At 63.7% G+C, this 206291-nt stretch carries 181 protein-coding genes, 1 tRNA gene and 1 pseudogene (1 of these 183 cut by a window edge); 77 read left to right on the plus strand and 106 right to left on the minus strand.

Annotated features, from left to right (window positions below; translation table 11 throughout):
• The 5 genes from FJ954_RS14420 to FJ954_RS14440 all read left to right on the plus strand — a co-directional run.
• On the plus strand, positions 1–2574 hold the 3' portion of the coding sequence (locus tag FJ954_RS14420) for a sarcosine oxidase subunit alpha (protein WP_140661745.1). It extends 420 nt beyond the left edge of the window; 2574 of the gene's 2994 nt are visible here — the last part of the coding sequence; its start codon lies off the left edge, out of view; the stop codon is at positions 2572–2574.
• Positions 2567–3148 (plus strand): sarcosine oxidase subunit gamma, encoded by a 582-nt coding sequence (locus FJ954_RS14425; protein ID WP_015315783.1) that lies wholly within the window; start codon positions 2567–2569, stop codon positions 3146–3148. Before FJ954_RS14420 ends, FJ954_RS14425 begins: the two co-directional genes overlap by 8 nt.
• Positions 3149–3206: 58 nt before the next feature.
• Positions 3207–3431 (plus strand): hypothetical protein, encoded by a 225-nt coding sequence (locus tag FJ954_RS14430; RefSeq protein WP_041163323.1) that lies wholly within the window; start codon positions 3207–3209, stop codon positions 3429–3431.
• Positions 3432–3507: 76 nt separating this feature from the next.
• Positions 3508–4293, plus strand: coding sequence for a ThuA domain-containing protein (locus tag FJ954_RS14435; RefSeq protein WP_140661746.1), 786 nt, complete (start codon positions 3508–3510; stop codon positions 4291–4293).
• Positions 4293–5342, plus strand: coding sequence for a Gfo/Idh/MocA family oxidoreductase (locus FJ954_RS14440; protein WP_140661747.1), 1050 nt, complete (start codon positions 4293–4295; stop codon positions 5340–5342). The genes FJ954_RS14435 and FJ954_RS14440 overlap by 1 nt, the downstream gene beginning before the upstream one ends.
• A gap of 49 nt (positions 5343–5391) precedes the next feature.
• Here the strand turns inward: FJ954_RS14440 and FJ954_RS14445 are convergent, their stop codons facing one another.
• From FJ954_RS14445 to FJ954_RS14470, 6 genes are all read right to left on the minus strand, one after another.
• The gene (locus FJ954_RS14445) at positions 5392–5640 is read right to left on the minus strand and encodes a DUF680 domain-containing protein (RefSeq protein ID WP_140661748.1); all 249 of its coding nucleotides are present in this window, start codon (positions 5638–5640) and stop codon (positions 5392–5394) included.
• 188 nt (positions 5641–5828) lie between these two features.
• Entirely contained in the window at positions 5829–6473 is a 645-nt protein-coding gene (locus FJ954_RS14450; RefSeq protein ID WP_140618770.1) for a TetR/AcrR family transcriptional regulator, read from the minus strand.
• A gap of 91 nt (positions 6474–6564) precedes the next feature.
• The gene (locus tag FJ954_RS14455; RefSeq protein WP_140661749.1) at positions 6565–7341 is read right to left on the minus strand and encodes an SDR family oxidoreductase; all 777 of its coding nucleotides are present in this window, start codon (positions 7339–7341) and stop codon (positions 6565–6567) included.
• Positions 7342–7344: 3 nt separating this feature from the next.
• Positions 7345–8379, minus strand: coding sequence for a phosphotransferase (locus FJ954_RS14460; RefSeq protein ID WP_140661750.1), 1035 nt, complete (start codon positions 8377–8379; stop codon positions 7345–7347).
• Positions 8376–8861, minus strand: a complete 486-nt coding sequence (locus tag FJ954_RS14465; RefSeq protein WP_281407724.1) for a MaoC family dehydratase — start codon at positions 8859–8861, stop codon at positions 8376–8378. Before FJ954_RS14465 ends, FJ954_RS14460 begins: the two co-directional genes overlap by 4 nt.
• A gap of 39 nt (positions 8862–8900) precedes the next feature.
• The gene (locus FJ954_RS14470; RefSeq protein ID WP_140661751.1) at positions 8901–9716 is read right to left on the minus strand and encodes an SDR family oxidoreductase; all 816 of its coding nucleotides are present in this window, start codon (positions 9714–9716) and stop codon (positions 8901–8903) included.
• A 113-nt stretch (positions 9717–9829) separates the two neighbouring features.
• Here FJ954_RS14470 and FJ954_RS14475 point away from each other — a divergent pair, with 113 nt between their 5' ends.
• The 6 genes from FJ954_RS14475 to FJ954_RS14500 all read left to right on the plus strand — a co-directional run bounded on the left by FJ954_RS14475 (position 9830) and on the right by FJ954_RS14500 (position 15729).
• Positions 9830–11071, plus strand: coding sequence for an acyl-CoA dehydrogenase family protein (locus tag FJ954_RS14475; protein WP_140661752.1), 1242 nt, complete (start codon positions 9830–9832; stop codon positions 11069–11071).
• 45 nt (positions 11072–11116) lie between these two features.
• Positions 11117–12154, plus strand: coding sequence for a zinc-binding dehydrogenase (locus tag FJ954_RS14480; RefSeq protein ID WP_015315794.1), 1038 nt, complete (start codon positions 11117–11119; stop codon positions 12152–12154).
• 210 nt (positions 12155–12364) lie between these two features.
• A complete protein-coding gene (locus FJ954_RS14485; RefSeq protein WP_140661753.1) occupies positions 12365–13531 on the plus strand; it encodes a glycosyltransferase family 87 protein in 1167 nt (388 codons plus the stop codon).
• Positions 13524–14510, plus strand: coding sequence for a glycosyltransferase family 2 protein (locus FJ954_RS14490; RefSeq protein ID WP_140661754.1), 987 nt, complete (start codon positions 13524–13526; stop codon positions 14508–14510). The genes FJ954_RS14485 and FJ954_RS14490 overlap by 8 nt, the downstream gene beginning before the upstream one ends.
• Positions 14507–15325, plus strand: coding sequence for a ChbG/HpnK family deacetylase (locus FJ954_RS14495; RefSeq protein WP_140661755.1), 819 nt, complete (start codon positions 14507–14509; stop codon positions 15323–15325). The genes FJ954_RS14490 and FJ954_RS14495 overlap by 4 nt, the downstream gene beginning before the upstream one ends.
• Positions 15322–15729, plus strand: coding sequence for a GtrA family protein (locus tag FJ954_RS14500; RefSeq protein ID WP_140661756.1), 408 nt, complete (start codon positions 15322–15324; stop codon positions 15727–15729). Before FJ954_RS14495 ends, FJ954_RS14500 begins: the two co-directional genes overlap by 4 nt.
• 6 nt (positions 15730–15735) lie before the next feature.
• Here the strand turns inward: FJ954_RS14500 and FJ954_RS14505 are convergent, their stop codons facing one another.
• The 3 genes from FJ954_RS14505 to FJ954_RS14515 all read right to left on the minus strand — a co-directional run bounded on the left by FJ954_RS14505 (position 15736) and on the right by FJ954_RS14515 (position 21052).
• A complete protein-coding gene (locus FJ954_RS14505) occupies positions 15736–18867 on the minus strand; it encodes an efflux RND transporter permease subunit (protein WP_015315799.1) in 3132 nt (1043 codons plus the stop codon).
• Positions 18864–20024 (minus strand): efflux RND transporter periplasmic adaptor subunit, encoded by a 1161-nt coding sequence (locus FJ954_RS14510; protein ID WP_140661757.1) that lies wholly within the window; start codon positions 20022–20024, stop codon positions 18864–18866. Before FJ954_RS14510 ends, FJ954_RS14505 begins: the two co-directional genes overlap by 4 nt.
• Positions 20025–20224: 200 nt before the next feature.
• Entirely contained in the window at positions 20225–21052 is an 828-nt protein-coding gene (locus FJ954_RS14515; RefSeq protein WP_140661758.1) for a MurR/RpiR family transcriptional regulator, read from the minus strand.
• Between the two features lie 145 nt (positions 21053–21197).
• Between FJ954_RS14515 and FJ954_RS14520 the strand changes: the two genes are divergently transcribed.
• The 14 genes from FJ954_RS14520 to FJ954_RS14585 all read left to right on the plus strand — a co-directional run bounded on the left by FJ954_RS14520 (position 21198) and on the right by FJ954_RS14585 (position 36371).
• Entirely contained in the window at positions 21198–22016 is an 819-nt protein-coding gene (locus tag FJ954_RS14520) for an N-formylglutamate amidohydrolase (protein WP_140661759.1), read from the plus strand.
• A gap of 22 nt (positions 22017–22038) precedes the next feature.
• Positions 22039–23580 (plus strand): amino acid permease, encoded by a 1542-nt coding sequence (locus FJ954_RS14525; protein WP_140661760.1) that lies wholly within the window; start codon positions 22039–22041, stop codon positions 23578–23580.
• A 96-nt stretch (positions 23581–23676) separates the two neighbouring features.
• The gene (locus FJ954_RS14530) at positions 23677–25047 is read left to right on the plus strand and encodes a glutamine synthetase family protein (protein WP_140661761.1); all 1371 of its coding nucleotides are present in this window, start codon (positions 23677–23679) and stop codon (positions 25045–25047) included.
• 83 nt (positions 25048–25130) lie between these two features.
• Entirely contained in the window at positions 25131–25562 is a 432-nt protein-coding gene (locus tag FJ954_RS14535; RefSeq protein ID WP_140661762.1) for a hypothetical protein, read from the plus strand.
• Complete coding sequence (locus FJ954_RS14540; RefSeq protein ID WP_015315806.1) at positions 25559–25978, plus strand: type II toxin-antitoxin system VapC family toxin; 420 nt, start codon at positions 25559–25561, stop codon at positions 25976–25978. The genes FJ954_RS14535 and FJ954_RS14540 overlap by 4 nt, the downstream gene beginning before the upstream one ends.
• Complete coding sequence (locus tag FJ954_RS14545) at positions 25979–27376, plus strand: aldehyde dehydrogenase family protein (protein ID WP_140661763.1); 1398 nt, start codon at positions 25979–25981, stop codon at positions 27374–27376. It begins immediately after the preceding gene.
• A gap of 16 nt (positions 27377–27392) precedes the next feature.
• The gene (locus tag FJ954_RS14550; protein ID WP_140661764.1) at positions 27393–28565 is read left to right on the plus strand and encodes an iron-containing alcohol dehydrogenase; all 1173 of its coding nucleotides are present in this window, start codon (positions 27393–27395) and stop codon (positions 28563–28565) included.
• 243 nt (positions 28566–28808) lie between these two features.
• A complete protein-coding gene (locus FJ954_RS14555) occupies positions 28809–29915 on the plus strand; it encodes an ABC transporter substrate-binding protein (protein WP_140661765.1) in 1107 nt (368 codons plus the stop codon).
• Between the two features lie 145 nt (positions 29916–30060).
• The gene (locus FJ954_RS14560; RefSeq protein WP_181165828.1) at positions 30061–30897 is read left to right on the plus strand and encodes an ABC transporter permease subunit; all 837 of its coding nucleotides are present in this window, start codon (positions 30061–30063) and stop codon (positions 30895–30897) included.
• Complete coding sequence (locus FJ954_RS14565; RefSeq protein WP_015315811.1) at positions 30894–31685, plus strand: ABC transporter permease; 792 nt, start codon at positions 30894–30896, stop codon at positions 31683–31685. The genes FJ954_RS14560 and FJ954_RS14565 overlap by 4 nt, the downstream gene beginning before the upstream one ends.
• Positions 31686–31715: 30 nt before the next feature.
• Positions 31716–32780 (plus strand): ABC transporter ATP-binding protein, encoded by a 1065-nt coding sequence (locus FJ954_RS14570; RefSeq protein ID WP_015315812.1) that lies wholly within the window; start codon positions 31716–31718, stop codon positions 32778–32780.
• Between the two features lie 159 nt (positions 32781–32939).
• Entirely contained in the window at positions 32940–34493 is a 1554-nt protein-coding gene (locus FJ954_RS14575) for a sodium:proton antiporter (RefSeq protein WP_015315813.1), read from the plus strand.
• A 116-nt stretch (positions 34494–34609) separates the two neighbouring features.
• Complete coding sequence (locus FJ954_RS14580; protein ID WP_140661767.1) at positions 34610–35518, plus strand: endonuclease/exonuclease/phosphatase family protein; 909 nt, start codon at positions 34610–34612, stop codon at positions 35516–35518.
• A gap of 7 nt (positions 35519–35525) precedes the next feature.
• A complete protein-coding gene (locus FJ954_RS14585; protein WP_015315815.1) occupies positions 35526–36371 on the plus strand; it encodes an EamA family transporter in 846 nt (281 codons plus the stop codon).
• A 4-nt stretch (positions 36372–36375) separates the two neighbouring features.
• Here FJ954_RS14585 and FJ954_RS14590 read toward each other — a convergent pair whose 3' ends face one another.
• From FJ954_RS14590 to FJ954_RS14660, 14 genes are all read right to left on the minus strand, one after another.
• Positions 36376–37593, minus strand: coding sequence for an MFS transporter (locus tag FJ954_RS14590; RefSeq protein ID WP_015315816.1), 1218 nt, complete (start codon positions 37591–37593; stop codon positions 36376–36378).
• A 90-nt stretch (positions 37594–37683) separates the two neighbouring features.
• Positions 37684–38001, minus strand: coding sequence for a Dabb family protein (locus FJ954_RS14595; RefSeq protein ID WP_140661768.1), 318 nt, complete (start codon positions 37999–38001; stop codon positions 37684–37686).
• Positions 38002–38012: 11 nt separating this feature from the next.
• Entirely contained in the window at positions 38013–39641 is a 1629-nt protein-coding gene (locus FJ954_RS14600; RefSeq protein WP_140661769.1) for a GMC family oxidoreductase N-terminal domain-containing protein, read from the minus strand.
• A gap of 12 nt (positions 39642–39653) precedes the next feature.
• Complete coding sequence (locus FJ954_RS14605) at positions 39654–40415, minus strand: 3-ketoacyl-ACP reductase (protein WP_140661770.1); 762 nt, start codon at positions 40413–40415, stop codon at positions 39654–39656.
• Between the two features lie 205 nt (positions 40416–40620).
• Positions 40621–42138: a GMC family oxidoreductase gene (locus FJ954_RS14615; RefSeq protein ID WP_140661772.1), complete on the minus strand. Its 1518-nt coding sequence runs from the start codon at positions 42136–42138 to the stop codon at positions 40621–40623.
• A gap of 107 nt (positions 42139–42245) precedes the next feature.
• The gene (locus FJ954_RS14620; RefSeq protein WP_015315821.1) at positions 42246–43361 is read right to left on the minus strand and encodes an ABC transporter ATP-binding protein; all 1116 of its coding nucleotides are present in this window, start codon (positions 43359–43361) and stop codon (positions 42246–42248) included.
• Between the two features lie 4 nt (positions 43362–43365).
• Positions 43366–44310, minus strand: a complete 945-nt coding sequence (locus FJ954_RS14625) for a carbohydrate ABC transporter permease (protein WP_140661773.1) — start codon at positions 44308–44310, stop codon at positions 43366–43368.
• Complete coding sequence (locus FJ954_RS14630; RefSeq protein WP_015315823.1) at positions 44307–45257, minus strand: sugar ABC transporter permease; 951 nt, start codon at positions 45255–45257, stop codon at positions 44307–44309. Before FJ954_RS14630 ends, FJ954_RS14625 begins: the two co-directional genes overlap by 4 nt.
• An 88-nt stretch (positions 45258–45345) precedes the next feature.
• Complete coding sequence (locus tag FJ954_RS14635) at positions 45346–46599, minus strand: ABC transporter substrate-binding protein (RefSeq protein WP_015315824.1); 1254 nt, start codon at positions 46597–46599, stop codon at positions 45346–45348.
• Between the two features lie 58 nt (positions 46600–46657).
• On the minus strand, positions 46658–48169 hold the full coding sequence (locus FJ954_RS14640) for an aldehyde dehydrogenase family protein (protein WP_140661774.1): 1512 nt from the start codon (positions 48167–48169) through the stop codon (positions 46658–46660).
• Positions 48170–48186: 17 nt separating this feature from the next.
• Positions 48187–48963: an enoyl-CoA hydratase/isomerase family protein gene (locus tag FJ954_RS14645; protein ID WP_140661775.1), complete on the minus strand. Its 777-nt coding sequence runs from the start codon at positions 48961–48963 to the stop codon at positions 48187–48189.
• The gene (locus FJ954_RS14650) at positions 48956–50557 is read right to left on the minus strand and encodes an acyl CoA:acetate/3-ketoacid CoA transferase (protein WP_140661776.1); all 1602 of its coding nucleotides are present in this window, start codon (positions 50555–50557) and stop codon (positions 48956–48958) included. Before FJ954_RS14650 ends, FJ954_RS14645 begins: the two co-directional genes overlap by 8 nt.
• On the minus strand, positions 50554–51570 hold the full coding sequence (locus FJ954_RS14655; protein ID WP_140661777.1) for a Gfo/Idh/MocA family oxidoreductase: 1017 nt from the start codon (positions 51568–51570) through the stop codon (positions 50554–50556). Before FJ954_RS14655 ends, FJ954_RS14650 begins: the two co-directional genes overlap by 4 nt.
• Positions 51567–52625 carry a LacI family DNA-binding transcriptional regulator gene (locus FJ954_RS14660; protein WP_140619360.1) on the minus strand — a complete coding sequence of 353 codons (1059 nt, stop codon included), beginning with the start codon at positions 52623–52625 and terminating at the stop codon, positions 51567–51569. The genes FJ954_RS14655 and FJ954_RS14660 overlap by 4 nt, the downstream gene beginning before the upstream one ends.
• Positions 52626–52863: 238 nt before the next feature.
• On the opposite strand from FJ954_RS14660, the gene FJ954_RS14665 reads away from it, so the two are divergent.
• Complete coding sequence (locus tag FJ954_RS14665; RefSeq protein WP_140661778.1) at positions 52864–54018, plus strand: dihydrodipicolinate synthase family protein; 1155 nt, start codon at positions 52864–52866, stop codon at positions 54016–54018.
• Positions 54019–54108: 90 nt separating this feature from the next.
• Here the strand turns inward: FJ954_RS14665 and FJ954_RS14670 are convergent.
• Positions 54109–54183 (minus strand) — tRNA-Val (locus FJ954_RS14670).
• Between the two features lie 115 nt (positions 54184–54298).
• The gene (locus FJ954_RS14675) at positions 54299–54661 is read right to left on the minus strand and encodes a response regulator (RefSeq protein WP_006199474.1); all 363 of its coding nucleotides are present in this window, start codon (positions 54659–54661) and stop codon (positions 54299–54301) included.
• 162 nt (positions 54662–54823) lie between these two features.
• Here FJ954_RS14675 and FJ954_RS14680 point away from each other — a divergent pair, with 162 nt between their 5' ends.
• Positions 54824–55765, plus strand: a complete 942-nt coding sequence (locus FJ954_RS14680; RefSeq protein WP_140661779.1) for an N-formylglutamate amidohydrolase — start codon at positions 54824–54826, stop codon at positions 55763–55765.
• Between the two features lie 371 nt (positions 55766–56136).
• Positions 56137–56910, plus strand: a complete 774-nt coding sequence (gene hisN, locus FJ954_RS14685) for a histidinol-phosphatase (RefSeq protein WP_140619367.1) — start codon at positions 56137–56139, stop codon at positions 56908–56910.
• Positions 56911–57047: 137 nt separating this feature from the next.
• Here the strand turns inward: hisN and FJ954_RS14690 are convergent, their stop codons facing one another.
• The gene (locus FJ954_RS14690; RefSeq protein ID WP_140661780.1) at positions 57048–58025 is read right to left on the minus strand and encodes an alpha/beta hydrolase; all 978 of its coding nucleotides are present in this window, start codon (positions 58023–58025) and stop codon (positions 57048–57050) included.
• Between the two features lie 479 nt (positions 58026–58504).
• Between FJ954_RS14690 and FJ954_RS14695 the strand changes: the two genes are divergently transcribed.
• Positions 58505–58972: an Hsp20 family protein gene (locus tag FJ954_RS14695; protein ID WP_013893124.1), complete on the plus strand. Its 468-nt coding sequence runs from the start codon at positions 58505–58507 to the stop codon at positions 58970–58972.
• Between the two features lie 80 nt (positions 58973–59052).
• On the opposite strand, the gene FJ954_RS14700 is transcribed toward FJ954_RS14695, so the two are convergent.
• Positions 59053–60105, minus strand: coding sequence for a low specificity L-threonine aldolase (locus FJ954_RS14700; RefSeq protein WP_140661781.1), 1053 nt, complete (start codon positions 60103–60105; stop codon positions 59053–59055).
• Positions 60106–60578: 473 nt separating this feature from the next.
• Between FJ954_RS14700 and gltB the strand changes: the two genes are divergently transcribed.
• Complete coding sequence (gene gltB, locus FJ954_RS14705) at positions 60579–65312, plus strand: glutamate synthase large subunit (RefSeq protein WP_140661782.1); 4734 nt, start codon at positions 60579–60581, stop codon at positions 65310–65312.
• 139 nt (positions 65313–65451) lie between these two features.
• Complete coding sequence (locus tag FJ954_RS14710; protein WP_140661783.1) at positions 65452–66906, plus strand: glutamate synthase subunit beta; 1455 nt, start codon at positions 65452–65454, stop codon at positions 66904–66906.
• Here FJ954_RS14710 and FJ954_RS14715 read toward each other — a convergent pair.
• Positions 66903–68093, minus strand: a complete 1191-nt coding sequence (locus FJ954_RS14715) for a DUF459 domain-containing protein (RefSeq protein WP_140661855.1) — start codon at positions 68091–68093, stop codon at positions 66903–66905. The two genes, FJ954_RS14710 and FJ954_RS14715, sit on opposite strands and share 4 nt — an antisense overlap.
• A gap of 70 nt (positions 68094–68163) precedes the next feature.
• Entirely contained in the window at positions 68164–69387 is a 1224-nt protein-coding gene (locus FJ954_RS14720; RefSeq protein WP_140661784.1) for a lytic murein transglycosylase, read from the minus strand.
• A gap of 202 nt (positions 69388–69589) precedes the next feature.
• Here FJ954_RS14720 and galU point away from each other — a divergent pair, with 202 nt between their 5' ends.
• On the plus strand, positions 69590–70504 hold the full coding sequence (gene galU / locus FJ954_RS14725; protein ID WP_181177824.1) for a UTP--glucose-1-phosphate uridylyltransferase GalU: 915 nt from the start codon (positions 69590–69592) through the stop codon (positions 70502–70504).
• A 167-nt stretch (positions 70505–70671) separates the two neighbouring features.
• On the opposite strand, the gene FJ954_RS14730 is transcribed toward galU, so the two are convergent.
• Positions 70672–72447 (minus strand): outer membrane beta-barrel protein, encoded by a 1776-nt coding sequence (locus FJ954_RS14730; protein ID WP_181177817.1) that lies wholly within the window; start codon positions 72445–72447, stop codon positions 70672–70674.
• A gap of 253 nt (positions 72448–72700) precedes the next feature.
• On the opposite strand from FJ954_RS14730, the gene FJ954_RS14735 reads away from it, so the two are divergent.
• The gene (locus tag FJ954_RS14735; protein ID WP_015315841.1) at positions 72701–73702 is read left to right on the plus strand and encodes a KpsF/GutQ family sugar-phosphate isomerase; all 1002 of its coding nucleotides are present in this window, start codon (positions 72701–72703) and stop codon (positions 73700–73702) included.
• A 179-nt stretch (positions 73703–73881) separates the two neighbouring features.
• Here the strand turns inward: FJ954_RS14735 and FJ954_RS14740 are convergent, their stop codons facing one another.
• From FJ954_RS14740 to FJ954_RS14795, 12 genes are all read right to left on the minus strand, one after another.
• Complete coding sequence (locus FJ954_RS14740) at positions 73882–74346, minus strand: NfeD family protein (RefSeq protein WP_015315842.1); 465 nt, start codon at positions 74344–74346, stop codon at positions 73882–73884.
• Between the two features lie 14 nt (positions 74347–74360).
• Positions 74361–75311, minus strand: coding sequence for an SPFH domain-containing protein (locus tag FJ954_RS14745; protein WP_015315843.1), 951 nt, complete (start codon positions 75309–75311; stop codon positions 74361–74363).
• 121 nt (positions 75312–75432) lie between these two features.
• Positions 75433–76644: an FAD-binding oxidoreductase gene (locus tag FJ954_RS14750; protein WP_140661786.1), complete on the minus strand. Its 1212-nt coding sequence runs from the start codon at positions 76642–76644 to the stop codon at positions 75433–75435.
• A gap of 52 nt (positions 76645–76696) precedes the next feature.
• Positions 76697–77761, minus strand: a complete 1065-nt coding sequence (hemH, locus tag FJ954_RS14755; RefSeq protein ID WP_140661787.1) for a ferrochelatase — start codon at positions 77759–77761, stop codon at positions 76697–76699.
• Positions 77762–77972: 211 nt separating this feature from the next.
• Positions 77973–80042 (minus strand): bifunctional UDP-sugar hydrolase/5'-nucleotidase, encoded by a 2070-nt coding sequence (locus tag FJ954_RS14760; RefSeq protein WP_140661788.1) that lies wholly within the window; start codon positions 80040–80042, stop codon positions 77973–77975.
• Between the two features lie 201 nt (positions 80043–80243).
• Positions 80244–80621 (minus strand): hypothetical protein, encoded by a 378-nt coding sequence (locus FJ954_RS14765; protein ID WP_140661789.1) that lies wholly within the window; start codon positions 80619–80621, stop codon positions 80244–80246.
• Positions 80622–80800: 179 nt separating this feature from the next.
• Positions 80801–82246 carry a homospermidine synthase gene (locus FJ954_RS14770; RefSeq protein WP_140661790.1) on the minus strand — a complete coding sequence of 482 codons (1446 nt, stop codon included), beginning with the start codon at positions 82244–82246 and terminating at the stop codon, positions 80801–80803.
• A 152-nt stretch (positions 82247–82398) separates the two neighbouring features.
• Positions 82399–83328: a DUF3445 domain-containing protein gene (locus FJ954_RS14775; protein ID WP_140661791.1), complete on the minus strand. Its 930-nt coding sequence runs from the start codon at positions 83326–83328 to the stop codon at positions 82399–82401.
• Between the two features lie 18 nt (positions 83329–83346).
• On the minus strand, positions 83347–84009 hold the full coding sequence (locus tag FJ954_RS14780; RefSeq protein WP_015315850.1) for an aminotransferase class IV family protein: 663 nt from the start codon (positions 84007–84009) through the stop codon (positions 83347–83349).
• Complete coding sequence (locus FJ954_RS14785; RefSeq protein ID WP_140661792.1) at positions 83958–85100, minus strand: aminodeoxychorismate synthase component I; 1143 nt, start codon at positions 85098–85100, stop codon at positions 83958–83960. The genes FJ954_RS14780 and FJ954_RS14785 overlap by 52 nt, the downstream gene beginning before the upstream one ends.
• A gap of 174 nt (positions 85101–85274) precedes the next feature.
• Positions 85275–86054, minus strand: coding sequence for an NADH dehydrogenase (locus FJ954_RS14790; RefSeq protein WP_015315852.1), 780 nt, complete (start codon positions 86052–86054; stop codon positions 85275–85277).
• A gap of 357 nt (positions 86055–86411) precedes the next feature.
• Positions 86412–88250 carry a M3 family oligoendopeptidase gene (locus FJ954_RS14795; protein ID WP_181177818.1) on the minus strand — a complete coding sequence of 613 codons (1839 nt, stop codon included), beginning with the start codon at positions 88248–88250 and terminating at the stop codon, positions 86412–86414.
• A gap of 191 nt (positions 88251–88441) precedes the next feature.
• On the opposite strand from FJ954_RS14795, the gene FJ954_RS14800 reads away from it, so the two are divergent.
• The 3 genes from FJ954_RS14800 (at position 88442) to FJ954_RS14810 (ending at position 92538) form a co-directional block, all read left to right on the plus strand.
• Positions 88442–89983, plus strand: a complete 1542-nt coding sequence (locus FJ954_RS14800; protein ID WP_140661793.1) for a sigma-54 dependent transcriptional regulator — start codon at positions 88442–88444, stop codon at positions 89981–89983.
• Between the two features lie 398 nt (positions 89984–90381).
• Entirely contained in the window at positions 90382–92163 is a 1782-nt protein-coding gene (locus FJ954_RS14805; RefSeq protein ID WP_246681070.1) for a DUF882 domain-containing protein, read from the plus strand.
• Positions 92164–92343: 180 nt separating this feature from the next.
• Entirely contained in the window at positions 92344–92538 is a 195-nt protein-coding gene (locus FJ954_RS14810) for a hypothetical protein (protein WP_015315857.1), read from the plus strand.
• Between the two features lie 77 nt (positions 92539–92615).
• On the opposite strand, the gene FJ954_RS14815 is transcribed toward FJ954_RS14810, so the two are convergent.
• The gene (locus tag FJ954_RS14815) at positions 92616–93254 is read right to left on the minus strand and encodes a 2-dehydro-3-deoxy-phosphogluconate aldolase (protein ID WP_140661795.1); all 639 of its coding nucleotides are present in this window, start codon (positions 93252–93254) and stop codon (positions 92616–92618) included.
• Between the two features lie 200 nt (positions 93255–93454).
• Here FJ954_RS14815 and FJ954_RS14820 point away from each other — a divergent pair, with 200 nt between their 5' ends.
• On the plus strand, positions 93455–94387 hold the full coding sequence (locus tag FJ954_RS14820; protein ID WP_015315859.1) for a rhodanese-related sulfurtransferase: 933 nt from the start codon (positions 93455–93457) through the stop codon (positions 94385–94387).
• Between the two features lie 117 nt (positions 94388–94504).
• Complete coding sequence (locus tag FJ954_RS14825; RefSeq protein WP_140619403.1) at positions 94505–95242, plus strand: tellurite resistance TerB family protein; 738 nt, start codon at positions 94505–94507, stop codon at positions 95240–95242.
• A 40-nt stretch (positions 95243–95282) separates the two neighbouring features.
• Here the strand turns inward: FJ954_RS14825 and FJ954_RS31815 are convergent, their stop codons facing one another.
• Positions 95283–95537 carry a hypothetical protein gene (locus FJ954_RS31815; RefSeq protein ID WP_140619405.1) on the minus strand — a complete coding sequence of 85 codons (255 nt, stop codon included), beginning with the start codon at positions 95535–95537 and terminating at the stop codon, positions 95283–95285.
• A 5-nt stretch (positions 95538–95542) separates the two neighbouring features.
• On the opposite strand from FJ954_RS31815, the gene FJ954_RS14835 reads away from it, so the two are divergent.
• A complete protein-coding gene (locus FJ954_RS14835) occupies positions 95543–96298 on the plus strand; it encodes an SDR family oxidoreductase (protein ID WP_135881316.1) in 756 nt (251 codons plus the stop codon).
• A gap of 33 nt (positions 96299–96331) precedes the next feature.
• On the opposite strand, the gene FJ954_RS14840 is transcribed toward FJ954_RS14835, so the two are convergent.
• Positions 96332–96706, minus strand: a complete 375-nt coding sequence (locus FJ954_RS14840; protein ID WP_015315862.1) for a YciI family protein — start codon at positions 96704–96706, stop codon at positions 96332–96334.
• Positions 96707–96853: 147 nt separating this feature from the next.
• On the minus strand, positions 96854–98038 hold the full coding sequence (locus tag FJ954_RS14845) for a pyridoxal phosphate-dependent aminotransferase (RefSeq protein WP_140661796.1): 1185 nt from the start codon (positions 98036–98038) through the stop codon (positions 96854–96856).
• Between the two features lie 83 nt (positions 98039–98121).
• Here FJ954_RS14845 and FJ954_RS14850 point away from each other — a divergent pair, with 83 nt between their 5' ends.
• The 4 genes from FJ954_RS14850 (at position 98122) to denD (ending at position 101082) form a co-directional block, all read left to right on the plus strand.
• On the plus strand, positions 98122–98808 hold the full coding sequence (locus tag FJ954_RS14850; RefSeq protein WP_140661797.1) for a GNAT family protein: 687 nt from the start codon (positions 98122–98124) through the stop codon (positions 98806–98808).
• A gap of 14 nt (positions 98809–98822) precedes the next feature.
• Positions 98823–99791: a cation diffusion facilitator family transporter gene (locus tag FJ954_RS14855; RefSeq protein WP_140661798.1), complete on the plus strand. Its 969-nt coding sequence runs from the start codon at positions 98823–98825 to the stop codon at positions 99789–99791.
• 88 nt (positions 99792–99879) lie between these two features.
• Complete coding sequence (locus FJ954_RS14860; protein ID WP_140661799.1) at positions 99880–100089, plus strand: hypothetical protein; 210 nt, start codon at positions 99880–99882, stop codon at positions 100087–100089.
• 12 nt (positions 100090–100101) lie between these two features.
• A complete protein-coding gene (denD, locus tag FJ954_RS14865; RefSeq protein ID WP_140661800.1) occupies positions 100102–101082 on the plus strand; it encodes a D-erythronate dehydrogenase in 981 nt (326 codons plus the stop codon).
• Between the two features lie 38 nt (positions 101083–101120).
• Here denD and FJ954_RS14870 read toward each other — a convergent pair whose 3' ends face one another.
• From FJ954_RS14870 to FJ954_RS14885, 4 genes are all read right to left on the minus strand, one after another.
• Positions 101121–102215, minus strand: coding sequence for a nickel/cobalt transporter (locus tag FJ954_RS14870; RefSeq protein ID WP_246681072.1), 1095 nt, complete (start codon positions 102213–102215; stop codon positions 101121–101123).
• Positions 102216–102292: 77 nt separating this feature from the next.
• Complete coding sequence (locus tag FJ954_RS14875; RefSeq protein WP_140619413.1) at positions 102293–102961, minus strand: DUF1007 family protein; 669 nt, start codon at positions 102959–102961, stop codon at positions 102293–102295.
• Between the two features lie 167 nt (positions 102962–103128).
• Positions 103129–104028, minus strand: coding sequence for a LysR family transcriptional regulator (locus FJ954_RS14880; RefSeq protein ID WP_015315874.1), 900 nt, complete (start codon positions 104026–104028; stop codon positions 103129–103131).
• 3 nt (positions 104029–104031) lie between these two features.
• Positions 104032–105228 carry an amidase gene (locus tag FJ954_RS14885; protein WP_140661801.1) on the minus strand — a complete coding sequence of 399 codons (1197 nt, stop codon included), beginning with the start codon at positions 105226–105228 and terminating at the stop codon, positions 104032–104034.
• A gap of 541 nt (positions 105229–105769) precedes the next feature.
• Between FJ954_RS14885 and odc2 the strand changes: the two genes are divergently transcribed.
• The gene (gene odc2, locus FJ954_RS14890; RefSeq protein ID WP_015315876.1) at positions 105770–106903 is read left to right on the plus strand and encodes an ornithine/lysine decarboxylase; all 1134 of its coding nucleotides are present in this window, start codon (positions 105770–105772) and stop codon (positions 106901–106903) included.
• A gap of 98 nt (positions 106904–107001) precedes the next feature.
• The gene (locus tag FJ954_RS14895) at positions 107002–107571 is read left to right on the plus strand and encodes an N-acetyltransferase (RefSeq protein WP_140661802.1); all 570 of its coding nucleotides are present in this window, start codon (positions 107002–107004) and stop codon (positions 107569–107571) included.
• 90 nt (positions 107572–107661) lie between these two features.
• Here FJ954_RS14895 and FJ954_RS14900 read toward each other — a convergent pair whose 3' ends face one another.
• The 5 genes from FJ954_RS14900 to FJ954_RS14920 all read right to left on the minus strand — a co-directional run bounded on the left by FJ954_RS14900 (position 107662) and on the right by FJ954_RS14920 (position 111795).
• Positions 107662–107946 (minus strand): SCP2 sterol-binding domain-containing protein, encoded by a 285-nt coding sequence (locus FJ954_RS14900; protein ID WP_140661803.1) that lies wholly within the window; start codon positions 107944–107946, stop codon positions 107662–107664.
• Positions 107947–108132: 186 nt separating this feature from the next.
• Positions 108133–108654, minus strand: a complete 522-nt coding sequence (locus FJ954_RS14905) for a hypothetical protein (protein ID WP_015315879.1) — start codon at positions 108652–108654, stop codon at positions 108133–108135.
• 29 nt (positions 108655–108683) lie between these two features.
• Positions 108684–109109, minus strand: a complete 426-nt coding sequence (locus tag FJ954_RS14910) for a hypothetical protein (protein WP_015315880.1) — start codon at positions 109107–109109, stop codon at positions 108684–108686.
• A 13-nt stretch (positions 109110–109122) separates the two neighbouring features.
• Entirely contained in the window at positions 109123–109695 is a 573-nt protein-coding gene (locus tag FJ954_RS14915) for a rod-binding protein (protein WP_181177820.1), read from the minus strand.
• Positions 109696–109815: 120 nt separating this feature from the next.
• Complete coding sequence (locus tag FJ954_RS14920; protein WP_140661804.1) at positions 109816–111795, minus strand: BTAD domain-containing putative transcriptional regulator; 1980 nt, start codon at positions 111793–111795, stop codon at positions 109816–109818.
• A gap of 150 nt (positions 111796–111945) precedes the next feature.
• Here FJ954_RS14920 and FJ954_RS14925 point away from each other — a divergent pair, with 150 nt between their 5' ends.
• Both FJ954_RS14925 and FJ954_RS14930 read left to right on the plus strand, forming a co-directional pair.
• Complete coding sequence (locus tag FJ954_RS14925) at positions 111946–112230, plus strand: hypothetical protein (protein WP_181171431.1); 285 nt, start codon at positions 111946–111948, stop codon at positions 112228–112230.
• A 43-nt stretch (positions 112231–112273) separates the two neighbouring features.
• Positions 112274–113143, plus strand: coding sequence for a DUF1194 domain-containing protein (locus FJ954_RS14930; protein ID WP_140661805.1), 870 nt, complete (start codon positions 112274–112276; stop codon positions 113141–113143).
• A 30-nt stretch (positions 113144–113173) separates the two neighbouring features.
• Here FJ954_RS14930 and FJ954_RS14935 read toward each other — a convergent pair whose 3' ends face one another.
• Genes FJ954_RS14935 through flhA form a run of 3 tightly spaced genes read right to left on the minus strand, consistent with a single transcriptional unit; the run spans position 113174 to position 116395 of the window.
• The gene (locus FJ954_RS14935; protein ID WP_140661806.1) at positions 113174–113557 is read right to left on the minus strand and encodes a hypothetical protein; all 384 of its coding nucleotides are present in this window, start codon (positions 113555–113557) and stop codon (positions 113174–113176) included.
• 1 nt (position 113558) lies between these two features.
• A complete protein-coding gene (gene fliR / locus FJ954_RS14940) occupies positions 113559–114311 on the minus strand; it encodes a flagellar biosynthetic protein FliR (protein WP_140619428.1) in 753 nt (250 codons plus the stop codon).
• Positions 114308–116395 (minus strand): flagellar biosynthesis protein FlhA, encoded by a 2088-nt coding sequence (flhA, locus tag FJ954_RS14945; protein ID WP_140661807.1) that lies wholly within the window; start codon positions 116393–116395, stop codon positions 114308–114310. The genes fliR and flhA overlap by 4 nt, the downstream gene beginning before the upstream one ends.
• Before the next feature lie 115 nt (positions 116396–116510).
• Here flhA and FJ954_RS14950 point away from each other — a divergent pair, with 115 nt between their 5' ends.
• On the plus strand, positions 116511–116810 hold the full coding sequence (locus tag FJ954_RS14950; RefSeq protein ID WP_015315888.1) for a putative quinol monooxygenase: 300 nt from the start codon (positions 116511–116513) through the stop codon (positions 116808–116810).
• A gap of 234 nt (positions 116811–117044) precedes the next feature.
• A complete protein-coding gene (locus tag FJ954_RS14955) occupies positions 117045–118826 on the plus strand; it encodes a chloride channel protein (protein ID WP_140661808.1) in 1782 nt (593 codons plus the stop codon).
• A 22-nt stretch (positions 118827–118848) separates the two neighbouring features.
• Here the strand turns inward: FJ954_RS14955 and FJ954_RS14960 are convergent, their stop codons facing one another.
• The 31 genes from FJ954_RS14960 to FJ954_RS15110 form a co-directional block, all read right to left on the minus strand.
• Complete coding sequence (locus tag FJ954_RS14960; RefSeq protein ID WP_140619434.1) at positions 118849–120492, minus strand: MFS transporter; 1644 nt, start codon at positions 120490–120492, stop codon at positions 118849–118851.
• Positions 120493–120868: 376 nt separating this feature from the next.
• The gene (fliQ, locus tag FJ954_RS14965) at positions 120869–121135 is read right to left on the minus strand and encodes a flagellar biosynthesis protein FliQ (protein WP_013893193.1); all 267 of its coding nucleotides are present in this window, start codon (positions 121133–121135) and stop codon (positions 120869–120871) included.
• A 13-nt stretch (positions 121136–121148) separates the two neighbouring features.
• On the minus strand, positions 121149–121556 hold the full coding sequence (gene flgD, locus FJ954_RS14970; RefSeq protein WP_140661809.1) for a flagellar hook assembly protein FlgD: 408 nt from the start codon (positions 121554–121556) through the stop codon (positions 121149–121151).
• On the minus strand, positions 121556–121999 hold the full coding sequence (gene flbT, locus FJ954_RS14975) for a flagellar biosynthesis repressor FlbT (RefSeq protein ID WP_015315892.1): 444 nt from the start codon (positions 121997–121999) through the stop codon (positions 121556–121558). The genes flgD and flbT overlap by 1 nt, the downstream gene beginning before the upstream one ends.
• Complete coding sequence (gene flaF, locus FJ954_RS14980; RefSeq protein ID WP_015315893.1) at positions 121996–122343, minus strand: flagellar biosynthesis regulator FlaF; 348 nt, start codon at positions 122341–122343, stop codon at positions 121996–121998. Before flaF ends, flbT begins: the two co-directional genes overlap by 4 nt.
• Positions 122344–122371: 28 nt before the next feature.
• Positions 122372–123415: a flagellar hook-associated family protein gene (locus FJ954_RS14985; protein ID WP_015315894.1), complete on the minus strand. Its 1044-nt coding sequence runs from the start codon at positions 123413–123415 to the stop codon at positions 122372–122374.
• A 3-nt stretch (positions 123416–123418) separates the two neighbouring features.
• A complete protein-coding gene (gene flgK, locus FJ954_RS14990; protein ID WP_015315895.1) occupies positions 123419–124873 on the minus strand; it encodes a flagellar hook-associated protein FlgK in 1455 nt (484 codons plus the stop codon).
• A 27-nt stretch (positions 124874–124900) separates the two neighbouring features.
• A complete protein-coding gene (locus FJ954_RS14995; protein ID WP_140661810.1) occupies positions 124901–126160 on the minus strand; it encodes a flagellar hook protein FlgE in 1260 nt (419 codons plus the stop codon).
• 79 nt (positions 126161–126239) lie between these two features.
• Positions 126240–126908: a response regulator transcription factor gene (locus FJ954_RS15000; protein ID WP_015315897.1), complete on the minus strand. Its 669-nt coding sequence runs from the start codon at positions 126906–126908 to the stop codon at positions 126240–126242.
• 223 nt (positions 126909–127131) lie between these two features.
• Positions 127132–127719 carry a transglycosylase SLT domain-containing protein gene (locus FJ954_RS15005; RefSeq protein WP_181173977.1) on the minus strand — a complete coding sequence of 196 codons (588 nt, stop codon included), beginning with the start codon at positions 127717–127719 and terminating at the stop codon, positions 127132–127134.
• Positions 127649–129028, minus strand: coding sequence for a flagellar hook-length control protein FliK (locus FJ954_RS15010; protein WP_140661811.1), 1380 nt, complete (start codon positions 129026–129028; stop codon positions 127649–127651). The genes FJ954_RS15005 and FJ954_RS15010 overlap by 71 nt, the downstream gene beginning before the upstream one ends.
• Complete coding sequence (locus tag FJ954_RS15015) at positions 129025–130401, minus strand: chemotaxis protein MotC (RefSeq protein ID WP_140661812.1); 1377 nt, start codon at positions 130399–130401, stop codon at positions 129025–129027. Before FJ954_RS15015 ends, FJ954_RS15010 begins: the two co-directional genes overlap by 4 nt.
• A complete protein-coding gene (locus FJ954_RS15020) occupies positions 130398–131765 on the minus strand; it encodes a MotB family protein (protein ID WP_140661813.1) in 1368 nt (455 codons plus the stop codon). Before FJ954_RS15020 ends, FJ954_RS15015 begins: the two co-directional genes overlap by 4 nt.
• Positions 131762–132382 carry a hypothetical protein gene (locus FJ954_RS15025; RefSeq protein ID WP_140661814.1) on the minus strand — a complete coding sequence of 207 codons (621 nt, stop codon included), beginning with the start codon at positions 132380–132382 and terminating at the stop codon, positions 131762–131764. Before FJ954_RS15025 ends, FJ954_RS15020 begins: the two co-directional genes overlap by 4 nt.
• Before the next feature lie 3 nt (positions 132383–132385).
• Entirely contained in the window at positions 132386–134035 is a 1650-nt protein-coding gene (gene fliF, locus FJ954_RS15030; RefSeq protein ID WP_023781317.1) for a flagellar basal-body MS-ring/collar protein FliF, read from the minus strand.
• Positions 134036–134161: 126 nt separating this feature from the next.
• Complete coding sequence (locus tag FJ954_RS15035) at positions 134162–135232, minus strand: flagellin (RefSeq protein ID WP_015315904.1); 1071 nt, start codon at positions 135230–135232, stop codon at positions 134162–134164.
• 275 nt (positions 135233–135507) lie between these two features.
• Positions 135508–136503: a flagellin gene (locus FJ954_RS15040; RefSeq protein ID WP_015315905.1), complete on the minus strand. Its 996-nt coding sequence runs from the start codon at positions 136501–136503 to the stop codon at positions 135508–135510.
• A 242-nt stretch (positions 136504–136745) separates the two neighbouring features.
• Positions 136746–137477, minus strand: coding sequence for a flagellar type III secretion system pore protein FliP (fliP, locus tag FJ954_RS15045; RefSeq protein ID WP_140661815.1), 732 nt, complete (start codon positions 137475–137477; stop codon positions 136746–136748).
• Entirely contained in the window at positions 137474–137968 is a 495-nt protein-coding gene (locus FJ954_RS15050; RefSeq protein ID WP_015315907.1) for a flagellar basal body-associated FliL family protein, read from the minus strand. Before FJ954_RS15050 ends, fliP begins: the two co-directional genes overlap by 4 nt.
• A gap of 20 nt (positions 137969–137988) precedes the next feature.
• Positions 137989–138693: a flagellar basal body L-ring protein FlgH gene (flgH, locus tag FJ954_RS15055; RefSeq protein WP_015315908.1), complete on the minus strand. Its 705-nt coding sequence runs from the start codon at positions 138691–138693 to the stop codon at positions 137989–137991.
• Positions 138690–139271, minus strand: coding sequence for a MotE family protein (locus tag FJ954_RS15060; protein WP_140619532.1), 582 nt, complete (start codon positions 139269–139271; stop codon positions 138690–138692). Before FJ954_RS15060 ends, flgH begins: the two co-directional genes overlap by 4 nt.
• An 8-nt stretch (positions 139272–139279) precedes the next feature.
• Positions 139280–140521 (minus strand): flagellar basal body P-ring protein FlgI, encoded by a 1242-nt coding sequence (locus tag FJ954_RS15065; RefSeq protein ID WP_140661816.1) that lies wholly within the window; start codon positions 140519–140521, stop codon positions 139280–139282.
• Positions 140518–141030 (minus strand): flagellar basal body P-ring formation chaperone FlgA, encoded by a 513-nt coding sequence (gene flgA / locus FJ954_RS15070; protein ID WP_181177821.1) that lies wholly within the window; start codon positions 141028–141030, stop codon positions 140518–140520. Before flgA ends, FJ954_RS15065 begins: the two co-directional genes overlap by 4 nt.
• Positions 141031–141036: 6 nt before the next feature.
• Positions 141037–141825: a flagellar basal-body rod protein FlgG gene (gene flgG / locus FJ954_RS15075; RefSeq protein WP_015315912.1), complete on the minus strand. Its 789-nt coding sequence runs from the start codon at positions 141823–141825 to the stop codon at positions 141037–141039.
• A 10-nt stretch (positions 141826–141835) separates the two neighbouring features.
• Complete coding sequence (locus FJ954_RS15080) at positions 141836–142159, minus strand: flagellar hook-basal body complex protein FliE (RefSeq protein ID WP_181177822.1); 324 nt, start codon at positions 142157–142159, stop codon at positions 141836–141838.
• Entirely contained in the window at positions 142156–142572 is a 417-nt protein-coding gene (flgC, locus tag FJ954_RS15085) for a flagellar basal body rod protein FlgC (protein WP_015315914.1), read from the minus strand. Before flgC ends, FJ954_RS15080 begins: the two co-directional genes overlap by 4 nt.
• A 2-nt stretch (positions 142573–142574) precedes the next feature.
• A complete protein-coding gene (gene flgB / locus FJ954_RS15090) occupies positions 142575–142955 on the minus strand; it encodes a flagellar basal body rod protein FlgB (protein ID WP_015315915.1) in 381 nt (126 codons plus the stop codon).
• A gap of 192 nt (positions 142956–143147) precedes the next feature.
• Positions 143148–143984 carry a hypothetical protein gene (locus FJ954_RS15095; protein ID WP_140661818.1) on the minus strand — a complete coding sequence of 279 codons (837 nt, stop codon included), beginning with the start codon at positions 143982–143984 and terminating at the stop codon, positions 143148–143150.
• Positions 143965–145380, minus strand: a complete 1416-nt coding sequence (gene fliI, locus FJ954_RS15100) for a flagellar protein export ATPase FliI (RefSeq protein ID WP_015315917.1) — start codon at positions 145378–145380, stop codon at positions 143965–143967. The genes FJ954_RS15095 and fliI overlap by 20 nt, the downstream gene beginning before the upstream one ends.
• Position 145381: 1 nt before the next feature.
• On the minus strand, positions 145382–146107 hold the full coding sequence (gene flgF / locus FJ954_RS15105) for a flagellar basal-body rod protein FlgF (RefSeq protein WP_140661819.1): 726 nt from the start codon (positions 146105–146107) through the stop codon (positions 145382–145384).
• 2 nt (positions 146108–146109) lie between these two features.
• The gene (locus FJ954_RS15110) at positions 146110–147921 is read right to left on the minus strand and encodes a DUF1217 domain-containing protein (RefSeq protein ID WP_140661820.1); all 1812 of its coding nucleotides are present in this window, start codon (positions 147919–147921) and stop codon (positions 146110–146112) included.
• A 156-nt stretch (positions 147922–148077) separates the two neighbouring features.
• Between FJ954_RS15110 and motA the strand changes: the two genes are divergently transcribed.
• From motA to FJ954_RS15140, 6 genes are read left to right on the plus strand one after another with little or no spacing between them, the layout of a single operon-like run.
• Positions 148078–148953 (plus strand): flagellar motor stator protein MotA, encoded by an 876-nt coding sequence (gene motA / locus FJ954_RS15115; protein WP_015315920.1) that lies wholly within the window; start codon positions 148078–148080, stop codon positions 148951–148953.
• A 32-nt stretch (positions 148954–148985) separates the two neighbouring features.
• On the plus strand, positions 148986–149933 hold the full coding sequence (locus FJ954_RS15120; protein ID WP_140619462.1) for a FliM/FliN family flagellar motor switch protein: 948 nt from the start codon (positions 148986–148988) through the stop codon (positions 149931–149933).
• Between the two features lie 16 nt (positions 149934–149949).
• On the plus strand, positions 149950–150336 hold the full coding sequence (gene fliN / locus FJ954_RS15125) for a flagellar motor switch protein FliN (protein WP_015315922.1): 387 nt from the start codon (positions 149950–149952) through the stop codon (positions 150334–150336).
• A gap of 43 nt (positions 150337–150379) precedes the next feature.
• Positions 150380–151393 carry a flagellar motor switch protein FliG gene (locus FJ954_RS15130; RefSeq protein WP_015315923.1) on the plus strand — a complete coding sequence of 338 codons (1014 nt, stop codon included), beginning with the start codon at positions 150380–150382 and terminating at the stop codon, positions 151391–151393.
• A 3-nt stretch (positions 151394–151396) separates the two neighbouring features.
• Positions 151397–152479 (plus strand): flagellar biosynthesis protein FlhB, encoded by a 1083-nt coding sequence (gene flhB / locus FJ954_RS15135; RefSeq protein WP_140661821.1) that lies wholly within the window; start codon positions 151397–151399, stop codon positions 152477–152479.
• Positions 152476–152910: a hypothetical protein gene (locus tag FJ954_RS15140; protein ID WP_015315925.1), complete on the plus strand. Its 435-nt coding sequence runs from the start codon at positions 152476–152478 to the stop codon at positions 152908–152910. Before flhB ends, FJ954_RS15140 begins: the two co-directional genes overlap by 4 nt.
• A 24-nt stretch (positions 152911–152934) precedes the next feature.
• Here the strand turns inward: FJ954_RS15140 and FJ954_RS15145 are convergent, their stop codons facing one another.
• The 4 genes from FJ954_RS15145 to FJ954_RS15160 form a co-directional block, all read right to left on the minus strand.
• The gene (locus tag FJ954_RS15145; RefSeq protein ID WP_140661822.1) at positions 152935–153705 is read right to left on the minus strand and encodes a helix-turn-helix transcriptional regulator; all 771 of its coding nucleotides are present in this window, start codon (positions 153703–153705) and stop codon (positions 152935–152937) included.
• Positions 153702–154412, minus strand: a complete 711-nt coding sequence (locus FJ954_RS15150) for a helix-turn-helix transcriptional regulator (RefSeq protein WP_041163672.1) — start codon at positions 154410–154412, stop codon at positions 153702–153704. The genes FJ954_RS15145 and FJ954_RS15150 overlap by 4 nt, the downstream gene beginning before the upstream one ends.
• Positions 154413–154882: 470 nt before the next feature.
• Positions 154883–155914 carry a histone deacetylase family protein gene (locus tag FJ954_RS15155; RefSeq protein WP_140661823.1) on the minus strand — a complete coding sequence of 344 codons (1032 nt, stop codon included), beginning with the start codon at positions 155912–155914 and terminating at the stop codon, positions 154883–154885.
• Positions 155915–155998: 84 nt separating this feature from the next.
• A complete protein-coding gene (locus tag FJ954_RS15160) occupies positions 155999–156652 on the minus strand; it encodes a TetR/AcrR family transcriptional regulator (RefSeq protein ID WP_015315929.1) in 654 nt (217 codons plus the stop codon).
• Between the two features lie 256 nt (positions 156653–156908).
• Here FJ954_RS15160 and FJ954_RS15165 point away from each other — a divergent pair, with 256 nt between their 5' ends.
• The 8 genes from FJ954_RS15165 to FJ954_RS15205 all read left to right on the plus strand — a co-directional run bounded on the left by FJ954_RS15165 (position 156909) and on the right by FJ954_RS15205 (position 167790).
• Positions 156909–158582, plus strand: coding sequence for an amidohydrolase (locus FJ954_RS15165; protein WP_140661824.1), 1674 nt, complete (start codon positions 156909–156911; stop codon positions 158580–158582).
• A 140-nt stretch (positions 158583–158722) separates the two neighbouring features.
• The gene (locus FJ954_RS15170) at positions 158723–159817 is read left to right on the plus strand and encodes an ABC transporter ATP-binding protein (RefSeq protein ID WP_140661825.1); all 1095 of its coding nucleotides are present in this window, start codon (positions 158723–158725) and stop codon (positions 159815–159817) included.
• A complete protein-coding gene (locus FJ954_RS15175) occupies positions 159817–160746 on the plus strand; it encodes an ABC transporter permease (RefSeq protein ID WP_246671855.1) in 930 nt (309 codons plus the stop codon). The genes FJ954_RS15170 and FJ954_RS15175 overlap by 1 nt, the downstream gene beginning before the upstream one ends.
• Positions 160739–161551, plus strand: coding sequence for an ABC transporter permease (locus tag FJ954_RS15180; protein ID WP_140661826.1), 813 nt, complete (start codon positions 160739–160741; stop codon positions 161549–161551). The genes FJ954_RS15175 and FJ954_RS15180 overlap by 8 nt, the downstream gene beginning before the upstream one ends.
• A 44-nt stretch (positions 161552–161595) precedes the next feature.
• Complete coding sequence (locus FJ954_RS15185) at positions 161596–162624, plus strand: extracellular solute-binding protein (RefSeq protein WP_140661827.1); 1029 nt, start codon at positions 161596–161598, stop codon at positions 162622–162624.
• A 67-nt stretch (positions 162625–162691) separates the two neighbouring features.
• Positions 162692–163888, plus strand: coding sequence for a serine hydrolase (locus FJ954_RS15190; RefSeq protein WP_140661828.1), 1197 nt, complete (start codon positions 162692–162694; stop codon positions 163886–163888).
• Between the two features lie 32 nt (positions 163889–163920).
• Entirely contained in the window at positions 163921–165102 is a 1182-nt protein-coding gene (locus FJ954_RS15195) for a serine hydrolase (RefSeq protein WP_140661829.1), read from the plus strand.
• 363 nt (positions 165103–165465) lie between these two features.
• The gene (locus FJ954_RS15205; protein ID WP_140661830.1) at positions 165466–167790 is read left to right on the plus strand and encodes a Tex family protein; all 2325 of its coding nucleotides are present in this window, start codon (positions 165466–165468) and stop codon (positions 167788–167790) included.
• Here the strand turns inward: FJ954_RS15205 and FJ954_RS15210 are convergent, their stop codons facing one another.
• Positions 167791–168702: a LysR family transcriptional regulator gene (locus FJ954_RS15210; protein ID WP_015315938.1), complete on the minus strand. Its 912-nt coding sequence runs from the start codon at positions 168700–168702 to the stop codon at positions 167791–167793.
• Between the two features lie 103 nt (positions 168703–168805).
• Here FJ954_RS15210 and FJ954_RS15215 point away from each other — a divergent pair, with 103 nt between their 5' ends.
• From FJ954_RS15215 to FJ954_RS15265, 11 genes are all read left to right on the plus strand, one after another.
• Positions 168806–169999: an acyl-CoA dehydrogenase gene (locus FJ954_RS15215; protein WP_140661831.1), complete on the plus strand. Its 1194-nt coding sequence runs from the start codon at positions 168806–168808 to the stop codon at positions 169997–169999.
• Between the two features lie 406 nt (positions 170000–170405).
• A complete protein-coding gene (locus FJ954_RS15220; protein WP_140661832.1) occupies positions 170406–173765 on the plus strand; it encodes a transglutaminase family protein in 3360 nt (1119 codons plus the stop codon).
• A gap of 6 nt (positions 173766–173771) precedes the next feature.
• Positions 173772–176183 carry a circularly permuted type 2 ATP-grasp protein gene (locus FJ954_RS15225; protein ID WP_140661833.1) on the plus strand — a complete coding sequence of 804 codons (2412 nt, stop codon included), beginning with the start codon at positions 173772–173774 and terminating at the stop codon, positions 176181–176183.
• Positions 176184–176195: 12 nt separating this feature from the next.
• Entirely contained in the window at positions 176196–177080 is an 885-nt protein-coding gene (locus tag FJ954_RS15230; RefSeq protein ID WP_140661834.1) for a transglutaminase family protein, read from the plus strand.
• A 243-nt stretch (positions 177081–177323) separates the two neighbouring features.
• On the plus strand, positions 177324–178262 hold the full coding sequence (locus FJ954_RS15235) for a glycosyltransferase family A protein (RefSeq protein ID WP_140661835.1): 939 nt from the start codon (positions 177324–177326) through the stop codon (positions 178260–178262).
• Between the two features lie 98 nt (positions 178263–178360).
• On the plus strand, positions 178361–179476 hold the full coding sequence (locus tag FJ954_RS15240) for a DNA topoisomerase IB (protein WP_140661836.1): 1116 nt from the start codon (positions 178361–178363) through the stop codon (positions 179474–179476).
• Positions 179477–179559: 83 nt separating this feature from the next.
• Positions 179560–179934, plus strand: a complete 375-nt coding sequence (locus FJ954_RS15245; RefSeq protein ID WP_015315946.1) for a YciI family protein — start codon at positions 179560–179562, stop codon at positions 179932–179934.
• Positions 179931–181205 (plus strand): RNA polymerase sigma factor, encoded by a 1275-nt coding sequence (locus FJ954_RS15250; protein WP_140661837.1) that lies wholly within the window; start codon positions 179931–179933, stop codon positions 181203–181205. The genes FJ954_RS15245 and FJ954_RS15250 overlap by 4 nt, the downstream gene beginning before the upstream one ends.
• Positions 181206–181405: 200 nt before the next feature.
• A complete protein-coding gene (locus FJ954_RS15255; RefSeq protein ID WP_140661838.1) occupies positions 181406–182920 on the plus strand; it encodes an aldehyde dehydrogenase family protein in 1515 nt (504 codons plus the stop codon).
• 435 nt (positions 182921–183355) lie between these two features.
• On the plus strand, positions 183356–184345 hold the full coding sequence (locus FJ954_RS15260; protein ID WP_015315949.1) for a TAXI family TRAP transporter solute-binding subunit: 990 nt from the start codon (positions 183356–183358) through the stop codon (positions 184343–184345).
• 93 nt (positions 184346–184438) lie between these two features.
• Positions 184439–186496 (plus strand): TRAP transporter permease, encoded by a 2058-nt coding sequence (locus FJ954_RS15265; RefSeq protein ID WP_140661839.1) that lies wholly within the window; start codon positions 184439–184441, stop codon positions 186494–186496.
• A gap of 49 nt (positions 186497–186545) precedes the next feature.
• Here the strand turns inward: FJ954_RS15265 and FJ954_RS15270 are convergent, their stop codons facing one another.
• The 12 genes from FJ954_RS15270 to FJ954_RS15325 all read right to left on the minus strand — a co-directional run bounded on the left by FJ954_RS15270 (position 186546) and on the right by FJ954_RS15325 (position 201895).
• A complete protein-coding gene (locus tag FJ954_RS15270; protein ID WP_140661840.1) occupies positions 186546–187475 on the minus strand; it encodes a hypothetical protein in 930 nt (309 codons plus the stop codon).
• Between the two features lie 325 nt (positions 187476–187800).
• Positions 187801–190572, minus strand: a complete 2772-nt coding sequence (locus FJ954_RS15275; RefSeq protein ID WP_140661841.1) for a nitrate reductase — start codon at positions 190570–190572, stop codon at positions 187801–187803.
• 3 nt (positions 190573–190575) lie between these two features.
• Positions 190576–190905, minus strand: coding sequence for a nitrite reductase small subunit NirD (gene nirD / locus FJ954_RS15280; protein WP_140661842.1), 330 nt, complete (start codon positions 190903–190905; stop codon positions 190576–190578).
• Between the two features lie 292 nt (positions 190906–191197).
• Positions 191198–193648: a nitrite reductase large subunit NirB gene (nirB, locus tag FJ954_RS15285; RefSeq protein WP_140661843.1), complete on the minus strand. Its 2451-nt coding sequence runs from the start codon at positions 193646–193648 to the stop codon at positions 191198–191200.
• Between the two features lie 4 nt (positions 193649–193652).
• A complete protein-coding gene (locus FJ954_RS15290) occupies positions 193653–194450 on the minus strand; it encodes an ABC transporter ATP-binding protein (RefSeq protein WP_015315955.1) in 798 nt (265 codons plus the stop codon).
• 10 nt (positions 194451–194460) lie between these two features.
• Positions 194461–195351, minus strand: coding sequence for a nitrate ABC transporter permease (gene ntrB / locus FJ954_RS15295; RefSeq protein ID WP_140619509.1), 891 nt, complete (start codon positions 195349–195351; stop codon positions 194461–194463).
• A gap of 86 nt (positions 195352–195437) precedes the next feature.
• Positions 195438–196754, minus strand: a complete 1317-nt coding sequence (locus FJ954_RS15300) for a CmpA/NrtA family ABC transporter substrate-binding protein (protein ID WP_140661844.1) — start codon at positions 196752–196754, stop codon at positions 195438–195440.
• 348 nt (positions 196755–197102) lie between these two features.
• Positions 197103–198341, minus strand: a complete 1239-nt coding sequence (locus tag FJ954_RS15305; RefSeq protein WP_181177825.1) for a CmpA/NrtA family ABC transporter substrate-binding protein — start codon at positions 198339–198341, stop codon at positions 197103–197105.
• A gap of 2 nt (positions 198342–198343) precedes the next feature.
• A complete protein-coding gene (locus FJ954_RS15310) occupies positions 198344–198946 on the minus strand; it encodes an ANTAR domain-containing response regulator (RefSeq protein WP_140661846.1) in 603 nt (200 codons plus the stop codon).
• 122 nt (positions 198947–199068) lie between these two features.
• The gene (locus FJ954_RS15315) at positions 199069–199383 is read right to left on the minus strand and encodes a hypothetical protein (protein ID WP_140661847.1); all 315 of its coding nucleotides are present in this window, start codon (positions 199381–199383) and stop codon (positions 199069–199071) included.
• Positions 199384–199493: 110 nt separating this feature from the next.
• Positions 199494–200294 carry an endonuclease/exonuclease/phosphatase family protein gene (locus tag FJ954_RS15320; RefSeq protein WP_140619516.1) on the minus strand — a complete coding sequence of 267 codons (801 nt, stop codon included), beginning with the start codon at positions 200292–200294 and terminating at the stop codon, positions 199494–199496.
• A gap of 137 nt (positions 200295–200431) precedes the next feature.
• Positions 200432–201895 carry a phosphatidylserine/phosphatidylglycerophosphate/cardiolipin synthase family protein gene (locus FJ954_RS15325; RefSeq protein ID WP_140661848.1) on the minus strand — a complete coding sequence of 488 codons (1464 nt, stop codon included), beginning with the start codon at positions 201893–201895 and terminating at the stop codon, positions 200432–200434.
• 460 nt (positions 201896–202355) lie between these two features.
• On the opposite strand from FJ954_RS15325, the gene FJ954_RS15335 reads away from it, so the two are divergent.
• The 3 genes and pseudogenes from FJ954_RS15335 to FJ954_RS15350 form a co-directional block, all read left to right on the plus strand.
• Positions 202356–202550 (plus strand): hypothetical protein, encoded by a 195-nt coding sequence (locus FJ954_RS15335; protein WP_015315963.1) that lies wholly within the window; start codon positions 202356–202358, stop codon positions 202548–202550.
• Positions 202551–203274: 724 nt separating this feature from the next.
• A complete protein-coding gene (locus FJ954_RS15345; protein WP_015315964.1) occupies positions 203275–203694 on the plus strand; it encodes an AraC family transcriptional regulator in 420 nt (139 codons plus the stop codon).
• A gap of 197 nt (positions 203695–203891) precedes the next feature.
• Positions 203892–206291, plus strand: a pseudogene (locus FJ954_RS15350) (calcium-binding protein); the annotation flags it as partial.

Below are 206291 nucleotides of genomic sequence, written 5' to 3' on the forward strand. Positions count from 1 at the left end.
CTCTACGAACCCAAGATCCGCGAAGCCGCCGGCCTCGGTGTTTCGCCCGACAAACCCGATCCCGACCATTATTCGTCGCGCTACGCCCATTGCGACGTGCTGGTGCTGGGCGGCGGCGCGGCCGGCATCGCGGCGGCACTTGCCGCGGCGGAGACCGGCGTGCGCGTCATCCTGGCCGACGAGCAGGCCGAGTTCGGCGGCAGCCTGCGCTTCGAATCTGGTGCGAAGATCGACGGCCAGGACGGCTTTGCCTGGGCACAAGCGGCGATCGCCAGACTGAGCGCGATGGACAATGTCCGGGTGCTGCCGCGCACCACGGCGTTCGGCTATTACGCGCAGAATTTCGTCGGTCTGGTCGAGCGCGTCAGCGATCACCTGAAGGTCCCCGGCCACGATCTGCCGCGCGAACGGCTCTGGCAGGTCCGCGCCAAGCGCGTGGTGCTGGCCTCCGGCGCCATCGAGCGTCACATGGTGTTTGCCAACAATGACAGGCCCGGCATCATGCTGGCGGGTGCGGCGCGCACCTTCCTCAACCATTATGGTGTCGCGGTTGGCCGGAATGTCGGCGTCTACACCGCCAACGATTCGGCTTACGGCGCCGCGATCGACCTGAAGAAGGCCGGCATCAACGTGGCGGCGATCGTCGATTTGCGTGACAACCCGACCGGCCCGGTGATCGATGAGGCCAGGGCCCTCGGCATCGAGATCAATTTCGGCCGTGCAGTGATCCGCGCCGGCGGCAAGCTACGCGTGTCGTCGATGACGGTGCAGCCGAAGAATGGCGGCGGCGAACGCACTATTCCCGTCGATGCGATCCTGATGTCCGCCGGCTGGACGCCGTCGGTGCATCTGTTCTCGCAATCGCGCGGCAAGGTTGCCTTCAACGACGAGACCAAGCGCTTCGTGCCTGGCACCTACGCGCAGGACTGCGTGTCGGTCGGCGCCTGCAACGGCACCGACGGCCTGACGGCGACCGTGGACGAGGCCTATGCGGCGGGCGCCAAGGCGGCGAAAGAAACAGGCGGCAAGGCGTCCAAGGGCACCAAGCCGAAGGTCGAAGCCTCGGAAAGCTGGTCGCGCGGCATGCTGGGTGCTGGCCCCGGCGCCGGGCCGGACACGACGGTGAAAGCCTTCGTCGATTTCCAGAACGACGTGACCGCCAAGGACATCCGCCAGGCGGTGCATGAAGGCATGCGCTCGATCGAGCATGTCAAGCGCTTCACCACCAACGGCATGGCGACCGACCAGGGCAAGACCTCTAACATGCACGGACTGGCGATTGCCGCCGAAACCCTGGGCAAGCCGATCCCGGAAGTCGGCCTGACCACGTTCCGCGCGCCCTACACGCCTGTCACCTTCGGCGCGATCGTCAGCCACGCGCGTGGGCCGCTGTTCGACCCAACACGCAGAACCGCGATCCATCCCTGGGCCGAGGCGCAAGGCGCGGTGTTCGAGGATGTCGGCCAGTGGAAGCGCGCCTGGTACTTCCCCAAGGCAGGCGAGGACATGCATGCGGCGGTCGACCGCGAATGCGTCGCCGTCCGCAACCAGGCCGGCCTGTTCGATGCGTCGACGCTGGGCAAGATCGAAGTGGTCGGCCCCGACGCGGCGAAGTTCATGGAACTGCTCTACACCAATCCGTGGGAGAAGCTGGAGCCCGGCCGCTGCCGCTATGGCATCATGCTGCGCGAGGACGGCTTCATCTATGATGACGGCGTCGTCGGCAGGCTGGCGCCGGACCGCTTCCATGTAACGACGACGACGGGCGGCGCGCCGCGCGTCATGAACCACATGGAGGATTACCTCCAGACCGAGTTCCCGCATCTTAATGTCTGGCTGACCTCGATCACCGAGCAGTGGGCGGTCATTGCCGTCCAGGGGCCGAAGTCGCGCGAGATCATTGCGCCGCTGGTCGAAGGCATCGACATGTCCGACGAGGCGCTGCCGCACATGTCGGTGCGCGAGGGCAAGATCTGCGGCGTGCCGACGAGGCTGTTCCGCATGTCGTTCACCGGCGAACGCGGTTTCGAGGTCAATGTGCCGGCCGACCATGGCCAGGCGGTCTGGGAAGCGTTGTGGGCCGAGGGCCAGAAGCATGGCGCCACCGCTTACGGCACCGAGGCGATGCACGTGCTGCGCGCCGAGAAGGGCTACATCATCGTAGGCCAGGATACGGACGGTACGGTGACGCCAAACGATGCCGGTCTGGACTGGGCGGTCGGCAAGAAGAAGGCCGATTTCGTCGGCATTCGCGGCCTGACGCGGCCTGATCTCGTCGCCAAGGGCCGCAAGCAACTGGTCGGCCTGAAGACCAAGGATCCAAAGGTGGTGCTGGAAGAAGGCGCGCAGATCGTCGAGGATCCCAAGCAGGCGATCCCGATGAAGATGATCGGCCATGTCACCTCGAGCTATTGGTCGCAAAATTGCGGCCGTTCCATCGCGCTGGGGCTGGTGGCCGGCGGCCGTGACCGGATGGGCGACACGCTCTATGTACCGATGCCGAACGGGGTCATCGAAGTGGAGGTTACCGGCATGGTGTTCTTCGACGAGACGGGAGGGCGCCTCAATGGCTAAGGCTGCTGCAAAGACGGCCACGATGGCTTCATCATCAGCAGAGCGGCGTCCGGCATTGGCCGGGCGCACTGTCTCCGCAACGAGTGTCAAGGTCGAAGTGCTGCCGCCGGCCGAGCGTATCTCGCTGCGCGCCCCGGAGGCTTCAGTCGCCGCTTTGTCGAAGGCGCTCGGCCTGACCTTGCCGAAGAAGCCGAAAACCTCGGCGTCGAAGGGCGGGCGTACGGCGTTGTGGCTTGGCCCGGACGAGTGGCTTGTCATCGACGAGGCCGGCAAGGACCCACTCGCCGATTGCGCAGGAGTTTCCGCCTTGCATTCGTCGGTCGGCATCTCGCATCGCAACATCGCGATTTTAGTCGCCGGTCCGGCGGCGGAAGCCGCGATCAATTCGGGCTGCCCGCAGGACCTGTCGCTCGACGCCTTCCCGGTGGGCGCCGCTTCGCGCACCATTCTCGGCAAGGCCGAGATCGTGCTGCTGCGCACGGCCGACGAGGCCTTCCGGGTCGAGTGCTGGCGTTCCTTCTCGGACTATGTCTTTACTTTCCTGTCCGAGGGAGCCCGCGACGCCGCCGGCTGACCCCGGAACGTTTGCCGCCCGCGTCCGTTGAGCGGCGACAGTCGAGGGAGAGATGCCGATGCCGTCGAAGTCCGCGCCGAAATCGCCGAAAACCGCGGCGGTCCGTTCGCTCGAACATGAGCGGCATTACGAGGCTGACGCCGAAGAGGAACTTGAGGAAGGCCTCGAGGACACGTTCCCGGCCAGCGATCCCGTGTCGATTACCGGGTCGTCCATTCCTGGAGCACCGGCGAAACCCGGCAAGGCCAAGACCGTCCCCGGCCGCAAGACCCGCAAACCCTGATTTCAGAATTTTTGGCTGACGGCCTCTTCCCAAGACCTCCGTGGATGCGATATTCAAAGCGCTTTGGAGAGGAAAAATGCCTGTTAGAGCCGTTGTCTGGGGTGAAAACGTCCATGAACAGACCAATGCTGCCGTGCGCGACCTCTATCCGCTGGGTATGCATGGCACCATTGCCGCCGCACTCAACCAGGACAAGGGCGTCGAAGCGACCACCGCCACCTTGCAGGAACCCGAGCATGGCCTGAGCGAGACGCGCCTGGCCGCCACCGACGTGCTTTTATGGTGGGGCCATGCCGCCCACGGCGAGGTCAAGGACGAGATCGTCGAGCGCGTGCAGAAGCGGGTCTGGGAAGGCATGGGGTTGATCGTGCTCCATTCAGGCCACTACTCGAAGATCTTCAAGCGGCTGATGGGCACGCCCTGTTCGCTGAAATGGCGCGAGGCGGGCGAGCGCGAGCGTGTCTGGGCGATCAACCGCGGCCACCCGATCGCGCAAGGCATCGGCGAATGCCTGGAGATCGGCGAGACGGAAATGTATGGTGAGCCGTTCGCCGTGCCGGAGCCGCTGGAGACGGTATTTGTCTCCTGGTACCAAGGCGGCGAGGTGTTCCGATCGGGGCTGACCTATCAGCGCGGGGCGGGAAAAATCTTCTACTTCTCGCCGGGCCATGAGACCTATCCGATCTATCACAATGAAGGCGTTCAGCAGGTGCTGCGCAACGCCGTGCATTGGGCGCACAACCCGGCCCCGGCCTGGTCCGGCATCACCAATGCGCCAAACGTGTCGACGGACAAGGCCAAGGAGAAGATCGTCCAGAAAGGCCTGCGCCTGCATGCGGACGGTGACAAGGGACTGAGCTGATGCACCGCCTGCTTTTGCTCGGCACCGGTTGGATCGCGGCGCATCATATCGAGGAGTTCGGTCAGGTCCCGGGCTGCGCCATCGTCGCTTGCGTGGACCACCTGCCGGGCCGCGCGGCGGCGTTCGCAGCCGCCAACAAAATAGGCACTTTCTTTGAAAGCCTCGATGCGGCGATCGCTTGGGGTGAGTTCGATGCCGCCATCAACGCCACGCCCGACCAGGTTCACAAGGCGACGACGCTGGCCCTGCTGGCCGCCGGGAAACATGTGTTCTGCGAAAAGCCGCTGGCGCCGAACCACGCCGATGCGCTTGCGATGAGCGATGCCGCCGAGGCGGCCGGGCTCGTCAACATGGTCAACCTGACCTATCGCAACACTCCGGTGATCCAGGAGGCGCGGCGCATGGTGCAGGCCGGCGAGATCGGCGAGTTGCGCCATGTCGAGGCGAGCTACCGGCAAAGCTGGCTGGTCAGCAAGTTCTGGGGCGATTGGCGGGTCGACGACAAATGGCTGTGGCGCCTGTCGGGCCGGCACGGTTCGACAGGTGTTTTGGGCGATGTCGGCATCCATATCCTCGACTTCGCGACCTATGGGGCGGCCGAGGATATCGTCAGCCTGCATGCCGATCTTGTGACCTTTCCGAAGGCGGAAGGCGACCGCATCGGCGACTATGTGCTCGACGTCAATGACAGCTTGGCGATAACGGCGCGGCTCGGTTCAGGCGCGCTGGCCACGATCATGGCCAGCCGCTACACGACAGGCCACGGCAATGATTTGTCGCTGGCCCTGCACGGTACCAAGGGCGCGATCAAGGTCGAGACCGACGGCAAGGTTTCGAAACTGTCCGCTTGCCTGGGTGACGACGTCGATCAGCACCGTTGGCGGACGCTGACGCCTCCAGGCGTCAAGCACAACGCCCAGCGCTTTGTCGATGCGCTGGACACGGGACAGAACGGTGATCCGTCGTTCCGGCGGGCCGCCGACATGCAAAGGCTGATCGACGCCGCCTTCGAAAGTTCAGCGACCAAACTGCCGGTCTCGATCGGCTGAAATCACCATCCGGCCGGCTGAGCCGGCCCGAACCTACTTTCGAAAAATCTCAGTAGGCGCTCGGCATGATCCACGGGTTCACCGTGATGCCGAGCCGGGGACCCTTCCCGTCGGTCGTGGCTTCCGTGGAGGCCTCCTTGTCGACTGAGCCGGTCGAAGCGCAATCGAGCTTCATATTGGTCTTGGTGTCGACGCAGGTCGCGGCGGGAACGTGCTTGACCGCGTGGGTGGCGTTGGCGGCAAAGGCCGAGCCCGAAAGTGCCAGCACGGCGGCGAGGGTGAGGAGTGTCTTTTTCATGGTCTGTCTCCGGTTTCGGCGGGTGAATTTTTTCCGTACATGTACGTTATCTCGTACAGATACGTCCGTCGATCGCGAAGTTCAAGAGAAAATCGTACACGTACGGTAGTTTTTTGTTAACCAAGAAAGTCGCCGCGGAAGGTTTGGAGGGGGCGGTGCGGAATCTAGGAGAACAAAGGATATAGCGCTCAGCAGTTGACCGGTGTCTCGGTCAATGGCGGCACATATTGCGTGCTGAGCGTGGCAAGGGTGAAGTCGCACATTCGCTTCACGAAAGCCTGCGGGTCGCCGAACGGGTAGAAGGGGAAGGTGATCAAAAGCGAGATCGTGCCATGGCCGACGGCCCACAGTATGGTGGCGATGGCGCGTGGATCGCCATGCAATTTGCCGGCGGCGACACAGGCCTCGACCCTGCTGATCAGCGCCTTCATTGCGGGGTTGCTTTCCTCCATGTCCTCGTAGCTCCTGCCTTCCGGCAGCTTGGTCTTTTCGGTCATGAAGACGGTGCGGTATTCGTTGGGGTTGCCGAGCCCGAAGGCGGCATATTCGGTCATGACCGCCTGCAAGGCCTCGATCGGATCGTCGGACGGGTGCTCCTCGATGCGTCGGGCGAGCGTTTCGAACGCGTCCTCGGCCAGGGCGAACAGGATGTCCTGCTTGTCGGCGAAGTAGGAATAGACCGACATCGGCGCATAGCCGACCCGCTTGGCCAGCTTGCGGATGGTCAAGCCTTCATAGCCTTCTTCCTGGACGAGCTTGTGCGCGGCCGCGACAAGCTCCGAGCGCAGTTCGGCCTTTTGTTTCTCGCGGCGTTTCTGGACGCTCAGCGGCAAGTCCGTTGCCCTTGTCTGGTTGGTGCCTGGCTAAATTATATACGCTGTACGGAAACGGACAAGGGCGCCGCGGGTTCCCATGCGGCAGGCGTCAGATCGCGCCGACACCGCCATCGATGGCCAGCGCATGGCCGGTCATGAAGGAATTGGCTGGGTCGGCGGCAAACAGGATGGCCGTGGTGATCTCGTCGACTTCCGCCACGCGCTTCATCGGTATGCCACGGGTCAGCTCGGCCAACGCCTCTGCCTCCGGAATGCCGGAGACGCTCACGAAACCGTCTATCATGCCCGTTCTGGTGTGGGCGGGGCAGATGGCATTGATGCGCAGACCCTTGCTGGCATATTCGACCGCCGCCGACCGGGTCAGGCCGATCACGCCATGCTTGGCGGCTGCATAGACCGAAAGCTTCGGCGCGCCCGAAAGGCCGGCGGCCGAGGCAATGTTGACGATGGCGCCGCCCTTGCCGGTCGCCTTGAACTGCCGCTCCATTTGCGGGATCTGGTGCTTCATGGCGTAGAAGACGCCGAGCAGGTCGATCTCGAGCACCCGGCGGGCTTCGTCCGATGGAACCTGCGGCAGGCGCACGAAACTCTGAACGATGCCGGCATTGTTGACGGCGACATCCAGGCGGCCAAATTTTTCCAACGCCAGCGCCACCAGTGCTTCCGACAGTGCCTCCTCGGCAATGTTGCCTGCCAGCATCGCGGTCTCGGTATCGAGCGTCTCGGCGAAACTCATCAGGGCCGTTTCATTCAGGTCCGAGAGAACCAGCCGGGCGCCTTCGGCGGCAAAGCCCTTGGCGGCGCCACGGCCGAGGCCGCCGGCCGCGCCCGTGATCAGCACCGTGGCTCCATCAAAGCGGCCCATTGCTTAGTCTTCCTTGTCGATCAGCTCGGCGGCGAGGTGCGACAGCAGCTTCACCGCCTCGCCATAGGTTCTGGCTTTTTTCGGATTGGAAGCATTGCCGTCCAGCGCCCGCCTGTAGACACCCTGGCAGATTGCCGCCAGACGGAAGAAGGAGAAGGCGAGGAAGAACGTCCAGTTGCCGATGCCGGCGAGACCGCGCCGCCGGCAATAGGCAGCGACATAGTCCTCTTCCAAGGGCAGGCCGAGTGCCGGGCGATCGATGCCGCCAAGGCCGCGAAAGCCGGAGGCATGCGGCAGGCGCCATTGCATGCATTGATAGGCGATGTCGGCGAAGGGGTGGCCCGATGTCGACAATTCCCAGTCGAGCACCGCCAGTACCCTCGGCTGGTCCGGCGCAAAGATCAGATTGTCCAGCCGATAGTCGCCATGCACCAGCGATATCAGGCCGTCATCGACCGGCAGGTGGGTTTCCAGCCAGGCGATCAGCCGGTCCATGTCGGCAATGATGCCGGTTTCGGAAGCACGGTACTGGCCGGTCCAGCGTGCCAGCTGCCGCTCGAAGTAATTGCCGGGGCGTCCGAAATCGCCAAGACCCACGGCCTCGACATTGACATCGTGCAGGGCGGCGAGCGTGGCGTTCATGGCGTCGTAGATCGCGGCGCGTTCCTCGTTGCCGTGCGCCTCCGGCAGTGCCGGATCCCAGAAGATGCGGCCGTCCAGGAAATCCATGACGTAGAACATGCGGCCGATGGGCGAATCCTCGGTCGACAGGTGCAGCATTTCGGGCACTGGTACGGCGGTGCCGGAAAGCGCCTTCATCACACGGAATTCGCGGTCTACTTGGTGAGCCGATTTCAGGAGTTGGCCTGGCGGCTTGGCGCGCAGCACGTAACGGCCGCTTGCCGCCGTCAGGAGATAGGTCGGGTTGGATTGGCCGGATTTGAATTTTTCGACGGCCGCGAGTCCGGAAAAACCCGGGATATGCGCGTCGAGGTAAGGCGCGAGCGTCGCCTGGTCGAGCGCGTTGGCCTCGTTCATGCTGTCTCGGGCTGGCGTTCAAGCAAGGTCAGCGTCAGCCAACGGGCGGTGAGCGCCGGTTTTTTGGAGCCTTCGATCTCGATGGTCACGTCGTGCGCCGTCTGCACCCAGCCCGACGGCCTGACCTTGACGTCGGCCAGCACGAAACGGGTGCGGATGCGCGCGCCGGTCTTCACCGGGGCGAGAAAGCGCAGCGAATCGAAACCGTGATTGACGCCCATCTTGCCGTTTTCCAGCGGCGGCATGGTCTCGAACGTCATCGCCGACAGCAGCGACAGCGACAGGAAGCCATGCGCGATGGTGCCGCCGAACGGCGTTTCGCGCTTGGCCCGCTCCGGATCGCAGTGGATGAACTGGTGGTCGTCGGTGGCGTCGGCGAACTGGTCGATCATGCGTTGCGTGACCACCCGCCAGGACGAAACGCCGACCTCCTTGCCGACACTGGCCAGAAGCACATCGAGACTGATTGGTTCCACGCTCATGTCCTCCAGTTCACCTCCGGCTTCTGCGGCCGGAAAATGTCATTCCTTGAACAAGGTCAACCCATGCTGCACCGACTGCCCGCCGTCGATCGGAAGGATGGCGCCGGTGACATAGCTGCCTGCACGGCTGCACAAATAGAGCGTTGCGCCGGCAATGTCATCCGGTGTGCCGATGCGGCCGATCGGGACATGGCCGCCGACATGCCTGGCCTGCTCGTCCGTGCCGGTGGCAAATGCGGTCATGCGGCTCTGGAAGGGACCGGGGGCAAAGGCGTTGACGGTGATGCGGCGGCCGGCGAATTCGAGCGCCAGCGTGCGTGTCAGGTGATGAACGGCCGCCTTGGAGGCGGTGTAGGAATAGGCGTCGTCGGCCAGCGGCTGCGTTCCCATCACCGAGCCCAGATTGATCACGCGGGCAGGATCTTCGTCGCTGGCGGCGGCATCGAGCAGCGGCAGCAATTCGCGCGTCAGATGGAAAACCGCGGTGACATTGACGCCGAACACCTTGGCCCATGCCGAATAAGGGAAGCTCTCCAGCGGCGCACCCCAGGACACGCCGGCATTGTTGATGAGGATATCGAGTTTGCCGGTGCGCGCCTTGACTTCGCCGACCAAGGCGGCAATGCCGGCCTCGCTGGAGACGTCGCCGGCAAAGCCTTCCGCTTGGCCCGAAGCGCCAAGCCCGTTCAACTCACTGGCCACCTTGATGCAGTCCTCGCCCTTGCGCGAGGCGATCATCACGCTGGCGCCGGCCTTGATCAGCGCGGTCGCCGCCATGCGGCCGATGCCGGTCGCGGCTCCCGTCACCAGCGCGGTCTTGCCGGTGACCGAAAACAGATCGTCCAGATAGCTCATCACAATCCTCCGCACGGCCTGCGGGCAAACAGTTCGCGTTGACAAGGCTATCCGAAGTACGGTCATCCTTGCCACTGACAAAATGCCCGGCCTGCATGAAGGGTTAGCGACCGATGACGGAGATGAATCTCGGCATGACCGAGCGGTTGAGGCCGATCCACGCCCGCGTCGCGGCCATGGTGCGCGACGAGATCATGCCGCTCGACAAGGAATTCCTGAGCGAGGTCGGCAAGGCCGGCGACCGTTGGGTCTACACCAAGCGCCAGGGGGAGATCCTTGAAGGTTTGAAGAAGACCGCACGGGAGCGCGGCCTATGGAACTTCTGGCTGACCGGTTCGGAACGCGGCTACGGCCTGTCCACCGTCGAATACGCCTATTTGGCCGAGGAGATGGGCAAGGCCCATCTGGGCGCCGAAACCTTCAACTGCTCGGCACCCGACACCGGCAACATGGAGGTTCTGGAACGCTACGGCTCGGCCGAGCACAAGCGGGAATGGCTCGAGCCGCTGCTGGACGGAAAGATCCGCTCGGCCTATCTCATGACGGAGCCGGACGTCGCCTCCTCCGACGCCACCAACATTTCCATGCGCTGCGAGCGGCAGGGCGGCGACTATCTGCTCAACGGCGAGAAATGGTGGGCGTCGGGTGCCGGTGACCCACGCTGCGCCATTTACATCGTCATGGTGCGGACCGCCGGCGATGAAGAGCCACAGCACCGCCGCCATTCGATGATCCTGGTTCCCTCGGGCGCGAAGGGCGTGACCAAGGTCCGGGCGATGCAGGTCTATGGCGACGATGACGCGCCGCATGGCCACATGCATCTTCGCTTCGACAATGTGCGGATATCGACGTCGAACCTGATCCTCGGCGAGGGCAGGGGCTTCGAAATCGCGCAAGGCCGGCTCGGCCCCGGCCGCATCCATCACTGCATGCGCGCCATCGGCCAGGCCGAGATGGCGCTGGAGATGCTGTGCCAGCGTTCCCTACGCCGCGAGGCCTTCGGCCAGAAGCTGGCGAAACTCGGCGCCAATCTCGACATCATCGCCGAATGCCGCATGGAGATCGAGATGGCCCGGCTGCTCTGCCTCAAGGCGGCATGGATGATCGATCAGGGCGACTCGCGGGCCGCGGCCCCCTGGATCAGCCAGATCAAGGTCATCGCGCCGCGCGTGGCGCTCAAGGTCACCGACGAGGCGGTGCAGATGTTCGGCGCGCAAGGCATCAGCCAGGATACGCCTCTCGCACGCTCGTGGACGCATCTCAGGACGCTGCGCCTCGCCGACGGGCCCGATGCAGTGCATCGGCGGCAGGTGGCACGCATGGAGCTGAAGAAATACACGCATGAAAAGATCTGAGCGCTGCCCGGCAGCGTTGCCGCTGACAAACAAGGAATACCGTCAATGACGATCCCCTCCGAAATGAAGGCGCTGCTCTTGGTCGGTGACGGCTATACGAGGACGCCGAGCGGCAGTGCGCTCGAGGCGATGGAGCCGTATCTCGAGCCGGGCAGCATCCCTGTGCCTGCGCCCGGACCTGGCCAAGTGCTGATCAAGGTCAGCCTCGCTTCGATCAATCCATCGGATGTCGCCTTCATCAAGGGCCAGTACGGCCAGCCGCGCGTTATGGGCCGTCCGGCCGGCTTCGAGGGTGTCGGCACGGTCGTCGCGGGCAGCGAGGAGCCCTATCCCAAGAGCCTTGTCGGCAAGCGCGTCGCTTTCGCCACCGGTCTGAGCAATTGGGGCTCGTGGGCTGAATATGCCGTCGCCGAGGCGGCGGCCTGCATTCCGCTTCTCGATACGGTTCGAGACGAGGATGGCGCTGCGATGATCGTCAATCCGCTGACCGCGATCGCCATGTTCGACATCGTCAAGCAGGAAGGCGAAAAGGCCTTCGTCATGACCGCCGGTGCGAGCCAGCTCTGCAAGCTGATCATCGGGCTGGCGAGGGAGGAAGGGTTTCGGCCTGTTGTCACGGTGCGCCGTGACGAGCAGATCGCGTTGCTGAAACAACTTGGAGCGGCGCATGTCCTCAACGAGAAGGTGCCTGATTTCGAGGCCACGCTGCGCGAGGTGATGAAGGCCGAACAGCCGCGCATCTTCCTCGATGCCGTCACCGGGCCGCTGGCGTCAGCCATCTTCAACGCGATGCCAAAAAGGGCGCGCTGGATCATCTACGGCCGGCTTGATCCCGAGGCAACGATCATCCGCGAGCCTGGCCAGCTGATCTTCCAGCACAAGCACATCGAAGGCTTCTGGCTGAGCGAGTGGATGCGGCAATCCAGGGATCGGCGAGGTCCGGCGGTCCTCGAGGCACAGAAGCGTTTTTCCGACGGACGCTGGTCGACCGACGTGACGGCGGTCATTCCGCTGGCCGAGGCAATGGCGCGAATGCCGGCGGAACTGGCCAAGCCCAACGGCAAGGTGTTCATCCGGCCCTGATGCCGTCTTATGCGGCGCCGGAAGGGCGATCGCAGGCTTTCTGGACGCTTTTTCCAGTTCGGTCGACCATCCTTGACAATCCCCGAAATTGATCGCCGCGTCTTTCGGCCCCTATGCCTCGTCGCTTTGTCCGTGATATGTCGCCGCCATCGAATGCCGGGACGGCGCCAAGGCTGAGGCGTCTTCCCCAATGGCGTGCGGGGTGAATTGATGACGATTTCCAAGCCGGTTTTCGATCGTTTGGGGCTGGGCATATGGATCGGGGCATTCCTGATCGTTCTCGGCCTGGTGCTATGGTCGCCCGGCACGCGCACGGTGACGCAGGCCTATGGATATGGCAGCGAAGCATTCCTGACCGGGCGGCCGCTGTACAATCTTCAATCCGAGATGGGGTACCTGTATGCACCAGCCTTCGCCGCGCTTTACCTGCCGGTGCTGAAGCTCGGACCCTATCTGGGCGGCGTGGTGTGGCATGTGGTGGGCTTCGCAGCGCTCACCTTCGCGGCGATGCGGCAAGTGCGCAAAATCGGCGGTGAGGAATTGCCATGGCTGCTTTCCTTCGGCCTCTTCCTTGCCCTGCCGATGGCGCTGGGTGCGATCCGCAACGGCCAGGCGACGATCCTTTTGACCGCGGCCTGCTGGCTTCTGACCCTGTCGGCGCTCGAAGGGCGGCGCGCCGAAACCTTCTTCTGGGCTTCGGTCGCCATCATCGCCAAACCGACCGCGATCATCATGCTTTTGCTGGTGGGAGCCCTGCGCCTGCGGCTGATACCCGTGCTCGTGCTGGCAGTGCTGTTGGTACTGGCCATACCGTACGCGTTCGCGCCTGCCGGCTACCTCAACCAGCAGTACGGCGATTTCGCCCGCATGTTGACCTCCATGGCCGTCGACAAGTCCGGCCACTTTGTCCCTACCGACTTCACGGCGCCTTTCACCTCGGCCGGGCTGCCCATGCCTGAGTTCGCCGCCACGATCGTGCGCATCGTCGGGGCATTGCTTACGCTGTCGACCGTCCTCTGGTTCGACCGCAAGCTCCAGCCTGGAATAGCCGCACTGGCGATCTTCCTGGCGGCTGCCTTCTACATGTGCGTCTTCAATCCGCGTGTCGAGCCAAATACCTATGCCATGATCGCCGTGCCCGCCGGCCTCGCTATCGCCACACTGTGGCGGGAGGAGCGTGGCGGCGTCCTGGCCTCGGTGCTGTCGACGGTATTGTTCCTCACAGGTTTGACCAGCGTCGAGCGCCACATGCATGATTTCTTCTACCCTTGGTTCCGGCCGATCGCGGTCACCTTCATCGCCTGTTCGCTGATCTGGTGGTTCTGGGCCAAGGCGCGCGAAAAGATCGTGAGCGTCGGACCCGTTGCACATGGCTGATCCGCGTCAAAAACTCGACATCGTGGCGCCCTTCTTCAACGAGGCGCAATCGGCGTCGGCCTTTGCCGCCCTGCTCGACAGGCTCGAGGAAGCGGTATCAAGCCGTTTCGGCATGGCCGTCCACAAGATCCTGGTCGACGACGGCAGCCTCGACGATGGCGCCAGGCGATTTTCGCAAGCCCTGTCGGGATCGTGGGAGATCGTTCGCCTCAGCCGCAATTTCGGCAAGGAGGTCGCGGTGCTCGCCGGCCTCGACCAGTCGCGGGGCGACATGGTGCTGATCATGGATTCGGATCTGCAGCATTCCATGGATATCAGCTTGAAGATGATCGCCGAGCTGGTGGAAAGCCCAGACATCGACGTCGTATACGCGCAGAACGACCGCCGCGAGGCGAGCTGGCGGCGCAGCCAGCTGGCGCGACTTTTCTACAGCCTGATCAACAGCAGCCAGCGTTTCGACATTCCGGAGAACGCCGGTGATTTCCGCGTCATGCGCGGTCCCGTGGTGCGCGCGCTGACCAGCCTGCGCGACAAGCGGCGCTTCAACAAGGGCCTGTTCGCCTGGGCCGGTTTCCGTCAGAAAGCCATATCCTATTCGCCGGAAAACCGCGCCATCGGCACGTCGAAATGGAGCCGGCTCAACCTGATCGCCTTTTCGCTGGAAGGGTTTACATCGTTTTCCGTCATTCCGCTGCGCATCATCAGCTTGAGCGGGATGCTGGCGGCGCTGGCGGGCGTCGTTTACGGCGCCAAAGTGTTCTTCGAGGTGATGTTCTACGGCGTTGCCGTGCCTGGTTACCCCAGCCTGATGGTCGCCGTCGTGCTGCTCGGCGGTCTCAACCTCACCTTGCTCGGCCTGATCGGCGAATATGTCTGGGTCACGCTGTCGGAGAGCAAGGACCGGCCGGTCTATCTGGTGCGCGATGTGGTGCTCAGCGAGACCGCTCACGACAAGCCGCCGGGCGCGTCCCGCGGATGACGCGGCGCATTCGCCTGATCGCCGATGACTACGGGCTGGCACCAGGGATTTGCGCCGGCATTCTCGACCTGCTCGACCGCGGACGCCTGACCGGCACCAGCTGCATGACCGGTTTTCCGGAATGGGCCGAGGCGGCGGCGCGCATAAAGCCGCTGCGCGGCCGCGCGGCGATCGGGCTGCACCTGACCCTTACGGACCAGCCAGCGGTCACAGGCAAATCGAGCCTGGCGCCCGGGGGCCGGTTGCCGCCGCTTCGTTCGCTGGCCCTGCCGGTCCTGCGCGGGCGGGTCGACGAGCGCGACGTCCATGCCGAACTCGACGCGCAATATAGCCGTTTCGTCGAGGCGCTGGGCCGCAAACCCGACTTCATCGACGGTCATCAGCACGTGCATTTCCTGCCTGTCGTGCGCGGCTGGCTGCGGACACGTTTTCCCGACACTGCCGGCAGGCCGGTGCTGCGAGGCGCACCGGCGCTGAGCGATGCCGCCGCCGCACCGAAAATCGCGGCAATCGCTGCCGTGGCCGCCGGCTTCAACCAATCGATGCAGCGTGCCGGCTTTGCCGTTTTGAAGCCGCTCGCCGGCATCTATGACTGGCGGCAACCCGAAAAGTTCGCCCCCTTGCTGGAGGCTGCCGTCGAAGCGCTGTCGGACCGTGGGCTGTTCATGTGCCACCCCGGCCATGTCGACCAAACGCTGTGCGCGCGTGACCCGATGCAAGGCGTGCGCGAAGTGGAATTCGGCGTTCTGGCTTCGGATGCGTTCGGCGCGAGCCTGGCCCGAGCCGGTGTCGAGATCTTGGACGGCCGGGAATGAATGGCGTTCAGCCACGGCGTTCGACCGGCAGCAAGATCGTCCGTTTTGCGCTGGTCGGACTGGCAAATACGGCCATCGACCTTGCCGGTTTTTTCCTGCTGCTCAAGCTGCACGCCCCGCCGCTGTCCGCCAATGTCATCTCTTGGTCGATTGCCGTCGTCTTCTCTTTCGTGGCGAATGGCTTCTGGTCGTTCGAACGCAATCACGCCATTCGGCTGCATGACGCCTTCCTGCGCTTCGTCTCGGCTGGGGCGTTGATTTCGCTCGGCGTGTCCAGCCTGTCGATCGCACTCTTCGCCGGCATCGGCGGTGTGTGGCCGGCAAAGATCGGCGGGGTCATCGTGGCGGCCGTGCTGAACTTCCTTGCCGCGCGTTGGTCGATCGAGGGCCGGCTGCTGAAATAGGTATCTCTATTCCGCCGGTTCCACGTTGGTGTAGGCGGCTTCCTCGAGTTCGCGCTTCAGCCGTGCTTCCTCATGGGTCTTCGGTGTGACGAAGCGGCCAAGCAGGAGATAAGCGACCGGGGTCAGGAACAGTGTCGAGATGGTGGCCAGGCCAAGCCCGCCGACAATGACCCAGCCGAGCGCCACGCGTGCCTCGGCGCCAGCGCCGGCGGCCAGCACGAGCGGCACACCGCCAAGTATGGTGCAGATCATCGTCATCATCACCGGCCGCAGGCGGATCGTGGAAGCCTGCTCGATCGCTTCGCGCACGCCCAGGCCCCGATCTCGCAGCTGATTGGCGAATTCGACGATCAGGATGCCGTTCTTGGCCATGACGCCGACCAGGAGCACCAGGCCGATCTGGCTGTAGGCGTTGAGGCTGGTGCCTGAAAGAAGCAGCGCGAAAATGGCGCAGGCAAGGCCGAGCGGCACCGTCGCCATGATGATGACGGCGCTGACGAAACTCTCGAACTGGGCGGCCAGCACCAGGAGGATGATGACCAGGGCGAAGCCGAAGATGGTGACCATGGCGCTGTTGGTTTCACCCAAAGTCGCAGCCTCGGCCAGGGGCAGGATGCGGCTTCCAGGCGGCAGGAGCGGCGTGGCGATCTGCTCGGCGCGTGTCAGCGCATCGCCAAGCGCGAAATTGCCAGAAAGGTTCGAGGTGATCGCCACCGAAGGCTGCTGCTGTTCGCGCGACAGCGACGGTGGTACGGCGCGCTCGGTCAGGGTGGCGATGGTCGACATCGGCACGAAGCGGCCATCCGCCGTCTTGAGGAACACATTTTCCAGATCGGTCGGATCGTTGATCGGATTGGTGGTCGAGACCAGTTTCACCCCGTAGCTGCGGTCGGCGATGTAGACATCGACGACGTCGTTGCCGTCGAGCATGGCTTGCATGGTGTTGGCGAGCCCCGTGATGTCGATGCCGAGATCGGAGGCGCGCTCACGATCTATCGCTACGGCCAGTTGCGGCTGCGTCGGGTCGATCGACAGGCGCGGCGTCTGAAAGCGCTCATCCTTCTGCATCTCGGCGATGATCTTGACCGCTGCATCGCCAAGCGCCTTTCGGTCGTTGCCAACCAGAGCGAATTGCAGGCCGTTGCCGGCGCCGCGGATGCCGAGACTGTTGGGTTGGACCGGGAAGATCCGCACGCTGGGCACCTGCCTGGTCAACTGACTGATCTCGGCCATGATCTCCTGCTGGCTGCGGCTGCGCTCGTCCCACGGCGCCAGCGTCATCACCATGAAGCCCGAATTGTAGGAACCGTTCTGGCCGGCGTTTTCGAAGGTCGAGCGGATCTCGCCGGAATCGCGCATCGGCTGGATCAGCCGCTCGATCTTCTGCATCTGCTGCGTCGTGTAGTCGAGACTGACGCCTTGCGGGGCGTTGATGCGCAACAGCACGGCGGCGCGGTCCTCGGTCGGCGTCAGTTCCTGGCGGATGGTGCCGAACAGCGCGAAGGCGACGCCGGCAAACAGCACCGCGACCAGAACCACGATCCAGGGCGCGTCGAGGCAAGCGTGCAGCGCGCGCTTGTAGCCGGCATTCAGGACGCCGCCGATGCGAGCGCCGATGCCTTGGCCGCCTTCGTGGTGAAGCGGCGCGCTGGTCAGCATGCGCGAGGCAAGCATCGGGCAAAGCGTCAGCGCGACCACGCAGGACAGAAGCACCGACATCGCAAGCACGAAACCGAATTCGCGGAACAGGCCGCCGGTCTGGCCGGGCAGGAACGAGATCGGCACGAAGACGGCGACAAGCGTCAGTGTCGTGGCGACGACGGCGAAGAACACTTCCTGCGCGCCGAGCACGGCCGCCGCACGCGGCCCCATGCCTTCATTGCGCCGTCGCACGATGTTTTCCAAGACGACGATGGCGTCGTCGACCACAAGGCCGGTGGCCAGCACCAAAGCGAGCAGCGTCAGGATGTTGACCGAGAAGCCGGCTAGATAGATGGCGGCGATGGTGCCGATCATGGCGACCGGCATCGACAGGCCGGGGATGAGCGTGGCGCGCCAGTCGAGCAGGAAGATGTAGATGACGATCAGCACCATGGTGACCGACAGGCCAAGCGCGATCTCGACCTCGTGCACCGCACCCTTGACGAAGACAGCGTCGTCGCTGGTGATCTTGATCGACATGCCCTTGGGCAGGTTCTCCTGCAGCTTGGCGACGGCGACCTGGACGCCCGTCGAAATGTCCAGCGTGTTCGATTCCGCCTGGCGGATAATACCGAGGCCGATTCCGGTCTTGCCGTCCGAACGCAGCGTCGTCTGGCCAACATCGGGGCCGAGCGTGACGGTCGCGACATCGCGGATGCGCGTCGTGCCGCCGATGATGATGTTTTCGAATTCCTCGGGCGTCGTCACGTCGGCCGTGGTGCGGACGATCAGGTCCTGGTTGGTCGTTGTGATCGACCCGGCCGGGGAATCGAAGGCGACGGAGGCAAGCGCCGCCCGGAGGTCGGCGACCGTGAAGCCGAGGCTGGCGAGCTTGTTCTGGTCGACATCGATGCGAAAGATCTTGTCGCGGTCGCCATAGACCTGGACGTCGGCGACGCCGGGCACGGCGGCCAGTTCGTCCTCGATCTGATCCTGGACCACCACCGTCATGTCCTGGATCGACATGGTGTCCGAAGTCACCGCCAGCCGCATCACCGCGTCGGAATTGGCATCGGCCTTGACGATGCGCGGCGGATCGGCGGTATCGGGCATCTGGTTGGCGACCCGGCCGACGGCATCACGCACATCCGAGGCGGCGACATTGAGATCGACACCGTCGTTGAACTCGATGGTGACGCGGCTCGAGCCGAAGGAGGAGGAAGACGAGATCGATTTGACGCCGGAGACGCGAGCGACGGCGCCCTCGATCGTGTCGGTCAGTTCGCGGTCGACGGTTTCGGCGGCCGCGCCTTCGAAGGTCGTGGAGACCGTGACGACGGCGCGGTCGACGTCGGGCAATTCGCGGATTTCGACACCGTAGAAGGCAGCGAGGCCGGCAACGGCAATAAGAGTGTTCAGCACGAACGCCATGACCGGCCTGCGGATGAACAGCGCGGTGAAGCCGGTATCGCTGGCGGCGTTGACGGAGCCGGTCATGAGCCTTCCGCGGCGTTGGCGGCGCGCTGCTCCTGGCCCGCGATGCGAACCTCGCCGCCTTCGCTGACACTTTGGGTGCCTTCGGTGACCACCATGTCGCCGCTGTCGATCTCCGCGTCGATCAATACGGTCTCGGTGTTGCGCTGGATGATGCGCACCGGCACGCGCCTGGCCTTGCCGTCCTCGACCTGCCAGACATAGGCGCCGTCCGAACCCCAGAGGATCGCCAGCGGGCTGACGGCCGGATAGGTCTCGCCGGGGAATTTCATGGTGATGGAGAACGACATGCCGGCGCGCAGCGAATCGGCCGGATTGGCGATGGTGGCCTTGACCAGAAGTGTGCGGCTCTTTTCGTCGATATGATTGTCGATCGCCGAAACCGTGCCGGTGTACGCGTTGCTCGGATTGGCGATCGGCGTCGCCGTCAATCGCGCGCCGACCTTGACGGCGGCGGCGAAGCGCTCGGGTACCTGGAAATCGACCAGGATAGAGGACCGGTCGTCAAGCGTGGCGATCGCCGACTGGTTGGTGACGTAATTGCCGGCCGAGATCGGCAGGATGCCGACCGTGCCGGTGATCGGCGCCAAGATCGAGCGGCGCTGCAGTGCAAGCTCGGCATCCTGAAGCGCCAGCTTGGCGCCGGCCAGAACCACTTCGGCATCGGCGACCGCGACCGGTGTCGCCGCGTTGGAGGCACGCAGCGACTTGACGCGGTCGAGCTTGGACTGAGCATCCTGCAAGGCAAGCTTGGCGCGGTCCTGTGCGATGATCTCCGTCTCGGAATCGAGCGTTGCGATGATCTGTCCCTTGTCGACATGAGTGCCGGATTCGACCAGCAACTCGGCAAGACGGCCGGAACTGTAGGGATTGACGGTCACCGAGGCGTTGGCACGGCCGGTGCCGATCGCCTGCAGGCGGTCGTTTATGGTGGCCGTACCGGCAGGCAAGGCGACGACGTTGACCTGCCGGACTCCATTGCGATTGCCAGCCTGTTTCGCGCCGTCCGCACCGCTTCTGGCGGGAGGCGTTGCCGCGTAGGCCCAATCCATTCCCCAGCGCGCCAGCACTGCCGGCGCGCCTGGATAGAAGCGTGCCCAGGCGGCCGCGGCGGCGACCACGATCACAAGCGCAACGACAATTTGCTTCCAGGTCCGCATCGACACTCCGGTTTCAGAAATCGTCGGCCATTCCCGAAGGACCGGCACAGCGACGATGCGGGCGGGCGGCAAAAATCCGGCCACGCCACACCCCGATATCAGCGGTTTATGGCAATTATCACGCAATCGTGCACATTAAATCTCGGTAACGTGAAACCGAGACGGCCGTGAAGCCGATGCAGTGATCCGGAGGATTCTGCTTATCGCAGGCCTTCCATCTCGCGGATGCGCCGGGCGCCGTCGGCCTCGAGTTGCCTGGTGACGGCGCCGATCAGCGTTTCGGCGACGACGAAAAGTGCCGCGGAGGAATCCCATGCGGAAGGCACGGCGGTTCGTCCGGCGATGACATGGCGAGCAAAGCGGGCGATCGGCGACAGCCACTGGTCGGTGAACAGTACGATCTGAACGCCGCGCTGATGCGCCTTCTCGGCGAAGCGGACGAGGCTGTCCTGGTAGCGCCTGATGTCGAAGATCACCAGCACGTCGCGCTTGCCCATGTCAATCAGCCGGTCACGCCACATGCTCTCCTGGCCGGCGAGGTGAAAGACATCGGGCTGGATGACGGCGAGATGGGCGGCCATGTAGCGCGCCAGTGGGTCGGTAAAGCGGCCGCCGATCAGGAATGTCTTGCCACGCCGCTCGGCCAGCCTGGTGGCAATGTCGGCAAGCTGCTTGTCGGACAGATGCCTGAAGGTCTCGCGCATATTGTCCAGCGTTGCTTCCAGCATGGGCGACACCGTGCCGCCAATAGGCGAGGGCGGATTGAGCGTTCGTATCGCCGGCGATTGCAATTGCGCCGCCAGTTCATCCTGCAGGCTCGACTGGAACTCGGGGTAATTCTGGAAACCCAGCCGGGCAACGAAACGCAGGATCGTCGGCGAGGAAACGCCGGCCGCGGATGAGAATTCGGCGACTGTCTTGAGGCCGATCATCGGATAGCTCGCGATCAGCGTCTGCGCTGCGCGCCGTTCGCCGGCGGGCATCGCGCCGATACGGTCGGCAATCAATTCGGCAATGTTGGAAATCATCTTTTCCCCACCCTTGGCCCGCCGATCGTCTTTTCCCCAGATCGCATTTGACAAAGCCAAACAAACTGTATGAAATCATCCACCGGGACGCAATGAAACAAAATACGTAACATACGATACAGCGCTCCCAGGGGACGGCAGGACTATGGAGACAGCGCGGCCCGCCAGCCTTGCATCGTCTGCTACCGTGGGGGTGACGAACCCCGGCGGATCGAGCCCCTTCGTGCTGACCTGCGACCACGCTTCCAATTTCCTGCCGGCTGAATTCGGCACGCTCGGCCTCGCCGCCGACGACCTGTCGCGTCACATCGCTTGGGATCCCGGCGCACTGCCGGTTGCGCTGCGGATGGCGCAGGCGCTTGATGCGACGCTGGTCGAAACCCGCATTTCGCGTCTCGTCATCGACTGCAACCGGCCGCTCGACGCGCCGGACCTTGTGCCGCCGGTCAGCGAAACCACTGCCATACCGGGCAATACCGGCCTGTCGGAAAAACAGCGCGCGGCGCGGGTCGCCCTGTCATGGCAACCGTTCCATGGCGCCATCGAGCGCATCGTCGAGGACCGGTTGGCGCGCGGCCAGGAGACCCGCCTGGTTTCCGTTCATTCCTTCACGCCGGTCTACAAGGGCCGCAATCGGCCCTGGCATATCGGCATCATCCATGACGAAGATCGCCGGCTGGCGGCGCCGCTGATATCGGCGCTGCAACGGCTCTCAGGCATCACCGTCGGCATCAACGAGCCCTATTCGCCGGCCGACCGCGTCTATTTCACGCTGGAACGGCATGCGCGCTCGCGCGGGCTACCCTGCGCGATGATCGAAATCCGCAACGATGAAATCTCCGGCGAAACCGGGCAGCGGAAATGGGCGGATATGCTCACGGGCATTTTTTCGGATCTGGAGCCAGAGGAGGCCAAGGGCTCTCGACGAAGCGCAGTCGGAAAGTCAGTTCAATCGGCCAGCTAAGAACCAATAGGGGAACTCTGACATGACAACACCTGATCACTCTGACAAGTCGGAGGACACAAAAATCCTCCACAGTATGGGCTACGCCCAGGAATTGGCGCGTCGCATGAGCGGCTTCTCCAACTTCGCCATTTCCTTCTCGATCATATGCATTCTGGCAGGCGGCATTACGTCTTTCCCGCTGGCCATGGCCACCGGCAGCGGTTTCGAGGCGACCATCGGCTGGGTCATCGGCGGCGTCTTTGCGCTCGTGGTCGCGGCTTCTCTCGGCCAGATTGGATCGGCCTATCCGACAGCCGGCGGCCTCTATCACTGGTCCTCGATCCTGGGCGGACGCGGCTGGGGCTGGGCCACGGCCTGGATCAACTTGCTCGGCCTGATCTTCGTCGTCGCTTCGGTGAATGTCGGCGTCTACCTGCTGTTTCAGGGGCTCGTTGCTGGCCCGATCTTCGGCTGGGACACATCGGGCTGGGGCTTCTGGCAACAGACGGCGGCGGTCGTCTTGATTACCGTCACCCAAGGTCTGTTCAATCATCTCGGCATCAAGACGACGACGATGTTGACCGATTTTTCCGGCTACCTCATCCTCGTTGTGGCGGTCGTGCTGACGCTGACCTTCCTGATCTGGGGCGCGCACGGCTTCGATCTCGCGCGGCTGACGACTTTCGTCAACACGACCGGCGATCTCGGTGGTGGCTATGTTCCGACGGGCCGCACCGCACTCGTGGCCTTCCTGATTGGCCTTCTCTACCCGCTTTACACGATCACCGGCTTCGACGCCTCCGCGCATACCGCCGAGGAAACGCACAATGCCCGCGTCGCTGTGCCCAGAGGCATGATCCACGCGGTCCTCTGGTCTCTCGTCTTCGGTTTCGTCATGGCGGTCTCCTTTGTCCTTGCCAGCCCCGATCTCGTGGCGACCGCCAAGGACGGCGGCAATGCCTGGTTCAACCTGTTCAACAATCTGCCGGCGCCAACCTGGCTCAAGGCTCTGCTCGGCATCGCCATCGTGCTGTCGAACTATCTGTGCGCGCTAGCAGGGCTCACTTCGACCTCGCGCATGATCTTTGCCTTTTCGCGTGACGGAGGTCTGCCGGGGTCTTCTTTATGGAAGCAGGTTTCGCCGACCTGGCGCACGCCCGTTCCGGCCATCTGGCTCGGCGTCGTTCTGTCGATTGCCGCCACGCTCTATTCGCCGGCTTTCGCGGCGCTGGCAGCCGGCTGCGCACTCTTCCTCTACGTCTCCTACGCCATGCCGATCGCGGCCGGACTTCTTGCGGAAGGAAAGAGCTGGACCGAGTTCGGACCATTCCGGCTCGGCATCTGGTCAAAGCCGTTCGCGGTCATCACCGTGCTTGGTGTTCTGGTGTTGATGTATGCCGGCATCCAACCGCCCTTCGACATCCTGATCAACTATGCGATCGGATTGATCGTTCTGCTCGTCGTTTTGTGGTTTGCCGTCGAGAACCGCCGCTTCCAGGGGCCGCCCATCGGCGAGACGGCAATCGCCAAGCGCAGGGCGACCATCGCAGCGGCCGAAAAGGCCGTCGGCGAATCCGCCTAAACAACCAATCAAGCCGTGGCGGGTTCGCTCGCCACGGTTTTTTGTTCTCGTTCAATATGACAAGCCCGAAACGCCAAGCACTGGAGTGCCAAAGGAATGGCCGGAAGTTTCTCGTTCGATCAGTTGAAGAAAGCGGTCTCCAGCGGCGAGATCGACACGGTGCTGGCATGCATTGTCGACATGCAGGGCCGGTTGGCAGGAAAGCGGTTCCTGGCGCAATATTTCGTCGATTCCGCGCATGACGAGACGCATGGCTGCAACTACCTGCTGGCGGCCGACATCGATATGGAGCCGGTGCCGGGCTACAAGGCGGCAAGCTGGTCGAAGGGCTATGGCGACTTCGTCATGAAGCCTGACCTGGCGACGCTGCGGCGCATTCCCTGGCTGGAAAAGACGGCGCTCGTCATTTGCGACGTGCTCGACCACCACACCCATGACGACCTGCCGCATTCGCCGCGCGCCATATTGAAGAAGCAGGTCAAGCGGCTGAGTGAGCGCGGTTATATCGGCTATTTCGCTTCCGAGCTCGAATTCTATCTGTTCAACGAGACCTACGATTCCGCCCGCAAGAAGCATTGGCAGGGGCTCGATACAGCCTCGCCCTATATTGGGGACTACCAGATCGGCATCACCACCAAGGAAGAAGGCGTCATGCGCCGGCTTCGCAACGAGATGGAAGCCGCCGGCATTCCGATCGAGAATTCCAAGGGCGAGTGGGGGCCGGGCCAGGAAGAGATCAATGTGCGCTACGCCGAGGCGCTCGACATGGCCGACCGCCACGTCATCCTGAAGAACGGCGCCAAGGAGATTGCCGAGTCCGAAGGCAAGGCGATTTCCTTCATGTCCAAGTATAATTACGGTCTCGCCGGCAATTCCAGCCACATCCACAATTCGCTGTGGAGCGCGGACGGCAAGACGCCGCTGTTCTTCGACAGACAAGCCGACTGGACCTTGTCGACGCTCGGCCAGCAATGGGCGGCCGGGCAGTTGAAATACGCCAAGGAATTCACCTGGTTCCTGGCGCCCTACATCAATTCCTACAAGCGCTTCCAGGCCGGCACTTTCGCGCCGACCAAGATCATGTGGAGCGAAGACAACCGCACCGCCGGCTTCCGCCTGTGCGGCGAGGGCACCAAGGGCATCCGCATGGAATGCCGCATCGGCGGCGCCGACCTCAATCCTTATCTGGCCTTCGGGGCGCTGATCGCGGCCGGCCTCGCCGGTATCGACGAGAAGCTGGAATTGCAGAAGCCTTTCGTCGGCGACGCCTATCAGGCTTCTCGTTTGCCGGAGATTCCAAAGACGCTGCGCGATGCGACCGAGACGCTGTCGAAGTCGAAGATGCTGAAACAGGCGCTCGGCGAGGATGTGCTCGAGCACTATGTCCACACAGCGAAGTGGGAACAGTTCGAATACGATCGCCGTATCACGGATTGGGAACTGCACAGAGGGTTCGAGCGGTATTAAAGCTTTATGCAGCTTTATTGTTGACAATGTAGTTAATGCGGCTCATATGAAGGCTGCAAACTGCAATTGTTGGGGAGTTCGCAATGTCCAAATATGCGCCGCTGAAGGAATTTCTGGTCGCCCAGAATGCCGACCGTGTGCCTATGTCGTTCGATCAGATCGAGAGCGTGCTTAGTCTGCCCTTGCCGGCATCGAAGCGATACCCCGCGTGGTGGAGCAACAATCCGAGCAACAATCCCATGACCAGGGAGTGGCTCGAGGCCGGGTTCGAGACCGAATCCGTCAACGTAGGCACTGGCAAGCTTGTCTTTCGCCGCGTTCGCAAGATGCCGACCGGTGACGGCGCACCCGCGGTGCGTACGCACCGTCACCCTGGATTTGGTTTCATGAAGGGCTTGATAGCAATCGAGGCCGGGTTTGATGTCACCAAACCGTTCGATGATGAGCCTTGGGATCGGGGTTATCTGGGCGGTGAAACTCAGGCGCAGCACGGCAAACACATGATGCGCAAATGAGTGAAGAGCCGAGCCTGCTGCTGGACACGTGCGCGATGATCTTCATTGCAAACGACAGCAAAATCGACCCTCAGGCAAGTCAGGAGATTTCCGACGCGGCCTATGATGGCCGCCTCTATCTCTCGCCGATGTCAGCATGGGAGATCGGCATCGGTGTGGCCAAGGGCCGGCTCAACTTGCCCATAGCGCCGCTCGATTTCGTAGAGCGCTTCATTGAGCGCATGTCCGCGAAACTCAGCGCGATTTCGCCGGCCATTCTGATCGCGTCCTCCAACTTGCCGGGTTCGCCCCATGGCGATCCTATGGATCGAATACTGATTGCCACTGCAAGGGCCTTGGACATGGTTCTTGTGACGCGAGACGAGCCCATCCTTCGCTACAGCCGCAACGGCCATCTGCGTACATTAGCCTGCTAAATGGAGCATCTTTTGGAAACCGTAAAACTCAAATCCCCCATCGACGGCTCGATCTATGCGGAGCGGCCGGTCGCTACCGACCAGGCGATCAACGCCGCGGTCGAGCGTGCCAAGGCGGCGCAGGAGAAGTGGGCGCAGTCGCCGATCGTCGAGCGCGGCAAGTACATGCTGGCGATGCTGGAAGCACTGGTCGCGATGACCGACGAGATCGTGCCGGAGATCGCCTGGCAGATGGGGCGTCCCGTTCGTTATGGCGGCGAGTTCGGCGGCGTCAAGGAGCGTACCAACTATATGGTCGAGATCGCGGAAGCGGCGCTCAAGTCCGTGCCGGCCTCCAACCCGAAGGACGGCTTCCGGCGCTATGTGAAGAAGGATCCGCTTGGGGTGGTCATGGTGATCGCGCCATGGAACTATCCCTATCTGACAGCGGTCAACACCATCGTGCCGGCGCTGATGGCCGGCAACGCCGTCATCCTGAAACATGCCGCGCAGACGTTGCTGGTCGGCGAGCGCTTTCAACAGGCTTTCGACAAGGCCGGCCTGCCAAAGGGCGTGTTCCAGAATGTCGTGCTCAACCATGCACAGACGGAAAAACTGCTGGGTTCCGGCAAGATCGACCATGTCAATTTCACCGGCTCGGTCGCTGGCGGCCGTGCTATCGAAAAGGCGGCGGCAGGCACCTTCATGACGCTTGGGCTCGAACTCGGTGGCAAGGATCCGGCCTATGTGCTGCCCGACGCCAAGATGGACCATGCCGTGGCCAATCTGGTCGACGGCGCCTTCTTCAATTCCGGCCAGTGCTGCTGCGGCATCGAACGCGTCTATGTGCACGAAAAAATCTATGACGAGTTCGTCGAAGGCTTCATCGCCGAGACCAGGAATTATGTCGTCGGCAATCCGCTGGAGCAGGCGACGACGATGGGACCGATGGCGCAGGCGCGCTTTGCCGACCTGATCCGCGAGCAGAAGGCCGAAGCGCTGCGCAAGGGTGCCAAGGCGCACATCAACATGAAGGTGGCTAACGACAAGGCCGGCTCGCCTTACCTGGCGCCGGAGGTGTTGACGCAAGTCGACCATCAGATGAGCGTCATGCGTGAGGAAAGCTTTGGCCCGATCGTCGGCATCATGAAGGTGCGCAACGATGAGGAGGCGATCGCTTTGATGAACGACAGCCCCTACGGGCTGACGGCCTCGATCTGGACGCGCGACACCGAGCATGCGGTGGCGATCGGCGACCGCGTCGAGACCGGCACGGTGTTCATGAACCGCTGCGACTATCTCGATCCCGCGCTGGTCTGGACCGGCGTCAAGGACACCGGCAAGGGCGTTGCCCTGTCGGCGCTGGGCTATGACAATCTGACCCGGCCGAAATCCTTCCATCTGCGTGAAGCCATCTAATTTTCGAAAGACAAAAATGTCCAAGCTCATCTCCAAATGGAACTACCCCACCACCGTTCGCTTCGGCGCCGGGCGCATCAAGGAACTGCCGGAGGTGCTCGCGGCCACCGGCATCAAGCGGCCGCTTTTCGTCACCGATCCGGGATTGGCGAAACTGCCGGTCGTCGCCTCGACGCTCAGGATTCTCGACGAGGCCAAGGTCCCCTATGGCGTGTTCTCCGAGGTGAAGCCGAACCCGGTCGAGTCCAACCTCACCGCTGGCATCGCGGTGTTCAAGAAGGGCAAGCATGACGGCGTCATCGCCTTCGGGGGCGGCTCGGCGCTCGACCTCGGCAAGCTGATCGCCTTCCAGGCCGGCCAAGTCAGGCCCATCTGGGACTTCGAGGATGTCGGCGACTGGTGGACGCGCGCCAACTCCGACGCCATCGCGCCAATCATCGCGGTGCCGACCACCGCCGGCACCGGCTCGGAGGTCGGCCGCGCCGGCGTCATCACCAATGAGGAGACGCATACCAAGAAGGTGATTTTCCATCCGAAGTTGTTGCCGGCGATCGTCATCGCCGATCCGGAGCTTTCGGTCGGCATGCCTTCCTTCATCACCGCCGGCACCGGCATGGACGCGCTCGCCCATTGCCTCGAAGCCTATTGCGCGCCGGGCTACCATCCGATGGCCGACGGCATTGCCGTCGAAGGCATACGCCTGGTGTTCGAGAACCTGCCGAAGGCTTATGCCAATGGCAAAGACCTCGTCGCCCGCGCCCACATGATGAGCGCGGCCGCCATGGGCGCCGCGGCCTTCCAGAAGGGGCTGGGTGCCATCCACTCGCTGTCGCATCCGATCGGCGCGCTCTACGACACCCATCATGGCATGACCAATGCCGTGTTCATGCCATATGTGCTGGCCTTCAATCGCGACTCCATCGAAGAGCGTATCGCCCGGCTCGCCGCCTATTGCGGCATCAAGGGCGGTTTCGACGGCTTCGCCAAGGCTGTTATCAAGCTGCGCAAGGAGTTGAAGGTGCCGCACGCGCTGCCGGGCCTGATCAAGGGGCTAGACATGGACAAGAAGCGCAAGGGCCTGATCGCCGACATGGCGGTGGTCGATCCGACGGCCGGCGGCAACCCGGTCAAGCTGACCAAGAAGGCGGCGCTGACACTGCTCGAAAACGCCATCGCCGGGACGGTCTGAGGCCGGTTCCTGGATGCGGAAATTGATCGGGAAACGAGAGGAAAGGAGAGGGGAAGGGGCGATATAGGGGCGGATTAATGTTTAGCCGGAAAATTAAGTGATGGCTAATTGCTACAGTCCGTTAAAAAGAGTTAACTTTTCACGCTGCGAGGCGCCGGTTTCACAAAGCTTTCATCTGGCTGTCACACGAAAACGATACCGCATCGCAGACGTCCAACGGCGTCAGTTCAATGGAGAGAACACATGTTCAAATTCACGGGGAAAGTGCTTTCCCTTTCGGCCGCGACCCTGATGGTGTCGTCGGTGATTTCGTCCGCCGCTTCGATGGACGATCTCATCAAGGCCGCCAAGGCCGAAGGCCAGCTCACCACGATCGCCTTGCCGCATGACTGGTGCGGTTATGGCGACGTCATCGCCGGCTTCAAGGCGAAGTATCCGGAAATCACCGTCAACGAACTCAACCCCGACGCCGGCTCCGGCGACGAAGTCGAGGCGATCAAGGCCAACAAGGACAACAAGGGTCCGCAGGCTCCTGATGTCATCGACGTCGGCCTGTCCTTCGGCCCGACCGCCAAGGCCGATGGCCTGTTGATGCCATACAAGGTGTCGACCTGGGACTCGATCCCGGACAGCGCCAAGGATGCCGATGGCGCCTGGTACGGAGACTATTATGGCGTTCTCTCGTTCATGGTGAACAAGGACCTGATCAAGGAGTCGCCGAAGGACTGGGCCGATCTCCTCAAGCCCGAATTCGCCAACGCGGTCGCCGTTGCCGGCGATCCGCGCGCTTCGAACCAGGCCATCCAGGCCGTCTACGCCGCAGGCCTTTCCGGTGGCGCGGCTGCAGGTGAACCCGCTGGCACCGCCGGCCTCGACTTCTTCAAGAAGCTCAACGCCGCCGGCAATTTCGTGCCGGTCGTCGGCAAGCCGGCAACGCTTGCCCAGGGCCAGACCCCGATCCTGATCAACTGGGATTACAACGCGCTCTCCGGTCGCGACACGCTGAAGGGCAACCCGCCCGTCGACGTCGTCGTGCCGAAGACCGGCGTTGTCGCCGGTGTTTATGTGCAGGCGATCAGCGCGTTTGCGCCGCATCCGAATGCGGCCAAGCTGTGGATGGAATATCTCTATTCCGACGAAGGCCAGGTCGGCTGGCTGAAGGGCTATTGCCACCCGATCCGCTTCAACGATCTGGCCAAGAACGGCAAGATCCCGGCTGACGTGCTGGCCAAGCTGCCGCCGGCGGAATCCTACGCCTCGGCCGCCTTCCCGACGCTCGACGAACAGGGCAAGGCCAAGGAAGCCATCAGCAAGAACTGGGACGCCGTTGTCGGCGCCAACGTCAAGTAAGGCTTGAAATCCACCGGGCGGCCGCGAGGCCGCCCGGCTTCCCCTCGAAGACGGTAGCCGGCGCATGACCGATCTTACGCTTTCAAATCAGTCCGTTACCACCAAGCCCGCGCCGCCGACCGAGGCGACCGCTTTCCGCTTTCCGATGCAGTGGATTGGCGTGGCGCCTTTCTTCATCTTCGTCCTGATGTTCCTGATCCTGCCGACGATCTATCTCGTCCTGGGCGCTTTCCAGAATGGCGACGGTCAGCTGACGCTGGACAATATCCTGCAGCTGGTCAGCGATCCCTCGATCAGCGCTTCCTACTGGGTTTCGATCAAGATCAGTTTCTGGTCGGCCGTCATCGGTGCCTTTGCCGGGCTCGCGATTGCCATCGCCATCGTGCGCGGCGGGCTTCCCAACTGGACCCGCTCGGCGACCCTGACTTTCTCGGGCGTCGCGTCGAATTTCGCCGGCTTGCCGCTGGCCTTCGCCTTCCTGGCGACCCTCGGCCGCGTCGGCATCGTCACAACGCTTCTGCGTGACGTTCTCAATGTCAACATATATGCGATGGGCTTCAATTTCCTCACAACATCGGGCCTGATCGCGGTCTATCTGTTCTTCCAGATTCCGCTGATGGTGGTCATCATCGTGCCGGCCATCGACGGCTTGAAGAAGGAATGGGGCGAAGCCGCCGCCACGCTCGGGGCCACCCAGTCGCAGTATTGGCGCATGGTGGTCATCCCGGTCTTGTGGCCGAGCTTCCTCGGCACCGTCATCCTGTTGTTCGCCAATTCCTTCGGCGCCATCGCCACGGCTTATGCGTTTGCCGGCCCGGCGCTCAACATCGTTCCCATCAAGCTCTATTCGCAGATCAATGGCGACGTGCTGCACAACCCGCAGCTCGGCTATGCCATCGCCTTCGGCATGATCGTCATCACGGGCTTGGCTAACGTCTTCTACATCTGGTTCCGGACCCGGTCCGAAAGGTGGCTGAAATGAAGTCGGGCAAATTCTGGGCTTGGGTCGTCTTCATTGTCGGCGCGGCCTATTTCTTCATTCCGCTGATGGCGACTGTCGAGTTCTCGTTGCGCATGCGCCGCGGCGTCCATTCCTTCGATGCCTACCAGATCGTGCTGGGCGACGCTCGCTTCCAGTCGACCTTCCTGTATTCGGTGGTAGCGGCCGTCTTCACCATCATCCTCGGCGTGCTGATCGTGGTGCCTGCGGCATACTGGATCCGGCTGCGCCTGCCGCAGCTCAGGCCGATCGTCGAATTCATCACGCTGTTGCCGCTGGTCATTCCGGCCATCGTCATCGTGTTCGGCTATATCAGGATGTACGGCTCGAATTCCCCGCTGCCGTTCCTGGGCAGCAATATGGGCGCCAATGCGCTGCTGGTGATCGGCTATGCGACGCTGGCTCTGCCCTACATGTATCGCGCCGTCGATACGGGGCTGCGCACCATCGATGTGCGGACATTGACCGAAGCAGCGCAGATCCTGGGCGCCGGCTGGGGCACGATCATTGGCCGGGTGATCCTGCCCAATGTCCTGATCGCCGTGCTGTCGGGCGCCTTCCTGACCTTCGCCATCGTCATCGGCGAGTTCACCATGGCGAGCCTTCTCAACCGTCCGGCCTTTGGCCCGTATCTGCAAAACGTCGGCGCCAACCGCGCCTATGAACCGGCAGCCCTTGCCATCATCGCCTTCGCCATTACCTGGGGCTGCATGTCGCTCATCCAGATCCTGTCTCGCTTCGCGCCGAAATCGGCGAACCGCCCGAATTGATCGAAAAGCACTGACCTGAGAGAAAAAGCCATGGCCGAGCCATTCCTGTCCATCCAGCATGTGCGAAAGTCCTACGGGTCCAACACCGTGGTGCAGGATTTCAGCCTCGACGTCGAGCCGGGCGAGTTCGTCTCGTTCCTGGGGCCATCCGGATGCGGCAAGACGACGGTGCTGCGTATGGTCGCCGGCTTCGAGGAGCCGTCGGCCGGCAAGATCGTCGTCGCCGGCAAGGACATCACGCGGCTGAAGCCCAACCAGCGCAATGTCGGCATGGTGTTCCAGGCCTATGCGCTGTTCCCGAACCTCACCGTGGCGCAGAACATCGCTTTCGGGTTGAAGGTTGCCGGCATGCCGAAGGCCGACGCCGACAAGCGCGTCGCCGAGATGCTCGACATGATCAGACTGCCGCAGATGGCGGACCGCTATCCCTACCAGCTCTCCGGCGGCCAGCAGCAGCGCATCGCGCTGGCGCGCGCGATCGCGCCGAAGCCGAAGCTCCTGCTGCTCGACGAGCCGCTGTCGGCGCTGGACGCCAAGGTGCGCGTGTCGCTGCGCGAGGAAATCCGCTCGATCCAGAAGAAGCTCGGCATCACCACCATCTTCGTGACCCATGACCAGGAAGAGGCGCTGTCGATCTCCGACCGCATCGCCGTCATGTATGGCGGCAAGGCCGAGCAGGTCGCGACGCCGTTCGAAATCTACAACCGGCCGGCGACCAAGTTCGTCGCCAATTTCGTCGGCACGCTGAACGTGCTCGAAGGCAAGGTCACCGACGCCGCCTCCGGCAAGGTGCAGGTCAATACGCAGGAAGTCTCGCTCAAGGGCAAGCTCAACGGCTCGAAGTCCGGCGACACGCTGTCTCTGGCGCTGCGGCCCGAGGCGATTTCGCTCGGCCGCCAGCCCGGCCGCGACTCCAGCCTGACCGGAGAGATTTCCGAAGTGCACTTCCTCGGCTCGGTTATCCGGGTCCGTGTCGGCATCGGCGGCAACACGGTGTCGCTCGACACGTTCAACAACTCCGCCACCCCGCCGCCCGCAGTCGGGGAGAAAGCCGAGATTTCGTTCTCGTCGAGCGATATGCTGGTGCTGCACTAGGTAGTCCGCTGTCGGAAGGCGCTCCCAAACGGGCGCTCCAGCCGTCGGGATTTCTCATGCTGCCGGCGGACGACACGGTCCGTGCCAGAGATGTCCCTGTTGTTCCACGACCATGACTTTGGCACTGCCAATCGCCTCGTTCGGCGGCTACGATAGAGCATGGCTCTTTTCGAACTGACGCTTATCCTCCTGTTGATTGCAGTCGCGCTGACGGCGCTGTCGCGCCGGCTGCAAGTTCCTTATCCGTCGCTGCTGGCGCTGGCGGGCGCGGGCATCGCCTTCCTGCCCGGCATGCCCACCATCGAAATCGACCCGGAACTGGCGCTGGCCCTGTTCATCGCGCCGGTGCTGCTCGACGCCGCCTATGACACCTCGTTGCGCGATCTCAATCGCAACCGGCTGCCGCTCGCCCTGCTGGCCTTGGGGGCGGTCGTTTTCACCACCGCAGCGGTTGCGCTGCTCGGCTGGAAGATGGCAGGCCTGCCGATCGCCGCGGCCGTCGCCCTTGGCGCCATCGTAGCGCCGCCCGATGCCGTCGCGGCGTCGGCCGTGCTCGGACAATTCAAGGTGCCGCATCGCATCACCACCATCCTGCAAGGCGAGAGCCTGCTCAACGATGCAACCGCGCTGCTGATCTACCGTATCGCTGTCGCCGCCGCACTCGGTCCGTTCCTGTTGAGCAGCGCCGCGCCCATGGTCGCCCTGTCGACCGTTGGTAGCCTGGTGGCCGGCTATGTACTCGGTCGGCTGTCGCTTGCCACGCTGAGCCGCATCGAGGACGCGGCCAGCGGTACCGTGGTGCAGTTCGCCGGCACGTTCGGTGTCTGGATCCTGGCGGACAGGTTGGGTCTCTCGGCGATCATCACCATCGTCGTCTACGCCATGACCATCGCACAGACCGCGCCGCGCCGAATGTCGGCAAGAAAGCGTGTCAGTTCCTATTCGGTCTGGGAGACGGCTGTGTTCGTGCTCAACGTGCTGGCCTTCGTGCTGATGGGTCTGCAGGCTCGGTCGATCGTCGGACGGCTCGCCGGTACGGGAGAGCTCGACGCGTTCGTCTTTGCCGCGGCTGTGCTGGCGGTCGTCATCGTTTCGCGCCTGATCTGGGTGCTGGGCTGCGGTGCGGTCATCAGGTGGTTTGCCCGCTTTGGCGGCGCCGAGCATCAGCCGGATACGCCGTCCTTTCGCGGCGGCGTGCTCATCGGCTGGTGCGGCATGCGGGGACTGGTAACCCTTGCCGCGGCATTCGCCTTGCCGGTCGAATTTCCTGCTCGCGACCCGATCGTGCTCGCCGCCTTCACGGTCGTGCTCGGCACCCTGGTGCTGCAAGGAATGAGCCTGAAGCCGCTGCTGCGCGTCCTGAAGCTGGATCCCGACGAAACGGTCGACCGGGAGGTAGCGAAGGCGCGCGTCGTGGTCATGCAGGCCGCGCTTGATGTATTGAGCGGCAAGACCTCGAGCGCCGCAGCCGCGGTGCGCGAGCAATATGCCGCCCAGCGCAAGATCGCCAAAAATCCCGAGGATGCCCAGGCCGCGACCGAATATGACAGGCTGCGTCTCTATGCCATCAAAAGCCAGCGCGATGCCCTGGAGGAGCTGCGCCGCAACGGCACCATCGGTGACGAAGCCTATCACCGTCTGGAGGAAGAGATCGACTGGACGGAACTTGCGGCATCGCCGGCAGGCCGGTTCCAGCCGCTGACCACCGACTAGCAGATACCGCGTCTCGGCCGCTGCCCTGCTGGCCCAAGCCCCGTCCGTCCTCCTGCACATTGCAAGCGATCGGCCGAACCGTTACTGCCAACACCGAAAAGTGAGCCGGATAAGCAATGAAGCTGGTCAGCTACAACATCCAGTACGGATTCGGCAGCGACGGGCGCTACGATCTTTCGCGTGCGGCACGCCTTGTCGCCGGCGCCGACATCATCGCCTTGCAGGAGGTCGAGCGGCACTGGCAGCGCAGCGATTTCGACGACCAGCCGGAGCGGCTTTCCCAATTGCTGCCTGGGTATCACTGGGTCTACGGCCCAGCCTTCGACATGGATGCCAGCGAGCTGCGCGACGGCCGCCTGGTCAACCGCCGCCGGCAATTCGGCACCATGGTTATGTCGAAGCTGCCGATCGTCTGGTCGCGACTGCACGCGCTGCCGATGCGCCGCACGCTGCGGCCGCTCAACACCCGCAACGCCGCCCTCGAATGCATGATCCGCACGCCGGCCGGGCCGGTCAGGGTGCTGTCGCTGCATCTCGCGCACATCGCGGCGGAAGAGCGGCTGGAGCAGATTGACTATCTCACGGCCGAGCACCGCCGGGCACCATCGGAAGGCGGACCGTGGAGCGGAGCGGACGATGAACCTTCGCGTAACTGGACACATGGGGAAGTCGAGCCGGAAAATCCGCTGGCGACGATCTGGATGGGCGATTTCAACATGGAACCCGGCAGCGCCGAATATCGCCGCATTGTCGGCAGCACGCCCTATCATCGGGGCGCTGCCTATCTCGACGGCTTCGTCGATGCCGCTTCTGTCGCCAGCGAGCCGGTGGCGGATTTCCATACGCATGAGAAGATCATCGACGGCAGACTGGCAAAGCGCCGGCTTGATCATTGCTTCGTCGGCGGCATGCTGGCCGGGCGTGTGCGTTCTGTTGGATCAGACATGGGCGAGGTGGCTTCCGACCACTTCCCGGTCCGGGTCGACATCGATCTCGAGACGCCCTTCGGCTTGGGAGGTCGATGAGCTCCCCATGACGCTTTTCGTCTTTTTCGCGGTGCTTGCCGCGGCCGCCATGCACGCGATCTGGAACGCACTGGTCAAGGTGCATCTCGACCGTTTTCTGTCGATCACGCTGATGACGCTCGGCATGGGCACTGCTGCCATCGTCGTGCTGCCCTTCGTCGAGATGCCGAAGGCGGAGGTCTGGCCCTACATCATCGCTTCGGTGATCTTCCACATGGGCTATCGCACCTTCCTGATCGGCGCCTACCAGGCCGGCGATTTCGCCCAGACCTACCCGCTGGCGCGTGGCACGGCACCCCTGCTGGCCGCGATTGGCGGCATGTTCGTCGTCGCCGAAGTGCCGGCGCCGCTTGCCATCCTTGGCATCCTGCTGTTGTCGGCCGGCACGCTGGTGATGTCGTTTCGCGGTGGCGCGCATCTGGAGAAGCTGAATCTGCGCGCGGTCGGCTATGCGCTGGGCACGTCGATCTTCATCGCCAGCTACACGCTGTCCGACGGCAGCGGCGCGCGGCTGGCGGCAACGGCGCAGAGCTATGCCGCCTGGCTGTTCATCTGCGATGCATTTGGGGCGCTGGTGCTGTGCCTCGTTTTCCGAGGGCCCAAGGCGCTGCCCGTTCTGGCGCGCGACTGGAAAACGGGACTGTTCACCGGTGTGCTTTCCGGCGCCGCCTACTGGATCGTCATGTGGGCGATGACCAAGGCGCCGATCGCCTCGGTGGCGTCGCTGCGCGAGACCTCGATCCTGTTTGCCATGATGATCTCGGTCTACGCCCTCGGCGAAAAGATGACAGGCTGGCGCGGCGCCGCCGCGCTCAGCATTGTTGCGGGCGTCATCGCGTTGAGGATGGGTTGACCTCTCAGCCGAGCACCGTCATTACCTGGCCGCGCCGCTCCGGACTGAAGCGGATGACGACGATGATGCAGACGGCGACCACGCCGGCAAAAAGCGCCAGCGCATAGCCATAGCTGCCGCCGGGGGCTTCGGCGATCCCGGCCTGATATGGACCGCCATAGGAAGCGGCGAGATTGCCGGCCTGGTAGATGAAGCCGGGCAAGGTGGCGCGCACCGCACCCGGCGAAAGCTCGTTGAGGTGGACCGGGATGACGCCCCAGGCGCCCTGGACCGCGACCTGCATGACGAAGGCGCCGATGGCCAGCATGAACGGCGTTGAACTGTAGGCCCATAGCGGGATCGCCGGCAGGGCGATGATGCAGGCGAGTGTAATGGCGTTGACGCGGCCGATCTTCTCCGACAGCGCACCGAATGCCAGGCCGCCGACGATGGCGCCGATGTTGGCAACGATGGTGATCCAACTCACCGTATGTGGATCGAAGCCGTGCTGCTTCTTCAGGAAGGTCGGATAGAGATCCTGCGTGCCATGGCTGAAGAAGTTGAAGAACATCATCAGCACGACGGCATAGAGCGCGACGCCCCAGTGCTTCTGCAAGGTCTCCAGCATCCCCGGTCGAGCGGTTTTCTGTGCCTCGACGAAGGCAGGAGATTCCGGCACATGCGAGCGGATGAACAGGACGACCAGCGCCGGGACGAAGGAGAGCAGGAACATGGCGCGCCAGCCGATCGTGTAGCCGCCGATCGTCTGCTGGTAGAGCAGGCCATAGACCACCGCCGCCAGCAGGTAGCCGGCCGGATAGCCGCATTGCAGGATGCCCGAGACGATGCCGCGGGCGCTCGGCGGGACGGATTCCATGGCGAGTGAACTGCCGAGGCCCCATTCGCCGCCCATGGCGATGCCGAACAGCGCGCGCAGCGCCAGGAAGATGCCGAGATTGGGCGAGAAGGCGGCCAGCGCCCCGATCACCGAATAGCTGACGATGTTGAGCATGAGAATGGGCTTGCGCCCGTATTTGTCGGCTAGCATGCCAAAGAAGAACGCGCCGATGAAGCGCGTGGCCAAGGTCAGGAACAGTGCCTTTGACACTGCCGGGACATCCGTCTGGAATTCAGTCGCAATATCGGTGAGCAGGAATGTCAGAAGGAAGAAATCAAAAGCATCGAGCGTCCAGCCCAGGAATGAGGCCAGGACGGTTTTCTTCTGCTCGGTAGTGAGGTTCAAGGCGTCCTCCTTTGCATCCCCCAAAGGAACGATATGTCGCCCTGTCGGCAAAAGAGAACAGCGATCAGCCGGCTTTCGAAAGGCCGGCGGTCACTTTTTCGTAAGATCGAGATCGAAGACCATCAATCCGTCCGCGCCGCCTTCGAGAGCCGCGAGCAGCCGGGCGCCGGCACGCTGATGCGCCTCATGGACGAGATAGGCGTCGCGCGCCGCGGCATCGCGGAAATCGATGGTGAAGCCATAGGTGAACCCGCGCGCGAAAGGCTCTGGGCTGACATTGGTGCTGAACTGGACGGTGTCCATGCCTTCGATCACCTGTCGCAACGCCTCGAGGCCGGCGTGGATGGCCGTGCGCTCGGTCGACGACACATCGCTGCGAAATCTGGCGAAAACGCAGTGCCTGATCATTTTACCACTCCCTATGCAGCACGATTGCCGGAAAACACTGCCGGCGGCAGCGGCTCGCGGCCGAGGATCAGGTCGGCACCCTTTTCGCCGACCATGATCGTCGGCGCATTGGTGTTGGAGGAAGGCACGCGCGGCATCACAGACGCATCGCAGACGCGCAGCCCCTCGATGCCGCGCAGTCTCAGGTCCGGCGTCACCACCGCCATCTCATCATGGCCCATGCGGCAGGTGCCGACAGGATGGTGATCGGTCTTGGAGGTGCGGCAGGCATAGTCGATCAGCTCATCGTCGCTGGCGAGCGACGGGCCGGGCAGCACCTCGCGCAGCACGTAAGGGGCAAGCGCCTTCTGCCGCATGATCTCGCGCGCCAGCTGCAGCCCTCTCAGCGACATGTCGCGGTCATAAGGATCGGACCAGTAGTTGGGGTCGATCAGCGGGTGGTCGGCGGGATCAGCGCTTTTCAGCCGCACCGTGCCGCGTGAGCGCGGGCGCAGGAAGGCCGAGTTCAAGGTGACGCCCGGGTTTTTCAGCTTCTCGACGCCAGCCTCGATGCCGGAGCCAAGACCCAGATGGAACTGGATATCGGGCGAGGCGGCGGTCGGGTCGGCATACCAGAAGCCGCCCGTCTCGAACAGGCTGGAAGCCACCGGCCCCTTCTTCAACAGCAGATATTGCAGGCCAGCCCAGGCCGTGCGGTGCAGCTTGGCGTAATTGTCATAGGTGTGGTCGCCGGTGCATTCGGCGATGACGAACAGGTCGAGATGGTCCTGCATGTTGGAGCCGACGCCGGGCAGGTCATGCATCGGCGTGACGCCGACCGATTTCAGATGGTCGGCCGGGCCGATGCCCGACTGCATCAAAAGCTTAGGCGAACCGATGGCGCCGGACGAGACGATCACCTCGCGGTCGGCGCGCAGGATTTTTGTCTCGCCGCCCGGCCTGTCGACCACCTCGACGCCGATGGCGCGACCGTTCTCGACGACGATGCGGGTGACCAGTACGTCGGTCCTGACGGTGAGGTTCTTGCGAGCGCGGATCGGCCTGAGATAGGCGACCGAGGCGGAGGAGCGCCGGGCATCCTTCTGGGTCAGCTGGTAATAGCCGACGCCTTCTTGGGCAGCGCCGTTGAAATCCGGATTGAAGGGAATGCCCATCTCCTGGCCGGCGCGGAAATAGGCTTCGCAGATCGGCAGCGGCGCAATCGGGTTCGAAACGCCGAGCGGGCCCTGGTCGCCGTGGAAATCGTTGGCGTAGCGCTGGTTGTTTTCGGCCCGTTTGAAATAGGGCAGCACGTCGCGGTAGCCCCAGCCGGCCAGCCCTTCCTCCTTCTCCCAGGCGTCGTAGTCGCGCGCATTACCGCGCGTGTAGATCTGGGCGTTGATTGAGGAGCCGCCGCCGACCACCTTGGCCTGCGTGTACCAGAAGACGCGGTCGTTCATGTTTCTCTGCGGCACCGTCGACCAGCCCCAGGACGCAATGCCCTTGGTCATCTTGGCAAAGCCCGCCGGCATGTGGATATAGGGATGCCAATCCTTGCCACCGGCTTCGAGCAGCAGCACGGAGTTGGAGGGATCCTCGCTCAGCCGGTTGGCCAGCACGCAGCCGGCAGGGCCGGCGCCCACGATGATGTAGTCGGTCATTGTCTCATCCACTCACAGCCGAGGCACGGAAAGCGCGCCGTCGACATTGATGATCGAACCGGTCGAAAAGCCCAGTCTCCCGGCAGCGAGCGCGGCCACCATGGCGCCGATGTCGGACGCTTCGCCCCAGCGTTTCGCCGGCACCAGGCCGCCGTCTATCAAAGCGTCGTATTTGGCGGTCACGCCCGCCGTCATGTCGGTGCGGATAATGCCCGGCCGCAGCTCGAACACGCCGATGTTTTCCGGGGCGAGCCTGAGCGCCAGATTCTTCACCCACATCGAAAGCCCTGCCTTCGATATGCAATATTCGGAGCGTTCCGGCGAGGCCATCTCGGCGCTGACCGAGGTGATAGTGATGATCGATTTCGCTTCATCGCTGGGCTGGCGGAGCATCGCCTTGGCGACCGCCTGGCTGAGAAAGACGGTGCCCCGCAGGTTGACGCCGATCGCGCGGTCGAAATTGTCGGGTTTGAGGTCGAGCAGGTCGCCCCGCACCACGGCGCCGACGCCGGCATTGTTGACCAGGCAATCGATGCGGCCGAAGGCGCGCATGGCGGTTTCGACCAAGGCGGCGTGGCTGGAAAGATCGGCGATGTCGCAGCTGACATAGGCGAATTTGGCGCCGCGTTTGGCGACGTCTTGCGCAAGCTCGTCAGCGGGTTTCGCGGCAACATCGGCGACAAGGATGTCAAAGCCGGCATCAGCGAGTGCCTGAGCGCAGGCAAGACCAATTCCGCGCGCGCCGCCGGTGACGATGGCTGCGGGGCGGGTCATCGGATACTCATCCTTATGTCAGCGCCGCCCCTCATCGCCCTGCCGGGCACTTCTCCCCGTATAGTGACGGGGAGAAGGACGCTGTTATCGCCTGCTTCACCATGCGCCAGCATTGCAGAAAAAGTGCCGAGATTGCGGCCAGCGTGCTTCTCCCCGTTTACGGGGAGAAGGTGCCGGCAGGCGGATGAGGGGCGGCGCTGACCGATCATGCGGCGAGGTCCGTCTTGCGGATGTGCTCGGCGACGCGCAGCGCCTGGGCGGCGATCGACAGCGCCGGGTTCACGGCGGCCGAGTTTGGCAGAAAACCGGCGTCGACGACGAACAGGTTCCGGTGATCGAAGGCACGGCAGAACGGATCGAGCGGCGACGTCGCCGGATCCTCTCCGATTTTCACCGTGCCGCACTGGTGCGAGGGCGTGCGTTTGTCGAAAGGGCGCGACAGCACCAGGGGATAACCGCAGGCGCGAAAATTCTCGCGCATCACCTTGGTCAGCCCGTCGAGCGACTGCATGTTGGAGCGCCGCCATTGCATGACGATGTCCTTGCCGTCGGCCATGATGCGGCTTTCGGGATCTGGCAGGTCCTCGCACATCAGGTACCAGTCGACCGCATGGCCGGCCATGAAATCGAGCGCGAATTTCGGCACTCGTTTCACATTGGCCTTGAGCATGTTGCCGTCGATCTTGCCGAGAAGCTGGACATTGCCGAGCGGTTTGCCGCCCTTGCCGTCGGAGAGGTAATAATCGTTGAGCATCAGCGTCTTCTGGTAGACGGCATCGTTCCGGCGGCGCGGATCGATCGCCAGCATGGCGCTCGAATTGTGGTTCATGAAGTTGCGGCCGACCTGGTCGGAGCGGTTGGCCAGGCCCTTGCCGCCCCCCTTGCCATTGCTGGGTGAGGGCGAGCGCAGCAGGATGACCGCTGAATTGACCGCGCCGGCCGACAGGATGACCAGTTTTGGCGACAGCTTTTTCAGCTCGCCGCTCTGGCGGTAATGAACCGCTGATACGGTTTTACCGTCCGGAGCAGTCTCGAGATATTCGACATGGGCGCCGGTTTCGAGCTTGATGTTAGGATCGTTCAGTGCCGCCGCCAGCGGTGCGGTCTGGGCGTCCATCTTTCCCTGGCCAGTGTTCGGAAAAGCGTCCCAGCCGGTCCTGCCTTCTCTGAGCCAGGTGTCGATGTCGACGCCGAGCGGCAGCGAGGCCGGATGCAGGCCCAGCCGCTTGAGCTCGGCTCGGGCACGGGCGATCGGCGCCTCGTCGGGCACAGGCTTATAGGCATAGGGGACCGAGTGGAACGGCTCGGTCGGGTCTTCGCCAAGCGCGCCGCGGACGCGAAAAAGCTGCTCTGCCCTGGAATACCAAGGCTCGAATTCGTCATAGGAAAACGGCCAGGGCGGCGAGACGCCGCCGAAGTGCTCCATGGCGGAGAAATCCTCTTTGCGGTAGCGGATCAGCACCGCGCCGAAGAATTTCGAATTGCCGCCGACATAGTAGTAATTGCCCGGATTGAAGGACGCGCCACCGGCCTCGCGCCACATCTCCTTCGGCCGGTAATGGCCGTCGACGAAGATCGAGCGCGTGTCGCGCGCATGCGGCGTTGCCGGCAACGGCTCACCGCGTTCCAGTATCAGGATCGAGGCGCCACTGCCGGCTAAGCCGGAGGCGATCGTGGCGCCGCCGATGCCGGAGCCGATGATGACGATATCCGGGTTTGTCATGGCCTAAAGCGCGCCGCTTTTGAATGGACACATGCGACGCGCTTTAGGTCTATTGTCTTGATGCATGTCGTTGCCCCAAAACCGGACCCACTTTTGGGCGACGCGCATTAGCGAATACGGCTCTGGGTCGCCGGATCGAAGAACACCGCCTTGGTCAGGTTGAAGGCGAGCGGCGTGTTGGTGCCGGGCTGGATGTTGGCATCTGCGCGCAGCCGCGCCACCACGCCTTTACCGCCGAGGTTGGTGACGGCGAAGGTATCGGAACCGGCCGGCTCCACAACCTCGATATGGCAATCGGCGGTGGCGATTTGCGAGGCGTTGCGCTCGGCGCCTTCCGGATCGGTGAGCGCCTCCGGACGAACGCCGAAGATGACCGGCTTGCCCTTGAACGCCGACAATCCGGCGGGGGCATTGGCCATCGGCAGAGTGATCGGCTGGCGTGCCTCGCGATCGAGCACGACGGCCAGGTCGCCGCCATTGCCGTCGATGGTCGCCGGGATCAGGTTCATCGCCGGCGAACCCATGAAGTCGGCGACGAAGACATTGCTGGGGTTGTTGTAGATCTCGGCCGGCGTGCCGAATTGCTGCACCTCGCCATCGCGCATGACGGCGATTTTGGTCGCCAGCGTCATCGCCTCGATCTGGTCGTGGGTGACATAGACGATGGTTGTGCCGGTGGTGGCATGCAGGCGCTTGATCTCGATGCGCATGTCGACGCGCAGCTTGGCGTCGAGGTTGGACAGCGGCTCGTCGAACAGGAACAGCTTGGGGTCGCGTACCAGCGCCCGGCCCATGGCGACGCGCTGGCGCTGGCCGCCCGAAAGCTGGCTCGGCTTGCGGTTCAGCAGATGGCCGATCTGCAGCACCTTGGCCACCTTGTCGATCGCCTTCTGGCGTTCGTCGGCCGGCACGCCGCGCATCTCCATGCCGAAGGAGATGTTCCCGGCGACCGTCATGTTGGGGTAGAGCGCGTAGCTCTGGAATACCATGGCGATGTCGCGCTTGGACGGGTGCAGATCCGTGATGGTGCGGCCATCGACGCGGATATCGCCGGAGGTGATGGTCTCCAGTCCGGCGATGGTGTTGAGCAAGGTGGATTTGCCGCAGCCGGAAGGACCGACCAGCACCAGGAAGCCGCCCTTTTCCAGTTCGAGATTGATCCCCTTCAGGATCTCGACCTGGCCGAAACGCTTCCTCAGACCATCAATTTCCAGAAAAGCCATTGGGTTATCCTTTGACCGCGCCCGCCATCAGGCCACGCACGAAGTAGCGGCCGGCGAGCACGTAGACGAGAAGGGTGGGCAGTGCCGCGATCATCGCGGCCGCCATGTTGACGTTGTATTCGACGACGCCTGTCGAGGTGTTGACGACGTTGTTGAGCGCCACCGTCATCGGCATGGCGTCGCCGGTGCCGGCATAGGCGGAGGCGAACAGGAAGTCGTTCCAGATGTTCGTGAACTGGTAAATGACGGTGACGACGAAGATCGGCATCGAATTCGGCAGCATGATGCGCCGAAAGATCTGGAAGAAAGAGGCGCCGTCGACCTGCGCGGCCTTGACCAGTTCGGTCGGGAACGCCTCGTAATAGTTGCGGAAGAACAGCGTGGTGAAGCCGATGCCGTAGACGACGTGGACGAACACCAGGTTCACCGTCGGGTTGCCGAGGCCGAAGCTGGTTCCGACCGTGTTCTGCAGCGTCACGCCGAACCGGCCGAGGCTGCCCAGGATCGTCGCCATCGGCAGCAGTACCGACTGGAACGGGATGAAGCAGGCAAACAGCATCAGCCCGAACACCAGGGTCGCGCCGCGAAAACGCCATTTGGTCAGCACGTAGCCATTGAGCGCGCCGAGCATGGTCGAGATCAGCACGGCCGGAACCACCATCTTTATGGAGTTCCAGAAATAGCCCTTGATGCCGGCGCAGGTGAGGCCTACGCAGGTCTCACCCCAGGCCTTCAGCCAGGGGTCGAAGGTCGGCGCCTTTGGCAGCGCCAGCATGTTGCCGTTCTGGATCTCGTCCATGGTCTTGAACGAGGTCACCAGCATGACGAACAGCGGCATCAGGTAGAACAGCGCAAACAGCGCCAGAAGCCCGTAGATGACGATGCGGTTGACAATCTTGACGTTGACGCCGCCGCTGGCCCGGCGGGCGGGAGTGGTCACGGCGCTCATCGCGATTTCTCCCTAAGTTCCGAATAGAGATAGGGCACGATGATGGCGACGATGGTCATCAGCATGATCACGGCGCTTGCCGAACCGACCGCCATTTCGTTGCGCTTGAAGGTGTATTCATACATGAAGTTGGACGGCAGCCAGGCCGAGCCGCCGGGGCCGCCGCTGGTCAGTGCCACGACCAGGTCGTAGGATTTGATGGCAAGGTGCGCGAGCACGATGAAGGCCGACAGGAAGATCGGCCGCAAGAGCGGAATGACGATGCGGCGATAGAGCTGGAAGGTGGTGGCGCCGTCGATCTGCGCCGCCTTCATGATCTCGCCGTCAATACCGCGCAGGCCGGCCAGGAACATCGCCATGATGAAGCCGGAGGCCTGCCAGACGCCGGCGATGACCACGGTGTAGATGACGAAATCCTTGTTCTTGATCCAATCGAAATGGAAGCTCGTCCAGCCCCATTGATGCAGCGTCTGTTCAAGACCGAGGCCGGGGTCGAGGAACCATTTCCAGGCAACGCCGGTGACGATGAAGGAGAGCGCCATCGGATAGAGGTAGATGGGGCGCAAAACGCCTTCGCCGCGAATCTTCTGATCGAGCAGGATGGCCAGGAACAGGCCGAGCGCCAGGCAGATCAAGATGTAGAGAAAGCCGAAAATGCCCATATTGGTGATCGACGTGTACCAGCTCGATGGCGGGTCGGTGTCGAAGGTCCAGCCCCACAATCGCTGATAGGCGCGTGCGCCTGTTATGGCATAGGACGGGAAGGTCTTGGAGTTGGTGAAGGACAGATAGATCGTCCACAGGATGAAGCCGTAGACGAAGACGATGGTGATGGCGAAGCTCGGCGCCAGCACGATCTTGGGCAAGGCATCCTGCAGGCGCGAGCGCACCGAGGTGCGCGACCGCTCCGGCGTCAGCTTGATCTGGGTTGTCGCTACACTGCTCATGGGGTTCCTCCCGTCGGCATCCGGCCGATCGGCCTCACGGACCGGAAACCTTCCCCGCCGGAGCGGGGAAGGTGTTTGTGGCCGGCGCTTACTTGGCGTCGTCGATCGCCTTGACCAGTTCGGTCACGGCTTCGTCCGAGGTCTTGATCTGACCGTGGACGAACTTCGAGACGACGTCCTTATAGGCATTGGCGACAGCCGGAGGCGCGCCATAGCCCTGGGCCAGCGAGCCGAACAGCGTGCCGCCTTCATTGGCCTTCTTCAGGTCGGCGATACCCTTCTTGCCGCAAGCGTCGAAGTCGGTGTCAGGCACGTCGGTGCGGGCCGGAACCGAACCCTTGACGACGTTGAAGGCCGACTGGAAGCTCTTCGACAAGGTGGCGGTGGCCAGAGCGATCTGGGCGGCCTTGCGGTCGTCCGGAACGTTGAACATGCCGAACATGTCGGAGTTGTAGATCACCGAGCCGTCGGTGCCTGGGAAGCGATAGCAGAGGAAGTCCGTACCCGGTGTCTTGTTGGCGGCGTGGAACTCGCCCTTGGCCCAGTCGCCCATGACCTGCACCAGCGCATCGCCCTTGATGACCATCGCGGTGGCCAGGTTCCAGTCGCGGCCAGAGAAGTTCGGGTCGACATAGGTGACGAGCTTGGCCAGATTGTCGAACGACTTCTTCATCGTGTCGGACTTGAGCGACGCGTCGTCGAGGTCGTTCATCGCCTTCTTGTAGAACTCAGGTCCGCCGGTCGACAGCACGACGGAATCGAACATGGTCGCTTCCTGCCAGTTCTGGCCACCAAGCGCGAGCGGGGTGACCCCGGCCGCCTTGGCCTTGTCGAGCAGGGCGATGAAATCGTCGAAGGTCTTAGGCTCGGTGCCGCCGATCTTGTCCATCACCGCCTTGTTGATCCACAGCCAGTTGACGGAGTGGACGTTGACCGGAGCGGCAACCCACTTGCCGTCATAGACGGAGAACTTCTGCAGCGCGGCCGGAACCGACTTGTCCCAGCCTTCCTTCTTCGCCGTCTCTGTGAGGTCGCCCATCACGCCGGCAGCGGCATAGTCGAGCACGGTGTAGCCGAGCATCTGCGAGGCGGTCGGATAGTTGCCGGCCGCGACCATCGCCTTCAGCGCGGTCATGGCGGCATCGCCGCCGCCGCCGGCCACGGGAACGTCCTTCCAGGCATAGCCTTCCTTGGCCAGATCGCCCTTGAGCACGTTGAGAGCAGCTGCTTCGCCGCCCGACGTCCACCAATGCAGCATCTGCACTTCCTTGACGTCCTCGGCATGGGCCGCGAAAGCCAGGCCCGAAGCGAGCGCCGTTCCGATAAGCAGTTTGCGCAACATGTACTTCCTCCCTTGTTGCATTACACGACCGGTGGCAGCCCACCGGGTTCTTCCCAACTCAGCCGACCCACCAACCGGTGCGCTGGCCGCGATGAAACTGGATTGTCTTTTCCTCGGTATAGTCCTCGACAGCGCGTTTGCCGAGTTCGCGGCCCAAGCCCGACTGCTTGTAGCCGCCGAACGGCAGTTCTGGATAACCTTCCATGAACGTGTTCACCCAGACAGTCCCCGAACGCACGCCCCGCGCCACCGACATGCAGGTGTCGATGCTGGCGCTCCACACACCCGCCGACAGACCATAGGGCGTGTTGTTGGCGATGCGCAACGCCTTTTCAATCGATTCAAAAGTCAGCACAGAGAGCACCGGCCCGAACACTTCCTCGCGCGCGACCGTCATGTTTTCGGTGACGTTGCGTAAGATCGTCGGATCGAGATATTGGCCGGCATTGGAAGGGCGTTGCCCGCCGCCGCTGTAGATACTGCCGCCCTCGCTCGCGGCAGCCGCGACGTAACCCGTCACCTTGGCCAGATGGTCGGACGAAATCATCGCGCCGACCTTGGTTAGGTCGTCGAGCGGATCGCCCACGGTTACCCTGGCGGTCAATGCCTTCACGGCGCCCAGGAAGTCGTCGGCGATCGCCTCATGCACGATCAGCCGGCTGCCGGCATTGCAGCACTCGCCGGCGTTGAAGAAGCCGCCGAATACCGCGGCATCGGCTGCGGCTTTAAGATCGGCATCGGGGAAGACGATCTGGCCGTTCTTGCCGCCGAGTTCCATCGAAACCTTCTTAAGGGAATTCGAGGCCGCAGCCATGGTCATCTTGCCGACGCGGGTGGAACCGGTGAACGAAACCATCTCGACCAGCGGGTGGCTGACCATCGGCGCGCCGACATCGGCGCCGAGGCCGGCGAGGATGTTGACGACGCCAGCGGGAACGCCGGCTTCCAACAGGATATCGCCGAGCACGAAGGTCGAGGCAGACGTCATTTCGCTTGGCTTGACCACGGCCGTGCAGCCGGCGGCGAGCGCGAAAGGCAGTTTCTGGCTGACGATGAGGAAGGGGAAATTCCACGGCGTGATGATCGAGACGACGCCGATCGGCTCGCGCAGCACGACGCCCAGCATGGCATCGCCAAGATTGGCGTAGCTTTCGCCGTGCAACGTGCGGGCGAGCGAGGCGGCATAGCGCCAGATGTCGACGGCGCCGCCAATCTCGCCGCGCGCCTGGGCGATCGGCTTGCCGGATTCCAGCGCATCGAGCCGGGCGATGTCTTCCAGCCGGATCTCGATCAGGTCGGCGGCCTTGAGCAAGATCGCGGCGCGTTCGGACGCTTTCATGCGCGGCCAGGGGCCGGTCTCGAAGGCCCTGTGCGCCGCCTGCACCGCGGCTTCCACTTCGGCAGCACCCGCCTGAGCATAGTGTGAAACCATGAAGCCGTGGCCGGGGCTCTTGCGTTCCAGCATGCGGCCATCGCGGGCATCGACATGCTTGCCGTCGATCAGAAGCTTGTATGCCTTGGGGGCCACGGAGGCCTCGGCAGGCATGGAAATCTTCAGAGGTGCATTCATGTGATTTCCACTCTGTCCTACGAACGCGAAAACACGGGCTTCTGCTTGGTCTTGAAGGAGCCGACGCCGGCCTTGAGATCGCCGGTGAGCGCCATGAAGCCGCTGGCCAAGGCTTCTGTTGCAGCGGCGCTTTCCTCGCCTTCCGCCACCGCAATCATCAGCTTGGCGGCTTCGGTGGCCAGCGGTCCGCGTTCGGCGATTTTTTCAGCCCAGATCCTGGCTTCATCCGAGGCCTTGTCGGTTTCGACGACGCGGTCGACGACGCCTAGCGCAAGCGCTTCCGGCGCCAGAAAAATCTCGCCACCGACAGCCATGCGACGCACCGTCTGGGCGCCGAAGCGACGCACCGCGCGCTGCGTGCCGGACCAGCCGGGGACGACGCCGATCGAGGTCTCGGGGAAGCCGAGCTTCACCTGCGTTTCCGCTACGCGGAAATCACAAGCCACAGCCAGTTCCAGCCCGCCGCCGAGCGCATGGCCGGACAGAACGGCGATGGTCGGTTGCCGCAGCCGCGCCAGTCGGTCGAAGACACGGTGGCCGTAGCGCACCCATTGCACCTGGAAATCGGCGGCGCTCATGCTCCCCCAGGCCTCGACGTCGCCGCCGGCGCAAAACCCCTTGCCTTGGCCGCATATGAGGACGACGCGGACATGCTGATCGCTTTCCGCCTCGTCCAGCGCCGCTTCCAGCGCGCGCAGCATCGGGATATCGAGCGCATTGAACTTTTCCGGACGGCGCAAGGTGACAATGCCGATCGCGCCATCCTGCTCGAAGGTGACGAGGCGCTCAGCCATGCGCGCCTCCGAACGAGGCGCCGCCATTCAGCGACAGGCCGATCGGCCGATCCTGGTAGAGTGCCGCCGGCGTTACCTTGAGGTCGTTGGCTACATTGAGCGGGATCTCGGCCTGCGCCAGCACATCGCGCTCGAGGTCGATGCCCGGCGCCAGTTCCGTCACCATCAGCCCATCGGGCGTCAACTTCATGACGCAGCGCTCGGTGACATAGGTGATGTCTTGTCCCTGCGCGACGGCGCGCTTGCCGGAGAAGGAGATGTGCTCAACCTCCTCGACGACTTTCTTGACCTTGCCTTCCGCGTCGATGCGGATGCCGCCATCGGCGAGCGACAGCTTGGCCCCGGCATTGAAGAAGCCGGAAAAAACGATCTTCTTCGCCCGTGACGTGATGTCGACGAAGCCGCCCGCGCCGGCGGTGACATGCGGCCGCGCCGAAAGCCTGGACACGTTGACCGAGCCGTGGCGGTCGATCTGCAGGAAGGAGAGCAGCGAAGCGTCGAAGCCGCCGGCCTGGAAATAGATGAACTGGTGCGGCGAGGGCATGATCGCCTCGGCGTTGGAGGCGCAGCCGAACTTGAAGTCGAGCAACGGCACGCCGCCGACCGCGCCCTGTTCGATCAGCCAGGTGACCTTGCCGTGCTGGCCTTCTTCCAGAAGAATACGCGGCACGTTGGCCGAAATGCCGAAGCCGATGTTGACGGCCATGCCGTCGCGAAGCTCCATGGCGACCCGGCGCGCGATCACCTTTTGGACATTCATCTCGGCATTGCGGAAGCTCGACAGCGGCCGGAAGATCTCGCCGGAGATCGCCGGATCGTAAGGCGTGAGCGTGGTCTGCAACTGGTCGGGCGCGACGACGATGTGGTCGACCAGCACGCCCGGCACGCGCACATCATGCGGCTTCAACGTGCCGTTCTCGACGACGCGTTTGACCTGCGCGATGACGATGCCGCCATTGTTGCGGGCGGCGAGCGCCTGCTCCAGCCCGCCGAGATAGGCCCCCTCATGCTCGTAGGTAAGGTTGCCGCGCTCGTCAGCCGTGGTGGCACGGATGATCGAGACCTGCGGCACGATGGCGCGGAAATAGAGCCATTCCTCGCCGTCGAATTGCTGCACCGACACGATCGGCTCGGCGGCGGCGGCGTTCATGGCGCAGCCCTGGTGGCGCGGGTCGGCGAAAGTGTCGAGGCCGACCTTGGTCAGCACGCCCGGTCGCTTGGCGGCGGCCTCTCGGTGCATGTCGAACAGGATGCCGGACGGCACGTTATAGGCGGCAACCGCATTGTCGCCGATCATCTTCCAGATTTGCGGCGGCTCGGCGGAGGAGGGACCTGACGGATAGGAGCCGCACAGCGTACGCTTCAAGAGGCCGGGCTTCGCCAGATGATCGATGCCCTTGATGCCATACATGTCGCCGGCGGCGATCGGGTGCAGCGTGGTGATATCCTTCGGATGGCCCTCGCCATCGAAGCGTTCGCCGATCGCGGCGAGCACGGCGTCTGGACAGCCGAGGCCGCTCGACGAGGACACGGAGACGACCATGCCGTCCTTGATCAGGCTGGCGGCCTGCGCCGATGAGACGACCTTGCTCAATTCATGCTCCCGAGTTTCGGGTCGATCTTGACGGTCCTGCCGGAAGCCGCCGATTGCAATGCCGCCTCGGCCGAGGCGAGTGACCAGATGCCGTCCTCGCCGGTGGCGGAAGGCTGGCCCTCGCCACGGACCGCGGCATGGAACCCGCGTACCGACCTGGCGTATAGATCCTCGCGGTCGAAGCTCAACTGTTCTTCGCCGCTGGCGGTGCGCAGGAGGACCGAGCCGGCCGGCTTCTGCGTCATCACATCGCGGGCGATGAGCGAGCCCTGCGAGCCGTGCACCTCGAAGCCGGTGTCGGCAAACCTGGTGGTGAACCCCTCATGCGATTGCGCGATGAGGCCCGATTTGAAGCGCCAGACGCACATGGCGCCATCTTCCAGCCCGCTCCCGGCCATGCCGGCGGATTGCGTGAAAGCGGAAACCTCGACCGGATCGTCGCCAAGCACGAAGCGCAGCGTGTCTGCATCGTGCACGGTGATGTCGAGCACCACCCCGCCGCCCGCCTCGGGCCTGGCGATGCGCCAGCCCTGCAGGTTTTCGGGCAGGTAGACGGAATGGAAGACACGCGCGGCAATGGGGTTGCCGATGCGGCCCGCGGCAACGGCGTCGCGCATGGCACGGTGCGCGCCGGCATTGCGCAGATGATGATTGGTACCGAGCACGATGCCAGCCTCCTTGGCCGAAGCGACCATCTTGCGCGCGTCATCGCTGGTCAGCGCCAGCGGCTTCTCGCACAGCACATGCTTTCCCGCCTTGGCGGCGGCCAGCGCCTGTTCGAAATGCAGTTCATTGGTGGTGGAGATGTAGACGGCGTCGATGTCCGATCCGAGCAAGGCGTCGAGATTCGATACGGCGGCTGGAATGCCATTTTCCCTTGCATAGGCCGTGGCGCGTTCCGCGCTGGAACTCATGACAGCCGCGATCTCGCCATCGGGTTGAGCGCGAATGGCATCGATCATGAATTGCCGGGCGATCGTGCTGGCGCCGATCAGCCCCCATTTGACGCTCATGGCGCGGTTCCCGCTGCCACGGGCCTTTTTCGCGTGCGGCGATCCGGGCCGCAGCTTTCCCTGACCACGAGATTGACGGCGCCGACATGATCCTCGGCCCGCGTGGTGCGCGACTGGATCATCTTGATCATGACGTGGGCCGCGCGTTCGCCGAGACCGGCGGAGTCCACCGCTACGCTGGTCAGCGGCGGCATATAATGTTCGGCCTCGACCACATCGTCGAAGCCGACGACAGCGAAATCCGCGCCCGGCTCAAGTCCGCGCTTGCGCAGCGCCAGCATGACGCCAAAGGCAACGGCATCGTTGAAGCACAGCGCCGCGGTCGGCGGCTCGGCCATTGCCAGCGACGTTTCCAGACAGGCCATGCCGCCCTTGCGGTTGGTCTCGCCCTCGATGATAAGCGCATCGCGGGCGTCGATGCCGAGCGTCTCGCAGGCCTCGCGAAAGCCGCCCAGGCGCTCATGATAAACGACGAGGTCGGACGAACCGCCGAAGAAGGCCAGGCGGCGATGCCCCTTGCCGACGAGATGCGAAGTCGCGAGATAGGCGCCCCGATGATTGTCGGGAGCAATCACCGGAATGCGGCTTTCAGGCAGCCGGCGCATGGCGAAGGCAATCGGCAGACCGGCTATTTCCAGCCGCCGGAACGCCCCTGGCGTCGTGCCGCGCGCCGGGGAAACGATGAGCCCGGCGACGCCCTGTTCCATCAGAGACTTCAGCACTTCTTCCTGGCGCACCGGATTTTCGGCAGTGTTGGCGATGAAGGGCACGATGCCGGCCGACTGGAAGACCCGCTCCATGCCGACCGCCATCTCGGCGAAGAACGGATTGGTGAGGTCGTTGATGACCATGCCGATGACGTTGGAGTGGGCCTTGCGCAGATTGGCGGCGCCGCGGTTATAGACATAGCCGACATCCTCGATCGCCTTGCGCACCTTGACCGCGGTTTCGGGGCGGATCAGGCCGCTGCCCTGGAGCACGAGCGACACCGTCGATTTGGACACGCCTGCTTCGCGGGCGATGTCGAAGATCGTCGCCTTCGGCCGGCTGGCCATCCAGATATCCTCCCCGGTTTTTTCAATCGAATTTATTGGAACGTTCTAATCCTTGCTCCGAGGATGAGTCAATCAGGATTTTTCTCTAGCAAGAGCAGCAGGTCATATGTGGTCAAACGATTGCTACCCAAGGGGTCGTTTGTGTTGCAACGCAGCATCGCTGGCCGTCCATCTCAAACCTTAAAGGTTCTTGATTTATTGGAACGTTCCATTTAGGAGACACGAAAGGGAGAGATCCATGGACATTGCCTTGCCTGGCGAGGGTGGCCGCAGCACACCCTACGCGCTTGTCGGACAGCCGGTCCAGCCGGTGACCGGCGCGCGGTTTTCGCGCATCGCCTATGCCGCCGCGCATGTCGTCGCCGATCCGCTGGGAATGACAGATCCATGGTCGCGGCCCGTTGTCGATTGGGACAGGACGATGGCGTTTCGTCATCATCTATGGCGGCTCGGCTTCCGCATCGCCGAGGCAATGGACACGTCGCAGCGCGGCATGGGTTTCGATTGGACGAATGCGCAGGAATTGATCCGCCGTTCAATCGCGGAGGCGCGGACCGTCGCTGGCGCCGATCTCGCCTCGGGTGCGGGCACCGACCATCTGGCGCCGTCGAAGGCCCGGACGGTCGACGACGTGGTCGCCGCCTATGAGGAGCAGTTCGCTTTCATCGAAGGCCAGGGCGGCAAGGCGATCATGATGGCCAGCCGCGCGCTGGCGGCCGTGGCGAAGGGGCCGGACGATTACGCCCTGGTTTACGACCGCATATTGGGCCAGGCCTCCGGCAAGGTCGTCCTGCACTGGCTGGGCGACATGTTCGATCCGACCTTGAAAGGCTACTGGGGCAGTGACGATTTCGAGACCGCGCTCGATACGGTGATCGCCATCATGGAGCGCAATGCCGGCAAGGTCGAAGGCATCAAGATATCGCTGCTCGACGCCGGCAAGGAAGTGGCGCTCAGGAACCGGCTGCCGGACGGCGTGATGATGTTCACCGGCGACGACTTCAATTATCCCGAGCTGATCGCCGGAGACGGCAAGCGGCACTCGCATGCGCTGCTCGGCATTTTCGACGCGATCGCACCGGTCGCCAATGCCGCGCTGGCGAAGCTGGCTGCCGGCGATCGTGCCGGCTACGACGCGCTGATGGCGCCGACCGTGCCGCTGTCACGAAAAATCTTCGAGGCGCCGACTGAATATTACAAGGCCGGCATTGTCTTCATGGCCTGGCTCAATGGCCACCAGGACCATTTCTCGATGGTCGGCGGCATGCAGTCGGCGCGCGGCATCCGCCATTATGCCGACGTCTTTCGCCTCGCCGACCAGGCAGGATTGCTGGCCGACCCCGACCTTGCCATTTCGCGGATGAAAAACCTGTGTGCCGTCGCGGGGGTCTAAACGCGTTTCGCGATCGGATCACCCGTCGTCCATTCCGGTGAGCGCCAGGACGCTCGCGCCATTATGCAAGGTCCGAATATCTGGGTTGGATGGTGGGCGTGACAGGGATTGAACCTGTGACCCCTGCAATGTCAATGCAGTGCTCTCCCGCTGAGCTACACGCCCATCCGAAGCCGCGCATACACCATTTTTGGTCAGGCGCGTCAATAGCAGGAAAAGAGGAAAAACACGTCGTCCCGCCGCGGCTGTGGACCGACGCCGGCGGCTTGCGAAAGGCGGTTCAGGCCGCCTGCAGCATCTTCTCGACCTCGTTGACCAGATCGCGCAGGTGGAAGGGCTTGGACAGCACCTTGGCGTCTTTCGGCGCCTTGGAATCCGGGTTCAGCGCGACGGCGGCAAAACCGGTGATGAACATGACCTTGAGGTCGGGATCGATTTCGGTGGCGCGACGCGCCAGTTCGATGCCGTCCATCTCCGGCATGACGATGTCGGTCAGAAGCAGCGAGAACGGTTCCTCGCGCAGCCGCTCATAGGCGCTGGCGCCGTTGTCGAAATCGCTGACCTGATAGCCGGCGCGCTCCAGCGCCTTGACGAGGAACCGACGCATATCGTCGTCGTCTTCCGCCAGAAGAATGCGTGCCATGTTATCCCGTCCGAATCACCCGCCGGAGACTGCCGTGGGGCAGGCCCGTTAACCATCCTGTATATGAGGAGGTGAGAGTAAACATCAAGTGAACGCGGACGCGCCTGGCCCACATTTGCCCAGCCGCACGACCGCCGAAATGCTGGACATGCGGCCAGCAAGGTGGCAGTTTCATGCCATGATGCACTGGTGTTTTCGGGTTCGTTCAAATTGAAGACGGCAGCCGAGGATTTTTCGGTCTTTCCACCCTTCGAAATCCGGTCGGGCGCCGAGCAGCGCGTCCCCTTCCTTTTCAACTCGCCGCATAGCGGCCGCTACTATCCCGAACGCTTCCTTGCCATGGCAAGGCTCGATCGCAATGCCATCCGCCGCTCGGAGGATTGCTATGTCGACGAGTTGTTCGGCGGCGCCGTGGCGCTCGGCGCGCCGCTGCTGGCGGCGAATTTCCCGCGCGCCTATCTCGACGTCAACCGCGAGCCATGGGAACTCGACCCGCGCATGTTCGCCGAGCCGGTGCCGTCCTTCTGCAACATCCGCTCCGCGCGCGTGGCCGGCGGGCTCGGCACCGTGCCGAAGCTGGTGGGCGAGGGGCTCGACATCTATTCGGGCCGCTTGCCGCTCGCCGAGGCGGTTGCCCGCATCGAGGCCGTCTACAAGCCCTATCACGAAACGCTGAAGCGGCTTTTGACCAGGACCCACGCCCGGTTCGGCTTTGCCGTGCTGATCGATTGCCATTCGATGCCGGCGGGCATCCGGGTCGGCGACAACGGGCTGCGGCCGGATTTCATCATCGGCGACCGTTTCGGCATCTCGGCCACCGCGGCCCTGACCGAAACCGCGATCGGCCTGTTGACCGCGATGGGCTATACGGTTGCCCACAACAAGCCTTACGCCGGCGGGTTCATCACCGAGCATTACGGCCGTCCGGCGCGTCATTTGCATGCGCTGCAGATCGAGATCAATCGCGGGCTCTACATGAATGAGCGGACATTCGAGAAAGCCGCCGGCTTCGACGCGCTGGCCGACGATCTGACGCGGTTTTCAGCGGACCTGATGGCGATGCCGGACCATCATTTCATCGATCTGCCGCTGGCCGCGGAGTGAAGACCACGCCTTGTCTCATGCGTGCCACCGCCCAAGATTTTTGTGTGCTTCTTTGGACGGCCCGCTCCAGGAGCGGCCGTGAAAAAAAGACCGCATCGTTTGCACGATACGGTCGAAGTCTAGGGAGGAAACGCCCAAGGAGGGCATGGACAGGAAACCCTGTCCGAGATTGAGGGTATTGTGCAGCGCACAAATGTCAAGCGACGTTTAGGCTTTTTTAATTCAGAGTGATGTGGAAATTGCGTTTCGATGACGTTGGAGTGACATTCCGGCAACAATTGTCGCGGCGGATAAATCGATAGACAAGCTTGTCTTGGCGGGGAAGTCGCGGCAAGCCCCGGCTCGGGCGCGCTGCAAAGCGGGAGAATCAGTTGGACATCAGCATCGATTTCATGCGCCGTATCGCGCAAGCGGCGGCGGCGGAGACCTTGCCGCGCTTCCGCGCCCAGGGCGCGGTCGCCAACAAGGAAAAAGGCAGTTTCGATCCGGTCACGGAGGCCGACCGCGAGGCCGAGCGCGCCATCCGGGCGCTGATATCGGCTGAGTATCCCGACCACGGCATCCTGGGCGAAGAGCACGGCAGCGAGAACATCTCCAGCCGGCATGTCTGGGTGATCGATCCGATCGACGGCACGCGCGCCTTCATCTCCGGCCTGCCGGTGTGGGGGACGCTGGTCGGGCTGACGGTCGATGGTGACGCGGTCGCCGGCATGATGGCCCAGCCCTTCACCGGCGAGCTGTTCTACGCCAACGCCTCCGGGTCACATTATGAGGGGCCGGGAGGGCCCCGCAAGCTGACGACCCGCAAGACGACGAAGCTGGCCGAGGCCACGTTGTTCACCACAACGCCGGCCCTGTTCAAGGGCGAGGCACGCAATCGCTATGACGCGTTCGAGCGGCAAATCCAGCTCGCCCGTTATGGCGCCGATTGCTATGCCTTCGCCATGATCGCCTCGGGGAGCGTCGACATCGTCGCCGATCCTGGATTGAAGCCCTACGACATCGTGGCGCTGATCCCGATCATCGAGAAGGCAGGCGGGGTCGTCACCACCTTCGACGGCGGGCCCGCGGAGAATGGCGGCGATGTTCTAGCGGCCGCGACACCGGAGCTTCATGCCGCCGCCATGGCTGCCCTGCGCGGCTGACATCGCCTCCGGCCGGCGGCTCTCGACCGCTGGAATGCCGCCAGCGTACGCCCATAGGTCTGCCTGAACGCCGCCAGCGCCTCCTTCCTGAAAAAGGGAGTGTCAGCTACACCCTCTCGCGGAAGAGCCGCGGCCCGTCAGGCTGTCGGGTCATCTGAGCCGGGGACGAAGGCGTCGAAGGCAGCGAGGAATTGTTCGCGGTAGAGATCGGCTTCCTGCAGGATTTCGTGCTTGGCACCGTCGATCATCAACAGCGAACCCAGCCGTAGATTTCTCGCATATGCCTCCACCGCCCTGGTCGAGACGACCTGGTCGGCGCCGGCGGCGATGATCAGCAGCGGCACCTGAATGCGGGCCATGAAGTCGGGGTCGCTGATGGCTGCCGACGCCTTCGCCGCCGCCTGCAGCCAGCGGATCGTCGGGCCGCCGAGCGCCATTTGCGGATATTCTTCATAAATGCGCGTGTTACGGCGATAGCGTTGCGGATCCGATGTCACCTTGTTGGCTTCGAAGGGCAGCGTGTGTCTCGGCCTTGGACCCCAGGCGGCATAGAGCCAGCCGAGCCCCAGGGCGCAGAAAAACGAACAGATCCGGCGCACCGTCCCTATCGAGACCGGCAGGTCGGGCAATGTCAGGAACGGCGCGATCAGCACCATGCGCCGCACGCGGTTTACCATCGACGGCGCGGCAAGCAGCGCGATCACAGCGCCGGCCGAATGGGCGAGGATATAGTACGGTCCGCGGCAGTCCGGCAGCACGATCTCTTCGAAGAACTGCTCCAGGTCAGCCGTATAGTCGCGGAACGACCTGACATAGCCACGCTGGCGATCGCGGATCAGCCTGTCCGAACCGCCCTGACCGCGCCAGTCCAGGATGGCGACACCAAAGCCACGCGCGGCAAGGTCACGGATGGTCTCGAAATATTTCTCAATGCACTCGTTGCGGCCGCCAAGCAGCACCACGGTGCCCCGCATCGGCCGCGCCACCGCGGCGAACAGGCCATAACGTATTTTCTTGCCGTCACGCGTGGTGAAAAAGCCGCCGGTGGCGTTTTCCGGTCGCGGATTGCCCTCGGTTTCGTGGAAGAGCGGAGTGTCGTGGAAAAGATCCGTCATTCGGCGCTTTGTGCTCGGCGTCCTTGCGCGCCAGCCGGTCGCGGCTGGCCTCGTCACGGTGATAGACGCCAACACATCAAAAGCAAAGCAAATCCGGGTTATTGAGGGCTGAGACGGGTCAGGCCGGAAGCGGCTTTGAGCGCGCTTCCGGCCCCTGTCGATCCGGGAGGAAGGGACGTTAACACCCGGTTCGGCCTCGTTGCGGCACCTTCGCAGATCCGGCGCCGCCAATCCTTAATCTTGAAGGCCACTTTAGCGCTGGCTGTCTGAACGGGCGCCGAAGCACCGGTTCATCTGCCGTTCATCAAAGGTTGGCCGCCTCGTTCTTTTTTGCCGTCAAACGAAACTTGAAATGCTTTCGAGCGCTCCCCAGATGTGGGTTGCGGTCGCCAATCGGGGCCGCTGGTCCTCCCGAAACGCCGCTCGCGGGTTTCGCACCGACCATACGCAAACCATGTTGCTCAACAGGAGAACACCTCATGCGTCACGTTGATTTTTCCCCGCTTTACCGTTCGACCGTCGGCTTCGACCGTCTCTTCACCATGTTGGATTCGCTTGCGCAGCCCGACGGCGCGCAGACCTATCCGCCCTATAACATCGAGCGCACCGGCGAGGATTCCTATCGGATTTCGATGGCCGTCGCCGGCTTCTCGGACGAGGAAATCTCGATCGAAGCTCACCGTAACGTGCTGACCGTGAAGGGCGAGCGCAAGGACGAGGGCACCGGCGAGGGTTCCGAACTGCTCTATCGCGGCATTGCCTCCAGGGCCTTCGAGCGCCGCTTCCAGCTTGCCGATCATGTTGAAGTCGTCGGCGCCGCGCTGAAGAACGGCCTGCTCTTCGTCGACCTCAAGCGCAACATTCCCGAAGAGCTGAAGCCGCGCAAGATCGCGATCACCTCGGCTCCGGCCAAGGCCAAGCAGATCGAGGCCAAGACGGCAGCCTGACGACCGCATAAAATCTAAAGTCTCCTCCCGAGACGGAAGCGGCGCCGCGAGGCGCCGCTTTTTTGTCCGAAGATTGACTGTTATCCGGCGATCAGCTGGCCAAAGCGGTCGACTTCCTCAGTCGTCGTGGCAAAGCTGGTGACGAAGCGATAGAGCAGTTCGTCCTCGCCGATATGGCCGTCAAAACCATGCGGCCTGTGCCAGTCATAGAAGGCCGCGCCTGCCGCCTGCAGTCTGTCTGCTTCGGTTTTCTCGATCACCGCGAACACCTCATTAGCCTGCGGCAGCCAAGCGAGCTTTGCCGTGGCCGAATCCTCGATCGCCGCCGCCAGGCGCGCGGCCATGGCGTTGGCATGCCTGGCGGTGTCGAGCCACAGCCCGTCCTTGAAATAGGCTTCGAACTGCGCAGCGACGAAACGCGACTTCGAAAGCAGCTGTGCGGCACGCTTGCGCAGGAAGGCCAATTCCTTGGCACGGTCGAGGTCGAACAGCACGATCGCCTCGGCACACCAGCAACCGTTCTTGGTACCGCCGAAGGACAGGACATCCACCCCGCGTTTCCAGGTCATTTCGGCCGGCGTGGTGTCGAGCGCGGCCAGCGCATTGGCAAAGCGGGCGCCATCCATGTGCAGTGGCACGGAATGCTGTTTGGCTATGGCCGAGATCGCATCGATGTCGTCCAGACCATAGACGGTGCCGACCTCGGTCGACTGGGTGATCGAGACCGCCATCGGCCGGCCCCAATGGACGACCTCGCTTGCGAAACGGCCGATCGCCCTGTCCAGATTGGGCGGGTCGATCTTGCCCAGCGGACCGTCGACGGCGTGCAGCCGCGAGCCGCCGGAAAAATACTCCGGCGCGCCACATTCATCCTCGATGACATGCGATTCTCGGTGAGCGAAGGAAATGCCGCCCGGCTTGTTGAAGGTGGTCAACGACAGCGAATTGGCGGCGGTGCCGGTTGCCACGAAGAACACCGCGACCTCGCGTTCGAATATTTCACTGAAGCGCTGATAAACCGCCTCGTCGAGGGTGCTGTCACCATAGGCGGTGGCAAAGCCACCGGCCGAGGCAGACAGGCTGGCAACGATATTGGGATGGGCGCCTGCCCAATTGTCGGAAGCGAAGAACATGTATCTGCCTATGTTGGGGAAATCAGCCGGAGTTGACCGGTTTAACGCGCCGACCGCAAGGGCCAGGCGCCGGAAAACCGTTGAAGCCAGCCAACGTGGCGGCAAGCGTCCGCGACTTAAGCTTACGCTTTTCCTCCACTCCGCGTAATTTTATGTCGCGGAAGCTCCAAGTTTTTTGTGAATCGGTCTTGTGCGCGTTTAGGAATTCTGCCATAAAAATTTAGGACAGTAGTGCTGTCTTATTTTGTCGCACAAAACAGGGCCGGATTGGCGTAACATATTGGCCTCTCCGGCTGTTGCCGCGAGCGACAGGTGGACGGCCGGACGCTGGCCTGTACGATACCAGATGCGAAGCATGCGAAAAGCCGCATGGTTCGAAAAGGATTTCGCAAGACGTGCCGCAAGGATCAGGGTGAGCCAAGCGCTTGCCGAGGCAAACCAGCGCCTGAAGGGCTGGAATGGAGGACAGGACAATGACGGAATTGACGCTCTCTGCGACGAACGGCCAGGCCGCGCAGACGAAAGCGGCCGCCGTCAAAAATACCTCCGCCAAAAATCGCGCGACTGCCGGCGGCTTGACCGCTCAGGGCCTCTACGATCCGCGCAACGAGCATGACGCCTGCGGCGTCGGCTTCATCGTCAACATGAAGGGCGTGAAGTCGCATCAGATCGTCAAGGACGGGCTTGCCGTGCTCGAGAACCTGACGCATCGCGGCGCAGTCGGCGCCGATCCGCTGGTCGGAGATGGCGCCGGCGTGCTGGTACAGCTTCCGGATCTTTTTTTCCGTGAGGAGATGGCGGCACAAGGTATCGAACTGCCACCGGTAGGTCAGTACGGCGTCGGACACTGGTTCATGCCGCAGGATGCTGCCCTTCGTGCACATATCGAGGAGATCATCGCCGAATCGGCGCAGTCCGAAGGGCTGCCGCTGCTCGGGTTCCGCGACGTGCCGGTCGACAATTCGTCACTATCGAAGGCGCCCGACATCGTCGCGTCCGAGCCGTTCCACCGCCAGGTCTTCATCGGCCGCACGGCCGACATCACCGACGACGAGGAATACGAGGCCAGGCTCTACCTGCTGCGCAAGGTCATATCGGGCCGCATCTACGCCGAGAACGACAACAAGGACATCGGCGCCTACTGCGTGTCGCTGTCGGCGCGCACCATCGTCTACAAGGGCATGTTCCTGGCTTATCAGGTCGGGGCCTACTACAAGGACCTCAAGGACCCGCGTTTTGAGACCGCGCTGATCCTCGTCCACCAGCGCTTCTCGACCAACACCTTCCCGTCGTGGAAGCTGGCGCATCCCTACCGCATGGTCGCGCATAATGGCGAGATCAACACGGTGCGCGGCAACAACAACTGGATGGCGGCGCGCCAGGCGTCGGTCGATTCCGAACTGTTCGGCAACAACATCTCGAAGCTCTGGCCGATCTCCTATGACGGCCAGTCCGATACCGCCTGCTTCGACAACGCGCTCGAGTTTCTGTTCCAGGGCGGCTACAGCCTCAGCCATGCCATGATGATGCTGATCCCGGAAGCCTGGGCCGGCAACAAGCTCATGGATGCCGATCGCAAGGCCTTCTACGAATACCACGCCGCGTTGATGGAGCCTTGGGACGGGCCGGCGGCGGTCGCCTTCACCGACGGACGCCAGATCGGCGCCACGCTGGACCGCAACGGCTTGCGCCCGGCACGCTATATCGTCACTGACGACGACCGCGTCATCATGGCTTCCGAGGCCGGCGTGCTGCCAGTGCCGGAAGAGAAGATCGTCCAGAAGTGGCGGCTGCAGCCCGGCCGCATGCTTCTGATCGACCTTGCCAAGGGCCGCATCGTCCCCGACGAGGAAATCAAGTCGGAGATCGCGACCAAACACCCCTACAAGACCTGGCTTGCCAATACGCAGCTCATCCTGGAAGATTTAAAGCCGGTCGAGCCGCGCGCGCTGCGCAAGGATGTCAGCCTGCTCGATCGCCAGCAGGCGTTCGGCTACACCCAGGAAGACACCAAGCTATTGATGTCGCCGATGGCGACCACCGGCCAGGAAGCCGTGGGCTCGATGGGCACCGACACGCCGATCTCGGCGATGTCGGACAAGTCGAAGCTGCTCTACACCTACTTCAAGCAGAATTTTGCCCAGGTCACCAACCCGCCGATCGACCCGATCCGCGAGGAACTGGTAATGAGCCTGGTGTCGTTCATCGGGCCGCGGCCGAACATCTTCGACCTGGTCGGCAATTCGCGCCGCAAGCGGCTCGAAGTGCGCCAGCCGATCCTGACCAATGGCGACCTCGAGAAGATCCGCTCCATCGGCCATACCGAGGACCGTTTCGACACCAAGACGATCGACATCACCTACGGGTCGAGCGAGGGTGCTGCCGGCATGCAGGGAGCCATCGACCGGCTGTGCGAGCGGGCGGAAGCGGCAGTCGCCGGCGGCTACAATATCATCATCCTGTCCGATCGCCAGCTCGGACCGGACCGCATCGCCATTCCGGCGTTGCTGGCGACCGCCGCCGTGCACCACCATCTGATCCGCAAGGGGCTGCGCACCGCGGTCGGCCTGGTCGTCGAATCGGGCGAGCCGCGCGAGGTGCATCATTTCTGCTGCCTTGCAGGCTACGGCGCGGAAGCGATCAATCCCTATCTCGCCTTCGACACGTTGCTCGACATGCACAAGCGCGGCGAACTGCCCGAGGAGGTCGACGCCTACGAAGTGGTGTCGCGCTACATCAAGTCGATCGGCAAGGGCATCCTCAAGGTGATGTCCAAAATGGGCATCTCGACCTATCAGTCCTATTGCGGCGCGCAGATCTTCGATGCCATCGGGCTGAAGACCGATTTCGTGCAGCAATACTTCACCGGCACCGCGACACTGATCGAAGGCGTCGGACTGGATGAGGTCGCAGGCGAAACCGTCAGCCGTCACACGGACGGTTTCGGCAGCGATCCGGTGCTGCGCAACAGCCTGGAGGTCGGTGGCGAATACCTGTTCCGCATGCGCGGCGAGGCGCATATGTGGTCGCCCGACGCGGTCGCCACCTTGCAGCACGCCGTGCGCCAGGGATCGTGGGAGACGTTCAAGGACTATTCGGCGCAGATCGACAGCGAGACGGCCCGCGCCCAGACCATACGCGGCCTGTTCAAGATCAAGCTGGCGGATGAGACCGGCCGCACGAAGGTCGCACTCGACGACGTCATGCCGGCGGCCGACATCGTCAAGCGCTTCTCGACCGGGGCGATGTCGTTCGGCTCAATTTCCAGGGAAGCGCACACCACGCTGGCGCGTGCCATGAACCAGATCGGCGGCAAGTCGAACACCGGCGAGGGTGGCGAAGAGGCCGATCGCTATTTGCCGCTGCCAGGTGGCGGCAAGAACCCCGAACGTTCGGCGATCAAGCAGGTCGCGTCGGGGCGTTTTGGCGTGACGGCGGAATACCTTGTCAACTCCGACATGATGCAGATCAAGGTGGCGCAGGGCGCCAAGCCCGGCGAGGGCGGCCAGTTGCCCGGCCACAAGGTCGACGCAACCATCGCCAAGGTTCGGCATTCGACGCCGGGCGTCGGCCTGATCTCGCCGCCGCCGCACCACGACATCTATTCGATCGAGGATCTGGCGCAGCTGATCTACGATCTGAAGAACGTCAATCCGGCGGCCGACGTCTCGGTCAAGCTGGTGTCGGAGGTTGGTGTAGGCACGGTCGCGGCCGGCGTTGCAAAGGCGCGCGCCGACCACATCACCATCTCTGGCTATGATGGCGGCACCGGTGCGTCGCCGCTGACCTCGCTCAAGCATGCCGGCAGCCCGTGGGAAATGGGTCTTGCCGAAACGCACCAGACGCTGGTGCTGAACGGCCTGCGCTCGCGCGTGGCGCTGCAGGTCGACGGCGGCCTGCGCACCGGGCGCGACGTCATCATCGGCGCGCTGCTCGGCGCCGACGAGTTCGGCTTCTCGACCGCGCCTTTGATCGCGGCCGGCTGCATCATGATGCGCAAATGCCATCTCAACACCTGCCCGGTCGGCGTCGCGACGCAGGATCCGGTGCTGCGCAAGCGCTTCAAGGGTACGCCCGAGCACGTCATCAACTTCTTCTTCTACGTGGCGGAAGAGGTGCGGGCGCTGCTCGCCGAAATGGGCTTCACCCATATCGACCAGATCATCGGTGACGCCGACCTTCTGGAAAAGCGTGACGTGATCCAGCACTGGAAGGCGCGCGGGCTCGATTTCTCGAAGATGTTCTACAAGCCCGATGCGCCGCATGAAGCGGTGCACTGGACCGAGCGGCAGAAGCATCCGATCGACGATGTGCTCGACCGCAAGCTGATCGAACTGGCCAAACCCGCGCTGGAGGCCAAGCAACCGGTCAAGATCGAGGTCGACATCCGCAATGTCGACCGTTCGACGGGCGCCATGCTGTCGGGCGAGGTCGCCAAGCGCTTCAAGCACAAGGGCCTGCGCGAGGACACCATCCAGGTAAAACTCACCGGCACGGCCGGCCAGTCCTTCGCCGCCTTCCTGGCACGTGGCATCTCGTTCGAGCTCGTCGGCGCCGCCAATGACTATGTAGGCAAGGGCCTGTCGGGCGGGCGCATCGTCATCCGGCCACCGGAAGAGGCAAGGATCGTCGCGGCCGACTCCATCATCGTCGGCAATACGGTGCTCTATGGCGCGACCGAGGGCGAGGCCTATTTCGCCGGCGTCGCCGGCGAGCGCTTCGCGGTGCGCAATTCGGGCGTCGCTGCGGTCGTCGAGGGCGTCGGCGACCATGGCTGCGAATACATGACCGGCGGCGTCGTCGTCGTCATCGGCAAAACCGGCCGCAACTTTGCCGCCGGCATGTCGGGCGGTGTCGCCTATGTGCTGGACGAAGCAGGTGATTTCGCCGAGCGCTGCAACATGGCCATGGTCGAGCTGGAGCCGGTCCCAGAAGAAGACGATCTGATGGAAAAGCTGCTGCACCATGGCGGCGACCTCGACCACAAGGGCCGCGTCGACGTGTCTGGCGATATGACCAGTCATGACGAAGAACGGCTTTACCAGCTGATCTCGAACCACGTGCACTATACGGGTTCGGTGCGCGGCCGCGAGATACTCGACGACTGGGCTATTTTCCGGCCGAAATTCCGCAAGATCATGCCGGTCGAATACCGCCGCGCGCTGATCGAGATGGAACGCATGCGCATGGGCGTCGCGGCCGAATAGATTTGAGAATTGCCGGGGGGCCCAGGCTTCCCGGCCCCTTCATCGACAGTTTGACCTCGGGCTCAAGGTTGCCACGGCTGCCTCAAGAGGTTAACGGGTGCGGCGAAAACCGCACCATCTGGACAGCAGGAACTGGACTATGGGCAAGGTAACAGGCTTTCTCGAAATCGACCGGCAGGTGCACAAGTACCAGCCGGCCTCCGACCGCATCCGGCATTTCCGCGAATTCACGCTGCCGATGTCGGACAAGGAAGTCGAGAAACAGGCCGCGCGCTGCATGGATTGCGGCATTCCGTTCTGCCATGGGCCAACGGGCTGTCCGATCCACAACCAGATCCCCGACTGGAACGACCTCGTCTACAACAGGGACTGGGACAACGCGATCCGCAACCTGCACTCGACCAACAATTTCCCGGAGTTCACCGGCCGCATCTGCCCCGCGCCTTGCGAGGAAGCCTGCACGCTGAACCTCGAGGACATTCCGGTCGCCATCAAGACGGTGGAGCAGGCGATCGCGGACAAGGCTTACGAGACCGGCCACATCAGGCCCTATCCGCCGGAGAAGAAGACCGGCAAGCGGGTCGCCATCATCGGCTCCGGCCCAGCCGGCATGGCGGCCGCCCAGCAGCTTGGCCGCGCCGGTCACGACGTGCATGTCTATGAGCGCGAGAGCCGCCCCGGCGGGCTGATGCGCTACGGCATCCCCGACTTCAAGATCGAGAAGCATTATATCGACCGGCGCATCGAACAGATGCAGGGCGAGGGCGTCACCTTCCATTGCGGCGTCAATGTCGGCGTCGACAAGCCTGTGGCTGAACTCCTCGCCGAACATGACGCCGTGCTCTATTGCGGTGGTTCGGAAACGCCGCGCGCTGCCGGCATTCCCGGTGACGATCTCGGCGGCGTGCATGACGCGATGCCCTATCTGGTGCAGCAGAACCGCCGCGTCGGCGGCGAACCGATCCAGTCGGTGGCATGGCCGTCGCATCCAATCATCGCCGGTGGCCAGCATGTCGTCGTCGTCGGCGGCGGCGACACCGCGTCCGACTGCGTCGGCACCGCCTTCCGCCAGGGTGCGGTGCGCGTCACCCAGCTCGACATCCGTCCGCAGCCGCCCGAGAAGGAAGACAAGCTCTCCGTCTGGCCCTACTGGGCGACCAAGATGCGCACCTCGTCCTCGCAGGCCGAGGGCGCCGAGCGCGAATTCCAGGTGGCGACACTCGAATTCATCGGCGAGGAAGGCCAGCTTACGGGCGTGAAGTGCTGCGAGGTCGACGACAAGCGCAAGCCGATCGCCGGCACCGAATTCGTCATCCGCGCCGATCTCGCCTTCATCGCCATCGGTTTTGCCGGCCCGGCGATGGCGGGTGTTGCGGCGGAACTTGAGGGTGAAATGAAGATCACCACCGACAGCCGCCGTTCCAGGAATGTCGAGGCCAATGACCGCGACTATAGGACCAGCGTCGACCGGCTCTACGCGGCGGGCGACGTGCGCCGTGGCCAGTCGCTGGTCGTCTGGGCGATCCGCGAAGGCCGCCAGGCGGCACGCTCGATCGACGAGGCGCTGATGGGGACGACCGTCCTGCCGCGTTAAGGGCTGATCGCCGTGGTGGTGTCGGACGCTGCCGCTGTCGCCGGACTTGCCTTCGGCGGCCGGGAAAAGTCGTCGGCGCGACCTGGGGAAGCCTCCGGCGCCTTTCCCTCGATCACCAGCCTTTCGCCAGGAAGAGCCGGATTGGCCTTCGGCGGCGGGGCGGCGCCGAGCAATTCTGTGCCGCCATCGAGCGCGGGATCGCTGAGCAGCATGGGTTGGGTGCGATCGATGACGATGGGCGCGGCCGCCGGAGCGGGGGTCTCGACCGGTGCGCCCGCCGGCGCCGTCGTCGGTGCCACGTTTCCCGGCGCGGCCAGTCCAAGGATCTTAAGCAGCGGCTTTTCGGTGTAGAAGGCGAGCTTGCGCTTGCCGGCTTTGGACACGTTGATGCCGTCATCGGCGCGCAGTCGCACTGGCTGGCCGTTCATGTCGGGGCCAGAGGTGACGAAGGCGCCGTTCTCGTCGACGAAGCCGTCCCAGACATCGACGAATTCGCCGCCGTGGCTTTCAGCCGCCTTGTGGTAGATGTCGTTGAACGCCAGCATGTCGGAGGTCATCTTCGGCACCCGGAAGGCCGGCATGCCGACCCACAGGAAAGGCACCTTGGCGGTGGCGATTGCCTTGCCCAGCTCATCGGTGCGGCGCTCGTATTCCTTGATCCAATTTTCGGAGCGGGGCTGTTCGCGCACGTCGCCGACCTTCATCTGCTGGCGGTCGTTCGAACCCAGCATGACGACCACCGCGGCGGGTTTTTCGGTGTCGATCAGCGATTTGATCTGTTCGGGCCAGTTGTAGAAATCATCGCGCACGAAGCCTGACGAGCCATTGCTGCGGACAACGATCCTGACGCCGGTATTCTCGGCGAAGGCTTCGTCCAGACCCTCGGCGAGGCCGGCCGCCATGAAGTCGCCGACCACCAGGACGGTGCGGGCGTCCGGCGCTTTTTCGACCACGGGCGTTGCCGGCTCCTCTGGTGGGCGAGGCGCACGCGGTTTCTTCTTCGGCTTAGGTCTCGCCTTCTGGATGTCCTGCGGCGGCTCGACCCGCTCGCTGCGGCGCGGAAACAGAAGGTCGCGCAATGACCAGCCCCGGCTTTGCTGCGGCTGTTCCTGCGCCATGGCTGGGGCATGGACAGCTCCGGCCACGGCAATGGCGAGCACGGCGAAGGCCAGGATCAGCACCGGCATGCGACGGACGAACGTCCCGATGCGCGTAGGCCAAACCAATCGCTCCCTCCCTACTCAACTTCGTCAGGCTCTATTTCTGCCTGAGCCATTTCAGCACTTCCAAGCTCGGATAGCCATCCTGGGTCAAGCCAACCTTGGCCTGATAAGCCATGATGGCCGTCTTCGAGCCGTCGCCGATCTTGCCGTCGAATTTGCCGTCGTAAAGGCCGTGCTGGGAAAGTCGCTTCTGCAACTCCTGCCGTTCCTCGAAGCTGAGCTTGGTAAAAGGCCGGTTCCAATCCTGGACCAGGCCCCTGCCACCCGCGATCTCATCGGCAAGCAGACCGACGGCGAGCGCGTATTTGTCGGCATTGTTGTAGGCCTTGATGACCGAAAAATTCCTGACCATCAGGAAGGCCGGCCCGCCACGGCCGTCCGGCACTTTCAGCGTTGCCTTGTCGGTGAGGTTCTTGAACGGCTTGCCGCTGGCGCGGCCCACGCCGAGCGCCTGCCATTGCGCCAGGGTCTTCGACCCGGCGGGAAGTTTGCCGGCCGGCAACGCGACCTCGTAGCCCCAGGTCTTGCCGGCCTGCCAGCCATTCTTCTTGAGCAAATTGGCTGATGTCGCCAGCGCATCGGGAATGGAATTCCAGATGTCGCGCTTGCCATTGCCGTCCATGTCGACGGCATAGTGCTGGTAGCTGGTCGGGATGAACTGGGTCTGGCCCATGGCGCCCGCCCAGGAGCCCATCAGGTGGCTTTCGTCGATATCGCCGGTCTGCAGGATCTTCAGCGCCGCGACCAGCTGGGTGCGGGCGTATTTCGACCGTTTCGCGTCGCCATAACCCAAAGTCGCCAGCGAACGGATGACGTTGCGCATGATGTCGTCGCGCTTGAGAATTTCGCCATAGTTCGATTCCATCGACCAGATGGCCAGGAGAACGTAGCGGTCGACGCCGAATCTCGCCTCGATCCTGTCCAGCCAAGGCTTCCATTTCTTCGCCATCTGCTGCCCGACGGCGACGGACTGGTCATGGACGCGGTTGTCGAAATAATCCCAGGCGGGCGCGGTGAATTCGGGCTGGGTGCGGGCCTTTTCCAGCACCACCGGATCGGGCTCGTTGATGCCCCGGAAAGCCTGGTCGTAAACGGCGCCGGAAACGCCACCCGCCACGGCGGTGGCGCGGAAGCCGGCGACCCATTGCCGGAAACCGGCGTCGGCGAAGGCCGGCCCGGTGGGGACAAGCAAAGCGAGCGAGAGGCTGGCCGCCGTCATGACGCTGGCGAAACGTTTTGCGGCATTGCGAACGGACATCTTTTCCTCCTTCTCTGTCCCAGGAAAAACCATTCTTCGCCGAACCGGGTTAGGAATTAGTTTACCATAGGCGTCGGCTGGAACGAAAAGACACCTCGATGCTTTAACCGGCGGGAGTTTCCCTCAGCCGTTCCACTAATCTTCAATTCCGGCGCGAAAATGTCGGGGGACGGGGATTGCGGAGCTGGCCAGCAAACGGATAATTGAAAGTATGAAGAGAGTTCGCAAGGCAGTTTTCCCGGTCGCCGGTCTCGGCACGCGGTTTCTCCCGGCCACCAAGGCTGTTCCCAAGGAGATGCTGACCGTCGTTGACAGGCCAGTCATCCAGTATGTCGTCGACGAGGCGCGCGAGGCGGGCATCGAGCATTTCATCTTCGTCACAGGCCGCAACAAGGCGGTCATCGAGGACCATTTCGATATCCAGTTCGAACTCTATGATACGCTGGCACAACGCGGCAAGGACGAGCAGCTTGCCCGCCTGCAGCGGCTGCAGCCGGCACCGGGGCAGACCAGCTTCACCCGCCAGCAGGTGCCGATGGGTCTTGGCCATGCCGTCTGGTGTGCGCGCGAACTGGTCGGCGATGAGCCGTTCGCCCTGTTGTTGCCCGACATGATCATGCAGTCGGAAAAGAGCTGCACGAAGGCGATGGTCGAGCTCTACGAGGAGACCGGCAACAACATCATCGCGGTGCAGGAATGCGACCCGGCGGAGGCTCATAAATACGGCATCGTCGGGCGCGGCGAAGACACGCATCACGGCTTCCGCATCACCGAGATGGTCGAGAAGCCGAAGCCGGGCACCGCGCCGTCCAACCTCTACATCAACGGCCGCTACATCCTGCAGCCCGAGATCTTTAGGATTCTGGAAGGCCAGGAAAAGGGCGCCGGGAACGAGATCCAGCTGACCGACGCGATGCTGAAGCTGGAGAAGCAGCAGGCCTTCTACGGCTACCATTATAAGGGCCGCACCTTCGATTGCGGCTCGCCGGAAGGTTTCGTCGAGGCCAATGTCGCCTTCGCGCTGTGGCGCAACGACATGAACCAGAGCATGGCCGGCGTTATCCGCACACTGCTCGACGAGATGAAGCCATCAGAACGGCGCGGGGCAGCCTTTTAGGGCATGCCGATATTCAGGTGATGCCGGCCTGCGAATGGCCGCTTCCTACGCTTCCCCATTCTACCGCGCCGCAGTAGAACTGTGCTCACGTACATAAAGGCTCTCGGTATCAGCCATTCTCGACTCGGCCCGACCCTGACTCTCGCCATACCTTGGCGCACACGCCTTCAGCGCTGCACCTTCACGCCGACGAAGATGCTGTTGGCGGTGTAGTCGCGGCCGGGCAGGTTACTGGTCAGCTTTTCGGTCCTTACCCTGCTGGTGAGGCCCGCATAGCGGTTCAGCCACCAGGTCAGCCCGGCCTCGGCGCTCAAGATCCTGTCATGGCCGTCAATGCCGACATAATCGCGCCAATCCAGGCCCAAGGCCGCATTCGCGGTAAGATTGGATCGGATCACGCGCTCGCCCGCCAGGCGTCCGGAATAGAGGATATCGCCGCTTTCGCCCGATGTGGTCGTGGTCTCGACGGTGGTCTTGCCGGTCAAGCCGATGGTGGTGCCGCGCTGCGGCGACCATTTGAGGTCGGCATTGAGGGTGGCCCCCGAAATCGCTTCCAGGCTGTTGTCGTCGATCGCCTCTCTGAGCCAACCGGCCGAGAATTCGCCCGACAGCTTCTCGCCCATATCGAGTTGCAAGCCGGCGCGGGCGCCAAGACGCGTCGAGGAGCGCTCGAAGCCTTCATTGTCGATGCGCTGGTCGTAGGCCCGGCGGCCGACCTCGATCTCGGTGAAGGGCGTGAGCGCGGGGGAGATCTCGTAGCCGGTGCGCAAGGTTGCAGTGTAGAGCGTATTGTCCTGATCTTTCTGCGACAGCGAGGTGCCGTCCGAGAGCTTGGCGTCACCATAGAAGTCGTGCGAGACCGCCCCGGTCAACGTATACTGCATCTTGCCGACGGCCTTTTCGACGCCGATGCTGCCGTCGATGGTCTGCCGCAGCGGCTGGGTGCTGACGCCAGCGATGGCATCGGGCGAGGACGCGGATTCCGGCACGGCTTCGTAGCCGAGCTTGGCGATGGCACGCAAGTCATTGTCGAGGTCGACATTGAGCTGGCCTTCGATGCGCCCCTGCGCATCGTGAACCGGGTAGCCCGACACGGTTTCACGGAAAATTCCGTAGCCGTCGATGGTCGCGGCGTTTTCACGCCAGTCGGAAGCGGCGGTAAAGCGCAGCGCCGTCTCGGACAGCAGCGCCGATGTGCCGGCACTGCTCGAATCGCCGTTCGTCGTCGCCGTCAGCCCCTGTTCGATGGTCGGCCGGATGATGAAGGAGCCCCATTTGACGCCGGTGGCGGCGAACGGATCGTCCTCGGCTTTCTTGTTCTGGCCCTCGATTGCAGCGGTGCGCTCGGCGCCAGGGTCGAGTTTCTGCCTGTCCACACTGTCGATGGTGAGTGCACGGCGATTGGCCGCTTCCTGATCCGCCGCGATATCGGCGGTGTCGTCGGTCGCGGCCGTCGTGGCGGTGGTGGTTGGATCCGTAGCCGCCATGGTGTTCTTTTTCTTCTTCTTTTTGTCGGCGACCTTGTCCTTTGCCTTGTCGGCCGCATTCTGCCTGGCGGTCGAAGCGCGGCGTGGCTTGGGCGGCGTGGGCGCGTCGGCGGAGGCATCGTCGCCGGCCTGGGGCGGGTCGAAGACGCTGGTGGCCGAGTCCGCGGCGTCCGCGTCGTCAGGCACGGCGCCGGCGCTGGCCGGCAGATAGGTTCGCGCCGGCGCATGGTCCTGCGCGGCCGCATTGGCCGCCGCTTGCTGTGCAAGAACCAGGTTTCTCGCCTTGCGCTGCTGGTCAGACAGGATCGCCGATTCCGACACTTCTCCGCGCAATTCCGTTTCCTGGGCATGGAGTGGCGTGGAACGCAGCAAGGCAAGGATGCTGGTCGCCAGCAGCAAGGCGCAGATCGCCTTGCCCTGTCGTCCTCTCAATTTTTCTGGCTGGACCCCGGACATCGCCACCACTGCCTGCGCGGCGCACGCGCGCCATACTTACCGAACCGTAAATGGGGATGGTTAACGGAGGGTTGAGGCCGCGCGCAGGACTGGCTCCAAACGCGGATTTCCGCGGGCGCCAATGCGGGTCCGCGTCGTGCCTTCTATTTTGATCCTTGTCGTCGTCCCCAACGACCGCACACATCCGGCCGTCCGTCATGCAGAGGCCATTTCTGTTGGACAGGCGGGCGGCAAAGCGCTAATCGCATCACCCATGCATGCGAGATCTCTCGATAAGAAGCCTCTGGACAGGCAAGCGTCGATCGAATCGGCGCTGAGAACGGTAACAACCGAACAGGCGGGAATCGCGGCCCTTGCCGAGGCGCTTGAGAACGGACTGGCGGCACCCTTTGCCCAGGCCGTCGAGACGATCTCGAAGATCGAGGGCCGGCTCATCGTCACCGGTGTCGGCAAAAGCGGCCATATCGGTTCGAAGATCGCCGCGACGCTGGCCTCGACCGGCACGCCGGCCTTCTTCGTCCATCCCGTCGAGGCCAATCATGGCGATCTCGGCATGATCGCCAGGGACGACGCCATCGTCGCGATCTCGTGGTCGGGCGAGAGCAAGGAGATGATGGGCATCGTCGCCTATTCCAGGCGCTTCTCCATTCCACTCATCGCCATCACCTCCGGAGAAACCTCGGCGCTGGCGCGCGCGGCCGACGTCGTGCTGCTTTTGCCGCGCACCCCGGAAGCCTGCCCGCACGGCCTGGCGCCGACGACGTCGACGCTGCTGCAACTGGTCATCGGCGATGCGCTGGCGATCGCGCTGCTCGAGGCGCGCGGCTTCACGCCGGACCATTTCCGCACCTTCCATCCCGGCGGCCAGCTCGGCGCCAACCTGACCATGGTCTCCGAGATCATGCGGGTCGGCGAGCAGATGCCGCTGGCTTCGCTCGGCACCAAGATGCCGGAAGCGGTGATGACGCTGTCGCAGAAGAAGGTCGGCTGCGTGCTGATCGTCGACGCCAATGGCGAGTTGGCCGGGATCATCACCGATGGCGATGTCGCGCGCAACCTGCACCGCAACCTGGCCGACGTCATCGTCGACGAGGTGATGACCCGCACACCCAAGACGGTCGACCCGCAGACGCTTGCAGGCACTGCGATCGCGCTGCTCAACGAGCACAATGTCGGTGCGCTGGTGGTGACCAGGAACAACATGCCGCTGGGCGTGGTGCATTTCCACGACCTGCTGCGCATCGGCGCCGCCTAAGATATTGATCTTCAGGTGAGGCCGGCCTGCGAGCGAAGGCTTCCTGCGCTTCCGGCATAGGCCGGAGCGCACGGACTTAATGTCCGCCCTGCTCGTCGCAAGAGCGACCCGAAACCAATCGTTCACGACTTGGCCTGACCTGAATCTCAATACTTTAGCGCGTTGGCACTCGCTGGAATTCAGACCCGCTCCACCGTCAGTTCCAGATCCGTGTCCGCGGCGCTTGTCACACGAACCTGAGTGCCGGCGGGCAGATCGGGGCCGGAGACACGCCACAGCGTGTCGCCGAGCTTGATGCGGCCACGACCGTCGCGGATCGGTTCGGCGAGCGTCGCCATCCTGCCGACCATCTGGGCGCCACGGCGATTGAGCAGCGGCTGATCGGTTGGCTGGTCGTGTCCGCCCATGAGTTTCTTGCCGACAAAGGCTGAAACCAGCGACAGCACGAGGAATAGCAGCACCTGGACCTGCCATGTCCAGATGGCGACATCCCAGATCAGCAGCGACACCGCGCCGACGATCAGAGCGGCGATGCCGATCCAAAGCATGAAGAAACCCGGTGCGATGACCTCTACCACCAGCAGCACGAAGCCCAGAACCATCCAGTTCCACGGCCCGAGTTCAGAAACGATGCGGTCGATCATGAGAGTGGCCTATCTCAGTTGTCGGAGGGCCTGACGACGGGCGGACGTGCCGCCTGCCTTTGCGCGCCGGTCGTGCCTTCGCTGCGAAAGACTTCCTTGGCGATTTCGCCGATACCCCCGAGCGAGCCGATCAGCGACGATGCCTCGAAAGGCATCAGCACGATCTTGCTGTTGGTGGCGGTGCCGATCTTGCCCAGCGCCTCGGTGTATTTTTGGGCGACGAAGTAGTTCAGTGCCTGGACGTCGCCCTTGGAGATCGCTTCCGACACCACCTGGGTGGCGCGGGCTTCCGCTTCGGCGGAGCGTTCGCGCGCCTCGGCGTCGCGGAAGGCGGCTTCCTTGCGGCCCTCCGCTTCGAGGATCTGCGACTGCTTGAGGCCCTCGGCGGCCAGGATCTGCGCGCGCTTGTTGCGCTCGGCGGTCATCTGGCGGCCCATCGATTCGATCAGGTTGGCGGGCGGGTTGATATCCTTGATCTCGACGCGGGTGATCTTGATGCCCCAAGGATGCGCGGCCTCGTCGACGACGCGCAGCAGGCGCTCGTTGATGGCGTCGCGGTTCGACAACAGCTCATCGAGGTCCATCGAACCCATGACGGTACGGATGTTGGTCATCGTCAGGTTGAGGATGGCGTTCTGCAGGCCGGCAACCTGATAGGCGGCCTGTGCCGCATTGAGGATCTGGTAGAAAGCGATGCCGTCGACACCGACGATGGCATTGTCGCGGGTGATGATCTCCTGGCTCGGAACGTCGAGCACCTGTTCCATCATGTTCATCTTGGCGCCGATGCGATCGACGAACGGAAAGATGAGGTTCAAGCCGGGGCTCAGTGTCTTGGTGTAACGACCAAAGCGTTCGACGGTATAGTTGTATCCCTGTGGGATTGTCTTGATGCCCTTGAACAGCACCAGTACGACAAGCGCCACCAGAACAACGACCGCAATATCGAAACCACTGAAATCCATTTGGCCCTCCCTCATGGGCAGGCCGCGCGAGCCATTCCCGCGCAACCGGCTTCACCAAAGACTTAAGTGTGTTTCAGGAACGTTACAATCAGGTGATGAGGGATTGTTTGTGGGTATGCACTCAGCGGTTGAAGGCAAACAGGCTTGCATCCGTGTCTTCAAGCCCGCCGATCGAAGCAGAGATGATCTCGGCGGCGATGCGCGAGAAGGTAATGCCGTTGCCGCCATAACCCATCACGGCATGGATGCGCGGGTGCCTGGGAATGGCGCCGATGTAGGGGAGGCCAGTGGTCGTGGTGCCGAAGGAGCCGGTCCAGGCAAAGTCGGGCCGGGTGTCGAGGTGCGGAAACATCAGGTCGAGTTTTGCGGCAATGCGGGCGCTTTTGTCGGCTATCAGCTTATCGCGCCGCGTCTCGTCAAGGAATTCCTCGTCCTCGCCGCCGCAGATGACCCGGCCATCGGCGGTTGCCCTGACATAGAGGTAGGGATCCGACGCCTCCCAGATGAACGCCGCGCCCGGCCAGAGCTTCCGTGGTTGCGGACATGTCGCAATCGCCCATGTCGAGATGACCCGGTGAGCGGCCGCCGGCACGATGTCGATCAGCTCGTAACCGGTGGCCAGGACAACATGCCGTGCCGTGATGGTGGGGCCGTCCATGGTTGCCACCACCATCTCATCGGCGCTGTCCTCGATCGCCGTCGCTTCGACGGGAGCGTATAAACGTGCCTTGCGCTCCAGCGCCTTGAGCAGCAGCCCTGCCGTCAGCTTGCGAGGGTCGAGCGCGATGTTGCCATGGCTCAGGATGGCGCCACCCCGATCGATGCCGAATGCTCCGGCCAATGGCGCCGATGTAAGATAGGTCGCGCCGATGCCGGCCATCTGCCGCGCCTCGGCTTCGTCCCGGAGTTCCGATGGGCCGAGCACGGTGCCAGCCAGATAAAGCGATTGGGTGCGGCTTATGCCGCAGTTGATGCCGAGTTCGGCGATGCGGGCGGCAAGGTTGGAAACGGCTAGCCGGGAGCGTCGCCAGGCCTGCCGTGCCTGGCCCTTGCCGATCATCCTCGAGAGCGTTGAAAGCGGCTGGTCGATCTCGAATTGCACAAGCGCGGTTGTTGCCGCCGTCGATCCTTTCAGCGGCCCACGCCGGTCGATGCAGATCACGGCGTGAGCGCCGGCTGTCAGCGCCTCGGCCATCATGGCGCCGCTGATGCCCATGCCGACGATAAGCACATCGGTCTTGACGTCCCGGGTCAGACTGCCAGTCGGTACCGCGGGCGCCCGATAGGCGGACCAGACGGGCCGGCCAGTGCTGAGGTCAAGTTTGCGGAGCATTGAGTTCTCCGGAGGCGCTGCTCAACGCTCCGGAGCTGGTGTTGTTCCGGCATCAAGCCCAGCCTGACAGCTCGCGCCGTACCATCGCTTCGATCACCGCCATGCCTTCAGGGCTGTCATTCAGGCATGGTATGTGGGCGAAGTTCTTGCCGCCGGCATGGTGGAAGGTCTCGGCCGCTTCGCGGCCAATCTCATCCAGCGTCTCGATGCAGTCGACTGAAAACCCCGGATTGACGATGGCGATCGACTTGACGCCGTCCTTGGCCAGTTTCTCCACAGTCTTGTCGGTGTAGGGCTGCAGCCATTCTTGCGCCCCGAAGCGTGATTGGAACGTGGTGATCAGTTTTCTTTCGTCCCAGCCGAGCCTGTCGCGCAGCAGCCGCGTCGTCTTCAGGCAATGGCAATGATAGGGATCGCCCTTCTCAAAATAGGGTTTTGGAATGCCGTGATAGGAGGCGATGACCACCTCGGGCTGGAAATCCAGGGTCGCCAGGTGCCGTTCGATCGAACTGGCCAGCGCCTCGATGTAGACTGGCTCATCATAATAGGGCGGCACGCTGCGGACGGCAGGTGCCGCCCGCATCTTCATCAAGGCGCGAAACAGCTGGTCGTTTGCGGTGGCGGTCGTCGTCGCCGAATATTGCGGATAGAGTGGAAAGCTCAGGATGCGATCGCAGCCTTGTGCGACCAGCCTTTCGGCGACGCTCGACGTCGAAGGGTTGCCGTAGCGCATCGCCCAGTCGACGACCACGTTGGGCAGATCGCGTAGCGCCTCGGCCAGTTTTTCACCTTGTGCGCGGGTATAGGTTCGCAAAGGCGACTCGTTCTTCTCCCGGTTCCAGATCCTGGCGTAGTTGGCGCCCGACTTCTTCGGTCGCGTGGTCAGCACCAGTCCATAGAGGATGGGATACCAGATCGCCTTGTTGAGTTCGATAACGCGTGGATCAGACAGGAACTCCCTGAGATAACGCCACATCGGCCTGAACTCGGTGCCGTCGGGTGTTCCAAGGTTGACCAGCATGACCCCTATCTTGCCGGTCTTGACGGGCGGATGCCCGACCGGTCGTGGGCCAGGGGCTTTCGCGGCTTTGGGATCGACAATAGTGGAAAGCGGCATATGGGTCTCCGAGACGTGAACCTAACGATCCTGCAGGAGCTTTCAATGCCGCGTCTGGCCGCACCTTACAGCATGTCGCGGCGGATAGGATTCGCCCGACCTGCCGTAAGCTTCTGATAATCGAGGACACCTCCGGGCGACATGCATCAGGCCATGGAAATATAAACCCGCCCGGTTCCCCGGGCGGGCGATGTGGCGGAGCTGGACGAAATTACTTCGCCGGGATGGTCAGTGTCGCGCCCGGCATAAGCCGATGCGGCCTTTGGCCCTTGTTCGCCTCATAGATGAGCTTCCACTTGGTCGCATCGCCATAGGCCTTCTTCGCCAGATCCCAGTAGGTATCGCCGGTCACGACGACATGATTGCCGGTGGCTGGTGTGGCTTCAGCGGGCTTTGCCGGCTCGGCGGGCGCGGGCGTCGCAGGCGCAGGAGTGGCCGGCGCGGGAGTGGTCTCGGCAGGCTTCGCCGGTTCGGCAGGTGCCGGCGGGGCCGGTGGTGCAGGCGCGTTTTCCGTCGATATGGCTGGCGGCGTGTTGGCGATATCGCCTGAGTTGGCAGGCAATTCCGGCATTGCCGGTGCAGCCGGTTTGGCAGCCTCGGCCGGTGCCGGCGCTGCCGGTGCGGTCTCCGCCGGCTTTGCTGGTTCGGCGGCGGGAGCTGCCGCTGTCGTCGCTGCGATCTCGGTGATGCGGCCGTCGAGCTTCGGCGTATAGGGCCGGTGCGCGCCGAGATAGTCGGCCATGACCTGTTCGAGGCCAGGGCCGTAATCATAGGCGTTCTTGGCCTTTTCGGCGAAGACCTTGTAGCCATCGCCGCCCTGGCGGACATAGTTGTTGGTGGCGACCAAATAGTCCTTGGTCGGACTTATCGGCGTCCAGGCGCCGTTTTCCATCACCTCCACCGACTTGACGCGGCCGGCATTGGGCGCGACCGATTTGTCGAAGGAATATTTGAGGCCCGCCACCTGCGGGAAGCGGCCGGCGCCGTCCTCGATCTGGCTGAGCCCGCCTTCGAGGCCGGCGACCAGGTCCTTGCCGGAAATCTGGAAGGTCGCCAGCGTGTTTTGAAACGGCAGCACGGTCAGCACCTCGCCCATGGTGACGGTGCCCTTGTCGATGGAGGCGCGCAGGCCGCCGCCATTTGAGATGACGATCTCGACGCCCTGTCCCTTGACGCGGTCGAGGATGGCGTCGGAGACGAGATTGCCCATCGCACATTCCTTGGCGCGGCAGCTTTCGCGGCTGCCGTCGATGACGTCGGTGGTCTCGGCCACTTCCTTGTTCTTCAAGGCCTCGATCGGCGCGCCAAGCTCCTTGATGCGGACGAGCACGGCCGGGTCCGGTGTGATCGACTTGTCGAGATAGATCGGGTCGCCGCTTGCCGATTTGACGACGCCATTGTCGTCGAAAACCACCTTGAACTCGCCGAGATATTTCGAATAGGACGCCGCCTGCACCACCGGCACCTTGTAGCCGCCGGGGTTGTCGACCATGGTCGGGTAGGGGCCAGCCGCCTTCGGATCGGTATTGGACAGAAGCGTGTGGCTGTGGCCGCCGACCACGATGTCGATGCCAGGGATCTTGGCGATGACGTCGCGCTCCCTGTTGTAGCCGATATGGGTCACGGCGATGATCTTGTCGACGCCTTCTCCCTTGAGTTTCTCGATCTCGGCCGTGATCGACTTGACGTCGTCCTCGATTTTGATGTTGGGGCCGGGAGAGGCGAGTTCGGGCGTGTCGTTGGTGACGGCGCCGATGATGCCGATCTTCTGTCCACCGACCTCGACGACAACAGACGACTTGACGCGGTCGCCGAGCTTGGACTGCGCGTTGGCCTTGACGTTGGCGCCGAGCACCGGGAACTTGATCATGTCGAGGAACGGCGCCAGCGCCGCCTCGCCGTCGTCGAATTCATGGTTGCCGAGTGCCATGGCGTCGAACTTCATGTCATTGAGGAACTCGCCTTCTACCTTGCCCTTGTATGTCGTGTAGAACAGCGAACCCTGGAAATTGTCGCCGGCGCTGAGCAGCAACACGTTCTGGCCTTCCAGCTTCTTGCGTTCCTGGGCAATGGCGGTGATCAGCCGGCCGGCGCCGCCGATGCATTCGCCCTTGGTCTCCTCCTCGGCCGAGCAGGTCGATTCGTATTTGTTGTTGCCTTCGATGCGGCTGTGCCAGTCATTAATGTGCAGGATGTTCAGTGTGTAGTCGGCAAAGGATGCGCCGGCCGACAGGCCAAGCGTCGAAGCGGAAAGGGCGGCAATGGCGGCAAGCTTCTTCATCTTCGTCTCCCGGTAGGCTGATCAGAGGCGTCTGGCGCCTTGTTTGACTGGGTATTACAGCCAGCCTTTCGATCATGTTCCCATCGCGTTCGGGCCGACGCAAGCGGAAATGCGGCGGTATCTCCAGGCGCGAAACCTTGCACAAAAAAACGGCGGCCGAGGGGCCGCCGTCGTTCTTTGTGACTGGAATGTTCGCCGAGTTCAGGTGCGCCGCGTCAGCACGAAATTCTGGCCGGCGGAGCTGGTGCAGTTGAGCTGGCTGGTCGACACCATCAGGCAATTGAAGCTTACCGGGGTTTGGCGGATCAGCGAGGTGCCGTTGATCTGCACCGACGTGGCGCCGGTCATCGTGTAGCTGCCATCGGCAAGCTTCTGTCCCGTGTCGGTGGCGACGGTCGTGAAGGTGCCGCCGGTGAAGGTCGACAGGCCGGTGCCCTTGGCATCGATCCAGGAACCTTCGACCCCTTTCGGGGCGGCGGCCATGGGCGGCGTATCTGGGCCGCTGGTGGCACAGGCAGCAAGCATCGAGGCAAGGGCGCCCGCCAGGCCCGTCGAAAGAACTTTGCGCGCAATCATCATATGAAATCCTCTCCAAACGCGTCGTCCCAGAAATCGGGCCGATTTCTGGGATTGACGCGAACGTCCAAAGTGCCGGGGTTTAAGCGTTCAACGGACGCACATCGCCACCCCAGGCCGCCTCCCTTCAATCGCCCGATTTCCGGGCGATTGCAAGGCAATGGAGCATGGTCCGGGTGGTGCTATCGGACGAGGATGTTGCGGAATTGCCACGGGTCGCTGCGGTCGAGGTCCTCCGGGAAGAGACCCGGGCGTCTGTCGAGCGGCGTCCAGTCGGTATAATAGCCCTTGACCGGTCCGAGATAGGGCGACTGCACGTCCAGGCAGCGTTTGTAATCCATCTCGTCGGCCTCGACGATGCCGGCGGCGGGATTCTCCAGTGCCCAGACCATGCCGGCCAGGACAGCCGAGGTGACCTGCATGCCAGTGGCGTTCTGGTAGGGGGCCAGCTTGCGCGCTTCGGCGAGTGACAGCTGCGAACCGTACCAGTAGGCATTCTTGTCATGGCCGTAGAGCAGGACGCCGAGTTCGTCGACACCGTCGACCAGTTCGTTCTCGTCGAGCACGTGGTGCACCGGCTGCGGCTTGCCGGCGGCACCGAACATCTCGTCCAGCGACAGCATCGCATCGTTGCAGGGATGGTAGGCGTAGTGGCAGGTCGGGCGGTATTGAACCTTGCCCTTCTTGGAGCGCACGGTGAAGAAATCGGCGATCGAGATCGCCTCGTTGTGGGTTACCAGCAGGCCATATTGCGGTCCCGGCGTCGGGCACCAGGAGCGTACGCGGGTGTTGGCGCCGGGCTGCTCCAGGTAGATCGCGGCCTTTGAACCATGCTTGTGCTTCTTGCCGTTCTTGGGCATCCAGGTCTCATGCGTGCCCCAGCCGAGCTCGGCTGGCTGCAACCCCTCGGAGATGAAGCCCTCGACCGACCAGGTGTTCCAGAACACATCCATCGGCTTGGGCTTCTTGGTCCGCTGGGTGTCGCGCTCGGCGATGTGGATGCCCTTGACGCCGGCCTTCTTCATCAGCTTGGCCCAGCCCTCGCGGTCGTCCTGCGATGGCTCGGAGAATTCCATGCCAAGATCGGTGGCGAGGTTGACCAGCGCCTGCTTGACGAACCACGACACCATGCCGGGATTAGCACCGCAGGTGGATATCGCAGTGGCGCCGCCCGGCTTGTCGTGCTTTTCCTTGATCAGCGCCTCGCGCAACGCATAGTTGGTGCGGCTGGCGTTGTCGGCCTTGGCGTCGAAATAGAAGCCAAGCCAAGGCTCGACGACGGTGTCGATATAGAGCACGCCGAGCTTGCGGCAGAGCCGCATCAGGTCCACCGAGCCGGTGTCGACCGACAGGTTGACGCAGAAGCCCTGGCCACCGCCATTGGTCAGAAGCGGCGTCAAAAGCTTCTTGTAGTTCTTCTCGGTCACCGCTTCCTGGACGAAGGCGATGCCGCGCTCGTCGAGCAGCTTGCGATCGGTATCGCGCGGGTCGAGGACTGTCATGCGCGACTTGTCGAACTTGAAATGGCGCTCGATGAGCGGCAACGTTCCGCGTCCGATCGAGCCGAAGCCGATCATCACCACGGGGCCGGTGATCTCACCGTAAACGGGCCAGTTTTCGTTCGCCATTTTATCGAGCACTCCTTCAACTACGTCCAAAAGCCGGGCAACTGCGTTCAAAAGCTGGGCAACTGCGTGCAAAAGCCCGGCATTTTCACCCAACGGCCATGCGCTACATCACAGATCATTGTCACAAACCAGCGAAAAGCGCCAACCAGCGACTACGCGTCCTTGGCCATTTGGTTAAGGACGGCGATCAGCCGATCGCGATCCGATGTCAGGCCCTTGTAGTCGAGCTGGGCGACATCGAGTGCTTCGAGCTGCGCGGCAAAGGACGCTGCCAGCGTCGCCCGGTCCGGGTGCCGCGCCAGCACGGCGAGCGGGTCGAGATGGATGCGGATGGTGAACAGGATGTCGCGTGAGGCGGGCAGTTTGCGCAGCGTCTGGCGCTCGACCCGGATGAAGGCGTGCGTCTTCACGTCACCGTCGGGGAAACGCGTCGGCCGGCTGGTGGCGCGGTCGATGCGCTCGATATTGGACAGCGGATGGTAGAGTGCATCGCCTGATTGGATTGACCAATTGTAACGTTCGACGGCCTGGCCCTGCAGGCCATCGAACATCCGGTTGATCAGATCGGCCGGCCTTGTGCCTGGGCCGAAGCCCGGCACCGGCTCGTGGATCTGCTGCAGCGGCTTGCCGAATTTTTCGACAAGCGACCAGGACGAGGGAAAGCACAGCGAACCCGCGGCGAGCCGCCAGCCGTCTTCGCCCCGCCGCATGAGGATCAGGTCCTCCTGGACCAGCAGCGAGGCCGCGACGAGGGGGGCGCCGGCGAGGCTGGAGGGGATCGTGGGACGGCTCGTCGCACCCACGACCGCAACGCCCGCATCGCTGCGCCGGTGGGTGTCGGGAAATCTTTCCGGCAGGTAAGCGCCGAGCAGTTCGAGCACTTCCTGCTGGGCGTCAAGCGTACCGTCCTGCTCGACGAAGACGCGTTCAGGGATTTCGGCATAGAGCCGGCGCTTTTTAGCGAGGTAGGGCAGCAAATGGCCGTCTACCTCGATCCAGTCCGCAGGGTCGAGCGGCTTCAGCCCGATGGTGAAGAGTTTCGACGAGCCGTCATACGGCGTGTGGGCGGGTAGGGACGTCATGCCTCAGATCAGTTGACTTCAGATTAGTTTGGCCGGGATCAGCCCGCGCAGCGAATTGCCGACGAACAGCGCCTTGGCGGATTTCAGGTCATTCAAGCTGTAGATCGCTTCACCGGCGCGGCCTTCATCCAGAAGCGCGCCGCGCAGTACGCCAGGCAGCAGGCCGCAATCGAGCCGGGGCGTTGCCAGCACGCCGTCGCCGAAATCGGCGAAGACATTGGTGATCGTGCCTTCGCAGATCTCGCCGCGCTCATTGGCCAGCAGCACCTCATCGGCCTGGGTGACGAGGTATTCGGAGCGGGCCTGGGTATAGAGCTGCCGCCGGCTGGTCTTGTGGCGCAGCAGCATGTTGCTCGAATCGAGCCTCGTCCGCGCCAGCCGCAGTGCCCACACCTTGTCGGCGGCAAGCGGTTCATAGGGCTGCGCCGAGGCGTTGGCCTGGCCATTGCGCGACAGGGCGAGCCGCGTGCGCATGGCGACGGGCGATCGATCGACCGCGTCGCTCAGGGCCTCGCCAACCCTTTGCGGATCATAGCTGAAGCCCAGTTCCGCCGCCGAGCCATAAAGGCGCGCAAGATGGCGATCGAGGCGCAGGAAGCCCGAGGCGGGCTCCCAGCGCATGGTCTCGATCAGCTCGAAACCGGCGGTGTCCCCGTCGCGAAACGGGCTTTGAGCAAACACTCCTGATACTCCTCTTCCGCGACCGAATCGAAGACGATGCCGCCGCCGACATTGTAGACGGCCTCGCCGCTGGCAAAGAGCGAGATGGTGCGGATCGCCACGGAAAAGCGCATCGTGCCGCCGGGCGCGATCCAGCCAATGGCGCCGCAATAGACATCGCGCGGCGTGGCCTCCAGATCGTGCAGGATCTCCATGGCGCGAATCTTCGGCGCGCCGGTGATCGAGCCGCAGGGAAACAGCGCCGCGAATACCTGTCGTATCGAGAGGCCGGGCAGCAGCTTGGCCCTGACGTCGCTCACCATCTGGTGCACGGTCGGGTAGGTCTCGATGCGGAACAGTTCCGGCACCTCCAGCGTGCCGACCTCGCTGATCAGCGATATGTCGTTGCGCAGGAGGTCGACGATCATCCGGTTCTCGGCCTGGTTCTTCTCGTCATTGCGCAGGAAATTCTTCTGCCGCTCGTCCTCGTCCCCGGTTGCGCCGCGCGGTGCGGTACCCTTCATCGGATGCGTCTCGATCATCCCCGCCGCATCGATCTCGAAGAACAGTTCGGGCGAGCGCGACAGGACGATCGGGTCGCCCAGCGCGATCAGGGCGCCATATTTCACGGGCTGGCGTTCGGTCAGTGCGTCGAAGGCGGCGAGCGGATCGCCGGACCATTGCGCGTGCACCGGAAAGGTCAGGTTGCCCTGGTAGCAATCGCCTTGCCTGATGTGCCGATGCAACCGCGAGAACCGCTTCTCGTAGTCCTCGAACGACCACGTTGCCCTTGCGTCGAAGATCGGGCCGTTGGTCGGCGTGCCTGGCGGCGGCACCGCTTCTTCATCAGGAGCATCGAAGACCCCGAGGCAGACCAGCGGGGCCCGGCGCCGACCCGGCAGCAAGGGAACGAGTTTCGGTTCGAGCAGGTAACCGGCCTCGTAGGAGAAATAGCCGGCCAGCCATTTGCCGGCATCGTGCGCGGCCTGCGCCGCTTGCAACGCCGCCGGGAAGTCTTTGGCCTCATGCGCAACGATGACATCGGCCGGCCGCTTGAAAACGAGCTGGCGCGCGCTTTCGTCGTTGCGGAAAATTGCTGCGGGCAGGGACATGGGAACCGGGATCGATGGAGCTGACGATCGCTCTATATAGGGGGCCGGGCGCGCGCAATCGAGGGAACGGCACCCTGTCCCTCAAAGCCGACCTTTGCCGGATCGAACCTTGCCGACAAAAGAAAGCGGCGGCGCCCTTGGCGCCGCCGGTTGCATGGCCTCTGTATCCGTCGTTCAGGTATTGCTGGCGGTTCCGGCCGTCGGAAACTGCTTGGCGAATTCGGCCTCGTTGCCAGCGGCGAGCAGCTTGGCCTGCTCGATCCAGCGTTCGCGCGCGATGCGGCCGTCGAAGTTCATCACCTCCTCGATCCGCTTGATGTCGGCTGGTGTCCAGCCGGCGATCTGGGCGTATGTGGTGACGCCTTGCGCCTTGAGCAGCTTTTCGTTGACTGGGCCGATGCCGATCAACCGGCGCAGATTGTCGGGCTTGCCCGACGCCGGCTTGGCCGCTGCCGGTGCGGTCTTCTTTGCAGCGGGTGCTGCCTTGGGCACGGTCGAAGTCTTCGCCGGAGCCTTGGTCGTCGGAGCCTTGCTCTGCGAAGCCATGGCTGCCGGTGCCGAAGCAGTTGCGAGTTTGGCGGCCGCGGGCTTCGGTGCTGCCTTTGCCGGGGCCGCCTTCGCGGCGGCTGGCTTGGCTGCCGCCGCACCGGATTTTGCAACGGCTGGCGTCGACATCAGGGCTGCCGGTGGCTGACTTGACGCCTTTGCTCCGCCGGTGCCCGACGAGGCCTGGGCCTCGCGCAGCTGACGCTCGAGGTCGGAGCGGCTCTTGCCGCATGCACTGAGTTCGCCGGTCAGGCGGTCGCTGTCGGCGCGCAGCTTGTCGCGCTCGCTGCGGGTGCGATCGAGGTCGCCGCGAAGACTGTCGAGCTCACCGCGCAGGCGCCCCCAGATGAACCAGCCGACCAACACGCCTACCAACAACGCCAGGACCACGTAGAAAAAAGTGCCCATTGTCTCTCTCCAGTCAGATCCGTCTGCCGTGGGTCATGGCCTTCGGCGCAGGACTACTCGATGATGGTTCCGCGGTTCGCGGAACAGCCGGCTTCGGTCAAGCTGTCGGCGATCGGCTTTGCCTGCCCATGGCCAACGGCCGTTGTCGCGTTCGCCTGATCGCCACGGCCGGCTGAGATTTCCCTCGCCGATCCGCATGCGCTCCGGCTGAGCTTAAACGGAAAGCTACCATAGAGCTTGCGGAAAGCTATGGGAAAACGTCGATGTAGAGTTCTTCAAGAACAAATATTTAGGGCAAGAAAAGCGCGGCCCGAACATGCATTCCGGCTAAACTGTTCTTGCCGGGCGAGAGGCGTCTCAATCGTCGAGCGTTTCCAGTTCGTCAATCAGGCCGCCGATGACGCCGAGCCCGATCTGCCAGAAGGCCGGATCGGTGGCGTCGAGGCCGAAGGGCGCCAGAAGCTGCGAATGATGCTTGGTGCCGCCGGCACGCAGCATCTCGAAATATTTGTCCTGAAAGCCGCGTTCGGCATTCTGGTAGACGGCGTAGAGCGAATTCACCAGGCAGTCGCCGAACGCATAGGCATAGACGTAGAAGGGCGAGTGAATGAAATGCGGAATGTAGGTCCAGAACACCTCGTAGCCCTCGCGCAACTTGATCGCCGGCCCCAGGCTTTCGGCCTGCACCTCCAGCCAGAACTCGCCCAGCCTGTCGGATGTCAACTCGCCGTTGCGGCGCTCGGCATGCACCTTGCGCTCGAATTCATAGAAGGCGATCTGGCGCACCACGGTGTTGATCATGTCCTCGACCTTCTGGGCGAGCATGGCTTTGCGCTCGCGCCGGTCGGTGGTCCGCTCGAGCAGCGAGCGGAAGGTCAGCATCTCGCCGAAGACGGATGCCGTCTCGGCCAGCGTCAGCGGCGTCGAGGCCATCAGCGCGCCCTGGCCGGCGGCCAGCACCTGATGCACGCCGTGCCCAAGTTCATGCGCCAGCGTCATCACGTCGCGCGGCTTGCCCATGTAGTTGAGCAGCACATAGGGGTGAGCCGAGGGTACGGTCGGATGTGCGAAGGCACCCGGCGACTTGCCCGGACGCACCGGCGCGTCGATCCAGTTGCGGTCGAAGAAGGTGCGCGCGATCTCGGCCATCTCGGGCGAGAAGCGGTGATAGGCCGACAGGACCGTGTTCCTGGCCTCATCCCAGCCGATCACCGCCTGCGGCGTCTCCGGCAAGGGCGCGTTGCGGTCCCAGTGGTTCATCACCTCCATGCCGAGCCAGCGCGCCTTCATCGCATAATAGCGGTGCGACAGGCGCGGATAGGCCTCGCGCACGGCGGTGGCGAGCGCATCGACCACGCCGCGTTCGACGCGGTTGGCGAGGTGGCGTGAATCGGCAATGTCCTCGAAGCCGCGCCAGCGGTCCGAAATTTCCTTGTCCTTGGCAAGCGTGTTGGTGATCAGCGTAAAGGTGCGCAGGTTCTTGCGGAAGGTCGTGGCCAACGCCTCCGAGGCGCGGCGGCGGACCTCGCCGTCGGCATCCTGCAAGCGATTGAGGGCCGGCTCCAGCGTCAGTTCCTCGCCGTCGATATCGAAGCGAAGATCGGTCATCGTCTCGTCGAACAGGCGGTTCCAGGCGCCGCGCCCGGTTATCGATTTCTCGTGGAAAAGCTGCTCGACACGGTCCTCGAGCTGATAGGGCTTGTCCATTCTGAGATCGAGCACCCACGGGCGGTAATGCCCGAAGGCGGGATCGGCGGCCAGCGCGCCCTCGATCGCCGCATCGTCGATCAGGTTCAGCTCGAGCGCGAAGAACAACAGATGCGCGCTGGCATCGGTCATCTTCTCCTGGATGTCGCCATAGAGCTTGGCGCGCTGCGGATCGGCGGTATTGCCGGCATAGACGAGGCCAGCATAGGAGACGATACGGCCGATCAGTTCCTCGAGCGCCTCGTATGCGGCCAGTGCCTCGCCCAGCCTGCCGGTACTGCCGCGCCCGGCCTCGGCGGCGAGCGTGCCTTTCCAGCGGGCCTCGAATGCGACGGCGTCGGCCGCCGCCTTGGCAATGTCACGCTTCAGTTCCGGCGCGTCCATGCCGGCATAGAGGTCGGCGAGGTTCCATTCCGGCAGATCGCCAAGCCCGGCAGCGCCCTGACCGGACGCTGGCGCTGCAATCCGCCGATCAAACATCATGCGCATCGAGATACCTTCTTTGAATCAAATGGCCTGGGTTGAATCACGTGGCCGCAATCACGGAGCCGGACTCAACGGGAATGGAGAAGCCGGTCAAATCCTAAGGAATTCGTTCACCGGGTTTTTTGAAACCTTATTTAGAACCCTGTGCCAAGATGATCCATGGGGTTTTCGGGCGCGGGCGAAGCAAGATAGTCATGACAGGTTCCATACTCATAGTCGATGACGATCCCGTGCAGCGCCGGCTGCTCGAGGCCGCGGTGACGCGGTTCGGCCATACCGCGATCGTTGTGGATGGCGGTACCGCCGGCCTCGAAGTTCTCGACGGGCCTGGCGCCCGCGATGTCTCGGTCGTGATCCTCGACCTGGTCATGCCCGGTCTCGACGGCATCGGCGTGCTGAAGGCGATGCGCGAGCGCGACATCAGCGTGCCGGTCATCGTGCAGACCGCGCAGGGCGGCATCGAAACCGTGGTTTCGGCGATGCGCCACGGTGCTTTCGATTTCGTCGTCAAGCCGGCTTCGCCCGACAGGCTGCAGGCCTCGATCTCCAATGCGCTCAAGGTCGAGGCGGTAGAGGGCGAGGTCAAGCGCACGTCGCGCAAACGCGGCGGGCTGCTGACCTTCAGGGACATGATCACCCATAGTCCGGCCATGGACCGGGTGATACGTCTCGGCCAGAAAGCGGCGGCCTCTCACATCCCGATCCTGATCGAGGGCGAGTCGGGCGTCGGCAAGGAACTGGTGGCGCGTGCCATCCAGGGCAGCGGCGACCGCCGCTCGAAACCCTTCGTCACCGTCAATTGCGGCGCCATTCCCGACAATCTGGTGGAATCCATCCTGTTCGGCCATGAGAAAGGCTCGTTCACCGGCGCCACCGACAAGCACACCGGCAAATTCGTCGAGGCGCATTCCGGCACGCTGTTCCTCGACGAGATCGGCGACCTGCCGCTCGACGTCCAGGTCAAGCTGCTGCGCGCCGTCCAGGAAGGCGAGGTCGATCCGGTCGGCGGCCGCTCGACCGTCAAGGTCGACATCCGGCTGATTTCGGCGACGCACCGCAACCTCCTGCAACAGGTCAAGGACGGCAAATTCCGCGAGGATCTGTTCTACCGGCTGAACGTCTACCCGATCTTCGTGCCGCCGCTGCGCGACCGCCGCGACGACATTCCCCATCTGGTCGCGCATTTCATGGAGAAGGTGGCGCCGGCCGACCCGCGCCATCGGCTGAAAGGCATTTCGGCGGCAGCACTTGCGGTGCTGCAGGCTTATGACTGGCCCGGCAACATCCGGCAGCTCGAAAACGCCGTCTTCCGCGCCTCGGTGCTGTGCGAAGGCGATGTGTTGACCGCCGATGACTTCCCGCAGATCCGCGCGCAGGTGGAAGGCACCCTCAATCTCGACGCGGACGACACATTGGAAGCAAGCAGCGTTGCGCCGCCGCCGTCGCTGGAGCCGCGCGACGAGGACGTTGTGCCCGACGAGACCGCTCCGGCGGCTGTGCTGCCGGCCGGGGTCCAGGCCCGCTTCGGCACGCTGCGGGCGCTCGACGAGCGCGGCAATGTGCGTGCGCTGGCCGATGTCGAGCTCGAAATGATCAAGCTCGCCATCGATCACTACAATGGCCAGATGAGCGAGGTCGCCCGCCGGCTCGGCATCGGTCGCTCGACGCTTTACCGCAAGCTCAAGGAATATGGCATCGACCCGGAAACCGGCCGCGTCGACAGGCTTGCTTCCTGAGCCGCAAGGCAGGCACCAGTTTCCCTCGTCATTATATGGTTCGACAGAGCGCCGTCGCCGGATAATGGCGGCGCTCGACGGGGTATTGTTCACGCATTGAGGCCGGCGGTAACACATCGTGTTCGGCCCAAGCCGGAATCCTGATCTAAACCAGCGGTTTACCAAGAAACCTTGCGGACAATTTTTGACGGGATATCGCCATGGTCTTACCGCATTTTGGCTTCAATAAGCGATGATTAACCATTAGGATCGATATTCGGATGTGAAAACGACACGTCCGTTTGGGCAAATCCGGGGACAAACGGCAGCCTGCAAGGCCTTTTGATTTGAACAGAATCGAACGACTCACAAACGGGCGACACTATCATTTGAGCGTCTGGCCGAGATGGTTGGCGGCGGTGATTGTCGCATTTGGTTTTGTTGCCGCGGCCGCCACGGGCGCCCAGGCCGAAGTTCGTACGCTGAAGCTCTACCATCTCCACACGCATGAGAAGGCGGAGATCGTCTACAAGCGCAATGGTCGCTACGTTCCCGAAGGCCTGAGGAAGATCAACATCATTCTGCGCGACTGGCGTCGCAACGAGCCGACCAAGATGGACCCGCGCCTGCTGGATCTGGTCTGGGAGGCGTATCGGGAAAGCGGCGCCACCGATTATATCCAGGTCGTCTGCGGCTACCGGTCGCCGTCCACCAATTCGATGCTGCGCAGCCGCAGCCGCGGTGTCGCCGAGAAGAGCCAGCATATGCTTGGCAAGGCGATGGATTTCTACATTCCCGGCGTACCGCTGAAGAAGCTGCGCAACATCGGCCTCAAGATGCAGGGCGGTGGTGTCGGCTATTACCCGACCTCCGGTTCGCCATTCGTCCACATGGATGTCGGCAATGTGCGCCACTGGCCCGGCATCAGCCGCCAGGAACTGGTCAGCCTGTTCCCCAATGGCAAGACGCTGCATGTGCCGAGCGATGGCCGGCCGCTGCCCGGCTATGAACAGGCGCTGGCCTCCTACAAGTCGCGCAAGGGTTCGGGCACACCGAATATCGAAGTGGCCAGCGCCGGCGGCAGCGGCAAGAAATCCGGCGGGTTCCTCGCTGCCTTCTTCGGCGGCGGTGGCGATGACGAGGCCGACGACAGCGCAGACGTCGAGACCGCTTCGGCCGCACCCGCGCCCAAGGCTAGAAATCTGAAGCCGGCCGCGACAGCCAAGAGCGGCAACCTGCCTGGCATCGCCATCGTGGCCCCCGAGAATGCCCAGCGCGCCGACATTCCGCAGATTGCCGACGAGCAGGCTCCGGAACCGGAGAAGGACACGCCGGAGACAATCATCGCGGCGCTGCCGGCCAAGGAAATCCCGCTGCCCGATTTCGCGCCTCGGCCGAAGGCCGATGTCGGCGCACAGACGCCTGAAAACGTTCCCTTCGCCACGGCGGATGCGACGACCACCACGGAACAGGCCGTGGCGACCGCGCAGGCGCCGGCGAACATGCCTTTCGGCAAGGCCGATCCGGCGCAGGTCGCCGTCAACAACATCCCCTTGCCGACATGGCGTCCCGAACGCACGCTGCCGGCGGATCTCGCGCCGCCGCCCAGCAAGGATGTGCTGATGGCGCTGGCCGAAACGGCTGACCAGGGGAAGACCGCGACGGATGCGTTCTCCGTGCTGCCGACGGCGCGTCCCGAGCCGGCCAAGCCGGATGCCGTCAAGGCCGTGCTCGACGAGGCCAATGCCAAGGCCGGCACGGCCGACGAATATCAGCTCGCCTCGCTGGCCGTGGAACCGCGTTCAGCCTTCAACGATCCGTCCGGCGTCGATGCGGCATCGCCGCGCCAGGCTGTTGCCGGCCGGCCGGCCGGTTCGGATCCGGCCGCCGCGATCGGCGCCGGTGTGAAGACGACCCGCAAGGAGGCCAGGGCCACCGCCCGCGATCAAAAGCCTGGCCCCAGGGCCGTGGTGGTTGCCGCAGCGCCGCAGGCCGCCCGCTGGGCACTGACCAGCGGCGAGAACGTCGCCACCGTTTCGAGTGCGACGACCGCGCCGGGTTACGCCTACAACATCGTGCATACGCCGCCGAGCGAGGTCTATACGGCCGGCTTCCAGCAGGACAATCAGGTGGCCGACGCCAATCGCTTTACCGGCAACGCCGTCAAGTTCCTGTCTGTCGCCCGCTTCCAGACGAAGTAACGAACAGGCCGCAGTATGCCGAGGCCGCGCCGGGCGATCCGCGCGGCTTCTTGCTGTCCCAGGGTGCGATGCATGCGGTCTCCGATCCCTGAGGATCACGCGCGGCTGAACTTCTCGTGAAGCGGGAACGGCCCACTCATTTCCGGTTTAGTGTGGGTACGCTCCAACCCGAGGATATTCATGAAAAGGATTCTACTGGCATCAGTTATGGCGCTGGCGGCAGCATCGGCCGCGATCGCGCCATCACAGGCGGAGACCGTTGTCGTCAAGACCGACAATCATATGCACATGATGAAGAAGCACTGCCGCACCAGGGTGGTGACGCACTGGCGGCACCATCACAAGGTGACGGAGACGGTCAAGGTCTGCAACTGATCGCAGTCTGGACTAGCCAGTCAAAAAGGCCCGGTCGACGCTCGTCGGCCGGGTTTTTCATGCCGTGCGGAAAGGCGCTATTTCCCGAGTTCGCTGGCAGCGCGTGCGAGCGCTTCGATCTGATCCCACTTGCCGGCCTTGACCATGTCGTCGGGCGCCACCCATGAGCCGCCGACGCAGATGACATTGGACAGGCTGAGATAGTCGGCCGCGTTCTTGCCGGTGATGCCGCCAGTCGGGCAGAACTTGACGTCCGCCAGCGGCGAGGCAAAAGCCTTGAGCGAAGCGATGCCGCCGGACTGTTCGGCCGGAAAGAATTTCAGGAAGCGAAGGCCGGCTTCGCGCGCGGCCATGATCTCGCCGGGCGTGATGGCGCCGGGCAGCAGCGGAACCTCGCTGTCGGAGGCGGCAGCCAGAAGCTCGCGGGTGATGCCGGGGCTGACGATGAAGCGCGAACCGGCCGCGGCCGCTTCGTCGAACTGGCTGGCATCCAGAATGGTGCCGGCGCCGACGATGGCTTCCTCGACTTCGCCCGCCACGCGACGGATCGCTTCGAGCGCATCCGCGGTCCTCAGCGTGATCTCGATCGCCGGCAAACCGCCACGCGCCAGGGCACGGGCCAGCGGCACCGCATCGGCAACGTTGGCGATCTTCAACACCGGAATGACCGGCTGGCCATTGAGGAGCGACAGGAGGTTCTCGGTCTTGCTGGGCATTCGGTCTCTCCTTGTCGGCGGCGTATCGAGGGGATTTCAACCGATTAGCAGACCGGTATTGCCCTGTCCACGGAACCCATCGCGGCGCGATGTCACGCGTGGCCACTCAGCTTAAAGGTTCTTTCCCGACAGAGCCATGACAGACGGATCGAACCCGTTTCACTTGAATCGGCTTCTACTAGCGTCTAGTTGCTCTGGCAATGACAACACTGCCCGCGCCATCCCAGCCAGCCCGCGTCGCCGCGCTCTACCGTTTTGCCCGGCTCGATGCTTTCGAGGCGTTGCGCGCGCCGCTTGCGGCCTTCTGCTGCGGGCGCGGCATCAAGGGCACGCTGCTCCTGGCGCATGAGGGCATCAACGGCACCGTCGCCGGCAGCGACGAAGCGATCGCCGCGCTGATCGAACACATCGAAGCGATCGACGGCCTGTCGGGTCTCGAGGTCAAGTACAGCAGTGCCGCGGCCATGCCCTTCCATCGCATGAAGGTGCGGCTGAAGCGCGAGATCGTCACCATGGGCGTCGAGACCATCGACCCGGCGGCAAGTGCGGGCACCTATGTGGAGGCGGGCGACTGGAATGCGCTGATCTCGCAAGCCGACACGATCGTCATCGATACGCGCAACGCCTATGAGGTCTCGATCGGCAGCTTCAAGGGCGCCGTCGACCCGGCGACGGCGAGCTTTCGCGAATTCCCGGCCTGGGTGGAAGCGCATCGGGCGGATCTCGAAGGACGCAAGGTGGCGATGTTCTGCACCGGCGGCATTCGCTGCGAAAAGGCGACCGCCTATGTGAAGTCACTCGGCTTCGAGGACGTGTTCCACCTCAAGGGGGGCATCCTCAAATACCTTGAGGAGGTTCCAGCGGAGCAGAGCCTGTGGCAAGGCGAGTGCTTCGTCTTCGACGAGCGGGTTTCGGTGTCGCACGGCCTCACCGAGGGTGATGCGGAGCTTTGCCGTGCCTGTCGCCATCCGCTGACGGCAAGCGAGCTGGCTTCGCCTCGATATGCCGCCGGCGTTTCTTGCCCGCATTGTTTTGACGCCCGCTCGGACGAAGACCGGAAGCGCTACGCGGAGCGGCAGCGACAGGTCGAGCTCGCGCAAGCGCGGGGCAGGGGACCGCACATCGGGTCCTGATCGAGGGCGCCGGGGCCGGGCAAACCGGGGCACTGTCATTGCAATGTCAAGCTTCGGGACCTACCTCTTCGGCGTTCGAAACCTGCCCGTTCGGCTGGGCAAATCCTGGAGGCATCGATGTTCGATCCCAAGAAGCTTCTTGACGATCTGCTCGGCTCGCAAGTTCCCGGTGCCAGCGGCACGGTCCGCGACAAGGCTGGCCAGGCGGTGCAGATGGCCAAGGACAATCCGCTGGCCGCCGGTGCGCTAGCCGCCGTGCTGCTTGGGACCGGCGCCGGCCGGCAGGTGACGGGTGCCGCGGTGAAGCTCGGCGGACTGGCCGCCATCGGTGGTCTCGCCTACAAGGCCTACCAGAACTACAAGGCCGGCAACGCACCGGAACAGGCGCCCGCGGCTGGCGAGCCGGAATTGCTGCCGCCGCCCAAGGACACCGCCTTCCACCCGTCGCAGGCGCCGCAAGGCGAGGATGAGTTCACGCTGACCCTGGTGCGGGCGATGATCTCGGCGGCCAAGGCCGACGGCCATGTCGACGACGAAGAGCGCCGGAAGATCGCCGGCAAGCTCAGCCTCGCCGGGATCGGCACCGATGCGGAAAAATTCCTGATGGCGGAGCTGGAGAGGCCGCTCGACCTCGACACGCTGGTGGCCGGCGCCAAGACCGACGCGCAGAAGCTCGAACTCTATACGGCGTCGCGCCTTACCATCGATCCCAACACGCGCGCCGAGCGCGGTTACCTCGACCTGCTTGCCGGGCGTCTCGGCCTGCCGGACTCGCTGATCGACCATGTTGAGGCGACGGTTTCGGCGGCGAAAGTGCCCACGGCCGAGGGTACGCCACCCAATCCGCAGTGGTAACCCGGATTGGCACACAGGCCGTGGAGGCGTTAACCTTTCGTTAACTCAGGAAGCGCATGATTCTACACAGTCGGATCGGCTTTTCCTCCTCCCAAGCCCGGTTCAGATCAGGGCGGTCGCCAATGACCGCCCTTTTTGTCCGTCCTCGCCGGCTGCCCTCCAAATAAATGGGTTCACTTTTCGAGGCCATGTCCCAGTGGCCGCGCTTGCCATCGCTGCCATCATTTGCGATGCCTTCTCCACCCGAACCGAATTTGTAGATCAGGCGAGCACGCACATCGCTGCCGGAGGACATCAGCCATGACCGAGCAAAAGACCGCCATCGTCACCGGGGCCGGCACCGGGATCGGCAAGAGCGTAGCCACGGCATTGCTCAAGGCCGGCTGGAATACGGTGTTCTGCGGGCGCCGCAAGCCGGTGCTGGATGCCGCGATCGCCGAGATCGGGCCGACCGAGGCCAGAGCGTTGGCGGTTGCCTGCGACATCAGCAAGGCCGGTGAGGTCGACGATCTGTTCGAGACCGTGGCGGAGGCTTTCGGGCGGGTCGATCTGCTCTTCAACAATGCAGGCATGGGCTACAAGTCGACGCCGATCGACGAGATCCCGGTCGAGGTCTGGAACGATATCGTCGGCGTCAACCTCACCGGATCTTTCTTGTGCGCGCGCGCGGCCTTCGGCGCCATGCGCAAGCAGAAGCCGATGGGCGGCCGCATCATCAACAATGGTTCGGTGTCGGCCTATGCGCCGCGCCCGGGCTCGGTGCCCTATACGGCGACCAAGCACGCCATCACCGGGCTGACCAAGACGCTGGCGCTCGATGGCCGCCCCTATGACATCGCCTGCGGACAGATCGACATCGGCAATGCATTGACCGACATGGCGCAGCCGATGACCGTCGGCGTGCCGCAGGCCAATGGCTCGATATCAGCCGAAGCGGTGATGGATGTCCAACGCGTCGCCGACGCGGTCGTGCACATGGCCAGCCTGCCGCTCGACGCCAACGTGCTGTTCATGACCGTGATGGCGACCAAGATGCCGTTCGTGGGGCGTGGGTGAGCAGCGGGCGCTGGCGGCGCTTTTGCCCGTGCCTCATTTTTCCGCCAGCGGCACGCCGGGCTTGAAGAGTAGAATGGGCCTGATCTCGTAAACGGCGGTCGGATTGACACGACGAAGATCGCGCGCGATCGCGATGGCGTCGTCCCTGGTGACGCAGTCGACGACATAGAGGCCGAGCAACTGTTCCTTGGTCTCGGCGAAGGGCCCATCGATGATCATACCGTCGCCCGGGCCGCGCAAGGTGCAGGCATCCCGTGTCGTTCCCAGACGCGCTGACGGCCCAAGCGTGCCTTCCGCATGAAGCCTGCCGTTGATCTTGAGCAACTCGGCCATCAGCGCCGCATCTTCCTGCGGCGTCAGCGCCTCGATCGCATCTTCCACGTGATAGGCAAGGATTGCGTAGAACATGCGAGATACCCTCATTGGTCCTGATACGGGAATTCGTAGCCGTTTTCGGTATGCCCGCACAGCCTTGGCTGCGCGCCTCCGGACGGCTCATGACACCGTCATGGAATGCGGTGGCAAGCTATCCGGCTCGCGCGGCGACGCTGATGCTCACTTGGCCAGGAACGTTCCGATCCTGTCCAGCGCGCGCAAAATGTTTTCCTCGGAATTGGCGTAGGAGAGCCTGACATAGCCTTCGCCGAGAATGCCGAAATCGGGGCCGCCGATCAGCGCCACACCAGCCTCGTCGAGCAGGGCCGAGGCGAGTTTCTTGGCCTTCCAGCCGGTCTTCGAGACATTGGGGAAGGCATAGAACGCGCCCTTGGGCGTGATGCAGGAGATGTTTGGCAGGGCATTCAGGCCCTCGACCACGATTTTCCGGCGGTTGTCGAAGGCGCGCATCATAGTGTCGACGTCATCCTGCGGGCCGTCGATCGCCGCGATGCCGGCGAACTGGCTTGGTGCGTTGACGCAGGACCAGCAATTGACCGCCAGCTTGCGCACCTTGTCGTAGAGGTGGGCGCCCTTGTCGCCGTTCGGCCAGATCGACCAGCCCATGCGCCAGCCGGTCATCGCCCAGGTCTTGGACCAGCCGTTGAGCACGATCAGCCGGTCACGGATCTCGGGAAAGCCAAGCAGCGAGCAATGCGTCTCGCCGTCATAAGTCATGACATCGTAGATTTCGTCGGAGAGAATGGCCACGTCTGGATGCTTCTCAAGCCCCTTGACCAGCTTCTCGATCTCGGCGCGCGGGGTGACGCCGCCGGTCGGGTTGGCCGGCGAGTTGAGGATCAAGAGCCTAGTCTTCGGCGTGATCAGCCCCAGCGTCTCTTCGGCCGAGAAGGCGAAGCCGTTCTCCTCGCGCATCGGCACCGGAATGGGGGTTGCACCGGTGAACTCGATCATCGAGCGGTAGATGGGAAAGCCGGGGTCGGGATAGAGGATCTCGGCGCCGGGCTCGCCGAACATCAGGATGGCGGCGAACATGGTTGGCTTGCCGCCGGGCAGGATCATCACCGCCTCCGGCGAGACCTCGACGCCGGTGGTCGTCAGCGTGCGCCGCACCACCGCCTCGCGGGTCGCCAGCAGGCCATTGGCCGGCGTGTAGCCATGGTGGCCGTCACGCAGCGCCTTGATCGCCGCCTCGACGATGTGCTGCGGCGTCTTGAAGTCGGGCTGGCCGATGCCGAGATTGACGATGTCGCGGCCCTGGCTCGCCAGCGCCGTTGCCCGGGCCAGCACGGCAAAAGCGTTTTCCTCGCCAAGACGGTCGAAGGCCGAAATCGTGTGGAGCATTTTTCCCGTCCCTGTGGTTCTTACTGTTGGCGAGCGTTTTTGTGAGCGTCCGCCCGCAAAAGTCAAACGGATTGGAGTTTTCGGTGTCGGAAAATCTCAAAGACTGGCAGCCGCGCCCGCGCCCGGAGCGCAAGGTTCTGGAGGGCCGCTATGTCAGGCTCGAGCCATTGAGTGCCGCAACACATGGCGACGGCCTCTATGAAGCGTCGTCCGTGGCCGACGTCGACGGCCGCTTCGCGTGGCTGCCCGACTATCCGCCGGAAACCCGCGCCGCCTTCCAGCCCTGGCTGGACAAGGTGGAGGCGAGCGAGGATCCGCTGTTCTTCGCTGTTGTCGACAAGGCAAGCGGCAAGGTCGCCGGCCGCCAGACGCTGATGCGCATCGATCCGACCCATGGCGTCATCGAGATCGGCAACATCTACTGGGGACCCCTCATCTCGCGCAAGCCGGCGGCGACGGAAGCACAGTTCCTGTTCATGAAATACATCTTCGACGAACTCGGCTATCGCCGCTACGAATGGAAGTGCAACAACCGCAACGGGCCGTCGAAGCGCGCGGCGGAACGGTTCGGCTTCAAGTTCGAGGGTATTTTCCGCCAGCATCTCATCGTCAAGGGTGAAAACCGCGACACCGCGTGGTATTCGATCATCGACAAGGAATGGCCGGCTCTGCGCAAGGCTTATGAAGCCTGGCTCGATCCGGCCAACTTCGACGCCAATGGCCAGCAGAACCGCCGGCTCGAGGATTTTCGCGCGGAATTCGGCGCCTAACGGGAGTTTGCCATTTGGCGCATATCCACGATCACAGCGGGCACGATCACGGCGGCGGCCATGTGCACGGCTCGACGGACAAGAAGCGCGTGCTGATCGCGGCCTGCCTGACCGCCGGCTTCATGGTGGCCGAGGCGCTCGGCGGCCTGTTCACCGGGTCGCTGGCGCTGCTGGCCGATGCCGGCCACATGCTCGCCGACGCCATTGCGCTCGGCCTGGCCTGGTATGCCTTCCATCTGGCGGGCCGGCCGGCAACCGGCCAGCTCACCTACGGCTTCGGCCGCGTCAAGACGCTGGTGGCCTACACCAATGGCATCGCCATTTTCGTCATCGCTCTGTGGATCGTCTACGAAGCGTGGGATCGCCTGCTGACACCGGCGCCGGTGCTGGGCGGGCCGATGCTGGTGGTGGCGATCCTCGGCCTGCTGGTCAATATCGGCTCCTTCCTGGTGCTGCATGGCGGCGATCGAGACAACCTCAACATGCGCGGCGCCATCCTGCATGTGCTCGGCGATCTGCTCGGCTCGGCAGCCGCGATCGTCGCGGCACTGGTCATCCTGGCGACCGGCTGGACGCCGATCGACCCGATCCTGTCCGTGCTGGTATCGCTGCTGATCCTGTCCACCGCGTGGTCGCTGATGCGCGCCGCCGCCCACGTCCTGCTCGAAGGCGTGCCGCCAAGCCTCGATCGCGACCTGATCGCCGGGGACATTCAGGCAACGGTCCAGGGCGTGCGCGAGGTGCACCATATGCACATCTGGTCGCTCGACGGGTCGAGCAGCATGGCGACGCTGCATGCCTGCCTCAACGAGGGCGTCGATGCCCATCAGGCGGTCAGCGCCATCAAGAAGCGGCTTGCCAGCGAGCACGGCATCAGCCATGCCACCGTGGAACCGGAATTCGGCCGGTGCGCCGACGACGGCGACGACCATCATCACGAGCATGAGCACGATGCGGCCCCGCATCACGGCCACTATCACTAGGATCGATCGATAACCATGGTCGGGCCTGCCTCAGGAGTCCTCCAGCTTTGCAACTCAGCTCGATGAATGACCGCCGTTCCGGTGCGGCATGATGGACCGTGACACGCGCAATGCGGCCATTGCGGCGGTCTGGATCATGCTTCTGTTCGGCATTACCGCTTTCTACCTGCCGACCGTGATGTTGGCACTCGGCAGTTATTCGACCGTGCTGGCGGGTATCTTCGGCACCGTCTTCGTGCTGGCGTTTTTCCTGGTGTTCTGGTTGCGCGCGCGCACCCAGCGCAAAAATCGGAAGTAAGGGATATCGGACATGCGCATTTTGATCACCGGCGCCGCGGGTATGGTCGGCCGCAAGCTCATCGCCCGGCTGGCCAAGGACGGCACGCTGCGCGGCGAGAAGATCACCGCGCTCGACCTGCACGACATCGTACCGCCGCAGGCGCCAGCCATGGACGGCGTCAGCGTCGCGCTGCACACGGGGGACCTTGCCGAAGCAGGCGCCGCGGAAAGCCTGGTTGTGTCGCGCCCCGATGTCGTCTTCCACCTCGCCGGCATCGTGTCGGGTGAGGCGGAAGCGAATTTCGACCTCGGCTACCGCGTCAACCTCGACGGCACGCGTGCGCTGTTCGACGCCATCCGCCTGGCAGGGTTTGCGCCGCGCGTCGTCTTCACGTCGTCGATCGCCGTTTTCGGCGCGCCGTTCCCGGACGTCATACCGGACGAATTCCACCCGACGCCGCTGACCTCCTACGGCACGCAGAAGCAGATGAGCGAAGCGCTGCTGGCAGACTATTCCAGGCACGGCTTCTTCGACGGCATCGGCATCCGGCTGCCGACGATCTGCGTGCGGCCCGGCAAGCCCAACAAGGCTGCGTCCGGCTTCTTCTCCGGTATCATTCGCGAACCGTTGAACGGGCAGGAGGCGATCCTGCCGGTGCCGCGCTCGGTCGTGCACACCCATGCCAGCCCGCGCTCGGCGGTGAATTTCCTGATCCATGGCGCGGAGATCGAGGGCGCAGCCGTGGGGCCGCGCCGCAACCTGACGATGCCGGGTGTCGCCGTCACCGTTGGCGAGCAGATCGAGGCGCTGGAACGGGTGGCTGGATCGCAGACGACAAGCCTGATCCGCGAGGTGCCCGACGAGACGATCTGGGCAATCGTCAAGGGCTGGCCGACCCGCTTCGAGGCGCGGCGGTCAAGGGAACTTGGCTTCAGTGCCGAAAAGAGTTTTGACGAGATCATCCGCGCGCATATCGAGGATGAGCTGGGCGGCAAGCTTCCCGCTCAGTAGCGCACGGTGCCAATCCCATTCCAACGGAATGGTAGGGTCTAAACGCTGCCCGTCAGGCTCGCGGACAGCAGCAGCAGTCCGAACAGGAAGACGAAGGCGGCGCCGCCGATCTCGACGATCGAGTGGATGCGGTTGCCCATGCGGCCGTCGCCGGCGAAATACACCGCCCAGTTCTTGGCGGTCACCGCCAGTGTGGCCAGGGCCGAGACGGTGATCGCGGTTCCGATCGACATTGCCAGCACCGACAGCAGGCCGCCGAGCCAGAGCCCGTTGAGCAGCGCGAAGCTGAGAACGATCAAAGCACCGGAGCAAGGGCGGATGCCAACGGCGGCCACCGCCGACCAGGCGGTGCGCCAATCGAAGCGGTCACCCGACAGCAGCGCCGGATCGGGTGCATGCGAGTGGCCACAGGTGTCGCAGACCTCGCCGCTGGGGTGGTCGTGATGCGCATGATCGTGCGCGCCGTGGCCGTGATGATCGTGCGAATGGCCATGCCCATGGTCGTGATCGCCATGCCCGTGCAGTGCGTGGGAATGAGCGTGCGCCGCATGGTCGTGAGCGCCATGCGAATGGCCGGCATGGGAATGACCGGCGTGAGCCGCCGACAGGCTGTAGGCCGGGCCCTTGCCAAACAGGCGCAGGACGGCTGGACCGAGCTTGCGCCACAAAAGCCAGGCGCCAAAGAGGGTGACCAGGGCAAAGCTCATGATCTCCATGAACCAGGCCGCATCGGTCATCGAGATGGTGGTGCCGCGCAGGACGAAATAGGCCAGCAGCATCACCAGGATCGCCGTAAGGCCCTGCAGCAGCGCCGAGACGAAGGACAACAGGATGCCGCGCTTCAGCGCCACTTCGTTGGCCACCATATAAGACGAGATCACCGCCTTGCCGTGGCCGGGGCCGGCGGCGTGGAAAATGCCATAGGCGAAGGACAGGCCGATGAGTATCCAGATCTTGCTGTTGTCCTGGCGCATTGCCTTCATGGCTGCCGCCAGCGCGCGGTAGAATTCCTGCTGCCTGAGATTGATCCACATCAGGATATGGGCGAACGGACCGGTGGTGGGTGCCATGCCGTCATTGACGCCGATGCCGAGCGAACTCTGGGCGTGCGCGGCATCGGCGAAATGCATCATGGCAAAGGCAAGGGCCAACAGGCCGACTGCCAAACGCAGGGACGGTTTCGAACGGTTGCCGATCAGGTTCACCGGATCTATCCTTCTGGCTGACAGGTCAGTTCGAGTTTGGTGGCGAAGATCTTGCTCATGTCGGTGCCTGTCGGATCGTTGAAGAAGGCATCCGTCAGGGTCTTCTGGTTTTCCTTGATCGCTTCGTCCGGGTCCGGCCGGACGACCTTGCTCGTGCAGTTCGACGGCAGGCCCTCGACGGTGATGTTGGAATCCTCGGTGAAGTCGATCGCCGTGTAGAAGGTCGGATCGTAGACGCCGATGTCGATCGTGCCGGACAGCTTGATCGGCGCCTTCGGTTCGGATTCAAACAGGATGATCAACTGGTCGTTGTCGAAATTGGCCATCAGATGCGGCGGCGGCGTCATCGCCACGTCCTTGCCGTCCTGCGTGACGAGCTGGAAATAATTGAACTCGGCCAGCGAGGCATGGACGGTGTCGGCGACCTCCTTCAGCTCCTTGTCGTCAAGCTTCAGGTCGGAGTTCTTGTCGAACTCCATCATCACCGTGCTCGAAAACAGATCGTCGAAGCGCCACAGATGACGCAACGCTTTCACACTTTGGTGATCCGGGGACAGGACCACGTCGAGGCGCGCCTCGGCGAAGACGTGCGGATGCACCTCGGCCGGTCCTGTCGCGGCAAAGATCGCCGCCAAGGCCGAGGCCAGCATGATTGCGTGCCGTTTCAGATGCATTCGCGGTCGCGATTCCCTTGGCTTTCGAGAGCGTGGTCGAAGGTTACCAGAAAGGGGGCGAAATTGGGACTGCGGGCGCATGTCACCCAAAAGTGCGCGAGGCTTTGGATAGCGCCACGCATGCAGGAGAGCTCAAAAGCGTGCGGTATCCGGGCTGCTGGGGCAGGTCAGGCGCTCTCGCGCGTCCTGAACCACTGCACCAGGAAATCGACGAAAACGCGCACCTTCGCCGGAAGGTAACGGCGATGCGGATAGACGGCGAAGATGCCGCCGCCCGACAGGATGCGGTCGTCGAGCACCGCCACCAATTGGCCGCTCTTGAGGTCTGGGGCGGCGATGAAATCCGGCAGGATGCAAAATCCAAGCCCCGACAAGGCCGCGGCGCGCGCCGCCATCGGGCTGTTGACCTCGATCGGGCCGGAGACGGCGATGCTTACCGGATCGCCATTGTCGCCCTTGAAGGGCCAGTTGTTCAGTCCGCGGCCATTGGTGTCGACGATGCAGGGCATGTGGCCGAGATCCTGCGGTCGTGTCGGCATGCCATGCTTGGCGATCAGTTCTGGAGAGCCGCAGAGCTTGATCGAAAACGGCGCCAGCCGCCTGGCGATCAGCGACGAGTTCTCCAGCCGCGAGATGCGCACGGCAAGGTCGAAGCCTTCCTCGACCAGGTCGACGAAGCGGTCGTCGAGCTGGATGTCGAGCACGATGTCGGGATACTGCTTGGCGAAGTCGATCAGCGACTGGCCGATCGGCGCGTCGGCGAAGGTGCGCGGCGCCGACAGCTTGATGCGGCCGCGCACGTCGCCGGAGGACTCGCGCACGGCGTCGGCCAGGCTATCGACCTCGCGCACGATTTCCGAGGCGCGGCGGTAGTAGGTGTGGCCGGCCTCGGTCATCGAGAACTGGCGCGTGGTGCGGTTCAGCAGCAGAGCGCCGAGCTCGTCCTCCAGCTCGCGCACATATTTCGACAGCAGCGCCTTGGAGCGGCCGATCTTGCGCGCCGCCGCCGAAAAGCCTTCGGCCTCGACGACGTCGATGAAGGCGCGCATGCGGGTCAGTGTGTCCATTGTTCAGGCTCTTTGTGCTGCGTCGAGAAGTTTTCGGCCGAGCCGTATCAGGGCAATGTCGCTGCCGGAAGGGCCAAGCAGCGACAGGCCGAACGGAGCGCCGGCGACCGAGCCGATCGGCAAGGTGATCTGCGGAAAGCCGGAGAGCCCGGCCAGGCATAGAAGATGGAGCGCGCGCTCGCGGTAGGCCTGGAATTGCTCCGGTGTGCTGTCGACATAGGGTGCCGGACCCGGCACCGTCGGCAGGACAAGGAAGCCGTCCTTGCCAAGCAAGGCGCTGAGTTCGCCGCGAAAGGTCAGCCGGCGCACCTTCTCGGCCTGTGCTGTCCGGTCGTCGACCGCACGGCCAAAGCCGAACCGTTCCTCGACGCCGGGCCCGAGCTCGCGCTCGCCGCTGGTGATCCATTCGCCATGCACTGTCCAGGCCTCCTTGGCCTGCAGGCGGCGAAAGCACCAGTAGAGTTCGTCCGGGGACGAGCTGAAGCGCGTCGCTGGCGTCGCCGGCGTGCCGAACACCGTGCCCACCAGCGCCTTCATTCCGGCATATTCGGCGGCCGCCGGCCGGGCGACCATCTCGTCCAGCCAGCCGAGCGCCAGCGGGCGGTCCAGGGAATGCTGGTGCGGATCGCGGCCAAGCAACAGCTTGCCGACAGTCTCATAGGTTTCGATGTCGTCGGCGAACCAGCCGAACGTGTCGAGACTCGGTGCCAGTTGCATGGTGCCGTCGAGGGAAATGCGGCCATGCGTGGTGCGCAGCCCGATCAGCCCGCAGAAACTCGCCGGCGCGCGGATCGAACCCCCGGTGTCGGACCCCGTGGCGATGTCGGCCAACCTGCCCGCAACCGCCGCCGCCGACCCCGACGACGAGCCTCCGGTGACACGGTCGGGAGCCGCGGGGTTCACCGGAAACGGAAAATGCGCGTTCTGGCCGAACAGAGCGAAGGCCAGTTCGTCGGTCTGCGTCTTGCCGATGAAGCGCGCACCGGCGTCGAGAATTGCCTGCACGGCCGGCGCCGTGCGCGAAGCGGCGTGGCCATTGGCGAATTTCTGCAAATTGCCGCAACCGGTGCGGTAGCCGGCAACGTCGTAAATATCCTTGACCGCCAGCCGCAGGCCGGCCAGGGGTCCAAGTTCGGCATGCGCCACCGGCATCTGGCGAAGGTCGAGAAAGGCGTTGAAAGGGCCGTGCGTGCCTGTCATCGTTCGATATCCGTATACGGTTGGCCAACATTGTTCGATGCCAGAAATTTTACAACCTGCGATACGATTTTTATTGATTGTGAAATGCTTCGCTCTTATATCGCGCTTGCCCAAAGTCGCACGTGCCTGTGGGTGTCCGCCGATCCTCGAATGGTGAGGGAAATCGGTAAGGTAACTGGAGCTAACCCCTCCAGTCGGTTTAGCGGCCAACCGCCAGACCGAGGACACCTTGAAGCAACGACGGTGCGGGCCTTTCTGGTTCTCTGCCGGTTGTCCAAAGACCGGGGTTACTGAAGAGGCACACCTTCATTGCCGGCAGTGCGGAACGGGGTTCTCCCAATCCAAGCCAAGGCAGACAAAGCGAACCGAAGCCGGGCAAGGCTAAGGTTCATCGCCGCGAGACGGCGCTTCATGGTTCCGGGGTCTCCACCGGCTGGTTCCATGAATTTTCCGTCCCGCCTTTGTTTGACCGCGTGTTCGCGAGGCCGACAGCCCGCGCCCGCACCCTTGTGCGCGCCGAAAGGCGCGATGGAGAAACCCGATGGCCACACAGCGCATCCTCGACTTCCTCGCCACCCGACGTCCGTCCGGCCCCTGCCTCGTCGTCGACCTCGACGTCGTGCGCGACAATTTCCGCGCTTTCGAGAAGGCTCTGCCCGATTCCAAGATCTATTATGCGGTGAAAGCAAACCCGGCGCCGGAAATCCTGCGCCTGCTTGCTGCGATGGGCTCGTCCTTCGACACCGCTTCCGTTGCCGAAGTCGAGATGGCGATGGACGCCGGTGCGCCGGCGGACCGCATCTCCTTTGGCAACACCATCAAGAAGGAGCGTGACATTGCACGCGCCTACCAGCTCGGCATCCGGCTGTTCGCGGTCGATTGCGTCGAGGAAGTCGAGAAGATCGCGCGCGCCGCTCCAGGCTCCCGCGTGTTCTGCCGCGTGCTGACCGACGGCGAGGGCGCCGAGTGGCCGCTGTCGCGCAAGTTCGGCTGCGTGCCCGACATGGCCGTCGACGTGCTGCGCCATGCCAGGGGCCTCGGCCTCGACGCCCATGGCGTGTCGTTCCATGTCGGCTCGCAGCAGACCGACCTGACCGCGTGGGACCGTGCTCTGGCCGACGCCAAGAAGGTGTTCGCGACGCTCGCGGAAGAAGGCATCGTGCTCAAGATGGTCAATATGGGCGGCGGCTTCCCGACGCGCTATTTGCGTGACGTGCCGGCGGCCCAGGCCTATGGCCAGGCGATCTTCTCGGCGCTGCGCAAGCACTTCGGCAACGCCATTCCCGAGACGATCATCGAGCCGGGCCGCGGCATGGTCGGCAATGCCGGCGTCATCAAGTCGGAAGTCGTTCTGATCTCGAAGAAGGCCGACAACGACAATGTGCGATGGGTGTTCCTCGACATCGGCAAGTTCGGCGGTCTGGCCGAGACGATGGACGAGGCGATCCGCTATCCCCTCGTCACCCGCCATGACGGCAGCGAGACCGCGCCTTGCGTGCTCGCCGGCCCGACCTGCGATTCGGCCGACGTGATGTACGAAAAGACGCCCTATCCGCTGCCCTTGTCACTGACCATCGGCGACGAGGTGCTGATTGAAGGCACCGGCGCCTACACGACCACCTACTCGGCGGTCGCCTTCAACGGCTTCGAGCCTCTCCGATCCTACGTGATCTGACGGCTCATTGGAGCTGTTCAGATCATCCCAGGTGGGCGCCCGTCGCCCACTTGGGCTCGCCTGTGGAACATATCTCCGCTCGTGAAGGGATCGCGGAAATGGAAATGTCAGTCGAATTCGTAGCTCATGCGCCGGCCTTCGCCATGGTCGCCGAAACCGCTGCCGACATGGCGGCGCGCGAAGCCTTGCTCGATCGCGCCATGGGGCCGAAGCGCAAGACCAAATCATCGGAGAAGCTGCGCCGCGGCCGCCGGCCCTCGGAGGGGCTTGCCTTCGTCGCATGCGATGCCTCGGGCGGCGTGGCCGGCACCGTGCGGCTATGGGATGTCACGCTGGGCGAGGGCGGTCCGCCAGCGCTGCTGCTTGGCCCGCTCGCCGTCGACCCGTCGCTCAAGAGTGCCGGCATCGGCTCGGCGCTGATGCGGCATGCCATCGCGGAAGCCGCGCGCCTCGGCCACGCTGCGATCCTGCTGGTTGGAGACGAGCCTTACTATGGCCGCTTCGGCTTTTCGGCCGCCAGGACCGGGGCGCTCGCCATGCCGGGGCCTTACGAACGGCACCGTCTGCTGGCCTTGGAACTGGTGGAGGGCGTGCTTGACGGCGCCAGGGGCACGCTGAAGGCGTCCGGCCGCAAGCTCAAGGCACAGGCGCCGACCTTGGCCGCATGAGGCCTTAAGCGCGACTGCCCTTCAAACGAAACGCCGCCTGAAAAGGCGGCGTTTCGTTTACCTCGAAGTCGCTTCTGGCGGCCGCGCCTGTCAACCGATCAACTGGCTCAGCGCCATGGCGACGGTCATGTCGCCTTCGACCTTTATCTTGCCGGTCATGAACGCCATGGTCGGGTTCAGGTCGCCCGCGATCAGCGAATCCAGATCGTCGAGCGACAGCTTGATGGTGCAGTCGGCGGGAGCGTCCGTGGTCGAGACGGCCGCGCCGTCGATGACGATGACGCCGTCGCTGCCGGTGTCGAACTTCACGGAACGGTCGAAGCCGCTGCTGGCCACGCGCGACTTGATCTTCTCGGCTATATCCTGAACGCTCACGCTGTTCTCCCTGTCCGGTTGCATCTGTCACGCTACGCACTTCGGTCCAGCCGAAGTTCATGCGGCATCACTGGCGATCATGATCGCTGCCGCATATAGCTTCGGATTGACGTTTACGTCAACGCGAATTGCAGGGATTGGCCCCAACGCCGACTGCTCTAGGGCCACCGGCACCGGGCCGATGGCTTAGTGCGCGCTGACCGGCTTGGGAGTCTCGGTCGCCTGGGTGCTGGCATCCTGCCGCCGACGCAGCCAGTTGTCGCGGATCTCATCCTTGCTCAGGAAATTGACCTGGTCGATCAGGACCTCATGGACCAGGGTTGCGCCGACCCGGGTGTTGATCGTGTCGCGGATCGCGGCGCGAAAGGCATCGAGGTCGAGCGTCGCCTTCTTGGTGAAGTCGATCTGGGGGTTGGCGTAGAGGTAGGTGTAGACCTGGTCGGTGATGAGCGCCTCGGCCGGGATCGACAGCTTCTTTATCTGCTCCGGCTCGACGGTGTAGACGAGCTTGGCCAGAAAATAGCCGTCGATCTTGGAGTCGTGGATCAGCGGCACCGAAATGATGTCGGTCTTGACGTAGTCCAGCCCGCCCAGCATCGGCTTGGGTTTCTCACCGACGCCCTGTTCACCGGCGGCCTGGAACGAATAGAACACCGCGCCGAGCGTGGCGGCGCAGATCCAGACCGCTATGGCGATGACCTTGATCATTTTGAACGCGAGCTCGGCATTGCCGCGCTCTAACCTTTCATCCTGCCGAACTCGCCGGCGGAGTAGGTGCCGTCGGTCTCGGCGCGCTGGATGGCACTGCGCAGCAGGCTGGCGACCTCGTTGACGGCGCTCAGATGCGCCAGGATAGCGGCTTCGTTCTTCGCCAGCTTCTGGCGCAGCCGGGTCAGGCCCTCGCGGTGCTGCTCGAGGAATTCGGCTTCGCTGCCGCCCTTCATGGCCCGGGTCAGCTCGTAGAGATAGCGGCTCTTGCGGGCGTTCGACGCCTTGAGGTCATAGCTTGTATCGCTGCGGATGCCGGCGGTCTCTTCCTCGACCACCTCCTCGATGCGGCCGATGATGGCGGCAAGGTTTCCAGGCCGCGCGAAAGGAGTTGGTGCGTCCGACGCGGTGGTGCGCGCGGGCAGCTTGGCGGTGAATTCCGAAGAGTCGGCCATGTGTTTCCCAGTCCTAGATCTTGATGTCTGTTTTTTTGGTTGTCTCGTCGCCGGTCATCGACTTGGCGGCTTTGCGCTGCAGCTCCTGGACGAGCGACGTGGACAGACGGGTCTGCTGATCGATCTCGGTTTTTTCCGGCCCATTCGAGATCGGGCCGATCGGAATCTTGCGCTTGCCGTCCATGTAGTGGTCGGCGAGCAGCGACTTGGCGATGCCGATGCCGCCGCGGTCAGCCATGACGTCGGCGACACGCTCGGCGAGCTGCGATTTCCACATGTCGCCTGCGAGACCCGTGCCATAGACGCCCTCGGTGTCCTTGGGCAGCATGTTCTGGATGAAGGTCTGCAGGACCATCGCCTCGAACTTCTTGAACTTCTTGGCCGGGTCGGCTGTTGCGGCGGCCTTGTCCGCCGTCGCGCGCGACAGGATCGAGCCGGCATCGACCGAAGCCGCAGTGTCGACCGAAAACGTGCCGGCGACGCTGCCGGCGCGCTTGGTCAGCGCGGCGCGGGCAGCCTCGATATCCATCGGATCGGCAGCTCGGACGACATCCATCACGATGTCGCTGGGTGGAGAAATCGCCAAGAAGGTCCGCCTTTTGCCGGGTTTCCTTAGCCAGGACCATGCCTCAACAAGCTTGTGGCAGGCTTGCGGAGGCGGGCTTGATCTGGTTTCTCCGGGTCCAAGCCGTCTAGCCACCTTCCGTCAGGAAGCAGGAAGGCCAGCTCTCGACAGCATTTCGAGGAATCTCGCGTGATGATGATCCTTCACATAGCGAGGCACAAAGCCGGGGCAGACATTGCCCAGGTTGAGATGAGGAAGTTGTGACAGGCAATGGTGTATGGCCCTAGAGGCTTCTTCGTTGTTTCCGGTCGCCGACGCGGACGCGGCCCAGTAAAGGGCGCCGCGAACAAATCCCGGCTTTGTCCTGACCACCCTGCGGGCGACTTCGAGCGCCCGCCGATCGTCGCCGCCCGCAAACAGTGCGACAACCAAGCCATGATGACGCCAGAAATCGATGACGTCATGCGTTCCGAGCCGGATTGCCTCGTTCGCCTCACGCACTGCTTCGTTTACCTCTCCGCGCAATGCCAACAGCATCGAAATGTCGCCGTGGCCGGTCGGATAGCTTGGATTGAGACTGATCGCGTGCTGGCATTCGGCGATCGCTTCGTCGATGCGGCCACAGCTTTCGAGCGCGAATGACAGGATGCAGCGGGCAATTTCGTCGTCAGGCACCGCCCGTACCGACGCCGCCGCAAGCTCGACCGCCCGCTCGATCTGGCCCGGCTCCCTGGGTAACGAGCCGAACGCCACGCCCATTGAAATTATGATCGAGAGCGTCCGCTTCGCACGCGCGTTGTCGGCGCCTATGGAGACAGCTTTCTCGGCAAGTTCTAGCCCGATCAGAAGCGAGTCCCGGGTCATCTCAAAATACTTCATCAAAGCTTCGTTCACCAACCTGCGCACTTCGGGGGGACCAGGCGGACTCTTGTCGCGGACTTTCCAGTTGGTCAGTTGAAGGTCGAGGATCACGGCCAAGACAACAGACTGTGCGATCCTGTCCTGGAATTCGAGCGCATTCTCGGACTGCCCGTCGAACTTCTGGGCCCAGACGTTGTGGCCGCCAGCGGCATCGACAAGCTGGATGTTCACCCTCAGCCCATTGCCCGATCTCTGGACGCTGCCGCTAAGCACGTATCGCGCACGGAGCGTTCCCGGGATCTTGGTTCCTTCGGCACCACTTTTCTCCGCAGGCGGCTGTGCGGAGAGCACGACATAATCGGCCACCTCGGAAAGAGCCGTGGTGATGTCCTGCATGAGCCCCTTGGAGAAAAAGTCGTCGCCTTGCTTTCCGGTCAGATTGATGAAGTCGGCAACGCTGATCGATGGGCGCCCGTGGCGCTGGTTGGCTGGAACAGTATTTGCCGACTGTGTATTCGACGCCGTATCGGTAGACAGCATGGATTGCCAAAGCGCTCGCGTTTCCGGGCCGACCTCGACCCCGAACTCTTTCTTCAACATGCTTCTGCAAACTTCGTATGTCCTGATCGCCCTGTCGCGTTGACCCGACGCAAGCAGTAATTCCATCTTGAGCCGATAGGCCTCTTCCCGCGTCGGTTCCATGACGAGAACGCGATCGACCAGTATGATTCCGGTTTCCGTGTCAACGAGACGGGCCAATTTTTCGAAAGCTTCAAGTGCGCGGCTCAGCAATCTGTCGCGTTCGGATGTGACCCAGCCATCGAACCCATCGCTTCCCAGATAAAACCCGTCGAGGAACGGCCCGTTGTAGTTCGCCAGAGCCGTTTCGAGTTCCGGCACAGAACGGGCCGTGAGGCCTGCTTCGAACTCGTCCACGTCAACCCGAACCGCGTCTGGCGTGAGGCCAATCGATTCCCCGCGGGAATGGATAAGATTCACGCCTGCCCGCGATAAATCCCGGCGCAGAATACTGAGGGTTTGCCTCAGACTGTTGCGGGAGTGGTCGCTATCGCTGTCACTCCAGAATAGATCAGCCAGCCTCTCCCGTGTCGCTGCCATGCCTGGAGACCGGGACAGATAAGCGATGATCGCAGGCCCTCGTTTTCCCGTCAGCCGGAGCGAATCCGCCATGGCATTTTCGATCCTGAAACCACCGAAGAGTGAGATTCTATTTGTCTCGTCCTTATCTTCATTTTGCATTTGCTCTCCCCGCCTGACGAAATTCTAACTCAAAACTAACGCTTCGCAAACAGTAGCGGCCCACCCTCAAGCGCTGCCGTGATGCAGGATTGTCTAGGTCCGGCGAGTTAGGGGGCCGAGTCATCAAGAACTTGGCTTGAGGGGTGCCGGGTGTCTGAGATCAGAGCCAATTTGCTGCTGCTGTTGGCGGCCGCTATATGGGGCCTCGCCTGGCCCGATCCCTTCCGTAGTGCAGTGCTCGCCAGCCGGTTGCCGGCAATGCTAGCGACAACCGTAGCCCTCGGGGGGACCTTCCCGCGGGTCTGGTTGGGCGAGTCCTTCGCGGCGCTCGCCATGCAACTGAGTTTGCTGGGCTGTTACCTTCTATGGACCAAGGCGGATCTGCTGCTGCTCGGCGCGCGGAGCAAGGTTCTTCGCGAGATTTCCACATGTTGAAAAGTAACTGTTTGAGAATGCCCGTCTTGAGGTGGAGAATGACATGTTGGGTAGTATGCATCGGGGCGTAGGTGCCCTGTCCGTAGCGGCCTCTTTTCGCGAGCAGGCGTGCGCGATATGCAGGGGTACCCTGATATCGGGGACAGAGCGGTCAGCCGAAGGGCCAGCAAAGCGTGCCGGCCTATTTTTGGCGCTGGTAGGGACACTTGGAGCTTCGGTGGTTTGGGCGCCGCAGGCCTGGGCGGCCAACGTCGATGTTGCCGTAGTATTCGCTGTCGATTTCTCATCCTCGGTCGATCCAAAGGTCGCCGATCTACAGCGCGAAGGTCATGCTGCGGCACTTACTTCTCCAGAGATCATCGCCGCCATCGCGCGCAATTACGTCGGCTGCATCAGCGTTGCCTACTTTGAGTGGTCAAGTCCCGGACACTCACGCGTCGTGCTGCCGTGGACAAACATCTGCGGGCTGGAAGACGCCAGAGCGGCCGCATCGGTGATCAGCAAGAAAGGAGATACCGGCTTCGCCCGTCGGGGGCGGAGCGGAACGTCCGTATCGTCGGCTATTGATGTCGGTGCCCTTCTGCTCGACCAGTTTCCGGGAACGGCAGCAAAGAAAGTAATCGACATCTCAGCCAACGGCGAGAATAATGATGGGCTTCCTGTCCAGCCGAGCAGGCTGAACGCCGTTGCCAAGGGGTATACAATCAACGCGATTGCCATTCCAACGCAGGATGAGGATCCCGATCAACCGTTGGCATCCTATTTTGCCAAATCGGTCATTGGCGGCTCCCAAGCCTTCGTTATAACGTCGAAGGGACCGAGTGACTATGTGATGGCCCTTCGCCGCAAGCTGGTTACGGAAGTAAGCATGGACGTTAGCCGGCAGGCGGATGGACTCTCTACGCAACATTGATGAGTTCGGGCAACGTTCCGGCTCCGCCAATTACTCCTGTCCCCGCTTCTGCGCGATCAGGTCCAGCCGCTCGCGGTCTGATATCTCGCGCTCGTCGCGGTTGCGCAGGTCCCTGTAGGCGCGCTCGACCATGTTCGTGCGGGCGGTTGCCGCGGCGATGAGGGCGGCTTCTTGTCTCGCGCCTTCCAGGCTCTCCTCCTGGCGCACGACGGCCTGGGCGATGCGGCGATGATAGAGATCGGGGAACAGGCTAGAGAGGGAATTGTCCTGGTCGAAATGGCCGATCAATTCGCGGGCCTCGGTCTCGGCGGCGCTTGCCGCGGCGACGAAGGTGGCGTGGCGGGTTTCGTGCAGGGCTTTCAGCTGTCCCTGCACCTTGACCAGTTTCCTCAGACGATCCTTGCGCGTGCTCATGTCACCTCGCCAGCGTGAGGTCGACGAAGCCGTCGACGAACAGCGACAGCATGGTGCCGGCGGCGAAATAGAAGATCAGCATGCCGCCGGCCATGACGAAGGGCTGCGAGATGAAATAAATCGGGATCTGCGGCGTCAGCTTGTTGACGAAGCCGATCGTCAGATTGACGAGAATGGCATAGGCGACGAACGGGCTGCCGAGGCGGATGACCAGGAAGAAAGTGTCCGACACGGTGTCGGTGATGTCGACCAGCGCCGCCTGCGGGTTGAAGAAGACGTTGACCGGCGCGACCGTGTAGGACGCCACGAGGGCGCGGACGATCTCGTGATCGAAGTCGAAGACGAACAGCATCAGCAGCGCCGAGAACGAAATGATGGCGGCAAGGGCTGCCTGCGGCTCCGGTTCCTCGATCGCCGGTCCGCCGGAACCGCCATAGCCGATCAGCATGGCGATGGCCGAGCCCATGAAGCGAAGCGCCTCCATGTAGAGCCTGGTCATGGCGCCGATCAGCCCGCCGACCAGCAACTCCGAGATGATCATCGGCACCAGGATCTGCGGACGCGGATCAACGAAGGGAAAGATCTTGTCCCACAGGAAGGCAAGCAGGCCGCCGGTGGCGGCGATCGCGACGAACAGCCTGACCTGGACCGGGACGCGGGCGCTGGACAGGCCAGGCATCAGCATGAAACAGGCGCCGATGCGGCAGAAGGCGAGGAACGCCGCGATGACGACGGCCTGCGAGAGAACGCTCACGATATGGTCCCGAGCACCCTGATCTCGACGCCCTTGGCGATTTCGACATGGGAGAGCACCGGCAGCGTGGTGAACAGGCGCTCGATGATCATGCGCACATAGGGGCGGGCGTCGGGCGCGGTGACGAGGACAAAACGCTCGCCGGCTTCGAGGTGTTTCTTGATCGCCTTGGTGGCGTCCTGGCCGAATTCCTCCAACTGGCGCGGATCGATGTCGAATTCGCGCACCTCGCCCTTGGCGTCGCGCTTGAGGCTCTGGTGGAAGGCAAGGTCCCAGCGGTTGCCGAGGCGCAGCACCTTGAGCACGCCGCCTTCGGAGAGGTCGCCGCAGATCTGCTGGGCCATGCGGATGCGCACATGTTCGACGATCTGCTCGGTGCGGCGCACATGCGGCGCGATCTCGGCGATGGCCTCGATGATGAGATGCAGGTTGCGGATCGAGACGCGTTCGGCAAGCAGCAGCTTGAGCACCGCCTGCAGGCCGGGATAGGAGATGTGGGTGGTGCAGATCTCGTCGGCGAGCTTACGGTATTCCTGGTCCTGGCGTTCGAGCAGCGCCTTCATGTCCTTGTAGGACAGGAGCTGCGGCAGGTTGTTGCGGATGACTTCCGAGAGATGGGTGAGCAGCACCGACATGTTGTCAGCGAAGGTGAAGTTCTCGCGCTTCAGATCCTCGGCGAAGGTCTCCATGACGGAGTAGGCGCGCATGCCGAAGGCGGGCTCGCGAATCTCCTCGCCGGGGATTTCGGGTATGTCGCGGTTGCCGAGCAGCACCATGATCTCGCCGACGCGCATCGAATATTCGGCGACCACGGTGCCGTGCACCTTGATCTGATAGCTTTTCGGTGGGATGGCGAAGTCATCGGCGACGCGCACTTCCGGCACGACGAAGCCATACTGCTGGGCGAATTTCTTGCGCATCTTGGACATGCGGAAGACCAGTTCCTGGTGCGAGACCATGAGCCGGGTCGAAAGCTGCTTGCCGATCAGCAGTTCGATCTCGGCGGTGGCGAGCGAGGCCTTGACCGAGTTCTTCTCTTCCTCGGCCTTGCTCGCTTTTTCCTGGCTCTTCAGCGCCTCGGCCTCGGCGACGGCCCGGTTGTGGCGCATTGGAATGACATAGCCGAGGCCGGCCATGCCGGCGGCGAGCGCGAAGAACGGGAACAGTGGCAGGCCGGGCATCAGGCCGAGCAACACCAGCAGTGCGGCCGCCACGTAGAGCGCGCGCGGATGGGCGCCGAGCTGGCCGAACACGGCCTGGTTGGTCGAGCCGCGCGTGCCGCCCTTGGAGACCAGCAGGCCGGCGGCGAGCGAGACGATGAGCGCCGGGATCTGAGTGACGAGACCGTCGCCGACCGACAGCTTGATGAACACGTCGGCGGCCTCGCCCATGCCCATGCCGTGCCTGATGTAGCCGATGGCGATGCCGCCGACGATGTTGATGGCGGTGATGATGAGGCCAGCGATGGCGTCGCCGCGGACGAATTTCGAGGCGCCGTCCATCGAACCGAAGAAGGAGGATTCCTCTTCCAGTTCGCGGCGGCGCAGTTGCGCGGTCTTGTCGTCGATCATGCCGGCGGAGAGGTCGGCGTCGATCGACATCTGCTTGCCGGGGATGGCGTCGAGGGTGAAGCGCGCACCGACCTCGGCGATACGGGTGGCGCCCTTGGTGATGACGATGAAGTTCACCACGATCAGGATCATGAAGACGATCAGGCCGATGACGAAATCGCTGGCCATCACCAGCTTGGAGAAGCCGGCGATGACATAGCCGGCGGCGTGCGTGCCCTCATTGCCGTGCGACAGGATCATGCGCGTGGTGGCGATGTTGAGCGACAGGCGCAGCATGGTGGCAATGAGCAGCACGGTCGGGAAGGACGAGAAATCGAGCGGCCGCTGGATCCACAGCGCCACCATCAGGATCAGCACCGAAAGCGCGATCGAGAAGGCAAGCCCGATGTCGATGAGAAAGGCCGGGATCGGCAGGAACAGCACGGCCAGGATGACGACGATGCCGAGCGCGAAGAAGACGTCGCGGCCGTTCTTGGCCACCGCGCCGGGCTGGATGCTTTCGCTGATCGCCATTCTCGTCCTCGAAACCCTGGGCTGCCGAGCATGCGACAGCCCGGCGAGGGTAGCTGGCCAAGCTTGCGCGAGGGTGGGAGAGTGACGGAATCGACTCTCTCGCGAAGGACACCTCATGCTGCTGATCATCGGTACGATCCGCCTGCCGCCCGACAGGCTCGACGAGGCAAGGCCGGTGATGGAGCGCATGGTTCGCGCCAGCCGCGCCGAGGACGGCTGCCTTGAATATTCCTATGCGCAGGATGTGCTTGATCCCGGTTTGATCCGGATCACCGAGGTGTGGCGCGCCAGACCGGCCCTGGATGCGCATTTCCGCTCGCCGCATCTTGCCGACTGGCGCGCGAGCTGGCCGGGGCTCGGCATCGGCGAGCGCAATCTCGTGCTCTACGAGGCCGGCGAAGCCATGCCGACCTGAGCGGTCCGGCGCCCGGATCCTTGCCGCGCTCCGGCTCGGTGTACGCATTGTGCTGAAAGGGCACGGTTAGTTCGCAACTGGCGGGCGGCCCCGTCGGCCCAAAGCGGGAAAGGCCGGATCGGGCGGTTTCGCGGCCATAATGGCGCCTTTGATGTCGGCATTGTGGTTGTCACGACGTGCCGCCCGGCGTATCAGGCGGGTCTTCCTTTGCCTTGATATCGGCGAGCCGCCCCGGTGCTTTCCAGAAACCAACCCCAAGTCTACGCCCGCCGGCTGCGCGCGGTTCTTTTGAGGTCAGTCCCTCTGCTGGAGGCGCGCGGTATCGCCGTCGTCATGCTGGCGGGCGTTATCGGCGTCATGGCTGGCATACTGGTCACCGCGATGAGCCAGATCGTACAGGACCTGCACGGGCTGCTGTTCGGCGTCCAGCCCGGCGGGCGCCTGTCTGGCATGTTCTCGCTCGCCAATCCGATACAGGCGCTGATCCCGGCGATCGGCGGTATCCTGCTCGGGATATCGGTGGTCTGGCTGAGGCTCCGGAAATTCCGCACGCCGGTCGATCCGATCGAGGCCAACGCGCTCTATGGCGGGCGCATGTCTCTGACCGATACCTTCATCATCGTCGTGCAGACGATGATTTCCAGCGGCTTCGGCGCTTCGGTCGGTCTGGAGGCGGGCTACACGCAGGTCGGCTCAGGCGTCGCCTCACGGCTGGCGCGCGCTTTCCGGTTGCGCCGCAACGACGTCCGCATCCTGGTTGGCTGTGGTGCCGCCGGCGCCATATCGGCCGCCTTCGACGCGCCGCTGACGGGCGCCTTCTACGGTTTCGAACTGGTCATCGGCATCTACTCGGTCGCCAATGTCGCCCCTGTCATGACGGCCGCGATCTCGGCGTCGCTGACGGCGGAAGTGTTCGGCGGCGTGCCCTTTCCGCTCGAGCTTTCAGGGTTGCCGCAACTCACCGCCAGCCAATATGTGCCTTTCCTGTTGCTCGGCCTGCTTGGCGGTGCTGCCTCGATCGCCATCATGCAACTCGTGACGTTGATCGAGCGTGGGTTCAACCGCCTGTCGGTCGACGCCTCGCTGCGCCCCGTCATCGGTGGTGTGCTGGTCGGCCTCCTCGGCCTGATCACGCCGCAGGTCCTGTCCAGCGGCCACGGCGCGCTGCATCGCGAGTTCGCCATGAATTACGGGCTGGCGGTGGTGGCCAGCGTCTTCGTGCTGAAGCTGGCGGCGTCGGCGATCTCACTGGGTTCGGGCTTTCGCGGCGGATTGTTCTTCGCCTCGCTGTTCCTTGGTGCGCTACTAGGCAAGTCGTTCGCCGGTGTCATGGCGCTCGTGTCGCCGGCGACCGGTATCGACCCCTCCGTCGCCGCCGTTGTCGGCATGACGTCGCTTGCCGTCGGCGTCGTCGGCGGGCCTCTGACCATGACCTTCCTGGCGCTGGAATCGACCCGCGACCTGACGCTCACCGGCGTGGTGCTGGCCGCCTCGATCATGGCGGCGATCCTGGTGCGCGAGACCTTCGGTTATTCGTTCTCGACCTGGCGCTTCCACCTGCGCGGCGAGACGATCCGCAGCGCCCACGATGTCGGCTGGATGCGCAGCCTGACCGTCGGCTCGATGATGCGCGAGGACATCAAGACCGTCGATGCGTCGACGACGCTGGCCGCCTTCCGCAAGGAATTCCCGCTGGGTTCGGCCCAGCGCGTGATCGCCGTCGACCCGGGGGATGAGTATGTCGGCGTGCTGATCGTGGCCGAACTGCACAGCGATCCCTCCGGGGGCGAGGTGCCGGTGCGCGACCTTGCCCAGTACAAGGATGCCGTCCTGGTGCCCAGCATGAACGTGCAGGCCGCCGCCGAGACCTTCCAGCGCGCCGGCGCCGAGGAACTGGCCGTGGTCGAGGACTTCGCCGACCACATCGTGCTCGGGCTGCTGACCGAGGGCCATTTGATGCGGCGCTATGCCGAGGAACTCGAAAAGGCCCGCCGGGACCTGTCGGGAGAGGGGTAGGCGCCGCGAACCTTCGAATTCGTCAGTGCTCGATCGGCCCCTTGGCCATCACCAACGCGGTGCCGGCGGTCGTCGGGCGCTCGATGACGCGGCGCACGCGCGGCGGCTCGTTGCCCGAGTGCAGCGCCCGCAAGCGTTCGCCGACCATGGCGTCGGCTTGGGTGATGCGACCGTTATGCCTGACATATTCGAGCCAGGTCGGCGTGTGGTAATGCTCGATCCAGATCGCCGGATTTTCGAGATCGCGCGCCAGTGTCCAGTTGCGGGCGCCGTCGCGGCGGCGGATGCGGCCGCGCTCGGCCATGGTGGCGAGGAATTCCGCCTCGTCCTCGTGCCGGATGATGTATTCGATCATAATGGCGATCGGACCGCTGCGCGGCTTCAGGTCGAGTGCCAGGTGGGGCTCCTTGAAGCGGTTGAGCGGGTCGAGGTTGAGCACCTGCTGTTGCGGCAGCGGCAGCACGAGGCCGATGGCGCCGCCGGCCAGCATGGCGATGGCCGCGGCGATCAGCGCCGTCTCGGCGCCATGCGCGTCGGCGACGACACCCCAGATCCAGCTGCCCAGTGCTATGCCCCCGAAGGTTGCGGTCTGGTAGACCGACAGAACCCGGCCGACCACCCAGCGCGGTGTCGCCATCTGCACGGTGACGTTGAAATGCGAGAGCGCGATCACCCAGCAGGCACCGCCGACCAGCAGGCCGAGCGAGGTCTGCCAGGCATGCTGGCTGACGGCGGCGTTGAAGGCGCAGGCCGCAAAGCCGGCGAAGGCACAGCGCACCATCGTCTCGCTGGAGAGCAGCTGCCGCAGCCGCACGCTGATCAGCGCCCCGCCGACGGCGCCGATGCCGAAGGCGCCCAGCATGATGCCGTAGGTCAGCGCATCGCCCTTGACCACATCGCGCGCCACCAGCGGCAGCAGCGCCAGCACCGCGCCGGCGCTGAAGCCAAAGGCGGCGCCCCTGACCAGCACCTTGCCGATATTCGGCGACATGGCGACGTAGCGCAGGCCGGCGCCCATGGCGGCCCCCAATGACTCGCGCGGCAAGGTCGAGGCCGGTAGATCCGGCTTCCAGCGTGCCAGCACGACGATAAGCCCGACATAGCTCACCGCGTTCGCCGCGAAGGCCGCGGCCGCGCCGGCGGCCGCGACGATGATGCCACCGATTGCCGGGCCGACGCTGCGTGTCAGGTTGAAGCCCATGGAATTCAGCGCCACGGCGGCAGGCACCTTGTTGCGCGGAACGATGTCGCCGACGGAGGCCTGCCATGACGGGCTGTTGAGTGCCGTGCCGCTGTCGATCAGGAAGGTAAAGGCCAGCAGCGTCCACGGCGTGATCAGGTCCAAATAGGTGAACGCGGTCAAAAGCACCGAAACGACCAGCATGAAGGTCTGGGCGACCAGCATCACCTTGCGACGGTCGAAGCTATCGGCGATGGCGCCGGCGACAAGCGCGAACAGCATGATCGGCAAGGTGGTCGAGGCCTGGACCAGGGCGACCTGATAGGGCGAGGTGGCGATGGTGGTCATCATCCAGGCGGCGCCGACGCCCTGGATCAAGCCGCCGAAATTGGAGACGAGGCTCGCGCCCCATACGGCCCGGAAGATGCCATGCCGGAACGGCGCCAGCGCCGAGACGCTTTCGCTATCCGGCTTCTCGTCAATCATGGATGGGTTCCTGCCACGGCGCGCTGATCCTTGCGGGAATCCGTTTCCCCGCATGATTTGCCGAAACTATGGCATCGCGGCGCAAAGGGCGAATGCCTTGCAGGGAAGATCATGGTCCAACAAGGGGATAGCGAAGGGCCACACGCTGGCGCCGCCACCGCAAACCGTCGCGCCCTGAATGGCACTCCACAGCATGTCGCGGCGAACCGGATTCGCCCGACCTGCTGTAAGCTTCTGATTCTATGCACGTCGTTGTTCCGGAACCGGGAACCACTTCCGGGCGACATGCATTAGCCGCAACCCGGACGCCTGCTAGCTGCGTTCCATCCCGGCGCAAATCTGGGCGGAAGCGTCGAGCACCCTTGCTGGAAATCGCTCAGAAACCGTTCTGGATGCGCTCGAAGATGACATTGGTGAAGGCCGATATCTGGCCGCCGATGAAGGGACCCGTAAGCGCCACCACCAGCATGATGGCGACGATCTTGGGCACGAAGGTCAAGGTGATTTCCTGGACCTGCGTCAACGCCTGGATCAAGGCGATGCCAATGCCGACCGCCATGGCGACCAGTACCACCGGAGCGGATGCGGTCAGCACCGTCCACACCGCATACTGGACGATGTCGAGTGCGTCGGCCTCATTCATGTCGGCGGTTGGCCTAGCTCGCCGGCTTGATCGACACGCCCGCGCCGACAGGGACCGTGGTGCCATCCTGCAACACCGCGATCAGTCCGTTGCTGCCAAGCGTAACCGACGCCACCGTGCCCGTTGTCTTGCCATCGGCCGAGGTGATGTTGCGGCCTATGAGAGCGTCGGCCTGCGACAGCGCCGAGGACTGCATGATCTGGTCGAGCTTGGTGTTGGTCTGCACCGATTGCTCGACCTGGGAGAAGGTGGCGAGCTGGGCGACATACGCCGTCGAATCCATCGGTTTGGTCGGATCCTGGTTCTTCATCTCCGCGATCAGAAGCTTCAGGAAGGACTGATAGTCTACCGCCGTCTTCGAGGTCGACGTGGTGGTCTGGTTGGCGCCAACCGGCACCGTCGTCGTCATGTCCACGGTCATCAGTATCGTGCTCCCACGGCCAGCGGGCGCGCGGCGCCCGGAACATCGTCATTGCCGCCAAGCGCGCGGCGTTCGAGAGGATAAAGCGAACGGATCGCCTTCAAGGCCTCGTAGATGTGATCCTCGCCGACCATGCGGTCGACCTGTTTCAGCGCGCTGCCGATCTCGGCGTCTTCGAAACTTGCAATGAGCAGTGGCAGCGAGCGGCGGAACATCTCGCGCGCTTCGTCGGCGCCAGCGGGGTTTATCAGCATGACCTGCACGATGAAATAGAGCTGCCGCAATGGCGTCGACGCGTCGTCTGCTTGGATCACATGGCTCTCGAGCAGGAACTGCACGTCGTTCATCAGCTCGATGGTGACCTTGCGGTCGACGCGGATGACCGCGCCGTTGATGTAGATCTTCTCATTGGGCTTCAGCGATAACTTCAACGTGTTGGTCATTGAATGCCGTCGCGGATGATCTGGGATACTTCGATCAGCCCCTCGAAATTGTCGGTGCGGCCCTGGCGGATGTCCTCGGCCTCGCGCAGCAGCCACAGGCCGATGGAGATCAGGTTGGCGCGCAACTCCTTGGGGAGCGCATTGTCGCTGGAACCGAGATCCTCGACGAAGGTTGTCCAGACGCGATTGGTGAAATGCAGCGCCTCCACCGCCTCCATCGAATGCTGGCCTGCCGCGGCGGCGGCCGACAGCATGTCGATCGAGCGGGTCAGGAGGTCCCGCTCGCGGTCCTTGGCGTCCGCGACGGAGGTGCTCTGAACGTCGGCGTAGGAGAATTGGTACATCGGTGGCTCTACCGTTCCGCTGGAGGTGTCAGGTCAGGTAATTCAACAGGCTGAGCTGCTGCAGGCGCGCCGTCAGGGCGAAAGAGGTCTCGATATGCTGCGTCAGATTGGCGACGCGGGTCGCCGCTTCCGCCGGATCGACTGCCTCGAGATCCAGAATGTGCCGTTCGAACAGGTCGATCTGCGTCTTCATGCGGTCGCTGGCATCGGAGACGCGCTTCTGCACGATGCCGGTCTGGGATTGGACCTGCGCGATGCCGCTCAGCGCCTCGCCGACCAATTTCTGCGAGTGGTCGATGATGGTGTCCTTCGCCGCCTGGCTGATGTTGGTGGACATCAGGCTGGAGACCAAGGCCGCCGCCATGGCGAGCTTCCTGATGCCGTCGCTGTTGGCCCCGGTCGAGGTCTCGGTGGTTTCGTTGAGCGCGATGCGGCTGACGATCTGCTGGTCGGTCGCATTCGACATGTTGGTCTGCCAGCCCGCGCCGAGGAACTGCGGCGTGACATCGTTGGTGATGAAATCGTCCATCTGGGCCGCGGTGATGTTGGCCGCGGCCGGGTCACTGGGCGGGAAGCCGAACTTGGCGACGAAGGAGGCGTCAAAGGCAGCCTTGGCGGGAGAGCCGGCGGCGGTGAAATCGTTGATCGGCTTGACGTCGGTGTTGGTGCCAGCGAACAGATATTCGCCGTTGACGCTGGTGTTGAGGATCGACGTAAGCTGCTGGATCGTTGTCTGGCCGGTCGATTGGGTCAGGCTGTCGGAGTTGTCGCCCGACGACGCGGTGGTCAGGCTGGACAGGAAAGTCTGCGCGACGCTGGAGAGCTGGCCGAGCGAGGTCTGGGTGGATGAGAGCCGGGCGGCCACCAGTCCGTTGGAATCGACAACGACGTTGAGCCGGTCGAGGTCGCGCGAAAAGGTGACGGACTGGGCGGTACGCCCACCAAGTGCCAGACCGACATCGGCGACCTTGCCGGTCGAGGACTCTTTCGTGGCTTTGACGAGATCGGCCTGCATGCGCATCTGCTGATAGCGCATGGCATTCGTAAGGGCAGCAGAGGAGACAAAGGTCATGGCTTATCCCACCGCGCTCAACAGCGCCGTCATCATGTCGTCGATGGTCTTCATCATCCGGGCGGATGCCTGATAGGTGTGCTCGAGATCGAGCATCAGCGACATTTCCTGATCGACATTGACGCCCGTTGCGTTGGACAAGGCATCGGCACTGCGCTGTGCCAGGGCTTCCTTGGCGTCGGCGGCGGTCGAAGCCTGCTGACGAACGCCCTGCAACCAGCCGATCGAATTGGCGGCGTAGTCGGCAACGCTGGAGGTTGCCGAAATCCCGGCCAAGGGATCGAACGTCATCGGCTTGTCGAGCTGGTCGCCATAGGCGACCAGAAGGTTGGAGTATGAAGCCCCGCCAGTGGTGTTGGCGACGTAGGCGACGCCATTGGCCCCCCCATCGCGCAGCAATGTCGGGTTGCCGCCGGTGCTGGGATCCATCGCGGCATTGATCTTGATCGTTCCAGCAAGGCCGTCGACGAGCGTGCCCGCGGCTGGCACCGCCGGTGCGCCCGACCAGGTGAACAGGCCCGCCGCATTGGGCATCGACGGTGCCGTTTCGGCAAAGGCGGTGATCAGGCCGCGCGCGGTTTCGTCGAGCTGGCTCTGCATGGTCGAGGCGACGCCGTCGCGCAATTGCAGCAGGCCGGCAATGGTGCCGCTGGCGGTGGTGTTGCCGCCGCTGCCCGCCGAGACCGGTACGTTGTCGATATAGACCGTGTTGCCGGCCGCACCCGCGGCGTACCCCGAAGACGGGGCGAAGCTGACGGTGCGTGGGATCGTCTCGAACAATGTCGTGCCGTCACCCGTGGTGATGACCATGTCGTTGTCGCCACGCGTGAAGGTCGACACCGGAATGTAATTGGCGATCTTCTTCAACAATGCGTCGCGTTGGTCGAGCGCATCGGAAACGTCGGTGCCTGAACGGGTTCCGGACATGACCGCGGTGTTGGCATCCTGGAACTGGTTGAGCAGCGAGTTGAGATCCTTGACGGCGGTATCGATCTGGCCGTCGGTTTGGGTACGAAAATCCTGAATGGCCTTGGAGCCTTCATTCAGGGACCGCACGACCTGTTTGGCCGCGTCGATGACGCTCGAGCCAAGATTCTGGTTGGACGGCGAGGTGGCGTATAGCTGCAGCGCCTGCTGCAGATTGCCGATCGCTGTCGAAGGCGAGGAGGCGTTGTCGACGCCATTCACCGATACGTCGAGCTGATCCATGCCGTTGTAGAGCGCGCTCTGGCCGGCATAGGCGGACAGAGCGCCGAGGTTCTGGCGAAACAGCAGGTCGTTGGCCGCACGCTGGACATCAACCGAACGCGCGCCGGGCGTCGTGCTGGTGACCAGCGCGATGCGGCGCGAATAGTTCGGATTGTCGGCGTCTGCCACGTTGCGCGTGACGACGCTTGTCTGCCGCGAGGTGGCCAGAAGCGCCGATTGGGCGATGCTCAGTGCGGAGGAAAGCGACATGCTGGTCTTTCACGGGCGAAGCCCGGTTTATCTCTTCAGGTTGACAAGGACGTCCATCAGGTCGGAACCGGTCTGGAAGACTTTGGAATTGGCGGTGTAGCTGCGCTGGGCCGCGATCATGTCGGTCAATTCCTCCGCGATATCGACGTTGGAATTTTCGAGCGCGCCCGAGATGATCGAACCGGCCTTGCCTTCGTTGGCAAAGCCGACACGGATCGCACCGGAGTCGGTGCCTTGCGCGTAGACATTGCCAGGCAGCGCCTTGAGCTGGTCAGGGCTCTGCACGTCGGCCAGCGGAATTTTGTAGAGCGGCTTGGAGGTGCCATCCTTGTACTGGGCGTAGATGGTGCCGTCCTTGCTGATCTGCACCTTGTCGATGGTGCTCGGCGCGTTGCCGTTCACCTGGGCGTCGGTGACGGTGAAGCCGGTGCCGAGCTGGGTCAGCTTTGACAGGTCGAGGGCAAGGCTGGCGCCGCCCGGTACGGTGAATGAAATGCCGGTCGGGGTGCCGGTGAGCTTGCCGGTGGTGGTATCGAAGGTCAGGTTGGCCGTGCCCAGGGCGCCGCCGGCAGCGTAGGGGAAGCCAGTTCCGGCTGTCGCCTTCGACTGGTCGAAGACCGCCACCTCCCAGGTGCCTGCGCCGGTGTTGGTGAAATAGACGTCGAGCAACTTCTTGTTGCCGAGATTGTCATAGGCGACCATCGACGACTTCGAAGTATACTGCGCTCCCGCCGAGTTCGTGCTGGGCAGGTTGATGGCAGCGACCGGTGTCGCACCTGCCGGCAGATTGCCGCTGAAATTGCCTTGGGTGCTCGGCGTCGCGGTCAGTCCCTGGTCGGAGATGACAACCGGCTCGAGACCTTCGAAGCCGTTCACCGTGGCCGCCGGCGTGCCATTGGCGTAGCTGTAGGCCATCAGCTGGAAACCGGCGGCATTGACCAGCCGGCCCTGTGCGTCGGGAACGAAGGCGCCGGCGCGGGTCAGGAAAGGCGTGCCGCTTGGATCCTGGACGACGAAGAAACCATCGCCGCTGACGGCAAGGTCGGAGACCGAGGTCGTGTATTGAAGTACGCCCGGATCGCTGACCGCCTGGCGGATCGTGGTGGTGACGCCGCCGGAATTATAGGCGCCACCGGTCGACGGCATGATCAATGTCGAAAATTCGGCCGAGGACCGCTTGTAGCCGGTGGTATCGGAGTTGGCGATGTTGTCGGCTGTCGTCGACAGGCGGTTCGCCTGGGCGTTCATGCCCGAAACGCCGGTCCGCATCATTCCGTAGAGGCTCATCGAGATGTCTCCGCAATATCCATGCCACTGGCTTCGAGGCTACGCGTCCTGTCTTGCGCGAGGCTGGCGCGGTGCCGCATCAGAACACGAGCCGGTAGCCGAGGAAGCGCTTGGAATCGATCGGGTCGGTGCCCAGCTTCTCGCGCAGTTTCTTGCGCAACTTGCTGATGTGGCTTTCAACCACGTTCTCTTCGACCTCTTCGTCGAAGATGCCGTAAATGGCATTGAACACCTGGGTCTTGGTGACGCGGCGGCCACGGTTGCTCGCCAGATATTCCAGGATACGGCGCTCGCGGCGCGGTAAGGGCAGCGGCTGCCCGTCGATCTCGGGATCGCGGCCGTCCATGAAGATGCGCATGGCGCCGATCTCGGTATAGGCGACGTCCTCGCTGGCGCGGCGGCGGATGGCGGTGATGCGGGCCAGGATTTCGCGGATGTGCACCGGCTTGCGAATGACGTCATCGACGCCGCTCTCGAACAACCGCAGCGTGTTTTCCAGCGAATGCTGCTCGCTGAGCGCAATGACCGGAGCTCCGGTGCGGTCGCGGATCTGGCGCGGCGAGATCGCGCCGTCGCGACAGTCGCCGATCAGGAAGGCCCGCACCGATCGCAGATCGGTGTCGGCGGCCGAGTTGACCCACTCGCCGAACTCGCCCGGCGCGAAACCGGCGCAGGCGATCCCCTCGCGGTCGAAAAGTGAATTGTAGCCCTCTGTCACGAGCTCTCGCTCGTCAACGATAACGATCATCGGCCCCGCCTCCGAATCAGCACATTTGCCCCGTGGGGAAAGGCGTATCCGCTGGCGGGAATCCTGAACAACCGTCATTTCTTGTAACTAGTTTCTTGGGAGTCCGGAATCGTATCGGTTGCATTAGCGTGCAGCCAGATATGCTTGCGGGTCCAAGTCTCGGCCAAGTCGAATCGACCGCTTCGCAGCCACGGGACTGACGTATTAGAAGTGGAAAATGCGCTTACGGGTTGCAGAAGGCGCGTGCGTTCGTGGTCCATTTGCCGAAGCCGGTGGCCACCATGTTGGCGATCACCCTGCAGACATAGACCTTCTGCGCCGGGTCGTTGTCGGGTCCGGCATGATAGCGGGCGACGGCCATGGACCAGGTCTCATGGCGGGCATGGAGGCTGGCCAGGAAGCGTGCCGCGTAGTCGACGTTCTGGCGCGGGTCGAGCATGTCCTCGACGCTGCGGAAATGCGAGGCATGGTAGCGATGGTTGATCTGCATGCAGCCGAGATCGATCAGCGTCTTGCCCTCGCGCTGGGCGTTGGCGAAGGCGGCAAGTGCTTCGTCCCGGCTTCTCGGGAAGACTGCTTTTCCCTCTATATTCAAGGCATTGGGTTGAAGGCTGCCCTTGTTTCCGGTTTCCGTCAACCCGACGGCATAGAGGATGCCGGCAGGCACGCCATAGCGGTCGGCGGCACGCAGGATCTCGGGTTCGCAAGGATTGGTGGCGGCGCCTGCGCTGCTCGCGAGGCTAGATAAAAACACCGCCGCCAGCGCGCTCGCGAGAAGGCGAAGCGGCGCGGCCATGTGCTTGCGCTTCATCATGATTACCCCTTGCGGATTGCTGACCTGACTGCTGGCCGCCGGTTCCACTGTTGCCGCCGCCGGAATTTCCGGGCTGGAAGGATGACGGATCGCGGCCGGGTGCAGCGCTCATCGAGGCGGTTGCATCCGCGCGGGTTGTAGAGGGAATTGCTACCGAAGGTTGCAGAATGGTGACCTTGTCAACCTCGAAGCCCAGCCCGCGCAGCGACTTGACGATCGCCTCGCTGTCACTGGAAAGCTGGCGATAGGCATCGTGTGTTTCGGGCTTCAATTCAATCGACAGTTGTTCTCCGGAGAGCCGAAGATGGGCCGTCACCATGCCCAGTTCGGCCGGGTGAAGTTCGATCTTCAACACATGTGTCGGAACGGCAACAGAGCCTGTCAGCTGAGCGGTCGCGGAGGCCGTGGAAAGCGCCTGGTTCGGACCGCCATCGGCTGAAATGGCGCCGATCACGTTGAGGGCTGCCTGGCTTATCGGTGCCTGCGGCGGGGCGGGGAAGCTGCGCTCGGAAACGACGTCGATGCGTGCCGCCGCCGACTGCTGTTTTCCCGGCTCGGACCGCAACGCGGACTGGAGATCGGCGATCGATTTCAACTGCGGCGCCGCCTGCTTCGTCTCCACGCCCGGCACCTCCGCAGGCGCCTCGGGCAAGGGGCCGGCCGCGATCGTACTGTCATGTTTCGGCGTGCCGGCGGTATCACGAATGAGCCGGCCGTCGAGTTTCGTCAACGGTCCGTCGACCAGCGATACCCGCTCGGGCTTGGCCATGGGTTCGAGACCGTCACGCCCGGCGGCGGATTTCTGCCGGTGGGCCTTCGGCGGAAGCTGTCCAACGACCGCGGCGTCCTGTCCCGTTCCGGCCGCGCTCTGGTCGGCCGTTTTGGTCGATGTCGAGAAATGGCGCAGGTCATGAAACGCCATCAGCAGCGCTAGATGCTCGTCGAGTGGCGTCGCGCCCGATTCGGCGGCCGGCGCGTCGGCATCGGCATCCTTGTCCGTCCCGGCGTCCTTGCCGTCCTTCATGGATTTCGCGGCAGACGATCCGCTCGGCGTGGTCCTTGCCTTGCCGGCGGGCCTAGGCTCGTCCTCGCCTGCCTTTGCCGCGAGCTCCGCGGCAAGCTTGCTCCACCGCGGATCGCGGGAGCCTGGCTCGGCCGGTGGCTGCTTCTCCGAATGGGCAGGGCTTGCGCCGCCGTGCACCATCCCTCCGAACCCGGTGTCGTCCTTCTTTCCGGACGCGGCCGGCTGCTCGGCCGTGCGCGCGGCGGTAAATCCGGGCAGGGCCGGGCCGAGGCTGGGGGTCATTTCGGGGCGGCTCCAAGCATCTGGTCGATCAGGTCTAGCTGTCGACGGGTTTTCGTCATGGCGGCGTCGGTCGGGTCTGTCGTGTCGGCGCTGGCCGCGACCGCCGGGGCCGATGCCGGCAGGACGGTTGCCGCGTCGGTTGCCGGCGCGGATGTGTTCGGCGCAGCGGGCGCAGCGGGCGCAGCGGCCAGGGGCGCCAAGGCCGGCTTCTCGGACACGGCACCCTCGACGGGTGGCAATCCGGCGGCATCCGTGGTCGATGCGGCCGCAATTTCGGGTTCGGGCGATGGTACGACCGGCGCGGGCGCCGGATTTGCGACCGGAAGGGAAGCAGGCGGCGCCACCACTTCGCCGGCGATGGCCTGGGCCGCGTCGAGCAAGGCCCGGTCGCCGTCCGATAATTTGCTGCGGTCGATCTTGCCAAGTTTGGTGCGCACGTCCTCGATGGTATCGGAGGTCACCGTGGACAGGCTGGAATAGAGCAGGGCGCGCGGATCGCCCTGATTGGTGTTGCCGTCGCGACCCTGTTCGGCCCGCGCCGAGGCGAAGGCCGACAAGTCACTCATGCCGTCAATCGCGGCGCGGCGCGCGATACGCAGATAGATCACCTTCTCGCGCTCGGGGTCCATCATCGAGGTGATGTCGGCCAGCTTGTCCTGGCTGATCGACATATGCAGTGCAATGACGCCGGAGACGAAGGAGTCGGCGAACTGGCTGGCGTAAGGCGAATAGAGGTAGCGCTCGACATATTGGGTGGAGGCAAGCGCGAACCGCGCCGCGTCGCCCTGCGTCACGGCAATGCCGACCGAGCGCCGCAAGGCCGCTTCCTCGACCAGAGTGCCGGGGCTGAGCAGCTTGGCTTCATCGAGCAGCGTGAGTGCGGCCGCCGGCTGATCCGTGGCAAGCAATGAGCCTTTGACCAAAGCGAGGAACGCGCCGAGGTCGCCTGGCAGGGTCATCGGGTCGATCGGCCTCAGGGCTTCGATCGCCTCGCCTGGCCGGCCGTTCAGATAGTCGATCACCCCTTTGGCCATGGCAAGGTTCCGCGGATCGGAGGCGGCGCGCGACACGGCCGCCTCGACGGTCACCGGATTGCCGCCGCTCATGCCGTAGACCAGCAACGCCCGAAAATTCTTGGGATCCTTGAAATCCTCGGCGTCCGCCGCGCGCAAACGCGCATCGGTCATCTCGAGCAGCTTGGCCTGCATCGGCATCGCGGCATGATCGCCGGCCGCGATGCGGTCCTGAACGAGCTGCAGCGAGCGGACCAGCTGATAAGGCTGCAGCGTGTCCTGGGCGAGGCCCGCAGACGGACAAGCCGTGGCCAGCAGCAACAGGCCTATCATGCGGCTGGTGAGCGCCGCCCGTTTCATCCGCCGGTTGCCATCAGGATCTCGATGCGGCGGTTGGCCGCCGACAGCGGATCAGCCGCATCCTTGGGCTGGCGATCGGCGAAGCCGGCAACCTCGGTGATGCGGCGTTCATCGACGCCGCCACGCACGAGCATGTAATAGGCCGAGTGCGCGCGCGCCGTCGACAGCCGCCAATTGTCGTAGCTGGCACCGCGGAAGGGACGCGCATCGGTGTGACCGTTGATGCTGATGGTGCCTTTCTGGCCGTTGACGATGCGGCCGATCTTTTCCATCGCCAGTACCAGTTCGCGGCTCGGCACCGCCGAGCCGACCTCGAACATGCCGAAGTCGAGCTGATCGGTGATGGAGATGACGACACCCTTGTCGGTGGCTTCCACCGAGACGCCGTCATGCAGCTTATCGCCGGGCTTGAAGGCATCGGCTAGCTGCTGCTTGACGTCGGCGGCGGCCTTCAGCGCGGCGGCGGTCGGAGCCTTGTCCGTCTCGGATTTTGCGGCCTCCTGCTTCGCTGCGGCCGTGTCCGCCTTGGCCATGTCCGCGGCCTTCCTGTCTCCAGCCTCGGCCTTGGTACCGCCGGCCTTGGCATCAGCAGTCTTGACCATTGTCGCCGCGGCGTCCTTGCCATCCCCGGCCAGGGGCTCCAGTGGTGCATCCTTGATCGGCGGCGCCGGCGGCACGGCCTTGACCTTGGCGATCTGTGTCTCGGCAGCCTTGTCGCCGGGCTTGAGCGGATCGCCCTCGACCCTGGGGCGCTGGGCGCTCGCCTCGGCGCCGGGCGCGGCGACCTGCTGCGACCAGAAGTCCGGTTCGAAAGGATCGCGGTAGGACGCGCCGCCCGAGGCGCCCGTCGCCGGGCCGGAATTCTGCGCGCCGCCATCGCCCTTCTGGCTGACATTCTGCATGACGCCGGTATCCGTGGCGATCTCCGAAAGCACCGCATAGGGGTCGGCGAAAAGATGCTCGTCGGACTGTTGCGACTGCTGCGGCTCCTGCTTGTCCTGTTTGCGATTGGACGAGCCCGCGGCGCCGGTGCCGTCCTGTCCAGCCTTGGTGGTCGCTTCCTGCGGGTCTTCGGCCGTCGGCCCGGCCGTGCGCGGTCCATTGCCGAGATCCTTAAGGCCCTTGCGGCTCGATTCGCGGTCGACCAGCTTGACGGGGTTGAAATAGCTGGCGACGGCCGTCTTGGTCTGTTCGTTGGCGGCATTGATCAGCCACATGACCAGGAAGAAGCACATCATGGCGGTCATGAAGTCGGCGAAGGCGATCTTCCAGACGCCGCCATGATGACCTTCGTCGTGGTCGTCATGGCCGCGCCGCACGATTATGATCTCGTGCCTGCCATGATCGGCTTCGGCGACGCTCATGACAGGACCTCGGACAGGGTTACCGACCATTCGGCCATGCGCGTCTCGAACACGGCCTCTTCGATGGTGACCATCAGGTCGAAGCCGGGCGCCTCGATGAAGTCGAGGTTTGCGGCGCGTGACCCAAGCGACGCCTTCAGCGTTTCGAACAGCGAGAGCGGCCCGCGAACGGCGATGCGCACCGCTTCGCCATCGCCAACGGCTTCGCGGATCGCGCCGGCGAGCGCTTCGAGCGAGCGCTTCCGCAGATCGTCGCTGACAACGCCGCCGATGATGCGGGCGACCGTGGCGGCGACAAGATCCGTCACGCGCGCCTCCATGGCGTCGATGCGCGACGAGACCGCCTTGCCGACATCGCCGCCGAAACTGTCGAGAAAGGCCTTTGCTTCCTCGGCATTTGCCTGGCGTTCCGCTTGCAGCGCTGCTTCATGGGCCGCGGCAAGCCGTTCGCCGAGCGCCGCCTCCGCCTGGGCAACGGCTTCGGCGATCAGCGTGCCGATATCGGCCGTCGGTGCTGCCGCCTCGGGCTTGTGCTCGGCGGTGGCCTGCGGCTGGCTGGCGCGTTGCGCGCGCGTGCCGAAATCCGGGAGAAGATCAAAGAGGGCTGCGGAGGGCATGGTCTACGCCGCGACTTCCTGGGCCGCCCATTTGCGCAGGATCTGCGCGGTGCGTTCCTCGTTGATGTCGACCATGCGGGCAAGCCGCTCCTGCGGAGCCGGCCTGATCTTCTGGCGCAGATCGTCGAGCGGGGTGGCGCCGGCACGCGTGCCGGGCAGAGCGCCAATGGCGGCACCCGCATCGGCGGAAGCGGCTGCCTCCGGGGTGGGCAGGGAGCGCTGGACCTCATCGAAATTGGGGCCTGCTATAGCGGGCGTCGCCTTTGCCGTCAGCGCGGCCGCCATCGGCCGCAGGCCGAAGAAGGCGACCAGGAACACCACCACGATGAAGGCGCCGGCATTGATCAGCGTGCCGGCATGCTGGCCGATGGAATCGAGCATTCCCGCCTGTGGCACCGCCTCGCCGTCCAGCCCGTCGATGAACTCGACGGCCGAGACGTCGATGACGTCGCCGCGCTTGTCGTCGAAGCCGGTGGCGGAGCTTACCATCTTCTGGATTTCGGCGACGCGCTTGGCGATCTGGTCCGGTGTCGCGTCCTTGCCCAGGATCGTCTTCAGCCGGTCCTGGTTGACGACGACGGCGATCGACATCTTGGTGACGCTGTAGCCATTGGAGACGGTGGCGATCTTCTTGGAGTTGATCTCGTAGTTGGTGATCTCCTCCTTGCGGTCGTTGGCCGAGGAGGTCTGCGGACCTTCGGTGCTGGTCGCCTGGGTCTCCGGCAGGTTCTGCTCGACGCTGGCCGGGGTCGAGGCCTGTTTCTGGTTGCTGTTCTCGTTGGCGCGCACCGATTGCACCGAGCGCTCGACACGGGACTCCGGATCGAAGATCGTCTCTTCGGTCTGGCGGGTGTCGGTGTTGACATCAGCTTTTACGCTGGCGCGGAAATTGTCGGGCCCGAGATAGGGCGTGAGCGCGCGGCGAATGTTGTCGCCGATCTGCGCCTCCACGGTCTGCTCGACGCCGAGCGTGCGAGCGGCACTGGTGTTGGATGGATCATCGCCCGCGGCCAGCAGATTGCCGTTGGAATCGAGCACCGTCACCTTGTCGGCCGACAGGCCAGGGACTGCGGCGGCGACGAGATGGCGGATCGACATGGCGCTCTTCTCCGCGTCGATGCCGGCGTAGCGGATGACGACCGACGCGGAGGGCTGCTGTTCGTCGCGACGAAAATTGGCGCGCTCGGACATGACGATGTGGACGCGCGCCGCCTTGATGCCCGATATCGACTGGATGGTGCGGGCGATCTCGCCTTCGAGCGCGCGCACCCGGGTGATCTGCTGCATGAAGGAGGTGAGGCCCATCGCGCCGACATTGTCGAACAATTCGTAGCCGGCATTGGCGCTGGTCGGCAGACCCTTTTCGGCAAGCAGCATGCGCGCCTGCGCCGTGGTGCCGGCCGGAACCAGCACGGAGGTTCCGTCGGCGCCGACGTCGAAGCCGATGCCGGCCTCGCCCAGCACCAGGCCGATCTGGTTCACATCGGAGCGATCGAGCCCGACATAGAGCGTGTCGTAGGCCGGGCGGTTGAGGTAAACCGAGGCAATGCCGATGACGCCCATCACCAGGACGGCGATGCCCGCCAGCATGGCCAGGCGCCTGACACCAAAGCCGCGGAGATTCGAGATGATGCTCTGGATCTGTTCCGGCACGATTGAGCGACTCCCAGCATGACTGTCCGCCGGAACACTAGCTCCCGAAGCTTGTGCGAAAATGAAATCGGGCCGCGCTTGCGGCGCGGCCCGTGAATTTCGAAGTATCCGTCAGCTAGGCCAAGGTTAGCCGTTCTTGAACAGCGACAGGATCGACTGCGAGGAGCTGTTGGCGATCGACAGCGACTGGATGCCGAGCTGCTGCTGAACCTGGAGCGCCTGGAGGCGGGTCGATTCCTTGTTCATGTCGGCATCGACGAGCTGGCCGACGCCGCGATCGATCGAGTCCATCAGGCTCTGCGTGAAGGTCTTCTGCAGGTCGATGGAGCTCTTGGCCGCACCGAGAATGGTGGCGGAGTCGGTCAACTGGCTCATGACCTTGTCGATCTTGCCGACCATCTGGGTGATGATGTCGTCGGTCACGCCGGCCGCGGTGATATCGAGGTTGTATGCGGAAACATTGTCGATCCTGGGAACCACCGCCCCGGCCGCGGTCTGGCCGGCGGTGTTGGCGGCAATATCCGTGCCGCCGCCGGCGATTGCGGCCGCATAAGCGGTATCATACAGGTCCTGGGCGGCCGCCGTGGAATAGACCGAGGTCTGGCGGTCAAGCGTGCCCTGGTTCTTGACGGCGGTGGAGAGACCGGAATCGAACAGCTTGGTGCTCTCGACATCGATGTCGATCGTCCCGAGCGAGATGGCGCCCGACGATGAGCGATTGAAGGACGACACGATCTTGGCGTCGGCCTGGACGCCATCATTGGCGGCGGCGACCTGCGTCGACGTTACCGAAAGATAATTCGAGCCCGAAAAGGTGGCGGCATCGGCAAAGGACTTCATCTGCGCCTGGAGCGCGGTGATTTCAGTCTGCGTCTTTGCCTTGGCGGCACCCGTCTGGCCAATGGTCGAAAGCAACTTGGTCTTGATCTTGCCGATCGTATCCAGCGCATTGTTCATGCCGGTATAGGCAGTGTCGACTTTCGAAGCGCCCAGGCCGAGCGCGTCCTGGACTGTCGACAGCGCCTGGTTGTCGGAGCGCATCGTCGTGGCGATCGACCAGTAGGCGGCGTTGTCGGAGGCCTCGGAGACCCTGTAGCCCGTGGAGATTCGGGACTGCGTTTGCTCGAGCGATTTGTTGGTGGCGTTAAGGCTTTGAAGTGCGGTCAACGCCGCGGCGTTCGTCATGATGCTCGCCAAGAAACTCGCTCCTTTTTCCAGACCGGTCTTTCTCAAACCGGCGTTGCCCTCGCGAGCCGCTCGACCCGCTCGTGGATTACCGTCACCCGATCGGGCCGATTCGGCAATCCGTTGTAAGTCATTGGTTAACCATGACTAGCGCGTTATGGTTAACGGCCTGTTAAAAGCCAGCTTTCGAGGGTTAAGAAACGAGGGTTGCGCGGGGCTGGAGCAAACGCAAAACGGGCCGCGCTTTTGGCGCGGCCCGTTTGCCTGGTTTGATCGGTCGAGAGGGATCAGCCGCGGAAGAGCGACAGGATCGACTGCGACGAGCCGTTGGCGATCGACAGCGCCTGGACGCCGAGCTGCTGCTGAACCTGCAGGGCCTGGAGGCGGGTCGATTCCTTGTTCATGTCGGCATCGACGAGCTGGCCGACGCCGCGATCGATGGAGTCCATCAGGCTCGAGGTGAAGGTCTTCTGCAGGTCGATGGAGCTCTTGGCGGCGCCGAGCTTGGTGGCAGCGTTGGTCATGCCCTTCAGCGCGGCATCGACGACGTTCATCATAGCCTGGATCTGGGTGTCGCTCGCAGCGGTGGTGCCCGAGAAGATCTTCAGGCTGGCGACCGAATAAGTGTCGGTGGCCGCCGCGGCAGCGCCCAGGGTCGGGTTCGAGGCCGCGGCCGCGACGCTGCCATCGGTACCGAGGCGGTCGGCGTCGAGGATACCCTTCGTCACGCCGGCAGCAGTGCCGGCTTCATACAGCTTGATGCTTTCCACGTTGACGTCGATCGTCGAGATCGAAACCGCGCCGGTTGCGCTGCGGTTGAAGGCGGAAACGATCTTGACGTCGGCCGCGGTCGTGGCGGTGGCGCCGCTGTTGACCGAGAGCATGTTGGTGCCGGAGAAGGTGGCGCCATCGGCATAGGCCTTCAACTGCTTCTGAAGAGCGGCGATTTCGACCTGGGTCTTTTCCTTGGAAGCGTCCGTCTGGCCGTAGGATGCGGTCAGCTTCTGCTGGATCTGGTTGATGGTCGTGATCGCGCTGTCCATGCCGGTGTAGGCGGTGTCGACCTTCGAGGCGCCGAGGCCGAGCGCGTCCGAAACGGTGGACATCGCCGAGTTGTCCGAGCGCATCGTGGTGGCGATCGACCAGTAGGCGGCGTTGTCCGACGCCTGGGAGACGCGATAGCCCGTCGAGATGCGGGCCTGGGTGGTGTCGAGGTTCTTCTGGGTGGCGTTCAAGCTCTGCAGAGCGGTCAACGCCGAGGCGTTGGTCATGATACTGGCCATGGCTACTCGTACCTTGTTTTACAGGGTGTTTTTTGCATACCGGTTTGTCCGGTATGACGGAGCGGCATCATGCCAATGACCGTTGCGTTTGGGTCACCCGCCATCTGCGAGCGACTATGGCGGCGAGTCCCTACCAAACGACTAAACTGGACGGTTAATCGAAAATAATTCGGAGGAATTCGATGACGCGGCGCGCTGCCTCATTCCGCAGGCAGGGCATACCCGATGTCGAGCGTGCACGGTCAGGTGAAAGAGCGCACCAGGCTGCCGACGAGCAGGTTCCAGCCGTCGATCAGGACAAAGAACAGGATCTTGAACGGCAACGACACGACCGTGGGCGGCAGCATCATCATGCCCATCGCCATGGTGATGGTGGCCACGATCAAGTCGATGACCAGGAATGGCAGCACGATCAGGAAGCCGATCTCGAAGCCGCGCCGGATCTCGGAGATCATGAAGGCAGGCACCAGGATGCGCAGGTCGACCGTCTCCTTCACAACGACCTGGCCGCGTTCGCGGGCAAGGTCGGCGAAAAGGTCGAAATCCTTGTCGCGCACATTGTGCAGCATGAAGGTGCGGAACGGATCGGAAATCTTCTCGAAGGCCTCTGTCTGGCTGATCTGATTGTCCATCAACGGCTTGACGCCGGTATTCCACGCCTGATCGAAGGTCGGCGCCATGACATAAAAGGTCATGAACAGCGACAGCGAAATGAGGATGAGGTTCGCCGGCGTCGATTGCAGGCCAATGCCGGCACGCAGGATGGAGAAGGCGATGACGAAGCGGGTGAAGCTGGTCACCATGATCAGCAGCCCCGGCGCCACCGACAGCACGGTGAGCAGGCCGAACATCTGGATGATGTAGCCGACGGTGGCGCCATCGGCCTTGCCGATGCCGCCAAGGTCCAGTTGCTGGGCCGCCGCGACGGAGGTGGCGGCGCCAATCAGTGCCGCGGCAAGAAGGAATTTTCTCATTCGAGCAGCAATGTCCTGACGAGAACCTGTTTGACGTGCCCCTGACTGCGGATCGAGGCGCGTTCGTCGAGATCGGCCTTCAGATGCTGGTAGCCGCTGGCGCCTTCGATCTGGTGCATCTTGAGGGTACGCACGAAGGCCAGAAGATCCTGCTGGACGTCCTCCGCCATCGCCGGCGGCTGCGGGGCGTCGTAGACCACGGACACTTCCATCCTGATCCAAGTGTCCGCGGGCGAGGCGATGTTGGTGGTGATCGGCGCCAGCGCGACGAGCGTCGGCCCCGCGCCAGCTTGTTGAGCGGCTTCGGGCTGGGGTACCTTGCCCTCGTTTTCAGGCGCGACTGGCACCGACGATGGTGCGCCGACGCCCTTGAGATAACCGCCCGACATCCAGCCCATGCCGATGGCGGCGGCCGTCACCACGAGCAGCATGGCGCCCTGCACGGCAAGGGAAGGACCCTTGCGAGGCTGAATCTGATCGACATTGGCCATGGTGCCGCGCTCTCCAATGCCTAGAACGGAAGAACCTGGTCGAGGACCTGCTGGCCATAAGCCGGCTGCTGGACCTCGCTGACGCGGCCACGGCCGCCATAGGAGATGCGCGCCTCGGCGATGCGTTCATAGGAGATGGTGTTTTCCGCGCCGATGTCCGACGGGCGCACCATGCCGGCGATGGTGAGCACCCTGAGCTCGTAGTTGACGCGCACTTCCTGGGAACCCCTGATCATCAAATTGCCGTTGGGCAGGACCTCGGTGACGACGGCGGCGACGTTGAGCTCCAGGTTTTCGGAGCGCTTGATTTCGCCGTCGGCATTGGTTTCGGTGCTGGAACTCAAGCCGGCGTCGCCCTTGCCGCTGGTGCTGTTGCCTTCCCATCCGAGCGTGACGTCATAACCCAGCTTGCGTGCGGCGGTGCGGCTCCGGTCGTTCTGGTTCTTGAAGTTGGCCTTGTCGTTGAGCTTGATCCTGACGGTCAGGATGTCGCCTTCGCGCAGCGCCCTGGGATCGGTGAACAGCCGGCTCTGGCGGTCGTCCCACAAAGAGAACTTCTTGACCGGCGCGGCGGGCGGCTGAGGATAGCTGTAGGGTGCTGCCCCGTCGCCGCCGATGCCCGAACCGACCGGCGACAGCGATGGTTCCCTACCGATCTCCTTGAAATTGGTTGCGCAGCCGGACAAGGCTGCCGCCGCGCACAGGATGAGCATTCTGCGGATCATGACGGATCTACCCTTCGGGCTGCGCTGGCCATGATGCCGGTGAGCGTCGCCGCCGCCTTCTGGTCCATTTCGTTGAGGATGACACCCGCCTTGCGTGAATCGAGCTTCATCAGGATGGCCGCGGCGAGGTCCGCATTGACGATCGCCAGGCGTTCGGCCGCCGCATCGGGCTTCATGCCGGCATAGATCTTGACGACGCCGTCCTCGGCCCGGGCCAGAAACACCTCGCGCCGCTTCAACCAGGTTTCGTATTCGGCTTTCTTTGCGTCCAGCGCCTTCATGCGCTCGTCGATGCCTGCCTGCAGCTGTTTTAACTCCTCCGCCTGCAAGGCATAGCGGCGGTCGCGCGCGGCGTCGGCGATGTTGGAGCAGAAGCGCTCGATCTCGCTCTGGTCCGGCGCCTTTTCTCGTGTCAGTTGCTGCGGTGCGACCGCGGGCTGCGCTCCGGGCAGAATCTGACGAACGACATCCTCGCCGCGTGCGCCGCTGCTCGAAACGGACATGGCCGCGAGGACCGTGGCCGCGAACAAGATTGCGCGGGGAGGGCGTCCTTGATGGGATGAGAGGGAGGTGATCATCGACATCGCTATTGGAGAACCAGATCGGCTTGCAAGGCGCCGGCCGACTTGATGCCTTGCAGGATGGCAATGATGCCGTCCGGCTTGACGCCGAGACGGTTGAGGCCGGAAACGAGAGTTTGCAGGTCGGGCCCGTCGAGCACGGCGACGCGGGCGTTGGGCCGGGTGGCATCGATGGCTGTGAACGGTTCGACGGCGGTTTCGCCCTTGGAGAAGGGTTCGGGCTGCACGACGCGCGGCGCTTCCGTAATGCGCACCGTCAGCGTGCCGTGGCTGATGGCGACACGTGAGATCTTGACGTCGTTGCCGATGACGATGGTACCCGTGCGCTCGTCTATGACGACGCGGGCCGGCGTGTCGGACTCGACCACCAGGTTTTCGATCTCGGCATAGAAGCGGGCCGCCGAAACGCTCTTCGGCCGCCTGATCTGCACGGTGCGGGAATCGCGCTCTGCCGCCACGCGCGTTCCGAAGCGCTGGGCGGTGTAGTCGTTGATCGCGTCGGCGATGCGGATGGCGGTCGAAAAATCGGGATTGCGCAATTGCAGTGTCAGCGTCGACTGGTCATCGAACTCGGCCTTCACCTGCCGCTCGATTATGGCCCCGTTCGGCACGCGGCCGGCGGTCGGTACGCCTTGCGTCAACTGCTCGGCCTGGCCTTGAGCGGTGAAACCGGAAACGATGACCGCGCCCTGGCCGACGGCGTAGATCTCCCCGTCCGCCGCCTTCAGCGGCGTCATGATCAGCGTGCCGCCGGCAAGCGAGGTAGCGTCGCCCATCGAGGAGACGTCGATGTCGATGCGGGCGCCGGACTGCACATAGGGCGGCATGTTGGCGGTGACGATGACGGCGGCGACGTTCTTGGCGCGTGCGCTGCCGCCTTCCGTGGCGATGCCGAGATTTTCGAGCATGGCGCGGATCGACTGTTCGGTGAACGGCGAGTTGCGCAGGCTGTCGCCGGATCCGGCGAGCCCGATGACGAGGCCGTAGCCGACGAGCTGGTTGTCGCGCGAACTCTGCAGCTGCGCGATATCCTTGATGCGCGAGGCGACCTGGCCAGGCGGCAGCGAGCTTGGTCCGGGCGAAACGCGGAACATGCGCGTGGTGGTGGCGGGATCATATTCGGGATCGTCGTAGACACCGCCATTCCTGGCGGCGAGTTCGCGCTTGGCCTTGGGCGTCAGGCCATCGGCTAGTGCCGGCTGCAAGCCAAGGGCCGCCGCGAGCAGAAGGGCAAATGGCCGCATCATGAAGCGCCGACCTGGATGGTGCCGTCGGCCATCACCGTGCCGGAGAGAATCTTGCCGCTGTCGCTGTTGCGGACCTTGATGAAGTCGCCCGCCGAACCCGGCTGCAAGGTCACGGCGGTGGCCGTTATCGTCAGCCCGCCGGCGACGAAGAAGACCTGCACGGCGGCACCCTGCTCGACCAGCCAGGCCTCACGGACGGCGGCTGAAGGAATGTAGCGGCCGGGCAGCAGCGTGCGCTTGGCGATCTTGCCCTGCAGTTCCTCGGAACGGGTCGCAACAGCATCGGGCTTGTGCTTGCCGGGGATGAGGGTGACCTGCTTCAGGGCGGCGAGTTCGATGGTCTCGCCGGGATAGATGACCCGGTTGGGGATCAGCACGACCTCGCCAGCAGGTTGGTTGCTGACGATCTGGTTGGCCGAGTCCTGGGCGAAAGCCGGCATGCCGCAGGCCACCAGCGCAAGGGCGAGCGCGGCGCGACGGAATGCGGAGCAGGAGATCGGCATGGCCATCATCCGTTACCTGATGTTCTTGGAGACGACGGAGGCCATGTCGTCGGCGGCCTGGATGACCTTGGAGTTCATTTCATAGGCGCGCTGCGCCGAGATCAGTTCCGTGATCTCCTTGACCGGGTCGACATTGGAGGCCTCGAGATAGCCTTGCTGGATGGTGGCGAAGCCGGGATCGCCGGGCACGCCGACATTGGCCGGGCCGGAAGCCGTTGTCTCCTGGAAGAGATTGTCGCCGAGCGGCGCGAGGCCCGCCTCGTTGGCGAAGTTGACGATCTGGAGCTGGCCGAGGTTCTGCAGGTCGGTCTGGCCGTCGATGCGGGCGAAGACCTGGCCGGTCTTGTTGACGATGACTTCGACCGCATCAGTCGGCACGGTGATGGCCGGAATGACACTGGCGCCGTCCACCGTCACCAGCTGGCCGGTGGCGTTGGTGTTGAAGGCGCCGGCGCGGGTATAGAGCGTACCGCCATCGGCGCCTTCGATCTGGAACCAGCCCCTGCCGGTGAGCGCCATGTCGAAGCTGTTGCCGGTGCTGGTCAGTTCACCCTGGGTGTGGACGTTGCGCACGGCGGTCGTCTTGACGCCGAGACCGATCGAAACGCCTTCCGGCACCAGCGAGGCATTGGAGCGGTTGGGGACGCCTTGCGTGCGATCGACTTGGTAGAGCAGGTCGGAGAATTCGGCGCGCGCGCGCTTGTAGCCGGTGGTGTTGATGTTGGCGATGTTGTTGGCGATGACTTCCAGATTGGTCTGCTGGGCATTCATGCCGGTGGCGGCGATGGCGAGTGCTTTCATGGCCTGCTCCTCAGATGCCCATGCGACTGACTTCGAGATAGGCCGAGACCACCTTGTCGCGAATGGCGACGGCGGTCTGCAACGCCTGCTGGGCGCTCATCACGGCATCGACCACCTGGCGGGTGTCGGCGTCGCCCTTGAGCGCCTGCATCGACACCTGCTCGGCATTCTGCATGGTGCTGACGGTCTTGGAGGCAGCCTGGCTCACCGCTTCGGCGAAGGAGGTGCCAAGGTTGCCCGATGCCGCCGGCGCAACGCTACCCTGCAGCAGATCGGTGGCTGTATCGCCCAGCCCAGGCTTCAGGTTAAGCGCGCCGATGCCGTTGACGATCATTGGTTCCTCATCAGGTCGATGGTCATTGAAATGAGATCACGCGCCTGCTTCACGACTTGCAGGTTGGCCTCGTAGGAGCGGTTGGCCTCGGTCATGTCGGCCATCTCGATCAGCACGTTCACATTGGGCATCTTGACGTAGCCCTTGTCGTCGGCGGCCTCGTTGCCGGGCTGGAATTCGACGGGAAAATTGCTCGGGTCGCGGTCGATCGAATTCACCTCCACCGTCGAGCTGCCGGAGGCCCGGTCGAGTTCGGAGACGAAGCTGATGGTCTTGCGGCGATACGGGTCGGCGCCCGGCGTGGTTCCTGTCGACTGGGCGTTGGCGAGGTTCTCCGAAACCACGCGCAGGCGCTCGGACTGAGCGCCGAGGCCTGATGCTGCGACTTTGAGGGCTGCGGTCAGTGCGTCCATGGTCAGCTCTTCACCGCCATCATCATCATTGAGTGGAATGCCTTGACGATGGCCGTGTTGAGTTCGAAGGAGCGGCGCACCTCGCCGGCCTTGAGAAGCTGGTCTTCAAGCACGACCGTGTTCTTGGAGGGCATGACCACGCCGTCGTCTTCCTGCGGCTTGATGGAGAAGCCGGCATTGGTCGCCGCAGTGCCGAGATGGCCGGGCTCGGTGATCTGGAGCGACACCGCGGTGCGGTCGAGCACCTTCTCGAACGGCTCGACATCGTTTGCCGTGTAGCCCGGCGTGTTGGCATTGGCGATGTTGCCGGCGACCGCCGACTGACGTACCGACAGCCACTGCGCTTGCTTGGCGGCGAGATCGAAAAGGGAAACAGGCTCCATGGGAATCTCCGGGCATGTGCCCAAAGACTAGGACGCCAGTCTTGCGCGGACCTTGCGATCGGTCGCTAGAACGTGAAGGCGAAAACGGTGAAGCGGTTTTCGGACGACATTATGCTCCATCCCTCGAAATGGAGACGGATGATTTCAGGACGATCCGACCTGAAATCATCCTCGGCACAAAACCGTGACGGCTTATCTGGAAAGCTCGATCACCTGGTTGGCGCTGGTGAGCATGACCCATTTGCCGTTGCGCTGCTCGATCGCCGATACCTTGCTGGAATCCGGCAGCGTCGAACCGCGCTGGACCATCCACAGGCCGGTGTCGTCCTCGATCATGGCGCGGCCATTGGCGACATGGACCATGCGGAACTTCGCGATGTCGGCGGGGAAGGGTTGCTCGCCGGGCGGCTGCGTTTTGGAATCGTCCTGCACCGTGCCGGTGGCAAGCAGATCTACATCGGCGTTGGGAACGTCCCTGGCGGTCAGCGGCGCGCTGCGCTCGGCGACCACGCCACCTCCCGCACGTCCCGAATTGGTACCGGTGCCGCCGAACTTGATCGCCTGCACGCCGAACTGGTCCTGGTTGAAGAAGATGTACCAGGGAAACAGGGCGCAGGTCAGGCCGAGCGTGATGCCGAGCGCGGCGATGACGACGTCGCTGCGACGGTCCGCCTTCTTCTTGCCCAGTCTGGGGAATTGCGGCTTTGGCGGCTGCGGCCATTCGCTGGCGGCAAACAGGCCATCGATCAGCGATTCGCGACTGGCTTGAGCCATATCGGCAGCCTCGACGCGGGGAAGGGAATTCACAGGGGGCTCGGCAGTCCGGGCCGGCAAAGGCTCGGATCTGGGGAGAGCCGATTTGACGGCCTTGGCCAGAACAACCGCGGTCCGGGCAGCCATGGCGGCGGCGGCGTTTGCCCTGGCGACCCTGGCCTCCTCCGCTCGAGCCTGCTCCGCGGCGTTCGCTTCGGCGATCATCTCGTTCAGGAGGCGCTCGGTGTACTGGCGTTCAGTCTCCTGGTTCGGCATTCTGCTTTCCCTTGAGATGGCGGGCAAGATCGGAGAACGGATCGGCGGACGGGCGGTCCCTGGGCGATTGCGTCAGCGCCTCATAGATGACGGGCACCTGGCGTACGGCCATATCGAGTTCAGCGTCGACGCCGCCCTGATAGGCGCCGAGCAGCCGGATGTCGCGCGTGTCCTCGAAGCGGGAGATCATCGACTTCAGCCGCGTCACCAGGGCTCGCTGTTCGACACTCCAGGCCTTGCCGGCCAGTCGCGAGATGGACGACAGCGGATTGACGGGCGGATAGCGGCCCTGTTCGGCGATCGCGCGGTCGAGCACGACATGGCCGTCGAGGATGCCGCGCACCGAATCGGCGACCGGATCGTTGTGATCATCGCCGTCGACCAGCACGGAAATGATGGCCGTGATCGATCCCTTGCCTTCCAATCCTGGGCCTTCGGTTCCAGGCCCGGCGCGCTCGAGCAGCTTGGGCAGTTCGGTGAAGACCGAGGCGGGATAGCCGCGGGCAACCGGCGGCTCGCCGGTTCCCGTCGCCACCTCGCGCAGGGCGTGAGCGAAGCGGGTGATCGAATCCAGCACCAGCAGCACACGGTGGCCCTGGTCGCGAAAATGCTCGGCGACGCGCATGGCGGTGTCTGGCGCGCGCCGGCGCATCATGGCGCTCTCGTCGCTGGTGGCGACGACGGCCACGGTCTTGGCCATGCTGTCGCCGATCGTATCCTCGAGGAATTCGCGGACCTCGCGGCCGCGTTCGCCGATCAGCGCCACGACGACGGTGTCGAACGCGTCGGCGCCGGCGAGCATGGCAAGCAGCGTCGACTTGCCGACGCCCGATCCGGCGAAGACGCCCATGCGCTGGCCGAAGCAGAGTGGCGTGAAGATGTCGATGACCTTGACGCCGGTCATGAAGGCGGTACCGACGCGCTGCCGCGCCATGGCGCCGGGTGTCGCGGCGGCCGCCGACATGTCGTCGCCCCTGACCAAGGGCGGACCACCGTCGATTGCCCGGGTGAGCGCGTCGATGGCGCGGCCGCGCCACGAGGCATGCGGCGCCACCGCGAGCGGACCCCTGCGGAACACGGCATCGCCGATGCCGGCGTCGGCGCTGCGTTCGAAGGGGGCGATCACAACCTCGTCGCGGCTGATTTTGACGATCTCGCCGCGGCGCGAGCCGGACTGACCGCGCTGCTCGACAATGTCACCCAGCCTGGTGAAATCGGAAAGGCCGCGCACCTTGTAGTGCGTTGATGTGACTTCGGTGACGAGCCCGCCGCGCTTGACCAGCCCGTCGCTGTCGCCAAAGCGCCTGATAATCCGCTCCAAAGCGGCAAGCCGATCCAGCGGCGCCGGCTGGAGCTGTCTTTCGGGTGCGCGGAGGGCTGGCTGCTCTGACGACATGCTACGACTTCGAGCCGAGCGTCTTTATCGCCTCCTCGGCGGAGGAATCGGTCTGCCGCATCAGCGCGGCAGTGTTCTCGAAGGCGCGCTGGACCATGATCAGCCGGGTCATTTCCAGCACGGGATTGACGTTGGATTCCTCGAGGAAACCCTGGGCGACGCCGATGTCGGAGCGGTCGGTGACCGGTTCGGGCGTGCGTGCGGGCACAATGCCGGAATTGCCGTAGCGCACGAAATTCTCGCCCGGGTCGAAATTGTAGAGGCCGATCGAGCCGACGAGCTGTTCGTTCTGGCGCAGCGAGCCGTCGGCGCCGGCCTTGGGCGGACCGTTGCGGGGGTCGAGCTGGATCGGCGCCCCGCCGGCGTCGAGCACCGGATGGCCCTCGACCGACATCAGCTCGCCATTCTCGTTCATCGAGAAACGGCCGTCGCGGGTCATGACGGTGCCAACTGGCGTGTCGATGGCGAACCAGGCGTCGCCCTGGATGGCGAAATCGAACGGGTTGCCGGTCTCCGTCATGGCGCCGTGAGCCCCCGACATAAAGGTCTTGCCGGAGGAGGCGAACGAAACCGACTTCTGCCCTGCGCCAGACACCACGTCCTCGAACTTCACGCCGGTGGCGCGAAAGCCGACGGTGCTGGCGTTGGCGACGTTGTCGGCGATCGTGTCGAGCCGGCGCTCGAGGGCTATCTGCGCGGAGAGGGCAACGTAGAGACTGTCTCGCATGATCAGAACTTCAGTTTCTGCATGGCCATCATCAGGTCGGTGGAGATGCCCGATGTGACCGGTTTGGCAAAGAGCACGCTGACCGACGTCACCGCCGTCGAGGTCGGATTGTTGATCTCGTACATGCTGGTGAAGCGGGTCAGGAACTTGTTCAGTTTCACCGGGTCGGTGAAATCCGAGATGTCGAGCTTCTGCCCGAACAATTGCGCCTGCTTGTCGATGTCGGCGGTGGCGAAAGAATCGGGCAGCCCCAGCGCGGTGCGCACCACGCTGGCAAGCGCCGTGTCGGCCAGCACGTCGTACCAGCTGGTGATGGTTGATGCTTTGCGGTTGAAATAGAGCGCCAGCCGCACGCCCTCATTGGTCTTGCCGGCGTCCTCCTCGAGAGTCTGGCGCATGTAGTTGTCGACGGTCGGCTGCTGCGCCGGATTGATGGTGGTGGCTGCTTCGCCGTACTGCTCGAAGTTGAAAGCGGCGGCGAGCCCGGCATAAGCCTTGTTCGTCATCTTGTTGGCGACGCTGTCGGCGTCGCGAATGCCCCCGGTCAGCACGCTGCGGATGAGATCCTTGCTTTCCGTCGCCGGATCGAGTCCGTAAGCCGAGAGCGCATAGTTGTACAACCGGCTGTTGGCCATCAGGTCGTCGATGGATTTCACGTTCGTGACGTTGGCAAGGTAGTATGCGGTCTCCGATTTTATGGAGTCCGCGTTCGGCGGGATCAGGCCAAGCGCCGACCCCGTGGTGTAGATCTTCGGCGTGTCTTTCAGCACCTCGTCGCGCGACGTTGTCTGATCGCCATATTGGGCAAAGTTGAACGCCGTGACGAAGTTGGCGTAGCGTTTGTCCGTCAGCTTGTTTGCCGGGCTGTTGGGATCGCTGACGCCGCCCGCCAGCATCGTGCTGATCTGCAGCGGCTTTTCGGTCGACGCATCCAATCCGTAGGAAGCCATGGCGAAGGTGAGCAGGCGCTCGTCCGCCATGAGATCGTCGATCGACTTCACCTTGGAGATGTTTGCCGCGTAATAGTCCGCCTCGCCCTTGATATACTGGGCGCTCGGTTCGACCAATTTCAGTCCGGTTCCGGCCACATAGCCTTTCGGCACCGCCTGCTGGGCAGCATCGCGCGTGGTTGTCTGATCGCCATACTGGGCGAAGTCGAAGGCCGAGACAAAGTTGGCGTAGCTCTTGTCGGTCAGTTTGTTGGCGGGACTGTTGGGGTCGCTGACGCCACCTTCGAGCATGGCCCTGACGGTTGCCGCCGGTTCGGTCTCGGCATCGAGGCCGAATGCGGCCATCGCGTATGTCAGCAGGCGGCTGTTGCCCATCAGGTCGTCGATCGACTTCACCTTGGAGATGTTGGTGACGTAGTAGGCGGTTTCACTCTGGTAGTAGGACAGTCCTGCCTCCGAGGCGCCGATCTGGACTTGCAGCGCATAGTTGCTGGTCACCAGTTGCTGCGCCTTGTTGTAGATCGTCGCATTGGGGCCGTTGGCGGCGAAATTGAAGGCGCTGACGAACGCGGCGTAGCGCTTGTCGGTCAGTTTGTTGGCAAAACTGTTGGGATCGGAGACGCCTTCCTTGAGTGCCTTCACCATGAACGCCTTGGCGTAGTCCATGTTCTCCAGGCCGTAGGCCTTCATGGCGTATTTGAACAGCCGGTCATTTTTGACGAAATCGTCGATCGATTTCACCTTGGTGATGTTGGCGAGATAATATTGGGTATCGCGGTCGACTGTCGGCTGTTGCTCGATGCGGTCGATCGACTTGTTGATGTCTTTGGTGATCAACTGGTAGCTGGTATAGGTACTGAGCAAGGACGCGCCTCCGGCCGAAGCTATGCCAGCACAATAAGCTCACTTCCTTGCGCGAAACTGAATCGCCAACTTTCGTGCCATGGCGGCTCGGATTCAAGCCTCACACAAGGCACGGGGACTATCCCTTGTCCGACGTGAAATGCGGAAGGACCGGTCGTGGGCATTCTGATTGGACTTGTGGTGACGCTTGGCTGCGTCCTTGGCGGCTTCATGGCCATGGGCGGGCATCTGCACGTGCTGGTGCAGCCATGGGAAGCCGTGGTCATCTGCGGCGCCGCACTCGGCACCTTCCTGGTCGCCAATCCGATGAAGACTGTCAAGGATACCGGCAAGGGCATTCTGGAAGCCTTCAAGCAGGCGGTGCCGAAGGAGCAGGACTATCTGGAAACGCTCGGCGTGCTGCACAGCCTGATGCGCGAGTTGCGCTCCAAGTCGCGCAGCGAGGTCGAGGCGCATATCGACAATCCGGAGGAGTCGGCGATCTTCCAGGCCTTTCCGACCGTGCTCAAGAACCACGATTTGATGAATTTCATCTGCGACTACTGCCGCATCATCATCATCGGCAATGCCCGCTCACACGAGATCGAGGCGCTGATGGACGAGGAAATCCAGACCATCAAATCCGACAAGATGAAGGCCTATCACGCACTGGTCGCGGTCGGCGACGGCCTGCCGGCGCTCGGCATCGTCGCCGCCGTGCTCGGCGTGGTCAAGGCGATGGGGGCGCTTGACCAGTCGCCGGAAATCCTCGGCGGCCTGATCGGCGCGGCGCTGGTCGGCACCTTTCTCGGCATCTTCCTGTCCTATGCGGTGGTCGGACCTGTCGCCACCAAGATCAAGACGGTGCGCGAGAAGAAGAACCGCCTCTACATCATCGTCAAGCAGACGCTGCTCGCCTACATGAACGGTGCGCTGCCGCAGGTGGCGATCGAGTTCGGCCGCAAGACCATCTCCTCCTATGAACGGCCGACCATCGACGCGGTCGAGCAGAGCACCATGAACACCGGCAGCGCCGAGAAGAAGGCTGCCTGAGCGATGCGCGACAGATCGGTGCCAAAACTGTCATGACGAGTCCGGGCAGCCCCTCGCAGGCGCGTTCGTTGATCATCGAGCGTCTGGTCGGCGACAGCGGTGAGACCGATCAGGTCGTCGACGCCGGCCGTGCCATGGCCGAACGCGCCGTGCCGCTGCTGCAGAAGGGACTCTCGGGCGAGCTCGGCATTCCCGTAATTGTCGACCTCAAGGCCGTCGAGGTCAGCCGCGTCCCGGAGGCGCGCTCGCGCGCCGGCGACAATTTCGCGATGACCGTCGTCGGCTCGCCGGCGTCCTCGGACGCGATGACACTCGTCATGGATGCTCCCGCAATCGCGATCATGGTCTCCACCCTGTTCGGCGGCGACCCGGATATGCCGGTGTCGCCGATCGAGCGCGAGCTGTCGTCGATCGAGGCCGATGTCTCGACCATGGTGCTCCAGGAAGTAGCGCAGGCGCTGAACGGATCGGGGCGGCGCTCGCTCGAACTGCGGCTGCCCGCACCGCGCGCCATGTCGGGAATCGAGGCCAGGCGGCACGTGTTGCGCGACGGTGCCGCGATCCGCATCGTCCTTGGCATCTCGACGCCGGTCGACAGCGGCTCGATTACCGTGACGATGCCGCAGCGCATCGTGCTGGCGGGCCGCGATGCCACGGCCAGCATCAGCGAGGACGATCATGGAACCAGTTGGCGGGCACGCTTTTCGGAAGAGGTGATGCGCTCGACCGTAGCGCTCGAGGCCACCATGCCGCTGGCGCGGCTGACGCTGGGCGACCTCGCCAACCTCGAAGTGGGCCAGGTCATCGACTTCGAAGAAACGGCGCAATCGCGGGCTCGCCTCGGCGCGCGCGGCCAGACGCTGTTCGTATGCGAGTTCGGCAAACTGGGGCAGAATTACACCGTCCGAATCAGGCATCCTTTCGATGCCGGGCAGGATTTCATCGATGGGCTCATGCCGGCTGGTGCCGGGCGCGCCTGAGCTTTGGAGACGACGCATGGCCAAGACCAAGGTAGAAGCAGAGCTCGACCAGCCGGACGAGCAGCTCGATCGCGCCATCGAGGAATTGCGCGGGGTCCTGCACGAAGAAGAACAGCGCCCCGATGCGGCGTTCCGGGCCGCCGCGGGGGCCAATTCAAGCGTCATCATGAACATCCCCGTCGATGTCCAGATCATCCTCGGCAGCACCGAGATGGCGGTTGCCGATCTGATGGCGCTGCAGAAGGGGTCGACGGTCGCGCTCAATCGCCGCATCGGCGAGCCGGTCGATGTCGTGGTGAACGGCCGCAAGATCGCGCGCGGCGAGATCACCGTGCTCGAAAGCGACCCTTCGCGCTTTGGCATCAGGCTGACCGAAATCATCGCCGGCACGAAGGGCGCCTAGACATGGATCGCGGAGCTCGCCGGTGGCGGCGGAGGCGAAAGGCATGACGACGCCGCTGACGACCCTGACGCGCGCGCAGAAGGCGGCCGCCATATTGGTGGCGATGGGCAAACCGTCCGCCAGCCGCCTGTTGAAATTCTTCAAGCAGGAAGAGCTGAAGGCGCTGATCGAGGGCGCGCGGCTGCTCAGGACCATTCCGCAGAGCGATCTCGAGCGCATCGTCGCCGAATTCGAGGCCGAGTTCACCGAGGGCGCCGGCCTGCTCGATTCCGCCGACAGGATGGACACCATTCTCAACGAGTCTCTCTCGCCCGAAGAGATGAGCGCCATCATGGGCGACAAGAAATTCGAGGTCGCGCCTGAAGGGCCGCCGCCGATCTGGCCCGATCTCGAAAAGCTCGAACCCTCGCGGCTGGGCGCCTTCCTGGCGGGCGAACACCCGCAGACGGCGGCCATGGTGCTGTCGAAACTGGCGCCGCAGGCGGCGGCGAGTGTGCTTTTGACACTGACGAAGCCGATGCGCGGCGAGATCATCAAGCGCATGGTGACGATGGCCAACGTTCCGGCCGCCGCCACCAGGATCGTCGAGAACCGGCTGCGCTCCAGCGTGCTGTCGGATACCTCCACCAAGGACACTTCGGCCGGGCAGGCGCGCGTCGCCAGCGTGCTCAACGAGCTGGAAAAGCCCCTGCTTGAGGAGGTCATGCAGGATCTCGAAGCCGCCGGCACGCCCGACCTCGACGGTGTCCGTGCCCGGCTGTTCGCTTTCGACGACCTGCCGCTGCTCACCCAGAAGGCGCGCGTGCTTTTGTTCGACGGGCTGTCGACCGAGCTTGTCACGCTGGCGCTGCGCGGCACGTCGGCGGCACTGGCCGAGGCGGTGCTGTCGGCGATCGGCGCGCGCTCGCGACGCATGATCGAGGCCGAACTCGGGCAAGGCTCGGAGGGTGTCCCGGCCGCCGACATCATGGCTGCGCGCAAGACGATCGTGACGACCACCATCCGCCTGTCGCGCGAAGGGGCCTTCGAACTTCCCTCGACGCAGAACGCCGCCTAAGGCATGTCCGACGCCACCGACAAGGACTCGAAAACCGAAGAGGCGACGGAAAAGAAGATCCGCGATACCATCGAACAGGGCAAGCTGCCCCATTCGAGGGAAACGGCGCTCCTCGCCTCGTTCGTCGCCATACTGGTGTTCACAGTTTTCTATGCCAAGGACGCCGTCGTCGACCTCAGCACGTTCCTGTCGATGTTCCTGGAGAAGCCCGAGGCTTGGCCGATGGACACCGAGACCGATGTCATCGCGCTTTACAAGCAGGTCTTGTTCGAAGTGGGTCGCGCCGTCGTGAGCCTGCTGGTGCTGCTGACGGTTGCCGGCATCGGCGCCTCCGTGCTGCAGAACATGCCGAAATTCGTCGGCGAGCGGATCAGGCCGCAGATGTCGCGCATATCGATCGCCAAGGGCTGGAACCGGATGTTCGGCGCCCAGGGGTGGGTCGAGTTTTTGAAATCGCTCGCAAAGGTCGGTTTCGCCATCACCGTGCTCACCTTCACGCTGTCGGAGGACCACCGCAAGCTGCTTGCCGGGATGATCACCAATCCCGTCGCTTTCGGCCTCGTCATCCGTGGCATCGCCGTCGACATACTGGTGGCGATCGTCTTCGTCATGGGACTGATCGCGGCGATCGACATCGTCTGGTCGCGCTTTCACTGGAAGCAGGACCTGCGCATGAGCAAGCAGGAGGTCAAGGACGAGTTCAAGCAGTCCGAAGGCGACCCGATCGTCAAGTCGCGCCTGCGCTCGTTGGCGCGCGACCGGGCGCGCAAGCGGATGATGACCGCGGTGCCGCGCGCGACGCTCGTTATCGCCAACCCGACCCATTTCTCGATCGCGCTGAAATATGTGCGCGACGAAGATTCGGCGCCGCTGGTCGTAGCGAAAGGGCAGGATCTGGTGGCGCTGAAAATCCGTGAAATCGCCAAGGAGCATAACATCCCGATCTTCGAGGACGTGGCGCTCGCCCGCTCCATGTACAAGCAAGTTTCGGTCGATAATGTGATCCCGTCACAATTCTACCAGGCCGTCGCCGAACTGGTGCGGATCGTCTACTCGAAAAAGGCTGAGCGCAGACAGATTTCATGAACCGGCAACCGCACGCAAAATCCCGCGAGATCATCGTCGCCAGCGCCATCGAACAGGTGGTGGTGGAGCTCAGGCTGATCGACGTCGCCGACTATATCGCCTTCATCCGGCTGGAGCATTTCGCCTGCCTGTCGGATCTGGTCGATTCAGCGGCGGAGCTGTTCTTCATGCCGGGTACGCTTAGGCTCGGTCATGGCGGCGAGGCGCATGTCGACTGGAGCGGCAGCCCGCGCATCGTGCTCGATCTGGAACTCAGGCCGCCAGGCGTGACCGTCTATTTCCAGCTGACGCTGAGCGAGACCGGCAGCACGGTCCTGGTCAATTACGTGTCGTTTGAAAAGCCGGGCGAAGACCCCGGGCACAACACGGCGCTGCTGGAGGCGGTGATCGAACAGGCCCGCATCCGCAAGGTCGAACCGCTGGCGTTCTAAAGCGCTTCCTTCAGCCGAGAGCGGCTACTCGATAAGCCCCAGCCGCAACGCCTTGGCGACCGCTTGGTTGCGGTTGACCGCATTGAGCTTTTGGGTCGACTGGGTGAGGTACTGGTTGGCGGTGTGCACCGACAGTTTCAGGAGCCGCGCGATCTCCTCGCTGGTGTTGCCGTTGGCGGTCAGCTTCAGGCATTCGAGCTCGCGCTTGGAGATCGAGCGCATTCTGCCGACGTCTCCCGGACGCATCCGCGCGACGGCGGCGAACAGCGAGAAGCAGCGAGCGTGAATTTCGTAGAGCGCATCCTGCGCCAGCGCGATCTCCGATCCCAGGAAGACGACAAGACCGCATTGACCGCGATCGGCATGGACGGGGAAGGCAATGCCGCTCGACCCGGGTGTCAGCGGCGCCATCTGTCCGGTCCAGGCGAGATTGCCGAACATGTCGGCCATGGCCGCCACGCCATCATCCGTCCACCAGCGCGGCTCGGTCGAAATCCGGCTATGGCGAACGATGTCCTCGCCATTGGCGCCTGAAATGAACTTGGTGGCCACCGCGACGCCTGGATAATCTGAATCAAAGCACGGGACCAGCCGCGCGCGCTCCGGCGACGGGCTGACGAAGTACAGGCCGAAGGCCGAGGCATTGATGTCGACTGAGATCCAGCGGCAGCGGCGCACCGCATCGGGAATGGTGACGGCGTGATGTGTGTCGGATCCCAGCGAGAAGGCACCGAACGGGCTGCGCTGCTCGTTGAAAAGGGCCTCCGCGGCCTCCTTGATGTCGGCGTGTTTCAAATGATGCCACTCCTGATCGCCGTGGCGATGGCCATCGCACGGTTCGAGGCCGCGAATTTCTGGATGGCGTGGGTGATGTAGCTGTTGACGGTGTTGGAGGAGACGCCAAGGATCACCGCCACCTCGTCGGTGGTCTTGCCTTCCGAGACCCAGAACAAGCATTCGCGCTCGCGGTCCGACAGCGGATCCTGCATCGCCGCGGCGGCGATCAACTGCGGGATGTGCGAAAGCGCGTAGCAGCATTTCAGCTGCGCCTTCATCAGCGCCGGCTGGTCGATCCGGCCGGCGGCGGCCGCCGAGAACAACGCGAACAGGCGCTGACGGCCGACATTCAGCCGCAGTGAATAGACCTCGGCATGGCCGAGCACGTCGAGGAGCCGAGCCTCTTCGCCCGAGACCAGCCCGCCGGCATCCGGCGCCTGGGCCGCCACCAGCGGCGTCGGACGGATACCGGGTGCGGCGGTGAGCGGGCCTTGTGCAAGGCCGGCGATCAGCCGCTTGCCGATCAACTCGATGGCGTCGAAGATCCAGTTCGAAGACACGATACGTGCATCGTTGCGGTCCTGGTCATGGACGATGGCGACCAGCATGTAGCTGTCGGCGCCGATCTCGGCGGTCAGCTCCATGAAGAAGGAGGTGAGATCACCGCGCGACGTCAGGCGCGAGCCCAATGTGTCGGATTGAAGAGGCGCGGCGGGACTGCTCATCTGCTGCTTTTTGGTCGGAATCAATTCTGATGCCCGGCTGCTGGAGTGCCAGCCGCCGAACCCGAAAACGCGTTACTTTTACGAGACACACACGAGGCGCGGGGCCGCGCCCAACCAGACGGAATCCATTCAGGGAACGCGAGACATCCGCGTCTGGCGCCGGAAAAATTCCGGAACGTGAGACTTTGGGTGGTCGCCGCGCCCCCCGAGGACCGGCTGATTCGGGTCTAATCTACCCGCAGATGAATCCGACATCAAACGCGATTTGACAAAATCGAATCCGGTGGACTCGGCTTGCGACTCAGCGGCCAATTTCTTTGCATTTCCTGGGCACGGAAATCGAGCCGCGCAGGCCGGCCATGATTTTTGCGATGGCTTACGCGGCGCCTCAGGATACAAAAAAGGGCGGCTGCCGCCACCCTTCCTTTGTCCGTCCTCCCCGCAGGCGCTGCGCTTTCTGGACGACCGCTCTACCGATCCTCGAACCCGGTCAGCACGCCGACGGCATTGATACCGATCTCCTCGACGGCATAGCCGCCTTCCTGGACGAACAGCGTCGGCAGGCCGAGCTTGGCGATGCGCTGGCCGATCTTCGGATAATCCAGGCTTTTCAGCTTGAACTGGCTGATCGGGTCCTTTTCGAAAGTGTCGACGCCGAGCGAGACGACGACGATGTCGGGAGCGTAGGCGGCGAGCCTGGCGCAGGCATCCTCCAGCGACACGTTCCAGGCATCCCAGCCGGTGCCGAAGGGCATGGGGTAGTTGATGTTGAAGCCTTCGCCGGCCCCCGCGCCACGCTCATCGGCATGGCCGAGGAAGAACGGGTACTCGACCATGGGATCACCGTGCAGGTTGAGAACCTGTACGTCGGCGCGGTCATAGAAGATCTCCTGCGTGCCGTTGCCGTGGTGATAGTCGACATCGAGGATCGAGACACGCTTGGCGCCCTGGTCGCGGAACCATTGCGCGGCGACGGCCGCGTTGTTGATGTAGCAATAGCCGCCCATGAAGCCGGCCCCGGCATGGTGGCCGGGCGGACGGCAGAGCGCGAAGGCCGACCTCTCGCCGTCCTTGACCAGGCCGGCGGCGGTCAGGGCGACGTCAAAGGACGATTTGATCGCGGCCCAGGTGCCCTCGACGAAGGTGGCGCCGCCGTCGAAGGAATAGTAGCCGAGCAGGGCGTCGATGCGCTTGGGCGGCACGTCGCCGCGCAGTCCGCGCGTCGGCCAGGTGAAGGGCATCGCCGTGCCCGCATGGCCCTCGGCGATCCATTGCGGCCAGACGGTCGGCAGGAAGTCGATGTAGTCGGCCCGGTGGACGCGCTTGGCGGCGGCGAGGTCGTGCTCGACCGGGGCAATGATCGGTCCGAGCTTCTCGCTTTCGACCCGCGCCTTGATGAACTCCGCCCGCGAGGGCTTTTCGAAGCCGGGCACGATGGCTGAGGTGATCAGTTCCATCTGCCCGGCATGACCGGCGTGAAGCGGCGAATAGACAGTCTTCATGAAATTCCTCTCGAAGTGCGAAGCTACGGCAATTCCAGGAAAAGTGTGAAACGGTTTTCCGTCTGGAATTGCATTTGAAACCGGTCAGTCAAGGTTGAGGTAGGGGCTCACCAAGGCGAGCCACATGGTTTCCACATCGTCCTCGATGAGGTCGAATGTCCTGCGGTCCTTCTTCAGCCCAACGAGCCGGCAGACGTGCCCGACCTCCATCATCAGCACGCCGAGCCGGCTGGCGATCTTGCCTTCGAGTGCGGGGTTCACATGCTGCAGCCATGCAGCATAGAGGGCGATGATCTGGTCGTCATATTCGTTCTGGATCGGCCGCAGGTCGGCATTGCCTGAAATGGCCTCGATCACCGGCATCAGGGTGGCGTTTTCGAGGTAGAGCTTGGACGTGTCGATGAACAGCTTGCGCACTTCCCGCCGAAATTCTTCGCGGTTGGTGGGCGGGGCGACCTTGATGCGCCTCGCGATCACCTCGGGAAAGGATGACAGCCAGCGCCGGGCGAGATCCAGAAGAATGGCTTCCTTGTTGGGAAAGTACTGGTAGACCGAACCGACCGACAGGCCCGCGCGCTGCGCGATGGCGAGCGTCGTCGGTGTCCTGGTTCCTTGCTCACGCGTCAGGATCAGCGCCGCGTCGAGGATCCTGTCGACCACCTTGCTGGACCGTTGTTGCCGCGGCTGCTTGCGCGGCTCGAGCGCTATCCTGGTTTTGCGGTCGAGACTGCGCTTCACTGCTTGATGCCCTCGTTCCCCGCCTGGTCCCAACACAAGCGGGGCGTGCTGTCCACAATACATTCTAAATCCGGCATGTTGACAAACGCGAATAATCAGTCGCATTCTTTATCCACGCTGTCTCTTGGGATAACAAGGGAAATTTCGAAGACAGCGTACTGGCATCATTGTCCGATAGCGCCGCTCCGTGGTGTGGCGGGTCGTTGGACGCGGAGTTTTGCCCGTCTCATTCAGTCGTCAAAAGCGCGGAGTTGCGATGTCGGTCACGGATGCGGGTGATGGTGCGGATCTGATTGTCATCAACGGTCGTGTGCTGACCATGGACGGTGACAATCCCGCCGCCGAGGCCGTTGCCGTCAAGGACGGCGCCATCATCGCCATTGGCAGCCGTGCTGCAATCGAAGAGTTCAGGGGAACGGGTACAAAGGTCATCGACGCCGAGGGCGGTTCGGTGATCCCGGGTTTCATCGAGGCCCATATGCATCTGTTCGGCGGCGCGGCTGAACTCGACAATCTGCACCTGGCTGGCGTGCATGGCTTCGATGCCTTGCGCGATGCTATCCAGCTCTTTGCCGCGACGCGGCCCAATGCCAAGCTTCTGATCGGCGCCGGCGTCGACTATGCGGTCCTTCCCGAGCCGGTTACGCGGCATCATCTCGACCGCATCATTCCCGACCGCCCCTTCGCCATGTCGGCTTCCGACCATCACACGATGTGGGCGAACACCAAGGCGCTGGAGCAGGCAGGGCTTCTGCATGGCCGCCAATTGGGGCCGGGCAACGAAATCGTCATGGGCGCCGACGGACTGGCCTCGGGCGAATTGCGCGAAGGTGAGGCATTTGGTCCGATTCTGGAATTCTTTGGCCAGAACCGCACGCGGCTTGGCCTGACTGGCACGGAGCCGGAGCCTTATCCTTCGGCCGAGGAATTGGCTGCCGACCGCGATCTGATGCATCGCGGTCTCGAATGGTGCGCCAGGCATGGCATCACGTCGATCCAGAACATGGATGGCAACCTCTACCAGCTTGAATTGCTTGCCGGCCTGGAGGCGGAAGGGCGGCTTATATGCCGTACAAAAATCCCGTTCCATTTCAAGAACTTCATGACACTGGGCATGCTTGAAAAAGCGTCGGGTATGGCCGCGACCTATAACTCCGAATGGCTCTCCTCGGGCATGGTCAAGGTGTTTTACGACGGTGTGCTCGATTCTTGGACTGCCGTGATGGTCGACGACTACGCCGACCGTCCCGGCTGGCGCGGCGAGCCATTGTTCACGCCCGAGCACTTCGCCGAGGTGGCAGTGGAGGCCGACCGCAGAGGCCTGCAGATCGCCGTTCATTCGATCGGTGACGGCGCAGTCCGCGCGGTGCTGGACGGCTATCAGGCGGCGCGGGAGAACAACGGCAAGCGGGACAGCCGTCACCGCGTCGAGCATATCGAAGTCATCACCCCGACGGATGTACCGCGGTTCGCCGAACTTGGCGTCATCGCTTCGATGCAACCGCCGCATCCGCCCGGCGCCATGAACTTTCCGCTGGAGCCGACGATTTCGCGCATCGGTCGCGAAAGGTGGCCGCTGAGCTATGCCTGGCGCACGCTGAAGGATGCTGGCGCCCGCGTCGTGTTCGCTTCCGACTGGCCGGTCTCGCCGGTTGATCCGATCCTGGGCATCCAAGCGGCGGTGATGCGAAAGCCTTGGGCAGAGGGCTTGGCGGACCAGAGTTTCTCGCTGCATGAAGCGCTTGCCGGCTATACGGTCGAGGGCGCCTACAGCGAATTCATGGAACACCGCAAAGGCGTGCTGAAGCCGGGTTATCTGGCGGATCTGGTCGTTTTGTCGGCCGATATCGAGAGGACTGCGCCGGAAGCGTTGCATACGGTGCGGCCGGTGACGACCATCTGTGGCGGCAAAATCACCTACCAAGCCTGACTGTGGCATGGGGCTTGCTACCCCAAGAGTACACTGAACTGTGAGTCAATGCCGGGCTTGCCAACATACCGGGCGTGTGGTCACATCCAACAGGGGAACAGCTCCGCCAGCAAGAGCGGGGTCAACAGTGAGGCGTAATCGTGCCGGACAAACCGGATCGGAATGCGATTGAAGTAGTAAACGTCAGCAAAATTTTCGGATCGGGTGAGGGGCAGGTCGCTGCCCTCGACAAGGTCTCGGTTTCCATTCGCGAGAACGAGTTTTTCACGCTGCTTGGGCCGTCCGGCTGCGGCAAGACCACTCTTTTGCGGCTGATCGCCGGATTCGATTTTCCAACAGCCGGCGAAATCCTGCTCTACGGCCAGGACATCGCGCCCTTGCCGCCGTTCAAGCGCCCGGTCAACACCGTCTTCCAGTCCTACGCGCTGTTCCCGCACATGACGGTGGCCGAGAACATCGGCTTCGGCCTGGAAATGCTGGGCAAGCCAAAGGATCAGATCAAGGCGCGCGTCGCCCAGATGCTGAAGCTGGTCAAGATGGAAGCGCTGAGCAATCGCCGCACCAGCCAGATCTCCGGCGGCCAGCAGCAGCGCGTAGCGCTCGCGCGGGCGCTCGCACCGCAGCCGAAGGTGCTGTTGCTCGACGAACCCTTGTCGGCGCTCGACTACAAGCTGCGCAAGGAGATGCAGATCGAACTGAAGCGGCTGCAGCACGAGACCGGCATCACCTTCATCTTCGTCACCCATGACCAGGAAGAAGCGCTGACCATGTCGGACCGTATCGCCGTGATGTCGTCGGGCAAGATCCTGCAGGTGGGTTCGCCCTGGGACATCTACGACAAGCCGGCCGAACGTTTCGTTGCCGACTTCATCGGCGAGACCAATTTCTTGACCGCCTCCATCTCTGGCGTCAGCGATGGAAAGGCCCGCGCGACGCTCAAATCCGGGGCGATGATAAATGCCACGGTGGCGGAAGGCTTCCAGCCCAAGGACAACGCCACCGTGGTGGTGCGGCCCGAACATGCCAAGCTGACAACGACCAAGGGTGATCTTTCCGGAACGGTCGAAAACATCGTCTATTTCGGCACTGATACGCACATTCAGGTCCGCCTCGACAGTGGCGAGGCCTTCACGGTCCGCCAGCAGAACACCCGTAGCGCAGGCTGCGGTTTCGAGCAGGGCGACAAGGTCGGCATTGCCATTGGCAACGACGCCGCACAGGTGTTGAGGGACTGATGGCAGCCGCACTCTCAAAAGCCGCCTTGTTCGAAGCAGGTGCCGCCAAGGCCTCGGCACGGCGCAACCGATTGCTCTCCGTGCCGGCGCTGATCATCATCGGCATTTTCGGCGTGCTGCCGCTCATCATCATATGCGTTTATTCGTTTCTCCAGGCAGCGCCCTATGGCGGCGTGCAATGGCAGTTCTCGACCGACGCCTATCTGAACTTCCTGTTCCAGCGCGATATTTTCGATGACACGCTGCAGTTCACGCCGGACTTCCTGATCATCTACCTGCGCTCGTTCCTGTTCGCCGTGGTGACGACGGTCATCTGCCTGCTGCTTGGCTTTCCAACCGCCTACTTCATGGCGACACGGCCGCCGGCGCAGCGCAACTGGTGGGTGCTTTTGATCACTATTCCGTTCTGGTCGAACCTTTTGGTGCGTACGCTGGCGATCATGTTCATCATCCGCGACGAAGGACTGGTCAACAATGCGCTGATGGCGTTGGGTGTGATCGATAAGCCGATCACGATGCTCTATACTAATTTCGCTATCCAACTCGGCCTGCTCTATTCCTTTCTGCCGTTCATGATCCTGCCGCTTTATTCAAGCCTGGAAAAAATGGATTTCCGGCTGGTTGAGGCCGGCTATGACCTTTACGCCACCCGTCGCAAAGTGTTGTGGCGCGTGATCATCCCGCTGTCGTTGCCCGGCATCATCGCCGGCTGCCTGCTCGTCTTCATCCCGGCACTCGGCGCCTACGTCACGCCGCTGATCCTTGGTGGCGGCATCCATCTGATGATAGGGGATCTCATCGCCCAGCAATTCGGCTCGGGACGCAACTGGCCGCTCGGCTGCGCGCAAGCGCTGATCCTGATGGCCGCGGTGCTCGTGGCGCTGTACTTCTACGTTCGCAACACGTCGGGGAAGGTGCAGCATGGCTGATCCCCGCAACGTAGATATCAAGGATCAGCCGGGGTTCCGCACGATCGCCATCATATGCGTTGGCGTGCTTTACGTGCCGATCCTGATCCTGATGATCTTTTCGTTCAACACGGGTTCGCTTGTCACCCATTGGGAGGGCGTCGGCCTGACTTGGTACGGCACCGCACTGCTCAATGAGGAATTTCACAACGCCGCCGAGAACACGCTGATCATCTCGGTGAGCGCGACGATCGTTTCGACGATCTGCGCCACGCTGGCGGCGATCGGCATGACCCGGGTGAAGCCGTGGCGTGGCCTTCCGGCCGCCTTCATGGTCATAAACCTGCCGCTGATGGTTCCCGAGATCATAACCGCGGTGGCGACATTGTCCTTCTTCGCCCTGATCGCCGGGGCCTTCGGCCTGAATTTCGGCATCGGCAATCTGATCCTCGCCCATACCGTGTTCTGCATCCCCTTCGCCTACATGCCGATCCGGGCACGTCTCGAGGACATGGACCTGACGCTCGAATCCGCCGCGGCCGATCTCTACGCCACGCCCTGGCATGCGTTCCGGCGCATAACACTTCCCTTGCTTGTTCCCGGTATAATGTCGGGTGCGGCGCTCGCCTTTATCGTCTCCTTCGACGATTTCACCATCACGCAGCTCGTCGCCGGCCCCGGCCAGACGACCTTACCTCTCTACATCTGGAACCAGATCAGGCGGCCGATGACGCCGGAGATCAATGCCATCTCCACCATCCTGCTGTTGGTCTCGATCCTCTTCGTCTCGGTATCATTCCTGATCGCGCGCAGACGCGCCAAGTGACCAAAAGCTCCACGACAAACAATGGGAAGGCAAGGAGAACAAAAATGTCTAGAAAGTTGATGGCGGCCGTTTCGACGGCCGTGCTTATGTGGGCAGTGCCGGCACTCGCCGATGGCGAGCTGCACATCTACAATTGGGGTGACTATACCAATCCCAAGCTGGTCGAAAAGTTCGAGAAACAGTACAACGTCAAGGTTACGCTGGACGATTATGATTCCAACGAAACCATGCTGTCGAAGGTGCGCGCCGGCAATTCCGGTTACGACATCGTCGTGCCGTCCGACTACACGGTGAAGATTATGGTCGACGAAGGGCTGCTCGAAAAGACAGAGCCCAACGCGATGCCGAACGGCAAGAACATCGATCCGCGTTTCGTCGACGTCTATTGGGACAGCGGCCGTCACTACACCGCGCCGTGGCAGTTTGGCACCACGGCATTCGCGGTCAACACAGACAAGTTCAAGGGCAATATCGACACGCTGGCCATCCTCTTCGACCCGCCGGCGGAGCTGAAGGGCCAGATCAATATGCTCGACGATGTCAACACTGTCATGCATGCGGCCGAGCGTTATGCCGGCGTGCCGCGCTGCGGTGCCGACAAGGCCAATCTGAAGAAGGTCAACGACATCCTGATGGCCGCCAAGCCGTCATGGAAGACCTTCAGCTACGACACCATCACCAAGATCACCTCCGGCGACGTGATCGTGACGGAGCAGTGGAATGGCGCGACCTATCGCTCGCGGCAGAAAATCCCGGCCATCAAATACGCCTACCCCAAGGAGGGCATCGAGGGCTGGATGGACAATGTCGCGGTGCTGAAGGGCGCCAAGAACCTCGACAATGCCAAGCTGTTCCAGGACTTTATCATGGCTCCGGAAAACGCTGCGCTGATCTCGGAATTCGCCGGTTACGACAACGGCATTGCGGGCAGCCACAAGTTCCTGCAGCCGGATTTCGCCAATTCGCCGGAACTCAATCCGCCGGCAGGCGCGCCGGTAGCGGAATTCGTTCCGCCCTGTCCGCCAGATGTGGTGGAGATTTACAACAAGATCTGGACCAATTTGCGCAAATAGGTTCGGTCTAAAGTCCAGCGGGAGGGAGGCTTCGGCCTCCCTTCTTTGCGCTTACGGGGAGGGTTCCATGACATCTTACCGCAACAGCGATCCGCGGCCGCCTATCATGCAAGGCTCGCCGCCCGCCATGCTGCCGCCGAGGCTCGACTGGGACAGGCCGCCCTGGAACCGCTGGGCTTTCCAGCACATACGGGAAATTCTGCCGACCGTGGAAGTCTGGCGCGGCGCTGGCCATCGCCACCGTCTCGAACGCGCCGAGGTCGATCTCGACGGGCTAGCGGTCGAGGACAGCGAGGGCAGGCCTTCGACACTCGCCGGTCTGCTCGACGAGACCTATACGGACGGCTTCCTGGTGCTCAAGGACGGCAGGATAGCCTATGAGCGCTATTTCAACGGCATGGACGAGCGCACGCTGCACCTGTCGCAGTCGATGGCCAAGTCGGTCACCGGCTCGGTGTTCGGCATATTGGCCGGGCGCGGCCTGATCGATCCGGCGAAGCCAGTGACGGACTACCTGCCGGAACTGAGCGCGACCGGGTGGGCCGGCGCCAGCGTCCAGCATGTGCTTGATATGACCACCGGCGTGCGCTTCTCGGAGGAATACACCGACCGCTATTCCGACATCGGCCAAGTCGATGTCGCCACCGGCTGGAAGCCGGTGCCACCGGGCAGCGATCCGGATTTCCGCTGGCCATCGCACATGTTCGAGCTGATCCTGGGCTTGAAGGACACGGTTCGCCCGCATGGAGCCGCGTTCGAATATCGCTCGATCGAAACGGACGTGCTCGCCTTCATCATGGAGCGGGTGACCGGCAAGCGGCTGGCGCAAGTGGTTTCGGAAGAACTTTGGCAAAAGCTCGGGGCTGACGAAAGCGCCTGCTTCACCGTCGACAGCGCCGGCTATGCGCTGGCCGATGGCGGCTTCAACGCGACGCTGCGCGACTACGCCCGCTTTGGCCAGCTGATCCTTGACAATGGCGGCGGCATCGTGCCGGCGGACTGGATCGAGGCGACGCGTACCGGCAGGCATGGTCCGGATTTCTCGGCCAGCCTGCCCGAGGGCAGCTATCGCAACCAGTTCTGGATCGAGAATCCCAGCTCGCGGGCACTGATGTGCCGTGGCGTGTTCGGACAGTTGATCCATATCGACTGGAACACAGGAATAGTCGTGGTGAAGCTGTCGACCTGGCCGGATTTCAGCAACATGGCCTATTCCAGGGCAACGCTGAAGGCCGTGCACGCCATCGCCGCGGCGCTTGCCTGAGTTTTAACGACAATGGACTGGAAGGAAATGCCATGACCGGCAAGACCGCGTTCGAGACTCGATACGGATTCCGCCGTAACGAGGTGCTGCTCGGCAACTGGCGTGTGAGCCCGTTCAATCGGTGGTCGTTCCAGAATCTCGGCGAACTGGTGCCGACCGCCCGGGTGGCGGCAGCGCCCGGCGCCGCAGAAGCCCCTCGGCGAGACATGGACGGCTTGCTCGGGGAAAAGGTCACGGTCGCGACTGCACCGGAGACGGTGGCTGAATTCCTCCTACGCTCCAGCACCGACGCCCTTACGGTGATGAAGGGCGGCAAGATCATTGGCGACTGGTTCGCGCCGCATATGGAGTTTGGCGCGCGCCACATCATCTTCTCGATCAGCAAATCGGTGACCGCGATCATCGCCGGCATACTGGAAGGCGAGGGGGCGTTCGATCCGGAAGCGCCGGTGACGGACTATATCCCGGAAGCAGCCGGCTCGGCCTATGGCGATGCAAGCGTTCGGCATGTGCTCGACATGAGCGTCAGCCTCGATTTCGAGGAGGCCTATCTCGATCCGGAAAGCGCCTTCGCCCGCTATCGCCGAGCGACGCTGTGGAATCCGGGCGGCGGCACCGAAAGCCTGCGTGAATTCATCCTGACCCTGCAGCGGCTTGCCGAGCCGCATGGCCAGACCTTCCGCTACCGCTCGCCCAATTCCGACCTGCTCGGCCTGCTGCTCGAGCGCGCCTCGGGCCAGCGCTTCACCGACCTCATGCGCGAGAAACTATGGCTGCCGCTTGGCGCCCTCAGCGAGGCCTCTGTCGGCGTCGACATGGAAGGCACGGCACGCACCGCCGGCGGCATTTCGGTGACGCCGCGTGACCTGGCGCGCCTCGGCGAGATGATGCGGCAGGGCGGCACCGCCAATGGCCACCGCATTGTGCCCGAGGCCTGGGTGCGCGACACCACCAGCACCGGCGGCAGCTCGGAAGCTTGGCGGCGCGGTGCCATGCTGCCGCTGTTCCCGAAAGGCCGCTACCGCAACAAATGGTACCAGACCGGCTTCGAAAATGGCGCGTATTGCGGCATCGGCATCCATGGCCAGTGGCTTTATGTCGATCCCAGCACCGAAGTGGTGATCGCCAAGATGTCGTCGCAGCCGGAGCCGGTCGACGATCCGCTGGATATCGAGATCGTTGCGTTTTTCGAGGCGCTGAGCCGGATGGTCTAAGTGGGCAGTCGCGTGCGATTGGTGATGTCGGCGCTGCCCCTCATCCGCCTGCCGGCACCTTCTCCCCGTATAGTGACGGGGAGAAGGGATCTGGTCGCTACGCCGGCGCCCCTTTGCACCGTTGGCGATTGGCGAAATCGGCGATGACAGCGCCCTCTCCCCGTCACTATACGGGGAGAGGATGCCGGCAGGCAGGTGAGGGGCGGCGCAGACATCTCAGTATCAGCAAATTCCTGCAGTACCCAGATCCGGTGAACGCATCGCGTTTTCCTGTGGACCTCCGCCGCCGTTGAAAACGTCGCGGTTGGCGGACCTGATGTCTGCGCTTATGGTCGCCGCTCTTTTCGACGAGAGTGGGAAGACATGGCATCCGACATCAAGCGCATCGCAGCCATCATCGCGGCCGAAATCAAGGCGCGGCCGGAACAGGCGGCCGCGGCGATCGGACTGCTCGATGAGGGGGCGACGGTGCCGTTCGTGGCACGCTACCGCAAGGAAGTGACCGGCGGGCTGGATGACACGCAATTGCGCGACCTTGCCGAGCGTCTTGTCTATCTGCGCGAGCTCGACGCGCGCCGCGACACCATCCTGGGCTCGATCCGCGAACAGGGCAAGCTGACGCAAGAGCTTGAAACCAAGATCGCGGGCGCCGCGACCAAGGCGGAGCTAGAGGACATATACCTGCCCTACAAGCCGAAGCGCCGCACCAAGGCCGAGATCGCCCGCGAGCGTGGATTGGGGCCGCTGGCCGAAGCCATTCTCGCCGACCGTTCGCTGGTGCCCGCGGACGTCGCGCTCGCCTATATCACCGCAGAGGTGGCCGACGCCAAGGCGGTGCTGGAGGGCGCGCGCGATATCCTGTCGGAGCAATTCGCCGAAAACGCCGACCTGGTCGGCAAGCTGCGCAGCTACATGAAGGAGCGCGCCTTCCTGCGCGCCAGGGTGGTCGACGGCAAACAGGAAGCCGGCGCGAAATTCTCGGACTATTTCGACCATGTTGAACGTTGGGCGACCGTGCCAAGCCACCGCGCGCTCGCCATGCTGCGCGGCCGCAACGAGGAGGTGCTGTCGCTCGACATCGATGTGGATGCCGATGACAGCTCGCCGGTGAAGCCGGTCGAGCGGATGATCGCCAACGCCTACGCCATCGGTGCCAGCCTGCCAGGCGACCGCTGGCTGATGGAGGTCGCCGGCTGGACCTGGCGCATCAAACTGTCGCTGCACCTGACGCTCGACCTGATGCGCGACCTGCGCGAGCGGGCCGAGGAAGAAGCGATCCATGTCTTTGCCCGTAACCTCAAGGATCTGCTGCTGGCGGCTCCCGCCGGCTCGCGGCCGACGATGGGGCTCGATCCGGGCATCCGCACCGGCGTCAAGGTGGCGGTGGTCGATGGCACCGGCAAGCTGCTGGCGACGACGACGGTCTATCCGTTTCCGCCGAGGAACGATGTGCGTGGCACGCAGGCCGAACTTGCGGCACTTATCCGCCAGCACAAGGTCGAGCTGATCTCGATCGGCAACGGCACCGGCAGCCGCGAGACCGAGAAGCTGGTCGCCGACATGCTGTCCGACATGCCTTCGGACAGCGGCCCGAAGCCGCTCAAGGTGATCGTCAGCGAGGCGGGAGCGTCGGTCTATTCGGCCTCGGCGACGGCTGCCGCCGAGTTCCCCGGCCTCGACGTGTCGCTGCGCGGCGCGGTGTCGATCGCGCGACGGCTGCAGGATCCGCTGGCCGAACTGGTCAAGATCGAGCCGAAATCCATCGGCGTCGGCCAGTATCAGCATGATGTCGACCAGTACCGGCTCGGCCGCTCGCTGGAAGCGGTGGTGGAGGACGCCGTCAACGCGGTCGGCGTCGACCTCAACACCGCCTCGGCGCCGTTGCTGGCGCGGGTTTCAGGCCTCGGCGCGTCGCTCGCCGATGCAATCGTTGCCCATCGCGATGCGACCGGCCCGTTCGCCAGCCGCAAGGACCTGCTGAAGGTGGCACGGCTTGGACCGCGCGCGTTCGAGCAGTCCGCCGGCTTCCTGCGCATCGCCAATGGCAGCGAGCCGCTCGACGCCTCGTCGGTGCATCCGGAGGCCTATGGCGTGGCCAAGAAGATCGTCGCCGCCTGCGGCCGCGACGTGCGTTCGCTTTTGGGCGACAGTGCCGCGCTCAAGGCGCTCGACCCGCGCGTCTTCGTCGACGAGCGTTTCGGCTTGCCGACGGTGCGCGACATTCTGGCGGAGCTGGAGAAGCCCGGCCGCGATCCGCGTCCCGGCTTCAAGACGGCGACCTTCGCCGACGGCATCGACGAGATCAAGGATCTGAAGCCCGGCATGCTGCTGGAAGGGACCGTCACCAATGTCGCCGCTTTCGGTGCCTTCGTCGATATAGGCGTGCATCAGGACGGGCTGGTGCATGTCTCGCAGCTCGCCGACCGTTTCATCAAGGACGCGCATGAGGTGGTCAAGGCCGGCGACGTGGTCAAGGTGCGCGTCGTCGAAGTCGACATCAAGCGCAAGCGCATCGCGCTCTCCATGCGTAAGGATGCCGGCGAGGGTGGTGCCTCGAGGAGCGGGCCGCGCGACAATGGCGGCGGCAGGCCGGCGCCACGCGGGCCTACGCCGCAACGCCAGCCGGAGCGGCCGGCACAGCAAGGTGCGTTCGGCGCCGCGCTGGCGGACGCGCTGAAGCGAAAGTAGCTACCACGCCAGAACAGCCGGCTCCTTCTCAAGCTGGCCGAGCAGCCAGTCCCGGAAACTGGCAACCGGCGGATAGCCGCGCTTGTCGTGGGGGACGACGAGGTAATAGGCATTGCGGCTTTGCATCGGCTGGCCTGGCGCGGGCACAAGCTGGCCGCGCTGCAGTTCGCCCTCGATGAGAATCTGCGGCAAGAGCGCCACGCCGAGGCCCGCCATGCAAGCCTGGGCGGCGGTGGCGAACTGCTCGAACTGCATGCCAGGCCCAGTCGGCGCGCTCAGGCCCTGATGCTCGAACCATTCGCTCCAGGCGCCGGGGCGCGTCGTCATGTGCAGCAGCGGCAAACGGCCAATGTCGGCCGGCGTGGCGATGGCGCGGCCGGCGAGGAAGTCGGGCGACACCACCGGCGCCACCGTCTCGCGCACCAGAAGCGTCGAGTCGGCGTCCGGCCAGTCCGGGAGGCCATAGTGGATGGCGGCATCCAACCGTTCGCGTGCGAAGTCGAAGCGCCCGACGCGGGTGACGAAGTTGATGGTGATGTCGGGATTGTTCTCGACGAAATCGGGGATCATCGGCATCAGCCAACGCGTACCGAAAGTCGGCAGAATGGCAAGATTCAAGATCCCACTATGCCGATTGCTCATCAATCCAAGGGCTGCGTCACGCAACTGGCCAAGCGCCGAGCGTACCGCTTCGGCGTAGATTTCACCTGCCGTGGAGAGCCTTACATTGCGGCTGTCGCGTTCAAACAGCTGCCGGCCGAACTGATCTTCCAGAAGCCTGACCTGGCGGCTGACCGCGCCTTGGGTCAGGTCCAATTCCTGGGCGGCGGCGGTGAAGGAGCCAAGCCGCGCCACGGCCTCGAAGGCGGCAAGGGCGCTGATATTGGGCAAAAGGCGGCGCTGGACACTCATGATCCATTCCTAACGCTCATTGATCCGCGAAGCAATTTCGTTTGATTTTTTCAGGCCACGAGCCGATAAGCCGGGCTTCACCTGTTTCAAGGATCGAGAAGCCATGGCCGACAAGAATGCATTCGTGTGGGAAGACCCGTTCCTGATCGAGGACCAGCTTTCGGAAGACGAGCGCATGGTGCGCGATGGCGCTGCCGCCTTTGCCGCCGACAAGCTCGCGCCGCGTATCGAGGAAGCCTATCTCAACGAGACCTTCGACACGGCGATCTTCCGCGAGATGGGCGAGGCCGGCCTGCTCGGCATCAACATTCCGGAAGAGTTCGGTGGCCTCGCCGCCAGCTATGTCACCTACGGTCTGGTGGCGCGGGAAGTCGAACGCGTCGATTCCGGCTATCGCTCGATGATGTCGGTGCAGTCGTCGCTGGTGATGTACCCGATCCATGCCTATGGCTCGGACGAACAGCGCAGGAAATATCTGCCCAAGCTCGCTAGCGGCGAATGGATCGGCTGCTTTGGTCTGACCGAGCCGGATGCCGGTTCCGATCCTGGCGGCATGAAGACCCGCGCCGAAAAGACCGCCAGCGGCTACACGCTCTCCGGCTCCAAGATGTGGATTTCCAACGCGCCGGTCGCCGACGTGTTCGTCGTATGGGCCAAGTTGAAGGGCGAGAACGGCAAGGACGAGATCCGCGGTTTCGTGCTGGAGAAAGGCATGAAAGGGCTATCGGCGCCGAAGATCGGCGGCAAGCTGTCGCTGCGCGCTTCGATCACCGGCGAAGTGGTGATGGAAGGCGTCGAGGTCGGCGAGGACGCGCTGCTACCCAACGCCAAGGGCCTCGGTGGACCCTTCGGCTGCCTCAACCGGGCCCGCTACGGCATCTCCTGGGGTTCCATGGGAGCGGCGGAAGATTGCTGGCATCGCGCTCGCCAATATGGGCTTGACCGCAAGCAGTTCGGCAAGCCGCTGGCCGGCACCCAGCTCTACCAGAAGAAGCTCGCCGACATGCAGACCGAGATCGCTCTGGGGTTACAGGCCTCCTTGCGCGTCGGGCGCCTGCTCGATGAAGGCAAGATGGCGCCGGAAATGATCTCGATCGTCAAGCGCAACAATTGCGGCAAGGCGCTCGACATCGCCCGCCAGGCCCGCGACATGCATGGCGGCAACGGGATCCAGATCGGCTATCACGTCATGCGCCACGCGCAGAACCTGGAAACCGTCAACACCTACGAAGGCACCCATGACGTGCACGCGCTGATCCTGGGACGGGCGCAAACGGGGATACAGGCGTTCTTTTGATCCTCGGCTTCGTCATCCTAGGGCGGAGCAGTCGCGAAGCGACGTCGCGGAGACCCTAGGATCCATGCCGCGACACGGAAGCGCTGCTGCGCTGAAGGATGTGTGCACGGCCGAATCGCAACAGAATGACCTCATTCTGCGCCGCTGGTATTCTTCGATCAATGTAACGGCATGGATCCTAGGGTCTGCGCCGCGTCGCTTCGCTCCTTGCTTCGCCCTAGGATGACGACGGGAGAGGCGCTTCCACCAATCATCAGTGCTGGAGACGGTAGCGAGCAACCAGTCGAACCAGATGATATTGTCCGTTCGATAGCCGTTTAATTTAGGTGCACCGCAACATCCGCTTGGAGAATGGCGGCCAGATGTGTCAGGGTTCGGCTGATGAAACGCCGATCTCCGGGGCCCCATGGCAATTCTGGCAGCCGTCTACCACCTGACCCACTATAAATACGACCGGCCGGTGGTTCTCGGGCCCCAAATCATCAGGCTGCAGCCGGCACCGCATTCCCGCACCAAGGTGTTGAGCCATTCGCTCAAGGTCGAGCCGGCGAACCACTTCGTCAATCTGCAGCAGGATCCTTACGGCAACTTCCTCGCCCGTTTCGTCTTTCCGGAGCCGGTGACGGAGCTGAAGATCGAGGTCGACCTCGTCGCCGACATGACCGTCTACAATCCGTTCGACTTCTTCGTCGAACCGTCGGCCGAGGCGTTCCCGTTCGACTATCCCGAGGATATCCGTGACGACCTCGCCATCTACCGCACGCCGGAGCCGGCCGGGCCGCTGCTCCAGGCGTTTCTGAAAACCGTCGACCGCAGTGCGCCCAACACGGTCAATTTCCTCGTCGATCTCAATGCCCGCCTGCAGCGCGAGATCGCCTATATCGTGCGCATGGAAACCGGTGTCTTCTCGCCGGAGGAAACGCTGGCAGCGGCAAAGGGCTCCTGCCGCGATTCAAGCTGGCTCCTGGTGCAGATCCTGCGCAATCTCGGCATCGCCGCGCGCTTCGTCTCGGGCTATCTGATCCAGCTCAAGCCCGACCTTGTCGCGCTGGATGGGCCGGCCGGGACAGCGGTCGATTTCACCGACCTGCACGCCTGGTGCGAGGTCTATCTTCCCGGCGCCGGCTGGATCGGCTTCGATCCGACCTCGGGCCTGCTCACCGGCGAGAGCCATGTGCCACTGGCAGCGACGCCGCATTTCCGCAATGCGGCGCCTATTTCCGGCATGGCGAGCTTCGCCAATGTCGAGTTCGGCTTCGAGATGCGGGTCGACCGCATCGCCGAGCATCCGCGCATCACCAAGCCGTTCTCGGATGAGAGCTGGCAGGCGCTCGACGCGCTCGGCAACGAGGTCGATGCCGCGCTCGCGGCCGGGGATGTGCGGCTGACCATGGGCGGCGAGCCGACCTTCGTGTCGATCGACGATTTCGAGGCCGCCGAATGGAACACCGCCGCCGTTGGGCCAACCAAGCGCGAAAAGGCCGATGCGTTGATCCGCAGGCTGCGCGAGCGTTTCGCGCCCGGCGGCTTTCTCCACTACGGCCAAGGCAAGTGGTATCCCGGTGAAAGTCTGCCACGCTGGACGTTTTCGCTCTTTTGGCGCGCCGACGGCGAGCCGGTGTGGAGCGACCCGTCGCTGATCGCGCGGGAAGATAGTTCGGCTGATATCGGCCCGAAACAAGCCGAAAGCCTGCTGACGGCGATCGCCGGCGAACTCGGCATCGACACGTCCATGGTCAGCGAAGCCTATGAGGATCCAGCCGAATGGCTGCTCAAGGAAGGCAAGCTGCCCGAGAATGTCGACCCGTCGAATTCGAAACTCGAAGATCCGGAGGAACGCAGCCGCATGGCGCGTGTCTTCGAACGCGGGCTGACCAAGCCGTCCGGCTATGTGCTGCCGGTGCAGCGCTGGAACAGCCAGGCCTCCGATCCGCGCTGGCGTTCGGAAAAGTGGAAGACGCGGCGCGGCCGGCTGTTCCTGGTGCCGGGCGATTCCCCGGTCGGCTATCGCCTGCCATTGGGCACGCTGCCCTATGTGCCGCCGGCGCAATTCCCCTACATCGTGCCCGTCGATCCGTCGCTGCCGCGTGGCCCTTTGCCGGTGCGCGAAGCGATCTTGCCAGCGGCCGCTCCTGCGGAACTCGAAGGCGCCGACGAAATGGCCCGTCGCCAGCAGGCAGCCTCGTTCACGGCGACGACCGGCCAGCAGGAGCGCGTCGAGCAGGAGATCACCGAGATCGGCGGCGCGGTGCGCACGGCACTTTCGGTCGAACCGCGTGACGGCAGGCTGTGCGTGTTCATGCCGCCGGTCGAGGCGCTCGAGGATTACCTCGAGCTCGTCGCCGCGGCCGAGAACGCGGCAAAGGCAATTGGCCTTCCCGTGCACATCGAGGGCTACGGTCCGCCGCATGACCCGCGCCTCAACGTCATCCGCGTGGCACCCGATCCCGGCGTCATCGAGGTCAACATCCACCCAGCCTCCAACTGGCAGGACTGCGTGGCGACAACGACGGCGATCTACGACGAGGCGCGGCAGACGCGGCTCGGCGCCGACAAGTTCATGATCGACGGCCGCCACACCGGTACCGGAGGCGGCAACCATGTCGTGGTCGGTGGCGCCACGCCCAATGACAGCCCGTTCCTGCGCCGGCCCGACCTGCTGAAGAGCCTGGTGCTGCAATGGCAGCGGCATCCCTCGCTGTCGTATCTGTTCTCCGGCCTGTTCATCGGCCCGACCAGCCAGGCGCCGCGCTTCGACGAGGCGCGCCACGACTCTCTTTATGAGCTTGAAATCGCGATTGCGCAGGTGCCGCATCCCGACCAGGGTGCCGCACCCTTGCCGTGGCTGGTCGACCGGTTGTTCCGCAACCTGTTGACCGACGTCACCGGCAATACGCATCGCTCGGAAATCTGCATCGACAAGCTGTTTTCCCCGGATGGTCCGACTGGCCGGCTTGGCCTTGTCGAATTCCGCGGATTCGAGATGCCGCCCAATGCGCGCATGTCTCTGGCGCAGCAATTGCTGGTGCGGGCCATCATCGCCCGCGCGTGGAAGAACCCGCTCGACGGGCGCTTCGCGCGCTGGGGCACCTCGCTGCATGATCGCTTCATGCTGCCGCACCATGTCTGGGCGGACTTTCTCGACGTGCTCGACGACCTCAAGCTCAATGGTTTCGACTTCCGGCCCGAATGGTTCGATGCCCAGCTCGAATTCCGCTTTCCCTTCTGCGGTGAGGTGCAGCATGCCGGGATCAAGCTGGAGCTCAGGCAAGCGCTGGAACCATGGCACGTGATGGGCGAGCAGGGCGCGATCGGCGGCACCGTGCGCTTCGTCGATTCCTCGGTCGAACGGCTGCAGGTCAGGACCGAAGGCGTCAACCCGGAGCGTCATGCGATCGTCTGCAACGGCCGCATCGTGCCGATGAGGATTACCGACAACAGAGAGGTCGCGGTGGCCGGCGTGCGCTTCAAGGCCTGGCAGCCGGCCTCGGGCCTGCATCCGGCGCTGCCGGTCAACACGCCGCTGGTGTTCGACATCTATGACCGCTGGTCCGGCCGGGCAATCGGCGGCTGCGTCTACCATGTCGCGCATCCCGGCGGGCGCAGCTACGACACTTTCCCCGTCAACGGCAACGAGGCGGAGGCACGACGGCTCGCCCGCTTCGAACCGCGTGGCCACACACCCTCGGGCTATGTGTTGCGCGAGGAACAGCCGGCGGAAGATTTCCCGATGACCCTTGACCTCAGGCGTCCACCAAGACTGTGATCTGACATGGCAAAGGGGAATCACAAAAGGGTGCGCGGCAAGCCGCAGGCCCATAGCCTGCTGGAGCACTACCAGCCGATCGACGGCATCGTCGACGAGATGGTCGACGCGTCAGGCAATCCCCGTCCGGTCTGGAAGCATTTTGTCGAAGCGCTCGACGACCTCGGGGCCGAAAAGCTCGGCCAGCGCTTCGCCCGCGCCGATCAGTATCTGCGCGATGCCGGTGTCTATTACCGCGTCTACGACAAGGCGGGCGCCAACGAGCGCGAATGGCCGCTGGCGCATATTCCCTTGCTCATCGAGGACAGCGAGTGGCAGGCGGTCAGCGCCGGCCTGGTGCAGCGCGCCGAACTGTTCGAGGAAATTGTTGCCGATATCCACGGGCCGAACCGGCTGGTCGAAAAAGGCATCCTGCCGGCAGGACTGATCGCGGCGAGCCCTGAATATTTGCGGCCCGTGGTCGGCACCAGGCCGGCCGGAGGGCATTTCCTGCACTTCTGCGCCTTCGAACTCGGCCGCGGTCCGGACGGCCGCTGGTGGGTGCTGGGCGACCGCACCCAGGCGCCTTCGGGCGCCGGCTTCGCGCTGGAAAACCGGGTCGCCACCACGCGCGCTTTGTCCGACATCTATGGCGAGATGCATGTGCACCGGCTCGCCGGCTTCTTCCGCCGCTTTCGCGATGCTCTGATCGGCATGGCAAAAGAGAGCGACGGCCGCGTCGCCATCCTGACGCCGGGGCCACTCAACGAGACCTATTACGAACACGCCTATATCGCCCGCTACCTCGGCATCATGCTGCTCGAAGGCGAGGACCTGACCGTTTCCGGCGGCAGGCTGATGGTGCGGACCGTGTCCGGCCTGATGCCCATCAGCGTGCTTTGGCGGCGGCTCGATGCCGCCTTCGCCGATCCGCTCGAGCTGCGCCCGGATTCGCAGATCGGTACGCCTGGGCTGGTCGAGGCGATCCGGCAAGGCACGGTGTCCACCGTCAATGCGCTGGGCTCGGGCCTAATGGAGACGCGCGCGCTGCTCGCCTTTCTGCCCAAGATCGCGCGCGAATTGTGGGGCGAGGAGCTGCTTTTGCCCAGTGTGGCGACATGGTGGTGCGGGCAGGAGACGGAGCGCGCCCATGTGCTCGCCAATATCGACCGCATGGTGGTCGGCCCGGCGCTGTCGACAAGACTTGCCTTCGAAGATGACGGACAGACGAAGCTCGGCTCGGCGCTGTCGGTCGGGGAGCGGGCGGAACTGGTGGCGCGCATCGAACGCGACGGCGAGGCCTTCGTCGGCCAGGAGGCGGTGACGCTTTCGACGACGCCGGTCTATGTCGGCGGCTGGCTGGAACCGCGGCCGGCGAGCCTGCGCGTCTATCTGGCGCGTACGCCCGAGGGCTGGACGGTGATGCCGGGCGGGTTTGCGCGCGTCGGCCTATCGCTCGACCCGACGGCGATCGCCATGCAGCGCGGCGGCCAGGCGGCTGATGTCTGGGTGGTCAGCGACAGACCCGTGGAGCGCGAGACGCTGCTGCCGCAGGAGAGCGACAGCTTCAACCGGACGAGGCCCGGCAGCCTGCCCAGCCGCGCGGCGGAAAACCTGACCTGGCTCGGCCGCTACATCGAACGCTCGGAAGACACGGTGCGTATCCTGCGCGCCTATCACGTGCGGCTCGCCGAAACGTCCGATCCGGACATGCCGCTGCTGGCCGATATCAGGGATTATCTCGAACCGTTCGGCATCGATGTCGAAACGGCGATCCCGCCAGGGCTGATCGGCACGCTCGACAGCGCGGTGTACAGCGCCGGCCAGATCCGCGATCGTTTCTCGCCGGATGGCTGGCTGGCGCTCAAGGATTTGTCAAAAACGATCCATCAGTTCGCCACCACCGTGGCGCCCGGCGACGATGCGACGCGGGCCATGACCGTGATCCTGCGCAAGCTTGCCGGATTCTCGGGCCTTTTGCATGAGAACATGTACCGCTTCGCTGGCTGGCGTTTCCTCGAGATCGGCCGGCGGCTGGAGCGCGGCATCCAGATCGCCAGCACGCTGGCCCGACTGACCAGCAGCAAGGCGCCGGACGGGGCGCTGGACATGATGCTGGAGATCGGCGACAGCGTGATGACCCATCGACGGCAATATCCGGTGCAGGCCGGCCGGCGCACGGTGATCGATCTCCTGGCGCTCGATCCGCTCAATCCACGCTCCATCCTGTTCCAGCTCGAGAGGCTGAAAGCAGAGATAGGGCTGTTGCCGGCGACCGGCGGCGAGGGGCACATGTCGGCGGCGGCCAAGGAGATCCTGCAGCTCAACACGTCCATCGCCATCAAGGAGCCGGCAGACATGACGGTGAGGGCGTTGAACGATCTCGCGGGCGAAATAGGCGGGCTCTACAGCAGCCTCGCCAAAGCCTATTTCGGCTAGAAAGAGATGGCCATGCTGTACGACATCAGGCTTCTGCTCCACTACGACTATGCTGCCGCTGCTGGCGGCGGACGCCATCAGGTGCGCGTGCTGCCGTCGACCATTGACGGTGTGCAGCGTGTCATCGCCGCTTCGCTTTCTTTTTCACCGGCACCCAACGAAAGGTCGGATTTTTCCGATTTCTTCGGCAACAATGTCACTTCGATCGCGTTTCGCGACGCCCATGACACGCTCGACATCAGGATGAGCGCGCGTGTGTTGGTGGCGCGGCCCGAGCCGGGGCTCGACGTGTCGCCCGATCTCGGCCGCCTTCGACAGGATCTGGCCGCCGTGCGGTCGCTTGCGCCTGCCTCGCCGCACCATTTCCTGGCCGCCAGCAGCCATGCGGGCATCGATGCGGCGATCACCGCATTCGCGCAAGACAGCATCGGAAACTCGGCCGCAGGGACGGCGATGAACCTGTGCAATCGCATCCATCGCGATTTCACATACGATGACGAGGCGACCACGGTGCGGACCCGGGCCAGCGACGCCTTCCAGCTGAAGCGGGGCGTCTGTCAGGATTTCTCCCACATCATGATCGCCGGCTTACGCGGGCTTGGCATTCCGGCCGGCTATGTCAGTGGCTTCCTGCGCACCATTCCGCCCAAAGGCAAGCCCCGGCTGGAAGGCGCGGATGCCATGCATGCCTGGGTCAAGGTCTGGTGCGGGCGTGATGCCGGCTGGCAGGAGTTCGATCCGACCAATGGCATGCGGGCCTCCAACGACCATATCACCGTTGGTTACGGGCGCGACTATTCGGATGTGGCGCCCATCGTCGGCGTGCTGAAGACGACTGGCGGACAGGTCGGCGACCAGGCGGTCGACGTCATCCCGGTCGTGCTCGAAAAGGCGTGAAACGGGGCGCACTAACTTGCCGGCGCCGCGAGTTCTCACAAGGATGGGGCAGACTTCTCAAACATCGATGCGGTCACTAGAGCAGCTCACCGGTTCACGGAAAAGGCGAGCCGATCCAAGTCTTTGATTTCGCGCAATTCCGGACGGAAAAGCCGTTTCACACTTTTCCTGTAAGTGCTTAGTCTGTATTCGCCTTAAGGGAGAATAGTCTTAGGCTGCCGCGCACAGGCATGAGGTTTGTCATTGAAAGCTGTCAGCGTCGTCATACCCGCCTACAATGCGGCGGCAACGATCGCTAAAACGCTGGCCTCGCTTGGCGGAGAGGCCGGGTTTATCGGCGAGGTCCTGCTGGTCGACGATCAATCGACCGATGGCACGGCCGATGCAGCCCGGCAGGCCGCGGCGCAATCATCCCTGCCTTTGCGTGTGCTGCCCGCCAGTTGCCGCGACGCCGGCGGCGCCCGTAACCTGGCGCTTGATGAGGCAGCCCATCCGTGGGTCTACCTGATCGACGCCGACGACCTGCACCTTCAGGGCGGCTTAAGCTCCTTGCTGTCGCAGGCGGAAAGCCAGCCCAAGGCCGACATGATCGTCGGCGCCTTCCGGCGCAGGGTGAACGGTCAGGACCGGCAGATCAAGGTGCCAAACGGCTATACCGCGGCCTGCCTCACCAACGCCTCCGCCTACGTGAAGGGGGATATACGCTCGGTGGCGGTGGGCAGCGTGCTGGCTTCCCGGCGTCTCATCGGCGAGACCCGGTTCCCCGTCGGGCTCGCCTTCGACGAGGACACGCTGTTCTGGGCGCGGCTGATGAGCAAGGCGTCGCTGGTCATGATTCAGCGCCCCGTCATGATCTACGAAGTTTCAGCGGAGCGTTCGGACGATCGCTTCACGGTCAACCCGGTGCGGCGCTTCCTGGACTGGCGCCGGGAGCTGCGTACGCTCACCGATTGCGGCATCCCGATTTCGGCACTGAAAGCAAGGGAGGGCCTCGTCGCGCTCAAGATCGCCCGTGTCCATTATGCGCGAGGCGACCTGGACATGGCCGCGCGCTTTCTCGCAATAGCCTCAGTGGCGCCGAAGCGGCGCTCGGAAGCCTGGCGCTGCCTGCGCTACAAATTCAAACTCGCGGCGCGCCGCCGGCTGTCCCTTCCGCCGACACAGATGCAGCGCGCATTGTAGGCCCGACCGACGCCACCGGGATTGCCTTGTTTCCAGGCGGGGTGTGGAACCAGCGGTCAGCCCGCAGCTTATCTACGCATATTTCGTGTGGAGCTTACATGCTGCAGAGAACCGGATCGTCGCGGAGCCGATTGGCCGACGGTGATAGCGTACCCAAGAATGGAGCACAGATTTCCGCCAGGGATGCCGCGCTGACCTATGTCAGCGATGCCGAGCCCGGCATCCGCCGGCTGAAGGCAGGCAAGGGATTCGCTTACAAGGCACCGGACGGGAAAGCGGTCTCCGATGCCGACAGAGCGCGCATCGCGGCGATCGTCATACCGCCGGCTTGGACCGATGTCTGGATTTCGCCCGATCCGAACGGGCATATCCAGGCGACCGGGAGGGATCAGCGGGGGCGCAAGCAGTATCGCTATCATCCGCAATGGGCCGAGGAGCGCGACGGCGCCAAATATTCGAGCCTCGTGGCTTTCGCCGAAAGCCTGCCGGACCTTCGGCGCAGGATCGACAGCGACCTGCGCCGTCACGGCCTGCCGCTCGAACGCGTCGCCGCCGCGGTGGTCTGGCTGCTCGACAACACGATGATCCGCGTCGGCAATGCCGCCTATGCCCGCGATAACAAGAGCTTCGGCCTGACGACTTTGCGGGACCGGCATGTCGATATCAAGGGATCGAGCCTGCGCTTCGCCTTCAAGGGCAAGTCCGGCAAGGAATGGAAATTGAAGCTGGTTGACCGCCGGATCGCGGGGATCGTTCGGGGCGCGCAGGACCTGCCGGGCCAGAAACTGTTCCAGTATCTCGACGAGGACGGCAACAGACGCCCTGTCCGCTCCGACGACGTGAACCACTATATCCGCGAAGCGGTCGGCGATGCGTTCAGTTCGAAGCACTTCCGCACATGGGGCGGCACCATCCACGCCGCGTCGCTGTTTGCACAGACGGAACTGCCTGAAAGCCAGGCACAGCAAAAACGGGTGATGAACAACGTCATCGACAAGGTGGCCGAACGGCTGGGCAATACGCGCGCGGTCTGCCGCCAATGCTATATCCATCCGCAGGTCTTCAAGGCTTGGAGCGAAGGACGACTGCTTGCCGAAATGGCGGAAGCCAACAAGCGCAAGCGATCCATCGAAGGCCTCGATGAGGAGGAAGCGCTCGTGTTGAGATGGTTGAAGACGCAGGAGGACCGATCGGCGGCAATCGGCGGCCGCTGAATCCGCGGCGTCTCGATTTTTTTATCGACGCCATGTCGGCATCGGCCCTACTGTTTCGTCCTTTGCTACAGAAAGGACCGTCCATGCTCTACGCCATCCTCTGCTACGCCTCCGAAGATGTCGTCTGTTCCTGGAGCAAGGAACAGGACGACAAGGTCATGGCCGACCTGCTCGGCGTTCAGGAGAAGTATGCCAACGCCGGCCGGCTTGGGCCCGTGGCGCGGCTTTTGCCGACGACGGCGGCAACGACGCTGCGGAAAGTGAAAGGTGAATCGCTGGTCATCGACGGGCCGTTCGCCGAGACCAAGGAACAGTTCCTCGGTTTCTACACGCTCGATTGCGCCGACCTCGACGAGGCCGTCGAATTCGCTCGCGAGCTCTCCGAGGTCAACCCAAGCGGCGGTTCCTACGAAATCCGCCCGGTATCGGTGTTCCATCCGACGAGGGTTCCGGCATGACCGAACTCGCCTGGATAAGCTCCGCGATCAGCGCTGCCCGTCCACAAGCGATGGGCGCGCTGCTGCGCTATTTCCGCGATCTCGACACGGCGGAGGAAGCTTTCCAGGACGCCTGCCTCAAGGCGCTGAAGAACTGGCCGCAAAACGGGCCGCCTCGCGATCCGGCGGCCTGGTTGATCTTCGTCGGCCGCAACAGCGGCATCGACGCTGTGCGCAAGCGTGCCAAGCAGGCGCCGATGCCGGAAGAGGACCAGGTTTCCGATCTGGAGGACGCCGAAAGCGACATCGCCGAGCGGCTGGACGGAGCGCATTACCGCGACGACATATTGCGGCTGCTGTTCATTTGCTGTCACCCTGATTTGCCCGCAACGCAGCAGATCGCGGTGGCGCTGCGCGTCGTCTCCGGCCTCACCGTCAAGCAGATCGCGCGCGCCTTCCTGGTCGGCGAGAGCGCGATGGAGCAGCGCATCACCCGCGCCAAGGCGCGCATCGCGGACGCTGGCGTGCCGTTCGAGACGCCGGGCGCGGTCGAGCGCTCCGAGCGGCTCGGGGCGGTCGCGTCCATGGTCTACCTGATCTTCAACGAGGGCTATTCGACCAACAGCGGCGAGGCGCCGGCTCGCGCGCCCTTGTGCGAGGAAGCGATCCGGCTTGCCCGGCTGCTGCTGCGGCTGTTCCAGACCGAGCCGGAGATCATGGGGCTGACGGCGCTGCTTCTGCTGCAGCACGCACGCGCACCGGCACGTTTTGACGATGATGGCGAGATCGTGCTGCTCGAGGACCAGGATCGAAGCCTGTGGAGCCGCAAGATGATCGACGAAGGGCTGGCGCTCGTCGACAAGGCGCTGCGCCATCGCAAGCCAGGTCCCTATCAAGTCCAGGCGGCGATCGCAGCGCTCCACGCGCGGGCCGAGAAAGCCGAGGACACCGACTGGGTGGAGATCGACCTGCTCTATGGCCTGCTCGAGCAGATGCAGCCGTCGCCGGTCATCACGCTCAACCGTGCGGTCGCGGTCGCCAAGGTGCGCGGACCGGAGGCGGCGCTGGCGATGATCGAGCCGCTCGAGCCGAGGCTTTCGGGCTATTTCCATTTCTTCGGCCTCAAGGGCGGGCTGTTGATGCAACTCGACCGGGGCGAGGAGGCACGCATTGCCTTCGACCGCGCCATCGCGCTCGCCAATACGGCGGCGGAAGCTGCCCATATCCGCATGCATATCGACCGTCTGATCAAGGACGGCGCCGTACGCACGCCGGCGAAAAAGGCAAACTGAGCCCCTGCGCCCGGTCGGCCCGAGCATCGCCTGGCTCAATCGTGCAGCCCGGGCTTGGACCATGCCGGGGTGGCGATTTTCCCCTGAAACAGGTAATGCCACGCCATGACAGCCCCTTCCAGCCGCGACGGCGCCGGGAAGGCATGGCGCAAGGCGTTGACCCGCGCCCTATGAGCGGCGGGATTCTGAAAGGGACAGAAATGACGATAGCGAAGGAAACGGGCGAGCTTCTGGCGAAACTGGGCGTGGCCAAGGAGGCGCTTGACGGCGGCGACCTGATCGTGCGCAGTCCGGTGACGGGTGAGCGGATCGCGGCGCTGAAGACGATCTCGCCGGCCGACGCGGCAAAGACCATCGATGCAGCCCACAAGGCGTTCCAGTCCTGGCGGCTGGTGCCGGGTCCCAAGCGCGGCGAACTGGTGCGGCTGCTAGGCGAGGAACTGCGCACGCACAAGGCCGAGCTTGGCCGGCTGGTGTCGATCGAGGTCGGCAAGATCCCGTCCGAAGGGCTCGGCGAAGTGCAGGAAATGATCGACATCTGCGATTTCGCCGTTGGTTTGTCCCGGCAATTGTACGGCCTGACAATCGCCACCGAGCGTCCTGGCCACCGCATGATGGAAACTTGGCATCCTCTTGGCGTCGTCGGTGTCATCTCCGCATTCAACTTCCCGGTCGCGGTGTGGTCGTGGAACGCAGCACTTGCGCTGGTTTGCGGCGATGCAGTGGTATGGAAGCCGTCGGAGAAAACGCCGCTGACCGCGCTTGCCTGCGAGGCGATCTTCAAGCGTGCGGTCAAGCGCTTCGGCACTGACGCACCGCAAGGACTGGCACCGGTTCTGATCGGCGACCGTGCGGTCGGCGAGATACTGGTCGACCATCCCAGGGTGCCGCTGGTCTCGGCCACCGGTTCGACCCGCATGGGCCGGGATGTCGGTCCGCGCCTGGCCAAGCGTTTCGCCCGCGCCGTGCTGGAACTGGGCGGCAACAATGCCGGCATCGTCTGCCCGACGGCCGATCTCGACATGGCGCTGCGCGCCATCGCCTTCGGCGCCATGGGCACCGCCGGCCAGCGCTGCACGACGCTGCGCCGCCTGTTCGTCCATGACAGCGTCTACGACGCCTTGGTGCCGCGGCTGAAGAAGGCTTATCAGAGCGTCTCGGTCGGCAATCCGCTGGAGACCTCGTCACTGGTCGGTCCGCTGATCGACAAGGCCGCCTTCGACGCCATGCAGAAGGCGCTGACGGAGGCGGCCGCGCATGGCGGCAAGGTGACTGGCGGCAGCCGGGTCGAGAACGGCCATCCCGATGCCTATTATGTGCACCCGGCGCTGGTCGAAATGCCGAAGCAGGTTGCACCGGTGACGGAAGAGACCTTCGCGCCGATCCTCTATGTGATGAAGTATTCCGATTTCGACGCCGTGCTCGACGAGCACAACGCGGTCGGCGCCGGCCTGTCGTCGTCGATCTTCACCCGCGACCTGCAGGAATCCGAGCGCTTCCTCGGTGTCGACGGTTCGGATTGCGGCATCGCTAACGTCAATATCGGTACTTCCGGCGCGGAGATCGGGGGCGCTTTCGGTGGCGAAAAGGAAACCGGCGGCGGCCGCGAGAGCGGTTCAGATGCGTGGAAAGCCTATATGCGGCGCGCCACCAACACCGTGAACTATTCCAAGGCGCTGCCGCTCGCCCAGGGCGTCTCGTTCGACATCGATTGAGAACGCCGGCCCGGTTCGGGTGTCGTTGCGCACCCGAACCGTTTGCGACCGGAGGTTGATTGCCGAGTGCAGTTATGCTACCATCTTCCGCATGGTGCCGACATGCGCCGATGACCCGCCGCAAGGCGGGTTTTTGTTTCAGGGTTCTTGTGTTTGGTTGGTTGTCGCCAACAGGCAGGTGACGCCGGCGACGCGGTTAAACCGCTCTACGGCATGTCGCGGCGAATAGGATTCGCCCGACCTGCTGTAAGCCCCTGATTTATGCAGGTCGTTGGCCCGGAGCCGGGTGCCATCCATTAAGTCCCTGTTTTTACGCGATTCCGGGCGGAAACATACCCTTCCTGGAAGCGCTTTGGAAACGGCCAAAAAGCACGCGCAGGTTGACAACCTTCCGGTTGCTGCAACATCCTGCCGATCTTTGACTCGGAGGTAGTTATGACTGTTTCGATCAACCGCCGCACCTTTTCCATAGGCACAGGAGCTTTGGCTTTGGCCGCCGCCGGCCTTTCGCCGGCGCACGCGCAGCAGGCTTTTTTCCGCATCGGCACGGGTGGAACGTCCGGCACTTACTATCCGGTGGGTGGCCTGATCGCCAACGCCATCTCGGCAACGGGGCCGGCCGGCGTCGAAGGCCTGGTCGCCACCGCCACGTCCTCCAACGGGTCGGTCGCCAACATCAGCGCCATCCAGTCGGGTGCATCCGAATCAGGGTTTACGCAATCCGATGTCGCCTACTGGGCATATTCGGGCACTGGCCTCTATGAGGGCAAGCCCAAGGCTGATGACCTGCGCCTCATCGCGACGCTCTATCCCGAAACGATCCATCTGGTCGCCCGAGCGGATGCTGGCATCAAGACGGTGGCGGACCTGAAGGGCAAGCGCGTTTCCCTCGACGAGCCGGGCTCAGGGACCATTGTCGACGCGCGCCTCGTGCTCGGCGCATACGGGCTGACGGAGAAAGATGTGCAGCCCGAATACCTCAAGCCCGGTCCGGCCGGCGAGCGGCTCCAGGATGGCGCCATGGACGCCTATTTCTTCGTCGGCGGCTATCCGACCGGCGCCATCGTCGAACTTGCCAGCACCAACAACATCACCCTGGTTCCAATCACCGGCCCCGAAGCCGACAAGCTCCTGTCCGAGCAGAAGTTCTTCTCCGCCGACACTGTGCCGGAAGGCACCTACAAGAATGTCGGCGAGACCAAGACCATATCCGTCGCCGCGCAATGGGTGACCAGCGCCAAGCAGACCGACGACCTCGTCTACAAGATCGTCAAATCGCTTTACAGCGACGCGACCCAGAAGGCGCTGCAGGCCGGCCATGCCAAGGGCAAGCTGATCACGCTCCAGAACGCGGTCACCAGCGCAGGCATTCCGTTTCATCCCGGTGCGGAGAAATTCTACAAGGAAGTCGGCGCCCTGAAGTAGGAGCTACCAGCGCGTAGGACCGATGGACGACAGCGAGGCGGGAGGCGTGCTTTCCGCCTCTTTTGCCTGGAAACTCAGGACACGGAACCGGCCATGAGCGACGATGACAAAATCACGCTTTCCGCGATGGAGTTCGATGAGGAGAAAGCTCGCGAACTGGAGGAGAAATTCGACTCCGAAATCCGATTCCGGCCATTGACCCAGGCCGCGGGCTGGCTGGTCGGCTTCCTCCTGGTGGCGCTGTCGCTGTTTCACTACTACACCGCCGGCTTCGGATTGCTGCAGGAGATGCTGCACCGAGGCATCCATCTGTCGATGGTGCTGGCGCTGATCTTCCTCGTCTTCCCGCTGGTGAAGAAGGGTTACGACCAGCCCGCGCAATCCAGCTTCCTGCGGCCGCTTGGCATACCGCTTTTCGACTGGCTGCTGGCGCTCGCCGCCGTGGTGGCCGTCCTGCACGTGCCGATGATCCCGCTCGACGATCTTGCCTTCCGCGTCGGCAACCCCACGACGCTCGATGTGGTGTTGGGCGTTATCCTGATCCTGCTCCTCCTGGAAGCGACGCGCCGCTCCGTCGGCATCCCGCTGCCGATCATCGCGTGCATCTTCATGGCCTACGCACTGTTTGGGCGGTACATGCCGAGCATTCTGGTGCACCCCGGCGCGTCCGTTTCCCAGCTTGTCGATCACCTCTATCTGACGACGCAGGGAATCTACGGCATCGCGCTCGGCGTCGTCGCCACCTACGTCTTCCATTTCGTGCTGTTCGGCGTCTTCGCAACCCGCATAGGCCTCGGCCAGCTCTTCCTCGACTGTGCCGCCTGGGTCGCCGGCCGCTACGCCGGCGGTCCCGCCAAGGTATCGATCTTCGGCTCGGCATTGTTCGGCATGATCTCCGGCTCGTCGGTCGCCAACACCGTCACCGTCGGCTCGCTGACCATCCCGGCGATGATCAAGCTCGGCTACAAGAAACATTTCGCCGCGGCGGTGGAGGCGGCGTCCTCGACCGGCGGTCAGGTCACGCCGCCGATCATGGGCGCGGCCGCCTTCCTGATGATCGAATTCCTCGAACTGCCCTACACGACCATCATTCTGGCCGCCATCGTGCCTGCCTTCATGCATTTCTTCGGCGTGTTCATGCAGGTGCATTTCGAGGCCAAGCGCACCGGCCTCCGAGGGCTCAGGCCGGACGAGATGCCCGACGTCGTCGAGGCGCTGAAGCGGGACTGGCCGACGATCATCCCGCTCGTCGTCCTCATCGGCGTCCTGCTCTCGGGCTACACGCCCTACATGGCCGCCTTCTGGGGCATCACGCTCTGCATCGCCGTCGGCTTGCTAAATCCGCGCCGTCGCATGTCGGTTGCCGACATCGCAGTATGCCTGCGCGACGGCGCCAAATATGCGCTCGCCGTCGGTGCCGCGGCCGCCACCGTCGGCATCGTCGTCGGCGTCGTCACCCTGACCGGCGTCGGCTTCAAGCTATCCTACATCGTCACCTCGACGGCGGGCCAGTTGTCGCTCCTGTTCGGCACCTTCATCCCCGAGTCGATCTTCTCGGCCCAGAGCCTGACGCTGCTGTTCACCCTGCTCATGACCGGCGTGGTCTGCATCCTGATGGGCTGCGGCATCCCGACGACGGCCAATTACATCATCATGGTGACCATCGCGGCACCCGCGCTGGTCATGCTGGGCACCGAACCGATCGTCGCCCACTTCTTCGTCTTCTATTACGGCCTGCTGGCCGACATCACGCCACCGGTGGCGCTGGCCGCCTATGCGGCGGCCGGCATGGCGGGGGCGGACCCGTTCAAGACAGGCAACACCGCCTTCCGGTTAGGGTTGGGCAAGGCGCTGGTTCCTTTCGTGTTCGTCTTCTCGCCGTCCCTGCTGCTGGTGACAAAGGACTTCACCTGGCCGAATTTCTTCCTGGCCTTTGGCGGCTGCGTGCTCGGCATCACCTGCCTGGGGGCCGCCCTGTCGCGCTACCTGCTGGTGCGCACGCGCCCATGGGAGAACGTGCTCCTGGTATTTGCCGCCCTGCTGCTGGTGGCGCCTGAGCTCTATTCCTCGCTGCTCGGCCTGGCGCTTGTCGTTCCCGTCGTGCTGCGCCATTGGAGCGCACGCCATACCGAAGAGGCGCAACCAGTCTGACCGGCGCCGCGCCCGCGCGATCGACGCTTTAAATAAGCCTGCATCACCTTCACAAGTTGGGAGGTGACGGGACTCGGCGGTCGGTGGAAAAACACGCTGCGAAGGCGCTGTCGACGACGGCCAGCTTGGCGGCCTGGACGATCATGTATTCCTCGTAGAATCCGTGCGACACCCACATCACCGAATTGCCGCGCTGACCAAGCCAGCCAATGCTGCCGAGTTCCTCCGCCGTGCGCAGTTTACGGCTGAGATGGGTCCGCGACAGCTTGAGCCATTTGGCGAAGTCGCCGATCGAAACCACGCCGGTCGGAATTCGCTCCAGCCCGGCATGGTCGGGGTTGATGCCCGACATCAGCCAGTCCATGACGATGCCGCCATTGTTGAGCCAGATGAAAAGGGAAAAGGTCTGGTTGGGTTCGCGCACCGGCTTTGAGGCTAGCAAGCCGTCAGCCACCAGCGGCTGCAGCGTGGCAAGCATGTCGGGCCGCTCCAGGAACCTGGCCAGCCGGTTGCCGCCATCGATATGGTCGAGCGTGCGCAGATGGGCTGTTACCCAGCCGGTGAATCGCTCAATCGTCGCCGCCGTCGGTTGCAGGGGATGCGTGCGGCCGTCCCCACCCGCCACATACTCGGCGATGTCGTAGTGCAGCATCTCCTTGATGAAGGCGTCCGCCGTGTTGCGGCTGGCAACCGCGTTCTTGTGCACGACCTCGATGAAACGCGATACGGTCAGGTCCTTGCGGCGGTCGTTCGGGTCGCGCCTGAAGTGCATGGCAAGGCCGACATGGCCCAACAGCCAGCGCTGCTGCGTGGCAAAGATCGAAGCCAGCCGCGGGCTTTCCTCATAGATGCGGATCAGGGACTGCGACTGTTCCTGAACGTAGCGGTGCAAGGCTGGATGGCCGGCTATGTCTTGCAGATTCAGCGATGATCTCCCGATGCCTTGAATCAACTCGCATGGCGAGATTGCGTTCCCCATTTTCCAGTCTTCGACATCTGTGTCCAGACGTACCAACTACGAAGAACAGGGCCAGCCGAGACACAGATCCACGGCAACGGTTATCGTCTCGTTTGCTATGCTTGAGAACCCCTTCCGAATCGTTAGCCGAACGGCGAGATCCAGCCGCAGCGTGGCGCAACGGTCGTCAAGGCGTTTCCAGTTGCTGGTCCATGGCGGCATCTTTCACCTCCATCAACCAAATGAGTCCCAGCCAAGTCGAATTAACCGTTGGACAGGTTGAAGCCCTTGCGGGTTCCGCCGATTTCGCAAGGCCGTGCCACTTTGCCAGGTGGGACGGACACCTTCACTCGGCCGCCTGAACCCGACGGGCCTGGATGATCGTGCGGATTTCCGACCGGCAGGAACCGCAATTGGTCCCTGCCTTCAGCGTGGCGCCGATGGCTTCGACACTGTTGCAGCCGGCCGCCACGGCCGCGGTAATCTGGTTCACCCCGATGTTGAAACAGGAACAGACGGTCGCGCCGGCATCGGGCCGCTCGGCACCGGCACGGCCGGCGACGATCCTGAAGCGTTCGCGCTGGCTGGCGTGGACCTCGCCGAGCTGCTCGGCGGCCCAGCCGCGCGACACCGCGACCGGACCGGGTGCGATGAACAAGGCACCCGCCAGATGCTCGCCTTGGAAGGCGGCGATGCGGTGCTGGCCGGCCTCGCGGTCGTGATAGGCGAGCATTTCGGCATCCGCGGCATCGAAGAGAGAGCCGGCGAAGGCCGTCCAGTCGATATCGTCATTGGTAAAGGCCAGTTCGACCCGCCAGCCGCCCCGGCATCTGGCGGTCGCCCAGTAGTCGGCGGCCATCGTCACGGGCCTTTTGCGTGTCACGGCAAAGCCAAAGGCCCCAGCGGTGAATTTCTCGATGCGAGCGGCGACATGCTTTAGCGCCGGCTGCCCCGACACGGGATCGGTAAGCGATGCCGTGAGCGTGTCGAGCCGGCCCCTGGCGGCGAACTGGTCGGTCCAGTGCATCGGCGCGAACAGGCTGCCCGGGCGCTGGCGCGTGGTCACCAGCACGCGGACCAGCACATCGCCGCGCGGAGTAGAGACGCGCGCGATGTCAGCGTCGCCAATGCCGTAAAGCTGTGCATCCTCGGGGTGGATTTCGACGAAGGGCTCGGCGATGTGCTGGGACAGGCGCGGGCTTTTGCCGGTGCGCGTCATGGTGTGCCAGTGGTCGCGGATCCGGCCGGTGTTGAGGACGAGCGGGAAGGCGGCGGTGATGCGGGTTTCGACGGTTGGACGCAGAGCGATGAAGCGGGCCTTGCGGTCGGGCGTGTAGAAGTTGCCGTCGGCGAAGAAACGGGTTGGTTGGCGTTCGATCGAAGTGGCCCCCTCTGGCCGAGTTCCAGCCTGAGCACCCCCTTCTGATTGAAGCCGAGCTTGAGCACCCCCCTCTGGCCTGCCGGCAGGCCAGAGGGGGGTGCCTGGGCTCGGCGCCGGCCAATGGAACGGAGCCAATCCTTCGTAATCCTCAACATCGATCGCAGCATAAGCGCTGATGTCGAAATCCCGCTCGCCATCATTTTCGAACCCCGACAGCGCGGCGTGCTCGGCAAAGATCTCCACTGGGCTCTCATGCGCGAACGCCTCGCCAAAGCCCATCCGCCTTGCCACTTCCGCAATGATCCACCAGTCGGGCCGCGCCTCGCCGGGGGCGGCCAAAAACGGCCGCTGGCGCGAGATGCGGCGCTCGGAATTGGTGACGGTGCCGTCCTTCTCGCCCCAGGCCGTGGCCGGCAGCCGGACATGGGCGTGGCGGACCGTGTCGGTCTCGGCCAGCACGTCCGACACCACGACGAACGGGCAGGCCTTGATCGCCGCCTCGACTGCCCCTGCATCCGGCATGGAATCGACCGGGTTGGTGGCCATGATCCACAACGCCTTGATGCGCCCATCGGCCACCGCCTTGAACATCTCGACCGCCTTGAGACCGGGCTCCCCGGCAATCGCCGGCGCCTTCCAGAAGCGCTGCACGCGTTCGCGATGCCCGGGGTTTTCGATATCCATGTGGGCGGCGAGCATGTTGGCCATGCCGCCGACCTCGCGGCCGCCCATGGCGTTGGGCTGGCCGGTGACCGAGAAAGGGCCGGCGCCCGCTTTTCCGATGCGGCCGGTGGCGAGATGGCAGTTGATGATGGCGTTGACCTTGTCGGTGCCCTGGGACGACTGGTTGACGCCCTGGCTGTAGACGGTGACGGTCTTTTCCGTCCTGGCGAACAGGCTGTAGAAACGGCTAAGTTGGTCTTCGCTGAGGCCCGTGGCGGCAGCGACGCCGGCAAGGTCGAGCGTCGAGGCGGCGAACAGGGCTTGTCCGAATCCGGCCGTATGCGCCGTGATATAGGCACGCTCGAGCGCATTGTGCTGGCCGAGCCAGGCGAGCAGGCCGGTGAACAGGGCGACGTCGCCATCCGGCGCGATCGCCAGATGCATGTCTGCGATGTCAGATGTCATGGTACGGCGCGGATCGACGAGCACTACCTTCATCTCGGGCCGCTTTTCCCGGGCAGCCGCGATGCGCTGATAGAGCACGGGATGGCACCAGGCGAGATTGGAGCCTACCAGCACGATCAGGTCGGCCAGTTCCAGATCCTCGTAGGTTCCCGGCACGGTGTCCGAACCAAACGCGCGGCGGTGGCCGGCAACCGACGAAGCCATGCAGAGCCGCGAATTGGTGTCGATGTTGGCCGAACCGACGAACCCCTTCATCAGCTTGTTGGCGAGATAGTAATCCTCGGTCAGCAACTGGCCGGAGACGTAGAAGGCGACCGCGTCGGGGCCATGTTCGGCGATGGTGTGCCGGAAGGTCGAGGCGACGAGGTCGAGCGCCTCGTTCCAGCCGGCCGGGCGGTCGTGGATTTGTGGATGGAGCAGCCGGCCGTCGAGGTTGATCGTCTCGGCCAGTGCGGAGCCCTTGGAACAGAGCCGGCCGAAATTCGCGGGATGATCGGGATCGCCGCGGACAGACACCTGCCCGTCCGCGGCGATCTTCGCCAGCACGCCGCAGCCGACCCCGCAATAGGGGCAGGTGGTCCTCACCTCGCGCGCTGCGTCAATCTCCATGGTTCAGGCCGCCCGGCTGGCCAGCGCTTCCAGCGCGACGAACAGGTGCTCGCCCTCCCGCTTCACGGGAATCGTGCGCACGGCGCCTTCGTCGGCGCCAAGCGCCTTGCCTGTCTCAAGCGAGATGACCCAATTGTGCAGAGGGCACGTCACGGCCGCGCCATGGACAATGCCCTGGCTCAGCGGTCCGCCCCTGTGCGGGCAATGGTCGTCAATAGCGAAAACCTGATCCTCGGCGGTGCGAAAGACAGCGATCTTGCCTTGCGGGGTGGCGACACAGCGCGCGCCACGGCGGGGAATGTCGGAGAGGGTGCCGATCGATGTCCAGGTCATAGGTGTGCCTTTGCTTGATAGGATTGCGCCAAGGCGCCCCCCTCTGTCCTGCCGGACCCGGCCCTTCGCTGTCGCTCCTGGCGTTCGTCGTTCGAAAAGCCAAGCAATTGGCTTTCCGTCCGCTTCGCGGACCACGCCTCACCCCCCGCAAGGGGGGAGATTGGCAGCTTGAGCGCAGGCGCATTTTCTTCAGCGCTGGAGATTGGCGAAAGCAGATATGACATCCGATCTCCCCCCTTGCGGGGGAGATGGCCGGTAGGCCAGAGGGGGGTGCCTCGCGCAAACATCTCCATCACTCCGCCGCCTGCGCAAATCCTACCGAAGCCATCGGCCGAAACTCGTGCTTGTCCTTGCCGGACACGCGCTCGGACCATGGATCGACCTGGGCGAACTTCTGCGAAAAGATGAAGCGGTCGTAATAGGCCTTGCGCTTCTCGCCATCGTCCATGATCTGGCGCTTGATCTCGGCGATGCCGATGCGCTTGGCCCATTTGTAGATGCGTTCGAGATAGCGGCCCTGCTCGCGATACATCTGCGTCAGCGCCACGATATGCTCCAACGCCTCGTCCTCGGTCCTGACCAGGCCGAGCACTTCCGTGCCCTTGATGTCGAGCCCGGCGGCGCCGGCGAAATGGATCTCGTAACCGCTATCGACGCAGATGACGCCGACGTCCTTGCAGGTCGCCTCGGCGCAATTCCTCGGGCAGCCCGACACCGCCATCTTGACCTTGGCCGGCGTCCACGAGCCCCACATGAACTTCTCGATGCGGATGCCGAGACCTGTCGAATCCTGCGTGCCGAAGCGGCACCAGTCCGAGCCGACGCAGGTCTTCACCGTGCGCAGCCCCTTGGCATAGGCATGGCCCGAGACGAAGCCGGCCTGGCCGAGATCGGCCCACACCGCCGGCAGGTCCTCCTTGCGGATGCCCAGCATGTCGATGCGCTGGCCACCGGTGACCTTGACCATCGGAATCTCGAATTTGTCGACGACGTCGGCGATGGCGCGCAGTTCGGCCGCATTGGTGACGCCGCCCCACATGCGCGGCACCACCGAATAGGTGCCGTCCTTCTGGATGTTGGCGTGGACGCGCTCGTTGATGAAGCGCGACTGGTAGTCGTCGGCATACTCGTCCGGCCAGTCGCAGACGAGGTAGTAGTTAAGGGCCGGCCGGCATTTGGCGCAGCCGCAGGAGGTCTTCCACTCCAGCTCCTGCATGACCGCCGGAATGGTCTTCAGTCCCTTGGCCTTGATCAGCCTTCGCACGTCGTCATGGCCGAAAACGGTGCAGGAGCACATGGGCTGCACGGCGGCCGGGTTGTAGGTGTCGCCAAGGGTCAGCACCATCAGCTTTTCGACCAGCCCGGTGCAGGAGCCGCAAGACGCCGACGCCTTGGTGTGGGCGCGCACGTCGTCGAGCGAAGTCAGGCCCTTGCCCGTGATCGCGCCCGTGATCTTGCCCTTGCAGACGCCGTTGCAGCCGCAGATTTCCGCATCATCCGGCAAGGCTGCAACGGCCGCCATAGGGTCCAGCGGGGCACCCCCCTGGTAGGACTGGCCGAAGATCAACGTATCGCGCATCTGCGATATGTCGGTCTGTTTCTTCTTCAGGTCGTTGAACCAGGCGCCGTCCGATGTCTCGCCATAGAGCACGGTGCCGATGATGCGGTCATCCCTGAGCACCAGCCGCTTGTAGACGCCGGCCGAGGCGTCGCGCAGCACGATCTCCTGGCGGTCGTCGCCATCGGCGAAGTCGCCGAGCGAGAAGAGGTCGATGCCGGTGACTTTCAGCTTGGTCGGCGTGTCCATGTGGACGAAGGCGGCGGTCTCGTCGCCGGCAAGCTGATGAGCGGCGACACGCGCCATCTCATAGAGCGGCGCCACCAGCCCGTAGACCATGCCGCCCACCTCGGCGCATTCGCCGAGTGCGTAGATATCCGGGTCGTTGCTGCGCATCCCGGCATCGACGACGATGCCTCTGTTGACGGCAATGCCTGCATCCTTGGCCAGTGCCGCGTTCGGCCGGATGCCTACCGCCATGACCACCAGCGTCGCCGGGATGATTGTGCCGTCGGCGAGTTCCACCCGCTCGACCTTGCCATTGCCGGTGATTGCCTGCGTGTTGGCCTTGGTGACGACCTTGATGCCGCGCTGCTCCACCGCGCGCTGCAGGAGGTAGCCGGCGGCCGGATCGAGCTGGCGCTCCATCAGCGTCGGCATGACGTGCAGCACGGTGACATCCATGCCTTGCGCGTTGAGGCCGGCCGCCGCCTCCAATCCGAGCAGGCCGCCGCCGATGACGACGGCCTTGGCGCGCGACTGGGCGGCGAGCATCATCGCCTGAACGTCGTCGAGATCGCGATAGGTCAGCACGCCCGGCAGATTGTGGCCGGGCACCGGGATGATGAACGGCACCGAGCCGGTGGCGATGACAAGCTTGTCGTAAGGCTCGGTGACGCCGTGGTCGGAGGTGACGGTCTTCGCTTGCCGGTCGATGGCCATGATCTTGTGGCCCTTGTAGAGGGTGATGTCATTGGCGATGTACCAGCCGTCGCCATGGATGATGATTTCCTCATAGGCCTTCTCGCCGGAGAGCACCGGCGACAGCATGATGCGGTCGTAATTGACCCTGGGCTCGGCGTTGAAGATGGTGACGGCGTAGCGGCCCGGCGCCTGTTCCAGCAGATGCTCCAGCATGCGCCCGGGCGCCATGCCGTTGCCGATGATGACGAGTTTTTCGGTCATGGCGTTACTCCGCGGCTTCGACGAAGCGGTGGCGTTCGTAGAGGAACTTCAGCACCGCCTCGCGGCAACGCAGGAAGGTCCGGTCGGAGGCAAGTTCGATGCGTCGGCGCGGCCGCGCCAGCGGCACGGGCAGCACCTCGCCGACGGTCGCCGCCGGGCCGTTGGTCATCATGACGATGCGGTCGGACAGCAGCACCGCCTCGTCGACGTCATGGGTGATCATGATCGTCGTCGAACCCAGCCTGGAATGGATGTCCATCACAGCGTCCTGCAGATGGGCGCGGGTCAAGGCGTCGAGCGCACCAAACGGCTCGTCGAGCAGCAGGATCTTGGGTTCCATGGCAAGCGCCCTGGCAATGCCGACGCGCTGTTTCATGCCGCCGGAGATTTCGGCCGGCCGCTTGTCGCTCGCATGCGCCATCTGCACGAGGTCGAGATTGCGCATGATCCAGTCATGCCGCTCGGCCTTGCTCTTCGAGCGGCCGAAGACTTTCGACACCGCCAGATTGATGTTCTCGTAGACGGTCAGCCACGGCAGCAGCGAGTGGTTCTGGAACACAACGGCGCGCTCGGGGCCGGGGCTGTCGACCTCCTTGTCCTCCAGCAACACCGCGCCGGCGGAAACCTTGGTCAAGCCGGCGATCAGGTTGAGCAAGGTCGACTTGCCGCAACCGGAATGGCCGATGATGGAGACGAATTCGCCCTTGTCGATGGTCAGCCGGATGTCCCTCAGCACATCGCTTACCTGGCTGCCACGAGCGAAGGATTTGTCGATATGGTCGAGCTTGAGATAGGCGGTCATGGCGCTCTCCTCACTTTGCCGTCGTGCCGCGGGTGACAAAGGCGCCGACCGCCGCGACCAGGCGGTCGAGGCAGAAGCCGGTGACGCCGATATAGGCGAGCGCGACGATGATGTCGGGCAGCCGTGACGAATTCCACGCGTCCCAGATGAAGAAGCCGATGCCGACGCCGCCGGTCAGCATTTCGGCCGCGACGATGGCGAGCCAGGACAGGCCGATGCCGATGCGCAGGCCGGTGAAGATGTAAGGCGCAGCGGCCGGCACCATGATCTTGATGAAGAACTCGAGCTGGTTCAGCCGCAGGATGCGGGCGACATTGCGATAGTCCTGCGGGATGTTGCGCACGCCGACGGCAGTGTTGATGATGACCGGCCAGATCGAAGTGATGAAGATCACGAACAGAGCCGACGGGTTGGAGTCGCGGAAGGCGGCGAGCGACAGCGGCAGCCAGGCGAGCGGCGGCACGGTGCGCAGGATCTGGAACACTGGATCGAGGCCGCGCATCGCCCAGATCGACTGGCCGACCAGCGCGCCGAGCGCCACACCGACGACCGCCGCCATGCCGAAGCCGATGGCGACGCGCTGCAGCGAGATCAGCACCCGCCAGGCAAGACCGATATCCTGCGGGCCGTTGTCGAAGAACGGATGCGCGATCAGGTCATAGGCCTCGTTCCACACCTGGCTCGGCGGCGGCAGGCTTGCCGTCGGTGACGAGCAGGCGACCTGCCAGACGACAAGCAGAAGGGCGATGACGATGGCGGGCGGGACGAGAACGCTGGCCACCCTGGTGGCAACCGCCACCGGATCGACACGGCGCCGCGCTTTGGCGGTGAAGGCGACCACCTCGGCTGACTTGGCCGGGAATGCTTTCACCTTGGTGTCCTCGACGGCTTGGATGGACATGTCCTGGGGATACTCCGTGGTGTGCTGGTGCGGTACTGAGCGCCAAACGGCGCTGGCGCCGTTTGCGTTGGGTACAAACGGCCTGACTAAGCCGATGCCTTGATGGTCAGGCTGTCGAGATAGGCCGAGGGGTTGGCCGGATCGAAAGTCTTGCCGTCGAAGAAGGTCTCGACGCCGCGCGAGGACGAGGCCGGGATGTCGCTCGCGGCGACACCGAGTTCCTTGGCCGCCTCGCGCCAGATATCCTCGCGGTTGACCTGGTCGACCAGCGCCTTGATGTCGGTGGTCGGCGCGAACTTGCCCCAGCGGATGTTTTCGGTGAGGAACCAGCTGTCGTGGCTCTTGAACGGGTAGGAGACGCCGCCCTTCCAGAATTTCATGTAGAGGTCGGTGGCGCTGGCGACCCGGCCATTGCCGTAGTTGATGTCGCCCTTGAGGCGGCCGATAATGTCGGCGACGGGCACATTCATCCATTGCCGCTTGCCGATGATGGCGGCCATCTCGTCCTTGTTTTCCTTGGCGTCGCACCATTGCTGTGCCGCCATCACCGCCATGACGATCGCCTTGGTGGCGTTGGGATATTTTTCTATGAAGGCGGCGCGCAGGCCGAGCGCCTTTTCCGGATGGCCCTTCCAGAGTTCGCCGGTCGTGGCGGCGGTGAAGCCGACGCCCTGATGGACAAGCTGTTCGTTCCACGGCTCGCCGACGCAGAACACGTCCATATTGCCGACCTTCATGTTGGCCACCATCTGCGGCGGTGGCACGACGATGGTCGAGACGTCCTTGTCCGGGTTGATGCCGCCGGCCGCCAGCCAGTAGCGCAGCCACAGATCATGGGTGCCGCCCGGGAAGGTCATGGCGGCCTTGACCTCCTTGCCCTCGGCCTTCTTGGCGGCGAAGGCGTCCTTCAGCTTGGCGGCATCGAGGCCGACGCCGGTCGCGGCATATTCCTGTGCGACCGAAATGCCCTGGCAGTCGTAGTTGAGGCGGGCGACGATCGCCATCGGCAGCGGCTGGTTGTTCTGCGTCACCTTGCCGGTGTGCATGAGGTAAGGCATCGGCGTCAGGATGTGGGCGCCGTCGATGCCATTGGCTTCGCCGCCGAGCATCAGATTGTCCCGCGTCGCGCCCCAGGAGGCCTGCTTGAGCACCTCGACATCAGGCATGCCGAATTTCGCGAACAGGCCCTTCTCCTTGGCGATGATCAGGGGCGCGGCATCGGTCAGCGCAATGAAGCCGAGCTTGGCGCCGGTTACTTCGGGACCTTTCCCTTCGGCATGAGCGCCGGCGGGAAACAATGTCTTTGCGGCGAGGAACAGTCCTGCCGTCAGCGCGCTGCTGGCCAGAAAATCGCGGCGGGTGAAATCCTTGAGGGACGTGCCAGTTCCGATCCGTTTCGTCATCGTCGTCTCCGGTTGGGCGCGTTGGAAGCGCCGTCGATTGCGTGTTCGGCCAAAAACAAAAAAGCCACCGGCCAGGCTTCGCGCATCCCTGGGGATTGCGCAGTGACCTGAGCGGCAGCTTTGCCTACGGCGCCCGCCATTGGACGCCTGTTCCATTGCCCGTGAAGGCTCGTTTATTTCAAAGCAGGAACCGTGCCAGTTTACCTCTGGCCGAAAAATCCAAATGGAATCAATACGATGGGGGCTTTATGCGGCGACCCGATCCGTCGCGACTGAGGTCAAACATTGGTCAGCTCACCTTTCGAGCGCATAATTTTTGTGCAATGCACAAGCATGGCGCTAAAATGATCAGGCTTCCCCGATGGCTGATTTTTGCCTCTCGATATAGGCGTCGATCTCGTCTGGATCGAAGATCTGGCCATCGAAGAAACCGTCCGGTCCGAGCATGAGGCCGGCTCCCGTCGCGCCTACCGCGGTCGCGGCCTTGAGCGCGCCTTCGACCTTGGCATTGGCGCCGGGCAGCGCCACCCCGAGTGGCTTCAGTGCCGAGCGGTAGAGATCTGGGCGGTAGCAGTCGCGGGCGATGGCGAGATTGTCGGGCGTGTGCGCGACGTGGCCCCAGCGGACCATCTGCGTGTAGAACCACAGCGAATGGCTTTTCCAGGGAAAGTTGGCGGCTTTGTCGAACGGCACGAAGAAGTCGTCGATGTCCAGCTCCGCCCCGCCGCCCAGCTGGAGATGGCCGGTCAGGATCGGCATCTGGACCGCCGGAGGCAGGCCAAGGAAGCCACGCTGCGCCATCACCGCGGCCAGTTCGTCGCGGTTCGCCGGATCCTGGCACCAGCGCGCCGAGTGATGCAATGCGCGCAAGAGGGCCGCCAGCGCCTCTGGGACCTGTTCGGCCCAGGCCTTGCGCACGCCAATCACCTTCTCCGGGCTGTTGCGCCATATCCGTGCCTTGACGGTGACGATATGGCCGGTGCCGGCCGCCACCGCGGCGCTGTTCCAGGGCTCGCCGACGCAATAGCCGTCGATGCGGCCGGCGGCCAGCGCGTCGGCCATGAAGGGCGGCGGCACGATGACGATCTCGATCTCGCGCGATGGATCGACGCCGCAGGCGGCAAGCCAGTAACGCAGTTCGTAATTGTGCCCGGAATGCGGATGCACGACGGCGAAACGCAGCGGGTCCCGGCCGGCGTCGGCCCGCTCGCAGATGAAGGCGCCAAGTGCCGCGCCGGCACGGGCCGGATCGAGATCGGGTGCCGCACCGTGCGCCGCCATGCCGGCCCAGACGGCGTTGGAGATGGTGACGCAGTTGCCGCCGAGCCCCAGCGAAAAGGGCACGATGGTCTCGGAGGCGAGCGGAGTGAGGCCCAGATTGCAGGCGAGCGGCATCGGTCCGAGCATGTGCGCGAGGTCGAAATGGCCGATGGCGATGCGGTCGCGGATGTTGGCCCAGGAGGTCTCGCGGTGCAGGGTGAGATCGATGCCTTCGCGCGCGGCAAAGCCCAGTTCGCCGGCCGCGACCAGCACGGCGCTATCGAAAAGCGGCATGAAGCCGGCGGTGATCTGGTGCTCGGCGCCCATGCTCATTCGTCCTCCGCCGGTCCGAGAAGCCCGGCGGCAGTCACCAGGCTTTGGGCGATGTCGCCGATCTTGCGGTTCTGGTTCATCGCGGTCTTGCGCAGCAGCGTGTAGGCGGCCTCTTCGGTCAGGCCGCGCGACTTCATCAAGATGCCCTTGGCGCGGTCGATCACCTTGCGGCTCTCGAGTTCGCTGCGCGCCTCTTCCAGTTCACGTGCCATGCGCGAGAAAGCGTTGAAGCGGCTCACCGCCATGTCGAGGATCGGCTTGACGCGCTCCTGCCTCAACCCGTCGACGACATAGGCCGAAACGCCGGCATCGACCGCGGCCTCGATCGAGGCCTGATCCGAGCGGTCGACGAACATGGCGATCGGGCGCTTTACGGCCCGCGACAGCTGGAACATGTTTTCCAGCATGTCGCGGTTGGGATTGCCAAGGTCGATGACGATGACGTCGGGTTCGATCTCGGCAATGCGGCGCGCAATGCCCGAGACGTCATGGATGACGGTGACCTGCTGATGACCCGCCTCGCGCAATCCGGCTTCGATTATCGAAGCGCGGATGCGGTTTTCGTCGATCACCAGGACGGCGAGGGAAGTTCGGACCATGCCCGCATTATGAGCAAGGCCGCAAATTTGTGCAATGCAGCATAGCCACCGACCCTGGAAGGTCGGTGGCTATGCCCAGAATGCCTGGTGGCGAAAAGTATCGGCTTGGCAGGAGACGTTGATCAGCCGCAGACGCGAACGTCTTCGACCACCCTGTGGTGGTGGCGCCAATGCACGACCGTCTCGATGTGGCAGCGGTGATGGCGGTGGTGACGCCAGCGGTAGCCGTCGTTGTCATACTGGACGCTCTGGTCGCCATCATACTCGTTGTCGTAGCGGCGCTCATGATGACGGCGCACGACGATTCCCGAATCTTCGTCCGAGGAATATTGGTTGCCGTCGTCGGACTGGATAGTCACGCTGGCAGCCTGCGTGGGCGCAATCGCCGCAGCTGTCGCGGCAAACGCCAGCACCGAAGCCAAAATCAACTTTTTCATTCCGTCCTCCTGCATGTTCAACACACATAAACTCGCGGAACAACCGGGTGTTCCGCTCAAATCCACACGCTTTGCGACGCTGGCGACACCAAGCCGTTATCGGCCGCATATTACAAGTGGACGAAGGCGGTCAGCGGCAGATGGTCGGAGGCCACGCGCGACAACGGTGTGTCATGCGCTTCGATGGTCCCGATCATGCCGTGCCGGTTGGCCATGATCCGGTCGAGCGCCAGCAGCGGCAGATTGGACGGGAAGGTGGGAACGGCAGGGGGCTGCGGGCCGAAGCTCGCGTGCAGCGTGTTCAGCGCGGAGCGGTTGCCGAGCCGCCATTCGTTCAGGTCGCCGAGCAGGAGCGTCGGCTTCTCGTCGGGACTGTTCATGATATCCAGCACGACCTGGGCCTGCTGCGAGCGGGAGCGGCGCAGCAGGCCCAGATGGGCCGCGATGATGCGCAAGGACTGATTTCCGTCGAGATCGATTTCCGCGACCACCGCGCCGCGCGGTTCGAGACCCGGGAGCCTGATCTGATGCACGTCGCGAACGACGCCCCTTTTGAACAGCAGGACATTGCCGTGCCAGCCATGGCCTTTGCCCGTTGCTGAAATGGGCACCGGCACGAGGCCGGTTTCGAGTTCTAGACGGTGCAGGTCGAGAAGCCCGTCACGGTCGCCGAAACGATTGTCGGCCTCCTGCAGGGCGATCACGTCGGGGGCGATCTCCCGGATGACGCGGCTGGTGCGGTCGGGATCGAACTTGCGGTCGACGCCGATGCATTTGTGGACGTTGTAGGAGGCGACCAGCGTCCCGGTGACGCCGTCCTTCTTCGCCGAGAAGGCGTTGGCCTTGCGCATCCGCCGGTCGCGAATGGACAGGAGCATATTGGCCGGCAGGCTGCGCCCGTTCATTCGCATCGCGCGCCGATCGTCCTTGCTGTTCTCACCATGCACCTAGAAATAGAGTCTTTCAGCCGATGTTCCATGGTTGGCGACACCCTATCCGGTAAACACGTCGTTTTCTTAACGACAGGTTTTTTCCCAGAGATAGTTTCCTAGAGATAGGGCGATCCCAGCCAGAGCATGCGATCGAACAGCCGGATGATGAACGGACGCGCCCGCAAGGACGCCAGCGTGACTGGGACGGCCGTTTCGATCGCCGATCCGATCCGGGTCTCGATCTCGGTGGCAAAACCCGCGTCGAGGACCTCAAGGTCGATCTCGAAGTTGAGCCGCAGCGAGCGGGCATCGAGGTTGGAGGACCCGACATAGGCCCACGCGCCGTCGATCGAAAGCAGCTTGGAATGGTCGAAGGGCCCTTCCGTGCGCCATATGCGGCAATAATTCTTCAGGATCTGGTCGAATTGCGCGGTCATGGCGCGATCGACAAGGAAGAGGTTGTTCACCGCCGGCACCACGACATCAATCTCGACGCCGCGCCTGGCCGCGGTGATCAAGGCACTGATCAATTCCCGGTCCGGCAGGAAATAGGGCGACATCAGCCGTATCGACTTGCGCGCGACCGAGAAGGCGCCGATCAGCAGTTTGTGGTTGGTTTCGTTGCTTGCATCCGGTCCGGATGCGACCGCACGCACCAGCATCGGCTGGCCGGCGGGTGGCGAAACCGGTGTGATCCGCCAGGCATCGCCCTTCAGCGCCTCCTTGGTGGCAAAGCGCCAGTCCTCGGCGGCGACGGAGAAGAGATCGGCGACAACGGGGCCGGTGACCTGGAAATGCGTATCCCTGGCGCTTTTCGACCCGGCGAACTCCGCCGAAAAACCCTTGCGGATGTTCATGCCGCCGGTAAAGGCAACCGTGCCGTCGACCACCAGGATCTTGCGGTGGGTCCGCAGGTTGGCATAGGGCAGGCGCAGGCCCATGACGATGTTGCCGTTGAAGACATCCGCCGTGATGTTGGCGCGGCGCAGATGCCCCAGGATGCTGGGCACGGAGTAGCGGGCGCCGACGGCATCGATCAGCACACGGACGGTGACGCCGCGCTGGACGGCGCCGGCCAGCGCTTCGACGAAAAGCAGGCCGACGGCGTCGTTGTCGAAAATATAGGTCTCGAGCAGGACGCTGCGCTCGGCCCCGTCGATCGCCGCGCACATGGCCGGGTAGGCCTCGTCGCCGCTTTCCAGCACCTCGATTGCATTTCCCGGGTTGAGCGTTCGCCGCGCCACCCTGTCGCCCAGCGTCCTGAGGCCAGTGAACCGCTGTCCATAGCGCTCGATGATCAACGCCTCTTCGAGGGCGACGTCGCGTTCATGCTTGGCCGACACCATGCCATCGGCGAGCGGGCGCTGGGCGCTGATCGTGGCGCGGCGGATGCGATTGATGCCGGCCACGGCATAGATCAGCACGCCGAGGATCGGCGACAGCACCATGATGCCGACCCAGCCGGTGGCGGCGCGGACGTCCTCCTTGGTCATGACAGCATGGGCAATGCCGATGGTCGCCATCACCACCGAGATGATCGCCAGTATTTGGGGCCAGTGAATCGCCAGGGTCTCGAACATTGCCGGGACTATCCAGCGAGTGCCCGCATAAGGCAATGCAGCCGGCCGTATCCACGTCTCTGCATGTGCGAGAACGGCGGCGCACGGTTATTTGAGCAGGCCAACCAGGACGCTGAAAGCGGCGTCGATATCGGCGCGGACCGCGGCCTTGACGGCCTCGCCGTCGCGAGCACGGCAGGCCGCCGCTGATCGCGAGAGCCTCGGCCGCCAAGCGTTGCTCTCCTGCTGGTGGGAACGTTCGTTTGAGGATTGAGCAGTTGGCTCGATCAACCTGCGATAAATTCCACCTGAGAGAGCCCAGCCTCACCGCGTGGGAAAGCATAGAGCCGGTGCGATCCGGCGTCGTCCCGCGCTGCTTTGGTCATCGAGGCTTCCTGTACTTTGGTACCGCATCCATTGTATATCAGAGGGAATGAAATTAGCGATGTAACACTTCGGTTGATGGCGAAGGGGGCGCCGAATGATGACGTTCAACTTCGAGGGGCCACCAGTGGGCGACGGCGATGCGCCGGCCGATTGCCAGGACCAGTTGCTGCCTCTCGTCAATGAGATCGTGCAGGCCGCGGTGGCGGCCGGCTGGAAGCGGGACGATGTTCTTCTGGCTTTCGTGGAACTCGCCTGGGATCTGTACGAGAACCGGCGCGGTGATCTGTAGCAGCGGACTGCCAATCACCGGCTCCGAACGGCGGCTCCCATGCTCGACCTCGCGGGCAAGCCATCAATCAGCGCAGGCTGCGCCAGGCACCTGCCGTCAGCGGTTGACGAGAACACAGAATCGCGCGACCGGGCGTGTCAGCACCGATTGGCGAACTCCTGGATGGCGAAGACCTCGCGCCGAGCGAAAATGAAACGCTCGGCAACTCCCATTCGCCGCCATTCTTTGTTTCTTTTCTCGAATAAAGATTTTTCTTTGCACGTGGGAGTTCTTCCCAAGCGAAGATGGCTGCGTTACGCTGTCTTCGGGGCCGGGAAGGGGATGTGAGGCGTCGTCGAAACGGCTGAGGCAGTGCCAATGAAAAATGCGGACGAGGCACGGGAAAGCGGCATTTCCCGAGGCATCGACCGGGAGCGAGCAGCTCGATACGTCCTGGACATCATTCCTGAAAGCGCAGGTCCCCACGGGGCCACAGCGCAAGGAAGCGTAATTTATTCCGTTCGCGGGCCCGGCTCGCAGACATTCCTGGCCAAGGAGTACTCCGCAGGGATCGTGCTTGCGCCCATGCAGCCTGCGCATCGTTCGCCGTCCGGACGGATCGCTCACATGAACGGGCCTCACGACGACGCCGGCCCGCGTCGAGCAATCACGAATTGTTTTTCGCGGGAACGGCCAGGGAGGCCTCGGGTTGAACTTTATCTGGAACTTATCAGGAGGCCGAAGAATGCCGGGCGATGATGGTTTCCCCGGGTCAGTTTCTCGAATCAATTCGGCGCGGCAGCCGGCGCTCACTGCAAAAGGCGGGCTTTCTCCCCGCGCCGCACGCAAGGTGCAAGACTTCCTGCACGAGAACTTCACCCGCAAGCTGGCGCTTGCCGAGATGGCTGCGGTGTGCGGGTTGTCGCCTTCTCATTTCGTGCGGGCGTTTGCCAGGACGTTCGGCGTGCCGCCGCATCAATATGTTCTCGACCTGCGGCTGGACCTCGCCGAAAGGCTGCTTGCCGACAGCCGCATGACGATCGCCGACATCGCTCATTCCAGTGGATTTTCAAGCCAGAGCCATTTTACCACCGTGATGAAGAAATACCGGCAGGTGACCCCATTGCAGGCGCGGGTAGGGAAGCTTAACGCCAAGATTAGATGAAGCGTCGCCCACACCGTTTCTTGGTTACTTGGTTTTAAAGCAGTTGCTAAGGTAACGAGCTGTTAACCTCCGCCTATATGCTCGGGTCTTTTCTCACAAGACAGCAATTTCGTGAAATACGGCAAGCAGGAATCATGTCTTCCTGCCGTGGACTGGAATTGTCAGACGATTCCATGCCGGCCAGCGGAGAGGGCACCATGACCGACAATCAGATTTCGAGCGGCTCGCCTGTTGTGCAGCGTCGCGCGGCGCATCTCGCCGGCAACTGGATCGCGAATGCCGATCCTCGCTCTCGCTCGGTTCGCCGTCGTTTGATGGCGGTCTTGCGCATGGCTCATCGCGCGCTGGGTATGGGGCGCAAGCGCCTGGGGCTGGGAACGCTGGGCGTCGGCGGGGCGCCGGCCGCGATGCTGGGCGCCTTCGCGATCGGCATGGCTGCAACGCCGGCCCTGGCGCAATATCAGGCGGGCGGCGGGTCCGCGACAGGCGGCAACGCCGTCGCCATCGGTAACGGCGCCACGGCGAATGGCAATAACAGCACGGCGTTGGGCACCTCCAACAGTGCAACGGGCGACGCTACGATCGCCATCGGCTATGCGATGAGTGTCAATGGCCTCAATTCCATAGGCATAGGCGTGTTCGCGGGCGCGACCGGCGTCAACGCCCTCGCTTTGGGCGGGAACGCCCATGCCAACGGGGACGGAGCAAGCTCGATTGGCGTCAACTCGGTTGCAGCCGCAGGCGCGGCCGCCTTTGGCCTGAACGCGCGTGCCGACGGATTGAACTCGACGGCGATCGGCTACGTTACCCGGGCGACCGGGCTGCGCGCCACCGCGCTCGGGTTTGGGGCAACAGCGTCCGGGCTGGATTCGCTTGCCCAAGGTAATAGCGCCGTCGCAAGCAATCAGAACGCCATCGCCATCGGCTTCCAGGCGACCGCGACCGCGATCAATGCCGTCAATCTTGGCAACCGAACTGTTGCGGGAGGGGGTGCCCTTCAGGAAAGCGCCATCGCCATTGGCACGGACGTACTGGCGTCTCAGGTTGATTCCACTGCGATCGGGCGTCAAAGCAAGGCAACGGGCACGTCCGCCATAGCGATGGGCGTCACAGCCGCGGCATCGGCAACTAACTCGGTCGCCGTCGGCGCCAGCACGGTTGCATCGGGAGCCTTCGGGGTCGCCATGGGTAACCAAGCGCAGGCGCTTGCAGCCGGTGGTGCTGTTGCGATAGGCTCGGGCGCAATCGTTGCCAGCACCGCGACCTCGGGCCTTGCGCTCGGCAACAATGCAAATTCCGGTGGTATTTTATCGGTTGCCGTAGGCGCCGGTACCAACGCCAGCGGCGACAATTCCACAGCCACCGGACGCCAGGCTGTTGCGAGTGGCACAAACGCCTCCTCGTACGGGACAGGATCCAAGGCTACGGGAGACAATTCCCTCGCTGCCGGCGTCAGTTCCAACGCCAGCGGGGTTGCCAGCACCGCACTTGGCATCGGCGCCGCGGCGTCGGCTACGAGCGCCATCGCCATCGGCAACAATGCCGCGGCCAGTTCCACCAACGCGGTTGCCATGGGCACCAACGCCGTGGCGACCGGCGGCCAAGCCGTCTCCATCGGTGCGAACAACACCGCCTTTGGCGACGGCGCGGTCGCCATCGGCGATCCGAGCTTCGCCAGCGGCACCGGCGCCTTCACCGGCGGCGCCAACAACATCGCCAACAGCGACGGCACGGCGACCGCGACCGGAGCCAATATGGCCAATGGCGCCGTCGCCATCGGCAACAACAACAAGGCGATCGGGCAAGGCTCCGTCGCGCTGGGCAACGGCTCCACCGCGGGCGCCGCCGGTTTCGTCGGCAATGTCGCGCTGGGCAACGGCGCCTCGGCGGCGGCAAGCTCGGGCGACGTGGCGCTGGGCTCGGGCTCGGTGACCGCCGTGGCGGTCGGCACCGCCAGTGGGGTGGTCAACGGCACGACCTATGCCTTCCAGGGCACCAACCCGACCTCGACGGTCAGCATCGGCGCGCCGGGCGCGGAACGCACCATCACCAACCTGGCTGCGGGGCGGATCAGCGCGCTCTCGACTGACGCGATCAACGGCTCGCAGCTCGCCGCCACCAACCAGGCGGTCGACGCCATCGGCGCCGTCGTCAACAACATCAATGTCGGCGGCGGCATCAAGTATTTCCACGCCAACTCGACGCTGGCGGATTCGCAGGCGCTGGGAGCCGATTCCGTCGCTGTCGGCCCGAACGCGGTGGCCAACAATGCCGGCGACGTCGCGATCGGCCTGAATTCGACGTCGGGCGCCACGACCAATGTCGGCGGCACGACGATCGGCGGCGTCAACTACACCTTCGCCGGCGGCACGCCGGCGGGCGCCTTCTCGGTCGGCTCGGCCGGCGCCGAGCGCCAGATCCAGAACGTCGCGGCCGGACAGTTGAACGGCGGTTCGACCGATGCCGTCAACGGCTCGCAGCTCTTCGCCACCAACCAGCAGGTGACGCAGAACACGACCGACATCGCCAATATCGGCGGCAACATCACCAATCTCGGCAACACGATCAACAACATCGCCGGCGACACCTCGGCGATC

It is taken from the genome of Mesorhizobium sp. B2-3-15 (assembly GCF_006442875.1).
In the GTDB taxonomy this organism is placed as follows: domain Bacteria; phylum Pseudomonadota; class Alphaproteobacteria; order Rhizobiales; family Rhizobiaceae; genus Mesorhizobium; species Mesorhizobium australicum.

Excerpts from the sequence above, each read along its gene's own strand:
- FJ954_RS14835 (WP_135881316.1), top strand. The coding sequence starts at position 95,543 with ATGACCGAGCAAAAGACCGCCATCGTCACCGGGGCCGGCACCGGGATC.
- flhB (WP_140661821.1), top strand. The coding sequence starts at position 151,397 with ATGTCCGACGCCACCGACAAGGACTCGAAAACCGAAGAGGCGACGGAA.
- FJ954_RS15260 (WP_015315949.1), top strand. The coding sequence starts at position 183,356 with ATGACTGTTTCGATCAACCGCCGCACCTTTTCCATAGGCACAGGAGCT.
- FJ954_RS15060 (WP_140619532.1), bottom strand. The coding sequence starts at position 139,271 with ATGATCACCTCCCTCTCATCCCATCAAGGACGCCCTCCCCGCGCAATC.
- nirD (WP_140661842.1), bottom strand. The coding sequence starts at position 190,905 with ATGACCTGGACATCGATCGGCACCCTCTCCGACATTCCCCGCCGTGGC.
- FJ954_RS14845 (WP_140661796.1), bottom strand. The coding sequence starts at position 98,038 with ATGCTCCACACGATTTCGGCCTTCGACCGTCTTGGCGAGGAAAACGCT.
- FJ954_RS15050 (WP_015315907.1), bottom strand. The coding sequence starts at position 137,968 with ATGGCCAATGTCGATCAGATTCAGCCTCGCAAGGGTCCTTCCCTTGCC.
- FJ954_RS14485 (WP_140661753.1), top strand. The coding sequence starts at position 12,365 with ATGACGATTTCCAAGCCGGTTTTCGATCGTTTGGGGCTGGGCATATGG.
- FJ954_RS14840 (WP_015315862.1), bottom strand. The coding sequence starts at position 96,706 with ATGTTCTACGCAATCCTTGCCTATCACGTGGAAGATGCGATCGAGGCG.
- FJ954_RS15315 (WP_140661847.1), bottom strand. The coding sequence starts at position 199,383 with ATGAAAAAGTTGATTTTGGCTTCGGTGCTGGCGTTTGCCGCGACAGCT.
- FJ954_RS14880 (WP_015315874.1), bottom strand. The coding sequence starts at position 104,028 with ATGGACACACTGACCCGCATGCGCGCCTTCATCGACGTCGTCGAGGCC.
- FJ954_RS14615 (WP_140661772.1), bottom strand. The coding sequence starts at position 42,138 with ATGACAAACCCGGATATCGTCATCATCGGCTCCGGCATCGGCGGCGCC.
- FJ954_RS15065 (WP_140661816.1), bottom strand. The coding sequence starts at position 140,521 with ATGATGCGGCCATTTGCCCTTCTGCTCGCGGCGGCCCTTGGCTTGCAG.
- FJ954_RS14575 (WP_015315813.1), top strand. The coding sequence starts at position 32,940 with ATGGCTCTTTTCGAACTGACGCTTATCCTCCTGTTGATTGCAGTCGCG.
- FJ954_RS14895 (WP_140661802.1), top strand. The coding sequence starts at position 107,002 with ATGGAAATGTCAGTCGAATTCGTAGCTCATGCGCCGGCCTTCGCCATG.
- FJ954_RS15005 (WP_181173977.1), bottom strand. The coding sequence starts at position 127,719 with ATGAAGCGCAAGCACATGGCCGCGCCGCTTCGCCTTCTCGCGAGCGCG.
- odc2 (WP_015315876.1), top strand. The coding sequence starts at position 105,770 with ATGGCCACACAGCGCATCCTCGACTTCCTCGCCACCCGACGTCCGTCC.
- FJ954_RS14765 (WP_140661789.1), bottom strand. The coding sequence starts at position 80,621 with ATGATGATTGCGCGCAAAGTTCTTTCGACGGGCCTGGCGGGCGCCCTT.
- FJ954_RS15000 (WP_015315897.1), bottom strand. The coding sequence starts at position 126,908 with ATGATCGTTATCGTTGACGAGCGAGAGCTCGTGACAGAGGGCTACAAT.
- FJ954_RS14930 (WP_140661805.1), top strand. The coding sequence starts at position 112,274 with ATGTTGGGTAGTATGCATCGGGGCGTAGGTGCCCTGTCCGTAGCGGCC.
- flaF (WP_015315893.1), bottom strand. The coding sequence starts at position 122,343 with ATGTACCAATTCTCCTACGCCGACGTTCAGAGCACCTCCGTCGCGGAC.
- FJ954_RS14860 (WP_140661799.1), top strand. The coding sequence starts at position 99,880 with ATGATGGACCGTGACACGCGCAATGCGGCCATTGCGGCGGTCTGGATC.
- FJ954_RS14740 (WP_015315842.1), bottom strand. The coding sequence starts at position 74,346 with ATGATCGACCGCATCGTTTCTGAACTCGGGCCGTGGAACTGGATGGTT.
- FJ954_RS14560 (WP_181165828.1), top strand. The coding sequence starts at position 30,061 with ATGCAGTGGATTGGCGTGGCGCCTTTCTTCATCTTCGTCCTGATGTTC.
- FJ954_RS15345 (WP_015315964.1), top strand. The coding sequence starts at position 203,275 with ATGCCGGGCGATGATGGTTTCCCCGGGTCAGTTTCTCGAATCAATTCG.
- FJ954_RS15175 (WP_246671855.1), top strand. The coding sequence starts at position 159,817 with ATGGCAGCCGCACTCTCAAAAGCCGCCTTGTTCGAAGCAGGTGCCGCC.
- FJ954_RS15310 (WP_140661846.1), bottom strand. The coding sequence starts at position 198,946 with ATGGTCCGAACTTCCCTCGCCGTCCTGGTGATCGACGAAAACCGCATC.
- FJ954_RS14505 (WP_015315799.1), bottom strand. The coding sequence starts at position 18,867 with ATGACCGGCTCCGTCAACGCCGCCAGCGATACCGGCTTCACCGCGCTG.
- FJ954_RS14790 (WP_015315852.1), bottom strand. The coding sequence starts at position 86,054 with ATGGGCACTTTTTTCTACGTGGTCCTGGCGTTGTTGGTAGGCGTGTTG.
- FJ954_RS14815 (WP_140661795.1), bottom strand. The coding sequence starts at position 93,254 with ATGCCCAGCAAGACCGAGAACCTCCTGTCGCTCCTCAATGGCCAGCCG.
- FJ954_RS15255 (WP_140661838.1), top strand. The coding sequence starts at position 181,406 with ATGACGATAGCGAAGGAAACGGGCGAGCTTCTGGCGAAACTGGGCGTG.
- FJ954_RS15325 (WP_140661848.1), bottom strand. The coding sequence starts at position 201,895 with ATGTTCGAGACCCTGGCGATTCACTGGCCCCAAATACTGGCGATCATC.
- FJ954_RS14920 (WP_140661804.1), bottom strand. The coding sequence starts at position 111,795 with ATGCAAAATGAAGATAAGGACGAGACAAATAGAATCTCACTCTTCGGT.
- FJ954_RS15020 (WP_140661813.1), bottom strand. The coding sequence starts at position 131,765 with ATGAGCGTCGCCGAAGCCGATCATGGCAGGCACGAGATCATAATCGTG.
- FJ954_RS15270 (WP_140661840.1), bottom strand. The coding sequence starts at position 187,475 with ATGGGGAACGCAATCTCGCCATGCGAGTTGATTCAAGGCATCGGGAGA.
- FJ954_RS15205 (WP_140661830.1), top strand. The coding sequence starts at position 165,466 with ATGGCATCCGACATCAAGCGCATCGCAGCCATCATCGCGGCCGAAATC.
- FJ954_RS14950 (WP_015315888.1), top strand. The coding sequence starts at position 116,511 with ATGCTGCTGATCATCGGTACGATCCGCCTGCCGCCCGACAGGCTCGAC.
- flgA (WP_181177821.1), bottom strand. The coding sequence starts at position 141,030 with ATGGCCATGCCGATCTCCTGCTCCGCATTCCGTCGCGCCGCGCTCGCC.
- FJ954_RS14885 (WP_140661801.1), bottom strand. The coding sequence starts at position 105,228 with ATGACAGGCACGCACGGCCCTTTCAACGCCTTTCTCGACCTTCGCCAG.
- FJ954_RS14455 (WP_140661749.1), bottom strand. The coding sequence starts at position 7,341 with ATGGGCCGCTTTGATGGAGCCACGGTGCTGATCACGGGCGCGGCCGGC.
- FJ954_RS14530 (WP_140661761.1), top strand. The coding sequence starts at position 23,677 with ATGGCCGGAAGTTTCTCGTTCGATCAGTTGAAGAAAGCGGTCTCCAGC.
- FJ954_RS14665 (WP_140661778.1), top strand. The coding sequence starts at position 52,864 with ATGGACATTGCCTTGCCTGGCGAGGGTGGCCGCAGCACACCCTACGCG.
- FJ954_RS14700 (WP_140661781.1), bottom strand. The coding sequence starts at position 60,105 with ATGTTCTTCGCTTCCGACAATTGGGCAGGCGCCCATCCCAATATCGTT.
- FJ954_RS14655 (WP_140661777.1), bottom strand. The coding sequence starts at position 51,570 with ATGAGCGTCAAATGGGGGCTGATCGGCGCCAGCACGATCGCCCGGCAA.
- FJ954_RS14535 (WP_140661762.1), top strand. The coding sequence starts at position 25,131 with ATGTCCAAATATGCGCCGCTGAAGGAATTTCTGGTCGCCCAGAATGCC.
- FJ954_RS15250 (WP_140661837.1), top strand. The coding sequence starts at position 179,931 with ATGACCGAACTCGCCTGGATAAGCTCCGCGATCAGCGCTGCCCGTCCA.
- flgF (WP_140661819.1), bottom strand. The coding sequence starts at position 146,107 with ATGCGAGACAGTCTCTACGTTGCCCTCTCCGCGCAGATAGCCCTCGAG.
- FJ954_RS15335 (WP_015315963.1), top strand. The coding sequence starts at position 202,356 with ATGATGACGTTCAACTTCGAGGGGCCACCAGTGGGCGACGGCGATGCG.
- FJ954_RS14715 (WP_140661855.1), bottom strand. The coding sequence starts at position 68,093 with ATGCCGGTGCTGATCCTGGCCTTCGCCGTGCTCGCCATTGCCGTGGCC.
- flgC (WP_015315914.1), bottom strand. The coding sequence starts at position 142,572 with ATGGACGCACTGACCGCAGCCCTCAAAGTCGCAGCATCAGGCCTCGGC.
- FJ954_RS15245 (WP_015315946.1), top strand. The coding sequence starts at position 179,560 with ATGCTCTACGCCATCCTCTGCTACGCCTCCGAAGATGTCGTCTGTTCC.
- FJ954_RS14605 (WP_140661770.1), bottom strand. The coding sequence starts at position 40,415 with ATGACCCGCCCCGCAGCCATCGTCACCGGCGGCGCGCGCGGAATTGGT.
- FJ954_RS15180 (WP_140661826.1), top strand. The coding sequence starts at position 160,739 with ATGGCTGATCCCCGCAACGTAGATATCAAGGATCAGCCGGGGTTCCGC.
- FJ954_RS14635 (WP_015315824.1), bottom strand. The coding sequence starts at position 46,599 with ATGTTGCGCAAACTGCTTATCGGAACGGCGCTCGCTTCGGGCCTGGCT.
- FJ954_RS14515 (WP_140661758.1), bottom strand. The coding sequence starts at position 21,052 with ATGATTTCCAACATTGCCGAATTGATTGCCGACCGTATCGGCGCGATG.
- FJ954_RS15275 (WP_140661841.1), bottom strand. The coding sequence starts at position 190,572 with ATGGAGATTGACGCAGCGCGCGAGGTGAGGACCACCTGCCCCTATTGC.
- FJ954_RS15015 (WP_140661812.1), bottom strand. The coding sequence starts at position 130,401 with ATGAAACGGGCGGCGCTCACCAGCCGCATGATAGGCCTGTTGCTGCTG.
- denD (WP_140661800.1), top strand. The coding sequence starts at position 100,102 with ATGCGCATTTTGATCACCGGCGCCGCGGGTATGGTCGGCCGCAAGCTC.
- FJ954_RS15290 (WP_015315955.1), bottom strand. The coding sequence starts at position 194,450 with ATGACCGCCTATCTCAAGCTCGACCATATCGACAAATCCTTCGCTCGT.
- fliP (WP_140661815.1), bottom strand. The coding sequence starts at position 137,477 with ATGAGAAAATTCCTTCTTGCCGCGGCACTGATTGGCGCCGCCACCTCC.
- FJ954_RS14735 (WP_015315841.1), top strand. The coding sequence starts at position 72,701 with ATGCATGCGAGATCTCTCGATAAGAAGCCTCTGGACAGGCAAGCGTCG.
- FJ954_RS14775 (WP_140661791.1), bottom strand. The coding sequence starts at position 83,328 with ATGACGTCCCTACCCGCCCACACGCCGTATGACGGCTCGTCGAAACTC.
- FJ954_RS15240 (WP_140661836.1), top strand. The coding sequence starts at position 178,361 with ATGCTGCAGAGAACCGGATCGTCGCGGAGCCGATTGGCCGACGGTGAT.
- FJ954_RS31815 (WP_140619405.1), bottom strand. The coding sequence starts at position 95,537 with ATGTCCTCCGGCAGCGATGTGCGTGCTCGCCTGATCTACAAATTCGGT.
- FJ954_RS14745 (WP_015315843.1), bottom strand. The coding sequence starts at position 75,311 with ATGGATTTCAGTGGTTTCGATATTGCGGTCGTTGTTCTGGTGGCGCTT.
- FJ954_RS14580 (WP_140661767.1), top strand. The coding sequence starts at position 34,610 with ATGAAGCTGGTCAGCTACAACATCCAGTACGGATTCGGCAGCGACGGG.
- FJ954_RS14785 (WP_140661792.1), bottom strand. The coding sequence starts at position 85,100 with ATGTCCCTGCCCGCAGCAATTTTCCGCAACGACGAAAGCGCGCGCCAG.
- FJ954_RS14595 (WP_140661768.1), bottom strand. The coding sequence starts at position 38,001 with ATGATCAGGCACTGCGTTTTCGCCAGATTTCGCAGCGATGTGTCGTCG.
- FJ954_RS14480 (WP_015315794.1), top strand. The coding sequence starts at position 11,117 with ATGACGATCCCCTCCGAAATGAAGGCGCTGCTCTTGGTCGGTGACGGC.
- FJ954_RS14720 (WP_140661784.1), bottom strand. The coding sequence starts at position 69,387 with ATGTCCGTTCGCAATGCCGCAAAACGTTTCGCCAGCGTCATGACGGCG.
- FJ954_RS14935 (WP_140661806.1), bottom strand. The coding sequence starts at position 113,557 with ATGAGCACGCGCAAGGATCGTCTGAGGAAACTGGTCAAGGTGCAGGGA.
- flbT (WP_015315892.1), bottom strand. The coding sequence starts at position 121,999 with ATGACCAACACGTTGAAGTTATCGCTGAAGCCCAATGAGAAGATCTAC.
- FJ954_RS14425 (WP_015315783.1), top strand. The coding sequence starts at position 2,567 with ATGGCTAAGGCTGCTGCAAAGACGGCCACGATGGCTTCATCATCAGCA.
- FJ954_RS14630 (WP_015315823.1), bottom strand. The coding sequence starts at position 45,257 with ATGAGCAGTGTAGCGACAACCCAGATCAAGCTGACGCCGGAGCGGTCG.
- FJ954_RS14555 (WP_140661765.1), top strand. The coding sequence starts at position 28,809 with ATGTTCAAATTCACGGGGAAAGTGCTTTCCCTTTCGGCCGCGACCCTG.
- flhA (WP_140661807.1), bottom strand. The coding sequence starts at position 116,395 with ATGGCGATCAGCGAAAGCATCCAGCCCGGCGCGGTGGCCAAGAACGGC.
- FJ954_RS14565 (WP_015315811.1), top strand. The coding sequence starts at position 30,894 with ATGAAGTCGGGCAAATTCTGGGCTTGGGTCGTCTTCATTGTCGGCGCG.
- FJ954_RS15185 (WP_140661827.1), top strand. The coding sequence starts at position 161,596 with ATGTCTAGAAAGTTGATGGCGGCCGTTTCGACGGCCGTGCTTATGTGG.
- FJ954_RS14800 (WP_140661793.1), top strand. The coding sequence starts at position 88,442 with ATGACAGGTTCCATACTCATAGTCGATGACGATCCCGTGCAGCGCCGG.
- FJ954_RS15150 (WP_041163672.1), bottom strand. The coding sequence starts at position 154,412 with ATGAGCAGTCCCGCCGCGCCTCTTCAATCCGACACATTGGGCTCGCGC.
- FJ954_RS14825 (WP_140619403.1), top strand. The coding sequence starts at position 94,505 with ATGTTCGATCCCAAGAAGCTTCTTGACGATCTGCTCGGCTCGCAAGTT.
- FJ954_RS14875 (WP_140619413.1), bottom strand. The coding sequence starts at position 102,961 with ATGCATCTGAAACGGCACGCAATCATGCTGGCCTCGGCCTTGGCGGCG.
- FJ954_RS14750 (WP_140661786.1), bottom strand. The coding sequence starts at position 76,644 with ATGCTCCGCAAACTTGACCTCAGCACTGGCCGGCCCGTCTGGTCCGCC.
- FJ954_RS15195 (WP_140661829.1), top strand. The coding sequence starts at position 163,921 with ATGACCGGCAAGACCGCGTTCGAGACTCGATACGGATTCCGCCGTAAC.
- FJ954_RS14660 (WP_140619360.1), bottom strand. The coding sequence starts at position 52,625 with ATGGCCAGCCGGCCGAAGGCGACGATCTTCGACATCGCCCGCGAAGCA.
- FJ954_RS15080 (WP_181177822.1), bottom strand. The coding sequence starts at position 142,159 with ATGATCGTCAACGGCATCGGCGCGCTTAACCTGAAGCCTGGGCTGGGC.
- FJ954_RS15095 (WP_140661818.1), bottom strand. The coding sequence starts at position 143,984 with ATGCCGAACCAGGAGACTGAACGCCAGTACACCGAGCGCCTCCTGAAC.
- fliI (WP_015315917.1), bottom strand. The coding sequence starts at position 145,380 with ATGTCGTCAGAGCAGCCAGCCCTCCGCGCACCCGAAAGACAGCTCCAG.
- nirB (WP_140661843.1), bottom strand. The coding sequence starts at position 193,648 with ATGACCGAAAAACTCGTCATCATCGGCAACGGCATGGCGCCCGGGCGC.
- FJ954_RS14490 (WP_140661754.1), top strand. The coding sequence starts at position 13,524 with ATGGCTGATCCGCGTCAAAAACTCGACATCGTGGCGCCCTTCTTCAAC.
- flgD (WP_140661809.1), bottom strand. The coding sequence starts at position 121,556 with ATGACCGTGGACATGACGACGACGGTGCCGGTTGGCGCCAACCAGACC.
- FJ954_RS14910 (WP_015315880.1), bottom strand. The coding sequence starts at position 109,109 with ATGGCCGACTCTTCGGAATTCACCGCCAAGCTGCCCGCGCGCACCACC.
- FJ954_RS14810 (WP_015315857.1), top strand. The coding sequence starts at position 92,344 with ATGAAAAGGATTCTACTGGCATCAGTTATGGCGCTGGCGGCAGCATCG.
- FJ954_RS15155 (WP_140661823.1), bottom strand. The coding sequence starts at position 155,914 with ATGAAGACTGTCTATTCGCCGCTTCACGCCGGTCATGCCGGGCAGATG.
- FJ954_RS14460 (WP_140661750.1), bottom strand. The coding sequence starts at position 8,379 with ATGAACGAGGCCAACGCGCTCGACCAGGCGACGCTCGCGCCTTACCTC.
- FJ954_RS15130 (WP_015315923.1), top strand. The coding sequence starts at position 150,380 with ATGACGACGCCGCTGACGACCCTGACGCGCGCGCAGAAGGCGGCCGCC.
- FJ954_RS14430 (WP_041163323.1), top strand. The coding sequence starts at position 3,207 with ATGCCGTCGAAGTCCGCGCCGAAATCGCCGAAAACCGCGGCGGTCCGT.
- FJ954_RS15305 (WP_181177825.1), bottom strand. The coding sequence starts at position 198,341 with ATGGGCGCCGAGCACCAGATCACCGCCGGCTTCATGCCGCTTTTCGAT.
- FJ954_RS14760 (WP_140661788.1), bottom strand. The coding sequence starts at position 80,042 with ATGAAGAAGCTTGCCGCCATTGCCGCCCTTTCCGCTTCGACGCTTGGC.
- FJ954_RS14520 (WP_140661759.1), top strand. The coding sequence starts at position 21,198 with ATGGAGACAGCGCGGCCCGCCAGCCTTGCATCGTCTGCTACCGTGGGG.
- FJ954_RS14695 (WP_013893124.1), top strand. The coding sequence starts at position 58,505 with ATGCGTCACGTTGATTTTTCCCCGCTTTACCGTTCGACCGTCGGCTTC.
- gltB (WP_140661782.1), top strand. The coding sequence starts at position 60,579 with ATGACGGAATTGACGCTCTCTGCGACGAACGGCCAGGCCGCGCAGACG.
- FJ954_RS14545 (WP_140661763.1), top strand. The coding sequence starts at position 25,979 with ATGGAGCATCTTTTGGAAACCGTAAAACTCAAATCCCCCATCGACGGC.
- flgH (WP_015315908.1), bottom strand. The coding sequence starts at position 138,693 with ATGATCCGCAGAATGCTCATCCTGTGCGCGGCGGCAGCCTTGTCCGGC.
- FJ954_RS15140 (WP_015315925.1), top strand. The coding sequence starts at position 152,476 with ATGAACCGGCAACCGCACGCAAAATCCCGCGAGATCATCGTCGCCAGC.
- FJ954_RS14475 (WP_140661752.1), top strand. The coding sequence starts at position 9,830 with ATGACGGAGATGAATCTCGGCATGACCGAGCGGTTGAGGCCGATCCAC.
- FJ954_RS14870 (WP_246681072.1), bottom strand. The coding sequence starts at position 102,215 with ATGATGCATTTCGCCGATGCCGCGCACGCCCAGAGTTCGCTCGGCATC.
- ntrB (WP_140619509.1), bottom strand. The coding sequence starts at position 195,351 with ATGTCCATCCAAGCCGTCGAGGACACCAAGGTGAAAGCATTCCCGGCC.
- FJ954_RS15210 (WP_015315938.1), bottom strand. The coding sequence starts at position 168,702 with ATGAGTGTCCAGCGCCGCCTTTTGCCCAATATCAGCGCCCTTGCCGCC.
- FJ954_RS14550 (WP_140661764.1), top strand. The coding sequence starts at position 27,393 with ATGTCCAAGCTCATCTCCAAATGGAACTACCCCACCACCGTTCGCTTC.
- FJ954_RS15165 (WP_140661824.1), top strand. The coding sequence starts at position 156,909 with ATGTCGGTCACGGATGCGGGTGATGGTGCGGATCTGATTGTCATCAAC.
- FJ954_RS14620 (WP_015315821.1), bottom strand. The coding sequence starts at position 43,361 with ATGGCTTTTCTGGAAATTGATGGTCTGAGGAAGCGTTTCGGCCAGGTC.
- FJ954_RS14645 (WP_140661775.1), bottom strand. The coding sequence starts at position 48,963 with ATGGCTGAGCGCCTCGTCACCTTCGAGCAGGATGGCGCGATCGGCATT.
- fliN (WP_015315922.1), top strand. The coding sequence starts at position 149,950 with ATGGCCAAGACCAAGGTAGAAGCAGAGCTCGACCAGCCGGACGAGCAG.
- FJ954_RS14465 (WP_281407724.1), bottom strand. The coding sequence starts at position 8,861 with ATGAGCGTGGAACCAATCAGTCTCGATGTGCTTCTGGCCAGTGTCGGC.
- FJ954_RS14985 (WP_015315894.1), bottom strand. The coding sequence starts at position 123,415 with ATGACCTTTGTCTCCTCTGCTGCCCTTACGAATGCCATGCGCTATCAG.
- FJ954_RS15265 (WP_140661839.1), top strand. The coding sequence starts at position 184,439 with ATGAGCGACGATGACAAAATCACGCTTTCCGCGATGGAGTTCGATGAG.
- FJ954_RS15190 (WP_140661828.1), top strand. The coding sequence starts at position 162,692 with ATGACATCTTACCGCAACAGCGATCCGCGGCCGCCTATCATGCAAGGC.
- FJ954_RS14770 (WP_140661790.1), bottom strand. The coding sequence starts at position 82,246 with ATGGCGAACGAAAACTGGCCCGTTTACGGTGAGATCACCGGCCCCGTG.
- FJ954_RS14995 (WP_140661810.1), bottom strand. The coding sequence starts at position 126,160 with ATGAGCCTCTACGGAATGATGCGGACCGGCGTTTCGGGCATGAACGCC.
- FJ954_RS15025 (WP_140661814.1), bottom strand. The coding sequence starts at position 132,382 with ATGCCCTCCGCAGCCCTCTTTGATCTTCTCCCGGATTTCGGCACGCGC.
- FJ954_RS14795 (WP_181177818.1), bottom strand. The coding sequence starts at position 88,250 with ATGCGCATGATGTTTGATCGGCGGATTGCAGCGCCAGCGTCCGGTCAG.
- FJ954_RS14585 (WP_015315815.1), top strand. The coding sequence starts at position 35,526 with ATGACGCTTTTCGTCTTTTTCGCGGTGCTTGCCGCGGCCGCCATGCAC.
- FJ954_RS14470 (WP_140661751.1), bottom strand. The coding sequence starts at position 9,716 with ATGAGCTATCTGGACGATCTGTTTTCGGTCACCGGCAAGACCGCGCTG.
- FJ954_RS14510 (WP_140661757.1), bottom strand. The coding sequence starts at position 20,024 with ATGCGGACCTGGAAGCAAATTGTCGTTGCGCTTGTGATCGTGGTCGCC.
- FJ954_RS15320 (WP_140619516.1), bottom strand. The coding sequence starts at position 200,294 with ATGCGAATGAACGGGCGCAGCCTGCCGGCCAATATGCTCCTGTCCATT.
- FJ954_RS15230 (WP_140661834.1), top strand. The coding sequence starts at position 176,196 with ATGCTGTACGACATCAGGCTTCTGCTCCACTACGACTATGCTGCCGCT.
- hemH (WP_140661787.1), bottom strand. The coding sequence starts at position 77,761 with ATGCCGCTTTCCACTATTGTCGATCCCAAAGCCGCGAAAGCCCCTGGC.
- FJ954_RS14820 (WP_015315859.1), top strand. The coding sequence starts at position 93,455 with ATGACAACACTGCCCGCGCCATCCCAGCCAGCCCGCGTCGCCGCGCTC.
- FJ954_RS14445 (WP_140661748.1), bottom strand. The coding sequence starts at position 5,640 with ATGAAAAAGACACTCCTCACCCTCGCCGCCGTGCTGGCACTTTCGGGC.
- flgB (WP_015315915.1), bottom strand. The coding sequence starts at position 142,955 with ATGGAGCCTGTTTCCCTTTTCGATCTCGCCGCCAAGCAAGCGCAGTGG.
- FJ954_RS14600 (WP_140661769.1), bottom strand. The coding sequence starts at position 39,641 with ATGACCGACTACATCATCGTGGGCGCCGGCCCTGCCGGCTGCGTGCTG.
- FJ954_RS14675 (WP_006199474.1), bottom strand. The coding sequence starts at position 54,661 with ATGGCACGCATTCTTCTGGCGGAAGACGACGACGATATGCGTCGGTTC.
- FJ954_RS14440 (WP_140661747.1), top strand. The coding sequence starts at position 4,293 with ATGCACCGCCTGCTTTTGCTCGGCACCGGTTGGATCGCGGCGCATCAT.
- FJ954_RS14640 (WP_140661774.1), bottom strand. The coding sequence starts at position 48,169 with ATGAATGCACCTCTGAAGATTTCCATGCCTGCCGAGGCCTCCGTGGCC.
- FJ954_RS14570 (WP_015315812.1), top strand. The coding sequence starts at position 31,716 with ATGGCCGAGCCATTCCTGTCCATCCAGCATGTGCGAAAGTCCTACGGG.
- FJ954_RS14960 (WP_140619434.1), bottom strand. The coding sequence starts at position 120,492 with ATGATTGACGAGAAGCCGGATAGCGAAAGCGTCTCGGCGCTGGCGCCG.
- FJ954_RS15215 (WP_140661831.1), top strand. The coding sequence starts at position 168,806 with ATGGCCGACAAGAATGCATTCGTGTGGGAAGACCCGTTCCTGATCGAG.
- fliQ (WP_013893193.1), bottom strand. The coding sequence starts at position 121,135 with ATGAATGAGGCCGACGCACTCGACATCGTCCAGTATGCGGTGTGGACG.
- FJ954_RS14435 (WP_140661746.1), top strand. The coding sequence starts at position 3,508 with ATGCCTGTTAGAGCCGTTGTCTGGGGTGAAAACGTCCATGAACAGACC.
- flgK (WP_015315895.1), bottom strand. The coding sequence starts at position 124,873 with ATGTCGCTTTCCTCCGCACTGAGCATCGCCCAATCGGCGCTTCTGGCC.
- FJ954_RS15040 (WP_015315905.1), bottom strand. The coding sequence starts at position 136,503 with ATGGCCAGTATCATGACCAACGCCTCGGCGTTGACCGCTCTGCAGAGC.
- FJ954_RS14905 (WP_015315879.1), bottom strand. The coding sequence starts at position 108,654 with ATGATCAAGGTCATCGCCATAGCGGTCTGGATCTGCGCCGCCACGCTC.
- FJ954_RS14540 (WP_015315806.1), top strand. The coding sequence starts at position 25,559 with ATGAGTGAAGAGCCGAGCCTGCTGCTGGACACGTGCGCGATGATCTTC.
- FJ954_RS14625 (WP_140661773.1), bottom strand. The coding sequence starts at position 44,310 with ATGAGCGCCGTGACCACTCCCGCCCGCCGGGCCAGCGGCGGCGTCAAC.
- FJ954_RS15120 (WP_140619462.1), top strand. The coding sequence starts at position 148,986 with ATGACGAGTCCGGGCAGCCCCTCGCAGGCGCGTTCGTTGATCATCGAG.
- FJ954_RS14710 (WP_140661783.1), top strand. The coding sequence starts at position 65,452 with ATGGGCAAGGTAACAGGCTTTCTCGAAATCGACCGGCAGGTGCACAAG.
- FJ954_RS14500 (WP_140661756.1), top strand. The coding sequence starts at position 15,322 with ATGAATGGCGTTCAGCCACGGCGTTCGACCGGCAGCAAGATCGTCCGT.
- FJ954_RS14495 (WP_140661755.1), top strand. The coding sequence starts at position 14,507 with ATGACGCGGCGCATTCGCCTGATCGCCGATGACTACGGGCTGGCACCA.
- flgG (WP_015315912.1), bottom strand. The coding sequence starts at position 141,825 with ATGAAAGCACTCGCCATCGCCGCCACCGGCATGAATGCCCAGCAGACC.
- FJ954_RS14690 (WP_140661780.1), bottom strand. The coding sequence starts at position 58,025 with ATGACGGATCTTTTCCACGACACTCCGCTCTTCCACGAAACCGAGGGC.
- FJ954_RS15225 (WP_140661833.1), top strand. The coding sequence starts at position 173,772 with ATGGCAAAGGGGAATCACAAAAGGGTGCGCGGCAAGCCGCAGGCCCAT.
- FJ954_RS15300 (WP_140661844.1), bottom strand. The coding sequence starts at position 196,754 with ATGACGAAACGGATCGGAACTGGCACGTCCCTCAAGGATTTCACCCGC.
- FJ954_RS15220 (WP_140661832.1), top strand. The coding sequence starts at position 170,406 with ATGGCAATTCTGGCAGCCGTCTACCACCTGACCCACTATAAATACGAC.
- FJ954_RS14730 (WP_181177817.1), bottom strand. The coding sequence starts at position 72,447 with ATGTCCGGGGTCCAGCCAGAAAAATTGAGAGGACGACAGGGCAAGGCG.
- FJ954_RS14525 (WP_140661760.1), top strand. The coding sequence starts at position 22,039 with ATGACAACACCTGATCACTCTGACAAGTCGGAGGACACAAAAATCCTC.
- FJ954_RS15010 (WP_140661811.1), bottom strand. The coding sequence starts at position 129,028 with ATGACCCCCAGCCTCGGCCCGGCCCTGCCCGGATTTACCGCCGCGCGC.